This is a genomic window from Rhodococcus sp. C3V, from assembly GCF_029269915.1.
Classification (GTDB): Bacteria; Actinomycetota; Actinomycetes; order Mycobacteriales; family Mycobacteriaceae; genus Rhodococcus_F; species Rhodococcus_F qingshengii.
Window position 1 is genome coordinate 679,940 of the sequence record NZ_JARJBE010000001.1, and the last position, 227,530, is coordinate 907,469.

Sequence of the window (227,530 nt, forward strand, 5' to 3'; positions counted from 1 at the left end):
CCGATGACGATGATCGGTGCAAGGTACTCGAGAAGCAATGCGACGCCGACCGAAAGATGTTGCACGGCATTGAAGAAGCACAGTTGAACGCCCGAGATCGCGAACACCCCGTACAGCAGTACCGTTCGCGTGTGGGTGCTCACCTGTCGTAGGCGAGGCCATTGGGTGGCTACGGCGATCACCATCATCACCAGTGCGCCGCCGGCAACGCGCGCGAACACTGCGCCGCCGGGGGACCACCCTGATTCGATGAGAGATTTCGCGAACGGGCCCGATACGCCGAACGTTGCCGCGGACAGCAGAGCGAAGATCAAGCCGTTGCGAGAGTTCACGTCGTCACCCGTCAGGAGTAAAAGCGATTACGATGCTGACATTAGGTTGATAGAGCTCAGGAGTCAAAGTGCATTTTGCTGGTGACACGGAATCGGCGCTCGTCTTCGCCGCGTCGTTGGTCAACACGGCCCGCGGCGGGGCTGAACTGCTTCCGGATCAAGAGGAGCTGACACGGTTTCTCGACGCGGATCATTGGACCGGCAGGCGGGACGGCACGCGGGAGGAATTGACGGCGGTTCGTGCGCTGCGTCCACGACTGCGAAAGTTCTGGGAAGCCGCGGGAGTGGACGACGCCGTCGAGGTGGTGAACACACTGCTACTCGAATCGGGCGCGAGGCCGCGGCTCACCAGGCACGACGACCTCGGCTGGCATCTGCACGTCACCGCTGACGATTCGCCACTGGTGGACCGGATGGCCGCAGAAGCGGCGATGGGTGTGCTCGATCTGATCCGAACCGACGAATTCTCGAGGTTGCGATGGTGCGAGGCCCCGGACTGCGAGGCGGTCTTCGTGGATTTGTCGCGCAATCGTTCGAAGCGATACTGCGACACCGGAAACTGTGGGAACAGGGCGCACGTCGCCGCCTATCGTGCCCGTAAATCCGGTGCGTGACCAAGCGGTGTGCGGAGGGATAGAACCAGGCTGAGTGAATTCCTTGTCGGGAGCCAGGATCGGTCTAGCGTTGTGAATTCGGAACAGATTTCGCGAAGCCAGGAGGATGGTCGGTGGCCGATCGCAGGCGTCCACTCAAGACGGTGACCGGTGTCAGCGGGGCGGTGAGTATCTACGACGCAGCGATCGATCCGACGACGTCGACGGTCGCGTCCGCGATCGACGTCGCAAAGACGGCCGAGGCGAACAAGATCGACGGACTGTTTGCCGCCGACCTGCTGAGTTTCGGTGCGCAGGGCGCGATCGGTGCGCAGGAGCCGTTGATCTTCCTTGCCGCGCTGAGTGCGGTCACCACCCATGTGGGGCTCATCGCCACCGTCACGACGACGTTTCATCACCCATTCAACCTGGCACGGTTGTTCGGCACCCTGGACCACGTCAGCAATGGTCGAGCCGCATGGAATGCCGTCACTTCCTCACTCGGAGAAGAGAACTACAGCGACCTGGACCTGCCGAGTCCGGAGGAGCGGTACGCCCGAGCGGCCGAATCGCTCGAGGTGGTCAACGCGCTCTTCGACAGCTGGAAGCCCGGCGCCTTGATCCGGGGAGAGGGCTCTGCGGTGCTAGATCCGTCGAGGGTGGTCCCCATCGAGCACCGAGGCAAGTACTTCACCGTGCAGGGGCCGTTGAACATTCCATCCCTGCCGCAGCGTCGTCCGGTCCAATTCCAGGCAGGCCAATCTGCCGGGGGTATCGAACTGGGTGCTCGCTTCGCGGAGGTCGTATTCACTTCTCTCGCAACCTTCGAGGACGCGGTCACCTACACGAAGACGATCCGCGCCAGGGCGGCAGAGTTGGGGCGTGGGGACGAACTGCCACTGATTTTCAGCTCGTTCCACGCAACGTACGGCGCTACCGAAGCCGAAGTCGAACGATTGGTCAGAGAAGCCGAGGAATCGACGGACTTCGACGCCGGACGCACCAGGCTTGCCGACATGTTCGGCGGCGGCGTGGATTTCTCGGAATTGCCGCTGGATCGGCCGATCCCGGAGTCGTTGTTGCCGGACCCGTCGTCGGTGAATCGACGACGGGGCCGGGTCGAGATCTTCGGCAAGCTCGCATCACAAGGAAAGACTCTGCGTGAGTTGATCATCGCGTCCAAGGACACCGGCCACTGGGCAGCGGCGGGCACCCCGGAACAGCTCGCGGACGCGATCGAGGAACGATACGACGCGGGCGTACTCGACGTCATCACGCTCGGTGACCTTGCCGATCCGCGTACACGCGATTTCGTCACGAACGGGCTGCTGCCGGAGCTGCGCAAGCGCGGAATCGTGGGATCCGACTACGTCGGCGGTACCTTCCGTGAAAACCTCGAGTTGCCACCGCTGCCACCGGTTTCCGGTGTCTAGTTGTTGGAAGCGAGTGAGCGCATGAAGAACATGAGGTTGGCCGGTCTTTCCGCCAGGCGACGCATGAAGTAGCCGTACCACTGGCTGCCGTAGGGAACGTAGACCCGCAGGTGATTGCCTTCGGCTACCAATCTGCGTTGTTCGCCGTCGCGGATGCCGAAGAGCATCTGAAACTCGAAATCCTCGGCCGTCCGCTCGGTCAGTGTGGCGAGTCCGAGGGCGGCGTCGATCATGGTGGGATCGTGGGAGGCCACCATCGGGTATCCGTCACCCTCCATCAAGACCTTCAGGCAACGCACGTACGACGCGTCGACTTCGGCGGCCTTTTGGAACGCGACGCCGGCCGGTTCCTTGTATGCACCCTTGCACAGCCGAATTCGTGAACCTGATCCGGAGAAGTGCCGGCAGTCGGCCTCGGTGCGGTGTAGATACGCCTGCAGGACCGTGCCGAGCGTCGGGAAGTCGCGGCGCAACTCTTCGACGATGGACAGTGTCGAGTCGGTGGTGGTGTGATCCTCCGCATCGACGGTGACCCACGCGCCCACTTCGTCTGCCGCTGTGACGATTCGGTGAGCGTTCGCCAGGGCGATCTTCTCGCCGTCACCGGGAAGTGACTGCCCCAACGCGGAGAGCTTGAGCGAAACCTCCAGGGAGTGTTGCGTCCCGGCAATCTCGGAAAGCGTTGCGTACGAGCGGAGAAGGGAGAGATAGGCATCGACGGTAGCTGTTGCCTGAGCCGGATCGGTGGTGTCCTCGCCGAGGTAGTCGACCGTCACGAACCGGCCACTGGTGAGGATGTCGCGCACCGCTGACATCGCTGCGGGTTCCGCGTCCCCGGCGACGAACCTGTCTACAAGCTTGCGGGTCAAGGTCATCCCGGAGACTGTCTTCTCCAGTCGCGACGAGCGTGCCGCCGCGAGGAGCACCGAGCGCAGTGGGTTGCTCAGCGAGACGGCACTCATCAACGGTTCTCGGTCTCGGCTGGATCGACGTCTTGGTGGGGGTAACGATGATCGGTGGGAGGAACGAAGGTTTCCTTGACGGTGCGCGTCGACGCCCAACGGAGCAGATTCTGCGGCGAACCGGCCTTGTCGTTGGTACCCGAAGCCCGCGCACCTCCGAAGGGTTGTTGTCCGACAACCGCTCCCGTCGGCTTGTCGTTGACGTAGAAGTTTCCGGCGGCGAACCGCAGACCATGATGAGCTTGATCGACGGCCGCACGGTCGGTGGCGATCACGGCGCCGGTCAGGGCGTAAGCGGATCCGCTGTCGACGCGCGCGAGGATGTCGGCGTAGGCATTGGGTGCGGAGTCGTCGTAGACGTGAAGCGAAAGGATGGGACCGAAGTACTCGGTGCTGAAGGCTTCGTCGCTCGGGTCGTCACCGAGTAGGACCGTCGGTGAGATGAAGAATCCTTCACGGTCGTCGTAGTCGCCGCCTGCTGCGATGGTGAGGCTGCTGGTCGACTTGGCGCGAACGATCGCGGCGGCGTTTCGGTCGAACGAACGTTGGTCGATGACGGCGCCGCCGAAGTTCGTCAGGTCGGTGACGTCTCCGTACTTCAGCGACGACACAGTGTCGATGAACGTGTCGCCCATCTTGGCCCACACCGACTTCGGGATGAACGCCCGTGATGCGGCCGAACATTTCTGGCCCTGGTAGTCGAAGGCCCCGCGAATCAATGCCGTCGTGAGTACGTCCGGGTCAGCGGAACTGTGTGCGAGTACAAAATCCTTGCCGCCGGTTTCGCCGACGAGACGCGGATACGTCCGGTAGTTCGAGATGTTGGCTCCGACCTCACGCCACAAACGCTGGAACGTTGCGGTGGATCCGGTGAAGTGGATACCCGCCAGTCGGGGGTCGGCAAGCGCGACCTCGGACACCAAGGGGCCGTCGCCGAGAACAAGATTGATCACCCCGGGCGGGAGGCCGGCAGCTTCGAGTAGTTGCATCGTCAGGTACGCCGCGACGGCCTGCGTCGGTGACGGCTTCCAGATCACGGTGTTGCCCATCAGGGCCGGTGCTGTGGGGAGATTTCCGGCGATGGCGGTGAAATTGAAGGGAGTGATCGCGTAGACGAAACCTTCGAGTGGACGATATTCGACGCGATTCCACACTCCCGGAGCGGAAACGGGTTGGTCGGCGAGTATCTGACGTGCGAACGCGACGTTGAAACGCCAGAAGTCGATCAGTTCGCAGGGCGCGTCGATCTCGGCCTGGTATGCGGTCTTCGACTGGCCGAGCATTGTTGCGGCGGCGATGGTTTCGCGCCACGGGCCGGAAAGTAGATCGGCGGCGCGGAGGAAGACCGCAGCGCGGTCGTCGAACGAGAGGTCGCGCCAGGCCGGGGCGGCGAGTGTAGCGGCGTCGATTGCATCACGAACGTCCGAGTGGGTTGCGCCCGCAAACGATCCGATGACCGAACTGTGACGGTGTGGTTGAACTACGTTCTGTCGCTTACCTTCCGCAGTTCGGTGGATGCCGCCGATGACCTGCCTGATGTCGGTCGGCGATTCGGCCAGTTCGGTCAGTTTCGTACGGAGGCGCGATCGTTCCGGGCTTCCCGGCGCGTAATTGTTCACCGGTTCGTTGGCTGGGTGGGGGACATTGGTAACGGCGTCCATGACGATCCTTCGGCAGACTCAGGAGTGGGCAGTTGTCGTGTCGTGAACCAGTCAAGTCGAAAGACGTCGGCGAGTAATCCGCTGAGCGGCCAAACATCGGTGTCCGTGTTTGTCCGATCGGCTGAACCGTTTTCGCAGGAAAATGCACTATTCTCGAAGTTGAGGCGTTGCGACGGTCCGGAGAGTGGGTGGTACGTGTCTATCCGTGGGGTCAGGCTCGACGCGGTCCTTCGGGCGCTGGGCGGAGCTTTTGTCGAGCTCGTCCTCGCGCCGTCAGGTGATGACGTCTTCGTCGACTCCGTGGTGTTCGCAGAGGTCGGGGACCTCACGCGCCCCAGAACCGCGGCCGTCGAATCCTCTGAGCTCTGGCTCGCTGTCGGTATCGGCGCAGCCGAATTGGCGGCCTGGCTGAACCGCCTCGATCAGAAGGGATCAGCGCCTCGGGCCGTCATGTCGAAGGAGGCCTCGGACACGTCGGTGCGTGCGGCGGCACAGCGCGCCGGGATCGCCTTGATAGCGGTCCATCCGGATGCTCGTTGGGATCGATTGTTCACGACCATCCGGGGCGTGCTCGATCATTCGGTGTCCCGACAGGATTCGGACGACATCGTATTCGGTAGTGACACAGACTTGTTCGAGCTGGCGCAGAACGTCGCCGCAATCACGCGGGGGATGGTCAGCATCGAGGACGAGCATTCCCACGTCTTGGCCTATTCGGCATCGGGAGATGCTGCGGACGAGCTACGTCGGCAATCAATCCTCGGCCGCGAAGGACCTCGCGAATACCTCCGAAAGCTACAGGAGTGGGGCGTCTTCGAAAGCCTGCGGCGAAGCGACGACGTAGTGGAGGTGCCCGCTCACGACGACCTCGCGATCAGGCGACGGTTGGTGGTTTCGATTCGGAGAATATCCGACAATGTCAAGGGGGAGAGCGGTTTCAGCTCTGATCTTCTCGGCACGATCTGGGTGCAGGAAGGCCCGGTTCCCATTGCCGGCGATGCTGACAGCGTGCTCCGCGGTGCCGCGGCCGTTGCTGCTCGGCTGATTTCGCGCATCCGAGACGCGCCGAGTAACGAGGCGATACAGATTCAGCGGTTGCTCGGGGTTCGCGGCGGCGGTGTCGACGTTCCTTCGCTCGCGGCCTCGTTGACCATCCCGATGTCCGGACCGGCGATGGTGGTCGGAGTGGCGAGTATCGGAAACGGTGGGCTGCCGTCTTCGGGCGAACTCGTGTCGTCTTTGCGACTGCACGCCAGCGCCTTTCAGCGTGAATCGCTGGTGAGTGCCGTCGGCACCCGGATCTATGTGCTGTTTCCGCGAACCCAATCCGTGAAATCCACAGTCTCGTGGACCCGCGAAGTTGTCGCGCGTTTGGACAAGGTGTCGCCTTCGGGGCTACGGGCCGCGGTCTCGTCGCCGGTTTCGACGCTTGCGGAGGTGGCCCAGGCTCGGGCCGAAGTGGATCGGGTCTTGGACGGAACGTCGGGGGATGTTCGTGTGACCACCCTCGCGGACTCGCGCACACCGGTGCTGCTGGGCGAAATCATGGACACCATTGCGGCCGACGAGCAACTGCACGATCCGAGAGTCGACGCCCTGGACGTCTACGACAGACGCAACGGGTCGAACATGCGCGAAAGCATCTCCGTTTACCTCGCACATTCGGGCGATGTCCGACGTGCATCCGAGCAGCTTCGGATTCACCCGAACACCCTCAGGTATCGGATCAAGAGGGTCGAGGAGATCACGGATACCGACCTCTCCGAGCCGTCGGCCAGGCTGTTGATGGAGATTCAGTTGGCGGCGTCTGCTCGGGCAGTGAGTTCGCCGAACCTGTCGGACCCCAGCAGTACTCTTCGCGAATGATCGACTCAGCGAACGTGCCAGGCGCAGCGCGCGCGTATTTCGACGGCGGCGACGTCCGCGGCGTTTTCACCGAAGACTCAGTGGTTCGTGACGACGGCCGTACGTATGTCGGGATCGAAGAAATCGTGGCGTGGAAGTCCGCCGTGTCGACGGCGTTCACCTTCACCCAGAAGATCGAGTCGGTCAACACCCCAGGCTCGGCCGTTGTCGTGTCGGTGAAGGTCGAGGGTGATTTTCCCGGAAGCCCCGTCCAGTTACATCACCATTTCACTCTCGACGGTGATCGGATTTCCGCTCTCACGGTGTGCCCCTGATGCCCACCGCTGACGAACTGCTCGGGAAATCCGTCGTCGCCGATCTGGCAGGCTGCCTCGAGCGAGCCTCCGGTCACACACGCCTCGCCCTCGTTCGGGGTAGTACATCCGAATTCGACGGTATGAGTCTCGGCGAACGTACGCGCGTTGTGCGGGACGCGATGACTGCCGAACTGCCTCAGGATCTTCCGGCCTTCGCCGAGATCATCCGCCGTGCGCTTTCAGAAGAGACCTTCACCGGTTGGATGATCTGGCCGGTGACCGAAGCCGTCGCCGTCACGGCGACACGAAGTGGCTCCGAGTCGGATTTCGACGAGGGAATGGCTCTGCTTGCCGAGTTGACGTCGCGTCTGACGGCCGAATTCGCAATTCGCACATTTCTCGAAACGAACCTTGACCGTTCGCTGGCGATCGCACTCACCTGGACCGGCCATGAAGACGAACACGTCCGGCGCTTGGCGACCGAAGGCACTCGTACTCGTTTGCCCTGGGGAAGACGAGTGAAAGAATTGACGGCGCGTCCCGAGTCGACAATCGTCATTCTCGACGAGCTGTATCGGGATGATTCGGAATATGTACGACGTTCGGTCGCAAACCATCTCAACGATCTCAGTCGTGCTGACGCTGCGCTCGCAGTATCGACTGCGAAGCGTTGGCTGCAGACACCGGATGCCAACACACTGAAAATCGTCAAACATGCATTGCGGACGTTGATCAAGGCCGGCGATCCAGATGCTCTGTCCCTCTTGGGGTTCTCGCCGCCCACCGACGTCGTGGTCGAGGGGTTCGTCATCGACCGCGAAACAGTTGATGCGGGTGGAGAACTCACCTTCGACTTCGCCGTCACGAACAATGGCAGCGAGTCCGTCACCGTCGTGATCGATTACATCGTCCACCACGTGAAGGCCAACGGGCAGACGACGCCCAAGGTCTTCAAACTGACAACACGAACGCTGGAACCCGGGGTGCCGGCCCGTATCGCGAAGAGGCATTCCTTCAAACCGATCAGCACCCGGAAGTACTACGCCGGCGAACATGCCGTCGAGGTGCAGATCAACGGCGTACGCCAGGTGCGAGGTGTATTCCGTTTGGACGCGTGAGGAGATCCGGCCTAGACGCGGAGACCGGCAAATATCGGGATCGGGGCTATGCGGACCGTCGTCCAGATCAACACGAGTGTCAAGATCACAGCCGGTGACCAGCGCAACTGATGCCAGAGCACGACGGGTCTTCCACGGGTGCGGGCGGTCGTCCACGAGACGTACGTGAACGCCAGTGCAAGCAGCATCACGAGGCCAAAGGCATTGAAACGCATCGCTGCACCGAAATCGCCGTGGATGAGGCTGTACACCATCCGAGTGCTACCGCAACCGGGACAATTGACGTTGAACAGCGCTTTGGTCGGACAAACGGGAATGACCCCACCAGGTGTGGTGGGGTCACTCCAGGAGATGAAGGCGCACAGCGCAATTGCCGTGAACGCAACTGCCGCTGGCGCCTTCAGTGCGGCGAGTCGTGATATGTCATCGTTCTCGGTGTCACCACAATTCGGTGTCATTGCAGTTCGGTGTTTGGCCGTTGATCAGTGTCGCCGGTCGGCGTCGGCGGTCACAGGGAACTCGATCCGGCTAGGACGACGACAAAAAGGAAGTACAGAACAGCGACGGCAACACCTGCGCCGACTGACCACAAGGCGAACTTCTTGGCATCGTCAGCTGATTTTCGCGCAGCGTCGAACTGACCTTGCGCCCACAAAGTGTTGACCTGGCTTGATTTGACGATCGAGACGATGCCGAGCGGGAGGCAGCAGAACACTGTCACGAGAATCGCCCAGACCAGATTGTTGTCCGGCGGAGGGCCGACCGGTTGTTGCTGGCCGTAGTACGGGTTCTGCGTCATTGGTCACCTAGCGTTCGGAGAAACAGGGCGTTCGGAGAAACACCCTCTGACGTGCGAAGAGCACGGGCAGGTGACAACATAATCCGTTTCCGAGTGAGTCAGTATCGACTGTTCGTATGACAGAGAATCCGGTTGATTTCTGATTCGGAAGGCGATACCGAAGACGTCAGCGCATGACCTGTACCTGCTCGGCGATATCAGCGGCCAGGGCCATCGCAGTCAGAGCGAGGCCGTTGTTGAGGTCATATCGCAGATGCCCGACATGCCCGTCCTGGACAGCGCGGACTCGTTTCCACGTGGGCGACTCGGCTTCCACAGCGTCGGGGTTCTGTAGCAAGACGAAGTCGGCCTGGTCGAAGATCGCAAGCTCCTCGAGGCTGTAGAAAGTCGAATCCTTCCGATCAGGTGCGGCATGGGCAGCGTCGGTCAAGACGTTCAAGCCGAGGTCCTGCGCAACCGAGACGGCGAACGTGTTGTTCTGCAGCCAGATCTGACCGCTGTCTGCGCCGGCGATCGCAATCGACTTGCCTTCGAGGAGACCACCGATCTTGGCCCGCGCTTGTGCAAGTTCGGCGTTGTATCGGGCGATGACGCGTTCGGCGACTTCGCGGCGATCGAGAGCCGTGAGCTGCGCGGTCATGGCCTGCTTCCACGACGAGCCCGTCGTGCCCTCGTCGACGACGAGCACCGGTGCGATGTCAGTGCCGAGCAGGCCCTTGTCCTGGTAGTAATCCCACCAGCCTTTCCCGACGACCAAAAGATCGGGGTCGTGGCTCAGTATCGATTCGGCATTCGGTTCGTTGTTCGTCCCACCGAGGCGAGCCGCGCCGGCGGGTACCTGGCGCATGAGTTGAGACTTCGGATCCCAATTGGTCGCGACGATCGGGTACTCGGCAAGTAGTGCAAAATCGAGGGCGCCTCGAGCTTCGAGCACCACGACGCGCTTGGGGTCCCGCGGGAGGCGGTAGGCCTGGTCCGCGACGACGATGTCGACCCACTCGTCGGAGGCTTCGGTGCCGCTGGATTCGCTCGAACATGCAGAGAGTGCGCCTAGTGCACCGAGCGCCGCCGCACCGGCCAGGAATCCGCGTCGTGTCAAGGAATCGATCAGACGGGTGAACTCGCCGTCCACATCTCTTGTCGACTGCAAGGGGGTATCGGTCGCAAAACGGGACACCGTCGGGTGGAAGGTTTCGGTCGATTCGATCACAGGCATGAGAAGGCGCAGCTCCATCTGATGTTCCGGGCATTGGCAGGTGCCTGACCAACGTATTCGAATTCCGTAGCCGCAGCCTTGCTCGAAAGCGCCAATCGCTCAGCGGATTTGGCCATTCGTCACGGGCTCGTGCCACGGGACTCTCCCCTCGGATTCGGCTCGTTGTGGAGGGGCGCGCCCATCTGATCCGAACTTGAGGTATCGTGGCCGACATGCAGCGCGTCTATTTCTGGTTTAGCAGGCCGGCCCCGGGTGGGCCTGCCGGCGTAACCACGCGCTGACAACCTCCACCCAAGAGCCGGACTACAGACCGGCTCGCTGGAGTTTCTCTTCATCTCTGGGGTCGGCCTGAGAACAGGAAACCGAAAACCCCATGACTGTCACCATCGACACCACCGCAGCTTCGGACAGCCTCGACGATCAGCGCACTGTGAGTATCAGTCCGCTCGTGTCACCGGCGACTGTTCGCGCTCAGCACGCTCCGGACGAGGTCGCGGCCGCCACTGTGCGCACCGGTCGGGCCGACACCATCAACATCCTCAACGGTGACGACGATCGTTTGATCGTCGTAGTCGGTCCGTGCTCTGTGCACGATCCGGAAGCGGCGATGGACTACGCCCGCCGGTTGGCCGCCAAGGCCGAAGAACTGCGGGACGATCTGCACATCGTCATGCGCGTCTACTTCGAAAAGCCGCGCACCACACTCGGGTGGAAGGGCCTGCTCAACGACCCCCACCTCGACGGCACGTTCGACATCAACACCGGGCTCGGTATCGGCCGCAAGTTGCTTCTCGACGTGTCGAGCCTGGGCCTGCCTGTCGGCTGCGAGTTCCTTGATCCGATCATGCCTCAGTACATTGCCGACCTGGTCAGCTACGGTGCGATCGGCGCCCGGACCGCCGCCAGTCAGGTTCACCGTCAGCTGTGCAGCGCGCTGTCCATGCCCGTCGGTATCAAGAACTCCACCGAAGGCGACGTACAGGTAGCCGTCGACGGCACCCGCGCCGCGGCAGCGAGCCACGTGTTCCCCGGAACGGACCTCGACGGCCAGGCTGCCTTGATCCGTACCGCGGGCAACCCCGACTGCCATGTCATTCTTCGTGGCGGTAGCGACGGACCGAACTACGATGCCGAGACAGTCGCGGACACCCTTGCCCGCCTGCGTAAGTCGAACCTGCCCGAGCGCGTGGTCATCGACGCGAGCCACGGTAACAGCAGCAAGGACCATGAGCGTCAGGTCATCGTGCTCGACGACATTGCCCGACGTCTGACCGAGGGCGAGCAGGGAATCGCGGGCGTCATGTTGGAGAGTTTCATCGAGGCCGGCCGTCAGGACCTGACCTTGGGCAAGGCGGACGAGCTCACCTACGGCCAGTCGATCACCGACGCGTGCATCGACTGGTCCACCACCGCAGCGCAGTTGGACCGTCTGGCGCAGGCCGTTGCGGCTCGGAGGGGCTGACGCCCCCGTGCGCCTTTTTGGTAGCGCCAACTACCAAAAAGGCGCACAGGGCCGCTAGGCCAACACTTCTCGCGTGGCCTCGACCAGGCGCTCCAGCCAGGCGTCGGTGCCGACGGCGCGGCGCAGTGGCTCGTTGGGCAGTTCGATGCTGACCGGCAGTCCGGCAGGCAAAGTCGACCAGATGTCGGCCAGGGCTATGCCGCCGGTGCCGGGCACCAGACGCTCCTCGCGGGCCTGACGGATCAGCTCTGCGTCCCCAGTGGGAGCGGGGGTCGAACCGTCGCACATCTGGGCGTAGTGCAACCACTCGCGAGGGATGGACGCAAGATCCTCGAGCGTTGTCGCCGAGCGGTCGGTGTGCAATGCGTCGACCAGGACACTACGAGCCGGACCGTCTGCCGCCGAGACGATCTCGATGGCCGCACGTGCATCGGGCACCGCAGTCCACGGCATGAACTCGAGGGAAGCGACGATGCCGTAGTTCGCGCACAGTTCCGCGAGGCGTGCATAGGAGTCCGTGAGCCGAGCGCGGTCGCGGTCGTCGCCGCCCACCAGAACGGCTTTGGCTCCGAGCTGTGCGCCCGCTTCGAGCAACGGAACGTAGTCGGTGGGGTCGAAGTCGGCTGCAAGACGGATGATTTCGAGGTCGAATACCTCGACCGGTGAATCGCCCAGTCGACGCACCAGCTCGTCCAACGACTGCTTGTCCTCGTGCAGAGGGTAGGCCGTCGTACCTGGTGCCGCTGGCATCAGACGGATACCGATGGTGTCGAAGCCGTGCTTTTCAGCCAAGGCGACGTGCTGCATCGGTGCGGTGTCGAGCACTGTGAGGGCTGCCAGTCCAAGTGAGAGTGTCATGCGTGCGCTCCAACTGTCTCGGCTCCGGCCAGTTCCCGGCCGGCCAGGTAACCGAATGTCATGGCCGGTCCGAGGTTGATGCCCCCGGACGGGTAGTGCCCGCCCATCACGCTCGCCTGATCGACGCCGACGGCGAGCAACCCCTCGATGGGGCGGTCGTTGTCGTCGAGCACATGCGACGACGAGTCCGTGACCAGTCCGGCGAAGGTGCCGAAACTCCCTGGCACGACTTTCACCGCGTAGTACGGACCCTTCTGCAAGGGCGCGAGCGACGGGTTCGGCCACGGATTGGAAGCATCTCCGGAACCTCGGTTGAACGGTGTTGTACCGCGACCGAACTCGGGGTCTTCACCGGCCACGGCCCCGATATTGAAAGCTGCGACGGTTTTCTCCAACTGCACGGGGTCGACGCCGATCTTCTCGGCCAAGTCCCGAAGAGTGCGCCCACGCGTGAGGTACCCCGAGCGCAGGTACGGCTGGATCGGGATCGGCAAGGGCTTCGCCATGCCCAGCGGGAGGTATCGCACATACTGTTGATCGGCAATCAACCACGAGCACACCTCTTCGCCCTCGGGAACCTGCTCGACCATCGCGAGTGTGTAGTCGTGATAGCCGAGTGCTTCGTTGACAAACCGCTTGCCGTTCGCGAGAACTCCGATGACACCGGGCTTTCCGCGATCGAGGATGTGCGGGAACACACCTTCCTTGCCGTTGCGGTAGCGAACGATGGAGACGGGGCAGTACGCGACGGGGGAGGCGAGGGTGCGGTCGAGTCGGCCGCCCACGGATTCGCCGAGGGTGATGCCGTCGCCGGTGGTTGTCTTCGGGGTGAGCGACCAGTGCTCGTTGCCGGTGGGGGTGCGCGGGAACAGTTCGCGTCGTCGGTCGATGTCCTGGGCGAAGCCGCCGGTGGCGAGTACGACACCACGTCGGGCAGTTACCGAGTACGCGCCGTCCGGACTTTCGAGGCGGACGCCGACAACGCGGCCGTCGTCATCGGTCTGCAACGCGGTCGCGGACGTCTTCACCCGAAACTCGACGCCCAGATCGAGTGCCGAGCGCAGCATCATGCCGACAAGCGCGGTGCCGTTGACGAGTTGCTGGCCACGACGCTTGGTGGCGAGATCGAACATGTGCTTTGTCACCCGAACACCACAGTGCACAAATGCTTTCGGCGATCGAGTCGAGTGCAGGAATGCCTGCAGGTCGGGCCCGGCCATGATGCCCATGCCGAGGAATGACGTCTCGTACAACTGTCGACGTAGCAGCGCCGCGACGTCGGGTCCGAGCTTTCGCAAGCTCACCGGTTTCGGTCCGACGGAACGATGACCCGTGCCGGCTCCCGGTGTGTCACCGTGAATATCGGCGATCTTGGCTCCGGGAACAAACTTCAGCGCTGTCTTGCGTTCGAAGAACTCGACCATCTCCGGTGCACCGTCGAGAAGAGCATCAACCTTGGCGGCGTCGAAGTTGTCGCCGAGTCGGTTTTCCAGATACGTCCGCGGTGCCGAGCGATCCTCGACAACCCCGTCGGCGATGGCAAACATGTTGCGTGGGGTCCACATCCACCCGCCCGACCAGGCCGTTGCGCCGCCGCAGGTGTCGGCCTTCTCGACAACGAGTACCGACGCGCCGCCATGTGCTGCGGCAATTGCTGTGGAAAGCCCGCCTGCGCCGGAGCCCACGACAACCACGTCGTAGGTGAGGGGGGTACTGCTACTCATTTCTGCTCCTTGGCAGTTGTTGCGAGGGTCGGTGTCGATGTCAGCTCGACAACCTTGCCCGTTCGTGACGATTCGTAGATTGCGGCGATGATGGCAAGTGATGCGCGGGCGTCCCGGCCGGTGACGGCGGGTTCACGCCCGGTCAGGACCGCGTCGGCGAAGTCCTGAACCTGCAGGGTGTGGAAGTCGGTCAGTGCCGCATTGACCGCGCCCACATCGAGATTCGCATCGATGTCCGCGGAGTACGGCGACCGGAACTCCACTTCGCCTGGCACCGTCCAGATTTCGTTGACACCCTCGTGCCCTTCAGGAAATTCGAGGACGCTGGCAATGGCGCCGGTGCGCCCGATCACCGTCACGCGGTTACCCAGATTGTGATTGGCACCGGTAGTCGCGGTGACGGTGGCGGTGCCGCCCGAGGCAAAGGAGATCACAGCTGACGCGCTGTCTTCGGTCTCGATGTGCGCACCGTGGGTGTGGGTGCGGATGAAGCCGCTGACCGAGACGGCCTCGCCCATGAACCAGGCCAGCATGTCGATCTGGTGCACGGCCTGTGTCATGAGCACGCCACCGCCGTCGGTGTCCCAGCGTCCACGCCAGGCGTCGGCCGCGTAGTAACTCGACGGGCGATGCAGGATCACCGACGCCTCACCGAGCATGGGTAGTCCGATCCGCCCGTCGTCGATGGCGTCGCGGATCCGACGTGCTGCCGGCCAGAATCGGCGTTGGAAGAGCACCCCGAACGTGATACCGGCGCGGTCGGCGGCCTCGATCATGCGGTCGGCGGCAGCAACATCGACTGCGATGGGCTTCTCGCACAAAACATGTACACCCGCTTCGGCAGCGGCCACGACTACCTCTTCATGTACCGGGTGCGGCGTGCAAACGGTGCAGGCGTCGAGTCCGAGGGCGAGAAGTTGCTCCACTGAACTCACGGCTGCGGGAATGCCGTGCGCTGCCGCGAACTCCTGGGCGCGTCCGAGATCGGGATCGCAGCAGCCGATCACCTCGACACCGGGGACTTGTTGCAGCGCGCGGGCATGGTTGCCGGCGATCTTGCCGCAGCCGACGATTCCGACTTTCAACGTCATCAGAAATGTTCCTCTGCTTCGACGTCCCGCGCGGCAGACTCGCCGCGGTCGAGACTGTTCAGTGCTTCGATGTCCTCGCTGGTGAGGGTGACGTCGAGTGCTGCCAGGTTCTCGGCCTGACGCGTCGGGTTCGCTGATCGCGCGACCGGAACCACACCCTGCGCGACGTGCCAAGCGAGGACCACTTGAGCTGGTGTGCAACCGATTCGACCGGCGATCTCGCTCACAACGGCGTTGTCGAGCACGTCACCCCGGCCGAGCGGACTCCACGACTGAGTGAAGATGCCAAGTTCGTCGTTTGCGCGGCGAACCGGGATCCGAGCGAGCGACGGGTCCATCTGAATCTGGTTGACTGCCGGTGCCTCGCCGGTTTCGGCGACGACGCGGCGCAGGCGAAGCTCCAGGAAGTTCGACACACCCACGTACCGAACCAGTCCGGCGTCGCGGCAGGCCAGCATCGACTCGAACGACGCGACATAGCGATCGATTCGCGGGAGTGGCCAGTGGATCAGGAACAGATCCAGCTGGTCGAGTCCCAGTAGTTCCAGACTCTGCTCGAGGGCGCCCCGAATGTCGCCGGAAACCTGGTCGTTGCCACGAAGTTTGGTGGTGACGAACAGTTCTTCTCGCGGCACACCTGATTCCGCCAGCGCCACACCGACTGCGCCCTCGTTGCCGTAGATCGCGGCGGTGTCGATGAGGCGGTACCCGGCCTCGATGCCGGAGAGAACCGAGTTCGTGGCGTCGGCACCGACCAGGGGCCAGGTTCCGAGTCCAATGGGCGGCAATGCAGTTGCCACGGGTGTGGCTGCCTGTGTGGTCATGCGTGAACCTCCTGACGTGCCGCAGCGGCGGCGGTGATCGCGACGGCAACGTCGGCTGCGGTCACGAGTGCGGCATGGATGGACCCGCCGTCACCGCTCGCGTCGCCGACGGTATGTACTCCGAGTCGTGGTGCCAGTGAACGGAGTTCGGCAAGAAGTTCCGAACGCGGCTCGACGCCTTGCGAGATCAGCAGTTCGCCGGGAGCATCGACCTCGCTCAGCACACCGGCCGTCGAAATCGTGACGCGGTCAGCGGCGACTGTGGTGACGATCGAGCTGAGGTAGGTCGTGAGGTTCTCACTTGCGGCCAGGCGCGGCAGCAGCACGATCTTTCCGCGGCGTCCGACGTCGTGCGCGATGGTTTCCTGCGGGCCGATCATCACGACCTGGGTGCCCTTCTGAAGGAGATCGTCGGCGACGGCCGCAGCCTCACGGTCGGCGCCGAAGATGGTGACAGCGGCAGGAGCTGGATCGCCGGAGACGAGGAATTCGCGGACGTCGCGAACGGTACGGGTTGCTGCTCCGGGGAGATCGACCACGGGGCCGACGCCGCCGGCGGCAAGAACTATGGCGTCGAAATCGACACCGGAGAGCAAAGCAGCATCTACCCGGGTCGAGGTGTGGCAGTGGACCCCGAGTTCAGCCAGTTCCGCGGCGTACCAGTCCACGATCCGTCCATATTCGGGATACTCGTGAAGCTTCGATGCCAGAGCGAAGTCGCCACCGAGGCTGGGTCGCTCGTCGTACAGGTCGACGCGGTGACCGGCAAGTGCGAGGTCGCGGGCAGCGGCCATTCCCGACGGCCCGGCACCGATGACGGCGACCCGCACGGTGGCATCAGCCGGCTTTGTAGGCTGATCCAATTCGCGGCCGACCCACGGGTTGACGGAGCAGGGAATGGGGCCGGCGGCCAGGCTGTCGATGCAGTAGTTGCAGGCAATGCAAGGGCGGTACCGGCCACCGTCGATGGCGCGATTCGGGAAGTCCGGATCTGCGTGCAGCGTACGAGCCATGCTGACGAAGTTCGCCTGCCCGGATTCGATGATCCGCGCAGCGATCTCCGGCGACGTGATGCGTCCGGCCACTCCCACCGGGATGTCGAAGTCGCGCTGGTACTGCTCGGAGTACGGCGCGAGGAGACCGCGCGACCATTCACCGGGCTGGATGATCCACTGTCCCGCTTCGTAGTTGCCGGCCGAGACGTCGAGGAAATCGAGTCGGTCGGTGTCGATGGCGCCGATGCGAGCGCGAGTCATCTCGGCGTCGAGTCCGCCGTCGATGCCTTCGAAGGCTGAGAATCGGAGTCCCAGAGTGATTCCCGGTGCGTGCTCGTGGACGGAGGCGATGACCTTGTTGACGAACAAGGTGGGGTCGGCCCACTCGTCGTCGCGGTGATTGTAAGCAGGGGAGAGGAACTGGTGGATCAGATACCCGTGGCCACCGTGCAGGGAGATGACGTCGACGCCGGCCTGCTGGCAGCGCGCTGCGGCTTCACCGAAACACTCGATGATGTGCTCGATGTCGTCGCCGTCGAGTTGTTCTGGCATCTCGCCGCCGACAACCAAACACGGAATCGGTGTCGGGGCAACGGGAACAAACCCGCTGACAGAACCTTGCGCCGTGCGACCACCATGGTTGAGTTCGACTCCGACGAGCGCTCCATGCGCGTGAATAGCGTCGACCATCTTCTTGATGCCCGGAATCCGTTCGTCGACGTCGACGCCCATCTGCCGGATGCGACCCTTGCCGTCGGCACGCACGTAGCTCGCTTCGGTGAAGATCAGTGCAGCACCACCTTCGGCGCGGCGAGCGAGGTACGCGATGTACTCGTCCGTCATGGTGCCGTCGACTTCGCAGTAGTTGCGTTCCATCGGGGCCGACACGAACCGGTTCCGGAGGCGGACGCTGCCCATGTCGAGAGGTTCGGCGAAAGGCGCAGTCACATTCATCAGTGCTCCTGGTACTTCGCGAGAAAGTAGGTGTTCGGTTGTGCTCATGCGCATGCCGTCTCGGAGAGCAGCTCGCTCAGATGGCTGCGCATGCGATCCGTATCGGCTTCGACACCAGTCAGGAGTGTGAAGGTGTCAGAGGCTTGAGCCACCAGCATCTGCCCACCGTCGAGAACTGCGCATCCGAGAGCAGCTGCAGCGTCGAGCAATTCGGTGCGCATCGGTCGATAAACGATGTCAGCGACCCACAATCCGGAATGCAACGCCGCAGGGTCGAAGGGAGTTCCGGGGTGACCCACCATGCCGATCGGAGATGCGTTGACGACGCCGTCGCACGTAGTCAGGTTGACGGCGATCTCATCGATCGCCAAAGCCGTTGTGCGCGTGCCAGGGAAGGCCGAGGCGACGCGAGAACACACATCGGCAGTGCGAGCGGGATCAATATCTGCGATGCGAAGATCCGTGGTGCCGGCGGCGGCGAGTGCGTATGCCACAGCGGAACCCGCCCCTCCTGCCCCGGCAAGCACCACTCGGTCCAAGGCGGCGTCGGGCAAACCGCGCTGCAGTGCTGTGAGGAATCCACTGTGATCGGTGTTGTGGCCGATCAGAAGGCCGTTGTGGACGACAATCGTGTTGACGGCACCGAGCAGTCGGGCATTGTCGGACAGTTCGTCGAGTGCGTCCACGACAACCTGCTTGCACGGGTGGGTGATGTTCAGTCCGGTGAAGCCGGCTGCGACGGCGCTCCGCACCACCTCGCCGGTCTTTTCGACCGAGACCGTCAGGTTCTCGAGGTCTACCAGTTCGTAGCTGTAATCGTCGAGTCCGAGTGCTGATGCTTCGTGCGAATGCAGCGCCGGCGAGAGGGAAGTCGAGATCCCGGCTCCGACAAGGCCGATTCGGTGACGTGTGAATTCGGTAGTCATGACATTCTCCTGCATAAGTGGGGACGGCCCCTCGCGGCAATTCAGCGCGAGGGGCCGGTCCGGTCAAGCGTTGTTGCTGGTGAGCTCCGAGTCCTGCTTGGTTGGCAGGCTCGGCTTCGGTTGGCCCAGTTCAGCTGTGGGCGTGCGGTACGTTTCCGGTCCGGTCATCGCCGCGATGGCGGAGAAGACGGCGAAGCCCAGGCACATCCAGGCAACCGGTGTCCAGTTGCTCTTGTCTCCGGCTGAAATCGCCTGAGCGATAGCCGGTGTGAAGCCGGCAACAAGGAGTCCGAGCATGAGGCTGACGGCCATTCCGGTGTATCGGACCTTCGCGGGGAACTGCTCCGGGAAGTACGCCGGGTACGTGCCGTTGGGCATCGCGTAGAAGATTCCGATCATGACGATTCCCGAAGCGAAGACCATGGGGACGCTTTGGGTTCCGATCGAATGGAAGAATACGAAGATCATCAGGCCGGCTCCGATCGCGCCGACGACGAAGATGGGCTTGCGTCCGTAGCGATCCGAGAGGATGCCGAACAGCGGCTGAGTCAGTACGGCAACAAAATTGGCGGTCGCGATTGCCCACAGCATCGTGGAGCGTTCGAAGCCGGATTCGACGGCGTACGCCAGAGCGAAGACGTTGACGATGGTGTTGATCATCGCGAAGGTCGAGCTCATGCTGATACGGATCACGGTGCGCCAGTGCGAGCGGAACATCTCGACGACGGGAATCCCGGCCGTCTCGTCCTGTTCCTTGAGTTCTTCGAAGACCTCGGGTTCATCCAGGGCACGACGTAGCCACAGGGCAACGACGGTCACGATGATGCTGAGCCAGAAGGGAACTCGCCAACCCCACGAGTAGAGGTCTTCGTCGGGCAGGCTCGCCACTGGGATGAATACCAGGCTGGAGACGACGATGCCGAACATGATCCCACTCATGGTGAACGAGGTGAAGAACGAACGACGGTGATCCGGCGCGTGTTCGAGCGTCAGTGCGGAAGAGCCGGGTGATTCACCGCCGGCAGAGAGCCCTTGAAGTAGGCGAAGCAAGACGAGAATGATCGGCGCGGCGATGCCGATCTGGTCGTAGGTCGGCAGGCAACCGACGATGACCGTCGCAACACCCATGAGGAGCAGGCAGGCGAGAAGCGCGTTCTTGCGTCCGTACCGATCGCCGAGGTGTCCCCAAAGCACCGCGCCGAGCGGGCGGGCGACGTAGGCGACACCTAAGGTGCTGATCGAGAGCAGGGTTGCCGTTGATCCGCCGCCGGGGAAGAAGATCTTGGGGAACACCAGCGCGGCCGCGGAGCCGTAGATGAAGAAGTCGTAGTACTCGAGGGTGCTGCCGAGGAAGCCCGAAACGGCGGCGCGGCGCGCGTTCGCATTCGGATGTTCCTCGGTCGAGTTCGTGGATCCGGTGGAGGTGATCGGAGGTGCCATGTGAAGTCCTTTCGTCCCGATGGGCCGGCCGTGGCGGCACGTTTGGAGATGCACCACGCATCGGTGACGTCCCTCACCTTTCGGCGGCTGAGACGACAGTGCCACGAAAGACTATGGCGCGTCCAACACTAAATGAGTCTCAGATAATGACGTTTTTGGTCTCAATATCCGGCGTCGGCAGAATTTCCTCGGATGTCTCCAATGCGACGGCGAGCGCATCGGTCATGTGCCGCGGTGACCAGGCAATTCCGTGATTCATGAAAGTCGGCTCGCCGGTGAGTGGGACGAACACACTGCCAGGTGGGGTGATAGCAGCCATACCGGACGTCATCAGCGCTACACCGACGCCGGCGGCAACGAGCATCAGGATCATGTACGGATCGGTGATCTCCTGGACGACGCGAGGCCTGAAGTCTGCGTTCATGCAGGCGCGCATCGCGGTTTCCTGGAGGGCCGAGCCGGCCGAGAGCGGGGTGGTCACGAATCCGTCGTCGGCCAATTCGCGGAGGTCGATCGCGTCTCTCTCTGCGAGGGGATGGTCGATCGGAAGCACAGCGCCGAATGCCTCCCGTCGGATGAGCCGGGTAGACAGTGATGCGGATTCCACCGGTAGTCCGACGAAGGCGAGGTCGAGGGCGCCGCTCTCGAGTTGGATGACCGCGTCGCGCGTCATGATCCGGCCGAGGAGTGTCAGTTCGACTTCCGGATAACGCTGACGCAACGCGCGTGTCAGTGGCGGAAGTGCTTGATAGTTGAGCACTCCGGTGAATCCGATCGTGACTCGTCCGTAGACGCCTCCCGACGACGCGCGCGTAGCGTGTCGTGCCGTCTCCATGTTCTCGATGACGCGATAGGCGTGGGGGAGAAAGGCATGTCCGCCGGATGTGAGTGCGACGCTGCGAGTGCTTCGTTCGAACAACTTGACGCCGATGTCCTTTTCGAGCTTTCGGATCATCTGGCTGAGCGGCGACTGGGCCATCTGGAGCCGTGATGCGGCCCGCCCGAAGTGAAGTTCTTCCGCAACCGCGACAAACGCGTGCAACCAGCGGGTTTCCATCGCCAAGGCCTCCAGGTATTTGACGTTGACAACAAACGCCATATATTCAGAATTTCTACACAGTGTGACGGCAATTATGCCTGTTTGCAACATAAATTGAGTGCATAGCGCACAGAAACTCAGGAGTGAATGCGATGCGGGGTTACCCAGAGGGTGTCACAGCGCTCGTTACCGGCGGTGCGAGCGGAATCGGCGCCGCCAGTGCAAAGCTGTTGACGGAGAGGGGAGTTCGGGTGGTAACGGCAGATCTTGCCGAAGGCGCGGACGAACAACTCGACGTGAGTGATCCGACAGCAGTCGATGCGCTTCGAACCAGACTCGGCAGAGTCGACATCTTGATCAACAGTGCGGGAATCGTCGGACCATCAGCGCCACTCGTCGACGTAGATCTTGTGGCTTGGCAGCGTACGTTCCGGATCAACGTCGAAGGGACCTTCCTGATGTGCCGGGCGTTCGTGCCGGGAATGGTTGCGTCGGGGTGGGGACGGGTCGTCAATCTCGCGAGTATTGCGGCCAAGGACGGAAACCCGAATCAGAGTGCATATTCCGCATCCAAAGCGGCAGTCGTCGCGCTGACGAAATCGCTCGGCAGAGAGGTCGCCACCACCGGTGTGCTGGTCAACGCGATAGCTCCGGCGGCGGTGGAAAGTCCTATGAATGCCGGCACCGATCCGGCCATCCTCGCCCGTTCGCAGTCTTTGACGCCGATGGCACGGATGGGGAAGGCGGACGAAATCGCCGAACTGATCTCCTGGCTGTCGTCGTCGGCGGTGAGTTACTCGACCGGCGCCGTGTACGACGCCAGCGGCGGCCGCGCAACATACTGAATTACCTTCTGGGAGAAATCGATCAGAACTCGAGCAGTGACTGCCACAGTTCGCGAGATGCGTCCTGGTACTCGAGCATGTGCGAGATCAGTTCGCGCAGTGGCTGTGTCGGTTCGAGTTCGTCCGGAAGGAGCGGATTGCGCACGATGACCGCGATCACCGCGCTGCCCAGAGCAAGTGATTCGCGGGCTGCCTCCTCGCGACTGATTGTCGCCAGGCGTGTTTGCGCCTGTGTGAGTGCTTCACGGGCCTCGGCGATGTCGGCCAACAGCGCTTCGGAGTTCCAGAGTGTGCGGATTGTCGAATCATCCTCGGGGGCAAGGTGAGCGATTTCCATGACGGCCGATTCGGGGGCGGCGCCGAGTCGGCGGAGAGTGCGGCGGGCGCTGTCCGTGCCGCCGAGGAGATTGTTCGGACGGACTGCGAGTGTGGGCTTCCACTCCTCGTAACCCGCCAGTCGCAGCGCTTGATCGTGCCGGCGGGCGGCAGTGCGGTCGCTTCGTTTGAGCCCCGAGTGCTCGACGGCGATCCAGGTGCCGTCCCAGGGGCGTATGCGATCGGTACGAGTTCGCCACCCCTCGACCTCGCTGTAGGTGGGGATGCCGTCCGGGTTGAGGACGTACGTTCCACGAGCGGTACGACGCAGTTTGTTCTCTCGGCACAGGCGGCCCGCTGCCACGCGAATGCTCGATGCGCTGACGCCGACGATCTCGCCGGCCCGGGTCAGCACAGCGGTGCTGAACTCGGTGTCCGGGCTCGCTGTTGCGAGGTCCAGCACAACTCGGGTTGCGGACATTCCTCGATCAGTTTGTAACAACTTTTGAACAACTCCTGACAAATTCTGTTACAAGTGGCATGGTGGGTACCGGGAAACCTTATCCGCGAGCAGTGAGGAAATATCGTGACCGACTCCGATCGACCAGGTGGCGATGTCTATGTGGAGCGTGACGGTGGCGTCACTGTCATCGTGATGAATCGCCCTGATCGCAAGAATGCGGTGGACGGGCCGATGGCGGCGCAGTTGCGTGATGCCTTCCTGGAATTCGAGTCGGACGAGATTCAGAAGGTGGCAATTCTGTGGGGTGCGGGCGGCACATTTTGTGCCGGTGCGGATTTGACCGCAGTCTCCGACCCCGCCCGCGTGCACGAGTTGCATCCGGAAGGCGGCGGCACCGGCCCGATGGGGCCGAGTCGGTTGGTGTTGTCCAAACCGTTGATCGCCGCCGTCAGTGGATACGCAGTGGCCGGAGGGCTCGAGCTTTCATTGCTCGCGGACCTGAGGATCTGCGAGGAGGATTCCGTGTTCGGAGTCTTCTGCCGGCGCTGGGGAGTTCCTCTCATCGACGGCGGGACCGTGCGACTGCCGCGAATCGTCGGGCAGGGGCGAGCGCTCGACATGATCTCGACCGGTCGCCCGGTCGACGCTTCGGAGGCGTTGGCCTTCGGACTGGCCAATCGTGTTGTTCCAGTGGGGCAGTCACTCCAGGTAGCCAAGGAGCTTGCGCACCAGTTGTCCGCTTTCCCACAACTCTGCATGCTCGCGGATCGCGCATCGGCCTACCGATCTTTCGATCTACCACTTGCCGAAGCACTGCGCGCCGAGGGTGTCGCAGGAAATCCCATTGTCATCGCCGAAGGTGTGCGCGGCGCTGCTGCGTTCGCCGCGGGCGCCGGCCGGCACGGCCGATTCGAGAACAACCCGAATTCGAACGAGGAAACTGAACCATGATGCCCGTAACCCGAGATCTGATCGCCCGTGGTGCGCGACAGCACGGACCGCGAACAGCCGTCGTCTTCGGCGATCGATCGATGACGTTCACGGAAGTGGACGAACTCAGCAGCCGATTGGCGCATACATTCATCGCGCTCGGTATCGGGCGTGGCGCACGGGTTGCGTTGCTGGTCAACAACTCTCTTGCCAGCGTGCCTGTCGATTTTGCGTGTGTCAAAGCCGGCATCAACAGGGTTCCGCTCAACTCGCGTCTCTCGCTCGACGAGCACGCGAGAATGCTCGAGGACACCGACACCTCGCACGTCGTTTTCGGTACTGACCTTGCCGGCCGAGCTGCTGAACTGTCCGCCAGGTTCCCGGATCGGATGTTCGTCGGGCTGGAAACAGGTGCGGAGGGGCAGCTTTCGCTGTTGGATCGAGCACAGGGCATGTCTTCGGCCACTCCGGACGTCGAGGTAGATCCCGACGACGTGATCCTGACGCTGTTCACTTCCGGGACCACGGGAACGCTGAAGGCCGCGCAGCACACTCAGCGCAGCTACGCCGGAATCTGCCGCAATGTTCTGCTCAATCTGCTTCCGGCGACTCAGGACGACACGATGTTGCACGCAGCATCACTGATTCACGCCAGCGGTGTCTTCGTGCTTCCGTTCTGGCTACGTGGCGGTAAGACCGTCATCCTCCCCGGTTTCGACCCGTCGACCTTCTTGGACTCGATAACCGAGCATCGGGCTACGGCAATCAATCTGGTGCCGACGATGATTCAGATGCTCCTCGAACGCCCTGATTTTGCGAGCGCAGACATCTCGAGTCTGAAATCCGTGATCTACGGTGCGTCGCCGATGCCGCTGGCCACCATCGAACGTGCAATGCAGGCGTGGGGGCAACACCGTTTTCTCCAGTACTACGGGCAGACCGAGGCACCGCTGTGTATTGCAGTCTTACGGCCCGAAGATCACACGGAAGATCGCCTGCGTTCCTGTGGTCAGCCGGCCATCGACGTCGAGATCAGGCTGCTCGACGGTGAGGGAAACGAAGTGCCCCAGGGAGAACCGGGTGAAATCGTGATCCGCTCGCCATCGGCGATCGCCGGATACTTCAATGCGCCGGAACTGAATGCGGACACCTTCACCGAAGACGGCTGGGTTCACACCCGTGACATCGGTCAGTTCGACGCCGAAGGATTCTTGTTCTTGAAGGACCGAGCTTCGGACATGATCATCAGCGGCGGATACAACGTCTACCCCCGTGAAGTCGAGGATGCACTCCTGACGCATCCGTCTGTCCGTGAGGTCGCCGTGGTGGGTACCGCCGACGCCAAGTGGGTGGAGGCGGTCACGGCTGTGGTGGTACTCGAGGACGGGACCGTCGAAAACGACGTACTGCAAGCATCATTGGTCGCGCACGTCGGCGATCGACTGGCGTCGTACAAGAAGCCGCGTCGGGTTGTTTTCGCAGAATCCATACCGAAGACGGCCGTCGGCAAGCTCAATCGGAAGGCGCTGCGAGACGAACTCCGCGACGCTATCTAACTCCGCGAGTGCGGAATTGAACGCTGATTCTCGGCCCGAGGGCCCGCGCACTCTTCGGGACACAGTGTTCCCACGTGCGTTGGCAGGATCCGCCCATGACGAGTAGATCTCCGTGTCCGAGATTGAAGCGGATGGATTCGCCGCCCCCACGAGGGCGCAATAGGAGCGGGCGAGCCGCACCGAGAGACAGGATGGCCACCATCGTGTCCTCGGTGCGACTTCGTCCCGTGTCGTCCCCGTGCCAGGCAACGCTGTCGGAACCGTCGCGATAGAAACAGAGACCCGACGTGGCGAATGGTTCACCGAGTTCGTCGAAGTAGTGACTGCTCAGCGCGTCTTTGGCTTCGGTGAGAAGTGCGTCCGGCAGTGGTTGATTCTCTGCGTAGAAACACACCAGACGAGGGACGTCGACAACGCGGTCGTACATCTGACGCCGTTCGGAACGCCACGGCACCGTGGCTTCCAGATTGTCGAACACGGCCTCCGATCCGGTGAGCCAGGCCGGGCGATGGTCGACCCATGCGCCGGCGGTGAGAATACGTCGCTGCACCGTGCCGTCGAGATCGGCCAAAGAAACGCCGAGGTCACCGTTGTCGAACAGAGACGGTTGCATCGTGGCGGTCATAGGCTCCACCGTACACCGAAATCGAACATATGTTCCCATGAATTTTGATTGCAGTGCTGGACGGCTGTTCATCCTTGCTGGGTGATGTCCGTCGGCGTGAAGCTTTGAATACTGTTCTCACGCTATTTCGCCGAAGAAGGGGATGTCATGACTGCTCCGCACCAATCTCATGCGAACCATCCTGTCCGACAAGGCTTTGCCATCGGGACCACGGTGGCGGCAGCATGCCTGCTCTTCGTCGCGGGAATCGTCGCGTTGCTGCAGGGCATCGCGGCTCTCGCAGACAACGACCTGCTGATCGTCGGAGTCAACTACACCTTCGAATTCGATGTCACGACATGGGGTTGGATCCACATCGTGCTCGGAATCATCGGCATCGCGGTGTCGCTGGGATTGTTCGTCGGCATGACGTGGGCCCGCGGCATGGCCTTCGTGATCGCGGCGCTCTCGATCGTGGCGAATTTCCTGTGGATGCCGTATTACCCGCTGTGGTCGATCGTGATCATCGCCCTCGACGTCGCCGTGATCTGGGCCGTCGCGACCTGGCGACCTGACGAGGTGTGATCCTCTGACCGAAGTGAGTGGTTCACCTGCGACAGGTGAACCACTCACTTCGCTGTGTCCGGGCCCCCACGGTTGGCCTCATCCCTACGCGGCGTCAGCGCCGTTTCGGTGACTCGCGATCCTGGTTCTCGCGCGGACGCATGTCCTTCGTCGATCGGTGTGGGAAGCCGTGGATCATCGAGCAAGAGATCCAGCAGATCACTACCGTTGCGATTCCGAGTCCGATCGACGCGAATGGTTCCTGCGTGGCCAGCCAGACGCTCAGTCCGATTGCCGTCCCGACGATCAGAATCAGGATTGTGTCGAGTCGTGTCGTTTGCATCGAAATCATCGCCTGGCACAGATTGTTTTCGGCGGCCCGCTGGTTTTGGCGGCCCGCCACCCGGCGAGTGACAGCCGGGGGCAGACCTTGCGCGGCTGACCCCTCGCTCTGGAAATCGCCGCCGCAAGTGATCAATACCCGCGAAATTCGTCTGCGAAACTCTTGGCAGGAAGAACAGGACCTTATGCCTCAAGGCCCGACATGCCGGGCCTTGACTATGACGTAGCGTCATAGTTAATGCTGTTCGTATGCGAATCAGCGACGTGGCCAGTGCGGCAGGCACCACTCCGCGGACCGTTCGGCACTATCACCGACTGGGGTTGCTGGCCGAGCCGAGACGACTGTCCAACGGTTACAGAACTTACGAACTTCCCGATCTGGTCAGGCTGATGCGCATTCGTTGGCTCTCCGCCGCCGGCATTCCACTCGGATCCATTGCAGCGATGATCGAACCGACGCCGATCGATGCACGAGAACCGGACGACTTCGCCGAAGATCTTTCCTCCCTGATCGCGGAGATAGACCGGAAGCAGCGCGTCCTCGCAGACCAGCGAGTGCGCCTCGAGGAAATGCTCACGGCGCGAGGTGCTGGGAGGGTGGTCTCGCCGCTTCCGACGGAGCTGCTGTCGGCGTTCGACGAGTTGATCGCGTCGTCCCCCACGGGTTCGGTGCGACGCTTGTTCGAGCGCGAACGCGACATGTGGGAATTGGTGGCGATCTCGGGCGCAGCGCCGCACGAACTGTTCTCCACAGCTGCACGATTGCTGTCCGACGAGAGCGACCGGAATCGAATTGTCGATCTGTACCGTCGTTTCGCTGCATTGGCTGGGCGTGAGGTAGTCGACGTTGCAGACGAGATCGCGTGTCTGTCCTGCGAGCTGGAGGAATCGCTGGCCGGGGTGCTCGGCGACGTGTGCTCAGACGGAGACTCTGCAGGTGTCGGCTTTTCGGTCGCGATCGCGGATCTGGTGCCTGATCCAGCGCAACGTGAAGTGGTTGCGCGCGTCGCAACACGTCTCATGTCAGGCGGTACGGCGTGATCCGATCACTGTGGTTGTTCTCGACGGGCAGGAGAGACGGAGGTTCCAGTGATACAGCGACTTTCGGCTACGCGAGGGGGACCATGTCGATACCGGTGGCATTTGTTGCGGCGAGTGTGATCGAGGCCGTGGCGATTCACTTCCTGGTGCCGTGGCAGTGGCTTCGCGTCGTGCTGCTCGTTGCAACGGTGTTGTCGCTGATTGCGATTGGCGGTTGGCTTGCCGGACGCGTCGTGCACCCGCATCTCGTGTCCGCTCGAACGGTGGTGTTTCGTTCCGGCACGGGCATTCGAGTCGAGGTGGACCGATCACGGATTTCGCGGGCGAGCATGGTCCGAAGATTCGGTGAGACAGCAAATGCGATTGTCGACGATCGCTTGGTTCTGCCGGGGCCCGACGGCACTGTCGTGGATGTCGACTTCGATCAACCGCTCTCGGTCACGCTCCCGAAACGGCTCTCGAAGGCCACTCCCACCACGATCGGTGGGCTGCGGTTGCATGTCGACCAACCCGGCGAATTCTGTGCAGCGTTGTCGCGGGACTGAACTCGCAAAGATCGTCTGGAGTCGGTCAGAGCGGAGACCTAGATGGAAGACCTTCAGGGAATCGGCTCGACAACCAGCCACTGCACCGTGCCACCGACATTCCATAGTGCGTCGGGGTTGTCGAGCGAGGCCGCGTACGTTGTCGCGGCTTGGTCGCCGGCGATCTCACCGCTCTCGCCCGACGGCGGGTTGGGCTCGAGGAATTCGGAGGGGTGCGGGCCTGGCCATGCAGGCACGTCGAACGGGGAAATGCTGGTGTCGATGAGGCCAGGTCGATGCACGGTCTCCCGGTCGGGAACTTGCTTGGTTTCCGCCGCCACGGCGATGCCTGGTCCTTCGGCAGCTTCGCCGTCGCCGCCACCGCAGCCTGCCACTGCAAGAACAAGTCCCGTGATTGCCACACCCACTACCGCATGACGTATCCGCACCGTTTTCTCCTAGCCGGGGCTCACCCCGTTCGAACTCCACTATTGCATCTCGCCAACTCCGCGGGATGCGTCTTTCGATAAATGTGGGAAACGCACTGAATGTGCTCGACAGGAGAATTGGATTGTACTGTGAGCCATGCCGACCCTGCTTCGACGTGCAATCAAGATCGGCGCGGTAGCGCTGGCAACGATTGTGGTGGCGGCCTACCTGTATCTGGCCTTCACTTATCGCAGCGCTGATGTCTTTGCGCCGCCAGGGCGCATCGAGTCTCTCGGCCGGACCTACCTGATCAGCAATTTCCCGCCGCGCACTCGTGAAGATCTCGAACAGCGATTCGCGCAGGGCCATCGTGAGCAGTACACCTTGGAACAAGTGAGTTCCGTATTTCCGTGGCGCGCTGTCTACCAGTGGCAGAACGACCAGATCCGCGGCCAGGCGACGTCGAGCGCGTACCTGAAATGGGGCGAGACGTACATCAGCTATTCGCTTTCGGGTGGCCCATGATTCTGCGTAGACCGAGTCGAATTCACATCGCTTCGTCTGCTGTCGCTCGTCGTGCTACTGCTGCACCGGACTGAGCCTGCCACCGTTCTTCGATGCGGCCGTACCGCCACACGAGGAGGGCGATCATCCATGTGACGACGAAGAGTCCGACGATGATGAAGCCCATCGCGCCGAGATCCAAGTTCCCGATGGCGCCGAGAAACCCGTCGTGGATGTCGAGTTTGTCGGTGAAGATCGAGATGATTTCCTGGGTCCCGATCAGCAGTGCCACTGCCACCGAGAGTCCGGTGATCACCATGTTGTAGTAGATCTTTCGGACCGGCTGAGCAAATGCCCAACCGTAGGCGAAGTTCATGAACGATCCGTCGATCGAGTCGAAAAGCGACATCCCGGCGCAGAAGAGGATCGGCAGAACGAGGATCGAATACCACGGGAGCCCTGTCGCCGCCGCGCCGCCGGCGATCACCAACAGCCCGACTTCGGTGACGGTGTCGAATCCCAATCCGAACAGTAGGCCGACCGGGTACATGTGCCAGGGCTTGCGAACCATCTTCATCACCGGGCCCAGAATCTTGTTCAGGGCGCCACGGCTGTCGAGTTCCTTCTCGAGTTGTTCCTCGTCGAAGGTTCCGGCCTTGTACTTCGTGTACACCCGATGAATCCCGATGAGAGAGACAAGGTTCAAGATTCCGATCAAAATCAGGAACGTGCCGGAAATGGTGGTGCCGAACAAGCCGGTCCACTTCTCCAGATCGGAGTTGTCGTCGGAAAGGCTGGTGGCCAGTTGCCGCACACCCAAAGCCAAGAGGGCGACGAGTACGAAGACGATGGTCGAGTGTCCGAGCGAAAACCAGAACCCGACGGACATCGGTTTCTTGCCGTCCGCCACCAACTTCCGAGTGGTGTTGTCGATAGCGGCGATGTGATCGGCGTCGAAAGCATGGCGCATGCCGAGCGTGTACGCCGTGACGCCGAGTCCGACGCCGAAGACACTGCCTTCGATCGTGTAGTGGCCGGGGACAACCAGGCCGAGAAGAACTGCCCACCCGACGACGTTGAGCGCTACGACGGTGACGGTCATCCCGATGATGCTTCGACGCTGGCCTCGATCCAGACTGTGCCAAGCACCGGCGATTCGAGTGCCCGTCATGGTCATTGTCGTGGACATCGAACCTCACCGATCCTTCAGTCGCGGCCGGCGGCCACGCTACTGAAATCGTATAAGTGTTCAACTGTTCAGATAAGCGCCTGGAGGTTACAAATTGCCCATTCGGGAGTAAAACTGCTTTGCTCCCGGATGGGAATTGCTCAGGCGAACACGGTATTGACCAGCGCGACGTAGATCGTCGTTCCGACGACGATGCTCAGTACGGCATTCTTTCGCCAGAGGTGCGCGGCGATCGTGGCGCACACTGCAATCAGTTCGGGTAGGCCGTGAGAAGGGGCGGCGATCGACACCCCTTTGAGTGAATACATCACGAGGATCAACATGACGCCTGCCGGCATGTAGATGCCGAGGTAGCCGACCAGGGCGGAGGAGCGCAACGGCATGAGCGCGGCGAAGGGGATTGCGCGCAGCGCGAAGGTGACCACGGCCATGACGGCGACCGCCGCAAAGATGTACGAGGTGTCAGGCATCGATCTTCGCCTTTCGTGAGTCGTAGACAAAGCGGCCGATCAGGAAGAGCACGAAGGCGCCCATTGCAATTGGCAGCATGTGGTCCGGCGCTGCGAGCCGGGCGACCAGAGCGCAGGTGACCGCGGCGACCGGCACCGCGAATCCGTTTTGTGCGCGAATCGCTTCGATCGAGAGGACGACGAACAACGCCGTCAGGGCGAAGTCGAGGCCGACGATCGAGTCCGGAATCCACTGTCCTGCCGTCGCGCCCAGGATCGCGCCACCGATCCAGTAGCCGTGCAGGTACAGCTGGGAGTAGACGATGACGCGTCCGGTGAGTGCCTTGGGATCGGCAGTTACCGACATCGCATAGGCCTCGTCGGTCAGCGCGAACATGCTGTAGAAGCGGGCGAAGGGGTTGCGAATCTTTTCCAGCGGAAAACTCAAGGCGTAGAACACATGTCGAAAGTTGACCAGCAGTGCGGTCAGAGCGACGTACGGCAGCGGTGTCATGGCCGCGACCATTCCGACCGCGAGAAACTCCAGCGATCCTGCGTAGATCAGCGAGGTGAAAGCGACTGCCCACCAAGGGCTGAGCCCTTGTTGGACCACAAGAACGCCAAGTGCGATCCCGAGTGGGAGCAGGCCGAATCCAACCGGTAGCGACAGCTGGAAGGCGTGCCGCCACGCCGGGGTTCGCGGTGGGAGTTCGACGGCCGGTGCGGCCGTCGACGATGCTGGTTCGATCACGACGCAAATCTATAACAAAGATCGAGGTGATCGATTGCTCAGAATGCCCACATATTGAACAGTGCGCAATAATAGTGCGATGGATGCCATGGATGACGCAATTTTGTTTCACCTACGCCAGGACTCGAGTTTGACCAACACCGAGTTGGCGGATCTGGTGGGTCTGACACCCTCACCTTGCCTGCGTCGGGTGAAGAAGCTCGAAGCCGACGGAATCATTACCGGGTACCGGGCGATCGTCAGTCAGGAAGCGCTCGGTCGAGGATTTCAGGTGATCGTCACCGCCGAGATCGGAGTCAACGACCAGGCCACCATCGAGGACTTCGAATCCCAGGTCGCCGCCTTCGACGAAGTGATCGAATGTCGGCGGTTGTTCGGAATTCCCGACTACTTCATTCGGGTCGCGGTGAAAGATCTCGCGACGTATGAGAACTTCATGGTCACCAAGCTCAGCGGGCTTCCGGCTGTCTCGCGGGTGACATCGTTGATCACCATGAAGACCATCAAGAGCGTCGACTGACTCCCGGGCTCGGCTGAACCTTCACTAGGTGTCGGTGGTCGGCGTTAACGTCGGAACATGGGATACGAATTTCAAGTCACAGTAGATTCGGCACATCCGCACGAACAGGCGAAGTGGTGGGCCGCAGCACTCGGGTGGGCAGCGGAGCCCAGCGACGAAGACTTCATCAGGGGCCTCGTCGCCGCTGGTCACGCCAAGGAATCCGACACCACGACATTCGAGGGAGTCCTCGTCTGGCGCGAAGGTGCGGCCATCAGCGATCCGGAGCATCCCGAACGTCCCCGCGTTCTGTTCCAACTGGTTCCGGAATCGAAGACGGTGAAGAACCGGCTCCATTTCGACATACGAGTGGGCGACAAGCGCGAGGATGTCGCAGCGCACCTCGAGACGGTGGGGGCGACGATCCTGCACCGAGGAGCGCAGGGGCCGAGCGTGTGGATCACGATGACCGATCCCGAAGGAAACGAGTTCTGCGTCAGCTAGCGGTACGAACTCGGAGTGTCGCCGGTCCATCGTTTGAAGGCCCGACGGAAGGCGCTGGGCTCGGAGAACCCCAATCGCGCCGAGAGTACTTCGACGGATTCTCCGCGCCGCAAACCAGCGATGGCTACGTCGCGGAGCACTTCCTCGCGTAGTTGATTGAGTGATGTTCCGTCACGCCGCAGCAGTCGACGCAGATGGGGAACGCTGATCGAGAGCATCTCCGCGATCTCCTCGGCCGTGGAGGTTCGCCCCTTCACCCCGAGTTCCAGGACCCGTCGTACCTGCGCCGACGCAGTGCTGTCGTAATCACGTTCGGACATGAGCTGAATCGGAGATTCTCGGAGGTACTCCTCCAACGTCTCCTCGGTTTGGATGATCGGTGCACGCATGGCCGAGTTGTCGAACTCCAGTGCCGCGCGCTTCGCGCCGAAGGTGACCGGCGCTCCGAAGATGTAGTCGTAGTCCTGCGCCAACCGTGCATCCGGTGCCGAGTACGGAAACTCGACCGCCCGAAGTCGGACGCGCTTTCCGATCAACCATGCGGAAAATCGGTGCAGCAAGATCAGGACGAAATCGGTTGTGACACGTTCTGCGACATCAGGTTCGGCGACGCCTTCGCGAGCTCGGACAGCGAAACTCACCCGAGTGCTTTCCTCGCCCTTCTCGATCGACAGTGGGGCCAGAGCCGGTAGCGCACGGATCACGTCGGACATTCGAGCGAAGGCCGATCCGAGATCAGGGCAATGGATCAACGTCAGGCAGATCAATCGGAAAGTGCCACGGGGGACCGGGGCGGATCCGAGGCCGAACAATTCGTCGTCGGTGATCTGCCAGGTGGATTGGATGAACGTGGTGACCTGAGTCGGGGTCAGCCGGGCGCGCGGGTCGGACAGTGTCTCGAGGTCGATCCCGGCAGCGCGCAGTGCACCCGACAAGTCGACGTCGTTGTCCGGCGAGAACGCGAGATAGCGGTGGACGAATGCGGTCGGGATGGTCCGCGCTGTCATGGGTGCGCTGCTCCTTGGAGCAGGTGGAGACGGCGTGCAGCTTCGGACAGAATGTGGTCCTGCTTGCAGAAGGCGAAGCGCACCAGGTGCTTCCAATCGTCGCGGTTGTCCGCGAACACGTCGACCGGAACGGCCGCGACGCCGATCCGCTCGGGCAGTGCGCGGCAGAAATCTCCCGCATCGGTTTCGCCCAACGGTCTGATGTCGGCAAGGAGGAAGTACGTGCCGCCACCGGAATGCACCGTGAAACCGGCCTCGGTCAGAGCTTTACCGAGCACGTCGCGTTTGCCTTGCAAGCTCTGTCGAAGTTCGACGACCCACGGCTGTTCGTTGGTGAGCGCGTAGGCAACGGCCGGTTGGAACGGTGCACCGGCAACAAATGACATGAACTGCTTGGCGGCACGGACTCCGTCGATGAGTTCGCGCGGGCCGATCGCCCAGCCGGTTTTCCAGCCGGTGACATTGAAAGTCTTTGCGGCACTGGACACCGTGACGGTGCGCTCACGCATGCCCGGGAGCGACGCCATCGGTGTGTGGGTGAGGCCGTCGAAGACCAAGTGCTCGTAGACCTCGTCGCTCAACACGATCAGGTCGCGTTCGCACGCGAGTTCGGCGATCGCTCGAAGTTCGTGATCGGTGAATACGGTGCCGGTGGGGTTGTGAGGACTGTTGACGATCAGCATCTTCGTCTTGGCGGTGATCGCGCCGCGCAATGCATCGAGATCGACCGCAAATCCGTCTCCCGCGGTTACCAACGGAACTGTGCGACGTACAGCGCCTGCCAACGCGACGGATGCAGCGTAGGAGTCGTAGTACGGCTCGATCAGCACTACTTCTTCGCCGGGTTCGACCAGTCCGAGAATCGCAGCACTGATCGCCTCGGTGGCGCCGACGGTGACCAGAACTTCGGAGTCGGGATCACTGTCGAGTCCGTAGCGGATGCGCCGATCCTCCGCGATGGCCTGACGCAAGACGGGCATGCCCGGACCGGGCGGGTATTGATTGACGCCCTCGGCGATGGCTCGGCGCGCTACCTCGAGCATGGCCGCAGGACCGTCGGTATCCGGAAAGCCCTGACCGAGGTTGACCGCGTCGTGAAGGGTGGCCAACGCTGTCATTTCGGCGAAGATCGTGGATGCGAACGGCTGCAGACGCGAGACGGTGCGGTTGCGGGGCGTCGAAGGCATCTTTGCAGCTTAGTCGGCTGACACCGCATCCTCACATCCGCTCGGACGCGGTGCTTGTCACGTTTGAATCGCCGCCATCGTCCAACTCTGTAGAGAGCATCGAATCCGGTGCCCCAGAACATACGGAGGCTTGCCATGACTCGCATTCCCGCAGTGACACCGTCAGAAGCCGGTCCGTTGATCAAAGTGGCATACAAATTCGCCGCCAGGCAGTACGACGAAGTCCCCGAGCCCTTTGCCGTCCTGGCCAACCATCGGAAATTGTTCGTCGCGGCTGCCCGCCACGAGATGGCTGTGCAGAAGGCGTCGAAGGTGCTGCCCTCGAACATTCGTGAACTGGCCGTCTATCGCGTCGCCTGGACTGTCGGCTGCTCGTGGTGTGTCGACTTCGGGACGATGCTCTCGCGCTTGGACGGTTTGGACATCGACAAGTTGAAAGAGATCGCGAACTACCGGGATGCATCGAAGTACAGCGAAGACCAGCGGGCCGCGATCGCCTACGCCGACGCCATGACCGGTGACCCCCATGGGGAGAACGGGGTGACGGACGAACAGGTCGCGGATCTCGAGCGCAGGTTCGGGCGAGCGGGCGTCGTGGAACTGACCTATCAGATCGGGCTCGAGAACATGCGTGCCCGGATGTATTCGGCGTTGGGGATTACCGAGCAGGGGTTCAGCACCGACTCCTGCCGTGTGCCCTGGGCCGAAGAATGATGCGCTGATTCGTCTACGGCAACTATCGACAATGCTCCGCAGATACGTGATCATGATTGACTAGTTCACGCATCTGCGGAGTATTTCGGCTTGTTAGGTCCGCACTTGCGACCTACGATCACCTGGTGCCCAACATTCGAATCCGCGAAGCTGCCGGCCTGCTCGGTGTCAGTGACGACACCGTCCGGCGGTGGGTCGACGGTGGGCTTCTCACCGCGACGACGGACGACTCCGGCCGCAAGGTCATCGACGGTGCCGAGTTGGCTGGCTTCGCCCGGTCCAACGCCGGACCCGCACCGGCCGATCCGCTCACGGGTGCGAGTTCGGCCCGCAACCGGTTCGCCGGCCTCGTCACCAAGGTCGTCACCGACAAGGTGATGGCCCAGGTCGAAATGCAGTGTGGGCCCTTCACTGTCGTCTCGTTGATGAGTACCGACGCGGTTCGGGAGCTCGGACTCGAGGTCGGGAGTATCGGAGTCGCAATCGTGAAGGCCACCACGGTCATCGTGGAAACGCCGTAGTTTTTGAACATACTGGAGGAAATTCGTGAAGCGTGTAGTCGGACTTGTTGCAGCAGGTGCCTTTTCGCTTGCCCTGGTGACCGGTTGTAGTTCCTCCGACAATTCTTCGTCGGAGACGTCGTCGGCCGCTCCGACCACAACCACTTCGACTGCGAGTGCCACGGGAAGCATCACCGTCTTCGCGGCGGCGTCACTCAAGAACAGCTTCACCGAACTCGGCAAGGAATTCGAGTCCGAGAACCCTGGTTCATCGGTCACTTTCAGCTTTGCCGGGTCCTCGGACCTCGTCGCTCAGATCACTCAGGGCGCACCGGCTGACGTGTTCGCCTCGGCTGACGCCGCCAACATGACCAAGGCCACCGACGCCGGTGTCGTCGCGGGGTCGCCCTCGGACTTCGCGAGCAACACCTTGACGATTGTTGTGCCGCCGGGCAATCCGAAGGGCATCGCGTCGTTCGCCGATCTGGCAAAGGAGGGGACGCAACTGGTGATCTGCGCTCCGCAGGTCCCTTGTGGCGCGGCTACGAAGAAGGTCGAGACGGCCACCGGCGAGACCCTCTCGCCCGTCAGCGAAGAATCGTCGGTGACCGACGTTCTCAACAAGGTGACGTCCGGGCAGGCCGATGCCGGCATCGTTTACGTCACCGACGCGAAGTCCGCTGGTGACAAGGTTCAGACCGTCGCGTTCCCGGAAGCCACCACGGTGGTCAACCTGTACCAGATTGCGGTGCTGAAGGATTCGAAGAATTCGGAAACGGCAACCAAGTTCGTCGATCTCGTGAAGGGTCCCAAGGGCCTGGCAGTTCTGAGTGACGCGGGATTCGCTGCTCCGTGACACGCCTACGACCGTCAGCCCGAGCCCCGCTCGGGTTGCCGGTATGGATTTACCTTCCCGCGCTGATCGGCGGGGCGTTTGTCATCGCTCCCTTGGCCGCGATGCTGGCCACCGTGCAGTGGTCGCAGTTCTGGGAACTCGTGACTTCCGAATCGTCGGTTGCCGCGTTGAAACTGAGTTTGAAGACAGCAGCGATGAGCACGCTGCTGTGCATCCTGTTCGGGGTACCGATGGCCGCGGTGTTGGCGCGCAGTCATTTTCGGGGACTGTCCGTTCTTCGATCCTTGATTCTGCTCCCGCTGGTTCTGCCGCCAGTGGTGGGCGGTATCGCGTTGCTGTACACGTTCGGGCGCAAAGGGTTGATCGGTGAGCAGTTGGAAGTGCTCGGCATCCAGATAGCATTCTCGACAACCGCGGTGGTCCTGGCGCAGACGTTTGTCGCGCTACCGTTCCTCGTCGTCAGCCTCGAAGGTGCGCTACGCACTGCGGGCACACGATACGAGGCTGTAGCCTCGACGCTCGGAGCCCGCCCGACCACCGTGCTTCGCCGGGTGACTTTGCCGCTGGTGCTTCCCGGTCTGGTGTCAGGGGCAGTGCTGGCTTTCGCTCGCGCACTGGGGGAGTTCGGTGCAACGCTGACGTTCGCGGGAAGTCTGCAAGGGGTCACGCGTACCCTGCCGTTGGAAATCTATCTCCAGCGTGAGACCGATCCGGATGCAGCGGTAGCGCTTTCGCTGGTGTTGGTCGTAGTCGCGGTGGTCATCGTGGTTGCGGTGCGTGGACGCGGATCGGCGGGTTCGTTGTGAGTGGCCTCCACGTCGACATCGAGATTCCGGAGCGCGATGTCGTTGCGACGTTCGACGTCGCGGCCGGTGAGGTGACCGCTGTCCTCGGACCGAACGGCGCAGGCAAGTCGACGGTACTGGCGGCGGTTGCCGGACTACATCACCCGCGGCGTGGGTTGATCGAACTGAATTCTCGCGTTCTCACCGATACCGGTAGGGGAGTCGCGTTGGCGCCGCATCGGCGCGGCACTGCTCTACTCGCGCAAGAGGCACTTCTCTTTCCCCACCTCAGTGCGGCCGCGAACGTGGCGTTCGCGCCGCGCAGTGCAGGGCGGTCGCGTCGCGATTCCGCCGATTCCGCGCGCCACTGGCTCGACGCAGTCGACGCCGCCGAATTGGCTGACCGCAAGCCGTCACAGCTCTCCGGCGGTCAAGCGCAACGAGTCGCAGTGGCGAGGGCATTGGCTGCTGAACCCGAACTACTCCTGCTCGACGAACCGATGTCTGCGCTCGACGTCGCCTCCGCCCCGGCATTGCGGTCGTTGCTGCGTAGAGTGCTCCGAACAGGAGATCGCACGGCCGTGCTCGTCACGCACGACGCTCTGGATGCGCTGGCCCTTGCCGACACCGTTGTCGTGCTGGACGGCGGCCGGGTCGTCGAACGTGGTGACGTACGAACAGTTCTGACTCGCCCGCGTAGTGCATTTGCAGCACGCATCGCAGGGATCAACTTGCGCAGCGGCACGATGGCCGGAGACGGAATGCTCAGAAGTCCGGTCGGGGTGGATATCGCGGGCCAGACGGAGACCGACCTACCGGCCGGCAGTGCCGCCGTGGCAGTCTTCGAGCCGCGAGCAGTGTCGGTCTACCTGGATCCGCCTCACGGGAGCCCACGAAACGCGTTTGCGGTCACGATCGCGGAGATCGAAAATCGAGGCGATGTCGTCCGAGTCCGAGCCGAGGACGAAGCCGGCCAGCCGGGCTTGTCTGCCGACATCACGGCGAGCGCAGCGGCCGAGCTCGATCTGGTTCCGGGATCGGCCGCTACGTTTGTGGTCAAGGCCACCGAGACGCTGATCTATGCGCAGGGCGCAGGCTCGTAGACGTCCTCTACGACCGAATCCGCATAGAGGGCTGCAATTTCGGACGCGTACTTCTCGGCTATCGGCTTGCGCCTGAGCTTCATCGTCGGTGTCAGCTCGTCGCCGCCTGGCTCCCAGAACGTGGTGAGTACGTGAAACCGCTTGATCTGCTCGGCCCTCGACAGACGCGAGTTTCCCTCGGCGACAGCAGTTGCAACGATGTCGACGATCCGAGCGTCCTTGGCGAGTACCGCGGCCTCGGCCGCAAGTCCCAGTGAGCGTGCCGCTCCGACCGCGGCGTCGGCGCTGAGAGTGATCAACGCTGTGTTGAACTTTCGGCCGTCTCCGATTGCCACGACCTCACCGATCAACGACGACGACGTCTTCACTGCGGTCTCGATGGCAGCGGGGGACATGTTCTTTCCTGACGCATTGATGATCAGCTCCTTCTTGCGATCGATCACCGTGAGGTATCCGTCTGCGTCGGCCGTGACGATGTCTCCGGTCGAAAGCCAACCGTCTGCACTGATCGCTTCGGCCGTTTTTGCCGGTTCGCCGCGGTACCCCTTCATGACCAACGGTCCTCGAACCAGTAGCTCACCGTCGGCCTCGATGCGCATTTCCATGCCTGGAAGCAACTTTCCGACCGTTCCCAGCTTGGTCGGCTCGGCCGGTGCGGTGCTCGCAATGCATGTCAGCTCGGACATTCCCCAGATCTCCGAGATCGGAACTCCCAGGGCTGCAAAGAATGCCAAGGTGTCCGGCGGAATCGGTGCAGCGCCAGAGATGGCCCACTTCAGTTCGGCAAAACCGAGTTTCGCACGCAGAGCGGAGAGGACCATTGCATCGGCTCGGGCGTAGTCCGCTTCCAGTTCGGCGGGGACTGTTTCACCGGCTCGCAAGTGTGCGAGCCGAGTGCGACCGACGTCGAGTGCCCACTGCAATGCCGCTCGCCGCGCGTCGTCCGGTTCGTTGGCGACGGCCGATTCGACTGCAACCTTCAGCTTTTCCCACACACGGGGGACACTGCCCCAGATCGTGGGGCGACAGTCCGGAAGCGCAGCCGCTACCTGGCTCGGATCCGGCACGACAGTGATCTGGGTGCCGAACACCATTTGCATGTACAGGCAGGTGAGCCGATCGGCTATGTGCGCCGACGGCATGTACGAGGTGATGCGGTCACCGAACTCGACGGGGAGTACAGCACTGACGGCGGTGGTTTCGAACAACAGACAGGCATGAGTCGTCTCGACGCCCTTGGGGTTGCCGGTCGTGCCGGAGGTGTAGATCAACGTGGCGACGTCGTTCGGTTTCACCGCACGCCAGGTGCTATCGAAATCGAAATCGGCGGCAGCAGAGGACTTCATCTGCTCCAGCGTCAGGGTGCCGGACTGCTGGGCAGACGGTTGCGCGTCGACGACCACGATCGTGTCGAGTGTGGCACCGGATCGGCGAACGGTATCCACGTACTGGGCCTCGCAGACGAGCACTCGCGCACCGGAATTGGCGAGGATGTACTGGATGGCTTCGGGTGCCGACGTGTTGTAGATGGAGAAGGATGTCGCGCCGAGGTGTTGGGCGCCGACGTCGATCGGGTAGAACTCGATGCGGTTACTCATCATCAATGCAACCGTATCGCCATGTCCCACGCCGATTCCGGCCAATCCCGCGGCAACATCGCGAACCTGTTCGCCGTACGCGCGCCACGTCAGTGTTCGCGCATCGCCGATGTCTCGCAGGGCCACCGCGTCGGGCGCTACCGCCGACACTCGCTGGAAGGCTGCACACAACGTAGTCATGATGTTCTCCTGGATGCCTTTGTCAGGGCTGACGCATTCGTTGGGGCCGCAGCGGTGGTTCTGTCTTCGAGTTCGCGGATCAGGTCGTGTGCCTGTTTGTCTTTTGCCAGGTAACCGTCGGCAAGGACATTGATGAATCCGCGTCCCCACGCCCAGGGTTCCCAGGCAGCGGGGGCAAGGGTCCGGGCGGCGCGGCGCGCGATCGCGTCGGCGATCACGGTGGCGGCACGGTCCGGGGAGATTCGATGACGGAGGGGACCGGGTAGTCGAGCGTCGAGTTTGCGCCCGATCTCGTCGTCGTCGAGTGTTGCGCGTGCAAGTTGTGTATCCACCATCCCGAAGTACGCGATGCCGGCAGTAGCGCCGTAGCCGGCAACCTCGAGACGCAGCGCCCGGCCGAGCGCTTCGACCCCAGCCTTGCTGATCATGTACGAAGCGCCGCCCAAACCGGGGGCGAACGACGCCGCCGATGACACGACGACGATGTGCCCACTGTTGCGGATCACCTCGTCGATGGTCGGATGCACGGTGTTGAAGACGCCGGTGAGATTGACGTCGAGCACACGATCGAAGGCGTCGGGATCGATCTGGCGCAATGTTGCCGGGGGAGGGGTGATTCCGGCGTTGGCCACTACGACGTCGATTCTGCCCAGCTGCTCGATGATCGTTTGCACGGCTGCGGTCATGCCGTCCCGATCTCGGACATCGGCCGTCACCGTCACGACTCGCTGTGACTCGAATGAGCGCTCGGCCGTTGCCAATGAACTCTCGTTGACGTCGACCAGTGCCACGGTGGCCCCACGCCGGTGGAGAGTGCGCGCCAGCGCTGCACCGATACCGTCGCCTCCACCGGTGATCAGTACGACCTTCCCGGCGACGTCGTAGTCGAGTCGGCGTCCGGGCAGTGGAATGCCCAGATCGCGGACTGTTCCCGCAATTGCGGACAAGCGTCCCGTCATTGCTTCAGTGCCTTCCGTGTAGTGCGCGGATGAGAACCTTGACCAGCCAGTCGATTCGGGCGGTCCTTCGAAACGTCGTCAGTGGTAGGGGCGAACGGAATCGTTGCCGAGTCGTCGAACGAGCGTAGGTGAACTCCTTCAGACCATCTGGGCCGTGAACGCGTCCGAAACCAGATGCTCCGACCCCACCCAGTGGCAGGTTGGGAACCGCGGCATACATCACGTAAGAGTTCACCGACGCTCCTCCGGATCGGAGCCGATCGGCAACAGCCGCTCCGTCCTTGCCGAACACGCTTGCTCCCAATGCGTATGGCGACGCATTGACCAACTCCACCGCCTCGTCCATCGAGGCGACCTTGGTGATCGTCATCGTCGGGCCGAAAGTTTCCTCCGTGACGGCGAGGCTGTCTTCGGGGACGTCGACCATGATGGTCGGTTGCACGTACTGGCCGGAGATCGAGCCGAGCCCTCCGAGAACGACACGTCCACCCCGCGACATCGCGTCGTCGATGTGGCGCCGGATGACGGAGACTTGCGAGGGCATGGTGATCGGACCGATCTTGTCTTCGGCACCCGGACCCGCATGAACTCGGGCAGCCAAAGTGATTGTCTTGTCGATAAACTCGCCGTAGACATGTTCGTGCACGTATACACGCTCGACGCCCAGACAGGTTTGACCGGAGTTGGACAATGCTCCCCACACCGCAGCATCCGCGGCGGCACCGACATTTCCGTCGGCATCAAGGATGAGCGCGTCCTTACCACCACATTCCATCAACACCGGTGTGAGGGTCTCGGCGCACGCTGCCATGACTTTCTTGCCCGTCGCGGTCGATCCGGTGAACCCGATCTTGTCGACACCGGCCAGGCACAGTGCCGCGCCGACCGAACCATCGCCCGTGACGACCTGCAGCACAGGATGTTCAGGGACGACCTCGGCGAAGGCGCGGCCCAACCATTGCCCGACTGCCGGTGCGAACTCACTCGGCTTGTAGACCACGGCGTTGCCTGCAGCCAGCGAGAACGAGAGCGAACCGAGTGGGGTGAAGACCGGATAGTTCCACGGACCGATCACACCGATCACCCCGAGAGGTCGATACTCCACCGAGGCGGCCTGATTGACCGTCAACAAACTGGAGCGGACGCTGCGCCTGCCCAATACCTTTCGGACATTCTTCGACGCCCACGCGAGATGTTCTAGTGCCATGGCGATTTCGAGCATCGCGTCAGGGTGCGGCTTGCCCATGTCCCGGTGAACGACGTCGGCGAGTTCGGATGCTCGACGAGCGATGATTCCTCGCCACCGATCCAGTCGACGAGCACGTTGCTCGAATGTCAGTTCTGCCCACCACTCGGAAGCAGTACGGGCGTCGCGCACTGCCTGTGTCACCGTGTCGTCGGACGCCTGTGTGGTCGTGTCGATCTCGGTCGCCGTCATCGTGGAGTTCCTTGAAGTGTGTGGTGGACGGCGCCGTCGGCCCAGCCGCGGGTGACGCGTTGGAGGATCGGTCGGGACAGAGTCAGAATGGGGGCGAACCACGGTTGCGCTTGCACAGCGAACGTCCAGGTGAGGCGGCTGCCAGTCGAAGTCGGTTCCAACACCAGATCTTCGGCGAAGCGTTTGAACCCCGGAAGTGACGCCGACTCCACGTAGAACGACATCCGGCGCCCCTCGTCCCAGCGGAAGAATCGCTCGTTCAGTGCAGCAAAAGCGCCGGCTCGCACGGTTCGTGTAGTCCCGATGCCGAATGGTCTGTCCGAGGTCCAGTCAGCTCCGGTGATCCCGTGCGCCCACGACGTGAGCGCTCCGTCCGAGGTCAACGTCTGCCACAAGCTTTCACATGTCGCTTCGGATTCGATCCGTGAGTGATCACCAGCGGAGCGGAGCGGATGAAGGCTGCGTCGGCCGCAGAAAGAGAGAATTTTCCCTTCACAGGTCCACCACCAAAGACCCACCGGTGGAACGTGATCGACAGGTCAACATCGAACCAGTACGTTCGGATTCGGTGAGGAGGGTGTCTCGATGCTCGACGGTCCCGGAGAGCACCCGGACCTTGCATGTACCGCAGAAGCCCTGTTGGCATGAATACGCTACTCCGGGAAGTACGCGTCGTATTGCAGCCAAGGCGCTTTCGGACTCGCCCACATCGACGGTGAGACCGGTGCGCGCCAGATGCACCGTGAACTCCTTGCCGTCGACTACCGGGAGTGGGGAGAACCTCTCGCTGTGCACCGATCCGGTCGGGTTGGCGGCGAAAGTTGCCGCACGCACCGTGTTCATCAGCGGAACCGGTCCGCACGTGTACACCGCGGCACCGGGATCCGCAGCAGCGACGAGTGTTCCGATATCCGTCGGACCCAGCTCGTCGTCGGGTCGGATGGTTACCCGGCCGCTGGAATACTCCTCGATCTCGTTCAGGAATGGCATAGCTGCCCGAGTTCGTCCGAGATAGTCCAATCGCCACGGGACTCCGCGGCGGTGACAGCGTTGCACCATGGGAAGTATCGGAGTGATCCCGATTCCGCCCGCAACAAAGAGGTACGACGGAGCAGTGACAAAAGGAAATGCATTCCGCGGCCCTCGTACGTCGACAACCATTCCGGGTTTCAGCGACTCGTGTATCTCGCGGGAGCCGCCCCCGCCTTCGTCGATCCGCCGGACGGCGATCCGATACGAGGTCAAGTCGTCGGGGTCTCCGCACAACGAATACTGTCGTTGCCTTCCCGAGGGGAGAATGACGTCTAGGTGAGCGCCGGGAATCCACGACGGCAGGGTGATTCCTTCCCTCGGGGTCAAGGTGACACTCAGGACGTCTGCGCACTCGAACCGGACGGACTTCACGTCCAGCGTCATGTCGAATCCGCTGTAGCGGACCGGGTTGGGACGCGAAAGTATCTGCGCTGCAGGACTTGACGCAAAGATTCGACGGTATGCGCTCGTCGCCTGTGCGGCCATCCTCAACGACCGGGTCGGTGTGAAGTCTTGTGCGTCGTGAGGACGGTCGGCAGTCGTCTTGTTCATCCTTCACTCTTTTCGGAAGAACGATTGGCGGCAGGTGAGCGAGCGAGGTAGCGCATGGCTACGTCCATGTCCCCGATCTGGGACGGATGGAAGCTCGGCCGCAGATACGGAGGAATCTCGGTGATCAGGAATTTCATGTTCGGGACCAGGCCGCGGCGAGTGGCGCTGATCAGTTGCAGAGGCCACAGGCGGCCCTTCGCCTTCGACGGGTCCTGCCGGAAGAGGTAGTTCATCGAGGCGATGAACAACACGAACAACGTGAAGCTGGCGAGCAGCGCCGTGCGAACGCGTCTGGCGTAGCTACCGTCCACGTACATGTAGGCGTCGAAGGCCACGTTGCGGTGCTCGACTTCCTCGGCGCCGTGCCACTTGACCATGTCGAGCATCGTCGGGTGCATGCCGGCATCTTCGAGGGCGGGATCGGTGAGCAGCCATTCCCCGACCACCGCCGTGTAATGCTCCATCGCGGCAAACAAGCCGAGACGTTCACAGAGCCAGGCGTGCTTGGCTTTTCCGGTCAATCCTTTGTCGCCCAATATCTTGTCCACGAGCCAGTCCATCCGGCGTGACATCGGTTTCATGTCCATGCCGAGGTCCGCAAGATGCTCGCGTGCACCTTTGTGCGACGACGCGTGTGTTGCTTCCTGTCCGACGAATCCCACCACCTCTTCGTGCAGGCGGGGGTCCTCGATGAGCGGGAGTGCTTCGGCGAGCGTTGCGGACATGGCCCGCTCTCCCTCGGGCAACACGAGATGCATGAAGTTGATGACGTGGGTGACCATCGGTTCGTTCGGCACGTAATGCAGTGGTACGCCGTCCCAGTCGAATTCGACGTCACGGGCGGCGATCGCATGTGCTTCGTCGGTGTAGCGGCGCGCGCCGGACGGTGCGACGACGGGTGTGCCTCGGAAGGCGTTGATGCCGAGCATTATCGGCTCCTCACGGTTTCTCGGGCAGTGGTGAGTGATTCGGACGAGACGGGTTGTACCTGCGCGTAGTGAGCGAGGTCGGCTCGTTTGGTCCTGGTGCGGAAGGATCGGTTGAATCCGGGATAGAAGGTGTAATTGCGGCCGCCGTCGACGAGGTAGTAACTACTGCACCCGCCGGCGTTCCACACGCTGGTGGCGAGTCGGCGGTCGGTCGCGCGCACGAACTCTCTCTGCACGTCTGCCCGGACGTCGATACTGCCGATGCCGCCCTCGTCCATTTGAAGAATGCAGCTCACGATGTACTCGACCTGCGCTTCGATCGTGACGACCTGCGAGGTGTAGACCACGGAATTGGGGCCGAGGATCATGAAGAAGTTCGGAAACCCGCTGATGGTGGTGCCGAGGAAGGCCTCGGCACTGCCGTTCCACGTCTGCGCGAGGCTGCGGCCGTCCTTGCCCCGGATGATGTCGAACGACGGGTTGTCTCCCATACGAAAGCCGGTTCCCATGACTATGGTGTCGACTTCCCGGAAGGCACCGTCCGCGGTGAGGACTCCGCGCTCCTGCACCTCGACGATTCCGTCCGTCACCACCTCCACATTGGGTGACGCCAGCGCGGGATAGTAGGTGTTCGAGAACGTCGGACGCTTGCATCCGAATGCGTAGTGGGGGAGCAGCTTTGCGCGAAGCTCCGGGTCCCGCACCTGCCGGCGAAGGTGTGCTCGGCCGAGTGCGGCCAGCCCTTTGAGCAGTGACGGCTTGTACACGAATCCGGGTACCAGGGCTTCTTGGAGCAGGTCGAGTCCCTTGCGTGCCAGTCGTTGGGTGAGCGGCACCCGCTCGAAGAGAGCGCTCGGCCAGCCGGTCATCGGCTGATCCGGGTGCGGCAGGATCCACGTCGGTGTCCGCTGGAACACGGTCAACGTGTCCGCGAGCGGTTGCAGTCTGGGGATGATCTGCACCGCAGAGGCACCGGTGCCGACCACGGCTATCCGCTCACCGCGAAGGTCGTGGTCGTGGTTCCAGTCCGCGGTGTGGAACATCTGACCACGAAACGATTCGAGCCCGGGAAGGTCGGGTGTGGCGGGGGCACTGAACGGGCCGGTGGCCGCGACCAGGAACTGTGTCTCCCACACGGTTTCCGCAGTGTGTACCCGCCAGATCTGGGCTTGCTCGTCCCACGAAGCTTCTGTCACGCCCTGATTGCAGTGGAAATGACCGGCCAGTCCGAAGCGATGGACGCAATCCCGGAGATAGTCGTAGATCTCGGGCTGTAGCGGATACAGCCGCGTCCAGTTCGGATTTGGCGCAAACGAGAACGAGTACAGAATCGACGGGATGTCGCACTGTGCACCGGGGTAGGTATTGACCTGCCAGGTTCCCCCGGGCTCCGCGGCACGTTCCAGAACGACGAAGTCGTCGATCCCGGACTGCTTCAAGCGGACAGCCGTTCCGATGCCGCCGAAACCGGCTCCGATGACGACGACTCGTGTTCGGCGAGTTCGAGTTTCCTCGTCACCGGCCGATGGCCCCGAGGTTGGGTCGATGTCGACCATGTGTGACGCCTCCTGATTGGTGCGTGAACAACTGAACGAAGAGTAAGTCTGACATCAAGTGATGTCAACAGCGGTTGATGTCAGAATTCAACTGATTGACATCGGGCGATGTCAGTTCGCTTGCGGAGGTCGCCGCGATAACCTGAGGTCGAGAGCGCTGCCGGTCAGTGAGAACATGGGGACATGACGGATACCGAGGCTCGGCGCACCGGCCCGCGCAGGTGGCGTGGGCAGGAACCGGAAGATCGCCGCGCCGCGCGCCGGACACAGCTGATCGAAGCCGGGTTGCAGATCATGGGCACCGAGGGAGCGGCCGCCGCGACCATGCGTGCGACCTGCCGCGAGGCCGCGCTGACCGAACGGTACTTCTACGAGAGCTTCGCCAACCGTGACGAACTGCTGGTCGCCGTGCTCGACGAGGTCGTTCTCGGTGCGCGTGACACTATTCTGGACGCTCTCGAGGTGGCGCCTTCCGAACCGTCGGCCCTGATCCGCCACGTGGTGAAGGCCTTCACCAACTACGTATTCAAAGATCCTCGACGTGGACGCATCATGTTCGTCGAATCCCAGGCGGAACCTGCGCTGTGGGATCGAGGGCGAGAATTGATGGCGGAGTTCACGAATCCGATTTCCGCGTCGCTCGAGCTGATGTACGGCGGCGAGGCAACCGACTCCGCGAACTCCGAACTCAATTCAGTGGGGCTGTTCGGTGCCCTCGCGTTCATCTATCAGGCGCACACCCCGTCCTCCAAGATCTCTCGAAAGCGTTTGGTGGAGCACATTTCGCTCATGGTCGAGGCGCAGGCGACGGTCAACAGCACGCCTGCGAGAAAAGAATGACGTCCGCGTCGGCCACAGGCGGAAGGCGTCTCGGTCCCGAAGACCGGCGTGAGCAGATCATTGTCAGCGCGGCAAAGGTTTTCGAGGAGAAGTCTTTTGCCGACGTCTCGATGACCGAGTTGGCCAAGGCGGCTGGGGTCGGACGTCCGCTGCTCAATCATTACTTCGGCTCCAAGCGGGAGTTGTATCTCGACGTCGTGCGGCGGTTCGTCTTCATTCCCGAAGTGGCGGTGGACCGCATTCCGCGATCGGCGAGCCAGGAGAAGCGGATCGGCGCCGTGATCGATCGGTGGCTCGACGTCGCCTGGCGTCATCGCGACATGTGGATCTCGACAGTCATGTCCGACGACCTCCGCCGTGATCCCGAGATGGATCGGATCCTGCAGGATGCTGACGACGTTGCTGCGCGACGCATGATGGATGCGCTCGAGATTCGACCGAGTGAAGGCAGTGAGGCTGCTGTTCATTCGATGATCGTGGCGTACGGAGGCTTGGCGAAGGCCGCCAGTAAGCAGTGGTTGGTGACGGGAGCGCTCGACCGCGAACAGGTGCACCTTCTGCTGGTACGCAGTTTGCTCGCGATCGTGCGTGACGTTCTGCCGGCGTGCGAGGCGGATTCCTGATTGCTCAGAGTGATCTCGCCACGAGGTCCTTCATGACTTCGTTCGATCCGGCGTAGATTCGCTGAATACGAGCGTCGGCATACATCTGAGCGATGGGATATTCGAGTATGTAGCCGTACCCGCCGTGTAGTTGCACGCAGCGGTCGATCACGGCGCACTGCTGATCGGTGAGCCAGTACTTGGCCATCGCGGCGGTAGTCGCATCGAGCTGCCCGGCAAGGTATTTGACGATGCAGTCGTCGATGAACGTTCGTGAGATACGAGCGATGGACGCGCACTCGGCAAGTTCGAAGCGCGTGTTCTGCAGATCGAAGAGCTTTTGCCCGAACATGTTTCGGGATTTGGTGTACTCGACGGTGAGGGCGACTGCACGCTCCATTGCCGCAGTGGCTGCAACTCCGCAGATCAATCGTTCGGGCAGTAGCTGCTGCATCAGCTGGGCAAACCCTGTGCCTTCGCGGTCCCCGAGCAGGTTTGTTGCAGGCACCCGCAAGCGGTCGAAGAACAGCTCGGTGGTGTCCTGGCCCTTCTGTCCGACCTTCTCGAGTATTCGCCCGCGCTCGAAACCCGGTGTGTTGTCATCGACCTCGGCCACGATGAGCGACACTCCACGCGCTCCGAGGCTGGGATCGGTCTTGGCGGCAATAATCACCAGATCACAATTGCGACCGTTGGAGATGAAGGTCTTTGCGCCGCTGATCAGATAGTCGTCACCGTCGCGGACGGCTCGGGTGGTGATGTTCTGCAAGTCGGATCCGGTGCCGGGCTCGGTCATGGCGATTGCGCCCACCCACTCGCCACTCACCAGTTTCGGTAGCCAGCGCAGTTTGTGCTCGTGATCGGCGTAGGCATTGAGGTAGTGCGGCACGATTCCCGAGTGCACGCCGAGTTGGAGTGAATGATCACCCGCCATGACCTGCTCGTGGAACAGCACGGCGTCGTGCGCGAAAGTTCCTCCTCCGCCGCCGTACTCGGTGGGGATCGACATGCCGGCGAGCCCGAGCGCCCCGAGTTCTCGATATGCGGATTTGTCGGGAAAACCTTGGGACGCGAAGCGTTTCTGATGCGGTGTGACGTGTTTGGCGAAGAAGTTCCTTGCCAGGTCGGCCACGGCCTCCAATTCGTCGTCCATCCACGGGGACCGTCGTTCTGCGGTCCGGGTTGCGGTAGATCCTTGCGTCATCGTGATTCTCCCGATCGATGAAGTGCGACCCGCGAGCGGATCCGACTCCACCTATCATCCACACTGTTGACATAGTGTCAATAAAGGGGTGGTCGAATCGACCTCCGGACCCGCCTCGAATTCCACGTCGGCCGCCCGCAAGAATGGGACGACACAGACACGAACAGGCCGGCGCGAAGGATGGGCAGTGGACCCCGAAGAAACATCAGCGGGTCACGAGTCCAACCTCCCGGCTCCGCGGCCGGCGCGCAGCGTCCTGTTCGGATTGCCGCCGGTGGGAAACAGGTACCCCGGAGCGGTTCGCGTCGCCCTCGCCCTGGCGATTCCGGCGGCCATCGCCACACTGCTCGGATTCGGGTCTGCTTCGCTCCTGGTCGGCCTCGGTGCATTTGCATCGATCTACGGTGAGGGTCGTCCGTACCGGAGCAGGTGGAAGGCAGTCGGTATCGCTGCGACGGCGCTGACGATCCTGTCCTTCGTCGGGGCATCGGTGGGTGAGCCCGTCCACCGAGCCATCGCTGAGGGAGCGCCGACGGTGCTGCTGGTCTTTGTCGTGCTGATCATGGCCGTCGTGGTGTCGACCTGCGCCTTCACCGTCGACGCGCTTCGATTGGGTCCACCGGGCGCGTTCTTTCTGTTGCTCACCACCGAGATCAGTTCCGTGATCGCCACTCCCGGTCAGCCGCCGGTCGAGGTCGCGATGTGGACGGCAATCGGTGGGATCAGCGCGGTGGTCGTCTCGATGACGGGAATCCTGTGGGCACCGAGAGCTGTCGAACGCAGCGCTGTACAGGCAGCCGTCTCGGCCGTTGCGGAGTACACGGACGCTCAGGCGACGTACGCCCCACCCGAACTCACGCGAGACAAACGCCACGCTGCAGCACTTCGGCTGCACGACGCGTGGCAGTGCCTCTACCGCGGCGCAATCGTCGGGAAAGACCACCCGTTGACCCGTGAACTCGAACGAGCGCAGATCTCGATGGCCAGGGCGATCTCCGACGACCACGATCCGGAACTCATGGCCGACCCCGCGTTCGACGTCGACGACGTCGGTGCTCACCCGCCTCTGCCCGACCCGACGATCCGATATCGGTTCCTCCGCGCCTGCAATCGGTCCAGCCGAGCGTCGGTGACGGCACTTCGGCTGTCCATTGCCTGTATGGCGGCGGGAACCCTCACCGTCCTGCTCGGCATCGATCGCCCGGACTGGGCGGTGATCGCCGCGGCGATGGTCCTTCATCAAGGACCGGACCGAATACTGGGCACCTATCGCGGAATCCACCGCATCGGTGGGACCGTCCTCGGGTTGATTCTGTTGGGTGCCATCTACTCCTGGAGTCCGACCGGTCTGTGGTTGGTGGCGGTACTTGCAGTCCTGATGGCGGGGATCGAGCTGTTCCTGGTGCGGAATTACGGGATAGCCGTCATCTTCATCACCGCCCTCGCGATTCTCCTCGGCGCGGCCGGTGGTGCGCACGGGACCGTCCGACATCTGATCCTCAGCCGCATGCTCGAGACGGCAATCGGCGTCGTCGTGGCGTTGGTGGTCCTGTGGACGGTGGGGCGCGGTGCGCATCGACGCACTCTGATCTGGGTCGACGAACGGGCGGGTAGCGTCCTGTTCAAGCTGCTGACCGAAATTCGCGCGAGGCACTATGCACCACAGGCGAATTGGTCGGAGCTTTCGGAGCTTCGTCGGGACCTGGACTTCGAACTGCGAGGTAGCGCGATGGCCGGGATCGACGCCGCCCACAACGAACCCGAGTGGGCGTCGCAGCAGTGGAGGACGCACACCGAATTGCATCATCTGGGATCGGATGTACTGCACCGACTGTGGTTCGGCACGCAGGTGTCCAGATCACACCTCGAGGAATGGGAGTCTCGCTACTTGCGTTCGGGTTCGGTGTGATCGAGCATCGGCACAGCGCTGAACTTGGCTGGATTCGCAATGTCGTAGGCTGCGCACACAACTCCGTCGCGGACAGTGAAGCCGGCAACGCGAGCGGCGAACTGCGGGTACTGGTCGTCCCCCGGTGAGCCGGCGAATACACCGCCGAGCTGTCCGTTGACGAGAACCGGTGACATCGAGAACACCGCTGCCGGTCCGTACTTGCGGGCCAATCCCAGATAGAACCGCGCGACACGATCGCTGCCGCGCACAATGTTGACAGCCGTGCGGGTAGTTCCGCCTGCGTCACCGATCAGGACGGCATCGGGATCGAGTGCACCTATCACGGCGTTCAGATCTCCACTCGCGATAGCCGTCACCAATCGCTCGACGGCAGCAGCATGCTCCTCGCTACTGACCGGGACCGGCGCCGACGCTGCGGCTTTACGGGCCCGCGAGGCCAACTGACGGGCAGTGGCTACTTCGATGTCGAGGATGCGCGCAACCTCGGCGAAGGGCACGTCGAAGCCGTCATGCAGGACGAAGGCAACGCGTTGAGCGGGAGTAAGGGTGTCCAGGACGACGAGGGCAGCAAAACGATTCTGTTCCTGCGTCACGACGTACTCCAGCGGATCGGGTGTCGCTGAGGGTGTGCCCGAGGTGGCGTCGACGGGCGTGACGATCGGCTCCGGAAGCCACTGTCCGACATAGCTTTCTCTTCTGACCGCGGCCGATTTGAGATGATCGAGGCAGATTCGACCGACAACAGTGGTGAGCCATCCGCGCAGCTCGCGGATCTCGAGGTCGCTTCCTTGTCTCGATTGTGCGACTTGCAAGCGTATCCATGCCTCCTGCACCGCATCCTGAGCGTCGCTGAAACTTCCGGTGAGACGGTAGGCCACCGACGTCAGGTGGCCACGGTGTTGCTCGAAGTCCTGCGCAGTCGTCGGCGAAAGCATGCCCTCATGATACGGACCTCACACATTAAATCCGGCATGAATGTAACCGTTGACCCAGGTAGTGGGTGCCGACGTATGGTTTCGGCACTGCTCACGGCTCGATCCTGTCTGCACATTCATTGGAGTCTCACGTGTTTCGGTCTTTCCCGCTCATGTCGCTCAACTGTTGTCGTTGAACTGACATTCCCCACACCTGCCTGTGCCGAGCGCCGCACACGGCGCTCCGGACAGGTGTAGCCGAGAACTGAACCAATCATCTTCTACAGGAAGCAACTTCATGATTCGCCCTCGTTTCGCGCGCTCGGTAGCCGCGGTCGTCGCTCTTGTCACTCTGTCCAGTTTTGCCGTTGCCTGCTCGGGCTCCTCCGACGAAGTGGTCAAGACCGCCGACGGCAAGACCGTCCTGCGGTACGAGGGCAGCACCGGACAGGTCATCTACCCCGAACTGGCCGCTGACCTCGGCTACTTCAACGACGTGGAGCTCAACTGGATCGGCGATACGACCAGCGGCCCTCAGAGCATTCAGAACGCAGCGACCGGTCAAACCGAGTTCGGCGGAGCGTTCAACGGGGCGGTGGTGAAGTTGGCTTCCGCGGGTTCACCGATCACCTCGGTCATCGGGTACTACGGCTCCGACAAGGAGAGCTTCAACGGGTACTACGTTCTCGACGACAGTCCGATCAAATCGGCGAAGGACCTGATCGGCAAGAAGGTCGGGATGAACACCCTCGGTGCGCACCACGAGTTCGTCGTGCGTGAATGGCTTGCGCGGGAGGGGCTTACACCGGACGAGATCAAGCAGGTGGAACTGATCGTGGTTCCGCCGGTCAACACGGAACAAGCTTTGCGGCAGGGACAGATCGACGTCGCCACCCTCGGCTCGGTCTTCCGTGACTCCGCGCTCGAACGTGGTGGCCTTCGCGAGCTGTTCACGGACGAATCGTTGTTCGGCTCGTTCACCTACGGCACGTTGGTGTTCCGTGACGACTACATCGCGCAGAACAAGGAGGCGGTCGCCGATTTCGTGCAGGGAACAGCGAGGGCCATCCGCTGGACGCAGACACACCCACGAGAAGAAGTGGTCGCGAAGCTGACGTCGATCATCAACAGCCGCGGACGCAACGAGGACACCAAGCTCATCAGCTACTGGAAGAGCCCAGGAGTCGCCGGCCCCGGCGGAACGATCACCGATACCGAGATCAGCACGTGGATCGACTGGCTCACCCGTAACGGCGAACTCGAAGAAGGAAAGTTGAAGCCGTCGGACATCTACACCAACGAATTCAACCCGTACGCCAACGGAACGTATTCACCCGACAGCGGCGCTGACGGACAGGCACTGGAGGCAGCAAAATGAGCACAGAACCGAAACTACGGCTCGAGCACGTCACCAAACAGTTCGACATTCGTGGGACCGACGAAGTTTTCACCGCGGTCGAGGACATCAACATCGACGTGGCGCCGGGGGAGTTCCTGGTCCTCGTCGGGCCGAGTGGTTGCGGCAAGTCGACTCTGCTGGACCTCCTCGGAGGACTCAGTTCGCCCACTTCCGGTCGAATCCTTCTGGACGGCAAGCAGATCACGGGCCCAGGCTTGGATCGGGGAATCGTCTTCCAGCAATACGCGCTACTTCCATGGCGAACTGCACGTCACAACATCGAGTTCGGACTCGAAGCGAAGGGCGTGAAGAAGAGCGAGCGACGCGAGCTCGCCGAGCATTACCTCGAACTGGTCGGTCTGCAAGGTTTCGCGGATCGCTATCCGCACGAGTTGTCCGGTGGAATGAAGCAGCGAGTCGCGATCGCCCGCAGCCTGGCATTCGACCCCGAAGTGTTGCTGATGGACGAACCATTTGCTGCGCTGGACGCACAGACGCGAGAGTCGCTGCAGGACGAGCTTCTGCGCATCTGGAAGGCCACCGGCAAGACGATCCTGTTCATCACCCACGGAATCGACGAGGCCATCTACCTCGGGCAGCGTGTTGCAGTACTGACGTCGAGGCCAGGGCGCGTCAAGACGATCGTCGACATCGACATCGACCGGTCCGGCGACGACGTGCGATCAGGTGAGGAGTTCCGAGTGTTCCGGCACCGGATCTGGACGCTACTGCACGGTGAAGTCGAGCGCGCTCGGGCCGGCGAACTCGATCCTGCCAAGGAGGTTGCACATGTCTAGCGCATTGGCGACGCCGGAGGTGGTCGCCGCTCCGAAACCGTTGGCCGACAAAACACCTGACATTGCGCAGCGGAGCCAGGCCGGCGGCAAGGCGGCGCGCTACATTGGTTCCACCGCCTGGCGGATTGCCAAGCCGTCGATTGCGATCGCGATCTTCCTCGGGATCTGGGAAGCGGCACCTCGGCTCGGGCTGGTGGACAAGGTCTTCCTGCCGCCCTTCACCGAAGTTGTGTCCGCATTCTTCACTCTCGCCGAGAACGGACAATTGCAAGAGCATGTTTCGGCCAGTCTGACGCGTGCGCTGACCGGATTCTTCGTGGCCATCGCGATCGCGATTCCGTTGGGAATCGCGATCGCCTGGTACCGCCCGGTCTCCGACTTCCTCAACCCGATTCTCGAATTGTTCCGCAACACAGCAGCCTTGGCTCTGCTTCCCGTCTTCGTGCTGATTCTCGGAATCGGTGAGGAATCGAAGATCGCCCTGGTGATCTACGCCTGCACCTTCCCGATTCTGCTCAACACGATCTCCGGTGTGCGAACAGTGGACCCCCTGCTGATCAAGTCCGCTGCCTCGCTGGGGTTCTCCTCGATTCGGCTGTTCCAGAAGGTGGTTCTGCCCGCCGCTGTTCCCACGATCTTCACGGGTATCCGCATGGCAGCCGCGTCGTCGATTCTCGTGCTGATCGCCGCCGAAATGGTCGGGGCCAAAGCCGGTCTCGGGTATCTGATCACCGCTTCACAACTCAACTTCCAGATCCCGAACATGTACGCGGGCATCGTCGCGATCTCGTTGTTGGGTCTGACAATCAACGCGATTCTGGTCCTGATCGAACGTCGGCTCTCGCGCTGGCGCGTCACCACCTGACCACACATTCACGGAAAGATTCTGCGAACTCATGTCCGAACGACAATTTCATCTGAACGCTTTCCTGATGGGCGTCGGCCATCATGAGGCGGCGTGGCGCCACCCACGCACAAATGCGGCCAACCTCCTGGACGTCAAGCACTTCCAGGAACTGGGGAGAATCGCCGAGCGTGGAAAGCTGGACTCGGTGTTCTTCGCCGACGGTCTAGCAGTCGGTCCGCGGGTCAAATACAACACTCAGGCGATCTTCGAACCCGTCACCTTGCTGTCGGCGATCGCTGCGGCCACCGAGAAGGTGGGGTTGATTGCAACCGCGTCGACCAGTTACAGCGATCCGTACACTCTCGCAAGGAAGTTCGCTTCCCTCGATCACATCAGTGGTGGACGAGGCGGGTGGAACATCGTGACGTCGGCCGGCGCCGACGAGGCCGCGAACTTCGGCCTCGATGCGGTACCGACGCACAGCGGTCGTTACGAGCGCGCCGAGGAGTTTCTCGACGTGACGCTCGGACTCTGGGACAGCTGGGAAGAGGGGGCAGTTGTCCTGGACGAAGAGACCGGAATCTTCGCCGATCCTGATCGTGTCCATCGCATCGACCATGACGGTCAACGATTCACGGTGGCTGGCCCGCTCAATTCGCCGAGGTCTCCACAGGGACGTCCGTTGCTCGTGCAAGCCGGTTCCTCCGAGAGCGGTAAGGACTTCGCGGCGAAGTATGCCGAGGCCGTGTTCACCGCTCAACGAACACTCGAGCAGGGGCAGGATTTCTACACCGACCTCAAAGCGCGGCTGATCAAGTACGGGCGTAGTCCCGACGAGATCAAGGTGCTGCCAGGCATCGTTCCCTTCATCGCGGATACGGAAGAAGAAGCCAAGGCACTGGAGCAGTCGTTCACGGATCTCATCTCACCTGAGTACTCGCTGCGCCAACTCTCGAACATGGTGGGCGTCGACCTCACCGAGCATTCGCTGGATGCCCCGTTGCCCCCGTTGCCGGACATCGATCGCATCCAAGGAAACAAGAGTCGATACCAGCTCGTCAAAGACCTTGCGGAGAGCGAAAACCTCACCGTCCGTGAACTGATCGGCAAACTCGGCGGTGGCCGTGGGCATCGGACATTTGCCGGGACACCGGAGCAGGTCGCGGACGAGTTGACCGAATGGTTCGACAAGGGCGCCGCGGACGGCTTCAACATCATGCCGCCCTATCTGCCCGGAGGGCTCGAGGTGTTCGTCGACCGGGTCGTGCCGATTCTGCAGGCGCGTGGGCTCTTCCGGACCGAATACACGGAATCCACCCTGCGGGGTCACTACGGCCTCGATCGTCCGGCGAATCGGTTCTCGCGGGCCGCTGACGCGGCAGAAGTGAGCGCGTGACGGAAACACTGCCCAAGGAACAGCCGGCGATTGCCGGTCTCAAGCCACTGGTCACAACGGTTTTCGTACCGGCGGCCATCTTCGGGATCGGTCAGGGTGCGGCTGCCCCCATCATGGCCGTCACCGCGCGCGACCTGGGTGCCTCGGTTGCCGTCGCCGGCCTGATCGTTGCACTCGGTGGTTTGGGCGCCGTACTCGGTGACCTCCCCGCCGGCAGGATCGTGTCGCGTTTCGGTGAGCGCAGGTCGATCATCGGCGGAAGTTCCTTGGGTGCAACAGGAGTGGTGATCTGTCTCCTTGCACAGACTCCGTGGATGCTCGGTATCGGCGCACTGTTGACCGGATTGGCGAATGCGGTGTGGGGCCTTGCGCGGCAGAGCTACCTCGCCGAGACCGTGCCACTCGGTCTACGGGCCCGAGCAATGTCGTCGTTCGCTGCGATGTGGCGGTTGGGTTTCTTCCTGGGACCGCTCATCGGGGCCGGCGTGATTCTCCTGGTGGGAGCGCTCGGAGGATTCCTCGTCCAATTGGTGGGCGTCGTGCTCGCCGGGGCGCTGATGGCCCGCGTTCCCGACCCGCCACGAAAGGTGCAGGCAGGCAACAGCGATCACGGACACGTCACGCTCCCGGAGATCCTTCGCCGTCATCGTGCCGCTCTGTCGACGCTCGGGACAGGCTCCCTTCTGATGGGCGCCGCCCGCGCTTCGCGTGAGGCCGTTCTTCCATTGTGGGCATTGCACCTCGGATTGGATGCAGCCCAGGTGAGTGTGATCTTCGGTATCGGTGCGGCCGTGGACTTGCTGTGCTCGTACCCGGCCGGACACATCATGGACCGATACGGCCGCAGGCTGGTCGCGGTGCCTTCGCTGACGGTGATCGGTGTGTCGTACCTACTGTTGCCGTTCTCGACGGGTGCAGTGGGATTGACCGTGGTCGCTGTCGTGATGGGGATCGGCAACGGACTGGGCAACGGCGTGATCATGACCCTCGGTGCCGATATCGCCCCGCCCGAAGAACGCGCCGAGTTCCTCGCTGCATGGCGATTGACGCACGACACCGGCATGTTCGGTGGGCCGCTCGCGATCGGTCTACTCGCCGCGGTGCTCCCACTCGGGTGGGCATTCGCCGCTCTGGGCGCGACGTCGTTCGCCGGCGCGGCGATGATGTTCCGCTTCATTCCGGTCTACTCTCCGCGGGTGTCACCCCGGTCGCGCGTCGGGAAACTGTAGGTAGGCTCGCTACATGCGATTCGGACTGTTCGTACCTCAAGGCTGGCGTCTGGACCTGGTCGGCATCGACCCCGCGAAGCAGTGGGAGGTGATGCGAGACTTCACGCTGCGCGCGGAGGCAGGGCCGTGGGAGTCGGTGTGGGTCTACGACCACTTCCACACCGTTCCCCAGCCGACGGAAGAAGCGACTCACGAGGCGTGGACGTTGATGGCCGCACTCGGTGCGTCGACCTCGCGTATCCGACTGGGCCAGATGTGTACCGCCATGAGTTACCGAAACCCGGCGTACCTCGCCAAGGTCGCCGCGACCACCGATCTCATCACGGGTGGACGCGTCGAGATGGGCATCGGCGGCGGTTGGTACGAGCAGGAGTGGCGCGCATACGGCTACGGTTTCCCCTCTGCCGGTGAGCGTCTGGGCCGCCTCGACGAAGGAATCCAGATCATGCAGCAGGCGTGGTCGACCGGCAGCTCGACGCTCGACGGCAAGTACTACCAGGTCGACGGAGCGCTGTGCCGTCCACTTCCGTTGCAAGAGGGCGGAATTCCCATCTGGGTTGCCGGTGGCGGCGAGAAGGTCACACTCAAGATCGCGGCCAAGTACGCGCAGTACACGAACTTCGACGGCACCCCGGCCGGCTTCGCGCACAAGTCCGAAATCCTGAAGAAACACTGCGACACCGTCGGTAGCGATTTCGACGCCATCGTCCGTTCGGCCAACTACAACGTGGCCATCGGCGCGACGGAATCCGAGGTGGCTCAGCGGTTGGAGACACTGAAGGCCCGACTGACGCCGTTGGTCGGCGAAGCTGCCGCCGATGCGTCGCTCGATGCGTTCCGCGGAATGCCTGCCGTGGGTACGCCCGAGCAGATCATCGAGAACCTGTCGGCGCTCGCGGCGCAGGGACTCGAGTACGGAATCTTCTACTTCCCCGAGGCCGCGTACGACACGTCGGGAATCGAGATGTTCGAGAAGGAAGTGCTGCCCGCGCTCGCGTAACCGTTTGGACTAGCGCAGCGAGTCAGGAAGATCGGCCGGGTTGATCAGAACCCGGCGATCGGGGTGGGTGCGAACTTCTTCGGAATCGGGAATCCGGCTCTGCAGGAAGTTCCACTCGCTCGCACTGACAGCAGCGATCGCGCGTGCCAGCACTGCCGAGTCCTTGGTCCCCCACTCGATCGGCATGGGACTGACCATCTGCCACGTGTCAGCCTTGCTGCGGGTGGAACGATCCGAACGCAGTGCGACCGACGGAATGCGGTCGCCGACTCGCCACTTCGGATTGAGTCGAACATTGCGGCTGACGAGCGCGTACTGCGGTGCTCCGGCCGCCGGCTTCGCGATGTCGATCAATGCCGTCAAGGTCGCCGCTCGAGGGTGAACCTCGGTGACGATCGCGGGAACCAGTGGGTTGTCCGCATACAGAGATTCGACGCTTCCCACCTTGCGAGGTGCCCACACGGCAACCCACAGGGAACTGGCCGCACCGATGGCGAGGACCGCGCCGATGATGATGGACCACACCTCGCCCATGCTGATCAACCAGGCCCCGACCGCGGCGAGGACGATCGCGAAGATCACCGCAGAAATCTGCAGGCGGCGTACATCGGCCAGTGTGTCGTTGACCGACTTGGCGTGAGCCTTGTCGACGGTGAACTGGAAGTCAGCCACGAAAAAATCCTTCGGGTGGTGCCGGACGATCTAGGACCGGCCCCCGATCTCCCGGGGACCGTCCACCAGCGTAGCTAGTTTCGCGCGCGCTCCCACATCTGCAGGTAAGCCTCGGCGCCACGGCTCATGTCCTCGATGATCGTGTCGCCGTCGGCGCCCGCAGCAATACGCATGTCCGCGATCCAGTCGGGAATCATCCCGTACTGGGCAACGCCGTCGGTGTTCACGTCGAAAACCCGGGTGCCGGCGCGCTGCTGGTCCATGACGGTGCCGTCGAAGGCGGTGTACGGATATTGCAGCGGATTTTCTGCGGCGTCGCCGCGCGGTGCGGCCTGCGGCCCGAAGCCGTTGGTGTCGGCGCCGTAGCCGAAACCGAAGTAGTAGTTCTCGCTTCGCATCGCCCGTGCGTCCCGCCACTGGTCGATGAACCCACGCTCTTCGGGCTTTTCGTCCGATGCGTCGAGTTGTCCGGCGTACAGGGCGACAAATCCGCCGAGTGCGTAGATCCGCTTGTACAGGCTCGGGTCGCTCCAGCTGTGACTGGAAACGACGCCGGAGTAGTTCGCAGCTTCGAGAATATCGAGAGCCGCTTCGGCGGTCTTGACGCTCATGTGATCGATGTCCACGATCATCCCTCGGTCCATCAAACCTCGGATCGTGTATGCGCCGAGGTCGGTCAGGCCGTGCGAATTGCATTGCGGACCAGAGGGGTACACCGGAAGCGTCACTCCGGGTGGGAGTACCGCGAGAAGATTCTGTGCGCCGTCGACCTTGGTGGGCAGCACGTTGTCCTCGGCAACGCCGGTGCATGGTTCCGACTGCCAGAACTCCCCGGTGCCCAGGTAGTTGCCGATGTTGACGGCCACCCCGGTGACTCCGCCGTCGAAACGGGCACCGCCGAGGGCGTTGTCGAACTTGTGCGTGACGATCATCTGCCGAACACCGAGGTCGTACAACTCGTCCAGGCCGCGGTCGATGTCGTCCTCGGTGCACTGCGGAATACCGTTGCGCACAGAGCAACCGAAGGGTTCGGACACCTCCACCCCGAGGGTGACGGCCAGCTTTCCGTCGGCGGCCACCTGCCTGGCCTGTTCAGGGGAGCTCACGATGCGGAACCAACCCCGGCCGGGACCGCCGTACTGGGCGTCGATGTAGTCCTGGAGTTCGCGTGTCTGCTGCGCCTGGATCCGGACGGTCTCCATCTCGTCACAGGGATTTCGCTTGCTCGGATACAGCTCGCACAGGACACGATTGGCGACAAAGAGATTGGTGAAGATTCGCAGCCCGCCGCGCCAGGCCCGCTCGACCCACTTGTAGTACGTCTGCTCGTGCGTCAGTGAATCGTGCGCCGGCCAGTCGGCGAAACTCGGCCAGCCGGTGGTGTCGTGAGTTTCGAAGGGATTGCCGTACGACAGAACGTTTTCGAGGAGCGCCGGTATCCCGTCAGGTTGATGGTCCGGGCAGTCGACGAGCGCTGCGGTGACGCCCTGAGGATCGAAAGGTCGGCCGCAGTGCAGGTTTCCGCCCATGAACTCGGAAGCGTTCATGTGCACGTGTGTGTCGATGAATCCGGTGACTTCACCGTTCGGTCCGATTTCTCCTGGAACGCCGTTTGCGCCCACCTCCGCTTCGGGGAAGTCGGCGCAGCCGTCGCGCGGGATCAGCGTGAACGCAGATTCGGGAACGTCACCGGGATCGGACATCGTGAGCATCAAATCGCGCGAGATCAGTTGACGGCCGTTCGAGGTTGCTGTCAGAACGAAGGACTCGCCGGTGGACATCACGGTCCAGTCGGTGGACGGAGTTGCTTCGGAAGTGGCGAGCACCGAGTCTGCGCCGTCGTGCGAGAGCATCGACCCGTCCGGGCCGTACAGCATGAATCGACCCAACTGGGCCGCATGTAGTCGGAACGGTTCGGCGTCTGCGGCTTTCGTCACGTCGGTGAGGTACGCCGACCCGTCACGACGGACGAAATCACCAGACTCGGTGCGCAGCGCGAAGCAACCGTTCGCAAGTGCATACACCGAGTTCTGCGCAGTAGGAGCAGGACTCGGTGCCGCGGCGCTGACGCCGGTCGTGGCGACGACGACGGCGGCAGTCAGCAGCGAGATGGTTCCGGCGAGCCGACCCCGTAGACGTGGAACTGAGCGCATGGTGCTGGTGACCCCCGGCCGATGGACACGACTGTGACAGGGGACACTCTACAGATAACTGGACGTATGTCCATTTGTTTCTGAAACGTGTTGCAGAAATGCTCAGCCGATGGCAGGTCCGAGCAGGTCGTCGGCGTCGGTGATCCGGTAGGCGTAGCCCTGTTCGGCGAGGAATCGCTGACGATGTGCCGCGTACTCCGCATCGAGAGTGTCGCGCGAGACCACCGAATAGAAGTGAGCCTGACCGCCGTCGTGCTTGGGTCGCAGTAGGCGTCCGAGTCGCTGCGCTTCTTCCTGTCTCGACCCGAAGGTTCCCGAAACCTGCACGGCGACAGACGCCTCCGGAAGGTCGATCGAGAAGTTCGCGACCTTGCTCACCACCAGCGTCTGGATCTCACCGTTACGGAACTGATCGAACAGGATCTCGCGTTCCTTGTTCTTGGTGGATCCCTTGATCACCGGGGCGTTCAGGGCTTCGCCGAGTTCGTCGAGCTGATCGAGATACGCACCGATCACCAAAGTCGGAGAATCGGGGTGCTTGGCCAGGATCGACTTCACGACCGCAATTTTCGTGTGAGCCGTCGAGCACAGTTTGTAGCGCTCCTCCGGTTCGGCGACGGCATAGGACATGCGCTCGGCGTCCGTCATCGTCACTCGCACCTCGACGCAGTCGGCCGGCGCGATCCAGCCCTGCGCTTCGATGTCCTTCCACGGAGCGTCGTAGCGCTTGGGGCCGATGAGCGAAAAGACGTCGCCTTCGCGGCCGTCCTCACGAACCAACGTTGCGGTCAGGCCGAGACGGCGGCGCGACTGCAGATCTGCCGTCATCCGGAAGACCGGCGCGGGGAGCAGGTGGACCTCGTCGTAGATCACCAATCCCCAGTCTCGGGAATCGAAAAGTTCGAGGTGCTTGTACTCGCCCTTCGTACGACGCGTGATCACCTGGTAGGTCGCGATCGTGACCGGCCGAATCTCCTTGCGCTCGCCGGAGTATTCGCCGATTTCTTCCTCGGTCAACGATGTACGCGCGATGAGCTCACGCTTCCACTGACGACCGGCAACGGTATTGGTGACGAGGATGAGGGTGGTGGCCTTGGCCTTTGCCATCGCTGCTGCGCCCACCATCGTCTTGCCGGCGCCACACGGCAGCACGACGACGCCCGAGCCGCCGGCCCAGAACGAATCCGCTGCCATCTGCTGGTAGTCGCGCAGTTCCCAGTGGCCCTCTTCGAAAGCGAGATCGATCGGGTGCGCTTCGCCGTCCACGTAGCCGGCGAGGTCCTCGGCCGGCCAGCCCACCTTGAGCAGCATCTGCTTGAGGCGGCCGCGTTCGCTCGGGTGGACGATCACGGTGTCGTCGTCGACCTTCTCACCGAGCATCGGCGAGATCTTCTTGTGTCGCATCACCTCGGTGAGGACTGCGCGGTCGAGGCTGACCAGGATGAGGCCGTGCACCGGGCTCTTGACCAGCTGTAAGCGTCCGTACCTGGCCATCGTGTCGACGATGTCGACCAGCAGCGGTTGTGGAACCGCGAATCGTGAGTACGACACGAGCGCGTCGACAACCTGCTCGGCGTCGTGTCCGGCGGCGCGGGCATTCCACAAGGCCAGGGGAGTGATGCGATACGTGTGGACGTGTTCGGGGGCCCGTTCGAGTTCCGCGAAGGGGGCGATTGCCTGCCTGGCATCGCCGGCGCGCTCGTGGTCGACCTCCAACAGCAGCGTCTTGTCGGATTGGACGATCAACGGTCCGTCGGTCACGGAATCCTCCTAGTGAAGCAAACGCGGCAGCCACAGAGCGTTGCGCCGCGTTGTCGGCTGACGCCAACCCTGCCATTGTCCTGGTATCGGGGCGCAGACGCCAACAGGCGACGCTCGCACAGCCCGAAGTAGAGGTGCCCGAGTGCGAGCACCCCTACGTCAACAGGGCAGGATCGACCGCTATTCCGGGAGGCCCGCGGGTAGCACGAGGATCTTCACGTGTTCGTCGGGTGCGCGCAGAGCTGCGAAAGCGTCGGAGACTCCATCCAGACCGACCCTGCCGGTGATGATCGCTTCGGCGTCGATCTCGCCGTCGGCGAGCCTCTGCAGGGTGATGTCGTAGGCATTCTCGTAAGGACCGTGACCGAAGTTGATCGAGATCCTCCGGAACTGCCCGACGACGGGAATGATCGTCTCGTCGCCGAACGGCGCAGCCAGAACCTGAATCCGCGAGTTGAACGGCAGAGTGTGCATCAGTTCTCCGATGACTCCCGCCCGCCCGCTGCATTCGTAGGCGATCAGAACTCCGTTCGCGGCCTGGCCGACAAGCTGGTTGCCTTCGGCGATCATTCGATTCCACAGTTCGATCGGATCCTGCTCGGCCGGATCGACGACGATGTCCGCGCCCATCTTCGCGGCGAGCTCGCGTCGTTTGGGGGAGGGCTCCGACGCGATGACGATCTGCGCTCCGCGCGCTTTCGCGGCGACGATGGCGCCCAGTCCGATCGTTCCGCAACCGATGACGAGCGCCGAATCGGCCGAGGTGAGGCCGGACTGTTGGAGATGCATCTCGCCGACGTGGAGAGGTTCGGCAAGTGTGGCGTGCTCGAGTGACAGGTGGTCGGGAACTTTGCGGACCCAGAACGCGTCGACGACGATGTGATCGCCGAACGCGCCGTGGTACTCGTTCGAGTAGCCGATGATCGTCGGGATCCCGGTAGCGGTGTCGGTGGCCAAGCCGATGCCGGCCACCCGATCGCCGATCGCGAAATCGTCTACTGCAGAACCGGTCTCGGAGACGATACCCGCGTATTCGTGCCCCAGCACCACTGGCGCGTCCGGATCGAAGGTGGCGAGCGGGTAGCCCCCGTCGTGCGCGACCTGAACGAAGCGGCACGGGTCCTTCGACATGCTCAGGTCGCTGCCGCAGATCCCGCAGGCGACGACGTCGATGCGGATCTGATGGGGTGCCAACGGCGGCGGGTCGGCGATCTCGGTGACCGCGAATTCTCCCTGCTGGAAACGGACGGCTCTCATGCGCGCACGGCTCCCGTCTCGGCCGGCTGGCCGTAGTAGTCGGTATGGGCTTTGGTGATCGCTCCGACCAGCCCGCCGATCAGGTATTCGCGATTGTCCTCGGCGAACTGCATGCTCGCCTGACGCCCGACATTTCGCTTCCGGAAGTGCGGGACCACCTCGGAGGCGAACAATTCGTAGCTGCGTTTGGTGTCCTCCCAGCTCGCCATGTCGACGTGAAGGATCAAGAACGTGCCGAACCCTCCCGTCTTCTCGATCAGACGCTCGATCTGTGCGATCGCATCTTCGGGGGTACCGATGATCGCCTGACCGAACTCGCCGAGCGTGTCGTTGCGCCACTGATCGATGATTCCGGCAGGTGTATCTGCCCAGGCCGGGTTCTGGCCGGTCTGTCGATTCACGTAGGAAGCCATCGATCCGATCCGTCGGCTCACGGCGCGCTCGGCCTCGGCTCGGGTCTCGGCGAGGAACATCGGATTGACCACACGCCACGTCGCTCGGTCGGCGCGGTGGCCGTGTTCGGCCGAGACCTTCTCGTACACATCCCAGTTGCGATCCAGTGCGTCGAAGCCGCTGGGTGAACTCGCCGCCAATGAGAGCAGGGAGAGGCCGTTCTTGCCTGCGAGCACCGAACCGTTGGGGGAAATCGTGGACGCTGTCACGGTCTCGATGCCGTCCGCACGGTAGGTGGGCAGCTGTGCGCGTGCGTCACGCAACGTGAACCAGTCGGTTTCCATGTTGACGACCTCGCCGCGAAGCAACGCGAGAATGGCCTCGAGCGCTTCGCCCTGGCGACGACGCTGGTCCGACGGGTTGATGCCCATCATGTGCGCATCGAGGGGGATCTTGCCCGGGCCGGTGCCGAAGATGAGTCGTCCGCGCGTCTGCAGATCGAGCTGAGTGATGCGGTCGGCCGTGATCAACGGGTGGTGATAGGGCAGAGACGTCACGCCTGTGCCGAACTGGATGCGCTCGGTTCGCTCTGCGGCGGCCGCGATGAACATGTCCGGGGCAGGCACGATCTCGGCGCCGGTCGAATGATGCTCACCCATCCACGCTTCTTCGAATCCGAGGTGGTCCAGGTGTGTCATGAGGTCGATATCGCGTCTGAGTTGCAGGGCGGGATCGGCGTCGAGCGGATGGTACGGGGCGAGGAAGGCTCCGAAGCGGATGGACGATGCGGACCACACGATGACAACTCCTGTCGACAGGGGAGTGATTTGGATCACTCGCTCTGATCGAGATGTCTAACATGGATCAACTGATCCAATAAGTTGAGCCTCCCGCACAGTGGGAGATTTGTAATCATCTGTAGTTCAACGTTATCTGGTGTAATGACGTCGGATATCGTTGTTGCAAGTCGATCAACTGAACCAAGTACTTTCCGAAGGAGTATTGAAGAGGATGCAACTGGACGTCACAATCACCCCCGACTCCTCGACCGTTGAACTGAACAGTGTCGACGACTTCACCAGTCTCTCGGTCGTCGTTGGCGGCGACGATCGATCCGAGACTCTGAGTCGGGTACTGGAACCGTGGGGGGAACTCGAGGGGGATCACGTCTGGCTCGACATCGGCCACTTGGAGCAAGCCGTCGCTGCCCGGATCGGAAACACCGAGTGGAGACAGAAGTTCTCCGCGATGGTGGTCTACGCACGCGCCCACGGCTGGGTGGATCGCGACAACAGGGTGCGAGCACACCGTGAATCACTCTGACTCCGCGTTCGCCACGGTTGAGACGTTTGTCGAGCCCGTGCGAAGCTCGTTCGTATGACCGACTCCCGGCAGAACCGTCAAGGCGACGCGACGCGTCTGCGTTTGCTCAAAACTGCTGAAAGGCTTTTCGCGACAGAGGGATTGGATGCAGTTTCGCTGCGCTCGGTCAACGCCGCGGCCGGTCTCGGGCCGTCATCGGTCCACTACCATTTCGGAACCAAGGACGATCTGGTCGCAGCGGTGCTGTTGGACATGGGAACGTCGGTGCGAGATCAGATCAGCGCGAACGTCGACGCCCTCTCCGCCGACAAGACGCCGCCGACGGTCGAGGCGCTGGTACGGGCCGTCACTGCGCCCTACAAGGCATTGCTCCTTCGCCATCGCACGCGGGGAATGCGATGGATCAGAATCGTCACGCAGATCTCGCAGCCGCAGATGTCACGACCGGGCCATCCAGCCCTCGAGGCGACCGAGTTGCACCTGCGTGAACATCTTCTCGACCAGGTCCGTCGTACTTTTCCTGCTACCGATCCCGAACGGCTCGAGACTCGCTGGGCGATTGCCTTGATGGGCTTCCTCCAGGCGTTGAGCCGGGCGGACGATTGGAGCGGAAGTGGCAAGCCGCTCGCGCCGGAGCGGCTTGCCGACTTCTACGAGGACCAGGTCGTCTTTCTGGTGGGTGGTGTGCGGCAGTTATTGGGGTGAGCGCCTAATCGATGCGTCTCCTATTTCTGCGCGACCACTGACTTCCGCATTTCCATTACATGAGTAATAGCTTCGGAAATTCCGGACCGGTAACCGATATTCTTTTCGGAATCACCCGGAGTGGAATCAAGCTCCGATTCGAGTCTCGTTTGAATGCGGTCCAGGGTATGGATTGTTCTTTTCACGATGGTTGATTCTCTTTCTGCGGTAAATCCGATAGAAGTATTCCGGATTGCCGAGCGTGTTCGTCGAGGACGCAGAGTGAAGCGAGGGTCATGCCCGCTGCGTACCCGCGCGAGCGTGCGTCAGTTCCTCGATTACGCGACTTGAACAGGTTGAACGTTTCGTGCAGGTGCACGAGGGTGTCGGTGGAGGCAGGCATTGGTCAGCTTCGCAATCAGCTCGTCTTCTCTGGACTTTGCTGTCAGCTCCGCTTCCGCTTACGGATGAACTCGGAAGACTCCGCAGTTTTCGCCCGCTTCTCCGCGCGGCGTTCCTTGATCGACTGGGCGGGTTTCTTCATGTTCTTACCCGGCGCCTTGTCAGCCATTGTCGCTCCTCATTTTTCGAAGTGGCAATCACAAACTGACCTCGACCATACTTCATTTACAGAAAAAAGCCAGTTGCTTCTTTTTTTGCTACTTTTTTCCGGAGTCGACGGGGCTGACGGAAGTAATTCGGTGCAACGTGAAACGGCGAACCGCGCCGCTCGCGGGGTCGAAGGCGTCCAGCTGTCCGCCGCCAACGCTGACGGGGTCGACGATGCGATGCGTCGCGACCCCCTGGGCGTCGACGTAGCCGATGTTGACGCTCGAATTGTCTCGGGCCGCCGTGGCCAGCAAGGCGATGGTGGCGGCGTTGTTCTCCCGTGAACCGTCCGTTCGGACTCCGCCGCGGCCGGGGGCGGAAGCACGGTCTCCGGCCCGCATCGTGCGGACCAACGACGCCAGCTGATCCGCCGACGGGCTCGCCGGCATCCTCGACGCCGGTCGGCTGCGACGGTTGGGTACACGTGCCCCACGTGGGCGGAGATCGACCAACGTGCCCGAAGAGTCCTCACCTGCCGGCGCGAATCCGGCGGCTCGCAGCTCGGTCAGGACTTCGCGGAGAGGGGCCTGCGAAATCGCGACGGTGGGAGCCAAGGCGCGCAGTGCCAACGGCTCGGCCACTGCGGATGCGAGGACCTCCGCCAGCAGTGACGCGTCCTCACATCGAATGAACGACGCCGCCACTCCGGCACGCAGTCGTCCGTGTCGACGGGCGACATCGTCGATCAGATACGAAAGTGATTGGGGGACAGGAGTCTTCGATTTCGAAGTGAACATCGCATGCAGTTCGGTGGCCGTCAGACCGGCGTCGAGCGCACGACGCACGCTGTCCTCGCTGATGCGGTACATGGACGCCGATCCGGCCGACTCGATGTCTGCGACCAGGCTCACCTGCTCGAGCAGGTCCGGTACCAGCGGGCCGGGCGCAACCAGAGTCAGATCCGCCTGGACCAGGATGTAGTCGATGGGCTCGGGTAGCGCGGACTGCATTTCGGCTTCGGCGTCCCCGCCGTGCAGCAAGGCTCGTCCAGGTGACGACAACGCGCCGCGGGCCACCAGCCCGAGAGCAGCGGCCTCGTCCAGAGTCCGCTCGATCGCGAACGTCCGCAGGCGCCCGCTCCATCGCGGGCGTCGCCACGCCAGTAGTCGACTTACCTCGACGGCCGATGCAGTCTGGCCACTGTCGAGTTCGGAGAGCAGCCCCAGAATGGCCTGACGATCTCGCGGAGCCGCCGGAGCGCGGCCCTCCTCGGACAACGCCGCGATGGGCTTGTCGGTGGAATCGCGCAGCCCGATCATCCACGGAACTCGAGGTACGTCGACCCAGGCGGACGCCAGGACCTCCCACCGTCGCGCTGTGGATGCGTTCAGCCAGCCGTCGACCGCGAGCGTGGGCGTCCAGTATTCGTCCGCGTTGTCCGAGACCGGCGCCGGATCTGGTGTTCCACTGGCGATGAGTCCGGCTGCCGAGAGCAACTCGACAAGTAGGCTCACGCGCGCTTCGTCGAGATCGGCCGTCTTGGCCACGCGACGTAGTTCTCGAACACCGAGCCCACCGGCTCGCAGTGCGGGAGCCGGCGCTGCGCCCAGAACGGCGATCACGTTCTCGCATTGGCGTACCAACTCGAGCGCCTCGCCGGCTGCTGCGGCGTTCACGTCCGCCGGCTTGAGTTTGTCGCCCCCGATGACAGGTGCGGTCAGCGTCGTCGGATCGAAAACCGGCTCGCCGCGGATGACCTGACGAACCGTCGCCGGAAGCTCGACGGTCTGCTCGTCGAGCCACCGCAGCAGGCCGGCCGCCAGCAGTCGTTGAACCGGGCGCTCAGGCGGCGTTCCGGGGGCAGCGTCGCGGGTGCGACCGATCGGGCTGGAGTTGGCGAGTGTCTCGAGGAGATCCCGCTCGCGGGTGTCCAGAGCGTTGAGCGCAGCCGAGATCTCGGTCTCGGTCATCGCCTCGGCAGGTTCGAGGGCGCGCCCCACACGCCACGGAATCATCCCGATGACTGCCGGGACGACGCTGATGGGATCGACACCCCAGATGAGGGCGGACGCGCGCATCTTCGACAGAGACTTGTCGACGGCCTTCTTGGTGACCTTGCCCTTGCCGGTCAGCGCTCGTTCGGCGATCGCACTGTTGAGCTCCGCCCGCGTCATCGGAGTTTCCTCGGCGCCGGCCAGTGCCAACAATTCGAGAAGACCGAAATCGAGGGTGTCGAGTTCGTCCGCCGCTCGGCTGACCGACGCGCGTTGCTGTGCCCGACCGCTGAGAACCACCATCGTGCTCGGCGGCGGTACGGCCAGATCGGGGCGCAGACGCAGCAACTCCGTCAACTCGGCGTCACTGCGCGCCGAGAGCCAATCGGTCAGACTTTCGGCTGCGGAACTGCCCGCCGGGGTGCCACGTGTTTCGGTCATCAGGTATCAGATTAGAGACCTGGTCTGTACGGCGTAACGGCGTCCTGTCAAAATGACTTCGTGGCCAACAATTCGAAGCAACACTATGTAGATCCAGGATGGCCGGAAACTGCAGACGGAGATCACGCAGTGACCGAATTGTCATCGACCCGCGCAGGTGGACTTTCACCCTTCGGCGAGGACACCACCTTTCCGGTTCCGGTGGAGTCACTTCCTTACGTACACCCGCACACCGTCATCAACCGATAACAACTCGACACGAAGAAGGCCCGCACCGAATCGGTGCGGGCCTTCTTGATGTTCGAGCGTCCGAGCGGACAGTCTTGCCGGTGTTACTTGAGGAACGACTTCGCGGTGTCGGCGACTGCGAGGATCTGCGGGTCGACCGGGATGCCGTTGGCCTCGGCGAATGCGATTGCCTGATCGATGGCGTCGGCGACCGGGTGTGCAACGGTCTGTGCGACCTGCTGCGCCGGAGCCGGAGCTGCCTGAGGAGCCGTGGTGGCCGGAGCGGAACGCTCGGTGGCGCCGCTGCTCAGCCCGAGGCTGGAGGAGCAGGACGGCCATGCGCCCCAACCCTGGTTTGCGAGAACACGCTCGGCAACAACGATCTGCTGCTCGCGAGTGGCCTGGTTTGCGGTGGCTGCGTACTGTCCGCCGCCGTGTGCGTTCCACGTGCTGGGGGAGAACTGCAGTCCGCCCTGGTAACCGTTGCCCGTGTTGATGGCCCAGTTTCCGCCGGCCTCACACTGGGCGAGACGATCCCAGTCGGAGTCGGGGGCAGCGTTTGCGGTTCCGGTGGCTGCAATTCCTGCTACGCCCATGATGGCGCCGGTGACGGCGACCTTGGCGACAGTGCGGCCGGTGGTGGTGGGCTTGCGATGGCGTCCGCTCATGATGGTCGAAATCCTCTCCACACGCGCCTGCGAGGTCAGCTGTCGGGTTCGGGCTGAGAGGTCGCCCGGCCTCGCCTTTCCTGGCTGGAAAGGGTCTGGCTTCACCCCAAGATTCGGTCTTGCGATCGAACCGGTGTCCACTGGAGAACTTTTCTGTTCTCACAGAGGACTTTGGGTCCCCCGTCCTCGTCCCTGGAATGCTCTGTCGGAAGTCCGGTACCCGCGGGACAAGGCTTGGCGCGGCGGGCCGGAGGTGGCCGAGTTTCCCGGCCGAAAACGACGGTAACGGCTCGAGTCGCTCGTGTCACCATTTGATAACGCGGCGTGGCGAAGGACGTACAACGCGTCACACAAAGCGCAGGAGACTCTTCCCAGGTAGGTGGGGGTGACTGAGTGAATGTCCGGTTGTGTCCGTTCCGTTATCCATCCGTAATGTGAGCAAGGTCACACGTTATGTGGAAATAGAATTTCGGGCGATTGAGAGGTGTGTCGATCCGCGCCCAGGGTGTGGCCCGTGTCTCAACATCGAGATTGAAACTTAGGTTAGGTTTGCCTGACTTGCCTCGATTGGGCAGGTTTCGCAGAGTCTTCCAAAGAAGTAGGGCACCCCTCATGAAACTGCAATACCGTCGGCGTGCGGTCACCGCGTCACTCGCCGTCGCCGCTGCTGCTGTCGGCCTGGCCGTCACTGCTCCCGCTGCACACGCCTCACCCGAGGATCCGACACACGGTGTTGTCGGAAGCTATACCGCAACCCAGCCCGGCGACATCGTCGTCGACTCGGCAACCCACCGCGGATACATCACGCAGTACGGCGGACCGACCAGCTCGTTGTCCGTCGTCGACACGAACACCGGCAAGTCTGTCGGCACCATCGACGGCGTCGTCGGTTACCCGTCGGCACTTGCCGTCGACTCGGGCCTCGGACGCGCATACGTGTCCTCCTCCTACGGCGGCGCGATCTCGATTGTCGACACGAAGACCGGCAAGGTCGAAAAGACGGTCACGCTGAGCGAGAAGAACCCCGACGGCTCGCGTCCGCAGATCAACGATGTCGTCGTCGATCCCACAACACACCGCGCGTACTTCTCGGACTACAAGTCCGGCAACATCCGAGTCGTCGACCCCAACGCCGCCGACGCCGTGTCGAGCATTCTGGTCGACAAGTCGGCAACGCCGACCAAGCTCGCCTTCGACAGTGTCCGCGGCTTCCTCTACATCGCGGACACCAACTTCTTCGACGAGAATTACGGCCGCACGCTGTGGCAGGCGGACGTACGCAAGGGCGGAGCACTCAAGTCGATCGTGCGTGCCGACAACCTCTACCCGGTCGACGTCGATGTCGACACGAACACCGGCAACATCTACATGACCGACACCCGGGCAACCAACCTGTGGGCGATCACCCCGGCCGGCGCGGTTCTGTCGAAGACCACGCTGTCTCCGACCGCGATTCCCAACGGCGTGGTCGTCGACGCTGCGGCAGGCATTGCATATGTCGCGGACGTCATGAACGGACACCTGTGGTCGGTCGATCTGACGACCCGCGCCACCACCGCTCTGACCGATACCAAGGTTCCGGCACTGGAGAAGGTCAAAAACCTCGCGCTCGACACCTCGACCGGCGCCATCGCGTCGACGACCAACGGGGGCAAGGTGACAGTCGTTGCTGCGTACCCGCTACCCGCGACCGTCGAATTGCCTGCCGCTCAGGTAGGTAAGGCATATTCGCACAAGCTCACTGCCGCCGATGCGCGCGCAACCTTTGCACTCACCAGTGGCACTCTGCCCGGCGGACTGTCCCTCGCACAGGACGGCACCATCTCGGGTACCCCCACCGCTGTCGGCAGCGTCACCGTCGAGATCACTGCGAAGAGCGTGCTTTCGCGTGCTTCGAGCGTGACCATCGTGGTCTCCGAGGGGCCGGTCGGCCCCGTCGATCCGGGCAACCCGGGAACGGGAACCGGTTCGCTCGGTAACCTCCCCGGACTCGGTAGCCTCGGCCGCTGATACGACCTGATACCAGAGAACCCGACCACAGCAACTGCTGTGGTCGGGTTCTTCGGTCCGCGGGCCCGCTATGCGTAATCGACGCGGTCCACGACTATGCGTAATTCACCCGGTCCACGTCGACGATCTCCTTGCCGAGCGGCATCAGCGAGATCGGAATCATCTTCAGGTTCGCGACCGCGAGCGGAATTCCGATGATCGTGATCGCCATCGCGACGGCGGTGACGATGTGTCCGATCGCCAACCAGATACCGGCGATGATCACCCAGATGACATTGCCGATCATCGAACCGACACCAGCGGTCGGCTTGTCGACGACGGTCTTACCGAACGGCCACAGTGCGTAGATGCCGATGCGGAATGCCGCGATTCCGAAGGGAATCGTGATGATGAGGATGCAGCAGATGATGCCTGCGGCGAAGTAACCCAACGCCAGCCAGAAGCCGCCGAAGACCAGCCAGATCACGTTCAGGAGGATTCTCATGGTCAGTGACCTTTCGGTTGGAGGCGGGAGTGATCAGCGCACGCGTCGACCGGATCTGAGCGTGTAGACGATGGCCAGAAGGAAGCCGATCGGGCACGCGAGTGCTACCAGGTACAACGCCAGGCCGGGTGGGGTGTCGCTGAAGATATGGACTGCGAAGATGGCCACGATCGCCAGGAATCCGACGAGGAACAGTGCCATCGCCGTACGGAACAGACCGTTTCCGGTGCCGGAAGTGCGCGGGTTCGGTTGAGGGTCCACACCTACGAGGATAGTGCCTGTAAACCTGGGTGCCGACCCGGGTTCGTCACAGGTAGACTGTTAACAGACTGCGCGCCCCGCTGAAGCAAGTGTGGGGCGCGTTCTTTTGCATTCTTCCACCGGAAGCGATGCGAGCAAGGCCATGAGGCTCTTCCGAGAGCCTCCCGAGCACATTGGGGCAGACGCCCCAGTCGAGTGATGAGCAGGTGAACGCGGTGCCGACCGGCAAGGTGAAGTGGTACGACGTCGAAAAGGGTTTCGGCTTTCTGTCGCAGGAAGAGGGCGAGGACGTCTACGTCCGTGCTTCCGCTCTCCCCGAGGGCGTCGAAGGCTTGAAGGCCGGCCAGCGCGTCGAGTTCGGAATGGCTGCGGGCCGCCGCGGTCCGCAGGCACTGAGCCTGAAGGTACTCGAGCCGGCGCCGTCGTTGCGCGGCGCGACGGCGACGCGTCGTGAGCCCGTCGAGCGTAAGCACACCCCTGATCAGTTGCACGGCATGGTCGAGGACATGATCACGTTGCTCGAGGCGAAGGTCCAGCCGGATCTGCGCAACGGCAAGTACCCGGACCGCAAGACCGCTCAGCGGATCTCCGAGGTCGTCCGGGCCGTCGCTCGCGAGCTCGACACCTGATCGCTCGATACGAGCTGCCATACACGGCTTCGAAACAAAATGCCCTGCACACCAATCGGTGTGCAGGGCATTTTCGACGTTCCGGGGATCAAGCGGTCTTGATCGACCAGATCAGCAGTCCCTGTTCGCTTCCCTCACCGACGGCGAGGTGGATTTCGACGCCGACGAGTTGCTTGACGGGATCGCTCGAAGACTCGACCGTCACTGCCAGGGCCTCGCCGGGCTCGAAGACTCGGGGCTCACCGGTCTGGTTGCCGTCGGCATCCTCGTAGACGGCGAGCAGTGCCCACTGCGCATCCGAGACGTCCGTCGACAACGACAGCTGCAGCGGGTAGCCCGCTGGAACGTCGAGTGCGTAGATGTCGCCCACCTGGGCGCACTGGGACAGGTCGATGGTGCAGAAACCGGCAGGGTTCGTTTCGATCGTCTTGCCGTGTGCGTATGCAGTGATGACCGGCAGCTTGTCGGGGTCGTCATTGATGTTCTTGATGATCACGAAAAGAACGGAGACGTAAGCAACCAGTGCCACCACCATCAGGACACTGATCGCTGCCACGATCTTCTTTGTTCTCGAGCGCATCATCACTGCGGAGTACTTCCTTGTCCTCGGTTGGATTTACCGGTGTAAATCACTTCGGTCACTTCTTGTTCGGCCAGATCGGGTCGCTTCCCGCCGAGGCCGGGCAGGAGGCTGCTTCCTCGGTAGCTCAGGAAGGTCTGCAGAAGCCCGATCGTCAGGAACACCGATACAACAGTGAACCCGATCCAGTATTCGGTCGGAAGCAGAACCCCCAATGCGCCGCCGAGTACCCAGCTCAGCTGCAGAACCGTCTCGGATCTACCGAATCCGGACGCGATCGATTCCTCGGGCAGGTCGTGCTGGAGTGACGCGTCGAGTGAGACCTTGGCGAGTGCGCTGGCGGCCGATGCGATGAGCGTGGCAAGCGCGGCCGTCATGAGGTTGTCCGTCAGCGCTGCGATCACCGCGATGATCCACACCGACGCAGTGCACCGGAGCACGATCAAGGCAGGCCGGCCGAGCTTGAGGCGCGCACCCGTGGCATTTCCGGCGAAGTTACCCAGACCGGCTGCTGCGCCGACCAGGCCGAGCATCATGGCCTGCTGGAGCGGCTCGTGATCGGTGCGTGATTTGGCGACGAACGCGATGTAGAGCGTCAGGAAGCCGGTGAGCACGCGAATGGTGCCGTTGCCCCAGAGTCCGATGATCACGGCGCGTCCGAGAGGCTGACGGACCTTGGCAGGTTTGGCGTCCGGCTGCGGTGGGGCGCTGCCGGCGTGATGCGCTTCGTCCGGGTGGTAGGTGATGGTCGCGGGAACCTCACCCTCGGTGACCTCGACCCACGACGGGATTCGCATGCTCAGATATGCGCCGAACACGGTGACGGCGACCGCGAACCACAAGGCGCCGGTGGAACCGAAAGCGAGCGCGAGCGCACCTGCGACCGCGCCGGCCCCGATCGTTCCACCGATCAACCCGAAGACCGTCAGACGCGAATTCACGCGCACCAGGTCTATTTCCGGTGGTAGGACGCGTGGTGTCACTGCACTCTTGAGCACCGAGAACGATTTACTGAGCACCATCATGCCGAGCGCGGCCGGATAGAGGATCCAACTGTCGAAGTTGAAGACCAGGATCACCGCGAGGAGCGTCCGGATTCCGAACGACGACGCGAGTGCGATGCGGCGTCCGCGCTGCAACCGGTCGAGCATGGGGCCGATGAGCGGTGCGATGACCGCGAACGGTGCGATCGTGATCAGGAGATAGAGCGCGACCTTGGTCTTGTCCTCGCCCGTCGCGGCCGAGAAGAACAGCGTGTTGGCCAGAGCGACGGAGATCGCCGCGTCGGTCGCGTTGTTCGTCATCACCGCGTAGGTGAGAGCGGTCAGACCGGATTTGTCCGCGCCGTCGGCCTTCGCCGCGCGCTGGAAGGTCGCGATGCCCTTGTTCGTCAGTTCGCGGCTGCGCATCGCTGCGACGCGAGTGACGGTGAGCTTGCGAGGCATCGGTGGAGCCTTGGGAGCGTCCGCCCCCGGCGTCTTCGAACCGGCCGCGGATTCGGAGTCTCCCCGCGATTCGGGAATCGGATGCAGCGGTGGCAAAGGCGTGCGACGGGCAGCGGGACGGGCCGAAGGTGGGTAATTGTCCGGGCGGGCCGCGGGTGGGTAATTGTCGTAACCGGGGTGCACCTGTTGCCCCTCCGGCTCGTCGTGGATTCGCCGAGTTTCGGGGTCGTAGGGTTCGCGCGGTCCGGTCACCACTCAATTCTGTCCTAGTGTCGGCGCGGCTACCACGCACACCCCTGCGAGTCCTGTGTCATGTCGGACTCAGTTAACAAAACGGACTTCGAACATCTGCGGCCAATACTTGCCGGTGAGCAGGAATCGATCGGTACCGGGAATCTGCGCGATGCCGTTGAGAACGTCGACGGTGCTGGTCGATCCATCCGTGACGAGTTCTTCGCGTAGCGCCGATGCGTCGTACACGTTCGTTACGGTGCCGTCCGACGGGTCGATTCGGACGACGGTGTCCGTGGTCCAGACATTGGCGTAGACAGAGCCGTCTTCGGAGCATTCCAGTTCGTTCAGTTTGCCGACGGACTCCGAAGATCTGGTGACGTCGATCGTGGAGATCGACGCGAAGGTTTCGGGATCGCGAAAGGTCAACGTGGCCGAACCGTCGCTCGAGACCAGCCGATCCCCGAGCGAACAGATTCCCCATCCCTCGGTGTCGAGTGGGAACCGCCCTCGTTCGGTCAAGGTGTCCTTGTCACGGGCGATGGCAACGCCGTCTTTCCAGGTGAGTTGCCACAGTGTGTCTCCGGCGACCGTGATGCCCTCACCGAACAACGGCGGGTCGAGATCGGCACGCGCAACTTCCGGTCCCGAAGCGGGGGACTGCTCGTCGGAGATCTCGCTCGAGCGCACCCAGGACTGCCCGACGCGTCCGGTGCTTTCGTACAACCGGTTTCCGTCGATCTCGAGGCCCTGCGTGAACGCGTCGGGATCGTGCGCGGACACTCGAACGATCTCGACGGAGCCGGTTTCGGACGTGAGGTTGTCGGGAGCGCCGGGGGAATCGGAGCACCCCGCCAAGGCCGACGCGATCACGGCGACCACTGCAAAAGTGCGCACGGAATTGGCGTGTGACCTACTCATCTGCCCAGCATGGCAGCCCAGTGCGTTGCGGACTTGCGGTGGTGCGGCAAACTGGAGGAGTGAGTGTTGCTACTTCTCCAGAGCGTGCAGTGCCGCGCCCAGTACTGGCCGATGCGGTCGAGCTTGCCCGAAAGGCAGTCGTCGACCTGCATGAAGGCGGTGTGGGGGCATACCTCGGCGTGACGTCGGAGGACGAATTCGCCGCCACCCATCGATTTGCAGCAGACATTCCGGGATACCGCGGTTGGCAGTGGGCGGTTGTCGTCGCTGCCGGACCGGAGGACACCCACGCCACGATCAGTGAGTTGGCGCTGTTGCCGGGTCCCGACGCGTTGGTTGCGCCGGAATGGCTGCCATGGGATCAGCGGATTCGTCCCGGCGATCTGTCCGTCGGTGACCTACTCGCCCCGCCGGCCGAGGATCCTCGCCTCGTTCCCGGCTACGTCGCCACCGGTGACCCGGAAGTCGACGAGGTAGCTCTCGAAATCGGGCTCGGCCGCAAACAGGTCATGAGCCTCGAGGGCCGACTCGATGCCGCGCAGCGTTGGTTCGACGGTGACTTCGGCCCGGAGTCGGAGATGGCGAAGGCAGCGCCGTCGACGTGTGGACTGTGTGGATTCTTCCTTCCACTCGCCGGTTCGCTGCACGCAGCGTTCGGTGTGTGCGGAAACGAACTCTCCGCAGACGGCCGTGTGGTCAGCGTGTCCTACGGTTGTGGCGCGCACTCGGACACCAGCTTGCCGCTCGGTGCGGGCTCGCCGCAGTTCGACGCATTCGACGACGGAGCCGTCGAGCTGATTGCGGTGCCGGCTCGCCCGTCGAGCGTTGTTGCAGTTGAGGATTCGGTATCCACCGAGTAGAAGATCCGTTCGGTACGGACGCACTCCGCGAGGCGACGCTGCGCGCGTGGTCGGAATCTCCGACGCGATTGCGTGAAGACGCGGCTGCGGAATCCGACCTCGCGAAGGCCGGGTACCGCGACCGTCTGCTCACCGAACTGGCGCAGAACGCTGCCGATGCAGCTGCACGCGAGGGCGTCCAGGGCTCTTTGTGGGTGGACGTGGACGGTCGGACGATGACGGTGGCGAACACGGGCCGTCCACTGGACGAATCCGGTGTACATGCGCTCACCGCGCTGCGCGCGTCGAACAAGGTCGACGCCGACGAAGGTGTGACGGGACGGTTCGGCGTCGGATTCTCGGCAGTTCTCTCGGTCAGTGACGAGGTGGAACTGCGCTCGTCGACGGGATCGATTCGATTCTCTGCCTCGCACACTCTGCGCGAGATCGAGTCTCGCGAACTCCCGGTGCCGGAAACCGGTGTCCCCGTACTTCGTTTGGTGTGGCCGTCTGGCGAATTGCCGAGCGACGGTGCCGATTCGGAAGTGGTGCTGACGCTTCGGCCGGACGTCGATGCCGCGGCGCTGCTTTCGCAGATGACACGTGAGGCAGTCGACCTGCTGCTCGAACTCCCGGCTCTCGGATCAATTCGTCTGGGTGAGAAAACTTTTCGGCGATCGGAACGGGTGCTGGATTCCGGCCTCGTCGAGATCGCGATCGGTGATCGCACGTGGTGGCAGTACACCGCGCCGAACGCGCGATGGTTGGTGCCGGTCCGCGACGGGGTCGTCGAGCCGGTCGCAGACGACGTCCTGCGGGCGCCGACGCGATCCGACGAGGAACTGTCGATCCCCGCGATCATCATTGCCGACATTGCAATGCAACCCGATCGGCGACGCCTCATGCCCGCTGCACCGATCGCTCCGCTTGCCGAGGGGTACGCGAAGTTCCTTGCTGCACTACCTCCTCGGCAGCGAACGGCACTCGTTCCGATTCCGGCCTTCGCTCGCAGTGAAACGGATTCGCTTCTGCGCGAAGCGCTTCTGAAGGAGCTGCAGGAAAACGAGTGGCTTCCGGTGGTCGGTGAACCCGACCGCGCGCCGCAGCGAGCATCCGTGGTGCCCGGGCTCGGTGATGACCTTGCCGAGTTGCTCACCGACATCATCGGTGGCCTGGTTGTCCCCGAGCTCTCCGGCCCCAAGCACGAGCGAGCGCTCGCGGCGGTGTCGACACACCGCATCGGGCTCGCGCGCATCGCCGAACTGCTCAGTGGTTCGGAACGTGAACCCAAGTGGTGGAATCGCCTCTATTCCGCTCTCGAGCCTCTGGTGATCGACACTCTTGCGGTGGAAGAGCTTGGAACACTGCCGGTTCCGCTCTCCGACGGACGGACGGTGACCGGGCCGCGGACCGTCGTCGTCGGCGTCGAACTGGGTGAAGACGCGCCGTCGGTGCAGTGGACGAGGTTGGTTCATCCCGTCGCGGTTCACCCGTTGCTGTCTCGATTGGGAGCGCAGACTGCGAGTGCCACCGACCTGCTGTCCGATCCGGCGCTGCGCGCATTGATCGAAGATGCTGCGGACCAAGATGATTCGGTAGCGACGGAGTTGGCGCAAGTGGTGCTCGGATTGGCGGCCCACGTGGCGCCAGGGGCGCTGCCGTCGTGGATCGGTGAAGTGCTGCTTCCTGGTTCGGAAGGCGAATTGCGGTCCGCCGACCAACTTCTGCTTCCGGGAGCTCCCCTTGCAAGCGTCCTGGTCGAGGATTCTCCCTTCGGCATCGTCGACGCTGATTTTGTTCAGCGGGTGGGGGAGCAGGCGCTACGGGTAGTCGGTGTCGGGTGGGGTTTCACGGTGGTCCGTGAGGAATTGCCTTCCGGCCCCGATCACGATCTCGACGCCGAAGACGCATGGTGGGACACCCTCGACGAGGACCCCGAATACATCGAAGCCGTGCGCGATCTCGACCTCGTGGACGAAGGCCGCTGGCCGCAGGCGTTGTCGCTGCTGGTCGAGTCGCCGGCGACGCGGGCGCTGCTCACCGACCGTCGTGGATACACGGCGTGGTGGTTGCGTTCGAATGCCGAACTCGGCGGTGAGGTGCTGGGCTTGCTGCGCGCTCCGGGCGATCGCACCTTCGAGGGATTGCTCGATGCTGCCGAACACCCCGACGCCGGATTCTTCTCCGGATTGCTGGCATCGGATACCGTCGACGATCCGGAACTGGCTCAGCTGCTGCTCGATCGGCTTGCCGACCCACTACGGATGCCGGCCTCCGCCGTCGTCGCGCGGACGCACCGACTACTGGGTGAGGCAGCGCAGCGACGGGTTCTCGACCTGGAGGAACTGCACCTGCCTCCGTTCGTGCGAGGCCTTTCCGGCGATCTGGTCGATCCCGGCGACGCCCTTGTTCTCGACCGACCGTGGCTGGGAGCAGCACTACCTGCGCAACGAGTGGTGCTCGGCAGCTTCGAGACGGCCGACGCACTGGCAGATCTGCTCGACGTCGCGACGGCGTCTGCATCCGTTCACGGACGAGTGAGCAGCACCGGCGTCGTGACGACGTGGGCGAACGAACCGCAGGCAGTTCTCGGCTTCGCAGCCCTCGGCCGTGAGGTTCCCGGCGGCGAGGTAGTGATCCATCACGAACTGTCGGTGGAACTGACGGGGGCGGTCGAGACGACGGTGATCGTGCCGTGGTGGGTGGACTCGGACGGCGTTCATCACGTGATGCGTACGTGGACTCTGCCGCAAGGAATGTGAGGGCAGATGTCTTTTGATCAGTGGGTACTCGACAGCGCAGTGAGTCAGCGGACGGCGTGGCTCGTGGACGTCGTCGACGTCATCACCGACAGCGGCGGAACCCTCGCGTCGTGGCTGATCGCGACGCTGCTCACGATCGTGCTTCTGGTTCGGGGACTACGCACCGAAGCTCTGCTGATCGCCGGATCGATGTTGACCGGTCTGCTCGTGATGAGCGGATTGAAGCGCATCTTCACGCGAACCCGTCCACCCCTGCCGGAGCGGTTGATCGAAATCGATTCGTATTCGTTCCCGTCGGGCCACGCGATGATGAGCGCGATCCTCGCGACTTCGGTTGCCGCCGTGATCCTTCGTCTTGCCTTGCCGAGGCTCGCGAAGATGGCAATGCTCGCGAGCCTCGGCCTGTACACGATCGCCGTCGGATTCTCCCGCGTCTACCTGGCTGCCCATTGGATGACCGATGTATTGGCAGGTTGGGCGTTCGGGATGATGTGGGCCGGGGTGTGGATCTGGGGAACCGCGCAGATCAGAAAGCGCCGGGCGCTGGTTACTTCGTGAGCTCGGCGAGTAGTTGGCTCGTGGCCCACGGCAAGCTCAGTGCCGAGCTTGCGGTCAAGGCCGCACCGACCTGCGGAGCCTGATCGTCGTTGACGTAGACGACGCGATTGTCCTTGACCACGTCGAGTTGCTGGAAGCCAGGGTTGTTTCGGACCGCCTGTGCGGCATCGGGATTGCCGATGACAACGAGACGGTCCACGTCGAGAAGATCCAGTCGTTCGGTGGAGATCGGCGCGTAGAACTCACCGTTCATCAAGGCCTCGACCGCGGGAGCAGGTTTGAATCCGAGACTGCCGAGAACCCGTCCGCGGGCGTCCTCGGAGGAGAAGGCGTAGAACTCCGGGGTCGCGTCGACGCTGATGATCACCGCGGTCTGGTCTGCAAATTCCGGGTGAGCGCTTCTGGCGTCGGCGAACTGCTTGTCGATATCGGCGACCAACTTCTCGCCGTCGGCTTCGCGACCCACTGCCTTCGCTGCGGTCTTCGTCGTGATCTGCCACGGAGTTGCGTAGTCGCCGTAGGCCGGATCCTTCGCGACGGTCGGGGCGATCGCGGAAAGTGTGCTGTACAGGTCTTTGTCGATGCTCGAGTAGAGCGCGAGGATCAGGTCGGGCTCTAGCGCAGCGATCTTTTCGACGCTGATCGTGGTTTCGGGATTGCTGCCGACGACGGTCGGTTCGGTTCCGCCCCAAGGGCCGGTGACCCATGGCCACGTGCGGTTGACGTCCGGTTCGCCCGGGTACTGGTTGACCATTCCGACGGGCTTGATGCCCAGAGCCAACAGAGCCTGCTCGTCGTTGTAACCGACGGTGACGATCCGTTGTGGTTCGGAATCGATCGTGGTGCTGCCGAAAGCGTGATCGATCGTGACGGGGAAGGCGCCACCACCGGAACTCGACGAACTACTTGCTGCGTCGTCGTTCGAACTGCAGGAGACGAGTGCTGTGCCGACCAGGGCGACCACAGCAACGGATGTCAGTCTCGTCCAACGTCCTCGGCTTTTCCAACGATTTCGGTGGGAGATCTTCACGGCTACGTGGTTCCTTTCAGCATTGACAAGCTAAGACCGACACGAGAGTGCAGGGTAGGCTTACCATACTGAAAGGGTGAATCGACCTGCTCAGTCGACCAGACCGGCGCCCTGTTGTGCGCCCTTGTCACCGCGCACAGCTGCGCGTCGTTGAATGGAGAACAGAGCGAAGCCGAGGAAGCCGACTCCGATACCCGCGTAACAGATCGGGAGTGCATCCGACCAACGATCGCCGCTCATCGCGACCACGATCGTGGCGATCACCCACAACGCGGTGCCGATGATCAGTGCCGGCGCGGGTGCGGACAATTTGCCGATCAGGCCTGTTGTGTTGCGAGTCTCCGTCACAAAATTAACGCTACCCGTACCCCGGTGGCCTACTCTCCCTAGTGCGACCGGCTTCATGTGCGCCGGCACACGGCGACCTACAGCGATGGGGAAAGAACAAACATGGCGGCACCCGGCAAGATCCTCGACACCTATTTCAAGATCAGCGAACGAGGGTCGACGATCTCGACCGAGATTCGCGGCGGTGTCGTCACCTTCGTGGCGATGGCCTACATCGTGGTCCTCAACCCCCTGATCCTCGGCAGTTTCTCGGCTGACGACGCTGCAGCGAAGACCGACGTTCTCGGCAACATCCTTCCGGTCAACCAGGTGGCTGCGGTCACCGCTCTGGTTGCGGGCCTGATGAGCATCGTCTTCGGTGTCGTTGCCAACTATCCGTTTGCCATCGCCGCGGGTCTCGGCATCAACAGCCTGCTCGCCGTCACAATCGCACCTCAGGTCACCTGGCCCGAGGCGATGGGCCTGGTGGTCATCGACGGTGTGATCATCGTTCTGTTGGCACTCACCGGTTTCCGAACTGCGGTGTTCAATGCGATTCCCTCGGCATTGAAGTCCGCGATCGCGGCCGGTATCGGCATGTTCATCGCCTTCATCGGACTGGTCGACGCCGGATTCGTCCGCCGTATCCCCGATGCCGCCGGTACGACGGTTCCCGTCGGACTCGGAATCAACGGCTCGATCGCTTCGTGGCCGACCGTGGTGTTCATCTTCGGTGTGCTGCTCATGGGTGTTCTGGTCGTGCGCAAGGTTCGTGGTGGACTGCTGATCGGCATCGTCGTCACGACGATCCTCGCCGCGATCATCGAGGCAGTTGCCGACGTCGGACCCTCGCTCGGAACCAACCCCAAGGGCTGGAACCTCAGCATCCCCGCGATCCCGGAGATGCTCGGTGGTATGCCTGATCTGAGCCTGGTCGGCGACGTCAGCATCTTCGGCGCATTCACCCGCATCGGTGTTCTGGCCGCCAGCCTGCTTGTCTTCACCCTCGTGCTCGCGAACTTCTTCGACGCCATGGGCACGATGACGGGTCTCGGTAAGGAAGCCGGCCTGACCGACAAGGACGGAAACCTCCCCAACGTCGGTCGCGCGCTTGTCGTCGAAGGCGCGGGCGCGATCGTCGGCGGTGGCGCTTCGGCGTCGTCGAACACCGTGTTCGTGGAATCCGCGTCGGGTATCGCCGAAGGCGCCCGCACGGGCCTGGCAAACGTCGTGACCGGACTGCTCTTCCTCGTCGCGATGTTCCTGACGCCGCTCTACTCCGTCGTGCCGATCGAGGCAGCTGCGCCTGCCCTCGTCGTCGTCGGTGCGCTGATGATCGGGCAGGTCCGAGACATCGATTTCACCAAGTTCTCGGTTGCTCTCCCGGCGTTCCTGACCATGATCGTCATGCCGTTCACCTACTCGATCGCCAACGGCATCGGCGTCGGCTTCATTTCATGGGTGGTCCTGCACGCTGCCAGCGGTGGTATCAAGAAGATCCACCCGTTGCTCTGGATCGTGGCGGCACTTTTTGTGGCCTACTTCACTGTCGGACCCATTACCGACGCCCTTACGTGAAATCAGGGTTGACCGGTATTCGATTACGTGAGCTACCGGCCAGCTCTTGACGTATTGTCTGACGCGTGACCACCGAAACTCGTGCGCTGGCCAGCGATCTTTCCCTGGCTGTAGTGCGTCTCACCAGGCATCTGCGCGGCCGCAGAGTCGACGCTCAGGTATCGCTGACGCAACTGTCCGCCTTGGCGAGCCTGGATCAGTACGGCCCGATGACTCCTGGCGTACTCGCAGCACGTGAGAAAGTGCAGCCGCCGTCGATGACGCGCGTTGTTGCTTCTCTCGCCGAGCTCGGTCTGGTCGAGCGCTCGCCGCATCCCACGGACGGTCGTCAGATCATCGTGAATCTGTCCGACGCCGGGCAGGCGTTGCTCGCGGACGAAACCCATGCGCGCGAGGCGTGGATGAACGAGCAGCTGGCCGGGCTGGGTGGCGAAGAACTCGCGACGCTGCGCGGTGCCGTCGAGATCATCACCGAGATGGTCAACAAGACGGAGTAGCTCCGTGAGTTAGAGGACGCGTAGCTCCGCTACCTAGAGGTCGTTGCCCAAACGAATTACTCGAGGGGCAAGATAGTGGGGTGCCCCGAGACCCCGATTCCGGCATGTTTGCCGCGCTCCACAACCGCAACTACCGCCTTTGGGCTTCCGGACAGATCGTTTCTCTGGTCGGCACGTGGATGCAACGCATCGCCCAGGACTGGCTGGTACTGACGCTCTCGGACGGCAACGCGCTGGCGGTGGGCATCGTCATGGCCTTGCAGTTCGGCCCGACGCTGTTCTTGTCGGTGTGGGGTGGGGTGCTGGCCGATCGGTACGACAAGCGTCGGATCCTGATCTTCACGCAGTGGGCGAGTGCGGTATGCGCGCTGGTGTTGGGTCTGTTGGACGTCGGTGGGCTCGTCGCGTTGTGGCATGTCTTCCTGATTGCCTTTGCCCTCGGCTGTGTCTCGGCGCTCGACGCACCCGTGCGTCAATCGTTCACCATCGAAATGGTGGGCAAGGAACACCTGTCCAACGCCATCGCGCTCAACTCCATGACGTTCAACACGGCCCGCATCGTCGGTCCGGCCATCTCGGGTGTGCTGATCAACCTGATCGGAACAGGGTGGGTGTTCCTGCTCAACGTCGCAACATTCGGTGGGGTGCTCATCGCGCTCTACCTGATGAACAAGAAGGAGTTGATCCCGTCGGAACCGGCCCCGCGCACCAAGGGGCAGGTGCGCGACGGGTTCCGATATGTATGGGGCCGCAAGGACCTTCGCGTGATCATGGTGTCGGTCTTCATGGTCTCGACCTTCGGCCTGAACTTCGCGATCAGCCTGGCGGTGATGGCGCGCAACACGTTCGGCCTCGAGGCCGACGGTTACGGATTGCTGTCCACGACGCTCGCCGTGGGCACCCTTGCCGGCGCTGCGTACGCCGCAAGACGGAAGGAAGCGCCGCGGTTGCGGACGTTCCTCGGTGCCGCCGTGGCTTTCGGTGTGTTCGAGGTCGCGGTGGGATTGATGCCTACCTACGCGTTGGTGGCGCTGATGTTGATCCCCACGGGCGCACTGACGTTGACGTTCACGACGTCCGCGATGAACATCCTGCAGATGTCGGTGCCTTCCGAGATGCGCGGGCGGGTGATGGGTATCTACATGCTCAGTTTCCTCGGTGGCACACCGCTGGGAAGCCCGTTGCTGGGTTGGCTCGCCGACTCCGTGGACCCACGTGCGCCCTTGATCGTGGGCGGAGTGATCTCGCTCGTCTCGGGCACTGTGGCCGGGGTGTACCTGCTACGCAGCGAAGGGCTGAAACTTCGTCTTGCGCGACCGGAAGACGGTGGCAGGCTGCCGGTTTTCGTCCTGCGTCCGGTGATCGTATGCGACGCGACCGAACAGGCAGTCGAGGCTAGCCGCGCGCCGTGACCTTCTCACGCTTGGGAAACACCGTGTAGCTCAGGGCGATTGCTCCCCAGATTGCGAGTACCACTGTCAGCTTGCTGATCCATCCGTCGAGGGCTCCAGTACGGGTGGGGTCGTCGACGAGGAAGATGGCCGCGCCGAGAAGTCCGCACGCGACGGCCCAGGCGATCGCGGCTTTGCCGAACTCGCGCCATTCGCGCAGTGCTCGCGCACTCCCGTACTTGGGTGGTGCGACGGGAGCCGGGCCGCCGGCGAATCGGTAGGCGAACCTGGCGTCGGCCCAGGAGATGAGGCTGTGTCCGAACGCGACGGAGAATCCGATGTAGGCCGCGGCAAGCCCATGGGTGAAGTTCGCCTCGCCACCGCCACGAAGATCGAGGGCTGTGGCGACGAGCAGTACGACATCCACCAGCGGCGCGCAGATGAGCAGTGCGGCGCCCAGCGTTTTGCGGCGCAGTAGATAGCGGGCCGCGAGACCTGCGGCGATGAACACCCAGAACATGATTTCGCACGCGATGATCAAGTGGACGATCATGACATCAGCTCATTTCTAGTACGACTGTGTTAGTGATCGAAAACTAGCACAGCTGTGTTAGTTTTGTGAAGTGGTGAAACGTAGCAGTCCGGATGAGCGGCGTGAAGAGATCGCCGAGGCCGTGTGGCGTGTGATCCGTCGAGACGGTGTGGCGAGCGCCAGCGTCCGGGCGGTCGCGGACGAGGCGAAGATGTCGACGGGGTCGCTACGGCACTTCTTCGCGACGCAGTCCGAACTCTTGCTGTTCGCGATGACGCTCGTGACCGTCCGGGTGGAGGAAAGGATTGCCGGCATCGACTTCGATCCCGACATCCGCCGCGCGATCCGTCAGTTCACCGATCAGTTCGTTCCCCTCGACCAAGATCGGCGTGAAGAAATGCAGGTTTGGGAGGCCTTTGCTGCTGCCGCCCAGACCGATTCGGCGTTGACGGCGGTGCGTGACGAGACAGACCGGACCTTGTTCGAGCACTTTCGTTCGTTCGTGGAAGCGGCGCATCGAGCTGGTTTTCTACGGCCGGGTGCCTCGGTCGACATCGAGGCGATGAGATTGCATGCGCTCGCCGACGGGCTCGCGTCGCACGGCGTCGACAATCCCGAGCGAACCAATCCAGAGGTGATCAGCCAGGTGCTCGACGCGCATTTTGTCACGCTGTTGCGCTAGGTCGGGAGTAGTGGTGGGGGGCTCGCGGTGCGTACGGCACGATAGACCCGTGGTTCACGTCATCGACATCTCAGATCCCGCCGACCCCCGGCTGGATGACTTTCGCGATCTCAACTCTTCGGATCGGCGCCCCGACCTGCCGGAGGGCAAGGGACTGGTCATCGCCGAGGGAGTGTTCGTCACTCAGCGACTGCTGACTTCGCGGTTCGAGCCGATCAGTCTCCTCGGCGTCGAACGACGGCTCCTGGAGCTCGCTGACGATCTCGACGGTGTGGACGTGCCGTTCTACCGTACGAGCGCCGAAGTGATGGCCGAGGTCGTCGGATTTCACCTCAACCGCGGCGTCCTCGCTGCAGCAGCACGCCCGGCACCGCTCGCGGTCTCGGACGTGTTGAAGGACGCGAAGACCGTCGTGGTCCTCGAAGGCGTCAACGATCACGAGAATCTCGGCTCGATGTTCCGCAACGCGGCGGGGCTCGGTGTCGATGCAGTTCTGTTCGGGAAGGGTTGTGCCGACCCGCTGTACCGGCGGTCGGTCCGTGTGTCGATGGGGCACGTGCTGCGAGTGCCCTTCGCGCATGTGGCAAAGTGGCCACACGACTTGGATGAGCTGCGTGGCAACGGTTTTCAGCTCATTTCCTTGACTCCGAATCCGGAAGCGGTCACTTTGGCCGAAGCGATGACCGGGGAGAAGGTAGCGCTACTGCTGGGCGCCGAGGGGCCAGGTTTGACCGAACATGCGATGCGGGCCACCGACATTCGTGCCAAGATACCGATGGCACCCGGCACCGACTCGCTCAACGTCGCGACCGCAGCGGCGATGGCCTTCTACGAACGTGTCAGGACCGGCCGGTGACTCAGGACCGCACGCCCTGGTTCACCGGAATCGCGGTGTCGGTGTTCGCAGCCATGCTCTCGACCAGTGCCGTCGCGGCGTTCTGTGTCGCGCTGGGCAACGTGAACGTGCTCCTGGCGGTTGTCGTCAATGTCATTGCGGTAGGCGGACTTGCGCCGACCGTCTGGCGCTGGCGAGCCGTCCCCGTCTGGCGATGGGTGGTCTACGGCGCGGTAGCCGGCGTACCGCTCGGGTGGATCGCAGCGATAGCCGCGTGAACCTGTGAGGCTGCTCGGCGCTACTTGAAGCCGAAGTACCGAGCGAGGCGGCCGCGCGGCTTGGCCACCGGTGCGTCGTGGATCGGCGGCATGTTTTCGGGCATGGGTACCTCTGTCGGCGCCTGCTCGGGCATCGGCGCGGGGGCTGGGGGTGCAGGTTTGGGTGCCTCGCCGGGTCGGTGAATCTTGAAGCCCCACAGGAGAATCTGCGTTATGTCGAGTTCGTGTTCTCGCGGCGCGCCGGTGTATCGAAATCCCAGCCACTCGAGGTTGGCGGACTCCGCGAACTGTTGCGGGTGGAACGGAAGCGACTGCGGATCAGGCAGGATCCCGGGCGGGTAACGCAGGGGATGGTTGCCGGCCCAGAATTCCAGTTCCCAGGTCTGGGGGATCCCCAGATTTTCGACGATGTCGATCGGGATGGCACTGAACGAGCGTCGTAGCTCGCCGTCCTCCCACAGTGCAAACGAACCCTGCGCGGTTTCGGGGACGGAGCTGATCAACAGCGTCGAGCCACCCTCTGCCGAAAGGTGCCAGGAATCAGGCAGTTTCGAGGGGACGAAGGTGCTGAGTTCGGAGCTGCAGACGACACTCACTCGGCCGTACGCGCCGACGAAGACGTAGCCGGGGCTCACCGTCGCGGCCATCGACAGCGGCTGAGGCCCGAGCGACTCGAACTCCTTGTCCGGGTACAGCGACATGGCGATTTTCAGGGCCTCGGTCTGATCCGGCTGTGGGTACCTGCTCAATTCGGTGCGAGCGTCTGCGCCGCCCAGAAACCAGATCGTCGATACCCGTGCAGCCACCGGCAGCCCTCTCTCCTCAGCCTCGCTCGAAAGAAGAATACTTTCCTTCGGGTCAGCGACCGCTGCTGCGGACCCCGAGGAGTACGTCGTCCCACGAGGGAAGAGCAGGCCGTCCGCGCTTGTCCTTGGTCTGCGTCTGCTGCGGAGCGGTTTTCGGGGTCACATCCGGTGCGGGTTCGGGAACCTCTTCGGTGACGACGGTTTCCGGCTCGACAGCAATCGGTTCGGGCGCCACGATCCGTTCCGCCACCACCGTCCGCTCGGGGACTACTGTGCGCTCGGAAACTGCTGTCCGCTCGGAAACTGCTGCGGGCTCGGGCTCGATCTCCGCCACCGGTTCGACGTCGAATCGGGACAGTTCGAGCTGTTCCGGTTCGTTCGAGACCACCGGTACCAGGCCGCGGAGTGGGCGACCGAAGTCAGGATCGATCAAGTCGAATGCTGCGTCGTCGAGTGCGACGATCGTTCCGCCGTGCGCGTCGGGCTGGTAGCGCCAGTGCGCGGCGTTGGTGGTGCGGCCGGCCTGCCACTGCAGCTGGGCGACCCACTGATTGTCCTCGTCGCGCCAGGCATCCCAGGTGGCCTCGTCGATACTGTGGCCGCGGGCGCGGAATGCGTGGGTCACGATTTCGGAGAGGGTGGGAACTGTCGGACCGTTGTCGCGCACCGGGTGTCCGCCCTGCGCCATTTCCGCGGCGCGGGAGCGCTCGAGCAGAACGGGGTACGCAAAGCGCTCGACCTTGCTGATGGGGATCTTCGCTTCTTCGGCGACCTGCTCTACGGAAGCACCGGAACGAATGCGCGCCTGAATTTCGCGGGGACGGAGTTGGCTTTCCATTTCGATCTCAATCTGGCCGAGTCGAGCCACGTCTCCGCGGGAAGCTGCACGAAGTTTGTCATCGGCGGGAAGCCGGAATTTCTGGCCGGTTTCAGCATCTGCGCACACCACATGCGATCCATCGGGTTCAAGTCCGATCACTCGAAGCTCTCGCACATTGACCTCCTTATCGCGCCGGCTCGCGACTTTGCGCCGCGCTCAACTGTAATTCATTCGTGACCATGGACTCGGCAGGACACGCAGGGCGAGATGACCTCGGATCCGACCACCGGTGTGGTAGCTCACAAGGCCTGGCGCAAACGACGCTCGGCCCCCGACGTCATGCCGGGGGCCGAGCGGTGAAGCAAATGTGAAAATCAGCCGAGCTGAGAAACGACCCAGTCGATGCTCTTGGTGAGAGCGGTGACGTCATCGGGGTCGATGGCCGGGAACATGCCGACGCGCAGCTGGTTGCGGCCGAGCTTGCGGTACGGCTCGGTATCGACGATTCCGTTGGCGCGCAGGATCTTTGCCACCTCGGCAGCGTCGACGTCGTCGTTGAAGTCGATGGTGCCGACAACCTGCGAGCGGTGTGCCGGATCAGCGACGAACGGCGTTGCGAACTCACTGGCCTCGGCCCAGTTGTACAGGCGCGAGGACGAATCCGCGGTGCGAGCGGTGGTCCAGTCGAGGCCGCCGTTGCTGTTCATCCACTCGATCTGGTTGGCGAAGAGCAAGAGGGTGGCCAGGGCCGGGGTGTTGTACGTCTGATCCTTGGAGCTGTTGTCCACGGCGATGGGCAGTGAGAGGAAGTCAGGCGTCCAGCGTCCCGAATCCTTGATCTCCGCGACGCGCTCGAGGGCGGCCGGGCTCATCAGCGCGATCCACAGTCCGCCGTCTGCAGCGAAGCACTTCTGCGGAGCGAAGTAGTAGACGTCGGAATCGGCGACATTGACAGGAAGTCCGCCGGCGCCCGAGGTGGCGTCGATGGCGATCAGTGCGTTCTCCGAACCCGCGGGACGCGAGACGGGGATCGACACACCGGTGGAGGTCTCGTTGTGCGCCCAGCCGATGAGATCGACGGACGGGTCGGAGACCGGCACCGGTGCGCTGCCCGGATCGGCGGAAACGACGATCGGGTCACCGATGAACGGGTTGGCCTTGGCGACCGAAGCGAACTTGGAGCTGAATTCGCCGTTGGTCAGGTGCAGCGACTTCTCGCGGATGAGGCCGAATGCGGCCGCATCCCAGAACGCAGTGGTTCCGCCGTTGCCGAGGACGACCTCGTAGCCCTCGGGCAGTGAGAACAGATCGGCGAGGCCGGAACGAATGCTGGCCACAACGTTCTTGACCGGCTTCTGGCGATGGCTGGTGCCGAACACCGAAGCGCCCACCTCGACCAGGGACTGCAGCTGCTCGGGGCGAACCTTGGAAGGACCGCAGCCGAAGCGTCCGTCGGCGGGCTTGAGGTCGGCGGGGATGATCGGTGTGGAGGTCATCGCTTCTTTCTGTTCCTTCACTTGTGTTCTGTACTACCGTGATTGGCGAATTCGAGCGGGGTACTACGCGTGGCTGATCTGGTCCCAGCCCTCGACCGACTCCGGAGTACGGGGCGCCGGGCCGGTGTAGATGGCGGCCGGGCGTACCAGCTTACCGAGACGCTTCTGCTCGAGGATGTGTGCACACCAGCCGGCGGTGCGGCCACAGGTGAACATGGCGGGCATCATGTGCGCGGGAACCTCGGCGAAGTCGAGGATGACGGCGGCCCAGAACTCGACGTTGGTCTCGATCGCGCGATCGGGACGACGCTCACGCAGTTCTGCCAGTGCAGCCTGCTCGAGAGCTGCGGCAGCCTCGTAGCGGGGAGCGTTGAGGCGCTTGGCCGTGGCGCGGAGCACGCGTGCACGGGGATCTTCGGCGCGGTAGACGCGGTGTCCGAAGCCCATGAGCTTTTCCTTGCGGTCGAGGATTCCCTTGACCAGCGCGCGGGCGTCGCCGGTCTTCTCGGTCTCTTCGATCATCGGAAGAACGCGGGCCGGTGCGCCGCCGTGCAGCGGGCCCGACATCGCGCCGATGGCGCCGGAAAGCGAAGCCGCGACGTCGGCGCCCGTGGAGGCGATGACGCGGGCCGTGAAGGTGGAGGCGTTCATGCCGTGCTCGGCTGCCGAGACCCAGTACGCGTCGATTGCCTCGACGTGTGCCGGATCGGGCTCACCCTTCCAGCGAACCATGAAGCGTTCGGTGACGGTCTTGGCCTCGTCGATGCGGCTCTGCGGGACTGCCGGCTGGTAGATGCCGCGAGCGGACTGCGCGACGTACGACAGCGCCATGACGGATGCGCGGGCGAGCTGGTCGCGGGCGGTCTCGTCATCGATGTCGAGGAGCGGCTGGTAGCCCCAGATGGGAGCCAGCATCGCCAGTCCGGCCTGAACGTCGACACGGACGTCGCCGGTGTGAATGGGGAGGGGGAACGGCTCGGCCGGCGGGAGGCCGGGGCCGAAGCGGCCGTCGACGAGAAGGGCCCATACGTTGCCGAAGGTGACCCTCTGGCCGACCAGGTCTTCGATGTCGACTCCGCGGTAGCGCAGTGCGCCGCCGTCCTTGTCGGGTTCTGCGATATCGCTGGTGAAGGCGACGACGCCTTCGAGTCCGCTCACAAAATCGTCCGGTATTGCTGCGCTCGCTGCCATTCTCGTGGACTCTCCTCGTTCGAGTGCGCCAGGTCTACAGTCGCACTGCCTCAGCTTCAGTGACTGCGCCTCGGTGCTCGCAGGGATGAGCACGCACCGTGTTTTGTACTGCGCAATCGTCTCGTCCCGATTCGGCGCTGTCGCTGGTGCGGCTCGCGGTCCGGGTCGGGTCTAGCCACGGCAAACTTTAGCGCGTGCCGCGTAGCCGTTGGCCAGTGAGTACCCGGGAGTAGCGTTCTCGGCTGTGTCGAATGAACGTCAGGACCCGCAGGCGGTGGACAACGAACTCGCGGCCATGCGTGTGGGCTATCCGCAAGCAGGCAGCGAATCGGAGTCCGTCGAGGACCGCATGAGTGCGGAATTGGATACTTCGGTTGTCGAAACCGGTTGGCTGCCCCTCATGCGCCAATGGCTCGTGGACGCCGTCGAAGCTGACGCGCCGGAGCCCAACGCCATGACTCTGTCGACGGTGGACGACGGTGGCCGTCCGGCGTCGCGCACCGTGCTCTGCAAAGGGCTCAGCGAGGACGGCGTCCTCTTCTTCACCAACTACGGATCCGACAAGGCTCGTCACCTCGACGCCCACCCGTACGCGTCGGCGAACTTCACGTGGCTGACCCTTGCCAGGCAGGTGATCGTCCGCGGCACCACCGAGCGGGTGAGTGCTCAACTGACGCAGGAGTATTGGCGAACCAGGCCTCGCGGTTCACAGCTCGGCGCGTGGGCGTCGTCGCAGTCTCGTCCGATCGACTCGCGTGCCGATCTCGACGAGCAACTGCGTGAGGTCGCTGCTCGATTCGGCGTCGACGGTGAGATTCCGGTGCCACCGAACTGGGGCGGGATTCTGATTCGGCCCGAGTCTGTCGAGTTCTGGCAAGGACGCGCGAACCGCATGCACAATCGAGTTCGCACGAGCCTGGTCGACGGACAGTGGTCCGCCGTCCGTCTCCAGCCGTGAGCCGGCTACTCGCGGACACGACTCCGCTCGAGAATCGCGACTATCGACGGCTGTGGACGGCCGGCATCGTCACCGTCATCGGCGCTCAGCTCAGCGTGGTCGCCGTACCGCAACAGGTGTACGAGATCACCCGAAGCTCGGCCTACGTCGGTCTGACGGGAATCTTCGGTCTGGTCCCGCTGGTCGTTTTCGGTCTGTGGGGCGGCGCACTGGCCGACGTCATGGATCGACGACGGCTGTTGATGATCACCTCGATCGGACTCGGCGTCACGTCGGTACTGTTCTGGATCCAGGCTGCCCTGAACGTGAACAACGTGTGGTTGGTGCTCGGATTGTTCTCGGTTCAACAGGCGTTCTTCGCGGTGAACCAGCCGACGCGAGCGGCGATCATCCCTCGGTTGATTCCGGGCAGGCAGTTACCGGCCGCGAACTCGCTGAACATGACTGTCGTGCAGTTCGGTGCGATAGCCGGCCCGCTACTGGCGGGTGTCCTCATACCGTCGGCCGGTCTGCAACTGCTGTACCTGCTCGACTCGATCTTTCTTCTCGCCACACTGTGGGCGGTATGGAAGCTCCCGGCGATTCCGCCGACCGGAACGTCTCGGCGAGCCGGATTGAGCGAGGTCCTCGGCGGTTTCACGTATCTCGCGACGCAGAAGGTTCTGCTCGCGTCGTTCGTGGTGGACATCATCGCGATGGTGTTCGGGATGTCGCGAGCACTGTTCCCGGAGATCGCTCACGAATCCTTCGGTGACCCCGCCAGCGGCGGTTTTGCGCTGGGACTGCTGTTCGCGGCGATGTCGGTGGGAGCCGTTCTGGGCGGAGTCTTCTCGGGTTGGTTGCCACGGGTTCAGTACCAGGGGCGAGCCGTTCTGGTCTGCATCGCGCTGTGGGGGCTGTCCATGGTCGGCTTCGGCGTTGCCGTGTACTTCGCGAGTCCCGGTTCCAGTGTGATTCTGCTCTGGGTGGCGGTCGCATTCCTGGCATTCGGCGGAGCCGTCGACATGGTCTCGGCGGCTTTCCGCAGCACGATGCTCCAGCAAGTGGCAACCGACGACATGCGCGGACGACTGCAGGGCGTGTTCATCGTGGTCGTGGCAGGTGGTCCGCGTATCGGTGACGTGCTGCACGGCGGTGCAGCCTTCCTGTTCGGGACCGGTGTCGCGGCAGCGGGCGGCGGCTTCCTGGTGATTGTCGGTGTTGTCCTTTCTGCCCTCGCATTTCCGGCATTCGTTCGCTACAAGGTGGGACGCGCCGTCTGACGTCCTGGTTAACCGGTCGCTCGTGGTGGAAACTGGTACGTATGACTGCGCCGCACAGCACGGGTAGGGGAGGGTTCGAGATCCGTGGTGGAGGCTATCGAGCCGAGATCGCCGCGGCCGGTGCCGGGTTGCGGCTACTCGATCACGAAGGACCGAACGGTCAGCGCGCGCTGACCGAGACCTGGGCACTCGGATCGAAGCCACCGCTGTCGGCCGGATTGGTTCTCGCGCCGTGGCCCAACCGAATTCGCGACGGGCACTTCATGTTCGACGGGATCGAGCATCAACTCGAGATCACCGAACCTGCGCTGGGGAACGCGAGCCACGGGTTCGTCCGGCGTCGCAATTGGAGCCTCGTGGACCACACGTACGAGCGCGTCGAACTGTCGGTCGACGTGGGACTTCACAAGGGTTGGCCCTATCCGTTGCAGCTGACGGTCGCCTACGAGGTCGGTGCCGACGGACTGACCGTCACGCACACGGCCACGAACAAGGGTGCGACCTCGTCGCCGTTCGGGCTCGGAATGCACACCTTCATTCGCGCCGGCGACTTTCCGCTCGACGAATGTGCTCTGCATCTGGCAGCAGGCACACGGTTGCCGATCGATCCGGCGAGGATGCTGCCGAACGCGTATTCGCAGGCAGTCGCCGGTACGGACTACGACTTCCGGACACCGAGACTGCTTGCCGGGGTGCAGTTGGACACTCCGTACAGCGCATTGGACGTCGTCGACGGCAGTGGTCGCACGCAACACGAGCTGCTGGCTCCGGATGGAACGGGCACTGCCCTGTGGACCAACCGCGAGTTCCCGTGGATTCAGGCCTTCATCGCAGATCCCGCCAACGACAAGGGGTATCCCGATCGCGGCCGCGCATTGGCTTTGGAGCCGATGACCTGCCCGCCTGACGCCTTCAACTCGGGCATCGATCTCCTGGTGCTTCATCCGGGTCAGACGTGGACGGGTAGCTGGGGCATCAAGGCGCTGTGATCCGGCTCTCATACCGTGGGATCGTGTAACACCAAGTAGGCATCAGCCGATAACAATCGGTTTTCGGTACCCCGTGTCAGTGGTCCGGAAGGTCCGACGTTGCTCCCATTTGCGAATTGCAGCCGAGATTTGCAGATCAGTGTGGGTAAATGCGCGATTCCGTAGACTGGAGTACCGGTCACGCGAGTGGGAAAGCCCAGACTGGAACATGTTTCAGTTTCGGTGGGTATGTCGGGTTCGTGAGTACCCGAAAAATAGCCGTGGAGCGACCCTCCTTCGGCACGATCTCTCCCGTGCGACTAGTTTCTAGTTGATCGCATGTAGTTACTCGTTGGTTCGAGCTTGAGAGGGATCCTTCGTGCCCGCTGACAATGACACAAAGCCCACGCTTACTTACCCCGGTGGTGAGTACACGATGTCCATTGCCAGGGCAACAGAGGGCAATGACGGCATCGAGCTGGGAAAGCTGCTGGCCACAACGGGGTACACCACCCTTGACCCCGGTTTTGTGAACACTGCATCCACCAGTTCTGCAATCACCTACATCGACGGTGAGAAGGGAATCCTGCGTTACCGCGGATATCCCATCGAGCAGTTGGCAGGTAAGTCGACGTTCATCGAGGTCAGCTACCTGCTGATCTACGGCGAACTGCCGACCGACGCCCAGCTCGAGTCCTTCACGGACCGCATCCGTCGACACACCCTGCTTCACGAGGACCTCAAGCGGTTCTTCGACGGATTCCCGCGCAACGCTCACCCGATGCCGGTTCTCTCGTCCGCAGTGAACGCATTGTCGGCGTACTACCAGGATTCGCTCGATCCCGAGGATCCGGAGCAGGTGGAACTGTCCACCATCCGTCTTCTCGCGAAGCTGCCGACCATCGCTGCGTACGCGTACAAGAAGTCCGTCGGACAGCCGTTCCTGTACCCGGACAACTCGTTGAACCTGGTCGAGAACTTCATGCGTATGACGTTCGGCTTCCCCGCCGAGCCGTACCAGGGTGATCCCGAGGTCGCCAAGGCACTCGACATGCTGCTGATCCTGCACGCCGACCACGAGCAGAACTGCTCCACGTCGACCGTGCGTATGGTCGGCTCGTCGGACGCCAACCTGTTCACCTCCGTCTCGGCCGGCATCAACGCACTGTGGGGCCCGCTGCACGGCGGCGCCAACCAGGCAGTGCTCGAGATGCTCGACGAGATCAAGGCCAGCGGCAGCACCGCAGCCGAGTTCGTCCGCAAGGTCAAGAACAAGGAAGACGGCGTGAAGCTCATGGGCTTCGGACACCGCGTCTACCGCAACTACGATCCGCGCGCTGCGCTGGTCCGCGAAACCGCGCACACCATCCTCGCCAAGCTCGGCGGCGACGACGAACTGCTCAACATCGCAATGCAACTCGAAGAGGCCGCCCTCACGGACGACTACTTCATCGAGCGCAAGCTCTACCCGAACGTCGACTTCTACACCGGCCTCATCTACCGCGCGATGGGCTTCCCGCCGCGCATGTTCACGGTGCTGTTCGCCATGGGCCGTCTGCCCGGCTGGATTGCGCACTGGCGTGAAATGCACGAGGATCCGGCTACGAAGATCGGCCGCCCGCGCCAGATCTACACCGGCTACACCGAGCGTGACTATCGGGATATCACCACCCGCTAGCCCCTGCCCCCAATTTTCGCCTCAACGAGGAGGACCCATGAGTAGCAAGCCCGTAATCGAGTTCCAGGAAGGCCCCGCGCCGACCGATCTGGTCATCAAGGATCTGGTTGTCGGAGAAGGCGCCGAAGCCGTTCCCGGTGGCACCGTCGACGTTCACTACGTCGGTGTCGAGTTCGAGTCCGGCGAAGAGTTCGACTCTTCCTGGAGCCGTGGCGAGTCCATTCAGTTCCCGCTTCGTGGCCTGATCAAGGGCTGGCAGGACGGCATCCCGGGCATGAAGGTCGGCGGACGCCGTCAGCTCACCATTCCGCCGGAGCTGGCATACGGCCCCGCCGGTGCAGGGCACCAGCTTTCCGGCAAGACCTTGGTCTTCGTGATCGATCTGCTGGACGCCAAGTAATCCACTGTGCGCCTTTATTAACCCCCCGCGGTTAATAAAGGCGCACAGCACAAGCAGCCCCGCACCGTCAGGTGTGGGGCTTTCTTGTGTGGTCAGCTCGCGGTCTTTCGTCGGTAGAGCCAGTTCGACCACACGAATCCCACGGCGGCGATGCCCAGGCACCACGCGAGGGCGATGGCCGCGCTGTTCCCGATCGGCGTGCCCATCAGGAGTCCGCGCACAGTCTCGATGATCGGAGTCACCGGTTGGTGCCGGGCAAACCCCTGCAGCCAGGACGGCATGGTCTCAGCCGGTACGAAAGCAGTGCTGACGTAGGGCAGGAACATGATGGCGAAGGTGAATCCGCTTGCAGCCTCCGGGTTCTGGGCCAAGAGTCCCAAAGCTGTCGAGAGGTACGACATGGCAAAGACGAAGGCGACGATCGCAGCGGCGACGCCGAGCCAGCGCAACGGATCGCTGGTCGGGCGAAATCCCATGATCAGCGCAACCACGACCACGATCGCCGTAGTCAGGACGTTGCGGACGACGCTGGCCAGTACATGACCGGTCAGGACCGACGACGGAGAGATCGCCAAGGTCCGGAAACGGTCGATGATCCCGTCCTTCATGTCGCTCGAGACGCTGACCGCGGTGGTCGAGGCGCCGAAACCGGCGCACAGAAGGATGATTCCGGGCACTACGTAGTCGATGTACTCGCTACCGGTGTTGATGGCGCCGCCGAAGACGTAGACGAACAGCAGCATGAGCATGACCGGAAGGGCTATCGCGGTGATCATCGAATCCGGACTGCGCAGAACGTGTTTGAGATTCCGGCGGAGCATCACCGCGGAATCGATTGCAATGGTGGAGGTCATCGAACGCTCGCAATCTCGGGCTGGCCTGATCCGGTGAGCGCGAAGAACACGTCGTCCAGATCCGGAGTGTGAACGGAGAACTTCTCGACGGTGATCGACGGATCGTCGATCGAGTCGAGGATCGCTTTGATCGACGGAACTGCCCCGTCGGAAGGGATGTGCAGGGTCAAGGTCTCGGCATTCGAATGCGCCTGCGGCAGTGATGCCGCGGCGAGTTCGAGTTGGGCCAGGTTCTCGAATTGCAGTGCGACGTGGCCGCCGGGAACAAGGCGTTTGAGTTCGTCCGGTCTTCCCTCGGCGACGATGCGGCCGCCGCTCAGCACGCCGACCGTATCGGCCAATTCGTCTGCCTCGTCGAGGTATTGGGTGGTGAGGAAGATGGTGACGCCTGACGCTGTGAGTCCTCGAACGATCGACCACATGTCGTGGCGGCTTCGCGGGTCCAGGCCGGTGGTGGGTTCGTCGAGAAAGACGACGTCCGGTCGGGCGACGAGGCTCATTGCGATGTCGAGTCGTCTGAGCATGCCGCCCGAGTAGTTGCCGGCGCGTTTGTCGCCGAAGTCCGTCAAAACGAACTGGTCGAGCAATTCCTCGGCACGGCGACGGGAGTTCTTCCGGTCCAGGTGATTCAGTTCGCCCAGTAGGGTGAGGTTCTCGAATCCGGTCAGCAAGGTGTCGACGGCTGCGTACTGCCCGGTCACGCTGATGCGCCGCCGAACGTTCTGTGGATCTCCGGGCAGTGAATGCCCCGCGACCATGACCTCGCCTCCGTCGAAGGGGATGAGGGTGGTGAGAATTCTTACGGCCGTGGTCTTTCCGGCGCCGTTTGCGCCGAGGAGGGCGTACACCGATCCGGCCGGGACCGCCAGGTCGAGTCCAGCCAGTACCTGTTGATCGCCGTAGTGCTTACGGAGTCCGCGGACCGAGATTGCGGGGATCGTTCCTGACATCGAGACCTCCAACAAAAGAACTGTGTATGTCATAAACTCGTGTTTATAGCGTACACAGTTCTAGGATGATGGCAAGAGTGAAGAGTGGGAGCTTATGGATCGCGGAGCGCTACCGAGAGCAGTTGAACTGGCCTGGGGACTGGACCAGTCGGGAACGCGGGGTCCGAAGAAGGGGCTCAGTCTCGAGCAAATTCTCGACACCGCGATCGAATTGGCCGACGCAGAAGGCGTCACCGCTCTGTCGATGGGCCGCGTGGCCAAAGCGCTCGGGTTCACGACCATGTCGCTCTACCGCTACGTGGCAAGCAAAGACGAACTGATCGAACTGATTTCGGATCGGGTGATCGGGCCGCCGCCGGTGATTCCCGACGGCGTGACCTGGCGCGTCAAGCTCGAGGCGTGGGCGAATCAGGAGTATGCCACGATGCTGAGTCGACCGTGGTGGCTCAAGCTGCCCATCACGGCTCCACCGACCGGGCCCAACAACATGGCGTGGCTCGACGCGGGTCTGAGCGCCCTCGACGGGGTCGCCCTGAGCGCCGCGTCGAAGTTCCAGGTGGTGACCAACGTGTCGTTGTTCGTCATCGGCCGCGCTCGATTCTCGGCTGACCTGGCGTCTCGTTCAGCGCAGTCGGCAGACGACGACGTCGCATACGGCGCTCTCATTGCTCGTGTCATCAATCGGGAGGGATTCCCCTACCTGAGTGCCGCAATCGAGGAAGGCGGCTTCGAGGACGGCAGCCCGGAGGGTGAGGCCGCCGGCGACGATGCCTTCGATTTCAGTTTCTCGCTTGGCTTACTTCTCGACGGAATCGAGAAGCTGGTGCAGCGGTCAGGACACCAGCGCGGTGGCGCTGACGTCGTCGATGATCAGATCGGTGATCAGCCCGCCCCGTAGTGCTCCCTCCAGGGCCGGCAGTTTTGCTGTTCCGGCGACGATGCACACGCGCCTGGCGACCTTCTCGAAAAGGTCCAGTCGCGGGCCGCTCGCGCGCTCGTTGAGTTCGATTTCGCGGTAGCTCCCGTCCGACCGGAAGAAGACGGTTGCGATGTCGCCGACCACTCCGTCGCGTCGAAGTGCTTCTGCTTCATCGGGTTCGAGGTATCCGGCGGTGTAGACGTGACTCGGTACGTTGCCGCCCGGTACGCCGATGCTGAAGACTGCCAGGTCCATTCGCTTCTGCATGTCCAAGACGCGTTTGATGCTTCGTTCGCGCCACAGCTGCTCCCGGGTTTCCGGGTAGTCGAAGAAGGCAGGCACCGGAAATCCTTGTGGCAGAGCACCGTAGGCGTCGGCGATGGTTCTGATGATGTCGCTGGCGTAAGAGATTCCGGTGGTGCGAGTATTCGCGGCGCCGTTGAGTTGCACGACGTACGAGTTGTACGTGCGTTTGGGGGCAAGGTGCTTGCTGACTTCACTGAGTGTGGTTCCCCAGGCGATCCCCATCACCATGTCGCTGTCGAAGAACGACGCCAGCAGGCGTCCTGCAAAGGTTGCGACCTTTTCGAGTCGCTCGAGATCTCCCACCAGTTCCGGCACGGTCACCACGTGGGCGCGCACTCCGTACCGTTCCGAGAACTCGCGTTCGATGCGAGGAGCCTGGCCGTGCGGGGTGCTGATCTTGATCTCGACGAGACCCGAGGTGCGCGCGTAGGTGATCAATCGGGAGACGGTGGATCGGGACACCCCCATGTCGCGGCCGATGGCAGCCATGGTCTGGTCCTGGAAGTAGTAGAGGCGTGCGGCCTGAACTGCGTCGGCGATGCGCGGGTCCGCCGGATCGGAGGTAGCGGAGTCCGAAGTGGGAGTTTCCATGGGTTCGTCCTGTCTGCACGTACGTGCAAGAGCATTGAACCGAATCTTATCCGAGTAGGCCCAGGCCGAGGCGCTCGATCACGCAAAGTCCCAGAAGTGTGTCTGTTACCCGCATTACGGTGCGCAAATGGGGCATTTGCACATATGTGCACGAGCTATGCGTGAATGTGCAAACGGCCTTACGCTACGGGTGCAGCAATCCGAACTATGACATGCATCACAACGAAGTGAGGGTGGGGATGGAGAAAGCCAAGCGATTAGGGCTTCCAGGCGAGTTGGCAGCCGAGTTCGCCGGAACGATGATCTTGATCTTGTTCGGCGTCGGAGTTGTGGCGCAGGTTGTGTCCGGCGGGAGCGGTGGGGGTCTCGGCGGACACGACAGTATCGCGTGGGCCTGGGGACTCGGCGTCATGTTCGGCATCTATGTCGCAGGCCGGGTGACGGGTGCTCATCTGAACCCCGCAGTGACCTTCGCCTTTGCGATCTTCCGGGGATTCTCCTGGCGCAAGGTCCTGCCCTACACGCTGGCGCAGACCGCTGGAGCCTTTGTCGCGGCCCTGATCGTCCGGTGGAATTACAACGACATGCTCAATGCCATCGATCCCGGACACACAACGGCGACTCAGACGATCTTCTCGACGATGCCCGGAAACGGAACGCTCCCGGTCAGTCTGGGATCAGCGCTGATAGATCAGATCATCGGCACGGCGATCCTGTTGTTCCTCATCGTTGCGGTGACCGATACTCGGGGAACTCCGCCGCTCGCGAATCTTGCGCCCTTCGTCGTCGGTTTGATCGTGGTGGCAATCGGATTCGCATGGGCGACCAACGCGGGTTACGCCATCAATCCGGCCCGTGACTTCGGTCCGCGGCTGGCGTCGTATCTCACCGGTTACGGCAGCGCCTGGCGAGATCAGTACGGGAGCCTGTATTTCTGGGTGCCCATCGTGGGGCCGCTGATCGGCGCTCCGATCGGGGTGTTCCTCTACGACAAGCTGATTGGTCGATTCCTGCCTGACGAGTCGGTGGAGAAGGCAGCCGAGGAGCCGGCCACGATACCGGCCTGATGGCGAATCATCATCTCTGACAGTAAATCTTTCGCACTTTCTTCGACACCAAAGGGGTAGCACGATGGCGCAGTTCGTAGCCGCGATAGACCAGGGAACCACCTCCACGCGATGCATGATCTTCGATCACAGTGGGCACGTAGTCGCTGTCGAACAGCACGAGCACACACAGATCTTTCCGCAGGCAGGCTGGGTCGAACACGATCCGATCGAAATTTGGGACAACGTCCGCAACGTCACCGCGGGCGCCTTGGCCAACGCAGATCTGACCGCGGCCGACATCGCATCCGTCGGCATCACCAATCAGCGTGAGACGGCAGTGGTCTGGGAACGAGCAACCGGAAAGCCCGTTTACAACGCCATCGTCTGGCAGGACACACGCACCGATCGAATCTGTACTGCACTCGCCGGCGAAGACGGCCCCAGGAAGTACACCGAAGTCACCGGATTGCCGTTGGCCACGTACTTTTCGGGCCCCAAGGTCAAGTGGATTCTCGACAACGTCGAGGGCGCGCGTGAGAAGGCCGAAGCAGGCGAGTTGTGCTTCGGCACGATGGACACCTGGGTGCTGTGGAACATGACCGGCGGCGTCGACGGCGGAGTGCACGCTACCGACCCCACCAACGCGTCGCGCACTCTGTTGATGGATCTCGACACTCTCGCTTGGGATTCGGCGATCTGCGCCGACATGGGCATCCCCGAATCGATGCTCCCCGAGATTCGCAGCTCGTCCGAAACTTTCGGATTCGTGCGCGAACGCGGAACGTTGTCCGGCGTGCCGATCGCCGGAATCCTCGGCGATCAGCAAGCAGCGACTTTCGGTCAGGCCTGCCTCTCGCCCGGAGAAGCGAAGAACACCTACGGAACCGGCAACTTCGTGCTCCTCAACACCGGCACCGAAAAGGTGATGAGCAAGAACGGCTTGTTGACGACGGTCTGTTACAAGATCGGTGAGCAGCCAACGGTTTACGCACTGGAAGGATCGATCGCCGTGACCGGTTCGCTGGTCCAGTGGCTTCGGGACAACCTCGGCATGATCGACAACGCGGCCGACATCGAGGTGAACGCGCGCTCTGTGGACGACAACGGTGGCGCGTACTTCGTGCCCGCGTTCTCGGGCCTGTTTGCACCGCATTGGCGCGCGGATGCACGCGGTGCGATCGTCGGTCTGACAAGGTTCGTGAACAAGGGGCACCTTGCCCGGGCGGTGCTCGAAGCGACTGCGTACCAGAGTCGTGAGGTGATCGAGGCGATGAACCTCGACTCGGGTGTCGACTTGAAGGTTCTCAAGGTCGACGGCGGAATGGTCGCGAACGAACTCCTCATGCAATTCCAGGCCGATTTGCTCGACGTCGAGGTGATCCGCCCTGTCGTTGCGGAGACCACGGCATTGGGCGCTGCGTACGCCGCTGGTCTCGCGGTCGGGTACTGGGAGAGCGAGGACGACATTCGCAGCAACTGGGCGAAGGACAAGAGCTGGACGCCGTCGATGGATTCGGCCGAGCGTGAGCGCCTGTATGCAGGCTGGCAGAAAGCCGTCACTCGGACACTCGACTGGGTCGACGCAGACTGATCGCGGCGCCCCCATTTCTACCTATTTTCAAGTGAAGGAACAGTTTTCATGAGCACAGCACAAGCATTGAGTCCGTCCTCGCGGGCGGAGTCGCTGAAGAAGTTGGAAGAAACCGAACTCGACGTCCTCGTTATCGGCGGTGGCGTGGTCGGAGCGGGTAGCGCGCTCGACGCCGCAACTCGCGGTCTGAAGGTGGGCTTGGTGGAGGCTCGCGACTTCGCGTCCGGAACCTCGAGCAGGTCGAGCAAGCTGTTCCACGGCGGACTGCGTTACCTCGAGCAGTTCAATTTTGCGCTCGTGTTCGAGGCACTGCGTGAGCGGTCGCTGGTTCTGAATTCGCTGTGCCCGCATCTCGCGAAGCCGGTGCCGTTCATCTACCCACTCGAGAAGTTGATCGACCGGCCGTACGTCGGTCTGGGCATCGGCGTCTACGACGTGATGGGCGCAGGCCGCGGGGTTCCCTCACACCACAAGCATGTGGGCAAGAAGAAGACTCTCGAATCGTTCCCGTCCGGAAAGCGCTCTGCTATCCGGGGTTCGGTCAAGTTCTACGAGGGTCAGGTAGATGACGCCCGCCACACGATGATGCTGGCGCGCACGGCGGCCGAGTACGGCGCGCTGTGCGTCAACAGCACCCGCGTGATCGGCTTTCTCCGTGAGGAGGACCGCGTAGTCGGGGTGAAGGCCGTGGATCTGGAAACAGGTCGCGCGTTCGAGATCCGTGCTCGTCAGGTCATCAACGCCGCCGGTGTGTGGACTGACGAGATTCAGGAAATGGTAGGTGGTCGAGGACAATTCCAGGTTCGCGCTTCGAAAGGTGTGCATTTGGTCGTCCCGCGAAACCGCATCAACTCTGCGACCGGAATCATCACGCGGACCGAGAAGAGTCTGCTGTTCGTGATTCCGTGGGGAAGCCACTGGATCATCGGTACGACGGACACCGACTGGAACCTCGACCTCGCCCATCCGGCAGCGAGCCGAAGCGATATCGACTACATCCTCGGACATGTCAACAAGCTCCTTCAGGACGAGTTGACGCACGAGGACGTCGTCGGTGTGTACGCGGGGTTGCGTCCGTTGCTGTTCGGCGAATCGGATTCGACCAGCACTCTCTCGCGTGAGCATGCGGTGTCGAGTCCGGTCCGAGGTTTGACGGTGGTCGCCGGTGGCAAGTACACCACTTACCGCGTGATGGCCAAGGACGCTGTCGATTCCGCGGTGCACGGATTGGAACAGAAGGTGCCGAAGTCCTGCACCGAGCGTATCCAACTTGTGGGTGCCGACGGCTACTTTGCCGCGCACAACAATCGGCATCTCACCGCTGAGCGCACGGGACTGCACGTTTCGACCATCGAGCACCTACTGGGTCGGTACGGCACTCTGGCTGACGAGTTGTTCGAACTCGTCGAGGCGCGACCGGAACTGGGGCAGCCGTTGGACTCCGCCCCCGAGTACCTCAAGGCGGAGATCCACTACGCTGCGAGCCATGAGGGTGCACAGCATCTCGACGACATCCTTACCCGTCGTACCCGCATCTCCATCGAGGTTACCGATCGCGGCGACGCGGCAGCAGCGGAAGTAGCCGAACTGGTTGCGCCGGTGCTGGGTTGGACTCCCGAGCACATTGCCGAGGAGATCGAACACTACCGGTTGCGTGTCGCAGCCGAGCGGGAATCTCAGGAGCAGCCCGATGACCTGACCGCTGATGCGGCGCGCCTCGGTGCACCGGACGTTCGCACCGGAGTCGCTGTCGGACAGGTTTGAGTCCGAGACACCACCAATGATCGGCCGGGACCCTGTGTCCCGGCCGATCGACCGAACTGCCTCGGTGTCAATCGAACTCGTCTGCCGAACATTCGGGGAGGTCGATCGTCACCACCGCGCCCCCGTTCGGATGGTTCGCGAAGTCGATACGAGCGCCGATGACCGCCGCTTGTCCCACTACGATCGTCAAGCCGAGGCCCAGGCCCGAGTTCGGGCCGCGTTCGACGGAGTTGGTCTGAAATCTCTTCGGCCCCTGGCGAAGCCACTCTTCAGTGAACCCGACGCCCCGATCCCGGACCGTGATGCGGGAGTGGTCGACGTGGACATTGATCGGCGACTTTCCGTGATTGCGAGCATTCAAGATCAGGTTGGCGATGATCCGCTCCAGTCTGCGCGCGTCGGTGTACGACACGGGGGTGCCGTGAACACTCACTTCACACTCGACTCCTGTGGTGGAAATCGCGTGACGCACCACCGGTGCCAGTTCCACCGATTGGATGTCAGCCTGCTCGGAGGTGGTGTCGAGGCGTGCCACTTCGATGACGTCCTCGGCGAGCCTCCTGAGTTTATGGACGCCGTCGCGCACCAATTCGGTTGGCCTACCGGGTGGCAGGAGCTCTGCGGCGCCGACCAGTCCGGAGATGGGTGTTCTGAGATCGTGCGCGATGTTGGCTGTCACGCGCTTCTCGGCGTCCAATTGTCCCCGTAGAGCATCGGACATCGCGTCGACCGCATCCGCCAGCTCGGTGATCTCGTCGTCGAAAAGCGACCAGGTGACCGAGCGGACGCGGATGTCCGCTCCGGTAGACACTTTGCGAGCCGCACGGGCGGCCGAGCGCAATCGATACGACATCGCGAGTCCAAGCAGAACACCCAGGACGGCACCCGCTGCGATCACTGCGATGGTGGCGTTGCGAAGTGTCCGATCGACGCTGGCGATCGATTCCCGCTGCGCGGTGTACGGGACGCGAATCGCCACCACCTGAGTGTTGACGTCGGCAGCAGCCCAGACAAATGGCTGGTCCCCGCTGTCGACAAGGTAGGTGGCACGTTTGCCGCCCGCCACGGCCTGACGCAACTCTTCCGGAACGTCGAGACCATCTGTGGTGGCGCGGAACAGTGCACGCATGCTGCCCGTTTCGTCCTGCAGCACCAGTTGGAGATTGCGATCAGCTGCCGCCCGCGCTGCATCCTCTTGGTTGTGTGAAAAGGTTTGATGCATCACGGTACTGAGCGTGATCGAGGCGACGGCAATCACGAACGTGATGGCCGCCGCGATCTTCCACTGAAACGACAACCGCCTCCCGGTGGACGGGAGCTTGGCGGCGAGATCCCGCGATCTCACCGATGGTTGTCCATCGTGTAGCCGAACCCCCGGACGGTCCGGATCTGTTCGGAGCCGATCTTCGTGCGCAATCGCTGAACGTGAACGTCGACGATGCGCGTATCGCCGCCCCAGTCGTAATCCCAGACGTCCGAGAGCAGTTCGGAGCGAGACCAGACTTTGCGCGGCACACTCACCATGACCAGGAGCAGCTTCATTTCGGTGGGTGTGAGAGCCACTTCGGCGCCCGAACGCGTGACGGTCACCAACTCGCGATCGATCTCCAGATCGCCGAGAGTCACGATGTCTTTCTCCGTACCGGAATGGGATTCGACCCGCCGGAGCACACTTCGGATACGGGCCACCAGGACACCGCTGTCGAAGGGCTTGGTGACGTAGTCGTCGGCACCGGCTTCCAATCCGAGAACAATGTCGACCGGGTCGTCGCGCGCGGACAGCATGATGACCGGCACCGACAGTTCCTCACGAATGCGTCGGCACAGGCTGATTCCGTTCAGGTCGGGAAGCATCACGTCGAGGACGGCGATATCCGGCTTGGCGTCGACCGCCATATCCATTCCGGTCAACCCACCCGATGCGGTGATCACCCGAAACCCGTTGCGTTCGAGATTCAATTGCGTTGCTTCGCGGATGACAGCGTCGTCTTCGACCAGCAAAATCAACGGATCGGTCATCGGCCTTCGCTTTCATGGGAACGGAACACTCTCAAACCCTTCACCGGTCCACTTGTATGCAGTCGACGATTGACAGAACTCCGGAATGCCGGGGTCTTTGCACAGGTCGACCATGACCGACAATCCTCCGGTTGAGCCGACGACGTAGCGTCCTGGGTCTTGCACTCCGAAGACTTTGTGAGCGCCCGATTCGTCGATCTGGTAGACGAATCCGGCGACCATGAAGCTGACCGGTGGGGCGGGTCGTCCCCAGATGCCGACAGACTCGCAGGTGAAGACATTGACGACGGCATCTTGCCAAACGGCGCCTGTCACGGGGGAGTACCGGATTTCGTAGGGGAAGTTCGCATCACCGCACAGTCGGAGACTGTCCTTGACCGCATCGGACACTTCCGGGTCTGCTCTGAGGAGGGCAACAGGATCGATGCTCAAGCCCTGTGAGAGATCCGAGGGGTCGAGTGATGCTGCGATATTCGGAGTGGGTTCTGATTCAGGCTCGGTGGAACAGGAGGCGAGAGCAAACGCGACCGGCAGGCAAACACCGGCGAGCATTGCGCGGCGACGGCGATCAATCACGGATGAACTCCATTCCATCCCAGTGGAACTCGGTCCGAAGCGGTGGACGGGGGCAACATTCGAACTCCGGTGGCCGCGGATCCGTTTCCAGGACAGACAAACTCGCGGCGCGTTGACCGCTGACGATGAACTTTCCGCGCTCTTCGACGGAGAACAGGCGCTCACCCAGTTCGGGATCGTCTTCACTCGAACCGGCCTTGCCGCTGCGGTAGACGTAGCCGGCAAGGTTGACCGAAATCGACACTCCGGTCCCGGGTTGGTGGGCCGGTTGGCACGGATACACATTCATGACGACGAGTTCGGTCTCCGGCACGATACGCGGTGCGCCTGGATCGAGAAGGATGGACCCGACCGAGATCGGATACCAGTCAGGGCACGACCGAAGTTCTGTCTTCACTCCCTCGGACACCCCAGGATCGTCGAGGAGCGCCCGGCCCAACCTCGAGTTTTCGGCAACCCGTCTGGCCAGGTCTGCAGGTTGTGTGACGGGCAACCCGGTGGAAGCGACATCGCCTTCGATCACAACGCCCTGGGTGGACGCGCAGCCGGTGATCACGGACGCTCCGAGGGTTGCTGCCGCGAGCGCTGTACCGAACAGGCTGCGAGTACGGTCTGATCGACCGCCGCAGATGTCACTCCGATACAACACGTTCCCCTCCCCGGCCGCTGCGAACCCTCTCATCGGCATGTGCGTTTTCATACGATCACAGGTGATCTCGATATCGGAGTTTTGCCACCCACCGTTACGTAATCGTATGAATGTCAGGACCGTCGAGAGTTGGTACGCGACCGACGGAATTCTGTTACGAAACCGATGGAATCAGGCTCCTAGAGTGAGTCACGTCGGTGTTCACCGCTTGGGCGGAACGACCTGATCCGCGTATCGAGGAGTGTGAGAGCAAATGCCTGAACTATTGCTGACCAACAAGACTCGGCGTCTGCGAGTGCTGCTCGCCGTACTGACGATCGGGGTGGTGTGCGCGATGACAGGGTGTTCGAGTGATGACAACAGCGCTCCAGGAGACGAACCGACGACTACATCGGTGGTTGCGGCGTCTACGACCCCACCGCCGCTGACCGCAGCGACCACCTCGGAGACAGTCGAAGGCTCGAACTCGGTGGGCGGCGGTACGGACGCATCCACCCCCGGAGTCCCGGCGGGCGGAGCAGCGCCGGCCTGGACCCCGGTCTCGACCAGCGCGGTTGCCCCTGCGGCCCCTGGTCCGGCTACCGAGTCGACCAAGTGCACCGATCAGATCAACTATGTGGGTGACCCTCGTTCGAATGCGGAGATCAACAGCATCGGAGAGCAGATGGGTTCATGCCCGGCGCCGCTCCCGCCCGATGCCGTCGAGCCCTCCGAGAAGTGCACCGACCAGATCAACTACGGCGCTGACCCTCGTTCCAACGCCGAGATCAACATCATCGGGGAACAAACCGGGATCTGCCCCGAGCCGATACGCCCCTAGCGACTTCAAAACCTGAGCAGTAGTCGGGAATTCGACCAAGAGCCGAAGCAGGGGGAGATCGGAATGACAAGCAGGGCAGGTGGACGTTCGATCGACAGTGTTGCCGACGATGCGTCCCGAGGGGATCGGGACGCGATTGCAGAACTCCTTCAACGCATCGTGCCTCTGGTGACGCGGCGCTGCCGTGCCGAACTGCGACCGCTCGACGCTGATCGTATTGCCGTCGGTATCTGCCGATCCGTCCTGTCCGACATTCGGCGACGTAGACGTGCCGGAGAAGCGTTCCTCGCGCATCTGTACGACGCGATCAGTCGCGAAATCGATTCGCTACCCGCCTCCAGTCGACTCACTCTGCCCTTCGGTGATCTGTCGGCCGCAGAACGCAACGTCTTGGTAGCTCGCATCGTTGTCGGCTTCGACGTGCGCGAGACGGCGCTGTCACTGCGAACGACAACGAGCGCCGTCGAACTCGCCCAACACCGCGCGCTGGCCAAGATCAGACGCGACAGCCTGAGCGGCGCCTGAATCAACGCTCGAAAGTCAACAGCTGCAACCCTTCGCAACTCCCGGCAACCTCACGCAACTCTTTCCCTTCGCCCGTGACCTGCACGACACTGCATGGCGACGAGTGATCGAGAACGAGGAGTGTGACTGTGGTTCAACGGACGGCGCAGAAGCCGACAACCCCAGGATCGAAAAAGACCGGCGCCAAGCCTCATTCGGGGCTGGACCGGGATGCATTGCTGAAGGCGTACGAGAAGATGTCGCGCATCCGTGCGTTCGAGGATCGACTGCACGAAGAGAATGCAACCGGTGACATCCCCGGCTTCATTCACCTCTACTCGGGCCAGGAAGCCATCGCGGTGGGAGTGTGCGAGAACCTGAGCGACGCCGATTACATCGGATCCACTCACCGCGGTCACGGGCACTGCATCGCCAAGGGCTGCGATCTGAACGGCATGATGGCCGAGATCTTCGGCAAGGACGACGGCCTGTGTCGCGGTAAGGGCGGCTCGATGCACATCGCCGACCTGTCCGTGGGAATGCTCGGCGCCAACGCGATTGTCGGCGGAGCCCCGTCGTTGGCGATCGGCGCTGCACTGAGTGGTAAGACGCTTCGAAACGGTGTCATCGCAGCGTCGTTCACGGGTGACGGTGGATCCAACCAGGGAACCGTCTTCGAGGCGATGAACATGGCTGTGGTGCTGGATCTTCCGATCGTCTTCGTGATCGAGAACAACGGATTCGGTGAGGCCACCGGAACCGACTACGCAGTTGGTGCACCCGACATCGCCGCGCGCGCCGCATCCTTCGGCATGCCTGCCGTCAAGGTGGACGGCACCGACTTCTTCGCGGTCTACGACGCGATGGCGGAAGCATCGGAGCGCGCCAGGACCGGCGGTGGCCCCACCACGATCGAGGCGGCGGCATTCCGTTGGCACGGCCACTTCGAGGGTGACGCGCAGCTGTACCGCACGGCGGAACAGGTTGCGCAACTACGGGAAACCAAGGATCCGCTCAAGAATTTCCGTAGCAGCGTGGATGTGAAGAAGGTCAGCACCGCTGATCTGGACGCGGTGGACGAGCAGTCGCGAGTGCTGGTGGACGAGGCGGTAGCGAAGGCGCGTGCCGCGGCGTATCCACCCGTCGAGAATCTGCTGACCGATGTCTACGTGTCGTACTGAGGAGCCCGAGATGACAAGCGTGGAAGCCGAGAACGTGTCGAAGAAGACCTACCGCGAGGCCGTCAAAGAGGCCATCGCCCAAGAAATGCAACGCGACCCGAGCGTCGTTCTCATCGGTGAGGACGTACGGGGTGGGCATGCCGGTACCAATCCCGATCTGGAGACGAAGAAGATCGAGGCATTTGGCGGTGTCCTGGGTGTCACCAAGGGATTGTGGACGGAGTTCGGATCGGAGCGTGTAATCGATACCCCGATCACCGAATCCGCGATCATCGGAATGGCTGCCGGAGCCGCACTGACCGGACTGAGGCCGGTCGCCGAGCTGATGTTCATGGACTTCTTCGGAGTCTCCTACGACGCGCTCTACAACCAGGCTGCCAAGTTCCGCTACATGTTCGGTGGCAAGGCCAGAACCCCGCTGGTGGTGCGAGGCATGATCGGCGCAGGGTTCTCCGCCGCTGCGCAGCACTCTCAGTCTCCGTACAACGTGTTCGCGGCGGTGCCTGGTCTGAAGGTAGTCGCTCCGTCCAATGCCTACGACGCCAAAGGCCTTCTCATCCAAGCCATCCGGGACGACGATCCCGTCGTCTTATGTGAGCACAAGGTTCTCTACGACCTCAAGGACGAAGTGCCGGACGAGCCGTACGCGATTCCGTTCGGCGTCGCCAACTACACCAGGCAGGGCGACGACGTCACGATCATCGCGTTGTCCGCAATGGTGAACCGCGCCAACGACGTAGCAGACAAGCTGGCCGCCGAGGGTATTTCGGTCGAGGTTGTCGATCCTCGTACCGTCTCACCATTGGACGAGGACGGCATCCTCGAATCCGTCGCATCGACTGGAAGGGTCGTGATCGTCGACGAATCCGCCGCCCGCTGCGGTTTCGGGCACGACGTAGCCGCGTTGATCGCCACCAAGGGATTCAACTACCTGAAAGCGCCGATCGAACTGATCACGCCGCCGCACACGCCGGTTCCGTTCTCCCCGACCCTCGAAACTGCCTGGCTGCCTGACGCGGCGCGCATCGAAGAGTCGGTTCGCAAGCTGGTGAGAGCCTGATCATGGCTGACATCAAAGCTATCGACATCCCCAAATGGGGGCTCTCCATGGAGGAGGGGTTGGTCAACGCGTGGCTCATCGAGGAAGGTGACTCGTTCACCAAGGGCCAGTTGATCTGTGAGATCGAGACCAGCAAGATCACCAACGAGCTGGAGGCGCCGTTCGACGGTGTTCTCCGCAAGATCGTCGGCACACCGGGGCAGACTCTGCCCGTCGGCGCCGTGATCGGTGTATCCGCCGATGCGTCCGCGACGGATGCGGAGATCGAGCAGTTCCTCGCCGCCCGCGGCGCAACCGCGCCGGCGGAAGAGCCGGCACCGTCACCAGCTGCTGCGCCGGCGGCTCCCGTGACACCTGCGGCTACACCGGCTGCGAAGGTGGTTGTTGCACCGAAACCTGTACCAACCGGTTCCACCGTCGTACCGAGCGTTCTGCAAGGCACGACGCAGGACGATGTGTTTGCGAGTCCTCGCGCACTCCGACGTGCGGAATCGCTCGGAATCGATCTCGCCGCCGTAGTGGGTACCGGTCCCCTCGGGCGGATCAGTGTCCGCGACATCGACGACGCGATTCGTGACGCCGGTGGCACTGTTGCGCCGGTAGTGCCGGCCGCGAGATCCGGCCTCCCGCTGCGATCGACCGCCGACGACAGTGCCGTGCCTGCCACCCCGGTCGCACGCAGAACTGCCCGATCACTGGGCGTCAACCTGCATGACTGTCGTCCGACGGGTTCGCGGGGGCGCGTCTGCGTCGCCGATGTGCACGACGCCGCTCGTTCCGCGCAGCTCCTGCCCGAGGCGGCGGCTGAGACCGAATCTGTTGCGGCCGAACCCGAGTGCGACACAATTCCTTTCACCCCCATGCGATCGGCAATCGCCGGTAGGTTGCAGGCGTCCAAGCAGCAGGCACCCCATTTCCGGCTCACCGCAGACCTCGAGCTCGATGCGCTTCTCGCTCTGCGCAAGGAGATCAATTCGACCGTCCCGGCGGTCAAGCTGTCGGTCAACGACTTCATCGTGAAGGCTTGCGCCGCTGCACTGATGAAGGTGCCGGACGTGAACGTCCAGTTCGATGCCGCGAACGAATCGGTTCTTCGATTCGCGTCGGCGGATGTCTCGGTGGCAGTTGCACTTCCGACCGGGCTGATCACGCCCATCGTGCGTAGCGCGAATACCAAGTCGTTGGCGGACATCTCGGGTGAGGTGCTCTCGTTGGCCACCAAGGCGAAGACCGGCAAACTTCGTCCCGAAGAATTCCAGGGCGGAACCTTCACGGTGTCCAACCTCGGCATGTTCGGGATCAAGGCATTCGACGCGATCATCAATCCGCCCCAGGGAGCGATCCTTGCCGTAGGTGCGGGGGAGAAGCGCGCGGTGGTGGTCGGTGACAGTGTTTCTGCCCGGACCGTGATGACCGTGACCCTCTCGTGCGATCACCGGGTTATCGACGGAGCCCTGGGTGCGACCTTCCTTCGGGAGCTCCAGCGCTTTGTCGCTTCTCCCGCGCTGATGTTGGTGTAAGGGGCTGTGGTGGAAAACAATACGTCGCATAAGTACGACGTTCTTGTCATCGGTGGCGGCCCCGGTGGTTACGTGGCGGCGATCCGGGCTGCCCAGTTGGGGTTGAACGTCGCGCTGGTAGAACGTGATCGCCTCGGAGGTATCTGCCTCAACTGGGGTTGTATCCCCACCAAGGCGATGCTGCACGGCGCGGACGTCGCGCATACCTTGAGTGAACTCGACACATACGGATTCAGTTCGGCGTCTGTCCAGTTCGACATCTCGAAGTTGGTGTCGTTCAGCCGAGGGGTTTCGGAGAGGTTGTCCGGCGGTGTTGCCTATCTGATGAAGAAGAACAGCGTCGACGTCATCTCAGGCGCCGCGAAGTTGGTGGACAAAGGCGTCGTATCCGTGGGAGGACAGACGTATCGAGCCGACCACGTGGTCATTGCAACCGGTGCCCGGCCGCGTTCGATTCCCGGCGTTGCCCCCGACGGTGATCGGGTGTGGACCTACTTCGACGCGCTCGTCCCGAAGGAACTGCCGAAGTCGCTGCTCGTGATCGGGTCCGGCGCGATCGGAGTCGAATTCGCCAGCCTGTACCGCGATCTCGGAACCGAGGTGACCATCGTCGAGATGGCACCACACATCATGCCGGTCGAGGACGAAGAGATCTCGGCCTTCGTTCGCAAGCAGTTCGAGAAGCGTGGCATCACGATTCACACCGGAGCCTCGGTGTCGGCGGTGACCGTCGGCGACGACGCCGTCCAGGTGAATGTGCAGACGAGCGACGGTGTCGAGTCGTTGACCGTGGACCGGGTGTTGGTGGCGGCCGGAATCACCGGCAACGTCGAGGATCTGGGGTTGGAGGCTCTGGGCGTCGAGATCGAGCGCGGTGCGATCGTCACCGACCAGTGGTGCCGTACCAGCGCTTTCGGGATCTATGCGATCGGTGACGTCGCGGGCGCTCCATGTCTGGCGCACAAGGCAAGTCACGAAGCTGTCCTGTGCGTCGAAAAGTTGGCAGGCGTGCCCGACGTTCATCCGCTCGATCGCGACTACGTTCCGGGATGCACGTATGCCCGCCCACAGGTGGCGAGCCTGGGTCTGACGGAGAAGCAGTGCGCCGGTACTGGTCGCGCGCTGCGGGTCGGACACTTCGACCTGCAGGCGAACGGCAAGGCACTGGCGATCGGCGAGGCCGAAGGCTTCGTCAAGACGATCTTCGACGCCGATACCGGGGAACTTCTCGGCGCGCACATGGTCGGTCCGGATGTGACCGAGCAGATTCAGGGTTTCGGTATCGCTCGATCCCTCGAAGCCACCGGCGAGGATCTCGCCGAGGTCGTGTTTGCTCATCCGACGCTCTCGGAGGCAATGCACGAGTCTGTGCTCTCGGCGCTGGGGAGACCCCTCAACGCGTGAGTACCGTTCGCGTGCGTGAACGCCGTCCTTTCGTTCACGCACGCGAACAACTCTGCAACCGGGTGCAACGCTCGCTTTCGTTGACCCCGTCACATAGGACTGGAGTGTGATCGGCGAAACGAATCGACTCGAACCGGCCCTGGCCAGTGGTGAAGACCCGGCGCAGTACGCACGTGTTCTCGAATCCGTGTACGAAGCAACGATGTCGGGACGCAAGCCGCCTGCGCGTCCGCGCTCCGTCATCGCGAATTCGTGGTCGCGTTTGCGTGCGCTCGGACTCGATCCGGACCGGTGCTCGATCACCGAGACGGGCCGCGAATCCGAGATCGAAGAAGGCAGACGCGCAGCCGGCATGGCGGAGATCTTCGACGAGGCGGTGCACGGTCTGGCACCACTCGTCGGCCCGGACGACGCGAATCTGATCGTGGTGGCGGACCGCTACGGACGTATCCTCTGGCGACGCGGGTCCAGTCGAATGTTGGATCGGGCCGAACGGCTCGGGATGATCGAGGGTGCGTCGTGGACCGAGGAAGCTGTTGGTACCAACGGGATCGGCACTTCCTTGGCATCAGGTTCGGCAGTGCAGGTGTTCTCGGCCGAGCACTACTCGCGCTCGCAGCATCCGTGGACCTGCTCCGGGGCGACGGTTCGAGATCCGCGTAGTCGCCGGGCCATCGCCGTCGTGAACGTCGCCGGCGCAGCAGACACGGTCCACCCGTCGACTCTCGCTCTGGTGGACAGTGTGGCCAGGCTGGCGGAATCCGCACTGCGGGAGAAGCATCGAATCGGATTGGATCAGCTCCGGATGATCTCGGCATCGACGCTGGCTCGTGCGAGTCAGCCGACAGTGGTCTTGGACCGCAGTGGCTGGGTCGCGGCGGTGGACTCGATGGCGCCGATCTACAGAATCGCACTGCCGAAAGTGATGAGCAGCGGCGAGCATTGGCTCCCGTCGCTCGGACTATGTATGTGCGAGCCGCTTCCGGGTGGTTGGCTCGTCCGCCCTCAGATGGATCCGGCGTCCGGAACGGTTTGTGCAGAAGTCGAATTGGATGTGCAAGATCCGAATGCGATGGAATTGCGGTACTCCTCGGCAATGGGGAGCTGGAGTATCGACCTCAGCCCGCGCCATTCGCAGATCCTCGTGGCTCTGACACAGGCGCCCGAGGGCCTCACGGCCTCGCAGCTCGCCTCACAGTTGTTCGGCGATCCGCGCAAGACGGTGACCGTCCGGGCCGAGATGTCGAGGTTGCGTAAGCGATTGGCCGGAATCCTGTTGGCTCAGCCCTATCGCTTCGACCCGGCGGTGAGGGTAAAAACCGCCCCTGCTGTGCGCCTTTATTAACCGCGGGGGGTTAATAAAGGCGCACAGCAGAGCGGCGCGAACGCCGCACCTGCGCGTACTCGTAGCCGTTCTGCCAGGTCACGGTGGCCACCAGCACCCAGATGATCCACGTGGCGCTCATGTGCGTGCCGACAATGCCCATGACGATGGGGACGGCGGTGCAGGGGAGCGCCCAGCCGAGCAGCCACCGTCGGTCCGATCGCGCGAACAGCCCTGCCACCAGGCTGATTCCGAAATAGACTGCGATGCTTCCGCACAACAACCACCGCAGGTTCGCGGGCGTGTGCTCCGCGCCGTGTTCGGTTGCCGCTCCGAGCCCCGCGACCAGAACCGCGATAGCGCCGGTGGTGAAACAGTGCAGCGCCATGTCGATGCGAGCGGGAAACTTCTCGGCCTGCAGGTGCGGAACACCGGCGTGGCCGTAGAGAAGCGAGAGAGCCCACATGCCCGAGAGCAGGACAAACGATCCGACTGCGAGGCTGACCACCGTCGAGTCCCAGGTGAGCTTCGAGGCCGCAGAAATCACGAGGATCACACCCTCGCCCAGCACGATGATGACGTACAGGCCCAAGCGCTCGGCAAGGTGAGCCCGATCGGAGTGCAGGGCTTCGAGTTCGGGCATCCGGTCGTCCTTGAACCCCCGAACCTTGATGATGCGGTCGAGCTTTTCCTGCGCGTCTTCCATGATCGCGCTGCCGGAGACGACGAACATGATCAGCAGGTCGATGGTCACACCGGCGGTCCAGAGCCAGAACCGAGTTTCGCCCTCGAACCAGAACGAGACGATCCACGGGATCACACCGAGAGACATCTGGGCGATCGGCCAGTCCACGACTATCTGGCCGTTGTGCCACACCCGACTCGCCAGCAGACGTACGGCCACGTAGGCGACAGCGAAGGCCAGCGCATGGTTGTCGTGGATGCCGGCCACGGCCGCCATCATGACGGCCAGTCCGAACATGGCGATCAGCATGCTCGGGATCCGGACACGGTCACCGGCAACGTTGCCGTACATCGTGAACGTCGCCCACGCGGTCCAGAACGCGAGATAGAGCAACGCGTAGAGCGCGACATCCGACCACGACGGCGAACCGTGGAGCAGGTGAGCCAGCTGACCGATACCGGCAACCACGACGAGGTCGAAGAACAATTCGATCCATGACGCGTGTCGCTCGAGCACCGCCTTCTGCTTCGAGTCTGGTTCATTTCCGAGTTCCGACATACAGCTCAGTATCGGTTATCGGCATCAACAGTGCTGGTAGGCGGCGAAGTTGTCCGTTTTTTCGAAGTAGTGTTTATGCTGTCCGCGCTCACGCGCGCGCCGTCAGGGAGGGGCATGCGAAGGCGCAAGTCGACGCCGTCGACCACATGACAAAAAAGTACGCACAAGAGTTGGCAGACAAGGGCTGACATCGTGAATGTCCCACAGGGCAACCGGGCGTTGTGTTTTCGAGAAGCCATGGCGCACGTGTGCTCACCGAGACTGCCGGACGCTCCCATCTGGATCGTGTGCACTGTGGACGGTGGTGATCACAAGATCGTGACAGGATCGGTGGACGAGGTCGAGCACCGCGAGTCGAATCCACTGACCTACCACCGGCGTGTATTCGGTACGCACGCACCGACGTCAGTGCTCTAGGAAGGAGAGCCATGTATGTACTGGTGGACGACGGCCGCGTCAGCATCCACGATGTGGACAACCTGAAGGCCTTTCACGTCGAGGTGAGTGCCCACATCTCCGAAGCCGAACTGGACGAACTCTTGCGCCTTCAGGATTACGGATACGTCAGCGGTGGTAGTGCATTCATCTCGGTAGCCCGCGTTCGCGAGAGCACCACGGACGTCGAAGGTGTTGCCGCGATGGTCGACTACGCCCAGAGCAAAGGCTGGGTGGACGAGGACGGTGAAGCACTGCAGGCTCACGTCGTTCGCCAAAAGTAGCGGAACGGCTCAGACCATGTCGTTCTTCTGCAGCCACCGCAGTGTCGGCCAACCGCAGAACACAGGGAGCCAGCAGGTCAGCACTCGGTAGAGCAGGACCGACGGGACCGCGATACTTGCCGGCAGTCCGAATGCGGACAGACCACCGATGAGGGCGGCCTCGACGGCTCCGACGCCACCCGGTGTCGGAGCCGCCGAGGCGAGCGTCCCACCGATCATCGTAACGATGGTGACGGTGATGAACGTCGTTCCGCCGCCGAATGCTTCGACGCTCGCCCACAGAGCCAGGGCGGCACCGAGAGTTGTTGCGGCGCTGCCGCCCACGATGATGAGGAAGCGGGTCGGGTTTCGCGCGAGTTGGCTCAGTTCACCCAACACCTCGGTGATCTGAGGACGCAGATCGTCGCGCAGCCACCCACGGAGTTTCGGAATGAACATGAATGCACCGAGAACTCCGAGCGCTACGCCGCCCGCCAGGTACAGAACAGTGGATCCCGGGATGAAGTGCGAGAGGTTCGTATCACGTCCGGCGACGATCGAGAAGAAGATCAGCAAGCCGACGTGGGTGACCACCTGAACCGTCTGTTGCAGCGCGACTGCGGCCGTTGCGCGGACGGTACCGAGCCCGCCCTTCTGCAGGAACCGCACGCTCAGCGCGAGCCCGCCGACTCCGGCCGGAGTTGTCGTCGCCGCAAAGGTGTTGGCCACCTGCATGATCAAGAGGTTGCGGTAACTGACCATCGACGACGCACAGGCCCACAGGGCCGCAGCCGCGCCGACGTACGTCAGTGCGGAGACGCCGAGGCCGAGCAGTGCCCACCACCAGTTGGCCGTCTTCAGTTCGGTGATGAACGCGGGGACCTGGCTGATGAAGGGGTAGGCGACGTAGACCAGACCGATGAGCAGAACGAGCTGGATCAGCTGGTTGCGACTGAATCGGGTGACCTGTGCGGGAGCGACCTTTTCGATCCCGTTCTTGGCACCGACCTCGTCTCGGATCTCGGTCATCAGTTTCGCGGAATCCGTGACCGTCCGCCGAATTCGGTTGGGCAATGCAGCGGTGGTCAATCGGCCGGAGGCGGCGAGAATCGTGTCTGCGCCTTGCGCTCGAATCGCGGCGTCCACCGCTGCATCGACCCCGAACAATGATGCGGTGGCGAAGAGAAGTTGTGCGTTGTCGGACTGCATCTGAACTTCGGTGGCGCCGAATTCGGAGTACGCGTACCCGCCGAAGAGGATGGTTCCGCCTTCGACACGAATTTCGGAAGCGCGCAGGTCGCCGTGCGCCATCTGGTGCACGTGAGCGGTATGCAGTGTTTGCCACAGCGCGTCGATCAGTTTGGTGGATTCTTCCTCGCCCGCCTGGTTCTCGACGGCGACGGCAAGGGGGATGCCACGAGGACTCGGGCGCGCGTACATCTCCCACCCGCGATCGAGTACCGAGATTGCGACGGCCTTGGAACTGGCCAGACCGATGTCGGCGAACGCGATACCCATGAGCGCTCGGTGTTCGACGGCGCGACGAAGTGATCCGTAGGGCGGCGGAGTTTCACGGTTCCGGAACGAGATCCAACGGAACGTCTGTCGAATTGCTCCGCTGCTTCGCTGGTTCTGTCCGTACAACTCGACGACGAGTTCGTCGAAAGGTTCGTCGTCCGGTGCTTGATCGATGGCTGCGGACATGACAAGAGGCCCGATTCCCGAGGGACTCACGACGCGGAACGCGGTGACGCGGTAACCGCGCCGCGCGAGTACGCGTACTGCCGAGTCCAATGGCACTTCGAGGGCAGGGGTGCCGACGGCGAGAACGATCACCGCGCCGATCAGGTAACCGACGGCGAGACCCAGCATCGATCGTGCGGGAACGATCGAGCTGACGATCAGATGGATGGGAGCGAAGAGCAGAAGCAGCGTCCACCAGGCTCGTCGCCACTTCTTCGGAAGCCACGGGCCCGAGACGGTGAGCACCGCCGCGAGCATCGCGATCCATCGCGGATCGTCGAGGAATTGAGATAGGAAGGTGGCATCGAGTCGGTCCGGCACGTCGAGGTGCCATTTCGGTGCCGCCAGGCCTGTTCCGGTGAAGGACAGCGCGACACCGGCGCACAGGCCGGCGGCGGCGTATCCGGCCAGCAACTTCCACCGGCGCCCGACGATCAGGCCGATCAGGATGGCGAACGGTAGCGCCAGAATTGCGATGCCGTAGAGCAGGTACACAGTGTCGGACAGGCTCGGCGAGAGAACACCGACGATGTTGGACACCGACGTTTCGAGGGCGTCCCACTGACTTCGAGTGATCAGAGATCCCGCGATCACGCCGCCGAGCAGCACAGCAGCGATCGCAACCCGCATGATGTCGCTCGTACGGCGGTGCAGTGGTGGCAGGAGGCTTCCCGTTACCGGGATCTCCCGTCCGTCTACTCGCATCTCGCCAGAACTCTCTTCTCTCGGGGTTACCGACCGTCTCAGTTACCTCGATCAAGGTACCGCGTGAGGGTTCGGCGACTGGGAAGCCGGACCTGTCGTTACCTCCTCGATGCCAAGCAACATTCTCTTCGGACCCGCGGGAGCGGGCTTCGGCGCGTAAAATTCACTTTCCGGACGTTCGTTCATTTCGACGACAGGGAGTGCGTATTCATGAGCCCCGACGCCAGCGGTGTGGACGGTCGGGTTCCTGACCTGCCGACCCCGTCGACCAGAATTTCCGTCACTGAGGATTACGCGGCCGAGATCGACGAGCTGTCGAGTCTCAAGCACAAGCTCGGCGTGCTGGAGCCTTCGGAGTTCGCGGATGCCTGGAAGCAGGGCTATCCGTACGAGAAGAAGATGTCGCGCCGCGAGTACGAGCGGAAGAAGCGGCGTCTGCAGATCGAGTTGCTCAAGCTGCAGCTGTGGGTCAAGGAAACCGGTCAGAAGGTGCTCATCATCTTCGAAGGTCGCGATGCTGCCGGTAAGGGCGGGTCGATCAAGAGATTCACCGAGCATCTCAATCCCCGTGGAGCCCGCGTGGTCGCGCTCGAGAAGCCCACCGACATCGAGCGGACGCAGTGGTATTTCCAACGCTATGTCGCACACCTACCCAGCGGCGGCGAGATAGTGATGATGGACCGGTCCTGGTACAACCGCGCCGGCGTCGAACGAGTGATGGGTTACTGCACGCCGACGCAGTATCTCGAGTTCATGAGAGAGACCCCGGACTTCGAGCGGATGCTCGTCAACTCCGGGATTCATCTGCACAAGCTGTGGTTCTCGGTCAGCCGCGAAGAGCAGTTGGCGCGGTTCGCGGCCCGCCGAACGGACCCGGTGCGTCAGTGGAAGCTCTCACCGACCGATCTGGCTTCGCTCGACAAGTGGGACGACTACACCCAGGCCAAGGAAGCCATGTTCTTCTACACCGATACCGGGGATGCGCCCTGGACGGTGATCAAGAGCAACGACAAGAAGCGCGCTCGCCTCGAGGCGATGCGTCACGTGCTCGCCAGCTTCGACTATCCCAACAAGGATCACCGGGCTGTCGGTACTCCGGATCCCTTGATCGTCGGGCCGGCGTCGGCCGTATTCGAAGAGGGCGAGCACGTGAACGTGGAGTTGCCTCAGCTCTAGCGCAGGTGATCGCTCAGATCGAACTGGCCTCTGCCCACAGATTGATGCCGCTGTCCTTGGCGTGCTGATCTATGGAGGCCAGTTCGGCTGCGCTGAATTCGAGATTGTCGAGCGCGCCGACGTTGGCTTCGAGTTGGGCGACACTGGACGCACCGATCAGTACCGAGGTGACCCGCGAATCGCGGAGTGCCCAGCTCAGTGCCAGCTGAGCCAGCGACTGGCCGCGGTCTGCCGCGATGTCGTTGAGCGCGCGGATGTGGGTGAGAGCGTCGTCGGTCAACCACGACGGATCCAGTGACTTACCTTGAGCTGCACGGGAATCCTCGGGGACACCGTTCAGATAGCGATCGGTGAGCATGCCTTGAGCGAGTGGTGAGAACGCGATGACGCCGACGCCGAGATCGTCGACAGCCGACAGCAGGTCCTGCTCTATCCAGCGGTTCAGCATCGAATAGCTCGGCTGGTGGATCAAGAGCGGAACCCCCGCAGCGGCGAGCAGTGCGGCGATTTCACGGGTGCGCTCCGGCGAGTACGAACTGATACCCGCGTACAGGGCCTTGCCCTGCTGGACAGCGCTGATCAGGGCGCCTGCGGTCTCGTCGATCGGAGTTTCGGCGTCAGGGCGATGGCTGTAGAAGATGTCGACATAGTCGACGCCGAGTCGTCCGAGCGACTGATCGAGGGAAGACAGCAAATACTTGCGGGAACCACCGAATCCGTAGGGGCCGGGCCACATGTCCCAGCCGGCTTTGGACGAGATGACCAATTCCTCGCGGTACGAAGAGAAATCCTCACGCAGGATCCTGCCGAAGTTCGTCTCGGCGCTTCCGTACGGGGGACCGTAGTTGTTCGCAAGATCGAAGTGGGTGATTCCGAGATCGAATGCCCGCCGCAGAACTGCGCGCTGGTTCTCGATCGGTACGTCGTCGCCGAAGTTGTGCCAGAGGCCCAGCGAGATGGCCGGGAGTTTGAGACCGCTCCGACCGGTTCGGCGGTACGGCATGGCTTCGTAGCGGTCCTGCGCGGCGACGTACTGATCGGACATGGTGCCTGCCTTCACATCGTTGTGTTTGCGGTTGAGCGTTCACTCCCGACCATTATCGCCGACGGCGCTCAGGTGTGCCGGCCGCTGGAGGTGTGTCAGTCAAAATGCTTGCGGTTTAAAGCAATTCGATCGATCTTTTGGACCGATGTTCAGGTTCGAGTCACAGTGCCGGGCGGCGGTGACGTCGACCACGTCTGGGCTCGCATCTAAGGGAACGGTAAGGAATCGCGGTTACCATGGTCACAGTCGATCGGCGATACCGATCGCCGATTCGCTTCGAACATGTTGCCCAGCAGCCGGATCCGGGGTCCGGCGAGGAGATCTATGTCGACGCAGTCCGTAGTGCACGCACAATCATCCGCAGACGAGAGCGTCGTGGGGGATTCGTCTCCGCCGGGTGGCGGAAGCCGGCGATATCTCGAGCAACTGATCAGATACGACGTGCCGGCGTCGCTGGTCGTATTCCTGGTGGCGCTTCCCCTGTCATTGGGAATTGCGATCGCCTCCGGGGCGCCGATCATGGCAGGTCTGATCGCCGCAATCGTCGGCGGAGTGGTGGCCGGAGCTGTGGGAGGTTCACCGCTGCAAGTCAGTGGTCCCGCAGCCGGCCTGACCGTGGTGGTCGCCGAACTGATCGGCAAGTTCGGGTGGAAAGTCACCTGCCTGATCACCGTCGGCGCCGGAATTCTGCAGATCGTGTTCGGGCTCAGCCGAATTGCCCGTGCGGCGCTGGCTATTGCTCCAGTGGTGGTGCATGCGATGCTTGCCGGTATCGGCATCACCATTGCGCTACAACAGGTTCACGTGTTGTTGGGTGGAAGCTCGGCCAGCTCGGCGCTGGACAATCTACGGCAGTTGCCCGCACAGATCGGTGCCTTGCATGTCGAGGACCTGATGATCGGACTCGTTGTCATCGCCACCCTTCTCGGGTGGCGCTATCTCCCTGCCGGTGTCCGCAAGGTTCCGGCGGCGTTGGTGGGCATCGTATTGGCAACTCTCGCTTCGCTGGCGCTGCCGATCGACGTCGAGCGTATTGCTCTCGACGGATCTTTGCTGGACTCGATCGGACTCCCCGCTCTGCCCGACGGCCAGTGGCTCGGCGTCGCAACCGGCATCCTCACCATCGCCCTGATCGCTAGTGTGGAGAGTCTGCTCTCGGCCGTGGCCGTGGACAAGATGCACTCGGGCCCGCGGTCGAACTTCGATCGCGAGATGCTCGGCCAGGGCACCGCGAACATGGTGTCCGGGGCCATCGGCGGCCTTCCGGTCACCGGGGTGATCGTGCGCAGTGCGACCAATGTCGAGGCCGGGGCGAAGTCCCGCGCGTCGTCGATCATGCACGGCCTGTGGATTCTGCTGTTCTCGGCTGCGCTCGCCGGGTTGGTCCAGCAGATTCCGAAGTCTGCACTGGCCGGACTGTTGATTGTCATCGGTATTCAACTGGTCAAGCTGGCGCACATTCGGTTGGCGCGACGGACCGGTGATCTGTGGGTGTACGGCATCACGGTGGTCGGCGTCGTGTTCTTGAATCTGCTCGAGGGCGTCCTGATCGGGTTGGCGCTGGCCATCGCCCTCCTGGTGTGGCGTGTCATCCGCGCAACTGTCACCGCAGAAGAGTTGGGCGACAACGATTCCGGGAAGTGGCGCGTCCTGGTCGAAGGCTCGTGCACCTTCCTGGTGCTGCCCAAGCTGACGTCGGTGCTCGCCGGACTCCCACCGCGGTCGGACGTCACCGTCGAGCTGTCCGTCGACTTCCTCGACCATGCCGTCTTCGACGTCATCGAAGAGTGGGCGAGGCAGTACGAGTTGGCAGGTGGTTCGGTGGTCATCGACGAAGTCGGCTCGGTGAGTATGGAGAGCGCGACCACCGGTCCGCCGAAGCGCGGCGCCGCAGTCACCGACCTGCGCGGCTTGCTCGCGCCGTGGGGCAGTTGGCAACCACAGGCTTCGGGGAGGAATCTGAGCAGCCCGCCGGCCTTGCGGCCCATTCTCGACGGGGTGTCCAACTATCATCGCCATCGCGCCGAAGCGATACGGCCGCACATGGATCAGTTGCGCGACGGGCAGAACCCCGACTCTCTTTTCCTTACCTGCGCAGATTCGCGAGTGGTGCCGAACATCATCACGAGCAGTGGCCCCGGCGACCTGTTCACCGTGCGCAATGTCGGAAACCTGGTTCCTGCCGGCGGCCGCGATACGTCGGTGGAAGCGGCACTGGCCTTCGGGATCGACGAGTTGGGTGTCAGCTCGGTGGTCGTGTGCGGACATTCGGGCTGCGGCGCGATGCAAGCACTCCTGACGAACGGTTCGTCGGAATCGGGAGTCGTCGGGGAATGGCTGCGGCATGCGGAGACGAGCTTGCAGGCCTATACGAGTGGCCATCCGGTCGCGCGTGCTGCGGCCGAGGCAGGTTTCTCGGAGGTCGATCAGCTCGGAATGGTCAATGTCGCAGTCCAATTGCAGACTCTCGAACGCCATCCTCTCGTCGGTCAGGCCCGTGTGGATGGTCGCCTGCGTATCGCCGGACTGTTCTTCGACATCGGCTCGGCTCGGGTCATCGAAGTGACAGCGTCAGGGATCGGCCAGTTGATCGAGACCTGAAGGGGCTATTCGGGTCCGGGCTGATCCCTGAGTTCGACCAGCAGGCGAGCCCCGCCGAGTGGACTGTCGTGAAATGTCGTCCGTCCGCCGTGCAGGGCCGCCTGCTGCGCCACCAGCGCCAGGCCCAAACCGGAGCCTGTCTTGCCTGCCGTCGATCCGCGAGTGAAGCGCTCGAACACGCTCGAGCGTTCCTCGGCCGGTATTCCGCAACCGTTGTCGTCGATCGTGATCGTGACGGTGTCCGGTGAATCTGCCGGGCGAGCGAGGGTGATGCGCACCGCGCTCGCGCCGCCGTGGCGGACTGCATTGGTGATCGCGTTGTCGAGGATCAACCGGATTCCGCCGGGAAGGGCCCGGATGCAATAGGGAAGTGGGGAATCCACCGTGACGACGCCGACGTCGAGCCCAGGATGATGTCGGCGTGCGTCGTCGGCAGCGATGTCGCAGACCTCGGTCAAATCGGTGTCCTTGAAATCCTCGGCCGTCGAGAGTTCACCCTTCGCCAGGCGCTCGAGGTCTCTCAGAGTTGACTCGACGCGGCCCTGCGCGCGGGCCAGATCTGTGAGGATCTCGCGTCTTTGTTCGTGATCGAGGTCGTGAATGGACAACACTTCGATGTCGGTTCGCATTGCTGTCAACGGAGTTCGGAGTTCGTGAGCCGAGGCGGACGCAAAATCTCGGGCGGCGGCAAGGGCGGAGTTGGTTGCGGCTTGCGCTCGAGCGACGTCGCTGAGCATCGATTCTGCTGCTGCGGCAAGCTCGTCCGCTTCACGGATTCCGGAAACCTCGGTGGCGAGATCGGGATCGCGCCTGGCGATCCGGCGGGTCAACTCCACGAGGGGGCGCACCGCCGGGCCACCGAACAACCATCCCAACGCAGCTGCGGCCGCTACGGCCCCGACGCCGAAGAACGCAACCTGTCGCTGTTGGTCGACTGTGATGTCTCGCGCTTCGGCATAGGGAACCGCCAGCGAGACAAGGGCATTGATCCCGTCGGCCTCGGCGGTATATGCCCGGTACTTCGTACCGTCCACGTCGACGGTCGCCGAGCCGACCGGTAGTTCGGGCAGTCGCGTCGGGGTACTGGATTTGACGGTTCCGTCGGTATCGGAGCGGATGGTCACGGAAAAGGCGCCGCCGTCTCCGAACGCGCCGAGAAAAGGTCCCGCTGTTGCAGCATTGGCCACGATGACCGTCGATGCCGTCTCGAGTCGGCGGTCCAATTGCGCTAGATTATTTCGTGCGATAGCCAGTGCAACGACCACACCGAGTGCGATGACGATGAACGTCGCCCCCAGTGCCGCGGCCGCGGCAACGCGAGTTCGTAGTGAGAAGCGGCGACGCTTCACGGGTTCTCCCGAAGCACAAACCCGACGCCGCGAACCGTATGCAGCAGACGAGGTGAACCACCGGATTCGAACTTTCGACGCAGATAGCCGATGAAGACGTCCACGACGTTCGTGTCGGCGACGAAGTCGTAGCCCCACACCAGTTCGAGGAGACGTTCGCGAGTGAGCACGATGCCTGAATTGTGTGCGAGCACTTCGAGTAGCTCGAATTCGCGTTTGGTGAGCGGTACTTCCTTGCCGTCGACACGAACCCGGCGACCGGAGAGATCGATGTCAAGGTTTCCGACCCGCAGGGTATTCGTACCCTCGGAGTGATCGCCGGCCGGAGTGTTGCTGCGACGGAGCATTGCGCGGATCCGGGCAACCAGTTCGGCAAGAACAAACGGTTTGACCATGTAGTCGTCTGCACCGGATTCGAGCCCGGCGATGCGATCGTCGACCGAGTTGCGCGCACTGAGCACGCAGATCGGGATTTCGTTGCCGGCGGCACGAAGCGCCGTCACCACACCGGTGCCGTCGAGCACCGGCATGTTGATGTCGAGGACTACCGCGTCCGGTCGTTTGTCGGAGATCACTCGGAGCGCGTCGGCGCCGTCCACCGCCGTCAGTACGGTGAATCCCGAGAGCCGCAATCCGCGTTCGAGTGAGGTCAGGACGTCTGCGTCGTCGTCGACTACGAGGATTTTCGGTATCTCGGTCACAGCCCCATTGTGCCTTGCCTGGTACGTCGGGTTTCGCTGATCAGACCGGCAAGTCGGTACCGTCCGGACGCAGACCGGCCATGAACACCGCGACCAACCGCGGGACCAGGTTCGGCATGGCTTCGTCGGACAACTCGATTTGCGGGCGCGTCAGTTTGGCCAGAGCCATGACGAATTCGAGCGGTTGCAGATCGGCGCGAACCAGTCCGGCGCTCTGAGCGGCGCCGATCGTCGCGGTCATCTTCGTTTTCGTCACCTCACGCACCGCCAGAACTTCGGGCGCCAGCTCGGTGAAACTGCGTTCCACGAGTGCAGGAATGAGCGCACCCAGGCGCAGTTCCACGAGGCGGTCCACCAGCGTGTGCCACGCGTTTGTGGGATCGGTGGACATTGCCGTGAGTGCGATGTCGGCAGCCTCGCGGACATCGGTCAGTGTTGCGACGGCGACGGCGGTCACGAGGTCCTCGCGCGTCGGAAAGTTTCGATACAGCGTGGCGATGCCCACTTTCGCGAGTTCCGCGACTGCGTCGAGGGGCGCGTCGTGCCCGCGTTCGGTGAACACCGCTCGTGCGGCGTCGATTATTGCGTTTCTGCGTTCACGGGCATCGGCTCGCACATTCACCTCCGGTATTGACAGTTCATCATAACCGGAGGAATATCTTCCACAAATAGTGGAGGAAAAACTTCCACTTAGGGAAGGTAGTTATGAACGCCGAAGTCGAAGCACGGGACCGCAAGAAGTTGGTGGCTGTGGTGTTGGGCTTGTCCGCCGTGATCGGGCTGATGCTGCTTGCCTTCGTGCTGCCCTCGGTCAACAGTGGCCCGCACGAACTGAAGTTGGGCATCACCGGTCCAGCTGCGGCAACCGAACAGATCAGCACCTCGCTGGAGGCGAGTAAGCAAGGCGCCTTCGATACTCGAGAATTCGCCGACGCCGACGCCCTGCGTGACGCGATTCGGAATCGCGACGTGGTCGGCGGAATCGCCTTTGATGCCAACGGTCCTCACGTGTTGATCGCGACTGCAGGCGGAACCCCGATCGCCCAGACCCTGACCGGGGTGGCCAACGGCCTCTCGGAGGCCTCGGGGGCAAAGGTGCCCGTCGAAGACGTTGTGCCGCTGACTGCGGACGACCCGACCGGTGCTGGGCTCACGGCATTGGCCTTGCCCTTGGTGTTCGGCGGAATCATGCCCGCTGTTGTTCTCGTGCAACTGTTTCCGCGCAGCATCGTCAAACGAGTGTTGGGCGCTGCCGGCGTCGCGGTGGTCGCGGGTTTTGCACTGACTGCCATTCTGCAGTTCGGCACCAACAGTCTTGACGGAAACTACCTGCTCACCGCGCTCACACTCGCCGTTGGTATTTCGGCCATCTCGCTTCCCATTTTGGGGCTCGAATCCCTGCTCGGGATGAAGGGGTTCGCGTTGGGCGCCGTCACGATGATGTTCATCGGAAACCCACTCTCGGGGATGGCGACAACTGCCGCGTGGTTGCCCGCGGGTTGGGGCGCTTTGGGGCAGCTGCTCCCACCTGGCGCCGCAGGTGCATCCGTCCGTTCGATGGCGTTCTTCGACGGCCATGGCGCCACCACGCCACTTCTGGTGCTGGTGTGCTGGATTGCCGTCGGGATCGCGCTGTGCGTGGCTGCCGGCCGGAAGAAGGCGTCGGCGCCGGTTATCGAACCGGAGGCCGCGCTGGTCTAGCCGGCGCAGCTTGCGTACGGGGTCAGGTCGGGAATCGGCCAGACCCCGTCAACGCGTTCCACGGCCAGTTCGGCGACCACGGTGTCCTCGTCCATCGGTAGAGGTCGGAGGATTCGGGGCTTTTCCGCCTCCCATTCGACGTCGATGCCCGCGGAGGTCAGGGCGTCCTGATCGATGACGGCGACGACCAGCGGCAATGTGAGGTCGCCGAACACCAGATCGAGCACCGAAGTGAGTGCGTCCGGGGTCGTTGCGCGAATGAATCCTGCCTCGTCGTAACTGATTCCGCGCGTCGAGACCTCGTACTCACCGAAACGCTTGCATGCTTCCCAGTCGTCGGCGATAGCGACGTGGACGAGTCGTTGTCCGGTCATGCAGTGCTCCTGTAGTATTCGGATTAATGAAACGTCAACGTAGCATTAATTTACCGGCACGGTAACAGGGGACTTGATGGAGCAACCGCGCAGACGTGGGAGAACCAGTGACGCCGAGCGCGCCGAACGACGCAACGAGATTCTCGACGTCGCTGTCGACTCGTTTCGAGATGTCGGGTTCGCCCGAACTACCATCGAGGGCATTGCCACGGTGGCCGGCGTCGCCAAGCGCACCGTGTACAGCTACTTCGGCGACAAGTCTGCGGTCTTTGCAGCTGCGGTTGCGCGTCAGCACGCGTACGTCGAGAATACCGGCGAGGGCCAGTCCGACCTGCTCGCCGCTGCAGTGGACATCGTCATCGCCCTGCACAGCGACAACTCGATTGCGCTGCACCGCATGATGATCGGCGAGGCCGTGCAGTTCCCTGAATTGGCCGCAGCGTTCTACGAATCCGGCCCGGCCAAGTCGATTGCCTTTCTGGAGAAGATTTTGATCGATCAGCAGGGTCAGAAGGCTGCGCTGTGCGCGGATCAGTTGTACACCTTGCTGCTCGGGGAGGAGCACCGGCGGCGACTGCTCGGGCTCACCTCCGAACCGACAGCCGAAAGAGCGGCGCAACTGGCGGCCCGTGCGGTGGGATGCGTTCTGAGATCTGATCGGTAGGCTCGACTGGGTGAGTAACTCTGTGATCTGGTTTCGACGCGATCTGAGGGTCGGTGATCTTCCGACTCTGACTGCAGCGGCGGATGCCGGCGGACAGACGTTGGGTTTGTTCGTCCTCGACGAGAAGTTGCTCGGACCGGCAGGCTCACCCCGCCAGAATCAACTGTTCGCCAACTTGTCGGCACTCGACAACCAGCTAGACGGACGATTGATGGTTGTTCGAGGTGATCCGGCAGACGTGGTGCCCCGCGTGGCGGAATCCGTTGGCGCCGAAGAAGTTCACATCAGTGCCGACTACGGGCCCTACGGCCGACGGCGCGACGCGGCCGTGGCCGAGAAGGTGGAGTTGATCGCCACCGGGTCACCATATGCCGTGGCGCCCGGACGCGTCACCAAGGCGGACGGTGATCCGTACAAGGTGTTCACGCCGTACTTCCGTCAGTGGATGGAACATGGTTGGCGGGGCCCCGCGTCGACCGATGCGGGGACGGTCCGTTGGTTCGATCCGAGCGAGAAGGACGGTGGCCCGCGCCGGGTGAGTATCCCCGCGCCGTCCGGCACCGTCAGCGATGTCGTCGGTGAGGCCGGTGCGCTCGAACAGTGGAAAGAATACTGCGAGAACGATCTTGACCGGTACGACGACGAACGAAATCGACCCGACCTCGACACCACGAGTCGGATGTCGATCCCGCTCAAGTACGGCACGATTCATCCGAGAACCATGTTGGCAGATCTCTCCAAGCGACTCGGAGACGGCGCTCAGGCGTACCGTCGCCAGCTTGCTTGGCGAGACTTCTACGCAGACATCCTGTTTCAGCGCCCCGACAGCGCGCGGAAGAACTACGACGACAAGTTCGACCGTTTACGTCACGACGGGGGAGTCGACGCAGACGCCGCCTTCACGGCCTGGTGTGAAGGCAAGACCGGCTTCCCGATCGTGGATGCCGGCATGCGGCAACTCGCCGCCGAGAACTGGATGCACAATCGGGTCCGAATGATCGTCGCGTCATTCCTGGTGAAGGACCTGCACATTCCGTGGTGGCGCGGCGCACGGTACTTCATGTCGCAACTGGTGGACGGTGACTTGGCCTCCAATCAGCACGGGTGGCAGTGGACTGCCGGGTCGGGTACGGATGCTTCGCCCTTCTTCCGCGTCTTCAACCCGATCACGCAAGGGGAGAAGTTCGATCCCGACGGCACATACGTCCGTCGGTGGGTCCCCGAACTTCGCGATGTTCCCGGGAAGGCCGTCCACTCGTTGAAGGCGATGCGCCCAGTCGACTACCCGGACCCGATAGTCGATCACGCGCACGAGCGTGAGGAAGCCTTGCGCCGGTACGGCGAGATCAAAGGCTGAGTGCTCAGTGATCTGCGGGCGCTACGCGGACGCGGTTTCCGTCCAGATCTGAAATGACAAACGTCAGACCGAAGACATCTTCGTTGGGTTCTTCGACGACCTCGACTCCCTTGGCCACCCACTCGTCGTGGATCGCCCGAATTTCGTTGCTCCCGCCGTCGACCAAGATGCCGACTTCGAAATTGCGCGGTGTCGCGGGATCGAGGTCGCGGGACTTGCCGCTCCACAGTGCAAGGACCACACCGCCGCCGAGGTCGAAGGTCATGTACCGAGGGCTGAGGACCTCAGGCTTCGCGTCGAACAATTCGCCGTAGAACGCTGCTGCGGAGGCGGCATCGCTGACGTAGATCAGAAACTGGTTGGGTAGTCGCACTGTGGTTTTCCCTCTCCCGTTGATTTTCGGGCCACCGGCAACGGGGCGTGTGCCTGGTCGTGCGGGGCTGCGTTCAACAATCCCCGCGCGCCGGACGAATGTCCAAGAACAAGTGCGTCTGAGAGGCAGATGGATTACTTATGACGACTGCCGCAGTCACACCACACTGAGGTGGTACCCGACGCTCAGGTTCGGGTAGTAGCCGTCGATGTAGCTCGAGATGAAGTAGTGATCAGGGTCGGTGGTGCGAGTTCCGTCGGTGTCGAACTGCGGATAGTCGTTGGCCATGAAGACTGCTTGTCCGCCGTCGGGAGTGGAATAGACGACGTCGACCGTCAGGCCGCGCGGGTCCTGGTTGTATGCCGTGACGATCTCGGTCTCGTGAGGCGCGAGCGACTGGCGTGGGCTCTGCATCCACTGTCCGTAGGGGTTGTCGGCGCCTTCGAGATGAATTGTCTGTTCGGTGTCGTTGCTGATCGTCATCGTGATGCTGTTGCCGGTTGTGGGAAGGGTTCCGGCACTGGCGATTCCGCTCAATCCCAAAGTGAGGGCGCCGGCGGCCAGAGCTGTGATTGCGGCAACTACGTAGCGTGGGTTCGTCATCGTCGGTGTCCTTTGTCCGGGTGAGCGTTCGGTTGGCTCTCTCGAAGACAACTATGTCGGAGCAGATCGATGTCGTATGTCCACTCCCCGGACCCTGTGCAGGCGGAACGGTGTGTCCACCGATCGGGGGACACCTACTCCGACACCGAGACGGCTTCGACCTTTCGCTCGCCGGTGACCAGCAGTCCGATCAGTGCGGCCGCCGCGAGCACCATGACGAGTGCTCCGTAGCCACGCGTCGTATCCACCAATCCGACCTTGCCGACCAGGTAGCCGGCCAGCAAGGCGGGAAGACTGTTGGCCAGATATGCGATGACGTAGACGGTGGACAACAAACCCGCGCGTTCGTGGTTCTCGGCCAGCGGCATGACGGTGAGGATAGTTCCTTGGAATCCTGCTCCGAAGCCGATACCTGCAACAGCCGTACCGACCAGAATCAATACGGCAGAGGATGTTTCAGCACCGATGAGTGTGACGGCCACCCCGAGCACCAAGGCGGTGGTTCCGATCAGCATCACGGTCCGGCCGCCGAGTTTGCGGAAGGTGAGTACTGCTGCCGCTCCGAATCCTGTCAGTGTTGCGACCATGACGGCACCGATGAGGGAGCTGTGAACGTCAAGTGCGTTGCGCGCCAATGCAGGTCCGAGTGAGAGGTAGAAACCTCCCAGCGCCCAGACCGCGATCAGGCACGGTGCGGTCAGGGCAATCATCGTGCGCGCCTGACGAGGAACGGCCAGTGTGGGGCGCAGGGACTGCCAGGCTCCGGGGCGTCCGCCCGAAGTCTCGGGAGCGGCCCATACTCCGAAGATCTCGAGAATGACAAGCACGAGAAGGACCAGGTAGACAGTGCTGGTGGGCCGGGGCAGGTGCTCGCTGATGAGGCTCGAACCCACTGCTCCGACTGCAAGCCCCATCGTCGGAGCGACGCTGTTGATGATCGATCCTCGGCCCGGAGTGCGTTCGAGGTCGATCAATGCCGAACCCAGAGCGCTGATTGCAGCGCCGGTGGCAACACCCTGTACGACCCGGGCGATGAGCAGGATGGTCAAACCGTCGGCCGAGGCGAACAGCGCGAGCGAGACTGCCTCGAGCGCGAGTGCTCCGAGCAGGACCGGGCGCCTGCCGATGTGATCGGACAGGGATCCGGCGGTCAGGAGCGTGGCGAGCAATGCGAGAGCGTAGATGCCGAACACGAGCGTCGACGCGAGCGAGGAGAATCCCCACAACTGTTGATAGTGCTCGTACAACGGTGTCGGGGTCGCGGATGCGCCCAGGAACGTGGCGATGATGACGGCGATGAGTGTGAAAGCGACGCCTCGCCCAAGGCGTGGGCGTGAAGTGCTCTCGGTCTGTGGTGAAACGGTCGTTGTCATTGTCGTAGCGCTTCCCATGCGGGTGGTGAAGACTTCAAACGCAAATACTTTGCGTTTGGGACGCTACGCCTGGCCGTAGCCTAATGCAACATCTTTGCGTTAGTATTGGATTTATGAGTCCGTCCGCAGGTCCGCGCCCCGGTGGCCGTAGTGCGCGCATCCAACAGGCCGTGCATGCGTCGGCGCGCAAGTTGTTGGAACAGCGTGATCGAGCCGAGATCACGGTGCCGATGATCGCGACCGATGCGGGAGTGACCCCGTCGACCATCTATCGGCGGTGGGGTGACATCAACGAAGTCTTTGCCGACGTCTCGATCGAGAGATTGCGCCCGGACGCCGACCCGCGTGAAACGGGCTCGCTCCGAGGGGATCTGACGATTTGGGTGCAGGAGTACCTCGAGGAGATGTCTGCGCCTGTCGGTCGTGCTTCGTTGCGTGACGTGTTGATGAGCGACGATCAGACGCATGCACCGGACGGTACGAAGAAGTTCAAGTGTGCCTTCTTCTGTCGGACGCAGATCGACGTGATCCTCGCGCGTTGGCCGGAAGCTGCCGGCGTGGATGGTGATTCGGTGGTCGACCATGTAGTGGCGCCGATCATCTACCGAATTCTGTTTGACCTCGAACCGGTCGTGCCGCAGCGAGTTGCGGAATTGGTGGATCAGACGCTTGCCCTCGCGGCGCGAGTCGTTGCCGAAGGCTGATCGCTACGTAGTCGGGCGTGGACGTGCATGTCGTGCCAGCCGTCGGCGTGCCTGGCGGAGCTTCGTCGAACACCTTCTTCGCTGAACCCTGCTTTGGTGGCGACTCGGCACGATCGTGGGTTGTGGATCGAGTGCTCGAGTTCCAGTCGATGAAACCCCGCTTCGCGGAATGCCCACTCGGACAGTGCGGTTACAGACTGGGTGCACAGTCCGCGGCCGCGCGCCGCTGGGGTCACCCAATACGCGAGCTCGGCAGTGCCGTCCCACAAATTCACCCCCTTTGCTGCGATTCGACCGAGGAGTTCATTTGTCTCGGGAGCGGCGATCGCCCAATGGCATTCGGATTCGCTTGCCCACCCGTCTCTCCACTGGGTGAGCCAACCCCGTGCTTCGTCGATCGAGTCGGCGCGGCGGATGTGCCAACGCTGAATCGACGGATCGCGAAAGGCTTCCATGACGGCCGGTGCGTCGTCGCGGGTCCAGGGTCGGAGAATCGCGAAAGTCCCGACGTGGATCGAGGGTTGGTCCATTCCCCGGAGATATCCAGCGGCGATAGCGGGCGTGGTCAACTTGGGCACGTGAAGCATCATCGCCTACCCGCCTGATGGCGGGCAATGGCGTGAGCTTTCCGGTCATTATCCCTGCCAGTCTGCGTTCAGTCGGCGCGCAGATTCCAGAGTTGCGATGGCCTCTTCGGTGTCAACTCGTGCGAGTACCAATGCACTTACCGTGCAGGAGAGAAGGATTCGAGTGCGATCTGAGAGCGTGGCGTCTGTCTCGGTTGGAAACGCGGCGTGTAATCCACTGTTGATCGCGTCGGCGAGTTCTCGGCGGTACGCGCGGATCACTGCGGCCGCCGCATCGTCGTGCGCGCCGAGTCCGGCAGCCGTATTGAGAAGTAGGCAACCGCGCCGAGGCGAGTCGGCGGTCATGGTGCCGATCGCGTGCGCAAGCGAGGAAAGGTAGTCGTCGACTGCGTCTGCCCCGGGATTTGTCGTGAGGCTGCGCAGACGTGGCCGGATGACATGGTCGAGGTACATCTGCACGGCGGCGTCGAACAATCCGCGCTTGTTGGTGAACGAGTTGTAGAGACTTGACCGACTCAGCCCCGTCGCGGATTCGAGGTCGCCGAGTGAGGCACCTTCGTATCCGCGTGCCCAGAAAACGTCCAAAGCGGCAGCGACCACGGCTGTTGTGTCGAATTCTTGTGATCTGCCCATCAAAGCCTCGCTCCTTCTGTATCGTTCGGTCCAGTATATATTGGACCGAACGATACAGAATTCACTCGAAGCAACAGGAGCTCACCGATGAACGTCGCCGGCTACATCTTCGCGGGACTGGCCGCAGCAGTGCACGTGTACATTTTTGTCCTCGAATCGATTCTCTGGACGGCCCCGAAGACCCGCGCCACGTTCGGCGTGAAGTCCGAGGAAGAGGCGATCACCACGCAGCCGCTCGCCTTCAACCAGGGCTTTTACAACCTTTTCTTGGCGATCGTGTCGGCGGTCGGCATCGTGATTGCGGCGACCGGCTCCGCGTCGGTCGGAATTGCCCTCGTACTGGCAGGCACAGGATCGATGGTTGCCGCGGGATTGGTGCTGATTCTCTCGTCTCCCGACAAAGCCCGCGCAGCCGTCGTACAGATGCTTTTCCCAGCTATTGCCGTTGTTCTGCTGGTAATCCACCTGCTCTGAGTGGTCTCTATCCGCCGCCGAGCACCAGTGATTCGATCAACGCAAAAGCACCGTTGAGTGCTCCGCAATCGAAGGCTTCGGCCAGGGCGTAACCGATGACAAGTTCGTCGGTGCTCGGCGTGCTCGACCAGACTGCGTCGGTCTGTCTGGGATCGGATTCCTCGTTCTTGGAGAAGTGCCCGATCCGCAATCCGTCGCGGGTGAATGCACTGTTCGCGTCGTCGACTGGGGCGAAGTTCAAACTCACGCCGTCGACGAGTGCCGAGACAGAGTACGAGCGACGGGACAGAAACCCTTTGCCGACAGTGAGTTCGACTTCATCGCCACCGACAGTGAAGAACAAGTCGGCGGCGGCGCGCGTTCCGATGGGTGTGCCTTCACGGCGCGGGGCATCGACTCGACGCGTCAACAGAGCGTGTGAGTTGCCGTTTCGGACGTCGACGACCCCCGTGTCGACATCGAACGAGATCTCGACTTTTCCGTGAATCGGGTCCATTACGGCGTATTTGACCGTCACTGTGCCTACCCCCTGTAAGTGTGAACTCGGGTCCATAATACGTGGTGGGAGCGTTGTCCAGTATGCCCGAATCCAAAAAAATAGTGCCGAATGACGCGCGTTTGCGGCCAAATGCTTCTACGCTGGGTCTTGGGTTTGTTGCGCATCCCACAACGGTTTGTCCCACGCCAGACGAGGAGCGCCTATGAGGTTGTCGACTACTTGTTCTGTTGCTACGAAGGCTTGATCAAGCCGGAATTGCCTCTGCCGGATGGTGCTCGAGACCCATCCGGCAGAGGCAATTCTGCATCAGTTCGGGCCTTCAGCCGCCGGCGAATTTTTCCGAGGTGCCGAGATCGATCGGCAACGCGATGCCGGTGATCCCGCGGCCTGCCGGCCCCACCAGATAGAACACCGCATCCGCAATCACCTCGGGGTCGACCCACGGGTGGGGCAGCAGATTCAGCTTCGACATGATCGGAGCGGTATCGGCGAGGACAGGATTCTCCAAGTCTGGACGGAACGCACGAATCATCGGTTCGTTGTCGATCATCGTCGTACGCACATTGCCCGGGTGTACGGAGTTGACTCGGATGTCTGCCCAGCCGAGTTCGTTGGCCAGAGACTTCGCCAACCCCCGAACGGCGTGCTTGGACGCGGAGTAATGTGCAATCCCCGGCACGCCTCGAAGCCCGGCCATCGAGCTGATCAACACAATGGATCCACCTCGATTGCCGTTCATGATGTGCGGAATCGACACCTTGGTCGTCAACCAGACGCCGGTGACGTTGATGTCCATCAGCTCGCGGAACTCTTCGGCGCTCAGGTCCCAGGACAATTTCGCCGACGCCGCGATTCCCGCGTTGGCGATCACGATGTCCAGTCGGCCGAGTTTCTCGACTCCGGCGTCGACCGCTGATTTCAGGGCATCGAGGTCGCGAGTGTCCGCGACGGATGCGACGATACGCCGGCCCTGAGCTTCGACCAGGGCGACGGTCTGGGCGAGGTCGGCTTCGGTGGCCATGTCGTACCCCGCCGTTGCGACCGGCGCGCAGAGATCCACCGCGATGATGTCCGCGCCCTCGGACGCGAGCTTGACGGCATGCGCCCGCCCTTGACCACGCGCCGCTCCGGTGATGAATGCGACCTGACCGTCCAAATTGCCCATCGAACTTCCCCTGCCCGTCTGAATCGTTGAAAACTGGAACGTGTTCATACTGCTACGTCCGGAGGCAGACAGACAGGGGAATTCGCTGAATCCTTATCCGCGAAGGAGTTTGGACAACTCGTCCAATACGCTCGCGTCCTCGATGGTCGACGGGACCGTGTACTCCTCGTTGTCGGCGATCTGCCGCATGGTCTTGCGGAGGATCTTGCCGGAACGAGTCTTCGGTAGTGCGGCGACGACGGTGACGTCCCGGAACGTGGCGACGGCACCGATCTGGTCTCGCACCCGCGCGACCAGTTCTTGTCGGAGTGTTTCGGGATCGATGTCGACGCCGGACTTGAGCACGACATAACCGCTCGGCCGTTGCCCCTTGAGTTCGTCGTGAATGCCGATGACCGCGCATTCGGCGACAGCCGGGTGGCCGGCGACGACGGCCTCCATGCTTCCGGTTGAAAGGCGATGTCCGGCAACGTTGATCACGTCGTCACTTCGTCCGAGCACGAAGACGTAATTGTCCTCGTCGATGTACCCGGAGTCGCCGGTGAGGTAATAGCCTTCGAAAGTCGACAGGTAGGACTTCACGTACCGGTCCTCGTCACGCCACAGTCCGGCGAGTGTTCCGGGAGGAAGCGGCAGGCCGATCACGATGTTGCCCTCGGTGCCCGGACCCACGAGTTCGCCCTTGCCGTCGACGATTTCGACGCGGTATCCGGGGCAGGCGACGGTGGGTGAGCCTGCTTTGATCTCCATCGGTTCGAGGCCGCGCAGGTTCGCGCAGATGGCCCAACCGGTTTCGGTCTGCCACCAGTGATCGACCACCGGGCGATCGAGAATCCGAGTAGCCCACTCGTAGGTGTCGGGATCCAAGCGCTCGCCGGCCGCGAACAGTGTGTCGAGCGACGAGATGTCGTACTTGGCAAGCTCTTTTGCGTCCGGGTCGGCCTTGCGGACCGCGCGGATCGCTGTCGGAGCGGTGAAGAGTGCCGACACGTTGTATTCGGAAATGATGCGCCAGAACGCACCGGCGTCGGGGGTGCCGACGGGCTTGCCTTCGTACATGACCGTCGTGGCTCCGGCGAGCAACGGTCCGTAGACGATGTAGGAGTGGCCGACCACCCAGCCGACGTCGGAGGCGGTCCACCACACCTGTCCTGGGCTGATGTCGTACAGATTCTTCATGGTCCACGTCAGCGCAACGGCATGGCCACCGTTGTCCCGGACGACGCCCTTGGGCTTACCGGTCGTTCCCGAGGTGTAGAGGATGTAGAGCGGATCCGTCGCGGCGACCGACACCGGGTCGGCCGGGGTGGCGTCGGCGATCAGCTCGTCCCAGTCGAACCAGGCTGCGGCACTTGACTTGTAGTCGCAGGCTGCACCGGGAATCTGCTCGCGATTCTTCACGATCACGGTGTGCGCGGGAGTGGCGGACAGTTGCAGAGCCTTCTCGACCATCGGCAGGTACTCGATTGTTCGTCCGGGTTCGAGGCCGCCGGACGCCGTCACGAGCACCACTGGACCGGCGTCGTCGATACGGGTTGCGAGCTCCTTGGCCGCAAAGCCGCCGAACACCACCGAATGCACCGCGCCGATTCGCGCACACGCGAGCATCGCGATCGCAGCTTCGGGGATCATCGGCATGTAGATGATCACGCGGTCGCCCGCCACCACACCCTGATCTTTCAAGACGCCGGCGAAGAGTGAGACCTGCTCGAGCAATTCGGCGTAGGTGTAAGTGGCCTTGGTGGGGACCATCGCGGAGTCGAAGATCAACGCCGTCTGATCGCCGCGGCCGTCGCGGACGTGCCGATCGAGGGCATTGAAGCTGGTGTTGAGCGAAGCATCCGGGAACCAGCGATAGATCGGCGCGGCAGAATCGTCGAGAGCCTTCGTGGGGGCGACATCCCAGTCGACGGCCCGCGCAGCGTCGAGCCAGAACTTCTCCGGCTGATCCATGCTCTCGCGATATGCGTCGGCATACGTGGTGTGGGACGCCTGCTCGGAAGAGCTCATCGACGTGTGTCCTCTCGTGAACTTCGCTTACCGGTGACCTGAAACACCTTAGGTCACCGTCAGTGCGGTGCGCCTCAGTAGCGGTGCGGGTACCGTCCCTTTGCGCCGGGCGGGCCTGTCCCGTCGGCCAGTGGCGCGCAGGGGTGGGATAGGCCAGGGACTGAAAGGGGGGATCGATGTGACAGGTGCAGCGCAACGCGCAGGCTTCTGGGGAGTCCTCGCTCTGCGTGACTTCCGACTTCTGTGGACCGGCGACGCAGTCAGCGGTATCGGAGACGGTGTCACGACCGTCGTACTGCCGCTGATCGCGCTTCGCGAACTGGACGCGAGTAGCTTCCAGATCGGTGTGCTGGCATCAGCAGTGTGGTTGCCGTGGTTGATCGTCGGACTACCAGTCGGTGCCTGGATCGACCGGCTGCCTCGGCGCCCGATCATGATGATCGCGAACGCTGCGTGCGCGCTGTTCTTCGCGAGCCTCGCGATCGCCGGCTTCCTGGAGGCGATGACATACGGCCACCTGCTCCTGGTCGCGCTGCTCACCGGTACAGCCACCGTCTTCTTCCAGGCGGCCTATCACTCGTATCTCCCCACGGTGCTCGCCGAAGCGGATCTTGTCGAAGGGAACTCGAAGATTCAGGGCGCTGAGGCCGCAACTCGGGTGATCGGCCCAAGCGTCGGTGGGCTGGTGGTTGCAACTGTCGGGCTCGCGGCCGGTCTGGTTGTCGACGCGTTCACGTTCGCCTTCTGCTTCGTATGCATCTGGCTGATTCGTGTGCAGGAGACCGTCCATCGCGGACAGAATCAGCGAGAACCGTTGCGACGGCAGATTGCGCTCGGACTGCGATTCGTCGCCGGTGATCCGTATCTGCGGTCGATCGTCGTCTACGGCACTCTGCTCAATTTCGGTCTCACCGGGTACTCCACGATCCAGATCGTGTTCCTGGAAAAGACGGTTGGCGTGGGGGGAGTTCGGACTCGGGCTTCTCCTGGCGATTGCCGGGGTGGGCGGAATTGTCGGATCGATGATCGCGCGCCCGCTCGGCCGCAGATTCGGCACTGCCCGAAGCGTTCTCATCTGTCAGTTGGTGACGGGACCGTTCATCCTGTTAGCACCTCTGACGACGTACGGTGCCGGCCTGTTCTGGTTCTGCATCGGCGGCATGGTGATGGTTGCGGGCGTCGTGTCGTGCAACGTGGTGCTCGGCAGTTTCCGTCAAAGTTACTGTCCGCCGGACCGCCTCGGACGAGTGGTGGCAACGAGTATGTTCCTGCTGCACAGCAGCATTCCGCTCGGTGCGCTGACGGCAGGCTACCTCGGCGACGCAGTGGGACCGCGCGGGACGATGTGGATCATGGCCTGCCTGATCGCGCCGTGCGGATTGGTCCTGCTCTTCAGCCCGCTCCGCGGGATCCGCGATCTACCGAGTCGGCCTGCGGTCCCACTGCGGTAGAGGATTACTGCGGTAGAGCTGCGGCGGACTCTTCGCTTCGAATCGCGATGCGGAGAGTCGCGAGCATGAACAGTGACACCGCGAATCCGAAAAGCGCGCCGAACTGGTCCTGTGTGAACAGATAAACCTGCGTCACCAGAAGGCTCACGATGAGGGATGCACGCAGGAGCCTCAAGGCTCGCAGGTACGGACCTCGGAAGAGGAACCACACTCCCAGAACCACAAGAACTCCGGTTGCGACGGTGGAGATCTGTACCACCAGGTCGGAGACGTCGTCGGCCTCGACGACGTTCTCGGACACCAATGCGTAGATCACCTGGACAATCGCCAGAAGAGCCTGCAGCACGAACAGGGTCAGTACCAGTCGGCGGACGACCCGGTGCCGGAGCACTTCCTCGGCACGGTGGAAGAACGCATTGCGGCCACGAGTGATCTTCGATTCGATACCGCCGGTCGGCGGAGTCCGTGAATGCAGGCCGGCCTTGATCGAATCGACGAGGTCGGTGAGGCTGCGGTCTTCGACGCCGTCGAGTACGCGGAGGGCGTGGTTGTACTGGATCTCGTCGAGCTGACCGAGAGCGAGGTCCGAGAGCGCTCGCGCCCCGATGGCGAGCCGATGACGATCATTCATTCCGCGCCGAATCACCACCTCGCGCGCGGCAAGATAGAAGAGAACGAAGACGACGTACATGATCGCGATGGCAGGCTGGTAGAAGTAATCGACGTCGGCGGTGACGAATTTTCCGACCTCGTCGATGAAGAGACCGAACCCGATTCCGCCGACGAGCGTGGCCAGGTCACGCGTGCGAGAGCCTTCGGTGATGGCGGTCGCCACGATGGCGACGGCCATCAGCAACCCGCCCCAGAGAACGTGTGCGATGTGGAGGGCGCCGCCCCCGATCTGGGGATAGCCCGTTGCCGCCAGATAAGCGCGGGTGATCAGCACGGTGGCGACGCCGGCGAACAGGAACAATTCGAAACGAGCGAGTGCCGCGCGGTCGTAACTGTGCGGCAGCGTCAGCGCATTCCGGTCCTTCGTCGTCATTGCGGAACTCCCAGGTTTCGATAGCGCGCGATACGGGAGGCCTGGCGATCGGTGTCCGACTCTTCGGCAAGCACGAAGAGTTCGTGCGCTATCGCAGCCCCTACCCTCTTGGAGAATTCCACGGGTTCGTCGGCCGCGTCAGGCGTTTCGGGAATGATCGCGTCGATCACGCCGTCTCGAAGCAGATCCAACGAACGAATGCCCTGCGCTGCCGCCATCTCCGGTGCGTGACTGATGTCGCGATGGACGATCGCGCTTGCGCCTTCCGGCGGCAGGGGAGCGAGCCACCCGTTCTGTGCCGCGAGTACCCGATCGGCGGGCAGCAGCGCGAGCGCCCCGCCGCCTGTTCCCTGACCGAGCAACACCGACACTGTCGGGGTCTTCAGCGTCACGAGGTCGGCGATGCAACGGGCGATCTCAGGGGCCAGTCCACGTTCTTCAGCTTCTTTGGACAGCGACGCGCCCAAAGTGTCGATCACGAGGACAAGCGGGAGTTGTAGTTCTTCGGCAAGTTTCATGCCACGTCGTGCTTCCCTGAGCGCGGCCGGTCCCATCGTGGTGAGCGCGGATTGGCCACTGCGGTCCTGGCCGAGCAGGATGCACGGAAAGCCTCGGAAGCGGGCGAGCGAGAGCAAGATCGTCTTGTCGGTTTCACCCTGCCCGGTGCCGCTGAGCGGTACCTGTTCGGTCGCTGCATGGCGGAGCAACTGCCGAATGCCTGGTCGATCGGCCCGGCGCGAGAGCATCACCGACTGCCAGGCGGGAACATCGGGAATCTCGGGTGAGGGAATCGGGTCCGTGGCCGCCGGAGTCGGGGGATCGGTGAGTACGCACAACGCTCGGTTGACCAGCAGACGGAGGCGGTCGACGGGGACGATGCCGTCGATCACGCCGTTGCGATACAAGTTTTCGGACGTCTGGATACCGTCGGGAAACTTTTCGCCGTACAGCGATTCGTAGACACGGGGTCCGAGGAATCCCACCAGAGCACCGGGTTCCGCGACGGTGATGTGGCCGAGGGATCCCCACGAGGCAAAGACCCCGCCGGTGGTGGGATTGCGCAGGTATACCAGGTAGGGCAGGTGTGCAGCCTTGTGAACAGCCACTGCCGCAGCGATCTTCACCATCTGAACGAAGGCGACGGTGCCCTCCTGCATCCGCGTTCCGCCGGAGGTTGGCGAGGCGAGCAGCGGGAGTTGTTCTGCCGTAGCACGTTCGACGGCGGTCACTATCCGCTCGGCTGCGGCGACTCCGATGGAACCGGCGAGAAAGCTGAATTCACAGGCAATTACCGCGACTCGACGGCCCCGAACCGTACCGACACCGGTGACGACGGACTCGTCCACTCCGCTCTTCTCGCGGGCCTTCGCCAGGTCTTCTGCGTATTTCGCGCCAGGTCCGACGTCGACGGGCGGGGAGTCCCAGGAGACGAAGCTCTCGGGATCGAGTACCGCAGTGAGTAGTTCTTCGGCCGAGATTCGCACAACGTCCTCCAAGTAAGCAGCACCCCGTCCAGGATGAACCTACCTGGACGGGGTGCCGCCGGGATCGTGTGGCGCCAGTTGTGCGCTGGAGAATCAGCGTCCGAACGCCTCTTTCCATGACACGACCTTGCCGATGCGAAGGATGGAGCGCTGGTAGATCTTTGCCGCGATCATCGACAACGCAGCGGTCACCACCAGCATCAGCAGAATCGTTCCCACGATCTGGAACGGAGAAGCAACACCGGCGGAAATACGCAGGGGCATGAGGATTGCCGAGAACGGCGGAATCCAACTCAACACGTTGCTCAGGGTTCCTTCTGGATTGCTCACCGAAACGAAAGCCACGCTGACCATCGCCATGACGAGCAGCGCGAGAGGCATCGCGGTGGCGTTGACGTCCTCCTGCCGCGAGACCATGGACCCGGCGGCGGCGTACAGCACGGCGAAGAAGAGGAAGCCGAGAATGAACCACCCGAGAGTGCCGAACAGAACGCCGATCGCGGTGCCCGTCACGGTCAGGACGCCCGTCGCCAGTCCGGTGGCGACGCCCGCGACGGCATAGGCAGCCATCTGCATCAGGCCGACAGCACCGATTCCGAGAACCTTGCCCCACAACAACTGCAGCGGACGAAGAGTGGAGAGCAGCAGCTCGACCACGCGACTGGACTTCTCCTCGACGACGCCCATCGCCACGTACGTTCCGAACAGCAGGATCTGCATGTAGAGGAGCACCACAGCAGCGATCGACATCGCTATGCGTTGGCCCTGTTCGGGATCCGGGGGATCGATGGCATCGATGGTGACCACTGCCGTGGACGTGGCTTCGGCGAGCTGAGCCGGATCGATCCCCGCAGCGGACAGCGCATTCGATTGTGCCTGTTGTGCAACGGAACTCTCGATGACAGCGCGCAGATTCGTGGGCACTTCCTTCTCGGTCACGACAGTGACGCCGCCGCCCGATCCGGCAATCACGGCCACGTCGAGGTCACCGTCCTTGACTTGATCACGCGCGGTGCCGTCGTCGGAAACCTCCGTTACCGTCACCGGATTGCCGAGGGTGTCGCCGATGGACACCATCGTGGCACTGAGTGACTGGTTGCCGACCAAGCCGATCTTCGACTTGTCCTCGTCGCCGCCGGAGAAGAGCGAGAAGGCGATGATGCCGCCGATGATCGCGACCAGAATGATGACGTTGCTGATCACAAAACTCTTCTTCGAGATCTGCGTCATGAATTCGCGTCGGGCGACCAACCCGATGGCTCGACCTCCGCTCAACTGGTTGCTCATGCGGCTACTACCTCTCGGAACAGATCGGTCAGTGACGGACGTCGTAGCGTGAACTCGTGCACCGGTCCGGTTTTCAACGCTGCATGCAGGATCTGCTGATCGTCGGCGGTTCCGTCGACGCTCAGGAGCGTTCGACCGTCGAGGTGGCTCAGTGTGGTGACACCGATCAGATGGTGTGCCCAACCGACCGGCGCGTCAGGGGCGAAGACTTCGATTCGGCCGTCGCCCTTGCCTCGTAGTTCGTCGACGGTTCCGATCTCCCGCATGCTGCCGCGGCTGATGATGCCCACGCGATCGCACAAGCGCTCCACCAGATCCAGCTGATGGCTGGAGAAGATTACGGGAACACCGGTGCGAGCCTTCTCGACCAGCACGTCACTCATGACATCGACCGCTACGGGGTCAAGGCCCGAAAACGGTTCGTCCAGAACGAGTACCGATGGGTCGTGAACCAGCGCCGCCGCGAGCTGCACACGTTGCTGATTACCGAGGGACAGGGAATCGACGGTGTCCTTGACGCGTTCGGCGATGCCCAGACGTTCGGTCCACCGCTCAGTGGCCGCGTGCGCGTCGGCCTTCGAGAGTCCGTGTAGCTCGGCCAGATAGGAAAGTTGCGCTCCCACCTTCATCTTGGGGTAGAGGCCGCGTTCCTCCGGCATGTATCCGATAGTGCGACGCACGTCGAGGTCGACGGGTTTGCCGCCGAGGCGAACTTCTCCCGAATCTGCTCCGAGCACACCCAGCGCAATGCGCATCGTGGTCGTCTTGCCGGCGCCGTTGCTGCCGACGAATCCGAAGATCTCGCCTGGGCGCACTTCGAAACTCAGGTTGTCGAGTGCGACGACGTCGCCGTAGCGTTTCGAGATGCCGTCGATCGTGAGGGTGGCTGACATGGGTCCTTCCCATCGGTCGAGTGGTGCGCTTCGGTAATACGGGTCAGAGATCGAACTCTTCCGAATCAATCGGATCCGGGTCTGGATTGGTCCACGAGAGAATCATCGCGGGCGTGCACGCGCCGATCAGCATTGCAGTCAGTGCCAATAAACCTCCCGTGTAAGGCAGCCTCTCTACATTCCACTGCACCGACGAGGTGAAAATGAGGAAAATGGCGACAATGAAGACCAACGTTTGGGTCACGCTGAGCCCGACGGAGCGAGCGTCGTTGCGTTGCTGGATCTCCCATTCGTCCAACGCCTGCCGCGGAGCATCCCCTTGCCGGCCCGACACGATTTGAAGTGAGGACCACGTCGGCAGGAACAGCAGGGTGAGGACCGGCCATGCCACGGCGAAGAGCGGATTGAACAGGCATGCTGTGCTGACGGCAACCATCGTGGTGAACAGGACCGCCAGGGCGACGACGAGTACGCGCCGACGTCGACGGGTTCGCCAATTCGGGAGCCAATGTCGGAACGTCTCCTCGTTCTGCAGGAACCGCCGAGTGCGGTGGGCCTGGTAGCGGTCGATCAGATTTGATTCAGGCACTTGGCTTTTCACTCCCCTCGGTAGTGCGGTCAGATCGGTAGACCTCCGTCGACAGTGCATTCCGGTAGACCTCCGTCGACAGCGGCCCGAACTCCGTCCGGGAGAACACCGCCTCCACCGGGAGGTTGAACACCCAGCAGATTCGGAATGCAAGATCCAGGCTGGGGTAGTGGTCACCGCGTTCGAGTGCCCCCACCGTCTGCGGATTCACGTCGACGAGTTGCGCAAGCTGTGCCCGGCTCATCTTCCGCTCGGCGCGAAGCACTCCGATGCGATTGAAGATGGGGAGCGCGTCTCCCCGCCGGACTGGGCTCATGCATCAAAGTGTTGTAAAAACCCAACAGTTTGTCAACACGAACCGCGATTGTTCCGCTTCTGGGGCGTGCCGGCGGATAAGGTTCGGGCAACGGAAGGGGCTTGGCATGGTGGTCGAGCAGTTGGTGCTCGAGGAGTCCGGCCTGGTCGTGCAGGTGCGTGAGGATGGTAGCTACTGCGTGGGACCGCAAGGGCGCGAGGCGGTCTGGCGCGATCCGATGGAGAAGGGTGCAGTCATCGGTATCGGGCAGCACACTCCAGGGGACGTTGAGGGTGAATCGTGGTGGGTCGTGTACGGCCAGTCGGACATCGGGGCGGACGTCACCGTTCGACTCGAGGGCGGGTCGCACGTGCCGGTTTCGCGCCTCGGTGAGATCTTCGCCAGTGAATGGGTGAGCACGCCGCAGCAGGCGTTGCTGTACCGGTCCGATCGTCCGGTGGAGTCGCAGCCCACTAAACTGTCTGTGCTGTTCGCCAGGCCGAAGTTCATGCCCAAGGCGGCGTTTCCGGAGAATGATCGCTTGTAGTTGCAGCGAGCTGCCGTCGGGAGGCTGGCAGCCATCTTCTCGAAACATTACGGTACGTACTGTACTGTTTGGGAATGACAACTTGGCCGAACGACCTCGCAGTAGTGCAAGTGCGCGTAGCGCGACCCACCGACAGGCTCGACGACGTGATTGCGTTCTATCGCGACTGTCTGGGATTGCCAGAGCTCTACCGGTTCTCCGGTCATGCCGGGTACGACGGAATCATGCTGGGTCTGCCGGATTCGAACTATCACCTCGAATTCACGACCCACGAAGACGGAAGCCCATGCCCGGCGCCGACGCAGGACAACCTGTTGGTGCTCTACTTCGCCGGCGAGTCGGCGATGTACGAGGTAGTTCAGAGGTTGGGGGAAGCAGGGCACGAACCCGTTGGCGCCGAGAATCCGTACTGGGAGGAGAATGCGGGGATGACTTTCGAAGATCCCGACGGCTGGCGTCTGGTGCTCATGCCGCGGCCGGTGCTGTAGATGGTGCGCGCCCGCGACGAGCGGATCGACGACGCCGTTCTGGCGGCAACCCTGGAGTTGTTGGGGGAGAACGGATATGCGGAGCTGTCGATCGGTTCGGTGGCGACGAGAGCGGGCGTGCATCGACCCGCCATCTACCGGAGATGGCCGTCGAAGCGGCATCTGGTGGTCGACGTCGTCGTGGCGCACATCGGTACTGATCCAACGCCGGACACCGGCGATCTCAGGGCAGACCTGGTCGCCGGCATCACGACATTGGTTGTGGGACTGAGTGAAACGGTAGTCGGTCGGATCCTGCCCGCGTTGGTCGCGGATCTGGCGGCGGACCCGGAATTGGCGCGGGATTTCCAGTCGGCATTCTTTCAGCCACGACGCGATTCCACTGCGGCAGTGCTGGAATCGGCGCGGCTACGCGGCGACATTCGGAGCGACTTCGACCTGGACTTCGTCCTGGACGCGCTGGCGTCGCCGATCTATTACCGAGCGTTGTTCCGTCACCTACCGCTGGACGCGCTCCTGGCCGAGCAGTCCGTCGATTCTGTGCTGCTGACGTTGACTCCCCACGAAAATTCTTGAAGCCGTTTCGATTCAGTTCAATTCGACTGGATCGGGTCCGACACGGCTGTCGGTGTTCAGCGCTGTGATGGCAGCTGACTCGTCGGTATCGAGTGCGAAGTCGAAGATTGCGGCGTTGTCGCGCATACGGGCAGGCGTGACCGACTTCGACAGAACGGTGTGGCCCTGTTCGAGATGCCAACGCAGAATGATCTGTGCCGGGCTCTTGCCGTGTGCTGCAGCAATTTTCCCGATGGCCGGGTCGTCGAGGATAGTTCCCTGTCCCAATGGGCTCCAAGCCTCGATTTCGATGCTGCGACTCTGGGCGTACTCCCGAGAAGTGTGCTGTTGCAGTCTGGGGTGCAATTCGATCTGGTTGACGGCCGGGGTGGTCGCGCTGTGCTGGGCCAGCAGTTCGAGATGCTCGGGCAGGAAGTTGGACACACCGATCGCCCGGGCACGGCCGGAGGCGAGGATCTCCTCGAAAGCGGCCCACGTTTCCACGAACAGGCCCTTTGCCGGCGCGGGCCAGTGGATCAGATACAGGTCGACGTAGTCGAGTCCGAGCTTGTCGAGGCTCGTGTCGAACGCGGCGAGTGTTCGGTCGTGGCCCTGATCGTCATTCCACAGCTTGGTGGTGACAAAAAGCTCTGACCTAGGGATATCCGAACCTGCGATGGCGCGGCCGACCCCGGCTTCATTTCCGTAGATCGCGGCCGTGTCGATGTGGCGGTAGCCGATCTCGAGAGCTGCGGCAGTGACCTCTTCGGTCTGTGCGTCCGGTACCTGGAAAACGCCGTACCCGAGTTGCGGGATGGTGATCGGCTCGCCGGTGGTTCCGTGAGTCAGTGTGCGGTCGGGGATCGACAACATTGAAGAGTGCCTTTCGGGACTGGGATGTGGCAGCTCGACGGGGGATCATGTCATCCGCGGGCCACCTATGCCGCGCATGCAACTATTGCGTGCGCCTGATAAATAGTTGCATACGCGGGTTGTCTGCGCAAGCAGAGTCGATCGGCTACTCCTCGAAGAGCTGTCCGTTCTCCATTCGCCACCGGCGCGTGCTTCGGGTGGACTGCAGCATGCGTCGATCGTGAGTGACCAGAAGGAGGGTTCCCTCGAACGACTCCATCGCCTGCTCGAGCTGTTCGATCGCCGGAAGGTCGAGATGGTTCGTCGGCTCGTCCAGTACCAGTAGGTTCACGCCGCGAGCCTGGAGCAAAGCAAGTGCAGTCCTTGTTCTCTCGCCGGGGGACAGGGAAGCGGCAGATCTGAGTACGTGGTGTCCGCGCAGGCCGAACTTGGCGAGGAGAGTGCGGACATCGGCATCGGGCCAGTCCGGAACCTGTGCACCGAAGGCCTCGACGACTGGTTGATCACCTTCGAACAATCCACGCGCCTGATCGATCTCACCGATCGCGACACCGGAACCCAGCGACGCGATGCCCTCGTCCGGGACGAGTTTGCCGAGCAGGACGTTCAGGAGGGTGGTCTTGCCTGCCCCGTTCGCGCCCGTGACGAGAATTCGATCGCCCCAGTCGATCTGCGTCGTGACCGGACCGAACGTGAACTGACCGCGAGTTACCTTGGCGCCGTTCGTGGTCGCGACAACGGATCCGGACCGCGGCGCCGCCGCGATCTCCATACGAAGTTCCCACTCCTTGCGCGGTTCCTCGACCACTTCGAGTCGCTCGATGCGGCGTTGAGTCTGGCGGGCTTTCGCGGCTTGCTTCTCCGTCGACTCGGTCCGCAATCCGCGTCCGATCTTGTCGTTGTCCTTGGCTTTACGACGCGCGTTGCGGACGCCGTGTTCCATCCAGTTGCGCTGCATCTGTGCGCGATCTTCGAGATCGGAGCGGGTGCCTGCGTATTCCTCGAACGCCTCGCGTGCGTGCTGGCGGGCGATCTCGCGTTCGGCGAGGTACGACTCGTAGCCGCCGTCGTACACGGCGATGTCCTGTTGTGCCAGATCGAGTTCCACGATCCCCGTGACGGTGCGCGAGAGGAACTCGCGATCGTGGCTCACGACAACCAGTGCTGCGCGCGTCTCGGCGACAAATCGCTCCAACTGCTCGAGACCGCGTAGGTCGAGATCGTTGGTGGGCTCGTCCAACAAGAGAATGTCGTAGCGCGAAAGCAACAGTGACGCGAGGCCGGCGCGCGCGGCCTGACCGCCGGACAATGCCGTCATATGTGCATCGAGTGGAACTCCGAGACCGAGTTCTTCGACCACCTTCTCGGCGCGCTCGAGCAGGTCGGCGCCGCCGAGAGCGAGCCAGCGTTCGAGAGCCGGGGAGTACAGATCCTCTTCGGCTTCGGCCAGGGTTTCGGCTGCGGAGTTCATGACTTCCTCGGCGTGGGCGACGCCGGTGCGGCGGCCGAGGAACTCGAGGACGGTCTCACCCTCGATGCGATCGGGTTCCTGCGCGAGGTAACCGACCGCAGCATCCGGCGGGCTGAGGATGATCGAACCCTCGACGTCGGCGGTTCCGATTCCGGCCAGTGCGGTGAGAAGCGTCGACTTGCCGGCGCCGTTCGCGCCGACGAGGCCGATGACGTCGCCGGGGGCAACGGTGAGATCGAGGTCGGAGAACAGGGTGCGTTCTCCCCGGGAAGCAGAGAGGCCGCTGATGCGCAGTGTTGCAGTCACCTGAGAAGTATCCCCGGTGCTGTGCGCCTTTATTAACCGCGGGCGGTTAATAAAGGCGCACAGCAGTCAGCCACGGACCAGGTGATACCAGCACGGATGTGCCGCACGGACCGGAAGTGGCGATTCACTCACGTCCGCGGCCATGCTCGAGGCCATCGACCAACCGTCGAATGCACGCATGACGTCCTCCTCCGAGACGCCGTGTGGCATCGGCCAACGGTGCCCCGGTCCGAATGCGAACATCACCATGGACGCTCCCGGTGCGGTGATCGCATTTACGGATCTCCCGTAGTCCCGCCGTTGATGATCGGTGAGCCCGTGAAAACAGCCGATGTCGAGCACCAGCATGTGCCCGCCGTCGACAGCAATGTGCAGGTCTGCCGCGTCCTCGTGAAGGAACCGGACGTCGACGTGTGCTTCACGCGCATGAATGCGCGCTTTGTCCAGCGGTTCCTGTTCGGCGTCGACGCCGGTGACGTGCCACCCGCGTTGCGCCAGCTCGATGGAATGGCGTCCGGTGCCGCAACCGATATCGAGTGCACGGCCACCTTCCGGGAGGGGAATCGCATCCAGAAGGCCGGACAGTTGAGCGTCGAAGCCGTGACCGGTGTGCTCCCATGGAGTGACGCCGACCTTGTAGGCGAGACGATATCCGAGATTCATCGCTCTCTCTTTTCTCGAGGCGATTCGATTACTTGTATTCCAAGGTAGACCGGCATTTCGGGTGCGACAAGGGTGCGAAGAGGAGGTTCGGTGGGGAATGCCTCCTGGCACCCGTGCGTTGGATCCACATATGACCGAGACCAACGATGTGACCTCTGTACCGACCATTGTTCTGAACGACGGTAAGACGATCCCCGCACTCGGATTCGGTGTGTTCCAGGTTCCGGACGACGAGACGCAGGAAGCCGTCTCCACAGCCCTGAAGACCGGCTACCGCAGTATCGACACCGCCAAGATCTACGGCAACGAGGTGGGCGTCGGCCGCGCGATCGCCGAATCCGGCATCGCCCGCGAAGACCTCTACATCACGACAAAACTGTGGAACGACGACCAAGGCTACGACTCGACGCTTGCGGCATTCGACGCGAGCCTCGACAAGTTGGGTCTCGAGTACCTCGACCTGTACCTGATCCACTGGCCGGTTCCGTCCAAGGACCTGTACGTCGAGACGTTCAAGGCATTCCAGAAGCTCAAGGCCGACGGACGGGTTCGATCCATCGGCGTTTCCAACTTCACCATCGAGAACCTCGAGCGCGTCATCGGCGAAACCGGTGAGGTGCCGGTCCTCAATCAGATCGAGCTCCATCCCAAGTTCAACCAGGCAGAACTGCGCGCCTTCCACACCGGCAAGGGAATCGCGACGGAAGCGTGGAGCCCGCTCGGCCAGGGAACCGTTCTCGGCGACCCCGTCATCACCGCTATCGCCGACGCTCATGGCGTCACCGCGGCTCAGGTGATCATTCGCTGGCACCTGCAGATCGGAAACGTGGTGATTCCGAAGTCGGTGACCCCCGAACGTATCGCCGCCAACTTCGATGTCTTCGGATTCGAACTGACACCGGAACAGATCAACGCGATCGGTGCTCTCGACGACCCGGCCGGCCGCATCGGCCCCGACCCGGTCACGCTCGGCAGCTAGTACTTCCGGCAGACCCACAAACGGCACTCCCACAATTGCGGGAGTGCCGTTTTGTCGTGCGAGGTCAGTTCAGGTGTGTGCGATGTTCTGCGGTGAATGCGATGTGCTCGTCCGCGCGTCCGGTGCGGAGCTTCTCGACCCACTCGGGATCGGCGAGCAGCGCGCGCCCGATGGCAACCATGTCGAATTCACCCCTCTCGTACTGAGCTTCGAGACGCTCCAGTCCGGTGACAGCAGATGCAGCTTCGCCGGTGAATGCCGTCGTGAACACGGAATCGAGTCCGACCGAACCGACGGTGATGGTCGGCAACCCGGTCAGCTTCTTCGTCCAACCGGCGAGGCCGAGTGTGCCGTCTTCACCGTCGAGTTCAGCGAATGCCGGTTCCCAATGACGCCTCGTGGACGGATGCAGAACGTCGACGCCGGCGTCGACCAGGGGAGTGAGGATGCGGCCGAGTTCTGCCGGGCTCTGGGCGATACGAGCGTCGTAATGGCCGGACTTCCACTGCGAGAATCGGTAGACGATCGCGAACTCGTCCCCGACGGCCTCTCGGATTGCGGCGACGACCTCGGCCGGGAAACGGGTGCGGGCATCGAGTGATCCGCCGTATCCGTCGGTTCGGACATTGGTTCCCGCCCAGAGAAATTCGTCGAGCAGGTAGCCATGTGCTCCGTGCAACTCGAGACCGTCGAAGCCGGTGTTCTTCGCGTTGAGTGCGGCGTCGACCCACGACTGCTTCAAGTTGTCGAGGTCAGAGGTGGTGAATTCTCGTCCCAGGCGGGTGCCGTCCAGTGCCAGGCCGGAGGGGCTGACGGTTTCGACCTCGGGGTTCAGGCGCGAGTTCTCGCCGCGTTCGACTCCGAGGTGCCACAGCTGAGGAATGATCGATCCGCCTTCGGCGTGGACGGCGTCGACGACCGACTTCCAGCCACCCAGGCTCGAATCGCCGTAGATGCGCGGTACGCGGGTGTGCGGGCCGGCTGCCGGGTCCGGGATGTACGTGCCTTCGGTGATGATCAAGCCGATACCACCTGCTGCGCGACGACGGTAGTACTCGGCTACGTCGGCGCCGGGGATTCCGTCCGGCGAGAAGGCGCGCGTCATCGGGGCCATGGCGAAACGGTTACGCAACGAGAGTGATTTGACCTCGAAAGGCTCGAAGAGGCCGCGCAACGCGGAGGCCTCGGGTGCTGTCGATGTGTCGGGAAGAGTCACGGGTTTGTTCAACGCGGCGGACCCTCGACCTATTCCGCCGCCTGACTTTATCTCACCGAAATCTGCAAAAGGTTGCGTACGTTCGGTTTTCGATAGATGCTCACGTCGACCACACTTAGTTTGTGCATTAACTATTAACATGCGATATGGTCGTGCGGAAAGTTCTTGAGGCGGTATCGAGCACGAAAGAGGACGCGCGAGCATGACGACAACGGTGCCGGACGAGCGGACCGGAGAGTTGGAGCCGATTCCGGAGCGGCCGTACCCGCAGCGCCGTGATCCCAAGGGGTCGTGGATGTTCGACATGATCAAGACCACCGATCACAAGAAGATCGGGATCATGTACATGATCACGGCTTTCGTGTTCTTCCTGATCGGCGGCCTGATGGCCCTGTTCATGCGTGCGGAACTGGCTGTCCCCGGGATGCAGTTCCTCTCGAACGAGCAGTTCAACCAGTTGTTCACCATGCACGGCACGATCATGTTGCTGCTGTACGCGACGCCCGTCGTTTTCGGCTTCGCGAACTACATACTTCCGCTGCAGATCGGTGCCCCGGACGTGGCGTTCCCGCGTCTGAACGCATTCGGGTTCTGGCTCTTCACTTTTGGTGGTCTCATCGTTCTCGGCGGATTCCTCACGCCGGGCGGCGCTGCCGACTTCGGTTGGACCGCGTACACCCCGTTGTCGGGTGCGGTGCACAGTCCCGGCGTCGGCGCCGACCTGTGGGTCTTCGGTCTGACGGTTGGTGGCCTCGGCACCATTCTCGGTGCGGTCAACATGATCACCACCGTGATCTGCCTGCGCGCACCAGGTATGACGATGTTTCGGATGTCCATCTTCACGTGGAACATCTTCATCACCAGCATTCTGATCTTGATGGCGTTCCCGTTGCTGACCGCTGCGTTCATGGGTCTGTTCGTCGACCGTCACCTCGGTGGACACATCTTCGACCCGGCGTCGGGTGGAGTTCTGTTGTGGCAGCACCTGTTCTGGTTCTTCGGTCACCCCGAGGTGTACATCATCGCGCTGCCGTTCTTCGGCATCGTCTCGGAGATCTTCCCGGTCTTCAGCCGTAAGCCGATCTTCGGGTACACCGGATTGGTCTATGCGACACTGGCGATTTCAGCTCTGTCGATCGCGGTGTGGGCTCACCACATGTACGCGACGGGTGCTGTTCTCCTGCCGTACTTCTCGTTCATGACGTTCCTGATCGCCGTGCCGACAGGCGTGAAGATCTTCAACTGGATCGGCACGATGTGGAAGGGGCAGTTGACCTTCGAGTCGCCGATGCTGTTCTCGGTCGGCTTCTTGATCACCTTCCTGTTCGGTGGTCTGTCGGGTGTCATTCTCGCGAGCCCGCCGATCGACTTCCATGTCACCGACACGTATTTTGTCGTCGCCCACTTCCATTACGTGGTCTTCGGTACGGTCGTGTTCGCCACGTACGCCGGTATCTACTTCTGGTTCCCGAAGATGACCGGTCGCATGATGGACGAGCGTCTCGGCAAGTGGCACTTCTGGACCACGTTCGTCGGTTTCCACGGCACGTTCCTCGTTCAGCACTGGCTCGGCGGCGAAGGTATGCCGCGTCGTTACGCCGACTACCTACCCTCGGACGGGTTCACGGTTCTGAACTCGGTGTCCACGATCTTTGCCTTCGTACTCGGTGCCTCGACGCTTCCGTTCATCTGGAACGTCTTCAAGAGCTACCGCTACGGCGAGGTGGTCACCGTCGACGATCCGTGGGGTTACGGAAACTCGCTGGAGTGGGCAACCACCTGCCCGCCGCCGCGTCACAACTTCACCGAGTTGCCGCGCATCCGCAGTGAGCGTCCGGCGTTCGAGCTGCACTACCCGCACATGGTGGAGCGAATGAGGGCGGAAGCGCACGTGGGTCTCACCGGGCAACCCACGTCGACGTTGGAGAAGAGTGACGATCGTCGCCAGATTGATTAGTGCAATAATAGTTGCTGCACTAATTAATCTGATAACATCGGATTCATGACGACGAAGGCTCCGCAGACGCAGATGGATGATCCGCTGGCTCTCGACCGGCAGGTGTGCTTTGCACTTGCGGTCGCGAACCGGGCGGTGCTGTCCGTCTACCGGCCACTGCTCGAGCCGATGGGCCTCACGCATCCCCAGTACCTGGTGATGCTGGCACTGTGGGGAAAGTCGCCGATGGCGGTCAAGGAAATCGGGCAGGCACTGCAACTCGATTCGCCGACGCTGTCGCCGCTCCTCAAGCGACTCGAGGCGTCCGGGCTGATCACGCGAACCCGTAGCCGCGCCGACGAACGGCAACTGGACGTGGACCTCACCGAAGCCGGTGTGGCACTGCGCGCGGAGGCGGAGAAGATCCCGCCGGCGGTTGTCGCGAAGCTCGGCGTCAGCCTCGCCGAACTCGAAGAACTCCACAATGTTCTGACGCGGGTCAACGAGGCCGCGCTCCGCGCCGGAGCCTTGGACCAATGAGAGAAATGTGATGACTGCATCCGAAAGAAACGTGATGACTGCGTCAGTACCGTCGATGCGTACCGAACAGGTGACTTCCGTGACTTCCAAAAAGCAACGTACGAGCCCGAATCCTCTTCAGTGGTTGGGTTATTCAGTGGGGCGCAAACTGCCCGATTCGATGCAGGACTGGGTACGAAACGACCTGATCGGTGACTGGGCCGTGCCGCGTCACCTGATCCGAAGCATGGTGCCGTTCATTCCAGTGTTCGCGGCCTTCATGCTCTTCCCCGGACCGTGGGCCCTGCGGGCATCGATGGTGCTGCTCGGAGTGCTTCTGGCACTGTTCTATTCGGTCTCCTACATGGCTCAGAACAGGTCGCGCCGCCTCGAGCGTCACGGTTTGCCTTCCGACCTCGAGAACCCGAAGAAGATCTCGCGCCACGACGCCGAGAAGGCCGCCTACGAGAAGTTGCACGGCGGCCCCGCGACGTAGACGCCTCGGTCACAAGCCGTGGAGGGCGCTGCCGCCGTTCAACTCGCAGACTCGTTGCTCCACGGTCGCCGAGAAGCCCCCTTCCGGCTCGGTCGAACGAAGAGCCGATTCGACATCTTGCTCGACCAGATATCCGTTGATCGCGATTGCCGCGGTCGAACCTGCCGCCGCAGCATTGATTACCTGGGCGCGAGGGTCGACGACGTTGCCGGCGCCCCAGATACCAGGAACACTGGTGGCGCCGGAACGATCGACAGCCACGAATCCCGTGGGGCTGGTTTTGCAGCCGAGTCGCGTCAGATGTGCGTCGTTCGGAACGAAACGCGGCGCAACGAACAGTGCTGAGCGCGCAACAAGTTGGCCGTTGTCGAGTTCGACGGCTTTCAGTTTGCTTTTCTCGCAGACCAATCCAGATACCGATCCGTCGGCAACCGTCACTCCTCGGGCAGCCAGTCGCGCGCGTTCGTCGGGGGTGAGCGAGATCTTGTCGGGGAAGAACGTCACATCCGACGACCACTGTCGGAGTAGAAACGCCTGGTGAAGTGACATCTCGCGAGCGTCGCCGCCGAGAACGCCGATCGGTTGGTCGCTGATCTCGTACGCATGGCAGTACGGGCAATGGAGCACGCTTTGTCCCCAAAGCTCCTGGATGCCTGGTATTTCCGGGAGTGAATCCCGTAGACCTGTGGCAACCAGCACAGTACGAGTTTCGAGCGTCGTGCCTCCTGACAGTTCGACGACAAAGCCGGGTTCGATACCGCGCCAGGAGATGTCGACTACGTCATCTTGTGTCAATTCCACTCCGTACGTCTGCAATTCGCTGCGTCCGACGGCGAGCAACTCACGTGGCGCCATGCCGTCTCGCGAGAGGAAACCGTGCATGTGTGCTGCCGGTGCGTTGCGCGGTTTGCCGGAATCGATGACGGCGACCGATCGCCGAGCACGACCCAACACCAGGGCTGCGCTGAGTCCGGCGGCGCCACCGCCGACGATCACGGCGTCGAGGATCTCTGTTTCAGTGTGTGTTCGCATGAGCACAGATTGCTCGCGGAGGGGGTTCTTCAGCAACTAATGTTGCCATTTCTGGGAATCGCCGTCAGACTCGGCACCATGAATGTCAACGGTCCGCACATCGATGCCGCCATCTCGCAGATCGGCGCGCGCCTCAAACGCATTCGTACCCAGAGGAACGTCACGCTCACAGCGCTGTCCGAGTCCACCGGTATTTCGAAGAGCACCCTGTCGAGGCTCGAAACGGGGGGGCGTCGCCCGAGCTTGGAGTTGCTGCTTCCGATCGCGCTTGCCCACCAAGTGCCGTTGGACCAACTGGTGGCGGCACCGCAGGTCGCCGATCCACGCATCCAGAGTGCGCCTCGAAGCGTCAGTGGGCGAACGGTATTGCCGCTGACTCGGCAACCGGGTGGGTTGCAGGCATTCAAGATGACCATCCCGGCAAGCCAGACGGAACCGGATCCCCAAGTGCACGACGGCTACGAATGGCTGTACGTGCTGTCGGGGAGGTTGCGGTTGGTGTTGGCCGATCACGACATCGTGATGGGTACGGGTGAAGCTGCTGAATTCGACACCCGAAACCCGCATTGGTTCGGCAGTGACGGGCGCGGCCCGGTCGAGGTACTGAGTCTGTTCGGCCCCCAAGGAGAACGCATCCACGTTCGGGCCAAGCCTTCGGCGAAGTGAAGGACAGTCATACTTTCATTCGGTACTGCCGGAAGCGAAGAGGACAGTGAGGATCTGTGCGAATCGAAATTGACGACCTGAGTCGGGATGCGGTCCGTGCTCTACTCACCGAACATCTCGCCGACATGCACGCGACCTCGCCCGCGGACAGCGTTCACGCGCTGGACGTCACGGGGCTGATGGATAGCTCTGTGACCATGTGGACGCTGTGGAGCGAAGGTGACGAGTTACTCGGTTGCGTCGCACTCAAGGAACGGTCGTCGGCGGGCGGCGAGATCAAGTCGATGCGAACGTCATCGGCAGCAAGGGGGCGTGGCGTGGGAACGCGACTTCTTCAACACGTCGTGGACGAGTCGAGACAACGAGGTTACCGGCAACTCGAATTGGAGACCGGTACGCAAGAGTTCTTCGATCCAGCTCGCCGGTTGTACGCGAAATTCGGGTTCGTGCCTTGTCCACCGTTCGGGAACTACCGCGAAGACCCGAACAGCGCATTCTTCGTTCTCACCTTGTGAGCAGCTCGCACGCTACAGCATCTTGGCTGTGATGCGTCGTACTGCACTGTCGGAGTCCATGATTGCGGTGTCGAGCACCAGCCGTTCCGTAGTCCACGGCTCGTAGTCTCGATCCAGAATTTCCTGCCACGTCGGTAGTACGAGATCCGGGATGTCGACGACTCGCCGTTCAGCGCGTCTGCGATGCTCGTCGGGATCCGAACAGATGACCTCGACACCGAGCAGGCGCGCCGAATTATGTTGTGCGGTAGCGGACCAGGCGTTTCGTGTCGCCTCGACGGGGTTGACGCATTCGACCACGACCGAAAGTCCCAGTCGCAATTGTTCGGCGGCGAGCGCGTACCCGGTGATGTATCCAGCGGTCCCGGACGCGTCAGCTATACCGCTGCGGATCAGCGCCTGTTCGATGGTATCGATCCGCACGAAGGGGATTTGGTGACGCTGCGCAAGCGCCCGCGCGATCGTCGACTTGCCGGTGGCCGGCAAACCACCGATCACGACGAGCGTTGCGCGGGTCGATGGCTGGGGGTTGTGTCCGGCATCCACCATCCCCGAAATGTACGGGGCGTTGTCGATTTACGTGAACTCGCCCCGTACTCTGCTCAGTTCGAGATCGCGAACTCTCGTGCTTCGAACGCCAGATCGTCGGCGGCGGATTCCATTCGTGCCGTCGCACGGTTGGGTGCTGTCAGCACTGCGACAATCGGAACTGCCAACGCCAGCAGGCCGAGAACGAAGACAGGGAAGAGGAATGAGAACACTTCGAGTCCCTGTGGCGCCGGGGCTGCCGCGTCGTGAACAACCTCGACAGCGGCCATTCCGGTGTAGTGCATACCGACGACAGCGATGCCCATGATGATTCCGGCGACGAAACGCAGAATCGTGGACTCGAGCACCATGGTGAACCACAGTGCAGCGGTTCCGGCGACGACTGCGATGAGAACCGACAGTGCAACGAAGAGCAGGTCGTAGTGGATCTCGCCCTGAAAGCGCAAGGCGCGCATACCCGTGTAATGCATGATGTTCACGGCGAGACCGGTTACCACGCCCCCGATCAGAAGCCGCGTCCAGCGAAATTCGGTCCCGATGATCAGCAGGCCGACAAACACGGCCCCTACTGAGATGATCGCGGAGATCACGGTCCATCCGAGGTTGTATCGAATGGGACTGCCGGGGACTGCGAAGCCGAGCATGGCGATGAAATGCATGAGCCAGATGGCGACGCCACCGATCGACAAGGCAGCCATGGCGAGCCATCGCATGCGTGTGGCGGTTGTCGTCGCCGACGCTGAATGCCTGGTGCACGCCAGGCCGACTACCGACCCGACCACGGACACGACGTAGGCGAGTCCGAGCAGCCAGATTCCCATCGAGAAATGGTGCATTTCATCCGACATGCCAGTTCCTTTCGGCGACGATTCGCATCTGGTGATTCATCTAGACGACTGCTTCAGCTGCAAGTCGTTCGAGGGAGTATTCGGTGACGGCGATCAGCGCGCGTTTGGCCGATTCGCGGTTTCGGGCGTCGATCTCGATCATGGGAACCCGGTTGGGTAGAGCCAACGCCTGGCGGAGATCGCTCGCCGAATGGATTGGTGCGCCGTCGAAACGGTTGACCGCCACGATGAACGGGAGGCCTCGCGCCTCGAAGAAGTCGACTGCGGCGAAGCTGTCTTCCAGGCGACGCGTGTCGACCAGAATGACCGCACCGATCGCACCGGTGATCAGGTCGTCCCACATGAACCAGAAGCGGCGCTGTCCCGGGGTTCCGAACAGATAGAGGACCAGGTCGTCGGCGAGAGTGATACGCCCGAAGTCCATCGCGACCGTCGTGGTGCTCTTGTCGGGAGTGGATCCGAGATTGTCGATACCGTCGCTGGCGTCGGTGACCATGGCCTCCGTGCGAAGGGGGACGATTTCGGAGACGGTCCCCACAAGTGTTGTCTTGCCAACACCGAAACCCCCGGCGATCACGATTTTTGTCGATTTCACGCGAGACGATGAGTCAGAGTGCCCGAAGTCCACTGAGGGTCCTTTCGATCAATTCGCGTCGCTCGACTCGAGATGCGTCGCTTCGCAGAGTGGCATGTATTTCCAGTGATCCGGCTACTACGAGGTCGGCGACCAGTACCCGCACGACTCCGATCGGAACACCCAGGTGGGCAGCGATCTCGGCAACCGAGATCCGCTGCTCGCAGAGTGCGACGATCGATGCACGAATATCCTGCGGTGCAAGATTGTTCGAGACCACGTCTTCGATCGTCGCGATGATCGCTTCGAGTGGGAGGTCGATGGACGGCAGGGTCCGACCTTCGGTGAGCGCGTACGGCCGGACCAAGCTCGGTTCGGCGTCGTCGTACTCGGATTGATGGTGAGGCATCGAACTCAAATACCCTGCGATGTTCTCGGGGCAATGTCCATGGTGGTCCCGACGCGATCGACGAGAGTCGCCATTTCGTAACCGATCTGGCCGATGTCGCATCCGGCGACAGCGAGGGCGGCAAGGTAAGCGCCACTACCGACGCCCATGAGAAGCAGGTAGCCGTTCTCCATCTCGACGACGGACTGCATGACGGCTCCACCGTCGAAGAGGCGTGACGCCCCCGCGGACAGGCTGGCGAGTCCGGAAGTGACAGCGGCTAATTGATCGGCCCGGTCGAGCGGAAGATGTGTGCTCGAGGCCGTCAACAACCCGTCGGCTGAGACGATGATCGCGTGACTCACACCCGGCACGTCTCGGGCAAAAGCCGATACCAGCCAGTCGAGTGCGCGGGGAGTCTCTTGGGCTCCGACAGTGTTCACTGTTCTCCTTCATCGTTGTGCAACATCGTGGACGCTTCGAAAGACTGTCCGCCATCGGGCTGATGGTCGGCAGCGCGCCGACGCCCTCGTTGTACTCCGGATTGGTAACTGCTCCAACCACGTTGGACGTCCGCCGGATTGGATGCATGGCGCTGTGTCGTTCCACCTCTCCCGACGGCACCGGGAACCAGGCGGGCTCCGCGGTCTCGAATGGGAAGTCCGGAATCGGCGATCTTGGTGACCGGCATCTCGAACGAGGTCCGAGCGGCCAGCCAGCCTTGATCCGCGTCGGTGGTCCACGCACTGCCGGTGGAAGCAGCTGACGTCTCCGCCGTCGGGTCCACGAGCCACTCGGACACCATCCGGGCGAAAATCGGCATCGTGGTCGGGACAGCGAGTACGCCGTTCGAGTTGCCGTCTCCCGCGCCGTCAGCGCGCGTCGATGCGCGAGCAGAGAGCCCGTCACGGGTGCGCGAGGAGAAGAACGCCGCAGTGTTTGTCGGCGTCGGGGGTGAGAGCCGGTGCCGTGGCGGCGGGGTTGTCGACGGGTGTGGACCCACCGGGATCTCGGGACCCTGTGCCGGCGAGGTGAATTCCGGCGAAGGAGTACGCACGGGAAGGGACGTCGATGCGCTTGTGCCTTCGGGATCGGGCAGAGGAGCGAAGGACGACACCGAGGTGGCGGGTGCAGCAGTGGTCGGAGTCGAGGTACTGACCGCCGGTACTCCACTTGTGCCCGGAGTGCGACGTGGTAACCCCGAAGGGGCTGTTGTCGTGGGAATGGATTGCGGTGTGATCGGGGCGAACGTCTCAGTCCGGTCGGTGCTGTTGCTGGGCGTTCGACGCGGGAGATCTGCGAAACTTCTGGTCGCAGGCCGCGGGGGTGCCAATTCGGTCGGAACGGGCTGTGACCAGGACGGTTCAGACGGTGCTGGCGGCGGAGTCCGATCGAGCGTGGGCACGGGTCCGGTTCGCGGCGTGCGGATCTCGGGTCCCCGAGAAGAATCGAGTATCGACGTCGGTAGGAGCACCGTTGCGGTGATGCCGCTGTGCGTCGACGACGTTGCCGTCGGGCGCAGGCGCACAGAGATGTTGTAGCGACGACTGATTCGGCTCACGACGAACAAACCCATGCGACGCGCTGTATCCGCGCTCATCTCGCCGCCGGCGGCGAGGCGCTCGTTGGCATCGAGGATATCGGCAGGCGACATGCCGATACCGAGATCTGCGATCTCGACGATCATGGAGCCGTCGATGGTGCGGGCAGCGTTGATGGAGACGGTGGTCTCCGGCGGGGAGTACCGCAGAGAATTGTCGAGCAGTTCAGCGATGAGGTGAACGACGTCCGGGGCAGCATGACCGGTGACGACTCCGGGCGGTATCTGCCCGAGTTCGACGCGTCGATATTCCTCGACGCCTGATACCGCCGCACGAAGGATATCGCCGAGAGCGACGGGGGCGGTTCTGGCGCGGCGTACATCGGTTCCGGCGAGAACCAACAAGTTGTCGCCGTTTCTACGCATTCTCGCGGCGATGTGGTCGAGCCGGAACAGATTCTCGAGGCGACGAGGGTCGTCTTCGTCCTGCTCCAACTGTTCGATCAAACCGAGTTGCTGGTCGACGAGGGACTTGTTACGCCTCGACAGCGTTTCGAACATGTCGTTGACCTGGCGCCGCAGGGTGGCCTGCTCGCCGGCCAGCGTGATGGCCTGACCGTGCATGTCGTCCACCGCGCGTGCAAGCTCGCCGATTTCCTCGTGGGTGCGGATCGGTACACGGGCGAAGTCGACGTCGTCGATACTGGCACCTGCGCGAATTCGTTCGATCGCGTCGGGGAGTCCGCGTCGTGCTGCTTGCAATGCGGCAAATCGCAGCCGACGGATCGGATCGATGAGCGATCGGCTGATGACGAGGGCGATGGCCAGTGCCAGCAGGACCGCGCCGAGCACGATTGCAGTGTCACGAAGTGCTGCGGTTCGTGCTGCATTGGATTCAGCGGTGACGGTATCGCCGAACTCGGTGACGGTGGTGTCGGTCAGGCTGTTGTACTGGTCGTTTCCGGATTTCAGATCGGTACCGACGCGGCTCCCCAGAGGAGAGGTCGACGGGGTTGATCCGAGTGCGTTGATCCGGTTCTGAGCGGAGTTGCTGAGGGTCCGGACGGTGTCGTTGCTCCCGTCGATGGCGAGAATGTTGTTCAGAGCGACCAGTTCGGCACCGGCGGCACTGACCATCGAGGTACGAGCCTGCTGGTCCGGATCACCTGAGCCGAAGAGGATTCGTTGTTCGGCCAGTGCTCGTCGCGCATCCCAGAGTGCTGAGAGTCGGCCACCCTCTTCGCGCAGCGCCGGACGCTGAGAATGCTCGACGACGCTGGTGAAGGTGCTCGAGAGTGCGCGCGAGACTTCGCCGACCCGCGAAACCAAGCGTGCGGGAGCCACCGCGCCGGCGGCGACCTCCTCCGTGATGGAACGGCTCTCTGCGAGCGCCGAAGTCACTTGGTCGTTGAGATCGTCGTCGGACTGGAACGCGCGCGCGGCGTCGACCAGTTGATCCATTGCGTCCGAAACCGCTTGTGTGGCGGGGCCGGTGTCAGTGCGTGCCGATGCGGCTTCGGCGAGCTCGTACAGCGCGGATTCGAGATTGATCGCGGCGGGCACAGCGAGGGCGCGCTCGGACGAGGAACTCAGCTGTGCGGCTTCTTCGAGTTCCGTCTGAACGCGAAGGGCTCCGAGGACGACGGCGACGATCATCGGCAATGCGAGAACGGCGATGACCTTCCATCCCAGGCGCCATTCGCCGATCGACCACCAAGAGGTTGTCGTGTGTGAATCGTGTTTCATGCGGAACATGGCCCCTTCACGTCAACCCCCCGTGGGTCATTGCCCGAACCCCTTCGATCCGGTTTGACCAGAAGGGGTAGTTAGCTGAACGGTAACAGACTGTTCGCTGGCTCGCTACATCCCAGTTGGCTTCTTGGATCGCCGATGACTATATCCGGATTGTAAGGCCAGGTGAAAGGGTAAACGGACAAGTGCGGCGAATGGGATAGCCGGAAAGTCCAATTTGGTAGCTCGGCGAGCGGTGCTGCCCGGGAATTCGTGGAACTCACGGCAAGCATCTGGCTCGTGTCCCGACATCGAGGACGCGTCCGAACGAGGCGCACACGCATGTCAGAATGTGGAAACCGCACCGATGACCGAATTGAACTTGGAGCCATAGTGAGTGGAACTGCTCGCGACGCGTTGCGCGCGATCGCCGAACTGCTCGCCCCTGCCAGCGCTGTTGTCATCGATCGTGTGACTCTCGCGATCGACCAACCGGAACGGTATGTCGAAGTACAGAACGAGTTGTACTCACAGACGCTCGAGAAGCCACACCCGGAAATGGCGTGGTTTGCTCTCGTCGACGCATTGCACGAACAAGAACGCCTGGTCTGGGTGGACTGGAACGAGGATGCTGCCGAGGTTCTGGGTCAGCTGCGAGTGCTCACGTCGGCGCCGGCGGGATCGTGGGAGTGGGCGGACAGTCTTGTCGTGGCCTTCGATCGAGCTGCTGGACTCGAATCGCTTCTCGCCCGTATCGGCGACAACATCACCGATACGGGCGTTTCACTTGCCTGGCTCGACAGCGACAGCGATACGTTTCTCCTCGCGCTCGTCCCGAGTGTTCACGGTGCAACGCTCGTCGAACTCGCGCTGGCAACCGGGCACTGCGTGCGCGTGTTCTAGAGTCTCAGCGTTTGCCGAGCAGGCGGCGCAATCCTTCGATTCGATCGCTCAGTCTGGGTGGCGTGTGCTCGGGATCCATCAGTGCATTTTCAGCGAGCACGTGGTCTTCGCCGTCGACTGTGTTCCGGTCGAATTCGCGCAGACTGCGAGCGTCGGAGGTCGCGAGAGCGCGAACCGTCGACAACAGTGACTGCTCGCCCAACGCGTCGTCGACTTCTTCCTCGGTGACGTCGAGGTGCTCGCTGAGTAGGCGGCGCCTCAATCCGATGATCGAGGCGCGCAACTCGACATCTGCGTCGTCGTCGGATTCGACGGCGATGTCGCACTCGGTGTCGAAGCCCATCGAACGGTTGTTGAGATTCGACGACCCGATTCGCAGGAGGCGATCGTCCATCACGAGAACCTTGGCGTGTACGTAAATAGTTGCGCCAGAAGAGGTCACGGGATAAAACGCACCGAAACGGTCGTGGATATCGGCCGACCACAGCAAATGCAGCAGGTCGTGGCGTGCCCCGTCCATCGCCTTTTGTTCGAGCCATCCATCGGCATTGCGGGGAATGACCAGAACGATTTCCGGCCCGTCGGCCTCACGTAGACGCGCGGCAATCGCCTCGGCCAGCGTGCGTGATGCGAGGTACTGGCTTTCGATGTACAGCGTGTGTTCGGCGCCGGCGATGGCCGCGAGATACAGCGCCTCGATCTCACGAACCTCCGCGCGCTCGCCGAGTTCCGGCAATGTTCTGGCGACGGCTACGTCGACCACCCGCAAGGTGGGAGCCAAATTGACGGGCCATGGAGTCGTAGTGCTCTTGACCGTTGTCAGATCCTCGCCGGTTGCGGATTTCCAGCGTGCCCGCGCCAATTCGCCGATGGCCGCAGCCGCATTGCCGTCGACCGCCGTGGTTGCGTCATGCCAAGGGCCGTAACGCCTTCCGCTCGGCGTGATTCGATAATCGTTTCGGTCGACGTGATCCGAGGTGTCCCAGCGGTCCACAGTCATGTCGATGCCGCCGCAGAACGCCAGAGCGTCGTCGATGACGATGATTTTCTGATGGTGCGCCGCACCAACCGGGTGGGCGCCGTCGATCTCGAACCGTAGGCGCTCGTCGGTCAGCCAGTTGGACACGAAGACGGGAGTCATGCCGCGGCCGATTGCGGTGAACGCGCCGATGTTCCATTTGAGTACGAGGATTTCGAGGTCGGGTTTCTCGCGGACGAGCCAGCGGAGGAACATTCCCAACCGGTTGGGGCCGTCGAGAGTCTGCTTGCCTGGTTCGAGTTTGATGCGCGTGTCGAAGTCCCAGCCGATCAACATGATTCGCTTCTCAGCTTGCAGCATTGCGGACTTCGCATGATGAAAGTAGTCAGCGGCGTCGACGATGCAGGCAAGATTGTCCGCCGGTTCGATGCGCCAGCAGGTTTCGCCCGGAACAAGGATTCTGTTCATTCGCCGATTCCCAGGTAAGCGGTCAGTTCGCGCGCTGCCGCTTGGCCGGCGCGGTTGGCTCCGATCGTCGACGACGACGGTCCGTATCCCACCAGGTGCACGCGAGGGTCGGCTTCGACCTGCGTGGCGAGGCGCCCGGTCATCGGGATTCCGCCACCCGGTCCGCGCAGGTGCAACGGCGCCAGGTGATCGAGTGAGCTACGAAAACCGGTGCACCACAAGATGACATCGGCGTCGACGACGGTACCGTCGGCCCACTTCACGCCGTTCGGAAGAATTTCGGAGAACATCGGCAGTCGATTCATCACACCACGGTCTCGCGCTGCCCGGATGGCAGGCGTCACGGGGAGGCCGGTCACCGAGACAACGGATCCCGGTGGCAGGCCGCGTCGTACACGATCTTCGACCATGGCAACCGCAGCGCGGCCGATGTCCGGCGTGAACGGCTCGTCGCGGAACTCGGGTTCGCGCCGCGTCACCCAGGTAGTGGTCGTGACGCGTGAGATCTCGTCGAGCAGTTGGACAGCCGAGATCCCGCCGCCGACCACGACGACATGTTTGCCTTCGAACTCGGCAGCGGTTCGATAGTCCTTCGTGTGCAGTTGTCGGCCACGGAACGACTCGGCCCCGCGATAGTGGGGGATGAAGGGCCGCTCCCAGGTCCCCGTCGCGTTGATCAAGCCTCGCGCCGCGAATACTCCCTGGTCGGTCTCGATCCGCAGGCGCTCTTCCCTCGGACACACCACTCGCGTGTGTACCGGGCGGTGGACGGGAAGTTCGAATTGCTTTTCGTACAGTTCGAAGTAGTGGGGGACCGCCACCGATGCAGGCACCTGTTCGGCGTCTGTACCGGTGGTTTCCGCGAAGGACATTCCCGGGAGGTCATGGACGCCGTTGACGGTGCTCAGTGTCAGGCTCGGCCAACGGAACTGCCACGCCCCGCCCGGCCCCGACGCATGATCGAGCACCACGAACCCCGATTCGGGCTCGATTCCGAACTTGCGCAGGTAGTACGCGGCGGAGAGTCCGGCCTGTCCGGCGCCGATCACCACCACGTCAACCGGGTGTGGTTGCTGTGCGGCAAGGTCGTCTGTACTCATCGGTAATCTAACCTCCTGATGTACAGAACTTAGCTGCAGAGAAGTATGCGGACGGTATCGGCGCCTCGGAACATCCCTGTGTCGAGCCTTCCAGAAACGAAAGTGAGCGGACATGATCGGGTTCTCCCGTGACGGCAACGTCGTGACCATCGAGTTGCAGCGTCACGAGCGTCGTAATGCGCTCAGCGCGGAACTCTGCATCGCAATACGGGACGCGATGAACGCGGCGGTAGCCGAGCACGCGCACGTCGTCGTCATCACCGGTGAGGGATCGGCGTTCTGTGCAGGCGCGGACCTCTCCGGCGACGTCTACATGGAGGGCTTCACCGATCGCCTGTTCGAGATGCTTCGCTCTATCGACACGGCGCCCATCCCGGTCATCGCTGCCGTCAACGGTCCGGCCATCGGCGCGGGCACGCAACTGGCCATCGCGTCGGATCTTCGCGTCGTAGCGCCGAGCGCTCGCTTCGGAATCCCGGCCGCCACCCTCGGTGTCTCGGTGGACAAGTGGACGATGCGTCGGCTCGCGTCGCTGGTCGGCGGCGGTCCCGCGCGCACCATTTTGCTCGGCATCGAACAGATCGGCGCCGAAGAAGCCTTCACTCGCGGCCTCGCCAACAAAATCGGAACCCTCGACGACGCTCAGGAATGGGCACACCGCATCGCGAATCTCGCACCGCTGTCGTTGCGGCACATGAAGATGGTTCTCAACGACGACGGCACCATGGAGGAGCAGTCTCCCGAGCAGTTCGACGCGCTTCACGCCGCCTGGCTCAGCGAGGACGTCCAGGAAGCCCGCGCTGCCCGCATCGAGAACCGCCCTCCCGTATTCAAGGGTAAGTAAAGCTGGTTGCAGGGAAAACAGGCGCCGGGCACGCAGGGCAGATAGTGGCTACGCTCGTCTGAATGAAGAAGACGACGGTTCTCGGAGTTGCTGCTGTTGCCGCGGCGACGGGGTGGGTGGCGCGAGCCGCATGGGGCATCCCGACGCAGATCGGGGCCTCGCGAAGCACGGTGCAACCGTATGCGGCGATGTCCCCGCGATACCGGGACCGCCAGTTCCACAACTCGGAGCCCAGCAGCACACTGGTTCCGGGCACCGATGTCGGAATGTTCAAGTCGATGGCCACGCGAGGGTCGACGGGTCGGCCGCGTCAGCCGATTCCGTTGGCCACTCCGCTGGCACCGGCGGCAGCCGGCGACGCGGCGGTGACGTGGTACGGCCATTCGAGCGTTCTCGTCGAGGTCGACGGCTACCGCGTTCTCGCCGATCCGGTGTGGAGTGAACGCGTATCACCCTCGGCCACAGTAGGTCCCGCACGCATGCACCCCACTCCGGTGGCTTTGACCGAACTGCCTGCAGTGGATGCGATAGTCATCTCTCACGATCACTACGACCATCTCGACATGGCTACGGTCAAGACCCTGACTCGTACACAGACCGCTCCGTTCGTCGTGCCGATCGGTATCGGTGCGCACCTGCGGCACTGGAAGGTGCCCGAGAACCGGATCGTGGAACTGGACTGGGACGAGTCGACCAAGATCGGCGACCTGGTCCTCACGTGCACGGAGGCTCGTCACTTCTCCGGTCGTGGCCTTGTCCGGAACACGACCCAGTGGGCGTCGTGGGTATTCGCCGGGCCGAAGCACCGGGTCTTCTTCGGTGGTGACAGCGGATACACATCACGTTTCGAACAGCTGGGTGAAACCTATGGGCCTTTCGATCTGACGCTTCTCCCCGTCGGTGCGTACGACGTGCGCTGGCCGGACATCCACATGAATCCGGAAGAGGCAGTGCAGACGCACATCGACCTCAACAAGGGCGACGGGTCGCGCGGTGTCTTCGTCCCGATTCACTGGGCGACGTTCAACCTCGCGTTTCACTCGTGGTCGGAGCCGATCATTCGCCTCGACGAGTCGGCTGCAGATGCGGGCACAACAGTGTCGGTCCCGATGCCGGGCGGCAGGATCGACGCGTTGTCACCGACACCGCCGTCGAAGTGGTGGATACCGCTGGGCTGAGCGGAGAAGTGTCGCGGACGTGGTTGCCTGTCGAGTCGCACCCTGATTAGTTGCTCCGGGTGCGTAATCTTTGACCATGGCTCACGAGCACACCAGTTCAGAAGAGACAGCAGTGGCGGTAGCCCCTGAGCGATTGCCGGACGACGTCGACGTCGCCCGCGGTCTGACCGCCGATCAGGTTGCGGCCCGGATCGCGTCGGGACAAACCAACGATGTACCGGACCGGGCGTCCCGCTCGGTCAAGGACATCATTCGCGGCAACGTCTTCACTCGCATCAACGCGATCCTGACCGTGTTGTTGGTGATCGTGCTCGCGACGGGTTCGATCATCGACGGCATGTTCGGACTGCTGATCATCGCGAACAGCGGTATCGGCATCATCCAGGAGATCCGCGCCAAGCGCACGCTCGACGCTCTGGCCATCGTGAGTCAGGCCAAGCCCATGGTCAGGCGTGACGGCGTCGCCGTGGCGATGGCGCCCAAAGATGTTGTGCTCGACGACATTATCGAACTCGGATCCGGTGACCAGATAGTCGTCGACGGTGAGGTGGTCAGTTCGGCCGCACTCGAGGTCGACGAATCGCTGCTCACCGGTGAAGCCGATCCGGTTCACAAGGCGAGTGGCCAGCAAGTGTTGTCGGGCAGTTTTGTTGCCGCGGGCAGCGGTGCATACCGCGCCACCAAGGTCGGCGGCGATGCATACGCGGCCAAGCTGGCCGAAGAGGCGAGCAAGTTCACCCTCGTGCATTCCGAACTGCGTAGCGGCATCGACAAGATCCTGAAGTTCATCACCTACCTGATGATTCCGGCGGGTGCGCTGATCATCTTCAATCAGCTCTTCACGATCGGCCTGCCGATCCGACCGGCACTCAACGGCATGGTGGCAGCTCTGGTTCCGATGGTTCCCGAAGGCCTTGTGCTCATGACGTCCATCGCATTTGCGGTCGGTGTGATCCGGTTGGGCAAGCGCCAGTGCCTCGTTCAGGAGTTGCCGGCGATCGAGGGTCTGGCTCGTGTCGACGTGGTGTGCGCGGACAAGACCGGAACGCTGACCGAGAACGGTATGCGCCTGTCCGAGGTCGACGTCGCACCGGGTGGATCGGGGGAGACTGCGGTCAAGTCCGCGTTGAGCGCGATGGCCGCGTCCGACCCTCGCCCCAACGCGAGTGTCCTGGCGATTCGCGAGTCTCTCTCCGACGACTCCGGGTGGGGCGAAGCGACAGCGGTAGCGCCGTTCTCCTCGGCGAAGAAGTGGAGCGGCCAGTCGTACGGCAGTCACGGCAACTGGGTACTCGGTGCCCCGGACGTGCTGCTCGATCCCGACTCGGAAATGGCCCGCAAGGCCGAGGAAGTGGGATCGAGCGGACTTCGTGTCCTCATGCTCGGCAGCAGCGACCTCCCCGTCGACGACGCCGACGCCCCTGGCACCGTCACCCCCGAAGCTCTGGTCGTGCTCGAGCAGAAAGTGCGCCCGGACGCCCAGGAGACGTTGGAGTACTTCGCCAGCCAGAAGGTCGCGGTCAAGGTCATTTCCGGCGACAACGCGGTTTCCGTCGGCGCCGTTGCCGGATCCCTCGGACTCGAAGGCGGCGACCGTCCCATCGACGCGCGAGAGCTGCCGAGCGATCAGGAAAAGCTGGCGGACACTCTCGACGGAGCAACGACGTTCGGTCGAGTGCGACCGGATCAGAAGCGGGAAATGGTCGCGGCCTTGCAGTCTCGCGGACATACCGTCGCGATGACCGGTGACGGCGTCAACGACGTGCTCGCACTCAAGGACGCCGACATCGGAGTCTCGATGGGTTCGGGCAGCCCGGCTACTCGAGCCGTGGCCCAGATCGTGCTGCTGGACAACAAGTTCGCGACGCTCCCGTACGTCGTCGCGGAAGGCCGCCGAGTGATCGGCAACATCGAGCGTGTGTCGAATCTGTTCCTGACCAAGACCGTCTACTCGGTGGTGCTTGCGTTCCTGATCGGCATCACCGGCGTCCTGTCCCAGGTCTTCGACTTCGAACCGCTGCCGTACCCGTTCCTGCCCCGCCACGTCACGATCGCAGCGTGGTTCACGATCGGTATCCCGGCCTTCATCTTGTCTCTGGCACCCAACAACGAGCGCGCGCGAACCGGTTTCGTCTCGCGCGTGATGCGTCTGGCGTTGCCGTCGGGCCTGATCATCGGCATCACCACGTTCATCTCCTACGTATTGGCTTACCAAGGCCCGGACCAGACGGAAACCCAGAAGATCCAGGCCGGAACCAGTGCGCTCATCACGTTGATCATGATCGCCGTGTGGGTTCTGGCCGTCGTGGCTCGGCCGTACGTCTGGTGGAAGCTCGTTCTGATCGGCGGATCGGTGGCCGGATACCTCATCCTGTTCGCGCTGCCGTTCACCCGCGAGTTCTTCAAACTGGATCCGAGCAACGTCGCTGCGACGACGCTCGCGATCACCCTCGGCGCGATCGGCGTTGTACTCGTGGAACTCTCGTGGTGGATCAGCGCACGCCTGCACGGGGAGAAACGAAAGATGTTCGCGACACCCGACGACCTGCCCGGCGAGCATCACCATGCCCACAGTGAGTGAGTAGTTTCAGCGCCTGAACATCTGCACCCAGGCAATGCGATCGCCGCCGCGCTTCTTGGCTCGGTACATCGCATTGTCTGCGTGCTCGATCAGTTCGTTGACAGCTCGATCCGGTAAGTCCGTCTCGGGACTCAGATAGACGCTGACGCCGGTACTGGCGGACACAGGATAGGGATCGGAGTCGGACGAGACCGCCGAATGTATCTCGGTGGCGACCTGCTCGATATCTCCTCGATCGACTCCGCGCAGGACGACGAACTCGTCTCCACCGATTCGAGCCACCACCGCATCGGGGCCGGCGGCAGCGATGAGGCGGTCGGCGACAGCGGTCAACGCGTCGTCGCCCGCGACGTGCCCGTGCGTGTCGTTGAGGTTTTTGAACGAGTCGACGTCGATGAGTAGTGCGATCAGAGCCTGCGTTCGATCACTGCGCAGCAGATGCTGTGCCTCGTCCTGGAGTCCGCGGCGATTGAGTGTCGCGGTGAGGTAGTCCCGGTGGGCGTTGCGTGCGTCGTCGGTCAGGCGCAGCCAGACGATCTGCAGAATCCACGCGGTGGAGAAAACCACACCGGCAACCATCAGATAGAGATTCACGACCACCCAGTCGTCGTTGACCGGCTCGGACATCGCCATGGCAGCGAGCGTCGTGCAGACAGCAAGAGCCCAACCGATGTGGCTGATGGCAACGCGAGGGCTGTGAACTATCGCCGCATAGAAGCCGATCATGATGAACAAGATGCAGCCGATGGTTCCGACGAAAGCGGTGCGCACGGCGAAGAAGAGAGTGACGGCGAGCCACAGGTCGGCCCAGACGACAAAGGCCACGGATTGTCGCCAAGTTGGCCACGATTCATTACGCGCCCAGCGGTAGCCCGCATAGGCGCCACTGATAGTTCCGAGGGCGAAGATCGACCGCGCCAGGGCGGTGTCGGAACCGAAGCGGCTCAACTGCATGGTCGCCGCGATCAGGGCGAAGAGAAAACACCACACCGCGACTAATTTGCGTCCGGGAACGGTCAGCCCGCGAGTGTCGAGGAATCGGGGGAGCCAGGTGTAATCGGTGCGATCCGACCACCACCGGGACAGCAGTTCACGCGTGGGGTAGGGGTCGCTCCCCGTCCCGCGCAGTCCTGCATTCAAACCGGGCACCTGTCGATGTCGATGGGTGGTCAATCAGCTATTGGCGGGTTAACGCTACCTCGAGTTGCGCACGGCTCGAACGCACGGACCTGCTTTCTGGCGCAGAGGCCGTCGACCTGTGAGAATCGAAGGGCGCGGAGGAACGATTCCGCCGAAGGATGTGCGTCAGCACCGGGAGAGGACACGGACATGGGTTTCTTGGACAACGTCAAGGGATTGGTCGAAAAGGGCCAGGAGCTCGCAGCGGAGAACTCCGACAAGGTTCACGACGCTATCGACAAGGTCGCCGACATCGCCGACGACAAGACCGGCAACAAGTACGGCGATCAGATCGACAAGGCAGCTGAGGCCGCCAAGAAGGCTGTTCCCGAAAAGCAGTAATACCGGATTCGGCATACCGTTTTTCGGTAGCACCGTTGCTCAGGGGCCCGTCACCGAAAAGGTTGCGGGCTTCTGTGCGTCCGCTGGGTGAACTCCCAGGGTCGGCAGGCAGAATGAACGCGTGAACTTCACCTGGATTCTGCTGGTCGTCATTGCCGCCATCGCAGTCACCGGGCTGTCCAATCGACGAAACCTGCAGGCTCCGCTGGTTTTGGTGACGGTAGGTTCGGTCGCATCCTTCATACCCGGTATGCCGCGGCCGGAACTCGATCCCCACGTCATTCTCGGTGTGGTCCTGCCGCCGCTTCTCTACTCGGCCGCTCTGAAATTCTCGGTGGCGACCTTCAAACGCAACTTGGCCCCGATCTTGCGCCTCGGCGTCGGAATGGTGTTGGTGACGGCGTTCGTGGTTGCCTTCTTCTCCGAATGGATGGTGCCCGAGTTCACGATCGGCGCCGCCCTGGTGCTCGGGGCCGTGATCGCGCCGACCGACGCCGTCAGCGCGGTGGCGGTCGGTCAGAAGCTCGGGCTCCCGAAACGGGTGATCGCCATCCTGACGGGCGAGGGGCTCGTCAACGACGCCACCGCGCTCACGCTCTTCACCGTCGCCGTCGCAGCAGTGACCGGAACGCGAATTGCCACCGATTCGCCCCTGTTGTTCTTCGCGTACGAAGTGATCGGCGGCGTTGTCGTCGGCTTGGTGCTCGCGTTTGTCGTCAAGTTCGTTCGTGCCCGCATGTACGACTCTCCACTGGAAACCGGCTTGGGGTTGGTGCTTCCGTTCGCTGCCTACCTGGCCGCTGAAGAACTACACGCGTCCGGTGTTCTGGCCGTTGTGGTCGCTGGTCTGGTGATCGGGCACTATTCGACGGACGCGTCGATCATGACGCGATTGCAGGAGCGCTCGGTGTGGTCGAGCCTGGACACTCTTCTCGAGATGTTCGTCTTCGCGTACATGGGGCTCCAGCTGAGCTTCGTGATCGACGATGTTGTCGCCGACGGACTTCCGGTGCTTCACGTGTTCGCGTACGGTCTCGCAGTCCTGGCCGTTGTCATCGTGATTCGGCCGGTGTGGCTGTTCCTGAGCTACTCGCGTGTGCGATTCGGTGTAACCCTGCGCCGTGATCGCGAGAATCAACTGACGTGGAAACAGAATCTGGTGGTCTCGTGGGCGGGAATGCGCGGCGTCGTCACTCTTGCTGCGGCCGGCGGTATCCCGTTTGCACTCTCGTCCGGCGAGCCGTTCCCCGGACGCGGCGTCATCCAGGCGATCGCGTTCATCGTCGCGGTCGGGACATTGCTCATCCAGGGATCTACCTTGCCGTTCATGATCCGTCGCCTCGACGTCGCGGATCCTTACGAGCAGTTGCGCACGCAGGAACAGATGGAGTTGGCCCGCAACATTTCTCGCAAGGCGGGAGAGAAGGCGTTGGCAGACGCGGCCGCGCACCCTCCGCCGGGGATCGACGGGAAGGAACTGCAGGCGATCGTCGAACGCGTACGACGCTCGATGCAGGCGAGGCTTCAACTCCAGGAGGTCGACGAGGACGCCGATCGCGAGGCCGCCTTGTGGAATGCGGGAGCTCTGTTCGACAAGTTCAGGCATCAGTCACTGCGCTCGCAACGAGTTGCGCTGATCGCCGCACGTGACGACGGAGATCTCGACGACGAGGTATTGCGTACCGTATTGGAAGGACTCGACATCGAAGAGGCCGCAGCAGAGGAACGTGTCAGGCGTCGCCGAGCAGGTAGCGGTGCAGGCAAATAGAGGGGAACACTGCGTATGACTGTTCGGAGTTCGCGGGTTCGCGCAGTCTGGGGAGTCGTGGTGGCGAGCGCACTTCTCGTGAGCGTCGGCTGCGGATCGGATGCCTCGCCGGATGTCTCCGTCACCGACACCTCGACCACGACAACCCCGTCGGTCGAGAGCAGTGCGCAACGTGGCGTCGTGTTCGACAGTGAACCCTTCACCAGCACAGCCGAAGTGGCGGCGTCCGGAGCAAGCGCGGTGAAAATCCTGTACGGCTCCACCTCCGGTATCGACGGCCGAGAGACTCAGGTGTCGGGAACGGTGTTCACGCCGCCTGGAACTCCGCCGGAGGGCGGTTGGCCGATCGTCTCCATCGGCCATGGCACGACGGGTATTTCGGACGACTGCGCGCCGTCGGCCTCGCCGACCCTGTTCGGCACGATCGGCCTGGTCGCGCCGTTCCTCGACTCGGGATACGTGGTCGCTGTCTCCGACTTCGAGGGCCTCGGCACTCCGGACCCGCATCCTTACCTGCAACCGGACACCGCGGCGTTCAACGTCATCGACGCGGTTCGAGCGGCGCGCAACGTCGTTCCGGACACCTCGACTCGTTGGGCAACTCTGGGGCTGTCCCAAGGCGGGCAGGCATCCTGGGCGGCAGCCGAGGAAGCCGACACCTACGGCGACGGACTCGAATTCGTCGGTGCAGCAAACCTGTCCCCGGCAGCGGACATCTCGCCGATCATCTCGAGTGATTCCGAGGTGAATCTGTCACTGCCTCAGCAACTGCTGCTGCCCTATGTACTCGAAGGGCTGTCCCTCACCCATCCGGACCTCGAACGAACCGACTACGTGCGCGGCGCATTCGAGCAGAACTACGACCTGCTCACCTCGTGCCTGACCTCTCGGGCGACGGAGAAGTTGGGTCTGGTCGGAAAGGTGACGCCCGCCGACACGCGGCCGGCTACCGCCGAGGATGCGGACCGAATTCACGCGTGGCTCAGCGACGTTGCTCTTCCCCGTCAACGCGCGAGCGGTCCGATGTACGTAGTCGTCGGTACCAATGACAACCTGATCCGTCCGGAATGGACCGAGGCGGCAGTCGAACGCGCCTGCGCCGACGGTGACGTCATCGAATTCCAGGCGCGACCGCGTGAAGGTCATGCGGACGGCGCCGCTGTGCCGGGAGCTGTCGCGTGGGTGAAGGATCGATTTGCAGGTGTTCCGGCACCGAATACCTGCGGGTCGTGAATCGATGACGCCGTTGGAGCGAATCCGCGCTCTTGCACTGGCATTGCCGGAGGCGACCGAGCGGGTCAGCCACGGTGAAGCGTCGTGGTTCGTGCGCAAGGCGCCGCAGTTCGTCACCATGGCAGATCACCACCACGACGATCGCGTCGCGATCTGGGCCGCGGCCCCACCTGGGGCGCAGGCAGATTGGGTCAGTCGTGACCCGTCGAGGTTCTTCGTCCCTCCGTACGTGGGTGGCCGGGGATGGATCGGCGTGTACCTCGACGTTCCGAGTGCCGACGAGACCGAGGACGAGAAATTCTGGAACGACGTAGCCGACGTCGTCGAAGATGCGTACCGCACGGTGGCTCCGAAAACACTGATACGGAAACTGGACGAGGACTCGCGTTGAGTCCGGCCGTGGTCGCGCTTCTCAGCGTGCTGATTCTCGCAGTGGCCGGGGCGCTGACGGCTGTGTGGATGCGCACCAGACGTGAGGTGACCACCCCCACCGAACGTGCCGTCCATGCCGCTCTCCACACGGCTTCGCTTGCCGCGCGGCCACTTCGGCGTGGACTCGACGAGAATTCGGCCGCCGAGGCGGCGCCTCACCTACGCGAGCTGACCGGCGGCTCCGGTCTGGGCCTGGCAGACGCGTCGGGAAACCTGTTGGCGTGGGACGGCCGTCACGAAGCGTTGTCCGAACAATTCCATGACGCCGCCATTCGTGCGATCGAAGGCGAACGCCGGGTACTCGTCACGCACTCGGACCTGGTGCGCGGACCGAGCGATCACCATGTGCGAGCGCTGATCGCTCAGCCCCTGCTGATCGAGGACATCGGCGTGGTCGGCGTACTGGGAATCGTCACCAGCGAGGACCCGTGGCCGGGAATGCTCGGAGCGGTCACCGAGGTGGCACGATATGCCTGCAGTCAGATCGAACTAGCCGACCTCGACGCGTCCAGAGCCCTGTTGGATCGAGCCGAAGTGCGTGCCCTGCGCGCACAGATCAGTCCTCATTTCATCTACAACGCGCTCAACACGGTCGCATCGTTTGTTCGAACCGATCCGGCGCGGGCCAGAGAACTGATCCTCGAGTTCGCGGACTTCACGCGGTACTCGTTCCGATCTGCGGGTGAGTTCACCCTGCTCGCCGACGAGCTGCGCAACATCGATCGTTACCTGACCCTCGAACGCGCGCGATTCGGGGAGGCTCTGAACGTCCGCCTTCAGATAGCACCCGAAGTGCTCAACGTGGTTCTTCCTTTCCTTGCCCTCCAGCCGCTGGTCGAGAACGCGGTTCGTCACGGCATTTCGAGTAAGCCGGAGGGCGGGACCGTGAGCATCGTGGCTGCGGACGAGGGACCGGACTGCATCATCAGCGTCGAGGACGACGGTGTGGGGATGGACCCCGAACTACTGCGCTCCGGTTCGCTCGACGCCATCGAGTCGGGATCGGGGCGACCCAGCGCACGAGAAGCTGCTCACGTCGGTTTGGCCAACGTCGACGACAGACTTCGTGCCGCGTTCGGCAACGACTACGGACTCGTGGTGGAGACAGCGCCGGGTGCCGGTACGAAGGTCAGCATGCGTGTTCCCAAGTTCAAGCAGGGTATTCACGTCTGATTCTCGCCTTCGATGATCAGGCTGAAACCGTCGTGGGAACATGGACCTGTTGTGAACGAGACTGACACTGATGCCCAGCTGACCGTCCTTGCCGTCGACGACGAGAAACCAGCCCTCGACGAGCTGGCCTTCTTGCTGCGCGCCGAGGACTCGGTGGCGCACGTTCACACGGCATCGGATGCGACGACAGCGTTGCGGATACTGCGCGGTGGAAGCATCGACGCGGTGTTTCTCGACATCAACATGCCCGGACTCGACGGTCTCGAACTGGCCGGCATCCTCTCCAATTTCGCGACGCCACCGCCCGTGGTGTTCGTGACAGCGCACGACGATCGAGCGGTTGACGCATTCGATCTCGGCGCCGTCGACTACCTACTCAAACCGCTCCGGGAGGAGCGTCTCGCTCAGGCCGTTCAGCGGATCGTGGGGCTGGCCGGGCGCACCAAGAGTGAGAGCAAATCCGAAGCTGCGCCCACGGACGAGGTGATCCCGGTGGAACTGGGCGGTGTCACGACGCTCGTTCAGCGTTCCTCGGTGGAGTGGGTGGAAGCCGACGGGGACTACGCGCGTTTGCACACCGCTGGAAAGTCGCACCTGGTGCGCATCCCGATCTCGACGCTCGAATCACGCTGGGCCGACGCGGGCTTCTTGCGTGTGCACCGCTCCTACCTGGTGTCGCTGGCGCTGGTCACCGGCATCCGAACAGTAGGCAGTGGATTGGTGGTCTGTCTGCGCCCGCACGGCGACAAGTCTCCCGTCGAGCTTCCGGTCAGTCGCAGACACACCCGTGAACTCAAGGATCGACTGGTTCGTGCGCCCAAGCAGAGTTGGTTGTCGCGGTGACGTCGCAGTCCGATCCTCCGCAGCGTGAGCGCGTTGTGTTGGCGCAACGTAGTGGCGCACGGATCGTGCGAACACGGGTGGAGGTGCAGGAACAGACCGAAGTCGGTGACGCCATGATCCGCGGTCTCGTTCGCGCGCAGTTGGGACTGGCGATTCGCCTTGCCGTCGTCGCAGCCGGGCTCCTGTGTGCGGTGCCGCTGCTGACGCATCTCTTCCCGACGCTGTCGGAGGTCGCGGTCCTTGGCATCCGGTTGCCGTGGCTCGTGATGGGCGGCGCCGTGTATCCCTTGCTGTTGACGACCGGTTGGGTGTTCGTGCGTCGTGCGGAGCGAAACGAGCAGGACTTCAACGACATCGTGGACGACTGAGCGCGGCACTGTGGGAGGACAACCTATCCCGGTGTTGACGGTGCTCGGCATCGTGGCAGCAGCTGTCGCGACGGTGGCTATCGGAATCTACGGCGTTCGGCTCGCTCGTACCACCTCGGACTTTCTCGTCGCGTCCAGAACCGTCAGTGCGCGGTGGAATGCGACGGCCATCTCCGGCGAGTACCTCTCTGCTGCTTCGTTTCTCGGTGTTGCGGGGCTGGTCGCCAAGTACGGCGCCGACGCACTCTGGTATCCCATCGGCTTCACCGCCGGATACCTCGCCCTGCTGCTGTTCGTCGCAGCGCCGCTTCGGCGTTCCGGTGCGTATACCGTCCCCGATTTCGCCGAGTTCCGTCTCGGCTCACCGCGATTGCGCAAGCTCGCGATGCTCGTGGTCGCGATGGTGTGCATCCTGTATTTGATTCCACAGTTCCAAGGCGCGGGACTGACGCTCAATATCTTGCTCGGGGTTCCCAGTTGGATCGGCGGCGTAGCGGTCGGGGTCATCGTCATCGCCAACGTCGTCGGCGGCGGGATGCGCTCGATCACCTTCGTTCAGGCCTTCCAGTACTGGCTGAAACTGACTGCCGTCGCGATTCCCGCTGTGGCACTGACCTTCTACTTCTTCGGCGATCACCACGACGTCGGCGCGTCGATGCCGCCGACGGTCACCACTGCGACGACCGTCGACATCACCACCGACGTCGTCGTCCAGGTGTCCGAGCCGGTGACGGTCAGCGGCGGCACAGTCGACGGGCGAGCGGTCGAAGGCACGATGACCCTGGGGCCGGGGGAGCACACTCTCGGTGAAGGCATGTCCATGGTCCTCGACGCGGGAGCCGCCGTCCCTGTCGTCGCCGGAGCGCCCGCGCAGAACTCTGACTGGATCACCCCGGGTTGGGGTTTCGGTGGGCCGCACCCGATGTACCAGGTGTACTCGCTGATGCTCGCGACCTTCCTCGGAACGCTCGGCCTTCCTCATGTTCTCGTCCGGTTCTACACCAACCCCGACGGCCGGGCAGCCCGTCTGACGTCGCTCGCCGTTGTCGGTCTGGTCAGCGTGTTCTACCTGTTTCCGACACTCCTCGGTGTTTTCGCTCGACTGTACGTCCCGCAACTTCTGATCACCGGCACCTCTGACGCGGCGGTGCTGCTGTTGCCGGGCTCGGTGTTCTCGGGGTGGGGCGGACAACTGCTGGCAGCCCTCGTGGCGTCCGGTGCCATCGCCGCTTTCCTGTCGACGTCGTCCGGATTGCTCGTCAGCATCGCCGGCGTCGTCAGTACCGATGTTCTCCGTGGTCGAGTTCGAGACTTCCGTATTGCAGCGCTACTGGCCGGGGTCGTTCCTCTCGTGCTGTCGCTGGCGGTGGTGTCGGTCGACCTCTCGAGAACCGTCGGTTTGGTGTTCGCAGTCGCTGCGTCGACGCTCTGCCCACTGCTCGTACTGGGTATCTGGTGGCGCGGTCTGACTGCCGTCGGCGCGGGGGCGGGGATGGTTGTCGGTGGATGTGTTGCGGGCACTGCCGCTACTGTCGCCGTCCTGGGTGGTTTGTCGGAGGACGTCCTCGGTGGCTGGCCGGCAGCCATTTTCGCGTTCCCGGCCGCGGTGAGCGTGCCGCTGGCGTTCCTCACGATGATCGTCGTGAGCAAGGTGTCGTCGAAGCAGATACCGGCAGATATTGCGCGAATCTTCACGCGGATGCACGCCCCGGAACGTCTCGGAATGGGCTCCGATCGCGAAGACGATCTCCGCCAACCCTGACTTTCACCGCCCGAACCCTCTGCCGTTGGTCGCGCCTGCCTGACCGTTCGGCGCAGCGCGCGACTGCTCACCGTGTGACTGGCGCCACAGCGTCTTCATGTGACTCCGATCTCACTAACGTCTGTGCGTAGTTCACTTCACACGCGAGGCGAGGAGCCGGCAGTGTCCACAGCAGAAATCAGTGAGGGGTCGCCGCAAGAGCGACGCACCCCGGATGCCCAGGCATTCATAGACATGCAAGCGAGTCCCGAATTCCAGGAACTCCGAACGCGTCTGCGCAAGTTCGTTTTCCCCATCACTGCATTCTTCCTGCTCTGGTATGCGGTGTACGTCGTCCTGGCTACCTATGCCCACGACTTCATGGCCACCAAGGTCCTCGGCAACATCAATCTCGGCATCATCCTCGGCCTCGGGCAATTCGTCACGACCTTCGCCATCACCGCGTGGTACGTGAAGTTCGCCGGTCGTGAGCTCGATCCCCGCTCCGCCGCCATCCGTGAAGAACTGGAAGGTCCCGCACAGTGATCACCACACTCGCCGCGTCCGGAACGGACGTAGGAAACCCAGCCTTCAACATCGCGATCTTCCTCGCTTTTGTCGTCGTGACCATGACGCTGGTGATCCGCGCCAGCCGGACCACCAAGAAGGCGTCCGACTTCTACACCGGCGGTGGGCAGTTCACCGGCCCGCAGAACGGGTTCGCCATCGCCGGTGACTACCTCTCGGCGGCATCGTTCCTCGGTATCGCAGGTGCGATCGCCGTGTACGGCTACGACGGCTTCCTGTACTCCATCGGCTTCCTTGTCGCCTGGTTGGTTGCACTGCTCCTGGTCGCCGAATTGCTCAGGAACACAGGCAGATTCACGATGGCCGACGTCCTGAGCTTCAGGCTCAAGCAGCGTCCGGTGCGCATGGCGGCAGCCCTGTCCACTCTGGCCGTTTCCCTCTTCTACCTTCTTGCCCAGATGGCCGGCGCCGGTGGACTTGTCGCCCTGTTGCTCAACATCGACGGCAAGGTGGGACAGTCGATCGTCGTCGCGATCGTGGGTGTGCTGATGATCGTGTACGTCTTGGTCGGCGGCATGAAGGGCACCACCTACGTACAGATGGTCAAGGCAGTTCTGCTGGTTGCCGGAGCCGGAATCATGTTCGTACTCGTTCTGTGGGCAGTGCGCGGCAACTTCTCTCAGTTGCTCGCCAATGCGCAGGACATGGTCAACAGTTCCACCACCAAGGGTGTGCAGGGACGCGACATCCTCGGCCCCGGTGCCAAGTACGGTCTTTCCGGAATGACGAAGCTCGACTTCATCTCTCTCGGAATCGCTTTGGTGCTCGGCACGGCGGGCCTGCCGCACGTGCTGATGCGCTTCTACACGGTGCCCACTGCCAAGGAAGCTCGCCGCTCGGTGACCTGGGCGATCGCGCTGATCGGTGCCTTCTACCTGTTCACACTGGTTCTCGGCTACGGCGCGGCCAGCATGGTCGGACCGGACAAGATCTTGGCAGCGCCTGGTAAGGAGAACGCGGCCGCTCCGCTTCTCGCCTTCGAGCTCGGTGGCACCATCTTCCTCGGCATCATCTCCGCGGTGGCGTTCGCGACCATCCTCGCCGTCGTTGCCGGTCTCGCGATCACTGCTTCGGCGTCGTTCGCTCACGACATCTACGCCAGTGTCATCAAGCGCGGCAACGCAACCGAGGAGCAGCAGGTTCGAGTTTCTCGAATCACCGTCGTGGTCATCGGACTCGTCTCCATCGTTCTCGGCATCATGGCGATGGGGCAGAACATCGCCTTCCTGGTGGCCCTCGCCTTCGCAGTGGCGGCCTCGGCGAACCTGCCCACCCTGCTGTACTCGCTGTTCTGGAAGAAGTTCAACACCACCGGTGCGCTCTTCAGCATCTACGGCGGTTTGGTCAGCTGCTTGACGCTGATCGTGTTCTCCCCGGCAGTGTCGGGCAAGCCGTCGTCGATGTTCCCGAACTCCGACTTCGCCTGGTTCCCGCTCTCGAACCCCGGCATCGTCTCGATTCCGCTGGCATTCGTCCTCGGCATCGTCGGTACGTACATCGGACGCAACAAGATCGAAGATCCGGCAAAGCAGGCGGAGATGGAAGTTCGCTCCCTCACCGGCGTCGGCGTCGAAAAGGCTGTCAGCCACTAAGAGGGGCAAAGCCCCGTGCGTCTTTCTGGTACCTCTGGTTACGGAAAAGGCGCACGGGGCTTATTGTTCTGCCATGGCAAAGCTCACAGTGAAAATCGACGTTCCGCTTCCTCCTCAGGAAGTGTGGGACAAGGCGTCCGATCTCAGTGGATACGAAAACTGGCTCGTGGTTCACGACGGATGGCGCAGTGAACTTCCCGAACAACTGGGTGTCGGCACCGAGATCAGCTCGGTCGTGACCGTGAAGGGCCTGCGCAACCGCGTTCGGTGGACCATCAAGAAGTACGACGTTCCGAAGGCGATCTCGCTCAAGGGAGACGGCAAGGGCGGGGTCAAGCTCGGTCTCGAACTCGACGTGAAGGCAAAGGGCGACGGGTCGGAACTCGCGCTGACAGTCGAGTTGGGCGGCGCGCCGTTGTTCGGCCCGATCGGTTCGAGTGTGGCGCGGGCGCTCAAAGGCGATGTGGAGAAGTCGCTGGCCCAGTTTGTCCAGATCTACACCTAGTTGTGGAGATTTCCACATCGAGCTACTTCACCGCTAACGTGAGTTAGGATTCTTTTCGGCGGGATAAACCGGGCATCGGTTGGTTATTGATGCGGGTCCCGCCGGAAAGGATTCGATCAATGTCGTCTCGTCATGGGTACGGCGCACCACCTGCGTCCATGCCTCGATCCGTGCAGGTTCTGATCGGACTCTTGGCAGTAGTCGCAGTCGGTGGAACCGCAGCATTCGCCGTGACGTTCAAAAGCGTCAGCGACAAGGGAGAACTCGGTGCGAGTGCTGTCACAGCTGCGACGGCAACCAGCTGTGAGAACCCGGAAACCGTGACCGTGGCCGCCGATCCGTCGATCGCCTCGGGACTCGAAGCTGTCGCCGCTGCCATCCCCGCTACGGAACTCGGGTGCAGCTCGCTCAGTGTGACGCCGCAAGATCCCGTGCTCACCGTCGCGGCGATCGCCGACGGTTCGGCGCCCGCATTATGGATCCCTGATTCGAGCGAATGGTTGGACAAGGTTTCGGCTAGCGGGCAGGAGATTCGCCGGATCAGCAACTCGGTCGCGTCCACCCCTGTTGTCACTGTCTCGGCGCCGGGTAGCGAGGCACCCACCGCTTGGACGGATGTCCTCGGCGCTCCAGCACTGCACATCGGCGATCCCCTCACCAGTGCCGTCTCCAGCGCACCGATCGTGGCAGCCTTTGCCGAGGCCCAGTCGCGGGGCGGGGACCTCACGTCCATTTCGGCAGCCCTGGTCCCGGTGGCGCAAGCGCAGTACGGAAATCTGAAGGAAACCGGTTCGACCGGACGCATCCAAACCGTGGACGCGTCCGGCGGGACCGCGGTGACGACCGAGCAGACCTTCGAGGCTTATCTTGCCGCACATGCGGACAGTCGACTCACCGCGTCGGTACCGTCGTCCGGTTCGGTCTTCATGGACTACCCGATGGCAAGTGTGGGTGCAGACTCGTCGGCGGCGGTCGACGCCGGCAAACTGCTGGCGGCAGCGCTGACATCGGACACCGGGCGCTCCGTACTTGCCGGCCTCGGGTTCCGCGGCGCGGATCAGGCCCCGCCGGTCGCCGGTGGAGTGGGAAAAGTTGGCTCGCTGGTGCCGTCCGATCCGACTGTGGTCACCAAAGCGCTTGCGCGGTACGAGATTCTGTCCAGGCCTTCCCGTGCACTGGCAGTTGTCGACGTCTCGGGGTCCATGGACTACATGCAGGACGGGGTCACTCGAATGGCCGCGACTGCACAGGCTGGTGACATTGCGATCCGAATGTTTCCCGCCAACGCACAATTGGGTCTCTGGGCATTCTCCGTAGACCTCGGCGAGGGCACGGACTACCGCGAACTCGAACCTGTCGCCCGTATGGATGCAACTGAAGGCGACACGGATCATCGGAGCAAACTGCTGTCTCGGATCGACAGCCTCTCTTCGATCGTCGGCGGCGGAACAGGTTTGTACGACAGCGTTCTCGCCGCGTATCGGTCCATGCAACAGACTTACGATCCGGCCTCGATCAATTCGGTGATTCTACTGACCGACGGTGCGAACGATGATCCGTCGAGTATCTCGCTGCAGGAACTTCTCGACACCCTGACTCGCGAGCAGGACCCGACGCGGCCGGTACCGATCATCACCATCGGTGTCACCGATGACGCCGATACCGATGTGCTCGAGCAGATTTCGGCTCTCACCGGCGGCAACAGCCACTTCGCTCCGACACCGGCAGACATCCCGAAGGTCTTCGTCGGCGCGATCAGTGGGCGCGCCGGCTGAACTACTCGAGGACTGGCGCGTCGGCGCTGTCCGTGATCCATTCGGTTGCGAGTCTCTCGAGGGTGCCGTCGGCGTAGAGCGCATCCACGGCGGCAGAGACGCACGCCGTCAGAGGACTGTTCTTCTCGAGCACGAACCCGAAGAATTCGGTGACCGCGTTGGGCCGCGGAAACTGACCCACGATGACCGACCCGGGCAGTTCGTTCTCGGTGATGTGAAATCCGGTCGGGATGTCGACGACCAATGCGTCGATCTCGCCCGCGGCCAGCGCAGCTTTCGCGTCGTCGGTGGTCGCGAACTCGCGTGGCGCAGTGGTCGGAACAATCGTGTCGGTGATCGCCGCGAGGCTGGTGGAACCGGTTTGAGCGCCCAAACGGTAGCCGGCCAGATCCGCAAGATTCTTTGCCTCAGCGGCTTTGCTCCCGCGCGAGGCGATCACCGACTGCGCCACTGCGTAATACGGCGAGCTGAAGTCGACGTTCTCGCGGCGATCCCCGGAAACCGTGAACTGATTGACGTCGAAGTCGAAATCCTTGGGGCCTGGTTTCAGTGCGTCGTTGAAGGCGACCGTGGTGAAGCGAACCTGATCGGCGTTGTACCCGAGTTTGTCGACGACGGCCCGGGCCACCGCTCCCTCGAAGCCCTTGCCGTTGGACGGAGTGTTGTCGACGAACCACGGCGCGTACGCCGGCGAATCGGTGGCGATGGTCAAGACACCGTCTTCGAGGGTGGTCCCGCTCTGGGGTCCGCACTTGTCCACGGCGGTGGTCGAGGGCAGTTTGGTGAATGCCTCGGGAACCGTGGTCGTGGTGTCCGCTGCCGCAGGTGCCTCCGGCTGCGACGAACACGAGCCCAACAAGATCGAGCAAGCGAAGATCGCGGTCACGGCAACAGCGCGTCGTGTCATAGGCACAAGGCCATCTTGCCTGTTTGTCCGGTACGGACGTGACGGGGGTCTCGTGTGAGCGGAGTTCACGCAGCTGAGCGTCGTAGTGCAAGGCGCTCCGACGGTGTCGTCCCACCCCATACTCCGTGTGGTTCAGCGGTGTCGAGTGCAAAGGTCAGGCAGTCCCGAATGACCGGGCAGCGGAAGCACACCTGCTTCGCGGAACTCTCCCGTGCAGCCCGATTGCGTCCGCGCTCTTCACCCGGCGAATAGAACACGGCGGGGTCCACCGTCTTACAGGTGGCGAACATCCGCCAGTTGTTGTCCACCAACGGCTCCACGGAACTGCGAACTGTCATCGTGGTCTCCTCTCCCATCGAGAATCCAGTCTTGCCCGTGGACTGGCGCAGCGGCAGGTTTCCGATCCACCAGATTTCTACTGCCAGATGCAGCACTATCCAGCACAATGAGGAAATGGCAACGACGGATCGGGGTCAGATCACGCTCGACGGCACAACGGTGTCCGTGACCAATCTGGGCAAGATCCTCTACCCCGAGAGCGGCACCACGAAGGCCGAAGTCATCGACTACTACACCCGTATCGCCGCAGTCATGCTTCCGCATGTCGTCGGTAGACCGGGCACTCGTAAGCGTTGGCCCAATGGCGTGGACGGTCAGTCCTTCTTCGAGAAGAACCTTGCGTCGTCTGCCCCGCAGTGGCTCACGCGTGCGTCGCTGCAACATTCTGATCGTGTCGTCACTTACCCGGTCTTCGATTCCGTTGCATCCCTGGCGTGGCTGGGGCAGCAGGCCGCACTCGAATTGCACGTTCCCCAATGGCGATTCGACGGTTCCGAGCGTGGTCCGGCGACACGACTGGTATTCGATCTCGACCCGGGCGAAGGCGTCGGATTGACCGAGTGCGCCGAGGTGGCGAGGTCGATTCGAGATCTGGTCGCAACTCTGGGGTGGACTGCCTATCCGGTAACCAGTGGTAGCAAGGGAATTCACCTCTACGTTCCACTGGATCGAGCCTTGGACGGCAGCGGTGCGTCGACTGTCGCCAAGCAGATCGCCACCGGACTCGAGAAGCTTCACCCGGATCTCGTCACCGCGACGATGGCTCGAAATGTGCGGGCAGGCAAGATTTTCGTGGACTGGAGTCAGAACAACGCAGCCAAGACAACCATTGCGCCGTACTCGATGCGCGGTCGCGATCAACCCTATGTTGCCGCGCCGCGCAGTTGGGACGAACTCGACGATCCGAAACTACGACATCTGTTGTTCGACGAGGTTCTGGAGCGCGTCGAATCCGATGGTGATCTGCTGGGCGATCTGGATCCGCCGGTCTCGGCGGCTGTAGCCGACACGTTGACGCACTATCGCAACAAGCGGTCGGCCGACCGGACGCCGGAGCCGATCCCTGCTGCGGTGACCAAGGAGACAGCGGGCAATACCTTTGTGATTCAGGAACATCACGCCAGACGATTGCATTACGACGTTCGGCTGGAGCGGGATGGTGTGCTCGTGTCCTGGGCTGTTCCGAAGGGCGTGCCGACCAGTGCCGGAGAGAATCGGTTGGCCGTGCACACCGAGGATCACCCGCTCGAGTACGCCACGTTCTCGGGCACGATTCCGAAGGGGGAGTACGGCGGCGGTTCGATGACGATTTGGGATTCCGGGACGTACGAGACCGAGAAGTGGCGTGAAGACGAGGTGATCGTGCGCCTCAGTGGGAAACGGGTGCAGGGACGCTTCGCGCTGATCCGGACGAAGGGTGACCAGTGGTTGATGCATCTGATGAAGGATCAGAACGCGAGTTTCGGAACGGAGTTTCCCAAGAATCTCAAGCCGATGCTTGCCACCGCTGGAACGCTCGAAGGTCTCGACTCGCAGGAGTGGGCTTTCGAAGGTAAGTGGGACGGGATCCGAGTGATTCTCGAATATCATTCGGGCACAATGTCACTTCGCAGTCGCGCGGGTAACGACAAGACCGGGGACTATCCCGCCCTTGCCGGGTTGGCCGAGGTGCTGGACGGTCATGACGTGGTTCTCGACGGTGAAGTGGTGGCGTACAACGACGCGGGGGTCACCGATTTCGGTCTTCTCCAGCGAGGTGGGGAGCCGGTGTTCCTGGCCTTCGATCTTCTGTACCTCGACGGAGTGTCTTTGCTGCGGAAATCCTACTCGGACCGGCGCACCGTGTTGAATGCGTTGGCGGGCAAGGTCGGTGAGCTCGAGGTACCTCCACAGATCGAGGGCACGGCGGAGAACGCGTTGGAGGTGAGTACCGATGCCGGATGGGAAGGGATTGTCGCCAAACGTCGTGCATCGGTCTACCTTCCGGGGCGGCGTGGGTCGAGTTGGATCAAGGTGAAGAACTGGCGCACTCAAGAGGTGGTGATCGGAGGGTGGCGCACTGGGCAGGGCAATCGAGCACAGGGGATCGGGGCGCTGCTCATGGGAATTCCGGGTGAGGATGGATTGACCTACGTGGGGCGCGTCGGTACCGGCTTCAGTGATCGCGACTTGGAGTCTTTACTTGCGACACTGGAACCGCTGCGTCAGAAGGAAAGTCCGTTCGGGGAGGAACTTCCAGCAGATGACCGCAAGGGTGCGGTGTGGGTGAGGCCGGAACTCGTCGGTGAGGCGCGGTTCATGGATTGGACGGGGACCGGACGCCTTCGCCATCCGAGTTGGCGGGGTCTGCGGGAGGACAAGAAGCCGGGCGACGTGGTGCGGGAAACAAGGCAATAACGGCCAACGCGCCGAGGAACGCTGCTGCGGCACAGATCTGGATTCCCATGCACATCGCCGAAGTGTAAGCCTGATTCGCTGCTTCCGCCACAATGCTCACCGGGGGAGCGTCGGCGTGGATCTGCGCCAGATCGACTGTGGAAGTGCCGACTCCGGGTTCGAAGCGGGACCGGAAAACCGTTGCTACGACTGTCCCGACGACGGCGACGCCCAGAACTCCACCCAATTCCCTTACGACACTGTTGATCGAACTTGCCATCGCAGCCTGCTGGGGCGCAACCGACGACATCGACGCAGTTGTTGCCGGAGCCATGACCAGCCCCATCCCGGCGCCAACCAGTGCCATGATCGCAGCCAGGACCCCGAACGGTGCGTACCTACCCGCGGCGATCGACAAGACCAACAGTCCCACGGACATGACCGCGAGGCCGCCCGCGATCGAACTGCGCACCCCGAGTCGGCCAACCACACGATCGCTGCTGGAGGCGACAGCCGCCATCACCAGTGCAAACGGAACTGCACCGACGCCGGCAACCAATGGACCGTAACCGCGAACGAATTGGAGGTATTGCGTGTACGTGAAGAGAACACCGAACAAGGCGAAGAACGTTGCGGCCAAGATGGCATTGGAGATGCTGAACACTCGGCTGGTGAAGATGCGCACGTCTGTCATCGGCGCCGAGGCCCGCAGCTCCCACCAGACGAATCCGGCGAGAAGTGCTGTTGCGCTGACGATCTCCACTAGCGTGACGGGCGACGACCATCCGCGAAGGCTTGCCTGGGTGAGGGCATCCACGATCAAAGCCAGTCCGCCGGCGGACAACAGGAGCCCGGGGATGTCGAACGAACCCTTCGTGATTCCTCTTGCCGGGGGCACAAGAGAAACCGTCGCGGCGATCACACCGGCGACCAGTGGGACGTTTATCCAGAAGACGCTTCCCCAACTGAAATGTTCGAGTAGTACGCCACCGGCTACGGGGCCGATCGCGATTCCCAGTCCGGCGGTTGCAGACCAGATTCCTATCGCCCGGCCTCTCTCGTGCGGGGCGAACATCGAGACGACAAGTGACAGCGTCGCCGGCATGACCAGTGCGGCGGCTGCCCCCATCACTGTTCTCCAGCCGATCAGCTGCAACGACGTGTGAGAGAGGGCAGCGAAGGCTGACCCGAGAGCGAACACGGTGAGGCCGGTCAGAAGTATCCGACGGTGACCGAATCTCGCGCCGAGTCCACCTGCCGTGATGAGCAAGGCGGCGAACGCCAATGTGTATGCGTTGGTGATCCATTGCAGGTCGACGGTGGTCGCCCGCAGTTCGCGGGCAAGGGTCGGGATAGCGGTGTTGAGGATGGTGTTGTCGATCGTGACTACGACGAGGGATGTGCAGAGGGCGCCCAGTGCTGCCCATCGTCGCCGGTCAGTGGGTTCGAGGGAATTCATCATGTCCTTACGAATGTAACCTTACGAATGTTTAGTGATGAGAACGTACCCCTTCGCCTTACATGTGTAAAGTTTGTCGGGTGAGTGATGTTTCCGAAGATGCCGATGAAACTGGGACGAGTGGTTCTCGGAGTACTCGCGCCCGAAATCCGAGAGGAAGCGGCGCACGGCTCCGCGGAGAGATCGTCGCCGCAGCGGCGACGCTCATCGCCCGCACCGGATCGGATCAGGCGGTGACGCTCCGATCAGTCGCTCGCGAAGTCGGGATATCCGCACCATCTATCTACGGACACTTTTCCGATCGCGATGCCATTGTCGAAGCGGTGGTCTCCGAATCGCTGGAGCAGTTGCATCTCGCCGTGGCCGACGCCGTTTCCGCACACCCCGACCCGGTCGAGGGTCTGTATGCCGGGTGCTCGGCATACGTCGAGTTCGGCATTTCCGAGCCCGCTCGGTATCGGGTCTTGTTCGGGTGGTCCAGGCCGAAAGGTCAGTCACCACAATCGGATACGCGAGGACTGGCCGCCTTCAACACACTGGTGACCAACCTCGACGCGTGCGTCGCCGCTGGGAGGTCGGCCAGCACAGACACTTTTGTCGATGCGGTATCGATCTGGACTTCGCTGCACGGACAGGTGATGTTGCGGGCCGATCTCCCGGAATTCCCGTGGCCGTCGACCGACACCGTCGGTGAGATGGTGAGGAGCCTTGCGCGGCTTGTGAACTGACGCCTCAACCGTTTGCTGATCGGCAACCAGGCGAGGTCTGATCCAGCATCGTGAGATAGGCATCGAGCTGAGCTGCGCCGGCGAGATGGTTGCGACTGCGTGTGGTCAGCCGGTCTTGCCAGGATTCGAGGAACGCTGACAATGCGTCTGCTCCGCCGGCCTCGCGCAGCGAATCGAGAAACTGAGCGACTTGCGACAGCCGATAGCCACCGCGCCGCAGCTGCCGTGCGATCTCGGCGTCGCGCACACACTCCGGACCGTATTCGCGATAACCCGTTGCTCGTTCGCGCTCGGGGCGCAGGATGCCGTGCTCTTCCCATGTGCGCAGTGTCGCCGGGTGAACGCCGAGACGGCGCGCCAGCTCACCCACCGTCAGCGCTGGACCGTGCACCAGTGCCGGTGCCATGGTGGACAGAGTCCCCAGCGCTGTGGCTACCTCGGTGCGAGTTCCTCGCTCGGCGAGCAGCGTCATGTGCGCACTGTCGATCAGGCGATAGGCGGACTCGGTGTCGCCCTGGTTGGTCGCCCGCATGATTTCCGTGGCCCGCTGGTGCCCGTGACCGCCGCGCAATGCGAGGAAAGTGCGCAGGGCTTGCGCGTGCACTGGGGTGTATCGCCGGTAGCCGTAAGTGCTGCGCTCGGTCGGAGGGAGGATGCCGGCATCGTCGTAGTTGCGGATCGCCTGTGCGGACAACCCGTGTTCACGGGCAAGGTCTATGGGCCGCACTGATCACCTCCGATTGAGGCTTTTCACGGTATACCCCAGGTAATTGCCGGTGAAAGTTTCACTCGAATCTTCAACGATACTGTCGAAGGCAGTCCACCTTCGAAAGGGATGATCATGTCCACTGCCCCAGCGCTGAGTGAGTTCGGCCGCCAACTCGAAGACGCGGCAAGTCTTGGTCGTGCCGTCGACGAACTGCTCGCAGCGCGAACCGAGGTGCCGGCTCTGCTCGCTCTCGGCGAGCCGACTCATGGGATCAAGGCTTTTCCGTTGCTGCGCAACGAACTTCTCGGCCAACTGGTCGAACGAGGATATCGGTCGATCGTGCTCGAAACAGATGTCTTTGCGGCTTTGCTTGTCGACGACTACGGAAACGGGGGAGAGGCGGACATCGAGAAGGTGCTCGCCACAGGCTTCAGCCACGGATTCGGTGCGGTACCGGGTAACCGCGAACTCGTCGAATGGCTACGCGAGTACAACCACGGCCGCGCTCCGGCCGACCGAGTTCGCTTCTACGGCTTCGACGCTCCGGTGGAGTATTCCGGCGCACCGAGCCCACGTGGCGCGCTGTCTGCAGCAGGTGACTTCCTGCCCGCTGCGATGCGGCCGCACTCGTTCGACGACATCGACCTTCTGCTCGGGCAGGACACCGACTGGACCAACCCGGCGGCGATGTTCGAACCGGCTGCGTCCGTCGGCAACTCCGATCAGGCTCGTGCCCTGCGCATCATTGCGGACGACCTCGCCAGCGTCCTGCGGCGCGCCGCACCTGTGCTGCGGCCCGCCGACCCGGCCGGGTACGACCTGGCCCTTGCACATTCACGCACCGCTCTGGGGCTCTTGCGCTATCACTCCGCGATGGCGAGTTCCGCTCCTGATCGCATCGGCACTCTGCTCAGTCTGCGTGCCGAGATGATGGCCGAGAACCTGTTGGCGGTCGTCGTCCAGGAGCAGCGACGCGGGCCGATCCTGCTCTTCGCACACAATGCCCATCTCCTGCGAGTGCCGTCCGACATGCCCGTCAACGGCGACGTGGTCAGCTGGGGGAGCGCCGGCTCACTTGTCGGACTTGTCCTCGGGGAGCGCTACGTATTCGTGGCAACCGACGCCAACCCCGACAGTGATCCGGGCACTCTGCAGGGAGCGTTGGCCGATGCGACCAGTCGGCGTGCCCTGTTTCTGGCGCCCGCACTTCGCGCAGCACTTGACCCGTCCGTCACCGCGGGAGAGGCGATCCTGCCCGGCCACCTGCCGCTGAAACCTTCGGAGTTGGACGGCGCCGACGCGGTCATTTTCGTCGCGGACACTGATGGAAAACGTTATCAATACTGGTAACAGCGTCAGGGGCAGAGTGCGTGCGAGAGTATCGCGACGGTGTCCGGCTGGTCCTTCGGCGTCGACGTCAGCGTCACAGTGAACGCGCGGTCCGGCGTCGCGCCGGACAGTGTGTAGTACCCGTAGATCCCACCACTGTGGCCGGTATAGGTGACGCCGCAGGGAAGTTCGGTGGCGCCGACGCCCATCCCGTACCCGAGTCCCTCGGCTTCGGTGGCGGCGACCTGAGGGGTGGTCATCTCGGCAAGCTGCTCGGCCGGCACCACCCGCCCGTCGAGTAGTGCACGCCAGAAGGTGTTCAGGTCTGTGCCCGTCGAGACCATCGCTCCGGCAGCCCAGGGGATCGACGGTTCCGTGCGGGAAACGTCGGTCAGGCCACCGTCGAGATCCTGATAGCCCGTCAGGTGATCGCCCCTGATGTCGAGCTCACCGGCCGGCGGGAGGTACGTGTCTTCCAAGTCCAGCGGATCGAGTATCCGAGACCGGAGTTCATCGGCGTAGCTGCGGCCGCTCACGGATTCGACGAGCATTCCGAGAACGATGTAGTTGGTGTTGGTGTAGACGAACGACGTTCCGGGGACGAATTGCGCCGGTTTGCCGAGGGCGATGGCGACCGCGGCGGACGGCGTCAGCGTTCTGTTCTCGTTAGCGGCAATCCATTCGTCGGCGCCGGGTTCTCCGGCGAACTCGGGAAGGCCGCTGCGATGTTGCAGCAGTTGCCGCACGGTGATCGCGCTACCGTCGATGCCACTGCCGTCCATGTCACTGCTGTGCAGTAGGCCCGGGAGATACCGCTCGATCGGTGCGTCGAGGTCGACCTTGCCCTCGGCGACCAACTGCAGAACGAGTGAAGCTGTGAATGTCTTTGTCACACTTCCGATCCGGACGCGATCATTCTTGCCGATCGAATCGCCGTTGGTCCGGTTGGGCACGCCGCTGGTCATGACAGCCGTCGTGGTGCCGTCGTCGAGTGTTGCGATCGACCCGACGACACCCGACCTGGTGAGTCCGTCGAGATCCGATTGAATCTCCACTGCGCGCTGGAGCGTCGAGCAACCGACGAGTGCCGTGGTGGCTCCGATGATGACCGCGGCGACGAGCAGGTATGGGCGCATGAGTCGAATCTATGGACCTTGTCGTGCCGCGGGATCCAGGAAATCCCCCATCATTCCCTGATCTTCTGCCAGCCCGGGACGTAAGGCCCGTTTGTTCAAAACCGACAAATCGGATCAATCATTCCTGTCCGAACACCACGTCCACGCCGTTAACATCCGAACGAAGTGTTTGTTTTCACGTGTCTTACCAGTTCACGGCTATCGAGGTGCGCTGCCGCGCGCCGAAACGACTCCCACGAAGGACGGATGCATGAAGAAGTCGACACTCCGCACGGGAACGGTCGCGGCTTTGCTGACCGGAAGTGTCCTGTTGCTTTCCGCTGCCCCTGCCTCAGCCGACCCGGGAAGCCTCGGTAGCGGTGGCAGTAGCGGGAGTTCCGGAAGCGTGGGAAGCACGGGCAGCATCAGCAGCGGATCAGCCGCCCTTCCGATTCCGAGTCCGGCAGGGCTGATCGCGCTGGCAGCGGCGAGCACTCAGACCGGAAAGCCCTACCAGTGGGGCGGCGTCGGGCCGAACTCGTGGGACTGCTCCGGGCTGGTGCAATGGGCGTTTCGGCAGGCCGGCGTGAATCTGCCACGGACCAGCCAACAGCAGGCCAACGTCGGACAGCCGGTTCCCCGGTGGGCCCTCGCCCCCGGCGACGTCATCACCTTCTACCCCGGTGCGACGCACGTCGGCATCTACGCTGGGTTCGGAATGGTGTTCAACGCCTACGGAGTTGGTGTTCCGACCGGACTGACGCCCCTGGCGGATCTGCCGATCAACAACATCCGCAGGTTCTAGAACCTGCACAGAACCTTCACAAGTCCTCCCAGGTTCATCCACGAGGGCCGAATACAGTCAGTTCCATGAGTCAGCGAAGAGTGCTCGTGGTCGACGACGAGGTCAGCATCTGCGAGTCCATCGCGGCGAGGCTGCGTGCCGAGGGCTACGACGTCGAGCTGGCGTTCGACGGTCCCAGCGCGGTGGCCCGCTGCGAGCAGATGGACGCAGACCTGGTGGTACTCGACGTGATGATGCCGGGATTCGACGGACTCGAAGTCTGCCGCCGCATCCAGGCCGTGCGCCCGGTGCCTGTGCTGATGCTGACCGCTCGCGCCGATGAAACGGACATGCTGATCGGTCTCGGCGTCGGGGCCGACGACTATCTGAGCAAGCCGTTCAGCATGCGTGTGCTCGTCGCCCGGGTGCAGGCTCTGCTTCGGCGTGCGGATCGCGCGGAGCACGCTGCTCGCCCGGTGGCCGACCTCCTCGAGTTCGGTGACGTCGTGATCGACCTGACCGAACGTCGAGTGCGCCGTGATGCGCAAGAAGTTCACCTGACTCGCACCGAATTCGATCTCATCGCCTATCTGGCGGAGCGGCCGCGAGCCGCGATCCCGCGGGAGTCGCTGCTCGAGGAGATCTGGGGCTGGGGTGAGGGAGCGGGCAGTCGGACCGTCGACAGCCACGTCAAGGCACTGCGACGCAAGCTCGGACCTTCCGTGATCCGGACCGTTCACGGCGTCGGGTACGCCTGGGACGTGCCGCGATGAGCGTCGTCGACCGTCTTTTTGCACGGTGGCCGCGGCCGCTGGACCCGATGCGGTCCTTCAAGGTGAAGGTCGGCCTCCTGGTTGTCGCAGCACTGGTGTTCGCCGCCGGTGGTTTCTGGCTGACGTCGCAACAACCGTTTCGTTTTGCTCTACTGACGGCGTTGGTTGTCGCTCTCGGCGTTACGCAGGTGCTCGCACACGGGATGACGTCACCGCTTCGCGAGATGACGGCCGCGGCGAAGGCGATGGCGCGCGGCGACTATTCGCGGCGAGTACGAGCGACTTCCAGAGACGAAGTAGGCGAACTCGCCCATGCGTTCAATCGGATGGCCGAGGACCTCGGGGCCGACGACCGGTACCGCCGCGAGTTGATCGGCAACGTCTCCCATGAACTGCGCACGCCCATCACCGCTTTGCAAGCCATGCTCGAGAACGTCGTCGACGGTGTCGAAGAACCGGATCCGGCGATGATGAAATCGGCGCTGCGGCAAACGGAACGACTGGGCGCGCTGGTAGCCGACCTTCTCGATCTCTCGAAACTCGAGGGTGGCGCAATGCCGTTGAAACGCCGCCGTTTCGAGGTCGAGCCGTTCCTACGCGAGCTGTCGAGTGTGAGTGCGGGCGACATCGAGATAGACGTCAAGCCTCCACAATTGTCCGTGGTCGCCGATCCGGATCGCCTCCACCAGGTGGTGACCAACCTGGTGGACAATGCGGTTCAGCACGGGAACGTCGACACCAAAGTTGTCATCCGAGTACGTACCGGCAGCGCGGGGGAGTTGGTGCTCGACGTCCACGACGACGGCCCCGGCATCGAACCACAGGCCCGTGAGCGAGTGTTCGACCGCTTCATCCGCGGCGGCTCGACCGACGGGGGCACCGGACTCGGCCTCGCGATCGCGAAGTGGGCGGTCGAATTACATGACGGCAGGATTGCCGTCGTCGATGCCCCGTCGGGTTGTTGCATTCGAGTAGTGCTGCCGCAGAACTGAATCAAAGTCCCTGACGAGATCGAGAGATCTCGCGATGGCGCATGTCTTCATCGGCATTCGTCTGTACTTCCGACCCTGAAAATTGAACCAGACACATAGGAGATCACATGAGCGCTCCGATAGTAATTCCACCGAAACCGCCGATGCCGGCCGTAAAACCCAAGCGTCCCAGCCGGTTCTGGCGTCCCGATCGCACGTCGATGGCCACCCGCTCGATGCTCCTCGGCGCGGCCGCAGTAGGGGTGCTTGCGGCCCTGATCCTCGACCCAGGGTTCGCGAGTATCGCGTACGTGATCGTGGGTGCCGGTGTGGTGATCGTCTTCGGGATTCTGACGCCGCCGCGGATGACCCTGACGCAGTGGGCCGCCGCGATGGGGATGCTCGCACTTCTGGGCGTTGCCGCCGTTCGCGGTGCGGAGTGGTTGGTGTTCCTCTGCGTCGTAGCTGCGTGGGTTCTGTTCACGTGGACTCTGATCGGCGGGCGGACGTGGACCGGAATACTTCTGGGAACGTTCGCTCCCTGGCGGGCACCCCACCGGACGGTCAACTTCGTTCGTCGTCGAAAACTCGCTACCCGCTCTGCTCCGCGGGTGCCGGCGGCGCGAGTTGTCGTCGTGAGCGCAGTGTCGATTCTTCTCCTGCTGATTTTCGGATCTTTGTTCGTGAGTGCGGATCCGGAGTTCGCGAAGATCTTCGGCGGCTTCGCTCCTGCCATCTCGGTGTCGAACCCGGGGGCACGGATCTTTGCCGGCGTCGTGATGGCGTTCGGCACACTGGTTGCGGTGTACCTGCGCCGCAGAACGCCGACGGTGGACGCGTTTGCACCTGCGCCCGCGACGCCGTTGCCGATGTGGGAGTGGGCGGTTCCGCTCGGAGTGCTCAACGTGCTGTTCCTCGGTTTTGTTGCAGTACAGACGAAGACGCTGTTCGGGGGAGACGAGCACGTACAGGTGACCGACGGACTGACTTATGCGGACTACGCGCGTGAGGGTTTCTGGCAGCTCATGGCGGTTACCGTGCTGACGCTGCTCGTCATCGCCGTCGCAGTGCGGTACATCGACCGCCGGGACGCTGGATCGAGGCGTCTTGCCCGCGGACTGTTGGGTGCACTGTGTGTCTTCAGCCTGGTGATCGTGGCGTCCGCTGTGCACCGGATGTGGTTGTACGAGAATCAGTACGGTTTCACGGTGCTCCGGGTCAGCGTCTTCGCGACCGAGCTGCTTCTTGGCTTCGTGTTCGTGTTGTTGCTCGTCGCAGGTATTCGGATGTCCGGGAAGTGGCTGCCCACAGCTGTTCTCGCCACTTCGGCCGTCGCGCTGCTGGCCTTCGCGGTGTTCAACCCCGACGCGTACATCGCGCAAAAGAACGTGGAACGGTTCGAGGGCGGCAAGAGCATCGACGTTTCCTACTTACGCGGGCTCTCCGTCGACGCGGTACCCGCCTTGGATCGTCTACCGGAACCGCAGCGTTCGTGTGCCTTGAGCAGATATCGATTCGGAGTGCCGGGCACCACTGCGCCCTGGGAGTTCAACGCAGCGCGTGAGAAGGCCCGCGACGTCCTGGAAGCTCGCCCGGTGGGGCCGTGCCTGCAGATGTACACGGTCGGATAGACGCAGGGCGATTGTGCAGCCGCACGGCAGATATCGCGCGCGGCTGCACAATCGGCGAGCGTCGCCTGGTCGATCAGTGCACGGCGAGTGAGATTTTCTCCCGTTCCTCTGCGGACACCACGTCTCGGGTGGATCGTAAGTCGACGGTCACGCTGTGGAGTTTGCCGCCGTAGCGGAACGTGCCCTTCTCCGCAAACTCCTCCGCCACCGGGCTTCCCCGGTTGATGCCGACGTCGAGCTGTTCGTTCATGCTGAAGGTCGCCCGAGTGGTCTTCTCGATCCGGCCTTCGGAGATCACCTCGCCGTCGACAATCAGGGTGGCGGTTCCGCCCTTGCCGATTCCGCCGCCGTCGTACTCGAAGTGGACGGACACCTCGCACGCATCGGGTGCCAGCGGGTTGCGCCCACGCACGAAGGTCCGACCACCGCCGCTGAAGTTGTAGCAGTAGACGGGAACGGAATCGATGATGTACAAAGCGAATCCGCCGAACCGGCCACCGAGGCTGACCAGCATGCCGTCGGCGACGCTACCCAGACTCGCGGTCAGCGTGTACGAGCGGTTGAAGAACGTCGGTGCGGCTTTCTCGACCAGACCGTTCATGTGTGGGTACAGCGTGAGGGTCTTGCGGCCCATCATCGGATGCGGGGGTCGTGATTCCGCGGTGGCGTGGCGACCGACCGTTCTGTCGTCCAGCGGCAACACCTGATATTTGGCAGCCTCGACGAGGAACTTTTCCTTGAGCCGGGCCAGGATCTCGGGATGCTCGTCCGCGAGATCGCGGGCCTGCGACCAGTCGACCGAGGTGTCGTACAGCTCCCAACGGTCTTCGCTCATCGGTGTGAGCTCGAGGCCGTGAGTGGCCATCAGCCAGGGTGCGCGGTGGGCCGTGACTGCGGTCCAACCGTGATCGTAGATTCCGCGGTTGCCGAAGATCTCGAAATACTGTGTGGTGTGGCGCTCTTCGGCGTCGGGCTCGGCGAAGGTGTAGTTCATCGCCACGCCTTCCATCGGTTTCTGGGTCACCCCGTCGACGCTGGTCGGTGCCGGAATGCCGGCAGCTTCCAGGATTGTCGGCGTGATGTCGACGCAGTGATGCCACTGCTCCCTGATTCCTGGCTTGTTGATCCCCTTGGGCCAGTGGGCGATCAGACCGTTTCGGGTACCGCCGTAGTGGGACGCAACCTGCTTGGCCCACTGGTAAGGGGTGTCGAGAGCCAGAGCCCACGACGCCGGATAGTGCGGGTAGCTGGTTTCGGTCCCCAATTCGTCGTAGCGCGCCAGTACGTCGGATGTCGCACTCTTGTAACCGTTGAGGCCGGCGAGGTAGTTGAACGAACCCTCCATTCCGCCTTCCGCGGAAGCGCCGTTGTCACCCATCATGTAGAGCACCAGAGTGTTGTCGAGTACACCCATGTCCTGCAACCGGTCGACGAGTCTGCCTACCTCGTCGTCGGTGTGCTCGAGAAACGCCGCGTACAACTCCATCAAACGGGCCGAGACCTTCTTCTGGTCGTCGTCGAGTTCGTCCCAGTGTGGGAGCCCTGGAGCCCAGGGGGCCAATTCGGTGTCAGGAGCGACGACGCCCAGTTCCTTCTGCTTTTGGAGGGTGATCTCGCGTTGGCGATCCCACCCATGATCGAATTCGCCGACGTACTTGTTCAGGTATCGGTCCGGAACCTGCAGTGGAGCGTGGCACGCGCCGAAGGGGAGATAGCAGAACCACGGCTTGTCGGGGTCCATCGTGTTGACGCCCTCGACCCATTCGATCGCGTGGTCGACGAGATCTTCGGACAGGTGGTAACCCTCCTGTGGCGTCTTGGGTAAGTCGACCATCGTGAAGTCCTCGTAGAGAACCGGGGTGAACTGGTCGGACTCGGCACCGAGAAAACCGTAGAACTTGTCGAAACCCTCACGGACCGGCCACCGATCGAACGGCCCGGCAGCGGTGGTCTCCCACGTCGGGGTCTGGTGCATCTTACCGAAAGCACCTGTCGCATAGCCGTTTCCCTGCAGGACGCGTGCGACCGTGGCTGCAGAGGCGGGTCGGGTTCCGTTGTATCCCGGTGCCGCGTTGGCCATTTCGGAGATGACACCCATACCGACACTGTGGTGGTTGCGCCCGGTCAGTGTGGCGGCACGCGTCGGCGAGCACAGAGCCGTGGTGTGGAATCGGCTGTATTTCACGCCGGTTTCGGCCAAACGCTCGGCGGTGGGGGTGCGGCACGGGCCACCGAACGCGGAGGGTGCGCCGAATCCGACGTCGTCGATCATGATCAGCAGCACGTTCGGGGCCCCGACCGGCGGGCGAAGCGGTTCCGGGCGGGTGTACGGGGGATTCTGATCGGGGTAGTACACGGCGGCCGCGACGTTCGGCGTCTCGGGAATGATCGGAATGGAATGGCGATTCACCAGCAGGCTCCTTGGCGTGTGCAAAACCGGGTGGATTAAGCGGTCGTCTTAATCTGGAGCGTATCGAGCGGAATTGAGTTGGCGGCGTATGTCTCGTTGACTGGGACAACTACCCCCGTGAGTGGTTGAGGAGTCCCTGCACTCTCTAACCGCGCACAGGGGATGGGGCTTGCGGAATTAAGACAGTGACTTATATGGTCGGTGTATGCCCGCCTCGTTGGATGCCAAGAACGCCATGATCGCCGTCGCCGAGCGGATGTTCGCCGAGCAAGGTATTCACGAGGTGTCCATGCGGGACGTGGCGACTGCGGCCGGGCAGCGCAACAACTCTGCAGTTCAGTATCACTTCGGTGGGCGAGACGGTCTGGTGCTGGCCGTATTCCGGCATCGGATGGATCAGATAAACGCAGCAAGACTGTCGTGTCTCGACGACATCGACGCCCGTGGGCGGACCGACTTGGTCCGTGCTTTGGTCGAAGCCTTTCTGTACCCGCTGGCAGATTATCTGGCGACGGTCGACGGTTCCAACTATGCGAGGTTCATTGCCCGAATCTCACCGTCGGTGGATACGCAGAGTGCTGAGTTCCGCGAGGTCAGCGAGGGGATCAACGAAGTTGTCGTCAGGTTGACGCGGGCATTGCCACATCTGCCCCGCCGCGTCGCGGTGGAACGGATCGATCTGACGTTCAACATGAGCGTCTCCGCTCTGGCAATCTTCGAGCAGCGCCGCGAAGACGAAAACCCGGTTGTGCAGGCAGATTTCGATACGACGGTGGATCATCTGGTCGATCTCGCGGTAGGAGCACTGACCGCGCCCCGAAGCGCACACAAACGCACACGAGCAAAGCGGGTGCACGCGTCGACTGACGTGTGACCCCGCGACACGACACGACAGGACGGAGTCATTCGATGGCTACCCTTACATCCTCACGAACAGTCCAAATCGGCAATCACACAATCGAATTCGGACCACGCGGAATGAGGCGCAATGCGGAAGGCGTTGAATCGAGGCCGTACGAGCGGTTCACTCTGACACCCGTCACACCGTTCATCGGTGCCGAGATCAGCGATATCGACTTGCGTGATCCGTCGGAGGAGCAGATCGAGGACGTGCGCCGGGCCCTCCTCGAATGGAAGGTCGTGTTCTTTCGGGACCAGCCGATTTCGAGCGTGAATCATCGTGACTTCGCGGCCCATTGGGGTGAACTCGAGGTCCATCCACTTCTCCCACAGGGAGAGGTCCCGGCAGTCGTCAGATTCGAACGCGGAGAGGACAGTCCAGGAACCGAGAACATCTGGCACGTCGACGTCACCTGGACGAAGACGCCGCCGCTCGGTTCAGTACTTCGGGCGATCGACGTACCGCCTGCCGGTGGTGACACGCTCTGGGCTGATATGGGTAACGCCTTCGACTGCCTCCCCGACGAGATCAAGGAATTGATCGACGGCAAGGACGCCATCCACGATTTCGTGCCGTCCTTCGGACGCGGCATGAGCCCGGAGAAGTTGGAACAGATGAAGGAGCAGTACCCGCCGGTCCTGCACCCGATGGTGCGTAAGCATCCGGAGACCGGGCGTAAGACTCTGTTCGTCAACAGCCTTTTCACCACCCACATTCCGGACATGGATCCTGTCGAAGGCAACGATCTGCTCAACCTGCTGTTCGCGCAGGTCAAGGTCCCGGACTTCCAGTGCCGCTTCAAGTGGGCGCCGAATTCCATTGCCTTCTGGGACAACCGGGCTACCCAGCACTACGCAGCGAGTGATTACTTCCCTCATCGCCGCGTCATGGAGCGGGTGGCCATCCTGGGGGACGTGCCCTTCTGATCTACTCCTGCGGAATGCGGATGATGCACCGGAAGCCGACGTGGCAGGTCGAGGACTCCTCGGATTCGCCCTGCCGCGCGGCGGGGCGGTAGCGCAAGCAGTAGTTCGGTGCACACAGATGTGAGCCGCCCTTGATCACCCGTCGCGCGTAGGGTTCGCCCACCAACGCCTCCGTGGCGAACTCCGCTCGGGGATTACGAGGAATGCAGCACGACGAGGCCGGGGCGACGTTCTTGGAACTGTGGGCGTGGTCCGATGTGTAGTGATCGGCCGTCCATTCCCACACGTTCCCGGCCATGTCGAACAGTCCGTAGCCGTTGGGCCGGAACTTTCCGACCGGAGCGGTGCGCTCGTACCCGTCCTCGAGCAGATTCTCCCAGGGGAACTGGCCCTGCCACACGTTGCCACCGGGCCGCCCGCCCGGAGAGTCGTGATCGCCCCACACGTACGCCTGGCGATCGAGTCCACCGCGGGCGGCAAACTCCCACTCGGCCTCGGTCGGGAGTTCCTTGCCGGCCCACGCGGCGTAGGCCTGGGCGTCGAAGTACGACACGTGGGTGACGGGGTGCCGTTCACGTCCCCCGATGTTGCTGTCGGCGCCCTCGGGATGGCGCCAATCGGCGCCGGGAGTGAACGACCACCACTGGGTGTAGTCGTCAAGTGAAACCGGGCCGGGTGGCGAATTGAAGACCAACGATCCCGGGACGAGGAGGGCTGGATCGGCGTCGGGATAGTCGGCGGCGTCCGGGGCGATTTCAGCAGTGGTGACGTGGCCGGTTGCCTTCACGAAGCGTCGGAACTCGGCGACCGTCACCGCCGTCGTGTCCATCCAGAATCCGTCGACTGTGACCTGGTGAACTGGGCGTTCTTCCGGATAGAAATCTTCGGAGCCCATCCAGTACGTCCCACCCGGGATCAAAGACATGTTCTTCGGGGGAGTAGCCGTGGAGTGAGGCGTCGTCATGAATTCAAGAATGGCACGTTGGTCACGCCGATGTGGGGAGAGTCCCACCTGGTGCCCTCGGCAGGATTCGAACCTGCGACCCTTCCTTTAGGAGAGGAATGCTCTATCCCCTGAGCTACGAGGGCGGGGAGCGTACCGACAAGCACTGAAAACCCTGTGCTGCCGGGGTTTTCGCTTCTCGATACTGCTGTTGCATCCGCTCGACCTGTCGGCACGAAGCCTCGGGCGTCACAGCTGCGCTAGTCAGTGTAGCGGCCCGCCGACGAGGTCGCGAAGTCGACGGTATCGCCGGGTGCAAGCAGGAGCCGAACCGATCGCACTGATCGCAATGGTGTTCACCGCGGAGCAGGCACGGCATCGTGCGGGAATGACCCGCAGAATCCGATTCAACGCCTTTGCCATGAACTGCGTCGCCCACCAATCGCCAGGTCTGTGGCGCCACCCGGAGGACCAGTCGTCCAGGTACACGGATCTGAGGTACTGGACGGAATTGGCGAAGCTCCTCGAGCGTGGACGATTCGACGGGCTGTTCCTGGCTGACGTGTTGGGAACGTACGACGTGTACGGCGGCAATCACGACGCAGCGCTGCGGCAGGGCGCGCAGGTACCGGTCTCGGACCCGCTACTGCTGGCGTCGGCGATGGCTGCCGTGACCGAGCACTTGGGCTTCGGGATCACCGCAGGTACAGCTTTCGAGCATCCCTACCCGTTCGCTCGGCGCTTGAGCACCCTCGACCACCTGACGAACGGGCGAATCGGGTGGAACGTGGTCACCGGATACCTCCCCTCGGCCGCACGGAACATGGGCGAGGACGACCAACTCCAGCACGACGATCGCTACGACCACGCGGACGAGTACCTCGAAGTTCTCTACAAGTTGTGGGAAACGTCGTGGGAAGACGACGCGGTGGTGCGTGACAGAACCACCGGGGTCTACACAGACCCCGCCAAGGTTCATCCGATCGAGCACGAAGGCAAGCACTTCACCGTTCCGGGCATCCACATCTCCGAACCTTCTCCGCAGCGGACGCCGGTCATCTTCCAGGCCGGCGCGTCGCCTCGTGGGGTGCGGTTCGCCGCTGAGAATGCCGAAGCAATTTTTGTCGGTGCACCGACAAAGGCGATTCTCAAAGACACCGTTGCCCGAATCCGAAACGAACTGACGAAGGTCGGGCGAGATCCGTACTCGGCCCGCATCTACACACTGTTGACGATCATCACCGACCGAACCCCTGAGTTGGCCCAGGCGAAACTCGAGGACTACCGCAGCTACGCGAGTAGTGAAGGCGCGCTCGTTTTCACCTCGGGGTGGATGGGAATCGACCTCTCCGGATACCGAGCGGACGAGCCGATCGGGAACGTCGAGAGCAATGCCATTCAATCCGCGGTCGCATCGTTTCGTCAGGCCGACGAGAAAGGCGGCGAATGGACGGTGGGGGACATCGCGGAGTGGGCGGGCATCGGCGGGCTCGGCCCGATCGTTGTCGGTTCCGGCGCGGAGGTCGCCGACGAGTTGCAGGAGTGGGTGTCCGAGACCGACGTCGACGGTTTCAATCTCGCGTACGCGGTGACTCCCGGAACCTTCGAAGACATTGTGGAGCATGTGATTCCGGAGCTGACCAAACGAGGTGCCTACCAGGGCGACTACGACGAGGGAACGCTGCGCAACAAACTGTTCGGGCGAGGGGACAGGCTGCCGCTCGAACACCGAGGCCGGAGCTTCGACCGGATCCGCACTGCCGGCTGAGCGGGGACCTCAGGACCAACCGGACCCGGGTACGTGAACCGAGGTGGTGAGGTCGACGGCCTCGATGTCCGAAGACCTCAACTCTTCACCACACACACTGCAACCCAAGCGCGCTTCGAACCGTTTACCGCAGGCCTTGTGATGGAGAACGATGTCCGGTCCGTCCGCGGATCTGAACCAACGCTGACCCCAGGAGATCATGCACATCACCACGGGGAAATACGCCGTGCCCTTGGCGGTGAGTCGATACTCCGACCACTGTGGGCGATCCGGAAGCGGACGCGTTTCCATCACACCGATCTCGGTGAGGTGCTTCAAGCGATCCGCGACTATCGCCGGTGGTGCACCGGTGATCTCGGCGAACTCTCCGTAGCGGCGAGCGCCTCGGAAAGCTGCACCGATGATCGCCGCTGACCAGCGATTGCCGACAAGTTCCATCGTGTGAGCCAGAATTTCCGGACGGCGTTCGGACTTGGTGGAGCGTCGCCGCGATGTTGCTTCCGGGACACTGCGTGAGAAGTCCCCACTCGGACCCATTTGGGAGTCCAGGGATCGTACGTCCACGTCCTCGCCGCACTCCTTGCAGCGCAGGATCGGGGTGAAGTCGTTTCCGCAGGTGCTGTGCCGCAGTGGTGGAAGCGGCTGGGTTTCATTGGGCGCCCACTGCTTCTCCCACGACCACATGGTGATGAGGACGGGCCAGATCGACTGCCCTTTGCGGGTGACCGAGTATTCGTGCCTGGGCGGGTTCTGCTGATACTCACGACGCTCGAGCATTCCGCCGGCCGTCAGGACCGCCAACCGTGAGGACAATACGGAGTTGGAGATTCCCCCGAGGGCGAGCCAGTCGTTGTATCGCCGCGACCCCAACAGGGCGAATCGCAGAATCCAGAGGTTCCACTCGTCCCCCAACAACCCGAGCGTGACGGCCAGTGCGTTCGGACCGCCGGCAGGCAACTCGGTGACGCCCGCCGACGCGGTGGGTGTCGAAGATCCGGCTGCATTCACTCGTACCACCCCGAAATCATAGGCCGCGCACCCTGCGGCACCGCGAGACCGTACCGAATGGTCTGCAGAAAGAGTCGGGAATCACTCGGTGCGGGCATGAGTAACGCTTCCTGAGTGATCTGGCAGATCTGGAGTCCGGATCGATCGAAGGCCGCCGCATTCACGACTGCTCTGCCGGCGTGAGCTGTGGGGGTCGCGTGCTCGAAGAGCAGCCACTCGTCCGCTCGCACAGGGCGTTGAAACCACATCGTGTGATCGAGGGACACACCAATCCAGTCCGTGTCGAGCGAGTGCTCCTGCCCGATGTCGTAGCCGTGCGGAGTCAGTGCGGTTGCCATCAGCATCAGATCACTGGCATAAGCGAGAGCAGCCACGTGAATCAGTGGATCGTCGCTCAGCCGCTGAGCCGAACGCATCCAGATGTTGCGCGGAGGCGCCGCCGAATGCGCGGTGGGGGAGTGCGAATCAAGGGGGGAAACACGAATCTCGATGGCGGAGAACTCCTCCCACACCTCACCCAACCCACCGTCTGCCTCGGCCAACTCTTGCAACGTCACGCACTCAGTGGGCGGGAGTGCGGTAGGTACTGCGCGACTGTGAGTGATGCCCTCGTCGATCGAGGAGGCAGAGACCGTCGAACGGCAGACGAGTCGTCCGTCCTGGTGGACGTCGACGCCTCTGGTGGACAGGCGTTTTCCGTCCCGAAGGCGATCTACCGAGAACTCGGTCGCGCGATTCGTCGACCCCGGGCGAAGGAAGTGGGTGTGGACGGAACTGATCGCTTTGCCGTCGGTAACCGTGTGCCCGGCTGCGAGAATCGACTGGGCTACCAGTTGGCCGCCGAACAGCTGAGGCAGCCGAACACCGTCGTTCGACCCTTGCCACCGGTCCGGGCCGGTCGATTCCAGATCGAAGACGTCGGCGAGACCACTCGTGGGGGCGCTCACGACGCGTGGTTTCGTGCCGGACGGGGTGGACGAGGTAAGAATCCGCTGGTCCGGGCGACGTAGTCGTCGTAGGCCTGCCCCTTGCTCTTGCGCATGCCGCGTTCGAGAAGGGCCTTACCGCTGTAGCTCACCAGCAGTTTGATCATGACGATCGGAGAGACGATCGTGATCAGCGCCAATGGATCACCAAGCGCGAGGATGAACAGTCCGACCCAGACGCATGCATCACCGAAGTAGTTGGGATGGCGGGTCCAGGCCCAGAGCCCACGGTCCATCACCTTCCCGGCATTGGCCGGATCAGCTTTGAAGCGGGAAAGTTGGTAGTCTCCAACCGATTCGAAGACGAAGCCGACGGTCCAGACCGCGATGCCGATCGCGCCGAGGACTCCGAGGGCGCGAAACTCGTACATCGCGAACTGGACGGGCAGCGACACCACGAGAATGAGAACGCCCTGGAGGCCGTAGATATTGCGAATCAGGAACGGAACCAGCGGTCCCTGTTGATGTTTGAGCAGGGCAGTGTAGCGCTTGTCCTGCCCGTGCCCACGGTTTCGGAAGCCGATGTAGAGGCCGAGTCGCATTCCCCACACCACGGTCAGAGCCAGCACGACGAGGCGACGCAGATCGTTGCCGTCCGACCCGATGGACGTCAGGTACGAGACGACGGCGACGACGGCAAAGCCAGGCCCCCAGCAGATGTCGATGATCGAGTGATTGTTCATCCGGATGGCGACGGCCATCACGACTGCGATGAAGACGAGGACGGCGAGTGCGCTCACACCGAAGTTCAGTGCAAGGTCGCCCAGTGGGATGTCGGTCATGCGCGCGCTTTCCGATTGTGGTGGTCGAGCAGTTCGGAAGCGAAGTCCGCGAAGGCTTCCTGTGCGCTCGGATAGGTGTGAGGAGCGCCGAGTCGGCTGGTCACGAGTAGCGCGTCGAGCGCTTTGGCATCGAGTTCTGTGGTGGTGGGCAAGAACTCGGTCGAGCCCTCGACGGCGTCGGCCGAACGCACCCCGTTACCTGCCGTGACGATCACCTGCCCGTTGGTCGTGGACTCGGGATCGACGAGGACGGTGACCACCGGGGCTACCAGGTCGGCACCCATGATGTCGATGAATCGTGGATCCATTCCGGACTCGGTCATCTGCGTAGTGGCATAGGGCAGTACGACATTGGTGAACACATTGCGACTCGCACCTTCGCCGGCTGCGGTGCGTCCCAATGCGATGACGGCACCCTTGCTGGCGGCGTAGGCGGACACGGTGGGTTCCCCGTGCAGTCCTGCGGTCGAGGCAATCATCACGATGCGCCCGAATCCGGCTTCGCGCATCACTCGGGAGGCTTCGGCGGCGACCAGTGCGGTTCCGACGACGTTTGTCGTGATGACGGTGCTGAGGTTCTCGGCGGTAGTGCGATGAAGCATCTGTGGACCGCTGACCGCGGCGCTGGTGATGCAGAAATCGAGTCGTCCGAACCGAGTGAGAGCGTCGTCCACCAACTTTCGGCCGACCTCGGGGTCGGTGACGTCGTCGTGGTTGGCGACGGCCTGTCCACCGGTTTCGAGGATTTCGTCGACGACCTGATCTGCAGGGCCTCGGCCGCTCGAATCGAGTGTGCGATTCCGATTGTTCACGATCACCGTGACCCCTCGGCTCGCGAGATGCAATGCGACGGCACGGCCGAGGCCCTTACCCCCTCCCGTGACGACGGCAACGCGGCCCGAGAGTGAACTGACGGTCATGAGGCGACCCGTTCGACGAGCACCGCGACTCCGACACCGGCGGCGCCGCTGACCGCGGCCACACCGTAGCGTCCGTCGCTCCGTACCAGTTCGTCGACGCACGCGCCGACGAGAATTGCTCCGGTGGCGCCGAATGCATGGCCCATCGCCATCGTGCCGCCGTTGGGGTTCATGCGGTCCGGCCCGGCGTCAAGATCGCGGCGGAACCGTAGGCAGAGCGCGGAGAAGGCCTCTGCGAACTCGAACACGTCGATGTCCCGTGGACGAAGCCCGGCTCGAGCGATGACTGCCTCCACGGCGCTCTGACCCGCCGTGAGCATGAGAACCGGATTCACCGAAGTCGAGGCGGATCCGATGATCCGTGCGCGAGGGGTCAGGCCGGCTCTGGCCGCGGCTTTCTCGGATCCGAGGAGTAGGAGCGCTGCGCCGTCGGCCATGGCGGGAGAGGATCCGACGGTGTGCAGGTGTTCGATCTTTCCTATCTCGGGATAGGCAGCGAGCGCGAGTGCATCCTGACCGGCGGCGCCGAGCCCTTCGAAGGCGGCAGGCAGCGCTGCGAGTCCCTCTGCCGTCGTCTCTGCCCTGACCAGTTCGTCGTGAGCTGTTCCCGCTTCTCCGTTTCTGCCGGGGACAGGCACAACGGACCGCTCGAATGCGCCGTTGCGCCAGGCCTCGGCAGCCTTGTGCTGGGTTTCGACGCCGTAGGCATCCAACTCGTCGCGGGAGTACCCCTCGATCGTGGCATTCAAGTCGGCGGCAACACCCATGTGGATGGAACCGATCTGCGCGATAGTTGCCGGGTCGATCCACAGCGGTCCTCGATCACTGAACATCGGAGTCCGGGAGACACTTTCGACGCCACCGGCCACGACGAGGGACACGTCGTCGCCGCGAATGCGGGCCGCGCTCTGGCCGACTGCGTCGACGCCGGATGCGCAGAAACGATTGAGGGTCGCGCCGGGAACGGAATCGCCCCAACCGGCAAGGAGTGCGGCAGTTCTCGCGATGTTCGCGCCCTGCTCGTCCACCTGCGATGCGCAACCGAGAACGACGTCGTCGATCTGTTCTGCGGCGAGGTTCGTTCGACCCTGCAAAGCCTTGGCCAGGTGGACGACAAGATCGACTGGGCTGTGTTCGTGGAGGGCACCTCGCGTCGATGCTCGGCCGCGCGGTGTGCGCACGTAGTCGAGGACAAAAGCATCAGTCATTTTCAACCCTTCAATTAGTAGAGTTACTCTGCTAGTTGTAGTACGGTTGCGGTGAAATTACAACCGCCGTTGCACGGGTATCTCGGTGACGTCACCGAGGCCGGATCGGCAAGGGGAGAGGTCATGACTGTTTCGAACATTTGGATTCTCGGCGGGTATCAATCCGACTTCGCACGAAACTTCACCCGTGAGGAACTCGATTTCGCGAACCTTGCCGAAGAGGTGGTGAACCACACCCTGGACGCGGCGAAGGTTCCTGCCACCGACATAGAGGTGATCCACGTCGGTAATGCCTTCGGGCAATTGTTTGCCGGCCAAGGTCAGCTGGGCGCGATGCCCGCCACCGTGCATCCAGACCTGTGGGGTGTGCCCTCGTCTCGGCACGAGGCGGCGTGCGCATCGGGCAGTATCGCTGTACTTGCAGCGATGGCAGACCTGCGCGCCGGCAACTACGACGCGGCTCTGGTGATGGGTATCGAACTGGAGAAGACGGTTCCGGGTGATGACGCGGCCGGCCATCTGGGCGCCGCAGCCTGGGTCGGACACGAAGGTCAGGAAGCAAAATTCATGTGGCCGTACATGTTCGACCGTGTGTCGAAGGAGTACGGGCGGCGTTACGGGATCGACGAATCTCACCTTCGCGCGATCTCGCAGATCAACTTCGCAAACGCGAAGAACAACCCCAACGCGCAGACACGCGGTTGGGCGGTGCCCGATCTACTCGGAAATGCGGGTGGTGACGACACCACCAATCCCGTTGTGGAAGGTGGTGTTCGACGATTCGATTGCAGCCAGGTGACCGACGGTGGCGCCGGGATGGTGCTGGTGACGGACAAGTACCTGCGTGAACACCCTGGCGCCACGGCGACTCCGCTGGCCCACATCGCGGGCTGGGGTCATCGAACTGTCGGTTTAGGTCTCGAGCAGAAGCTTGCCCGCGACGCCGATAATCCCTACGTGATGCCACACGTTCGGGATGCGGTGATGGGTGCCTTCTCCCGGGCCGGAGTCGACCTGGCCGGGATAGACGGGATCGAAACACATGATTGTTTCACGGCGAGTGAGTATCTCGCGATCGACCACATCGGTCTGACCGCGCCCGGCGAGTCGTGGAAAGCCATCGAGAGTGGTGACATCGCCATGGGCGGCAAGCTACCGATCAACCCCAGCGGCGGTCTGATCGGCGGTGGTCATCCGGTGGGTGCCAGTGGTGTTCGAATGCTTCTCGACGCGGCCCATCAGGTGACGGGAACGGCCGGCGGTTTCCAAGTCGAGGGTGCGAGCCGCTTTGCGACGCTCAACTTCGGTGGAAGTACGGCCACCACCGTCAGTTTTGTCGTCGACGCAGTTTCCTGAAAGTGCAGCCCAACCCAGCCCTTCCCCATCAGTCGAAAAGAGAATTCCATGGACGTCGAAATCGTAGGCAAGTTGTTGTCCACCCTTCCCGCCGATGACGATCACCCGTATCGCACCGGCCCGTGGCAACCCCAGACCACCGAGTTCAAAGCGGACAACCTCGAAGTCGTATTCGGTGAGGTTCCGAAAGACCTCGACGGTGTCTACCTGCGTAACACCGAGAATCCGCTCCATCCCTCGATGAAGGCGTATCACCCCTTCGACGGTGACGGCATGATTCACATCGTGGGCTTTCGCGACGGAGAGTCGTTCTACCGCAACCGATTCGTACGTACCGACGGCTTGGCGGCAGAGCAGGATGCCGGCGCTGCGTTGTGGGCCGGGCTTGCCGAGTCTCCCAAACTCAGTCGCCCCGAGGGCGGCAAGGGTGCGCGCACCCGGATGAAGGACGCGTCCAGCACCGACGTCGTCGTTCACCGTGGGACTGCTCTCACCAGCTTCTACCAGTGCGGAGATCTGTATCGTCTCGATCCGATGTCGGCGGAGACACTCGGAAAGGAAAGCTGGAACGGCAAGTTCCCCTTCGAATGGGGTGTGTCCGCGCATCCGAAGGTGGACGACAAGACCGGAGAAATGCTGTTCTTCAACTACAGCAAGGAAGCGCCGTACATGCACTACGGCGTCGTGGACTCGGCCAACGAGTTGGTCCACTACGTCGACGTCCCACTTCCCGGTCCGCGCTTGCCGCACGACATGGCCTTCACGGAGAACTACGCGATCCTCAACGACTGCCCCTTGTTCTGGGATCCGGTTCTGCTGGAGAAGGGCGCGCACGTCGCGAATTTCCATCCCGATATCCCGCTGCGTCTCGGAGTCATCCCACGCCGCGGAAATACCTCTGACATCAAGTGGTTCGAAGCCGATTCGACCTACGTCCTGCACTTCGTGAACGCCTACGAAGAGGGCGACGAGATTGTTCTGGACGGTTTCTACCAGGGTGATCCGGAACCGTCGGACAACGGTATGGGCAATCAGTGGGAACGCGCCTTCCGTTTCCTCGCTCTCGATCGCATGCAGACCCGGCTTCACCGCTGGCGTTTGAACCTGGCCACCGGAGCCACGCGTGAAGAGCAACTCAGTGACTCGATCACTGAATTCGGCATGATGAACAGCAATTTCGCGGGCGAGAAGTACCGATACGCCTATGCGGCTTCGGGTAAACCGTCGTGGTTCCTGTTCGACGGCTTGGTCAAACACGACCTGCTGACGGGGAACGAGGAACGATTCTCCTTCGGTGACGGCGTGTATGGAAGCGAGACCTCGATGGCGCCGCGCGTGGGTGGTACCGCCGAAGACGACGGCTATCTCATCACGTTGACCACCGACATGAACGAGGACGCGTCCTTCTGCCTGATCTTCGACGCTGCCCGCGTCGGAGACGGACCGTTGTGCAAACTTCGCCTTCCCGAACGAATTTCGAGTGGCACCCACTCGACGTGGGCGCCGGGCGCCGAGCTCCGACGCTGGCAGAGTACCGACACAGCCGCCGAAGCGGTCGGACTGTGACGGGCACGCACGACGCGGGCACGTGGGAGATCCTGCGGCAGGTTGTGATCGGTGCACGAGACCTGGACAAGACCGGTCAACAATTGCGTGAAGCATTGAATCTGGCACCAGGATTCGCGGATCCACTGCTCGAAGACATCGGTTTGGCCGACGAGACCCTAGCCGTCGGGCCGCAGACTTTTCTCGAGATCGTCGCACCGCTCGACGAGACGGTCTCGCTGGCGAGATGGATCCGCAAGGGCGGAGGGGAGGGCGGCTATGCACTCTCGATCCAGGTTTCGAACATCGAGCCCTATCTGGAACGTGCAGCTGCGGCCGATGTTCGGACGGTGGCCGATCTCGAGGCCTACGGTCACCGGATCGTCCAACTTCATCCCGGTGATCTCGGACTGCTCGTAGAACTCGACGAGATTCCCGACGCCGACGAGTGGTTCTGGGATGAGACGGAGAAGGAGGTTTCCCTCGATCCCTGGGTCGACGACATCCTCGGCGTCGACGTGTCCTCGCCCGATCCGGCCAGGACGGCGACGCTGTGGGCCGAAGTGTTCGGAAAGAAACCGGTCTCGGCGCAACCACTCTCGATCAGGCTGGGATCACGCGTCGTGTCGTTCGTTCCGGGGGAGCGGTCGATGCTCACTGCAATCGATCTGGCGGCGTCGAGCGGCGCGTCTGCCGTCGAGCCCGGGCTGAGTGTCGGCGGCGTGGAATTCCGGATTCACCCACGCTGAGCGTGCTTCACATCGAACGACAGAAATCGGGGCCGATCGCTCGAAGCGACCGGCCCCGAATTCGTGTCATGGACTCAAGCGAAGTCCTGTCGCAAACGAGTCTTGAGCAGCTTCCCGCTAGCGTTGCGTGGCAGCTCCTCGATGAACCGAACCGCACTGGGGCACTTGAAGTGAGCCAGTCGCTCGCGTGACCACTCGATGATCTCCGCTTCGGTTGCATCCGAATCAGCAGCTCGAACGACCACGGCAAGGGGAGTCTCACCCCACCGATCGGAGTGAACGCCGACTACCGCGACCTCGCGGATGCCGGGGTGCCCGGAGAGAACACTCTCCACCTCGGCCGGATAGACGTTCTCACCGCCGGAGACGATCATGTCCTTGAGGCGGTCGTGGAGGTAGAGATAGCCGTCCTCGTCGAACGATCCGCCGTCTCCGGTGCGAAGCCAGTCGCCGTCCAACATGGTGGCCGCAGTTGCTGCTTCGTTACGCCAGTAACGCTTCATGACGTGAGCGCCGCCGATGACGACCTCGCCGCGGGTACCGACCGGGACGTCTTCGAGCGTCACGGGATCGACGATGCGGATGGGCACTCCGAACATCGGCTGCCCGACGGACTTCAACCGATGCGCGGTCGACTCGTCGGTCGCCCGATGATCTTCCGGGGTCAGCATGGTGACGCCGCCGGTCGACTCGGTGAGTCCGTATGCCTGCAGGAAACTACACCCGAAGACCTCGGTCGCGTCTTGCAACAGGGGCAGTGGCATCGGCGCGGCTCCGTAGACCAGGAACTGCAGGGCACTCCAATCTGCCTCGCGCACAGCCGGAAGGGAGGTCAGGACGCTGATCACCGCGGGAACGGCGACCGCATGCGTGACTTTGTACTCCTGCATCAGCGCGACGAGTTCGAGAGGTCCGGCGATGGTTTCGAGCAGTAGAGCGCCACCGCCGAGCGTCGTGACCAGGGCGAGACCCAGTCCGGCCACATGGAAGAACGGAACCGGGCACATAGCCACGGAGTCGGTGTCGAGATCGAGCAGGTGATACATGGTGGCGAGGGCACGGCCGAGGTTGGCGCCGGTGAGTTCGATTCCCTTGGGGTGACCGGTGGTTCCCGACGAGTAGAAGATCAGCGCTGTGTCGTCGGGGCGGCGCGACGACCCCGGATCGTCGTCGCCGACACCGGAAAGCCAGTCGTTCCACGAGATCGAGTTTCCGACGCCATCCACCGTGACGACGGTACGGACGCTACCGACCGCCGCGGCGACGTCGGAGAGGCCCTCATCGCCTGCTCCGAGTACGACGACGGTCGGCTCGCTGTTGCTCAGGATGTAGTCGACCTCGCCCGGTGCCAGCCGATTGTTGACGGCCGTCAGGATCGAGCCCATCTTCGAAGATCCGTACAGGACGGAGAGGAAAGACGGTGCATTGGCCCCGATGTACGCCACCCGGTCGCCGGGTCGAACACCATCGCGCAGAAGTGCATTCGCGACACGATTTGTTTCGATGTCGAGTTCGCGGAAACTGGTACGCCCGTCATCGGAGATGACGGCGGTGCTCTCCGGACTGGCAATCGCCCGGCTGCGCAGCAAGTCTTCCAGATTCTGCACGGGGCGACCGTCGGGCAGGAGCGCGTTCACGGAAGGTTCACGGACGGCAGGTTCACGGGTAGCAGGTTCACGGGTGGCAGTCGAACCTACGGCCGTCGGCTGAGTTGTCATGCTGAATGCTCCAATCTGAAGGGGGCAAAGACAGGGGGTTCGAAAATGCCGGCGGGAGCAGCGAGTACATGCTCGACGGCGCGTAGTGCCGGGCCTGCAGTGATGAACTGACCGGCTGTCGTGCGACTGTTCGGATCTTGTGGTTCGACCAGGTTGACGGTCATCACGATCTCGGGTTTGCCGAAGAGGTGGACTTCCCATTGGTCCCGTCCCGCGTATTCGTCGCGATCAGGTTCCATGGTCCAGATGATGGCGAGGGTGAGGAACTGCTTTCCGTCGACTATTGCGTGCCAGCGCCATTCGGTGGTTCCGACGGTTCCCGCGGCGATGCGTCCGGCGGCGACGTCGAGATCCGTACGTGCCGGAACGACCCTGTGATCGGACACGACCTCGTCGTAGGTGACGCCCAGGCGCTCGCACATGAACGCGATGGTCTCGAGGTACAGCGACGCGTACAGCGAGGGCAACGGCCCGGTTCCGTCCAGTTCCTCCGGGGGCGAACCCATTCCCATGACGGTGAACGCGAAGTCGGGGTCAGGCATGCCGCGAGCGTCGAGCACCTCGTCGATCGTAATTCGGTCGAGTTCGATCGATGTTCCCGTCAGCGCCAACGCCAATCGCTCGCCGATGACACCTGGGCTCACGCCGACCCCGTAGAGCGTCGAATCGCCTTCCTTGCATGCTTGGGCGAACATGTGCTCGCGTTCGGTGCCGTGTGCGCGGGGGAAGTGCTGCCCGGCCGTCGTGATCACGTTGATCCCGGCGCGAAGCAGACGGCACAGATCGTCGTCGTGGCGTTCGTACGGAATCTGCAACCGCGGACTGTGGATGAGAACCTGTGGGCGCGAGCGGATGATCTCGTCCACGTCGCGTGTAGCGATCACCCCCGTCGGTGCTCGTCTGGCGATGTCACCGGCGTCTCGACCCGCCTTGGCGTCGCTGTACACGTAGAGGCCGACCAACTCGAGGTCGGGACGATCGATGATTCCGCGTAGCGCGGTCTTGCCGATGGCGCCGGTCGCCCACTGGGCAACACGAATCGGATCGCTCATGATCGGGTGGTCAGTTCGCCGGCGAAGAGGAGCTTGCCCAGTCCGCGTTCGTACCGAATCGGATCGCGGGCCAGGCGCGCACGCGCGTCGATTGCCATGAAATCGGTGTCGCACGTCCACTCGCCGCGTTGCATGGCGGCGAGTCCGGTTGCCGCGATGTCGAGAGGGTTTTCCTTGTGGCCCTGCACATGTGACGCCATGCGGGTGTCGACGCTGCCGACGATCAACGACGTGACGGTGATGCCGTGCGGTTCGAGTTCGGCGCGAGCGATGCCGCCGAGCGACAGAGCAGCCGCCTTGGCCGGTGAATAGCCACCCATGAAGGCGGTCGGAGCGATTGCGGCCACCGACAGGACGTTGACTATCGATCCTCCGCCGCGGGCGGCGAGTACCGGCGCGAAGGCGCGGATCATCGTCAGAGGCCCGAAGTAGTTGACCTCCATCTCGGCTCGCGCAGCCGCTTGGTCGTCGGCCTCGATCAACCGATTCCCGGTGAACAGTCCGGCATTGTTGACGACCACTGTGGTGTCACCGCACGCCCTGGCCGCTGCATCGACGAGTCCTGGATCGGTCACGTCGAGTTCGACGATGTGTGCTCCGGTGGATCGCAGCTCGGCGGGCGCCTCGTCGGGATTTCTCACCCCTGCATAAATTTTGGCGGCACCCATCGACTTCGCCTGTTGGACGAAGGCCAAGCCGAGCCCTCGATTGGCGCCGGTGACGAGGACAGTCGCGCCCTCTATCGGCGTTCCGCGAAACCTTGTCATGAGTGCTCCTGTGTCTGCCGTGTGTAGATGAGGTCGTCGGGAAATTTCTTGCTCTTCTTCAAAGACGTTTCAGGCGCGAGCATCCCGAAGATCCAGCCTTCGGCTGTGGCCATGTCGTGGTTCCAGTCCCACCGCAGTGCGCGGTGGCGGATTCCCCACCTGCCGTCCTCGTAGCCGAAGCGGTCGATCAGGCGCGCCGAGGTGAGTGTGTCGGCTATGCCGTCCGAGTGCTTGATTCGCGCGAAGGCAAGCACGTAGGACTCGACGTGTGCTGTGTCCCCGTCGAGTTCGACCAAGACGTTGGTCATCGCGTGGGTGGTCAGTGACCGTGGGTGGGTGATGGCCCCGGCGATGTGGTCGATGTAGTCGTCGGCGGTGCCGGTGAAGACACCCCCGTGGTCTTCGGTTGCGCCGGGCAGATAACACCGCCTGGCGTCCTCGACGTCGCCGCGGTCTGCGGCTCGGAGGAAACGAGCCAGTACCTCGTAGATTTCCTGCTTGGCGACGAGCGCGTCGACCGGGCTGTAGTCCCTGACGTCTGGGCCCCCGCCGCTGTCGACTGCGTGAATGTTGTTGGACCTCACGATGATGTCCCTTCTCGGCTCCGGATCGGGGGCCGCACGTTGACGAAGTGCCTCTGTTTACTGTAGTAATCTCTATCACACTGTTAATTGAAGTGTCACGAGGAGGTGAAACCAATGCTTGGAAACACACCACCCGCACAACCTGCGAATGACCCGGTCGTACTCACGCTCTCCGATGTATCGATCGAATTCGGCGGAGTCACGGCTCTCGACGACGTCGGCTTCGACGTCCACGCCGGCCAGATCTGCGGACTCATCGGGCCGAACGGCGCTGGTAAGACCACGCTGTTCAACTGCATCACAAGGATTTACGAACCGAGTCGCGGTGTCATCACCTGGCAAGGAACCGACCTCTTGGGATTGCGGCCCTATGCATTGGCATCTGCAGGGATCGCTCGGACCTTCCAGAATCTCGCACTGTTCAGCGGCATGAGCGTCTTCGACAACACCATGGTCGGCGGATCGTCTCGGGGCCGCTTCGGACTGGCGAGCGGGCTTCTCGGCTGGCCTCCAGCGCGCGCCCGAGTCCGAGAACTGCGAGAGAAGGCCTGGTACCTGCTCGAACGCCTCGAACTCGTCGACGTCGCGAACGCGCCGGCAGCAGGCCTTCCGTTCGGAACACTCAAGCGCGTCGAACTGGCACGAGCATTGATGTCCGAGCCTTCGCTGCTTCTGCTCGACGAGCCCGCCGGCGGGCTCACACACAGCGAAGTCAAGGAGTTGGGAGAACTGATCGTCTCGCTCCGCGACGACTTCGGCTTCGGAGCGCTTCTGGTCGAACACCACATGGGATTGGTGCTGGGTATCTCCGATCACGTTGTCGCACTGAACTTCGGCCACAAGATCGCTGAAGGTACTCCGGCGGAGATCCAGCAGAACGACGCCGTGATCAATGCTTATCTGGGGCGAGCGGCATGAGCCTGCTGAGCGTCGATGATCTGCATGCCGGTTACGGGCGAGGCAATGTACTGCACGGGGTGTCGCTCGACGTGGAACCCGGCGGGGTCGCTGTTGTTCTCGGCGCGAACGGTGCCGGCAAGACCACCATGATGCGCGCGCTTGCCGGATTGATTCCGCACCAGGGAACGATCACCTTCAACGGTTCGCCGCTCGGATCCAAACCTGAACGCGCCGTGGCCGCCGGCGTCAGCCTTGTCCCACAGGGCCGTGGAACTCTCGGTCAACTGTCGGTACGTGACAACCTGCTCGTCGGCGCTGCGCTTCGCAACGACAAGGCGGAGATCGAGGCCGACATCGAGCGGTGGTGTGAGACATTTCCGGTGCTCGCGAGGAGGTCCACACAGTTGGCCGGTTCGCTGTCAGGCGGTGAACAGCAGATGCTCGCGGTCGCGCGGGCATTGATGAGCCGTCCCACCCTGCTTTTGTGCGACGAACCGAGCCTGGGTCTGGCGCCCATCGTCATCGCCGAATTGTTCGACACGCTCGGTGCGATCAACCGGAGCGACGGAACTGCACTGCTGATCGTGGAACAGAATGCCGATCTCGCGATGAAACTCGCGTCGAAGGTCTTCCTGCTCGACGTAGGCACCATCGTCGCTGCCGGCACGCCCGAGGAATTTCGTTCGGACGACGTCGTGCGCAGCGCCTATCTCGGGTACCAGGAGTAAACGGTGACACTCTTTCTCGAACGACTCATCTCCGGATTGACCAACGGCTCGATCTACGCAATTCTCGCGCTGGCACTCGTGGTGGTGTTCCGTGCCACCGGCACGATCAACTTCGCTCAGGGCGAGTTGGCCCTGTTCACAACCTTCGTGGCGTGGTGGCTCACAACGATGTCCTGGCCGATCTGGGCCGCGATCGGAGCGGCTCTCGCTCTCGGCTTCCTGCTCGGGGCGTTGATGGAGCGTCTGCTCATCCGGCCGGTTCAACGTAGAAGTGACATGGCAGTGCTGATAGTGGCACTGGGATTGTTCACCGGGCTCAACTCGTTGGCCGGAATGCTGTGGGGGAGCGAAACGAAGATCATGCCGAGCCCGTTTCCCAACGGTCCCACCGACTACATCTCGGTGGGCGGCGCGCGCGTGTACGGCGACGCACTGGGCGTACTGGTTGCGCTCGTTGTCCTACTTGTGTTGATGTCCTTGCTCTTTCGCAAGACGAGAGTCGGTCTGCACATGCGTGCCGTCGCGGACAATGCCGAATCTGCCACTCTCGCCGGAGTTCCGACCAGCCGGATACTCGCAATCGGCTGGGGTGTTGCGGCAGCGATCGGCGCACTGGCCGGTGTCCTGGTCACTCCGCTCTCGCCGCAACAACTCGGCCTCACGACCATGTTCCCGATCTTCATCGCAGCATCTGCGGCAGCGCTGTTCGGCGGTCTGGACAGTCTTGTCGGCGCAGTTGTGGGTGGGTTGACGATCGGTGTTCTGGAATCGATGCTCAGCGGCTACATTTCGGTCATCGGCGGTTCGCTGCAGCAGACATCCGCGCTACTGATCATCGTGGTGATCCTCTTCGTCAGACCCAATGGACTGTTCGGTACCAAGAAACTGGAGCGGGTATGACGACGCTTGCCGAGAGAAATGAACCCGCGGTCGCCGAAAAGGCAGTCAGGCAGCCGCGTGTGGTGGTTGCCGGATCGACGTCGTACCGGATACTCCAACTGGTTCTGCTGGTGGCTGCCGTCTGTGCCCTGCTCCTCGTGTCGCAGAGCGCGCCGTTTCGCGTGGGGCAATTCACGAGTGTCTTCATCATCGCGATTGCCATCGCCGGACTGAATATCGTCAGCGGGTACACCGGACTTCTGTCGATCGGCCATTCTGCCTTCTTCGGCCTCGGCGCGTACACGACCGGCGTTCTGATCGTCGATCGCGGATACTCGCCGTTGACCACAATCCCGATGGCCGTCGTATTGTGTTTCGTACTAGGACTTCTCGTCGGGCTTCCCTCGTTGCGGATCAAGGGGCTGTATCTGGCTCTCGTTACCCTCGCCGTCGCTGTGGCGTTTCCCGAAGTGATCCGCAAGACCGGGGATCTCACCGGTGGCGCGGCCGGCATGGTCGTTCGTGCGAATCTTCTGGTCCCGCCGAAATGGACGGGTTTGACCCGCGCGGACACCTATCTCTGGATCTTCTGGGTTTCGGTAGTGACGCTGGCAGTGGTCATGCTCCTGATCCGCAATCTCGTCAAGAGTCGATTCGGTCTGGCAATGGTTGCGGTGCGCGACAACGAGATTGCGGCGAGTGCAAACGGCATCAACGTCGCGCGGGTCAAGATTCTCGCTTTCGGACTTTCCGGCGCGATCACCGGTCTGGCAGGTTCGCTGTTCACGATGTACATCGGCGCGCTCTCACCCGAGTCCTTTTCGCTGATGAAGTCGATCGAGTTCATCACCGGACTGGTGTTGGGCGGAATCGCAACGCAATTCGGCCCGATCGTCGGGGCGACGGCAGTGGTGTTCCTGCCGTACTACACCGGAAGCGTCACCGACGGCCCCGTGTCGGGAGTGGTGTTCGGCGCGGTGCTGATCGTGATCGTGTTCTTGATGCCGGACGGAATCGTCGGCCGGATCAACAGCGTTCTCCGACGGTTTGTCCTCGTGGTTCCCGCAGATCATCCCAGGTATCGCGAGGGTGAACCCCGCACCTGAGCGCCGTCTCCCTCGCCCACTCTCGTTTCTCTCAACTCACAGCAAGGAACTGGACGATATGAAAAGGCAGACCACGATTCCCGCAGTCATCGCCGCTGCGGCACTACTCCTTTCGGCCTGCGGAGGTAACTCCGACGCAGAGAGCAACACGTCGACCTCGGCCGGAGCAGTATCGGTCGACGACTGCAGCGATCCCAGTGGTGCCGCGGCGCCGATCACCGACAAACTCACGGTGGGGTGGAGTGGGCCGACGTCCGGCCCGCTCGCCGACGCGGTCGGCAACGTGATCGAAGGAATGCGAGCACGGTTCGAGGTCGAGAACGCGGCCGGCGGCGTCGGCGGCGTCAAGCTCGACGTCGTGGTCAAGGACGATGCCTTCTCCCCGGAGCGCGCCAAAGCCAATGTCGGAGAGTTCATTCAGAAGGACAAGGTCGACGTTCTGGGCACGTTCGGAGCAGGCCAGTTGAACGCCATCGCGGACGACCAGACCACTGCCTGTGTTCCGCTGCTCTTCGCGCAGGCAGGCATGCCCGAGTTCCGGGTGATCGAAGACTTTCCGTGGACCACGGAGTATCTACCGGATCCGGGCGTCGAGATGGAGGTAGTGGTCGAAAGCCTGAAGAAGAAGTATCCGAGCGGCGCCAAGGTTGCCTTGGCCACGAACCAGACCGAGTCCGGACAAGGGATCGCCAACGGCTTCAAGTCCGCGATCGAAGGAACGAACTTCGAGATCGCAGCCGAAGAGGCGCTGACCGACCCCAAGACGGCGGCATCGACCCTCAAAGCCAGTGGCGCCGAGGTATTGGTGGTGGCCGGTGTCACCACCGATTGCCTCGCGATCACTCAGGCGATCGGACGTGTCGGATGGAAGCCCGACACCGTGATTCAACCGTCGAACTGCGTCGACGGTGCGACGCTGTATGCGCCCGCCGGTGATGCTGCCGACGGGCAGCAGGTGATGGTGTGGCTCAAGGATCCCAACAACGCCCTCTACAAGGACGACGCGGCGGTACGTGACTACCTGGCCGGTGCGGCTGCTCACGGTGCCGATTCCCCGACCAACAGCTACACCGTGAACGGCTGGGCCATCGGTGACCTGTTGGTGGACAACTTCACTCGGGCCTCTGAGTCGTCTGACGGACTCTCACGCGCCAGCATCATGAGTGCCGCACGAACGCAGGACTACCACCCGCCGATGTTCATCGACGGAATCAAATTCACGATGACCGCGGACCATGCATTGGGAATCCTGGCATTCCAGCCGTTCGAATGGAACGCCGCTACCCAGGCGTTCGAGAAGCAGGGCGACGTGATCGACATTTCCGGCCGTTACGAGAACTGAAACGAGTACGCGAATGAACAAGGCACACAGGGGATTGCATCCTCGCGTCAAGGTGGACGAATACACCTCGAAAGGGTGGTGGTCCGACGAGACGATCGATCAGGTGTTCCGGGCGCAGGTGCGGGTACGCGGTGACGAACTTGCCGTGGTTGATCCGGCGAACCGGAGCGAGTTGTCCGGCGGAGATTCGCGACGCCTCAGTTGGAACCAACTGGAGAGCGAAGTCATCGCGCTCGCTGCCGGCTTCTCCGAGGTGGGTTTGGGCCGGGGAGATGTTCTGGGCGTGCAGATGCCCAATACCGTCGAATTGGTCGAGGTCTACCTTGCAGCGTGGTCTCTGGGGATCGTGGTCTCGCCGTTGCCCATGCAGTACCGCGAACGTGAAGTGGAAGGAATGGCAAACCAGGCGGCGTTTGCAGCATTTGTCACCGTACCCAGTTTTGGTGACAGACTCCCTGCTACGGAGATCGCTGCAATCAGATCCCGGATTCCTTCTCTGAGATCGGTGTTCGCCTACGCTCCCGAATCAGAGCTTCCGGCTGAGCTTCCTACCGGCGTCGTGGGGCTGAGTCCTCGGGCGGCCACCGAAACACAGCGCAGTGAATTGGATGTACGAATCACCGAAGATCCCAACGACCCCAACGATGCGATGACGATCTGTTGGACCTCCGGGACCGAAAGCGAACCGAAGGGGGTCCCACGTTCGCACTACGAGTGGCTGGCCATCTGCTGGGCCACGATCGACGCTCCCGACATCGTCGTCGGCGACGTCTTGTTGAACCCGTTCCCGATGGTCAACATGGCCGGAATCAACGGAATGTTCCTGCCGTGGATCCGCACGGGATGTGTACTGGTACAGCACCACCCGTTCGATCTTCGAGTATTCCTCGGGCAGATCGAGGCCGAGCGCGTGACGTACACGGTAGCGCCGCCTGCGCTGTTGTGGATGCTGCTCGCCGACGAGTCGATGCTCGCGGCGGTCGACCTGTCGAGCTTGACTCGGATCGGTTCGGGTTCGGTGCCACTGCAACCTCCGATGGTCCGGGGATGGCAGGAGCGATACGGAATCGGAGTCATCAACTTCTTCGGATCCAACGAAGGCATCAGTCTGCTCTCCTCGCCTGCGGACATGCCGGATCCGGACGACCGCGCACGGTACTTCCCCCGCTTCGGTGTCGAGAACTTTCGCTGGAGCACCAGAATCTCCGACTGGATGGACGTGCGCTTGGTCGACGTGG

Annotated in this window: 223 protein-coding genes, 1 tRNA gene, 1 pseudogene and 1 riboswitch (2 of these 226 cut by a window edge); of the genes and pseudogenes, 114 read left to right on the forward strand and 111 right to left on the reverse strand. The window is 62.7% G+C overall.

What is annotated here, in order from left to right:
* On the reverse strand, nt 1-332 hold the 5' portion of the coding sequence (locus P3G66_RS03380) for an EamA family transporter (RefSeq protein ID WP_276116179.1). 616 nt of this gene lie to the left of the window's left edge; 332 of the gene's 948 nt are visible here — the first part of the coding sequence; it begins with the start codon at nt 330-332; its stop codon lies off the left edge, out of view.
* Nucleotides 333-400: 68 nt separating this feature from the next.
* Here P3G66_RS03380 and P3G66_RS03385 point away from each other — a divergent pair, with 68 nt between their 5' ends.
* Both P3G66_RS03385 and P3G66_RS03390 read left to right on the forward strand, forming a co-directional pair.
* Nucleotides 401-946: a CGNR zinc finger domain-containing protein gene (locus tag P3G66_RS03385; protein WP_020908856.1), complete on the forward strand. Its 546-nt coding sequence runs from the start codon at nt 401-403 to the stop codon at nt 944-946.
* 113 nt (nt 947-1,059) lie between these two features.
* Nucleotides 1,060-2,358 carry an NtaA/DmoA family FMN-dependent monooxygenase gene (locus P3G66_RS03390; protein WP_064073958.1) on the forward strand — a complete coding sequence of 433 codons (1,299 nt, stop codon included), beginning with the start codon at nt 1,060-1,062 and terminating at the stop codon, nt 2,356-2,358.
* Here the strand turns inward: P3G66_RS03390 and P3G66_RS03395 are convergent.
* Entirely contained in the window at nt 2,355-3,320 is a 966-nt protein-coding gene (locus P3G66_RS03395) for a proline dehydrogenase family protein (RefSeq protein ID WP_276116180.1), read from the reverse strand. The genes P3G66_RS03390 and P3G66_RS03395 overlap by 4 nt on opposite strands.
* Nucleotides 3,320-4,981, reverse strand: a complete 1,662-nt coding sequence (gene pruA / locus P3G66_RS03400; protein ID WP_276116181.1) for an L-glutamate gamma-semialdehyde dehydrogenase — start codon at nt 4,979-4,981, stop codon at nt 3,320-3,322. Before pruA ends, P3G66_RS03395 begins: the two co-directional genes overlap by 1 nt.
* A gap of 195 nt (nt 4,982-5,176) precedes the next feature.
* On the opposite strand from pruA, the gene P3G66_RS03405 reads away from it, so the two are divergent.
* The 3 genes from P3G66_RS03405 to P3G66_RS03415 are packed head-to-tail and all read left to right on the forward strand — an operon-like array spanning nt 5,177 to nt 8,261.
* A complete protein-coding gene (locus P3G66_RS03405; protein ID WP_276116182.1) occupies nt 5,177-6,847 on the forward strand; it encodes a PucR family transcriptional regulator in 1,671 nt (556 codons plus the stop codon).
* Nucleotides 6,844-7,161 carry a nuclear transport factor 2 family protein gene (locus P3G66_RS03410; protein WP_276116183.1) on the forward strand — a complete coding sequence of 106 codons (318 nt, stop codon included), beginning with the start codon at nt 6,844-6,846 and terminating at the stop codon, nt 7,159-7,161. Before P3G66_RS03405 ends, P3G66_RS03410 begins: the two co-directional genes overlap by 4 nt.
* Nucleotides 7,161-8,261, forward strand: a complete 1,101-nt coding sequence (locus P3G66_RS03415) for a hypothetical protein (protein WP_064688104.1) — start codon at nt 7,161-7,163, stop codon at nt 8,259-8,261. The genes P3G66_RS03410 and P3G66_RS03415 overlap by 1 nt, the downstream gene beginning before the upstream one ends.
* 11 nt (nt 8,262-8,272) lie before the next feature.
* Here P3G66_RS03415 and P3G66_RS03420 read toward each other — a convergent pair whose 3' ends face one another.
* From P3G66_RS03420 to P3G66_RS03430, 3 genes are all read right to left on the reverse strand, one after another.
* Entirely contained in the window at nt 8,273-8,719 is a 447-nt protein-coding gene (locus tag P3G66_RS03420) for a DUF2752 domain-containing protein (protein WP_003940294.1), read from the reverse strand.
* Between the two features lie 50 nt (nt 8,720-8,769).
* On the reverse strand, nt 8,770-9,060 hold the full coding sequence (locus P3G66_RS03425) for a CD225/dispanin family protein (protein WP_003940575.1): 291 nt from the start codon (nt 9,058-9,060) through the stop codon (nt 8,770-8,772).
* A 166-nt stretch (nt 9,061-9,226) separates the two neighbouring features.
* On the reverse strand, nt 9,227-10,276 hold the full coding sequence (locus P3G66_RS03430; RefSeq protein ID WP_276116184.1) for an ABC transporter substrate-binding protein: 1,050 nt from the start codon (nt 10,274-10,276) through the stop codon (nt 9,227-9,229).
* 373 nt (nt 10,277-10,649) lie between these two features.
* Between P3G66_RS03430 and P3G66_RS03435 the strand changes: the two genes are divergently transcribed.
* Nucleotides 10,650-11,738 (forward strand): 3-deoxy-7-phosphoheptulonate synthase, encoded by a 1,089-nt coding sequence (locus P3G66_RS03435; RefSeq protein WP_003940571.1) that lies wholly within the window; start codon nt 10,650-10,652, stop codon nt 11,736-11,738.
* Nucleotides 11,739-11,792: 54 nt separating this feature from the next.
* Here P3G66_RS03435 and P3G66_RS03440 read toward each other — a convergent pair whose 3' ends face one another.
* The 8 genes from P3G66_RS03440 to P3G66_RS03475 all read right to left on the reverse strand — a co-directional run bounded on the left by P3G66_RS03440 (nt 11,793) and on the right by P3G66_RS03475 (nt 21,607).
* Entirely contained in the window at nt 11,793-12,596 is an 804-nt protein-coding gene (locus P3G66_RS03440) for a TIM barrel protein (RefSeq protein WP_054825533.1), read from the reverse strand.
* Nucleotides 12,593-14,320, reverse strand: coding sequence for an FAD-dependent oxidoreductase (locus tag P3G66_RS03445; RefSeq protein ID WP_030535321.1), 1,728 nt, complete (start codon nt 14,318-14,320; stop codon nt 12,593-12,595). The genes P3G66_RS03440 and P3G66_RS03445 overlap by 4 nt, the downstream gene beginning before the upstream one ends.
* Nucleotides 14,317-15,411, reverse strand: a complete 1,095-nt coding sequence (locus P3G66_RS03450; RefSeq protein WP_065351306.1) for a Gfo/Idh/MocA family oxidoreductase — start codon at nt 15,409-15,411, stop codon at nt 14,317-14,319. Before P3G66_RS03450 ends, P3G66_RS03445 begins: the two co-directional genes overlap by 4 nt.
* Nucleotides 15,411-16,235, reverse strand: coding sequence for an aldo/keto reductase (locus tag P3G66_RS03455; protein ID WP_276116185.1), 825 nt, complete (start codon nt 16,233-16,235; stop codon nt 15,411-15,413). Before P3G66_RS03455 ends, P3G66_RS03450 begins: the two co-directional genes overlap by 1 nt.
* Nucleotides 16,232-18,184, reverse strand: coding sequence for an FAD-dependent oxidoreductase (locus tag P3G66_RS03460; protein ID WP_193595009.1), 1,953 nt, complete (start codon nt 18,182-18,184; stop codon nt 16,232-16,234). Before P3G66_RS03460 ends, P3G66_RS03455 begins: the two co-directional genes overlap by 4 nt.
* Nucleotides 18,185-18,228: 44 nt before the next feature.
* Entirely contained in the window at nt 18,229-19,110 is an 882-nt protein-coding gene (locus P3G66_RS03465; RefSeq protein WP_276116186.1) for a shikimate dehydrogenase, read from the reverse strand.
* A 63-nt stretch (nt 19,111-19,173) separates the two neighbouring features.
* Nucleotides 19,174-20,550: an MFS transporter gene (locus tag P3G66_RS03470; RefSeq protein WP_276116188.1), complete on the reverse strand. Its 1,377-nt coding sequence runs from the start codon at nt 20,548-20,550 to the stop codon at nt 19,174-19,176.
* Nucleotides 20,551-20,689: 139 nt separating this feature from the next.
* A complete protein-coding gene (locus P3G66_RS03475; protein WP_054831264.1) occupies nt 20,690-21,607 on the reverse strand; it encodes a LysR family transcriptional regulator in 918 nt (305 codons plus the stop codon).
* 134 nt (nt 21,608-21,741) lie between these two features.
* On the opposite strand from P3G66_RS03475, the gene P3G66_RS03480 reads away from it, so the two are divergent.
* Nucleotides 21,742-22,434: an SDR family NAD(P)-dependent oxidoreductase gene (locus P3G66_RS03480; RefSeq protein ID WP_276116189.1), complete on the forward strand. Its 693-nt coding sequence runs from the start codon at nt 21,742-21,744 to the stop codon at nt 22,432-22,434.
* Nucleotides 22,435-22,456: 22 nt separating this feature from the next.
* On the opposite strand, the gene P3G66_RS03485 is transcribed toward P3G66_RS03480, so the two are convergent.
* Nucleotides 22,457-23,230, reverse strand: coding sequence for a hypothetical protein (locus P3G66_RS03485; RefSeq protein WP_276116190.1), 774 nt, complete (start codon nt 23,228-23,230; stop codon nt 22,457-22,459).
* A 105-nt stretch (nt 23,231-23,335) separates the two neighbouring features.
* On the opposite strand from P3G66_RS03485, the gene P3G66_RS03490 reads away from it, so the two are divergent.
* Both P3G66_RS03490 and P3G66_RS03495 read left to right on the forward strand, forming a co-directional pair.
* Complete coding sequence (locus P3G66_RS03490; RefSeq protein ID WP_276116191.1) at nt 23,336-24,163, forward strand: crotonase/enoyl-CoA hydratase family protein; 828 nt, start codon at nt 23,336-23,338, stop codon at nt 24,161-24,163.
* Entirely contained in the window at nt 24,160-25,698 is a 1,539-nt protein-coding gene (locus P3G66_RS03495) for an AMP-binding protein (RefSeq protein ID WP_276116192.1), read from the forward strand. The genes P3G66_RS03490 and P3G66_RS03495 overlap by 4 nt, the downstream gene beginning before the upstream one ends.
* On the opposite strand, the gene P3G66_RS03500 is transcribed toward P3G66_RS03495, so the two are convergent.
* Nucleotides 25,691-26,323 carry an alpha-ketoglutarate-dependent dioxygenase AlkB gene (locus tag P3G66_RS03500; protein WP_029256052.1) on the reverse strand — a complete coding sequence of 211 codons (633 nt, stop codon included), beginning with the start codon at nt 26,321-26,323 and terminating at the stop codon, nt 25,691-25,693. The genes P3G66_RS03495 and P3G66_RS03500 overlap by 8 nt on opposite strands.
* Nucleotides 26,324-26,470: 147 nt before the next feature.
* Between P3G66_RS03500 and P3G66_RS03505 the strand changes: the two genes are divergently transcribed.
* On the forward strand, nt 26,471-26,887 hold the full coding sequence (locus tag P3G66_RS03505; RefSeq protein ID WP_003940106.1) for a hypothetical protein: 417 nt from the start codon (nt 26,471-26,473) through the stop codon (nt 26,885-26,887).
* A 94-nt stretch (nt 26,888-26,981) separates the two neighbouring features.
* Here the strand turns inward: P3G66_RS03505 and P3G66_RS03510 are convergent, their stop codons facing one another.
* Nucleotides 26,982-27,209 (reverse strand): hypothetical protein, encoded by a 228-nt coding sequence (locus tag P3G66_RS03510; RefSeq protein WP_020970523.1) that lies wholly within the window; start codon nt 27,207-27,209, stop codon nt 26,982-26,984.
* Nucleotides 27,210-27,457: 248 nt separating this feature from the next.
* Here P3G66_RS03510 and P3G66_RS03515 point away from each other — a divergent pair, with 248 nt between their 5' ends.
* Together P3G66_RS03515 and P3G66_RS03520 are read left to right on the forward strand one after the other, a co-directional pair.
* Entirely contained in the window at nt 27,458-28,249 is a 792-nt protein-coding gene (locus tag P3G66_RS03515) for a MerR family transcriptional regulator (protein WP_276116193.1), read from the forward strand.
* 83 nt (nt 28,250-28,332) lie between these two features.
* On the forward strand, nt 28,333-28,794 hold the full coding sequence (locus tag P3G66_RS03520; RefSeq protein ID WP_003940014.1) for a hypothetical protein: 462 nt from the start codon (nt 28,333-28,335) through the stop codon (nt 28,792-28,794).
* Nucleotides 28,795-28,847: 53 nt separating this feature from the next.
* On the opposite strand, the gene P3G66_RS03525 is transcribed toward P3G66_RS03520, so the two are convergent.
* Nucleotides 28,848-29,222, reverse strand: coding sequence for a hypothetical protein (locus P3G66_RS03525; protein ID WP_276116194.1), 375 nt, complete (start codon nt 29,220-29,222; stop codon nt 28,848-28,850).
* Nucleotides 29,223-29,358: 136 nt separating this feature from the next.
* Between P3G66_RS03525 and P3G66_RS03530 the strand changes: the two genes are divergently transcribed.
* Nucleotides 29,359-29,727 carry a hypothetical protein gene (locus P3G66_RS03530; RefSeq protein WP_054825539.1) on the forward strand — a complete coding sequence of 123 codons (369 nt, stop codon included), beginning with the start codon at nt 29,359-29,361 and terminating at the stop codon, nt 29,725-29,727.
* 22 nt (nt 29,728-29,749) lie between these two features.
* Here the strand turns inward: P3G66_RS03530 and P3G66_RS03535 are convergent, their stop codons facing one another.
* The 3 genes from P3G66_RS03535 to P3G66_RS03545 form a co-directional block, all read right to left on the reverse strand.
* Complete coding sequence (locus P3G66_RS03535) at nt 29,750-30,895, reverse strand: HoxN/HupN/NixA family nickel/cobalt transporter (protein WP_276116195.1); 1,146 nt, start codon at nt 30,893-30,895, stop codon at nt 29,750-29,752.
* A gap of 140 nt (nt 30,896-31,035) precedes the next feature.
* Nucleotides 31,036-31,365, reverse strand: a complete 330-nt coding sequence (locus P3G66_RS03540; protein ID WP_276116196.1) for an AzlD domain-containing protein — start codon at nt 31,363-31,365, stop codon at nt 31,036-31,038.
* Nucleotides 31,358-32,095 carry an AzlC family ABC transporter permease gene (locus P3G66_RS03545; RefSeq protein WP_003940360.1) on the reverse strand — a complete coding sequence of 246 codons (738 nt, stop codon included), beginning with the start codon at nt 32,093-32,095 and terminating at the stop codon, nt 31,358-31,360. The genes P3G66_RS03540 and P3G66_RS03545 overlap by 8 nt, the downstream gene beginning before the upstream one ends.
* A 79-nt stretch (nt 32,096-32,174) precedes the next feature.
* On the opposite strand from P3G66_RS03545, the gene P3G66_RS03550 reads away from it, so the two are divergent.
* Together P3G66_RS03550 and P3G66_RS03555 are read left to right on the forward strand one after the other, a co-directional pair.
* Nucleotides 32,175-32,615 carry an Lrp/AsnC family transcriptional regulator gene (locus P3G66_RS03550; protein WP_020970517.1) on the forward strand — a complete coding sequence of 147 codons (441 nt, stop codon included), beginning with the start codon at nt 32,175-32,177 and terminating at the stop codon, nt 32,613-32,615.
* Between the two features lie 57 nt (nt 32,616-32,672).
* Nucleotides 32,673-33,098, forward strand: coding sequence for a VOC family protein (locus tag P3G66_RS03555; RefSeq protein ID WP_003940409.1), 426 nt, complete (start codon nt 32,673-32,675; stop codon nt 33,096-33,098).
* Here the strand turns inward: P3G66_RS03555 and P3G66_RS03560 are convergent.
* The gene (locus P3G66_RS03560; RefSeq protein ID WP_003940556.1) at nt 33,095-34,105 is read right to left on the reverse strand and encodes an AraC family transcriptional regulator; all 1,011 of its coding nucleotides are present in this window, start codon (nt 34,103-34,105) and stop codon (nt 33,095-33,097) included. The genes P3G66_RS03555 and P3G66_RS03560 overlap by 4 nt on opposite strands.
* On the reverse strand, nt 34,102-35,292 hold the full coding sequence (locus tag P3G66_RS03565; protein ID WP_003939670.1) for a pyridoxal phosphate-dependent aminotransferase: 1,191 nt from the start codon (nt 35,290-35,292) through the stop codon (nt 34,102-34,104). Before P3G66_RS03565 ends, P3G66_RS03560 begins: the two co-directional genes overlap by 4 nt.
* 135 nt (nt 35,293-35,427) lie before the next feature.
* On the opposite strand from P3G66_RS03565, the gene P3G66_RS03570 reads away from it, so the two are divergent.
* From P3G66_RS03570 to P3G66_RS03590, 5 genes are all read left to right on the forward strand, one after another.
* On the forward strand, nt 35,428-36,006 hold the full coding sequence (locus tag P3G66_RS03570; protein WP_276116197.1) for a carboxymuconolactone decarboxylase family protein: 579 nt from the start codon (nt 35,428-35,430) through the stop codon (nt 36,004-36,006).
* 125 nt (nt 36,007-36,131) lie between these two features.
* A complete protein-coding gene (locus tag P3G66_RS03575) occupies nt 36,132-36,527 on the forward strand; it encodes a TOBE domain-containing protein (protein WP_003940157.1) in 396 nt (131 codons plus the stop codon).
* 25 nt (nt 36,528-36,552) lie between these two features.
* Nucleotides 36,553-37,362 carry a molybdate ABC transporter substrate-binding protein gene (modA, locus tag P3G66_RS03580; protein ID WP_276116198.1) on the forward strand — a complete coding sequence of 270 codons (810 nt, stop codon included), beginning with the start codon at nt 36,553-36,555 and terminating at the stop codon, nt 37,360-37,362.
* Entirely contained in the window at nt 37,359-38,168 is an 810-nt protein-coding gene (locus P3G66_RS03585; protein WP_007733547.1) for an ABC transporter permease, read from the forward strand. The genes modA and P3G66_RS03585 overlap by 4 nt, the downstream gene beginning before the upstream one ends.
* Nucleotides 38,165-39,250, forward strand: coding sequence for an ATP-binding cassette domain-containing protein (locus P3G66_RS03590; RefSeq protein WP_007733546.1), 1,086 nt, complete (start codon nt 38,165-38,167; stop codon nt 39,248-39,250). The genes P3G66_RS03585 and P3G66_RS03590 overlap by 4 nt, the downstream gene beginning before the upstream one ends.
* Here P3G66_RS03590 and fadD11 read toward each other — a convergent pair.
* The 7 genes from fadD11 to P3G66_RS03625 form a co-directional block, all read right to left on the reverse strand.
* Nucleotides 39,226-41,028, reverse strand: coding sequence for a fatty acid--CoA ligase FadD11 (gene fadD11, locus P3G66_RS03595; protein ID WP_276116199.1), 1,803 nt, complete (start codon nt 41,026-41,028; stop codon nt 39,226-39,228). The genes P3G66_RS03590 and fadD11 overlap by 25 nt on opposite strands.
* On the reverse strand, nt 41,025-41,987 hold the full coding sequence (locus tag P3G66_RS03600; protein WP_003939733.1) for an SDR family oxidoreductase: 963 nt from the start codon (nt 41,985-41,987) through the stop codon (nt 41,025-41,027). The genes fadD11 and P3G66_RS03600 overlap by 4 nt, the downstream gene beginning before the upstream one ends.
* A gap of 4 nt (nt 41,988-41,991) precedes the next feature.
* On the reverse strand, nt 41,992-43,425 hold the full coding sequence (locus P3G66_RS03605; protein WP_214923131.1) for an aldehyde dehydrogenase family protein: 1,434 nt from the start codon (nt 43,423-43,425) through the stop codon (nt 41,992-41,994).
* Nucleotides 43,422-43,820 carry an SRPBCC family protein gene (locus P3G66_RS03610; RefSeq protein WP_251014176.1) on the reverse strand — a complete coding sequence of 133 codons (399 nt, stop codon included), beginning with the start codon at nt 43,818-43,820 and terminating at the stop codon, nt 43,422-43,424. Before P3G66_RS03610 ends, P3G66_RS03605 begins: the two co-directional genes overlap by 4 nt.
* Before the next feature lie 97 nt (nt 43,821-43,917).
* Complete coding sequence (locus P3G66_RS03615; protein WP_209920505.1) at nt 43,918-45,009, reverse strand: PDR/VanB family oxidoreductase; 1,092 nt, start codon at nt 45,007-45,009, stop codon at nt 43,918-43,920.
* Nucleotides 45,006-45,938 (reverse strand): metal-dependent hydrolase, encoded by a 933-nt coding sequence (locus tag P3G66_RS03620; RefSeq protein ID WP_003940129.1) that lies wholly within the window; start codon nt 45,936-45,938, stop codon nt 45,006-45,008. The genes P3G66_RS03615 and P3G66_RS03620 overlap by 4 nt, the downstream gene beginning before the upstream one ends.
* Nucleotides 45,938-47,494 carry an NAD(P)/FAD-dependent oxidoreductase gene (locus P3G66_RS03625; RefSeq protein ID WP_192712264.1) on the reverse strand — a complete coding sequence of 519 codons (1,557 nt, stop codon included), beginning with the start codon at nt 47,492-47,494 and terminating at the stop codon, nt 45,938-45,940. Before P3G66_RS03625 ends, P3G66_RS03620 begins: the two co-directional genes overlap by 1 nt.
* A gap of 183 nt (nt 47,495-47,677) precedes the next feature.
* Here P3G66_RS03625 and P3G66_RS03630 point away from each other — a divergent pair, with 183 nt between their 5' ends.
* Nucleotides 47,678-48,334 carry a TetR/AcrR family transcriptional regulator gene (locus tag P3G66_RS03630; protein ID WP_276116200.1) on the forward strand — a complete coding sequence of 219 codons (657 nt, stop codon included), beginning with the start codon at nt 47,678-47,680 and terminating at the stop codon, nt 48,332-48,334.
* Complete coding sequence (locus P3G66_RS03635) at nt 48,331-48,957, forward strand: TetR/AcrR family transcriptional regulator (RefSeq protein ID WP_030535343.1); 627 nt, start codon at nt 48,331-48,333, stop codon at nt 48,955-48,957. The genes P3G66_RS03630 and P3G66_RS03635 overlap by 4 nt, the downstream gene beginning before the upstream one ends.
* A 4-nt stretch (nt 48,958-48,961) precedes the next feature.
* Here the strand turns inward: P3G66_RS03635 and P3G66_RS03640 are convergent, their stop codons facing one another.
* Nucleotides 48,962-50,140, reverse strand: a complete 1,179-nt coding sequence (locus P3G66_RS03640; RefSeq protein WP_047271188.1) for an acyl-CoA dehydrogenase family protein — start codon at nt 50,138-50,140, stop codon at nt 48,962-48,964.
* Between the two features lie 187 nt (nt 50,141-50,327).
* On the opposite strand from P3G66_RS03640, the gene P3G66_RS03645 reads away from it, so the two are divergent.
* A complete protein-coding gene (locus tag P3G66_RS03645) occupies nt 50,328-52,049 on the forward strand; it encodes an FUSC family protein (RefSeq protein WP_047271187.1) in 1,722 nt (573 codons plus the stop codon).
* On the opposite strand, the gene P3G66_RS03650 is transcribed toward P3G66_RS03645, so the two are convergent.
* Complete coding sequence (locus P3G66_RS03650; RefSeq protein WP_030535346.1) at nt 52,025-52,987, reverse strand: sigma-70 family RNA polymerase sigma factor; 963 nt, start codon at nt 52,985-52,987, stop codon at nt 52,025-52,027. The two genes, P3G66_RS03645 and P3G66_RS03650, sit on opposite strands and share 25 nt — an antisense overlap.
* Nucleotides 52,988-53,264: 277 nt before the next feature.
* Here P3G66_RS03650 and P3G66_RS03655 point away from each other — a divergent pair, with 277 nt between their 5' ends.
* From P3G66_RS03655 to P3G66_RS03680, 6 genes are read left to right on the forward strand one after another with little or no spacing between them, the layout of a single operon-like run.
* Nucleotides 53,265-54,344, forward strand: a complete 1,080-nt coding sequence (locus tag P3G66_RS03655) for an ABC transporter substrate-binding protein (RefSeq protein WP_007733528.1) — start codon at nt 53,265-53,267, stop codon at nt 54,342-54,344.
* Nucleotides 54,341-55,162 (forward strand): ABC transporter ATP-binding protein, encoded by an 822-nt coding sequence (locus P3G66_RS03660; RefSeq protein ID WP_003940477.1) that lies wholly within the window; start codon nt 54,341-54,343, stop codon nt 55,160-55,162. The genes P3G66_RS03655 and P3G66_RS03660 overlap by 4 nt, the downstream gene beginning before the upstream one ends.
* Nucleotides 55,155-56,027, forward strand: coding sequence for an ABC transporter permease (locus P3G66_RS03665; protein WP_003939860.1), 873 nt, complete (start codon nt 55,155-55,157; stop codon nt 56,025-56,027). Before P3G66_RS03660 ends, P3G66_RS03665 begins: the two co-directional genes overlap by 8 nt.
* A gap of 31 nt (nt 56,028-56,058) precedes the next feature.
* Entirely contained in the window at nt 56,059-57,405 is a 1,347-nt protein-coding gene (locus tag P3G66_RS03670; protein ID WP_276116201.1) for an LLM class flavin-dependent oxidoreductase, read from the forward strand.
* Entirely contained in the window at nt 57,402-58,634 is a 1,233-nt protein-coding gene (locus P3G66_RS03675) for an MFS transporter (protein ID WP_214923123.1), read from the forward strand. The genes P3G66_RS03670 and P3G66_RS03675 overlap by 4 nt, the downstream gene beginning before the upstream one ends.
* A gap of 13 nt (nt 58,635-58,647) precedes the next feature.
* The gene (locus P3G66_RS03680) at nt 58,648-59,634 is read left to right on the forward strand and encodes an LLM class F420-dependent oxidoreductase (protein ID WP_063315901.1); all 987 of its coding nucleotides are present in this window, start codon (nt 58,648-58,650) and stop codon (nt 59,632-59,634) included.
* 9 nt (nt 59,635-59,643) lie between these two features.
* Here the strand turns inward: P3G66_RS03680 and P3G66_RS03685 are convergent, their stop codons facing one another.
* The 5 genes from P3G66_RS03685 to P3G66_RS03705 form a co-directional block, all read right to left on the reverse strand.
* A complete protein-coding gene (locus P3G66_RS03685) occupies nt 59,644-60,306 on the reverse strand; it encodes a DUF3239 domain-containing protein (RefSeq protein WP_007733514.1) in 663 nt (220 codons plus the stop codon).
* Between the two features lie 74 nt (nt 60,307-60,380).
* A complete protein-coding gene (locus P3G66_RS03690) occupies nt 60,381-62,459 on the reverse strand; it encodes a dipeptidase (protein WP_214926139.1) in 2,079 nt (692 codons plus the stop codon).
* Between the two features lie 102 nt (nt 62,460-62,561).
* Complete coding sequence (locus tag P3G66_RS03695) at nt 62,562-64,220, reverse strand: DNA repair helicase XPB (RefSeq protein WP_003940219.1); 1,659 nt, start codon at nt 64,218-64,220, stop codon at nt 62,562-62,564.
* A gap of 180 nt (nt 64,221-64,400) precedes the next feature.
* On the reverse strand, nt 64,401-65,477 hold the full coding sequence (locus P3G66_RS03700; protein ID WP_007733511.1) for an alcohol dehydrogenase catalytic domain-containing protein: 1,077 nt from the start codon (nt 65,475-65,477) through the stop codon (nt 64,401-64,403).
* Nucleotides 65,474-66,667 carry an LLM class flavin-dependent oxidoreductase gene (locus P3G66_RS03705; RefSeq protein WP_276116202.1) on the reverse strand — a complete coding sequence of 398 codons (1,194 nt, stop codon included), beginning with the start codon at nt 66,665-66,667 and terminating at the stop codon, nt 65,474-65,476. The genes P3G66_RS03700 and P3G66_RS03705 overlap by 4 nt, the downstream gene beginning before the upstream one ends.
* Nucleotides 66,668-66,881: 214 nt before the next feature.
* Between P3G66_RS03705 and P3G66_RS03710 the strand changes: the two genes are divergently transcribed.
* A complete protein-coding gene (locus P3G66_RS03710; protein WP_064073975.1) occupies nt 66,882-67,193 on the forward strand; it encodes a hypothetical protein in 312 nt (103 codons plus the stop codon).
* Between the two features lie 54 nt (nt 67,194-67,247).
* A complete protein-coding gene (locus P3G66_RS03715; protein WP_003940633.1) occupies nt 67,248-67,898 on the forward strand; it encodes a TetR/AcrR family transcriptional regulator in 651 nt (216 codons plus the stop codon).
* Between the two features lie 424 nt (nt 67,899-68,322).
* Here P3G66_RS03715 and P3G66_RS03720 read toward each other — a convergent pair whose 3' ends face one another.
* Together P3G66_RS03720 and P3G66_RS03725 are read right to left on the reverse strand one after the other, a co-directional pair.
* The gene (locus P3G66_RS03720; RefSeq protein ID WP_007733507.1) at nt 68,323-68,448 is read right to left on the reverse strand and encodes a hypothetical protein; all 126 of its coding nucleotides are present in this window, start codon (nt 68,446-68,448) and stop codon (nt 68,323-68,325) included.
* An 88-nt stretch (nt 68,449-68,536) separates the two neighbouring features.
* Entirely contained in the window at nt 68,537-70,861 is a 2,325-nt protein-coding gene (locus tag P3G66_RS03725; protein WP_217017767.1) for a helicase-associated domain-containing protein, read from the reverse strand.
* Nucleotides 70,862-70,921: 60 nt separating this feature from the next.
* Between P3G66_RS03725 and P3G66_RS03730 the strand changes: the two genes are divergently transcribed.
* Nucleotides 70,922-71,110: a hypothetical protein gene (locus P3G66_RS03730; RefSeq protein ID WP_019744939.1), complete on the forward strand. Its 189-nt coding sequence runs from the start codon at nt 70,922-70,924 to the stop codon at nt 71,108-71,110.
* 83 nt (nt 71,111-71,193) lie between these two features.
* On the opposite strand, the gene P3G66_RS03735 is transcribed toward P3G66_RS03730, so the two are convergent.
* Nucleotides 71,194-71,757, reverse strand: a complete 564-nt coding sequence (locus P3G66_RS03735; RefSeq protein WP_003939675.1) for a transglycosylase family protein — start codon at nt 71,755-71,757, stop codon at nt 71,194-71,196.
* An 8-nt stretch (nt 71,758-71,765) separates the two neighbouring features.
* Nucleotides 71,766-71,986: riboswitch (cyclic di-AMP (ydaO/yuaA leader) on the reverse strand.
* A 383-nt stretch (nt 71,987-72,369) separates the two neighbouring features.
* Here P3G66_RS03735 and P3G66_RS03740 point away from each other — a divergent pair.
* On the forward strand, nt 72,370-73,767 hold the full coding sequence (locus P3G66_RS03740) for a YncE family protein (RefSeq protein WP_217017766.1): 1,398 nt from the start codon (nt 72,370-72,372) through the stop codon (nt 73,765-73,767).
* A gap of 94 nt (nt 73,768-73,861) precedes the next feature.
* Here the strand turns inward: P3G66_RS03740 and P3G66_RS03745 are convergent, their stop codons facing one another.
* The gene (locus P3G66_RS03745) at nt 73,862-74,251 is read right to left on the reverse strand and encodes a YccF domain-containing protein (protein WP_003939919.1); all 390 of its coding nucleotides are present in this window, start codon (nt 74,249-74,251) and stop codon (nt 73,862-73,864) included.
* Nucleotides 74,252-74,284: 33 nt separating this feature from the next.
* Nucleotides 74,285-74,512, reverse strand: a complete 228-nt coding sequence (locus P3G66_RS03750; protein ID WP_217017765.1) for a hypothetical protein — start codon at nt 74,510-74,512, stop codon at nt 74,285-74,287.
* A 215-nt stretch (nt 74,513-74,727) separates the two neighbouring features.
* Between P3G66_RS03750 and P3G66_RS03755 the strand changes: the two genes are divergently transcribed.
* Nucleotides 74,728-75,141: a cold-shock protein gene (locus P3G66_RS03755; protein WP_007733502.1), complete on the forward strand. Its 414-nt coding sequence runs from the start codon at nt 74,728-74,730 to the stop codon at nt 75,139-75,141.
* An 88-nt stretch (nt 75,142-75,229) separates the two neighbouring features.
* Here P3G66_RS03755 and P3G66_RS03760 read toward each other — a convergent pair whose 3' ends face one another.
* The 3 genes from P3G66_RS03760 to P3G66_RS03770 all read right to left on the reverse strand — a co-directional run bounded on the left by P3G66_RS03760 (nt 75,230) and on the right by P3G66_RS03770 (nt 78,318).
* Nucleotides 75,230-75,697, reverse strand: a complete 468-nt coding sequence (locus P3G66_RS03760) for a DUF2771 domain-containing protein (RefSeq protein ID WP_223304425.1) — start codon at nt 75,695-75,697, stop codon at nt 75,230-75,232.
* Between the two features lie 26 nt (nt 75,698-75,723).
* Nucleotides 75,724-77,418: an MFS transporter gene (locus P3G66_RS03765; protein WP_223304424.1), complete on the reverse strand. Its 1,695-nt coding sequence runs from the start codon at nt 77,416-77,418 to the stop codon at nt 75,724-75,726.
* A 69-nt stretch (nt 77,419-77,487) separates the two neighbouring features.
* A complete protein-coding gene (locus P3G66_RS03770; protein WP_074447088.1) occupies nt 77,488-78,318 on the reverse strand; it encodes a glutaminyl-peptide cyclotransferase in 831 nt (276 codons plus the stop codon).
* Nucleotides 78,319-78,356: 38 nt separating this feature from the next.
* On the opposite strand from P3G66_RS03770, the gene P3G66_RS03775 reads away from it, so the two are divergent.
* The 3 genes from P3G66_RS03775 to P3G66_RS03785 all read left to right on the forward strand — a co-directional run bounded on the left by P3G66_RS03775 (nt 78,357) and on the right by P3G66_RS03785 (nt 82,477).
* Entirely contained in the window at nt 78,357-79,178 is an 822-nt protein-coding gene (locus P3G66_RS03775) for a DUF3027 domain-containing protein (protein WP_037128526.1), read from the forward strand.
* Between the two features lie 68 nt (nt 79,179-79,246).
* Nucleotides 79,247-81,919 carry an ATP-binding protein gene (locus tag P3G66_RS03780; protein ID WP_276116203.1) on the forward strand — a complete coding sequence of 891 codons (2,673 nt, stop codon included), beginning with the start codon at nt 79,247-79,249 and terminating at the stop codon, nt 81,917-81,919.
* Between the two features lie 6 nt (nt 81,920-81,925).
* Nucleotides 81,926-82,477 carry a phosphatase PAP2 family protein gene (locus P3G66_RS03785; RefSeq protein ID WP_007733495.1) on the forward strand — a complete coding sequence of 184 codons (552 nt, stop codon included), beginning with the start codon at nt 81,926-81,928 and terminating at the stop codon, nt 82,475-82,477.
* On the opposite strand, the gene P3G66_RS03790 is transcribed toward P3G66_RS03785, so the two are convergent.
* A complete protein-coding gene (locus P3G66_RS03790; protein WP_051649549.1) occupies nt 82,467-83,507 on the reverse strand; it encodes an iron-siderophore ABC transporter substrate-binding protein in 1,041 nt (346 codons plus the stop codon). The two genes, P3G66_RS03785 and P3G66_RS03790, sit on opposite strands and share 11 nt — an antisense overlap.
* A gap of 90 nt (nt 83,508-83,597) precedes the next feature.
* Nucleotides 83,598-83,855 (reverse strand): DUF2530 domain-containing protein, encoded by a 258-nt coding sequence (locus tag P3G66_RS03795; protein ID WP_003940362.1) that lies wholly within the window; start codon nt 83,853-83,855, stop codon nt 83,598-83,600.
* 102 nt (nt 83,856-83,957) lie between these two features.
* Here P3G66_RS03795 and P3G66_RS03800 point away from each other — a divergent pair, with 102 nt between their 5' ends.
* The 3 genes from P3G66_RS03800 to P3G66_RS03810 all read left to right on the forward strand — a co-directional run bounded on the left by P3G66_RS03800 (nt 83,958) and on the right by P3G66_RS03810 (nt 87,321).
* Nucleotides 83,958-85,412, forward strand: a complete 1,455-nt coding sequence (locus P3G66_RS03800; RefSeq protein WP_003940242.1) for an NCS2 family permease — start codon at nt 83,958-83,960, stop codon at nt 85,410-85,412.
* Nucleotides 85,413-85,477: 65 nt separating this feature from the next.
* Nucleotides 85,478-85,909: a MarR family transcriptional regulator gene (locus tag P3G66_RS03805; protein ID WP_003939901.1), complete on the forward strand. Its 432-nt coding sequence runs from the start codon at nt 85,478-85,480 to the stop codon at nt 85,907-85,909.
* A 104-nt stretch (nt 85,910-86,013) separates the two neighbouring features.
* Nucleotides 86,014-87,321: an MFS transporter gene (locus P3G66_RS03810; RefSeq protein ID WP_007733487.1), complete on the forward strand. Its 1,308-nt coding sequence runs from the start codon at nt 86,014-86,016 to the stop codon at nt 87,319-87,321.
* On the opposite strand, the gene P3G66_RS03815 is transcribed toward P3G66_RS03810, so the two are convergent.
* Nucleotides 87,305-87,853: a hypothetical protein gene (locus P3G66_RS03815; RefSeq protein WP_003940103.1), complete on the reverse strand. Its 549-nt coding sequence runs from the start codon at nt 87,851-87,853 to the stop codon at nt 87,305-87,307. The genes P3G66_RS03810 and P3G66_RS03815 overlap by 17 nt on opposite strands.
* A 70-nt stretch (nt 87,854-87,923) precedes the next feature.
* Between P3G66_RS03815 and P3G66_RS03820 the strand changes: the two genes are divergently transcribed.
* The 3 genes from P3G66_RS03820 to P3G66_RS03830 are packed head-to-tail and all read left to right on the forward strand — an operon-like array spanning nt 87,924 to nt 89,627.
* Nucleotides 87,924-88,514 (forward strand): TetR family transcriptional regulator C-terminal domain-containing protein, encoded by a 591-nt coding sequence (locus P3G66_RS03820; protein ID WP_037128521.1) that lies wholly within the window; start codon nt 87,924-87,926, stop codon nt 88,512-88,514.
* 49 nt (nt 88,515-88,563) lie between these two features.
* Nucleotides 88,564-89,370 carry an RNA methyltransferase gene (locus P3G66_RS03825; protein ID WP_003939731.1) on the forward strand — a complete coding sequence of 269 codons (807 nt, stop codon included), beginning with the start codon at nt 88,564-88,566 and terminating at the stop codon, nt 89,368-89,370.
* On the forward strand, nt 89,367-89,627 hold the full coding sequence (locus P3G66_RS03830) for a DUF2537 domain-containing protein (RefSeq protein ID WP_030535366.1): 261 nt from the start codon (nt 89,367-89,369) through the stop codon (nt 89,625-89,627). The genes P3G66_RS03825 and P3G66_RS03830 overlap by 4 nt, the downstream gene beginning before the upstream one ends.
* A gap of 20 nt (nt 89,628-89,647) precedes the next feature.
* Here P3G66_RS03830 and P3G66_RS03835 read toward each other — a convergent pair whose 3' ends face one another.
* From P3G66_RS03835 to P3G66_RS03850, 4 genes are all read right to left on the reverse strand, one after another.
* Nucleotides 89,648-90,433, reverse strand: a complete 786-nt coding sequence (locus P3G66_RS03835; RefSeq protein ID WP_003939696.1) for a hypothetical protein — start codon at nt 90,431-90,433, stop codon at nt 89,648-89,650.
* Between the two features lie 52 nt (nt 90,434-90,485).
* On the reverse strand, nt 90,486-91,427 hold the full coding sequence (sepH, locus tag P3G66_RS03840) for a septation protein SepH (RefSeq protein WP_003940223.1): 942 nt from the start codon (nt 91,425-91,427) through the stop codon (nt 90,486-90,488).
* 200 nt (nt 91,428-91,627) lie between these two features.
* Entirely contained in the window at nt 91,628-92,749 is a 1,122-nt protein-coding gene (gene serC, locus P3G66_RS03845; RefSeq protein WP_007733484.1) for a phosphoserine transaminase, read from the reverse strand.
* A 63-nt stretch (nt 92,750-92,812) separates the two neighbouring features.
* Nucleotides 92,813-93,940 carry a citrate synthase 2 gene (locus tag P3G66_RS03850; protein ID WP_003940025.1) on the reverse strand — a complete coding sequence of 376 codons (1,128 nt, stop codon included), beginning with the start codon at nt 93,938-93,940 and terminating at the stop codon, nt 92,813-92,815.
* 244 nt (nt 93,941-94,184) lie between these two features.
* Here P3G66_RS03850 and pdxH point away from each other — a divergent pair, with 244 nt between their 5' ends.
* From pdxH to P3G66_RS03875, 5 genes are all read left to right on the forward strand, one after another.
* Complete coding sequence (pdxH, locus tag P3G66_RS03855; RefSeq protein WP_007733483.1) at nt 94,185-94,898, forward strand: pyridoxamine 5'-phosphate oxidase; 714 nt, start codon at nt 94,185-94,187, stop codon at nt 94,896-94,898.
* On the forward strand, nt 94,895-96,160 hold the full coding sequence (locus tag P3G66_RS03860) for an MFS transporter (RefSeq protein WP_021332219.1): 1,266 nt from the start codon (nt 94,895-94,897) through the stop codon (nt 96,158-96,160). Before pdxH ends, P3G66_RS03860 begins: the two co-directional genes overlap by 4 nt.
* Nucleotides 96,161-96,201: 41 nt before the next feature.
* The gene (locus P3G66_RS03865) at nt 96,202-97,149 is read left to right on the forward strand and encodes an aldose 1-epimerase family protein (protein WP_003939677.1); all 948 of its coding nucleotides are present in this window, start codon (nt 96,202-96,204) and stop codon (nt 97,147-97,149) included.
* 358 nt (nt 97,150-97,507) lie between these two features.
* On the forward strand, nt 97,508-98,806 hold the full coding sequence (locus P3G66_RS03870; RefSeq protein WP_020908786.1) for a citrate synthase: 1,299 nt from the start codon (nt 97,508-97,510) through the stop codon (nt 98,804-98,806).
* A 37-nt stretch (nt 98,807-98,843) separates the two neighbouring features.
* The gene (locus tag P3G66_RS03875; RefSeq protein WP_003940440.1) at nt 98,844-99,206 is read left to right on the forward strand and encodes an FKBP-type peptidyl-prolyl cis-trans isomerase; all 363 of its coding nucleotides are present in this window, start codon (nt 98,844-98,846) and stop codon (nt 99,204-99,206) included.
* A 92-nt stretch (nt 99,207-99,298) separates the two neighbouring features.
* On the opposite strand, the gene P3G66_RS03880 is transcribed toward P3G66_RS03875, so the two are convergent.
* Entirely contained in the window at nt 99,299-100,060 is a 762-nt protein-coding gene (locus tag P3G66_RS03880) for an ABC transporter permease (RefSeq protein WP_211920757.1), read from the reverse strand.
* Entirely contained in the window at nt 100,057-101,010 is a 954-nt protein-coding gene (locus tag P3G66_RS03885; RefSeq protein WP_276116204.1) for an ATP-binding cassette domain-containing protein, read from the reverse strand. Before P3G66_RS03885 ends, P3G66_RS03880 begins: the two co-directional genes overlap by 4 nt.
* Nucleotides 101,011-101,104: 94 nt before the next feature.
* Here P3G66_RS03885 and P3G66_RS03890 point away from each other — a divergent pair, with 94 nt between their 5' ends.
* On the forward strand, nt 101,105-101,908 hold the full coding sequence (locus P3G66_RS03890; protein WP_276116205.1) for a TetR/AcrR family transcriptional regulator: 804 nt from the start codon (nt 101,105-101,107) through the stop codon (nt 101,906-101,908).
* Here P3G66_RS03890 and P3G66_RS03895 read toward each other — a convergent pair.
* The gene (locus tag P3G66_RS03895) at nt 101,843-102,826 is read right to left on the reverse strand and encodes a sugar-binding domain-containing protein (protein ID WP_003940094.1); all 984 of its coding nucleotides are present in this window, start codon (nt 102,824-102,826) and stop codon (nt 101,843-101,845) included. The genes P3G66_RS03890 and P3G66_RS03895 overlap by 66 nt on opposite strands.
* A gap of 239 nt (nt 102,827-103,065) precedes the next feature.
* On the opposite strand from P3G66_RS03895, the gene P3G66_RS03900 reads away from it, so the two are divergent.
* The 3 genes from P3G66_RS03900 (at nt 103,066) to P3G66_RS03910 (ending at nt 107,230) form a co-directional block, all read left to right on the forward strand.
* Nucleotides 103,066-103,893 carry an MIP/aquaporin family protein gene (locus tag P3G66_RS03900; protein ID WP_003940085.1) on the forward strand — a complete coding sequence of 276 codons (828 nt, stop codon included), beginning with the start codon at nt 103,066-103,068 and terminating at the stop codon, nt 103,891-103,893.
* Between the two features lie 64 nt (nt 103,894-103,957).
* Nucleotides 103,958-105,466, forward strand: a complete 1,509-nt coding sequence (gene glpK, locus P3G66_RS03905) for a glycerol kinase GlpK (RefSeq protein ID WP_003939742.1) — start codon at nt 103,958-103,960, stop codon at nt 105,464-105,466.
* Nucleotides 105,467-105,514: 48 nt separating this feature from the next.
* The gene (locus P3G66_RS03910; protein ID WP_058037824.1) at nt 105,515-107,230 is read left to right on the forward strand and encodes a glycerol-3-phosphate dehydrogenase/oxidase; all 1,716 of its coding nucleotides are present in this window, start codon (nt 105,515-105,517) and stop codon (nt 107,228-107,230) included.
* A gap of 67 nt (nt 107,231-107,297) precedes the next feature.
* Here P3G66_RS03910 and P3G66_RS03915 read toward each other — a convergent pair whose 3' ends face one another.
* Genes P3G66_RS03915 through P3G66_RS03930 form a run of 4 tightly spaced genes read right to left on the reverse strand, consistent with a single transcriptional unit; the run spans nt 107,298 to nt 110,474 of the window.
* Entirely contained in the window at nt 107,298-108,575 is a 1,278-nt protein-coding gene (locus P3G66_RS03915) for a HAMP domain-containing sensor histidine kinase (RefSeq protein WP_050654708.1), read from the reverse strand.
* Nucleotides 108,572-109,249, reverse strand: coding sequence for a response regulator transcription factor (locus tag P3G66_RS03920; RefSeq protein ID WP_003939990.1), 678 nt, complete (start codon nt 109,247-109,249; stop codon nt 108,572-108,574). The genes P3G66_RS03915 and P3G66_RS03920 overlap by 4 nt, the downstream gene beginning before the upstream one ends.
* Before the next feature lie 12 nt (nt 109,250-109,261).
* Nucleotides 109,262-109,825: a hypothetical protein gene (locus P3G66_RS03925; protein WP_054781865.1), complete on the reverse strand. Its 564-nt coding sequence runs from the start codon at nt 109,823-109,825 to the stop codon at nt 109,262-109,264.
* Entirely contained in the window at nt 109,818-110,474 is a 657-nt protein-coding gene (locus P3G66_RS03930) for a hypothetical protein (protein ID WP_003939689.1), read from the reverse strand. Before P3G66_RS03930 ends, P3G66_RS03925 begins: the two co-directional genes overlap by 8 nt.
* A gap of 253 nt (nt 110,475-110,727) precedes the next feature.
* Here P3G66_RS03930 and P3G66_RS03935 point away from each other — a divergent pair, with 253 nt between their 5' ends.
* The 7 genes from P3G66_RS03935 (at nt 110,728) to P3G66_RS03965 (ending at nt 118,308) form a co-directional block, all read left to right on the forward strand.
* A complete protein-coding gene (locus tag P3G66_RS03935) occupies nt 110,728-111,294 on the forward strand; it encodes a hypothetical protein (protein ID WP_042451198.1) in 567 nt (188 codons plus the stop codon).
* A gap of 63 nt (nt 111,295-111,357) precedes the next feature.
* The gene (locus P3G66_RS03940; protein ID WP_007733468.1) at nt 111,358-111,819 is read left to right on the forward strand and encodes an RNA polymerase sigma factor SigD; all 462 of its coding nucleotides are present in this window, start codon (nt 111,358-111,360) and stop codon (nt 111,817-111,819) included.
* A gap of 236 nt (nt 111,820-112,055) precedes the next feature.
* Complete coding sequence (locus P3G66_RS03945; protein ID WP_051649553.1) at nt 112,056-112,979, forward strand: thiamine pyrophosphate-dependent dehydrogenase E1 component subunit alpha; 924 nt, start codon at nt 112,056-112,058, stop codon at nt 112,977-112,979.
* A 10-nt stretch (nt 112,980-112,989) separates the two neighbouring features.
* Nucleotides 112,990-114,039, forward strand: a complete 1,050-nt coding sequence (locus P3G66_RS03950) for an alpha-ketoacid dehydrogenase subunit beta (RefSeq protein WP_276116206.1) — start codon at nt 112,990-112,992, stop codon at nt 114,037-114,039.
* Between the two features lie 2 nt (nt 114,040-114,041).
* Nucleotides 114,042-115,559 carry a 2-oxo acid dehydrogenase subunit E2 gene (locus P3G66_RS03955; RefSeq protein WP_211920751.1) on the forward strand — a complete coding sequence of 506 codons (1,518 nt, stop codon included), beginning with the start codon at nt 114,042-114,044 and terminating at the stop codon, nt 115,557-115,559.
* Between the two features lie 6 nt (nt 115,560-115,565).
* Complete coding sequence (lpdA, locus tag P3G66_RS03960) at nt 115,566-116,963, forward strand: dihydrolipoyl dehydrogenase (protein WP_209920460.1); 1,398 nt, start codon at nt 115,566-115,568, stop codon at nt 116,961-116,963.
* A 106-nt stretch (nt 116,964-117,069) separates the two neighbouring features.
* Nucleotides 117,070-118,308, forward strand: coding sequence for a helix-turn-helix domain-containing protein (locus tag P3G66_RS03965; RefSeq protein WP_276116207.1), 1,239 nt, complete (start codon nt 117,070-117,072; stop codon nt 118,306-118,308).
* Nucleotides 118,309-118,318: 10 nt separating this feature from the next.
* On the opposite strand, the gene P3G66_RS03970 is transcribed toward P3G66_RS03965, so the two are convergent.
* Complete coding sequence (locus tag P3G66_RS03970) at nt 118,319-119,530, reverse strand: low temperature requirement protein A (RefSeq protein ID WP_003940002.1); 1,212 nt, start codon at nt 119,528-119,530, stop codon at nt 118,319-118,321.
* A 192-nt stretch (nt 119,531-119,722) separates the two neighbouring features.
* Between P3G66_RS03970 and P3G66_RS03975 the strand changes: the two genes are divergently transcribed.
* Nucleotides 119,723-119,947 (forward strand): flavin reductase, encoded by a 225-nt coding sequence (locus P3G66_RS03975; RefSeq protein ID WP_230587458.1) that lies wholly within the window; start codon nt 119,723-119,725, stop codon nt 119,945-119,947.
* A gap of 11 nt (nt 119,948-119,958) precedes the next feature.
* Nucleotides 119,959-120,249: a hypothetical protein gene (locus tag P3G66_RS03980; RefSeq protein WP_204855470.1), complete on the forward strand. Its 291-nt coding sequence runs from the start codon at nt 119,959-119,961 to the stop codon at nt 120,247-120,249.
* A 9-nt stretch (nt 120,250-120,258) separates the two neighbouring features.
* Here the strand turns inward: P3G66_RS03980 and P3G66_RS03985 are convergent, their stop codons facing one another.
* Nucleotides 120,259-122,676: a lysylphosphatidylglycerol synthase transmembrane domain-containing protein gene (locus tag P3G66_RS03985; protein WP_007733454.1), complete on the reverse strand. Its 2,418-nt coding sequence runs from the start codon at nt 122,674-122,676 to the stop codon at nt 120,259-120,261.
* 210 nt (nt 122,677-122,886) lie between these two features.
* Here P3G66_RS03985 and ppk2 point away from each other — a divergent pair, with 210 nt between their 5' ends.
* A complete protein-coding gene (gene ppk2 / locus P3G66_RS03990; protein ID WP_003940295.1) occupies nt 122,887-123,852 on the forward strand; it encodes a polyphosphate kinase 2 in 966 nt (321 codons plus the stop codon).
* A gap of 13 nt (nt 123,853-123,865) precedes the next feature.
* Here the strand turns inward: ppk2 and mgrA are convergent, their stop codons facing one another.
* Complete coding sequence (gene mgrA / locus P3G66_RS03995; RefSeq protein ID WP_007733451.1) at nt 123,866-124,897, reverse strand: L-glyceraldehyde 3-phosphate reductase; 1,032 nt, start codon at nt 124,895-124,897, stop codon at nt 123,866-123,868.
* Nucleotides 124,898-125,221: 324 nt separating this feature from the next.
* Between mgrA and P3G66_RS04000 the strand changes: the two genes are divergently transcribed.
* A complete protein-coding gene (locus tag P3G66_RS04000) occupies nt 125,222-127,498 on the forward strand; it encodes a bifunctional SulP family inorganic anion transporter/carbonic anhydrase (RefSeq protein WP_042451182.1) in 2,277 nt (758 codons plus the stop codon).
* A 5-nt stretch (nt 127,499-127,503) separates the two neighbouring features.
* Here the strand turns inward: P3G66_RS04000 and P3G66_RS04005 are convergent, their stop codons facing one another.
* The 3 genes from P3G66_RS04005 to P3G66_RS04015 are packed head-to-tail and all read right to left on the reverse strand — an operon-like array spanning nt 127,504 to nt 130,164.
* Nucleotides 127,504-128,847 (reverse strand): HAMP domain-containing sensor histidine kinase, encoded by a 1,344-nt coding sequence (locus tag P3G66_RS04005; protein WP_003939972.1) that lies wholly within the window; start codon nt 128,845-128,847, stop codon nt 127,504-127,506.
* The gene (locus P3G66_RS04010) at nt 128,844-129,548 is read right to left on the reverse strand and encodes a response regulator (protein ID WP_003939853.1); all 705 of its coding nucleotides are present in this window, start codon (nt 129,546-129,548) and stop codon (nt 128,844-128,846) included. Before P3G66_RS04010 ends, P3G66_RS04005 begins: the two co-directional genes overlap by 4 nt.
* Before the next feature lie 40 nt (nt 129,549-129,588).
* Nucleotides 129,589-130,164, reverse strand: a complete 576-nt coding sequence (locus P3G66_RS04015; RefSeq protein WP_064688101.1) for a TetR/AcrR family transcriptional regulator — start codon at nt 130,162-130,164, stop codon at nt 129,589-129,591.
* An 89-nt stretch (nt 130,165-130,253) separates the two neighbouring features.
* Here P3G66_RS04015 and P3G66_RS04020 point away from each other — a divergent pair, with 89 nt between their 5' ends.
* Nucleotides 130,254-131,249: a hypothetical protein gene (locus tag P3G66_RS04020; protein ID WP_065455316.1), complete on the forward strand. Its 996-nt coding sequence runs from the start codon at nt 130,254-130,256 to the stop codon at nt 131,247-131,249.
* On the opposite strand, the gene P3G66_RS04025 is transcribed toward P3G66_RS04020, so the two are convergent.
* Nucleotides 131,246-131,623 (reverse strand): DUF952 domain-containing protein, encoded by a 378-nt coding sequence (locus tag P3G66_RS04025; protein WP_030535385.1) that lies wholly within the window; start codon nt 131,621-131,623, stop codon nt 131,246-131,248. The two genes, P3G66_RS04020 and P3G66_RS04025, sit on opposite strands and share 4 nt — an antisense overlap.
* A 76-nt stretch (nt 131,624-131,699) precedes the next feature.
* On the opposite strand from P3G66_RS04025, the gene P3G66_RS04030 reads away from it, so the two are divergent.
* Both P3G66_RS04030 and P3G66_RS04035 read left to right on the forward strand, forming a co-directional pair.
* Nucleotides 131,700-132,287 (forward strand): TetR/AcrR family transcriptional regulator, encoded by a 588-nt coding sequence (locus P3G66_RS04030; RefSeq protein ID WP_063315918.1) that lies wholly within the window; start codon nt 131,700-131,702, stop codon nt 132,285-132,287.
* 10 nt (nt 132,288-132,297) lie between these two features.
* Nucleotides 132,298-133,644, forward strand: a complete 1,347-nt coding sequence (locus tag P3G66_RS04035; protein WP_047270918.1) for a deoxyribodipyrimidine photo-lyase — start codon at nt 132,298-132,300, stop codon at nt 133,642-133,644.
* Between the two features lie 4 nt (nt 133,645-133,648).
* On the opposite strand, the gene P3G66_RS04040 is transcribed toward P3G66_RS04035, so the two are convergent.
* The 3 genes from P3G66_RS04040 to P3G66_RS04050 form a co-directional block, all read right to left on the reverse strand.
* Nucleotides 133,649-134,017 carry a VOC family protein gene (locus tag P3G66_RS04040; RefSeq protein ID WP_003939994.1) on the reverse strand — a complete coding sequence of 123 codons (369 nt, stop codon included), beginning with the start codon at nt 134,015-134,017 and terminating at the stop codon, nt 133,649-133,651.
* Nucleotides 134,018-134,173: 156 nt separating this feature from the next.
* Nucleotides 134,174-134,620, reverse strand: coding sequence for a hypothetical protein (locus P3G66_RS04045; RefSeq protein WP_047270917.1), 447 nt, complete (start codon nt 134,618-134,620; stop codon nt 134,174-134,176).
* Nucleotides 134,621-134,754: 134 nt separating this feature from the next.
* Nucleotides 134,755-135,993: an MFS transporter gene (locus tag P3G66_RS04050; protein WP_063315920.1), complete on the reverse strand. Its 1,239-nt coding sequence runs from the start codon at nt 135,991-135,993 to the stop codon at nt 134,755-134,757.
* A gap of 113 nt (nt 135,994-136,106) precedes the next feature.
* Here P3G66_RS04050 and P3G66_RS04055 point away from each other — a divergent pair, with 113 nt between their 5' ends.
* On the forward strand, nt 136,107-136,697 hold the full coding sequence (locus P3G66_RS04055; RefSeq protein WP_276116208.1) for a TetR/AcrR family transcriptional regulator: 591 nt from the start codon (nt 136,107-136,109) through the stop codon (nt 136,695-136,697).
* On the opposite strand, the gene P3G66_RS04060 is transcribed toward P3G66_RS04055, so the two are convergent.
* Both P3G66_RS04060 and P3G66_RS04065 read right to left on the reverse strand, forming a co-directional pair.
* Nucleotides 136,655-137,275 carry a GNAT family N-acetyltransferase gene (locus P3G66_RS04060; RefSeq protein WP_063316060.1) on the reverse strand — a complete coding sequence of 207 codons (621 nt, stop codon included), beginning with the start codon at nt 137,273-137,275 and terminating at the stop codon, nt 136,655-136,657. The two genes, P3G66_RS04055 and P3G66_RS04060, sit on opposite strands and share 43 nt — an antisense overlap.
* Before the next feature lie 57 nt (nt 137,276-137,332).
* A complete protein-coding gene (locus tag P3G66_RS04065) occupies nt 137,333-137,917 on the reverse strand; it encodes a TetR/AcrR family transcriptional regulator (RefSeq protein WP_063315921.1) in 585 nt (194 codons plus the stop codon).
* A gap of 87 nt (nt 137,918-138,004) precedes the next feature.
* Between P3G66_RS04065 and P3G66_RS04070 the strand changes: the two genes are divergently transcribed.
* On the forward strand, nt 138,005-138,391 hold the full coding sequence (locus P3G66_RS04070; RefSeq protein ID WP_003939752.1) for a DUF1304 domain-containing protein: 387 nt from the start codon (nt 138,005-138,007) through the stop codon (nt 138,389-138,391).
* Nucleotides 138,392-138,398: 7 nt separating this feature from the next.
* Here the strand turns inward: P3G66_RS04070 and P3G66_RS04075 are convergent, their stop codons facing one another.
* From P3G66_RS04075 to P3G66_RS04085, 3 genes are all read right to left on the reverse strand, one after another.
* Nucleotides 138,399-138,908: a hypothetical protein gene (locus tag P3G66_RS04075; protein ID WP_223304422.1), complete on the reverse strand. Its 510-nt coding sequence runs from the start codon at nt 138,906-138,908 to the stop codon at nt 138,399-138,401.
* Nucleotides 138,909-139,209: 301 nt separating this feature from the next.
* Nucleotides 139,210-140,055 carry a mycofactocin-coupled SDR family oxidoreductase gene (locus P3G66_RS04080; RefSeq protein ID WP_063316061.1) on the reverse strand — a complete coding sequence of 282 codons (846 nt, stop codon included), beginning with the start codon at nt 140,053-140,055 and terminating at the stop codon, nt 139,210-139,212.
* A 93-nt stretch (nt 140,056-140,148) separates the two neighbouring features.
* A complete protein-coding gene (locus tag P3G66_RS04085) occupies nt 140,149-142,065 on the reverse strand; it encodes a propionyl-CoA synthetase (protein ID WP_276116209.1) in 1,917 nt (638 codons plus the stop codon).
* A 178-nt stretch (nt 142,066-142,243) separates the two neighbouring features.
* On the opposite strand from P3G66_RS04085, the pseudogene P3G66_RS04090 reads away from it, so the two are divergent.
* Together P3G66_RS04090 and P3G66_RS04095 are read left to right on the forward strand one after the other, a co-directional pair.
* Nucleotides 142,244-142,963: pseudogene (locus tag P3G66_RS04090) on the forward strand (MFS transporter); the annotation flags it as partial.
* Between the two features lie 103 nt (nt 142,964-143,066).
* Entirely contained in the window at nt 143,067-143,516 is a 450-nt protein-coding gene (locus P3G66_RS04095; RefSeq protein ID WP_276116272.1) for an MFS transporter, read from the forward strand.
* Between the two features lie 4 nt (nt 143,517-143,520).
* Here P3G66_RS04095 and P3G66_RS04100 read toward each other — a convergent pair whose 3' ends face one another.
* The 6 genes from P3G66_RS04100 to P3G66_RS04125 form a co-directional block, all read right to left on the reverse strand.
* Nucleotides 143,521-144,561 (reverse strand): hypothetical protein, encoded by a 1,041-nt coding sequence (locus P3G66_RS04100; RefSeq protein WP_276116210.1) that lies wholly within the window; start codon nt 144,559-144,561, stop codon nt 143,521-143,523.
* Nucleotides 144,558-146,045, reverse strand: a complete 1,488-nt coding sequence (locus P3G66_RS04105) for a carboxyl transferase domain-containing protein (RefSeq protein WP_276116211.1) — start codon at nt 146,043-146,045, stop codon at nt 144,558-144,560. The genes P3G66_RS04100 and P3G66_RS04105 overlap by 4 nt, the downstream gene beginning before the upstream one ends.
* Nucleotides 146,046-146,138: 93 nt before the next feature.
* Nucleotides 146,139-147,332, reverse strand: coding sequence for an ABC transporter permease (locus tag P3G66_RS04110; RefSeq protein WP_276116212.1), 1,194 nt, complete (start codon nt 147,330-147,332; stop codon nt 146,139-146,141).
* Complete coding sequence (locus P3G66_RS04115) at nt 147,329-148,225, reverse strand: ATP-binding cassette domain-containing protein (RefSeq protein ID WP_003939757.1); 897 nt, start codon at nt 148,223-148,225, stop codon at nt 147,329-147,331. Before P3G66_RS04115 ends, P3G66_RS04110 begins: the two co-directional genes overlap by 4 nt.
* Nucleotides 148,226-148,268: 43 nt before the next feature.
* Nucleotides 148,269-148,814, reverse strand: a complete 546-nt coding sequence (locus tag P3G66_RS04120; protein WP_003939943.1) for a hypothetical protein — start codon at nt 148,812-148,814, stop codon at nt 148,269-148,271.
* Entirely contained in the window at nt 148,807-149,130 is a 324-nt protein-coding gene (locus P3G66_RS04125; protein WP_276116213.1) for a helix-turn-helix transcriptional regulator, read from the reverse strand. Before P3G66_RS04125 ends, P3G66_RS04120 begins: the two co-directional genes overlap by 8 nt.
* A 106-nt stretch (nt 149,131-149,236) precedes the next feature.
* Between P3G66_RS04125 and P3G66_RS04130 the strand changes: the two genes are divergently transcribed.
* From P3G66_RS04130 to P3G66_RS04140, 3 genes are all read left to right on the forward strand, one after another.
* Entirely contained in the window at nt 149,237-149,656 is a 420-nt protein-coding gene (locus P3G66_RS04130; protein WP_073512694.1) for a hypothetical protein, read from the forward strand.
* Nucleotides 149,657-149,730: 74 nt separating this feature from the next.
* On the forward strand, nt 149,731-150,144 hold the full coding sequence (locus P3G66_RS04135) for a VOC family protein (protein WP_021332241.1): 414 nt from the start codon (nt 149,731-149,733) through the stop codon (nt 150,142-150,144).
* Nucleotides 150,145-150,720, forward strand: coding sequence for a TetR/AcrR family transcriptional regulator (locus P3G66_RS04140; RefSeq protein ID WP_007733408.1), 576 nt, complete (start codon nt 150,145-150,147; stop codon nt 150,718-150,720).
* Nucleotides 150,721-150,732: 12 nt separating this feature from the next.
* Here the strand turns inward: P3G66_RS04140 and P3G66_RS04145 are convergent, their stop codons facing one another.
* From P3G66_RS04145 to P3G66_RS04155, 3 genes are all read right to left on the reverse strand, one after another.
* Complete coding sequence (locus P3G66_RS04145; protein ID WP_276116214.1) at nt 150,733-151,572, reverse strand: aldo/keto reductase; 840 nt, start codon at nt 151,570-151,572, stop codon at nt 150,733-150,735.
* A 145-nt stretch (nt 151,573-151,717) separates the two neighbouring features.
* On the reverse strand, nt 151,718-153,349 hold the full coding sequence (locus P3G66_RS04150; protein WP_276116215.1) for an ABC-F family ATP-binding cassette domain-containing protein: 1,632 nt from the start codon (nt 153,347-153,349) through the stop codon (nt 151,718-151,720).
* A 66-nt stretch (nt 153,350-153,415) separates the two neighbouring features.
* Nucleotides 153,416-154,012 (reverse strand): class I SAM-dependent methyltransferase, encoded by a 597-nt coding sequence (locus P3G66_RS04155; RefSeq protein ID WP_003940390.1) that lies wholly within the window; start codon nt 154,010-154,012, stop codon nt 153,416-153,418.
* Between the two features lie 130 nt (nt 154,013-154,142).
* Here P3G66_RS04155 and P3G66_RS04160 point away from each other — a divergent pair, with 130 nt between their 5' ends.
* Nucleotides 154,143-154,991, forward strand: coding sequence for an aldo/keto reductase (locus tag P3G66_RS04160; protein WP_037128502.1), 849 nt, complete (start codon nt 154,143-154,145; stop codon nt 154,989-154,991).
* A gap of 64 nt (nt 154,992-155,055) precedes the next feature.
* Here P3G66_RS04160 and P3G66_RS04165 read toward each other — a convergent pair whose 3' ends face one another.
* Entirely contained in the window at nt 155,056-156,207 is a 1,152-nt protein-coding gene (locus P3G66_RS04165; RefSeq protein ID WP_276116216.1) for an NADH:flavin oxidoreductase, read from the reverse strand.
* 202 nt (nt 156,208-156,409) lie between these two features.
* On the opposite strand from P3G66_RS04165, the gene ctaD reads away from it, so the two are divergent.
* From ctaD to P3G66_RS04180, 3 genes are read left to right on the forward strand one after another with little or no spacing between them, the layout of a single operon-like run.
* Nucleotides 156,410-158,164, forward strand: a complete 1,755-nt coding sequence (gene ctaD, locus P3G66_RS04170) for a cytochrome c oxidase subunit I (protein ID WP_003939775.1) — start codon at nt 156,410-156,412, stop codon at nt 158,162-158,164.
* A gap of 45 nt (nt 158,165-158,209) precedes the next feature.
* Entirely contained in the window at nt 158,210-158,683 is a 474-nt protein-coding gene (locus P3G66_RS04175) for a MarR family transcriptional regulator (RefSeq protein ID WP_003939892.1), read from the forward strand.
* Between the two features lie 55 nt (nt 158,684-158,738).
* Entirely contained in the window at nt 158,739-159,158 is a 420-nt protein-coding gene (locus P3G66_RS04180; protein ID WP_042451127.1) for a DUF5313 family protein, read from the forward strand.
* A 9-nt stretch (nt 159,159-159,167) separates the two neighbouring features.
* Here P3G66_RS04180 and P3G66_RS04185 read toward each other — a convergent pair whose 3' ends face one another.
* Complete coding sequence (locus P3G66_RS04185; RefSeq protein ID WP_030534952.1) at nt 159,168-160,190, reverse strand: NAD(P)/FAD-dependent oxidoreductase; 1,023 nt, start codon at nt 160,188-160,190, stop codon at nt 159,168-159,170.
* A 39-nt stretch (nt 160,191-160,229) separates the two neighbouring features.
* Here P3G66_RS04185 and P3G66_RS04190 point away from each other — a divergent pair, with 39 nt between their 5' ends.
* Both P3G66_RS04190 and P3G66_RS04195 read left to right on the forward strand, forming a co-directional pair.
* On the forward strand, nt 160,230-160,856 hold the full coding sequence (locus tag P3G66_RS04190; protein ID WP_276116217.1) for an XRE family transcriptional regulator: 627 nt from the start codon (nt 160,230-160,232) through the stop codon (nt 160,854-160,856).
* Between the two features lie 56 nt (nt 160,857-160,912).
* Nucleotides 160,913-161,371, forward strand: coding sequence for a GNAT family N-acetyltransferase (locus P3G66_RS04195; RefSeq protein WP_042451126.1), 459 nt, complete (start codon nt 160,913-160,915; stop codon nt 161,369-161,371).
* A gap of 12 nt (nt 161,372-161,383) precedes the next feature.
* Here the strand turns inward: P3G66_RS04195 and P3G66_RS04200 are convergent, their stop codons facing one another.
* Genes P3G66_RS04200 through P3G66_RS04225 form a run of 6 tightly spaced genes read right to left on the reverse strand, consistent with a single transcriptional unit; the run spans nt 161,384 to nt 167,016 of the window.
* The gene (locus tag P3G66_RS04200; RefSeq protein WP_003940554.1) at nt 161,384-161,920 is read right to left on the reverse strand and encodes an AAA family ATPase; all 537 of its coding nucleotides are present in this window, start codon (nt 161,918-161,920) and stop codon (nt 161,384-161,386) included.
* Between the two features lie 53 nt (nt 161,921-161,973).
* Nucleotides 161,974-162,768 carry an MHYT domain-containing protein gene (locus P3G66_RS04205; protein WP_003939865.1) on the reverse strand — a complete coding sequence of 265 codons (795 nt, stop codon included), beginning with the start codon at nt 162,766-162,768 and terminating at the stop codon, nt 161,974-161,976.
* A gap of 40 nt (nt 162,769-162,808) precedes the next feature.
* Nucleotides 162,809-163,396, reverse strand: a complete 588-nt coding sequence (locus P3G66_RS04210) for an ATP/GTP-binding protein (RefSeq protein ID WP_003940118.1) — start codon at nt 163,394-163,396, stop codon at nt 162,809-162,811.
* Entirely contained in the window at nt 163,377-163,751 is a 375-nt protein-coding gene (locus tag P3G66_RS04215; protein WP_003939996.1) for a DUF742 domain-containing protein, read from the reverse strand. The genes P3G66_RS04210 and P3G66_RS04215 overlap by 20 nt, the downstream gene beginning before the upstream one ends.
* A 5-nt stretch (nt 163,752-163,756) precedes the next feature.
* Nucleotides 163,757-164,173: a roadblock/LC7 domain-containing protein gene (locus P3G66_RS04220; protein WP_003940329.1), complete on the reverse strand. Its 417-nt coding sequence runs from the start codon at nt 164,171-164,173 to the stop codon at nt 163,757-163,759.
* Nucleotides 164,170-167,016, reverse strand: a complete 2,847-nt coding sequence (locus tag P3G66_RS04225) for an ATP-binding protein (protein WP_276116218.1) — start codon at nt 167,014-167,016, stop codon at nt 164,170-164,172. Before P3G66_RS04225 ends, P3G66_RS04220 begins: the two co-directional genes overlap by 4 nt.
* 378 nt (nt 167,017-167,394) lie before the next feature.
* Here P3G66_RS04225 and P3G66_RS04230 point away from each other — a divergent pair, with 378 nt between their 5' ends.
* The gene (locus P3G66_RS04230; RefSeq protein WP_276116219.1) at nt 167,395-167,904 is read left to right on the forward strand and encodes a hypothetical protein; all 510 of its coding nucleotides are present in this window, start codon (nt 167,395-167,397) and stop codon (nt 167,902-167,904) included.
* A 4-nt stretch (nt 167,905-167,908) separates the two neighbouring features.
* On the opposite strand, the gene P3G66_RS04235 is transcribed toward P3G66_RS04230, so the two are convergent.
* Both P3G66_RS04235 and P3G66_RS04240 read right to left on the reverse strand, forming a co-directional pair.
* A complete protein-coding gene (locus P3G66_RS04235; RefSeq protein WP_276116220.1) occupies nt 167,909-169,351 on the reverse strand; it encodes a phospholipase D-like domain-containing protein in 1,443 nt (480 codons plus the stop codon).
* Nucleotides 169,348-170,451 carry an NAD(P)-binding domain-containing protein gene (locus P3G66_RS04240; protein ID WP_276116221.1) on the reverse strand — a complete coding sequence of 368 codons (1,104 nt, stop codon included), beginning with the start codon at nt 170,449-170,451 and terminating at the stop codon, nt 169,348-169,350. The genes P3G66_RS04235 and P3G66_RS04240 overlap by 4 nt, the downstream gene beginning before the upstream one ends.
* Before the next feature lie 112 nt (nt 170,452-170,563).
* Here P3G66_RS04240 and P3G66_RS04245 point away from each other — a divergent pair, with 112 nt between their 5' ends.
* The 3 genes from P3G66_RS04245 to P3G66_RS04255 all read left to right on the forward strand — a co-directional run bounded on the left by P3G66_RS04245 (nt 170,564) and on the right by P3G66_RS04255 (nt 175,054).
* Nucleotides 170,564-171,295, forward strand: a complete 732-nt coding sequence (locus P3G66_RS04245; RefSeq protein WP_276116222.1) for an enoyl-CoA hydratase — start codon at nt 170,564-170,566, stop codon at nt 171,293-171,295.
* A 62-nt stretch (nt 171,296-171,357) separates the two neighbouring features.
* On the forward strand, nt 171,358-172,473 hold the full coding sequence (locus tag P3G66_RS04250; RefSeq protein WP_136470752.1) for an MBL fold metallo-hydrolase: 1,116 nt from the start codon (nt 171,358-171,360) through the stop codon (nt 172,471-172,473).
* A gap of 76 nt (nt 172,474-172,549) precedes the next feature.
* Nucleotides 172,550-175,054, forward strand: a complete 2,505-nt coding sequence (locus P3G66_RS04255; RefSeq protein ID WP_003940410.1) for a cation-translocating P-type ATPase — start codon at nt 172,550-172,552, stop codon at nt 175,052-175,054.
* Between the two features lie 6 nt (nt 175,055-175,060).
* Here P3G66_RS04255 and P3G66_RS04260 read toward each other — a convergent pair whose 3' ends face one another.
* Complete coding sequence (locus P3G66_RS04260) at nt 175,061-176,203, reverse strand: GGDEF domain-containing protein (protein WP_003940053.1); 1,143 nt, start codon at nt 176,201-176,203, stop codon at nt 175,061-175,063.
* Between the two features lie 180 nt (nt 176,204-176,383).
* On the opposite strand from P3G66_RS04260, the gene P3G66_RS04265 reads away from it, so the two are divergent.
* The 12 genes from P3G66_RS04265 to P3G66_RS04320 all read left to right on the forward strand — a co-directional run bounded on the left by P3G66_RS04265 (nt 176,384) and on the right by P3G66_RS04320 (nt 188,593).
* Nucleotides 176,384-176,575 carry an antitoxin gene (locus tag P3G66_RS04265; protein ID WP_003940164.1) on the forward strand — a complete coding sequence of 64 codons (192 nt, stop codon included), beginning with the start codon at nt 176,384-176,386 and terminating at the stop codon, nt 176,573-176,575.
* 121 nt (nt 176,576-176,696) lie between these two features.
* Entirely contained in the window at nt 176,697-178,343 is a 1,647-nt protein-coding gene (locus P3G66_RS04270; protein WP_042451113.1) for a Na+/H+ antiporter, read from the forward strand.
* Between the two features lie 15 nt (nt 178,344-178,358).
* Nucleotides 178,359-179,576 (forward strand): lipase family protein, encoded by a 1,218-nt coding sequence (locus P3G66_RS04275; RefSeq protein ID WP_276116223.1) that lies wholly within the window; start codon nt 178,359-178,361, stop codon nt 179,574-179,576.
* Nucleotides 179,577-179,580: 4 nt separating this feature from the next.
* Nucleotides 179,581-179,967: an MmcQ/YjbR family DNA-binding protein gene (locus P3G66_RS04280; RefSeq protein WP_042921394.1), complete on the forward strand. Its 387-nt coding sequence runs from the start codon at nt 179,581-179,583 to the stop codon at nt 179,965-179,967.
* Nucleotides 179,964-181,181 carry a histidine kinase gene (locus tag P3G66_RS04285; RefSeq protein WP_030534943.1) on the forward strand — a complete coding sequence of 406 codons (1,218 nt, stop codon included), beginning with the start codon at nt 179,964-179,966 and terminating at the stop codon, nt 181,179-181,181. Before P3G66_RS04280 ends, P3G66_RS04285 begins: the two co-directional genes overlap by 4 nt.
* A 12-nt stretch (nt 181,182-181,193) precedes the next feature.
* The gene (locus P3G66_RS04290; protein WP_276116224.1) at nt 181,194-182,024 is read left to right on the forward strand and encodes a LytTR family DNA-binding domain-containing protein; all 831 of its coding nucleotides are present in this window, start codon (nt 181,194-181,196) and stop codon (nt 182,022-182,024) included.
* Nucleotides 182,021-182,392, forward strand: a complete 372-nt coding sequence (locus P3G66_RS04295) for a membrane protein (RefSeq protein WP_003939880.1) — start codon at nt 182,021-182,023, stop codon at nt 182,390-182,392. Before P3G66_RS04290 ends, P3G66_RS04295 begins: the two co-directional genes overlap by 4 nt.
* A 10-nt stretch (nt 182,393-182,402) precedes the next feature.
* On the forward strand, nt 182,403-184,154 hold the full coding sequence (locus P3G66_RS04300; RefSeq protein ID WP_030534942.1) for a cation acetate symporter: 1,752 nt from the start codon (nt 182,403-182,405) through the stop codon (nt 184,152-184,154).
* Between the two features lie 162 nt (nt 184,155-184,316).
* Nucleotides 184,317-184,679 carry a DUF485 domain-containing protein gene (locus P3G66_RS04305; RefSeq protein WP_003939976.1) on the forward strand — a complete coding sequence of 121 codons (363 nt, stop codon included), beginning with the start codon at nt 184,317-184,319 and terminating at the stop codon, nt 184,677-184,679.
* On the forward strand, nt 184,676-186,313 hold the full coding sequence (locus P3G66_RS04310) for a cation acetate symporter (protein WP_003939876.1): 1,638 nt from the start codon (nt 184,676-184,678) through the stop codon (nt 186,311-186,313). Before P3G66_RS04305 ends, P3G66_RS04310 begins: the two co-directional genes overlap by 4 nt.
* 73 nt (nt 186,314-186,386) lie before the next feature.
* On the forward strand, nt 186,387-186,818 hold the full coding sequence (locus P3G66_RS04315) for an SRPBCC family protein (RefSeq protein ID WP_003939735.1): 432 nt from the start codon (nt 186,387-186,389) through the stop codon (nt 186,816-186,818).
* A gap of 119 nt (nt 186,819-186,937) precedes the next feature.
* Nucleotides 186,938-188,593 carry a substrate-binding domain-containing protein gene (locus P3G66_RS04320; protein WP_276116225.1) on the forward strand — a complete coding sequence of 552 codons (1,656 nt, stop codon included), beginning with the start codon at nt 186,938-186,940 and terminating at the stop codon, nt 188,591-188,593.
* Between the two features lies 1 nt (nt 188,594).
* Here P3G66_RS04320 and P3G66_RS04325 read toward each other — a convergent pair whose 3' ends face one another.
* Nucleotides 188,595-189,500 (reverse strand): transporter substrate-binding domain-containing protein, encoded by a 906-nt coding sequence (locus tag P3G66_RS04325; protein ID WP_030534940.1) that lies wholly within the window; start codon nt 189,498-189,500, stop codon nt 188,595-188,597.
* 65 nt (nt 189,501-189,565) lie between these two features.
* Nucleotides 189,566-189,838, reverse strand: a complete 273-nt coding sequence (locus P3G66_RS04330) for a WhiB family transcriptional regulator (RefSeq protein WP_050654722.1) — start codon at nt 189,836-189,838, stop codon at nt 189,566-189,568.
* A gap of 115 nt (nt 189,839-189,953) precedes the next feature.
* Between P3G66_RS04330 and P3G66_RS04335 the strand changes: the two genes are divergently transcribed.
* Nucleotides 189,954-192,236 (forward strand): ATP-dependent DNA ligase, encoded by a 2,283-nt coding sequence (locus P3G66_RS04335; protein WP_276116226.1) that lies wholly within the window; start codon nt 189,954-189,956, stop codon nt 192,234-192,236.
* On the opposite strand, the gene P3G66_RS04340 is transcribed toward P3G66_RS04335, so the two are convergent.
* On the reverse strand, nt 192,136-193,677 hold the full coding sequence (locus P3G66_RS04340) for an MFS transporter (protein WP_276116227.1): 1,542 nt from the start codon (nt 193,675-193,677) through the stop codon (nt 192,136-192,138). The genes P3G66_RS04335 and P3G66_RS04340 overlap by 101 nt on opposite strands.
* A 77-nt stretch (nt 193,678-193,754) precedes the next feature.
* On the opposite strand from P3G66_RS04340, the gene P3G66_RS04345 reads away from it, so the two are divergent.
* On the forward strand, nt 193,755-194,402 hold the full coding sequence (locus P3G66_RS04345; protein ID WP_003940096.1) for a TetR/AcrR family transcriptional regulator: 648 nt from the start codon (nt 193,755-193,757) through the stop codon (nt 194,400-194,402).
* A 4-nt stretch (nt 194,403-194,406) separates the two neighbouring features.
* Here the strand turns inward: P3G66_RS04345 and P3G66_RS04350 are convergent, their stop codons facing one another.
* Nucleotides 194,407-195,129: a TioE family transcriptional regulator gene (locus P3G66_RS04350; RefSeq protein ID WP_276116228.1), complete on the reverse strand. Its 723-nt coding sequence runs from the start codon at nt 195,127-195,129 to the stop codon at nt 194,407-194,409.
* A gap of 108 nt (nt 195,130-195,237) precedes the next feature.
* On the opposite strand from P3G66_RS04350, the gene P3G66_RS04355 reads away from it, so the two are divergent.
* The gene (locus tag P3G66_RS04355; RefSeq protein WP_003940531.1) at nt 195,238-196,461 is read left to right on the forward strand and encodes an erythromycin esterase family protein; all 1,224 of its coding nucleotides are present in this window, start codon (nt 195,238-195,240) and stop codon (nt 196,459-196,461) included.
* Between the two features lie 5 nt (nt 196,462-196,466).
* On the opposite strand, the gene P3G66_RS04360 is transcribed toward P3G66_RS04355, so the two are convergent.
* A complete protein-coding gene (locus P3G66_RS04360) occupies nt 196,467-197,576 on the reverse strand; it encodes a serine hydrolase domain-containing protein (RefSeq protein ID WP_007727723.1) in 1,110 nt (369 codons plus the stop codon).
* Nucleotides 197,577-197,826: 250 nt separating this feature from the next.
* Between P3G66_RS04360 and P3G66_RS04365 the strand changes: the two genes are divergently transcribed.
* The 4 genes from P3G66_RS04365 (at nt 197,827) to P3G66_RS04380 (ending at nt 201,714) form a co-directional block, all read left to right on the forward strand.
* Complete coding sequence (locus tag P3G66_RS04365; protein ID WP_003940435.1) at nt 197,827-198,360, forward strand: NlpC/P60 family protein; 534 nt, start codon at nt 197,827-197,829, stop codon at nt 198,358-198,360.
* 65 nt (nt 198,361-198,425) lie between these two features.
* Complete coding sequence (locus tag P3G66_RS04370; RefSeq protein WP_003940586.1) at nt 198,426-199,112, forward strand: response regulator transcription factor; 687 nt, start codon at nt 198,426-198,428, stop codon at nt 199,110-199,112.
* Nucleotides 199,109-200,104: a HAMP domain-containing sensor histidine kinase gene (locus tag P3G66_RS04375; RefSeq protein WP_007727705.1), complete on the forward strand. Its 996-nt coding sequence runs from the start codon at nt 199,109-199,111 to the stop codon at nt 200,102-200,104. The genes P3G66_RS04370 and P3G66_RS04375 overlap by 4 nt, the downstream gene beginning before the upstream one ends.
* A 107-nt stretch (nt 200,105-200,211) precedes the next feature.
* On the forward strand, nt 200,212-201,714 hold the full coding sequence (locus P3G66_RS04380) for a DUF4173 domain-containing protein (protein ID WP_346349155.1): 1,503 nt from the start codon (nt 200,212-200,214) through the stop codon (nt 201,712-201,714).
* 73 nt (nt 201,715-201,787) lie between these two features.
* On the opposite strand, the gene P3G66_RS04385 is transcribed toward P3G66_RS04380, so the two are convergent.
* Entirely contained in the window at nt 201,788-204,124 is a 2,337-nt protein-coding gene (locus tag P3G66_RS04385; RefSeq protein WP_276116229.1) for an arylsulfatase, read from the reverse strand.
* A gap of 205 nt (nt 204,125-204,329) precedes the next feature.
* On the opposite strand from P3G66_RS04385, the gene P3G66_RS04390 reads away from it, so the two are divergent.
* A complete protein-coding gene (locus P3G66_RS04390) occupies nt 204,330-204,998 on the forward strand; it encodes a TetR family transcriptional regulator (protein WP_276116231.1) in 669 nt (222 codons plus the stop codon).
* A gap of 35 nt (nt 204,999-205,033) precedes the next feature.
* On the forward strand, nt 205,034-205,951 hold the full coding sequence (locus tag P3G66_RS04395; protein ID WP_276116232.1) for a TauD/TfdA family dioxygenase: 918 nt from the start codon (nt 205,034-205,036) through the stop codon (nt 205,949-205,951).
* A gap of 1 nt (nt 205,952) precedes the next feature.
* On the opposite strand, the gene P3G66_RS04400 is transcribed toward P3G66_RS04395, so the two are convergent.
* Nucleotides 205,953-206,915 carry a formylglycine-generating enzyme family protein gene (locus tag P3G66_RS04400; RefSeq protein WP_037125552.1) on the reverse strand — a complete coding sequence of 321 codons (963 nt, stop codon included), beginning with the start codon at nt 206,913-206,915 and terminating at the stop codon, nt 205,953-205,955.
* Between the two features lie 49 nt (nt 206,916-206,964).
* Nucleotides 206,965-207,040: transfer RNA gene (locus P3G66_RS04405), tRNA-Arg, on the reverse strand.
* A 242-nt stretch (nt 207,041-207,282) separates the two neighbouring features.
* Between P3G66_RS04405 and P3G66_RS04410 the strand changes: the two genes are divergently transcribed.
* A complete protein-coding gene (locus P3G66_RS04410) occupies nt 207,283-208,662 on the forward strand; it encodes an LLM class flavin-dependent oxidoreductase (protein WP_204855484.1) in 1,380 nt (459 codons plus the stop codon).
* A gap of 9 nt (nt 208,663-208,671) precedes the next feature.
* On the opposite strand, the gene P3G66_RS04415 is transcribed toward P3G66_RS04410, so the two are convergent.
* The 5 genes from P3G66_RS04415 to P3G66_RS04435 are packed head-to-tail and all read right to left on the reverse strand — an operon-like array spanning nt 208,672 to nt 213,566.
* Nucleotides 208,672-209,670, reverse strand: a complete 999-nt coding sequence (locus P3G66_RS04415) for a helix-turn-helix domain-containing protein (RefSeq protein WP_003940366.1) — start codon at nt 209,668-209,670, stop codon at nt 208,672-208,674.
* Entirely contained in the window at nt 209,667-210,617 is a 951-nt protein-coding gene (locus P3G66_RS04420; RefSeq protein ID WP_276116233.1) for an acyl-CoA thioesterase domain-containing protein, read from the reverse strand. Before P3G66_RS04420 ends, P3G66_RS04415 begins: the two co-directional genes overlap by 4 nt.
* A complete protein-coding gene (locus P3G66_RS04425) occupies nt 210,614-211,438 on the reverse strand; it encodes a DUF1295 domain-containing protein (protein WP_276116234.1) in 825 nt (274 codons plus the stop codon). Before P3G66_RS04425 ends, P3G66_RS04420 begins: the two co-directional genes overlap by 4 nt.
* Nucleotides 211,435-212,358: an SDR family NAD(P)-dependent oxidoreductase gene (locus P3G66_RS04430; RefSeq protein ID WP_276116235.1), complete on the reverse strand. Its 924-nt coding sequence runs from the start codon at nt 212,356-212,358 to the stop codon at nt 211,435-211,437. The genes P3G66_RS04425 and P3G66_RS04430 overlap by 4 nt, the downstream gene beginning before the upstream one ends.
* Nucleotides 212,355-213,566, reverse strand: a complete 1,212-nt coding sequence (locus tag P3G66_RS04435; protein ID WP_218679783.1) for an acetyl-CoA C-acyltransferase — start codon at nt 213,564-213,566, stop codon at nt 212,355-212,357. Before P3G66_RS04435 ends, P3G66_RS04430 begins: the two co-directional genes overlap by 4 nt.
* Nucleotides 213,567-213,689: 123 nt before the next feature.
* Here P3G66_RS04435 and P3G66_RS04440 point away from each other — a divergent pair, with 123 nt between their 5' ends.
* The 3 genes from P3G66_RS04440 to P3G66_RS04450 are packed head-to-tail and all read left to right on the forward strand — an operon-like array spanning nt 213,690 to nt 217,216.
* A complete protein-coding gene (locus P3G66_RS04440; RefSeq protein ID WP_276116236.1) occupies nt 213,690-214,922 on the forward strand; it encodes an acetyl-CoA acetyltransferase in 1,233 nt (410 codons plus the stop codon).
* Nucleotides 214,923-214,970: 48 nt separating this feature from the next.
* Entirely contained in the window at nt 214,971-216,488 is a 1,518-nt protein-coding gene (locus P3G66_RS04445; protein ID WP_276116237.1) for a carotenoid oxygenase family protein, read from the forward strand.
* Entirely contained in the window at nt 216,485-217,216 is a 732-nt protein-coding gene (locus P3G66_RS04450) for a hypothetical protein (protein ID WP_276116238.1), read from the forward strand. The genes P3G66_RS04445 and P3G66_RS04450 overlap by 4 nt, the downstream gene beginning before the upstream one ends.
* A 74-nt stretch (nt 217,217-217,290) precedes the next feature.
* Here P3G66_RS04450 and P3G66_RS04455 read toward each other — a convergent pair whose 3' ends face one another.
* From P3G66_RS04455 to P3G66_RS04470, 4 genes are read right to left on the reverse strand one after another with little or no spacing between them, the layout of a single operon-like run.
* Nucleotides 217,291-218,934: a long-chain-fatty-acid--CoA ligase gene (locus P3G66_RS04455; RefSeq protein ID WP_276116239.1), complete on the reverse strand. Its 1,644-nt coding sequence runs from the start codon at nt 218,932-218,934 to the stop codon at nt 217,291-217,293.
* Nucleotides 218,931-219,986, reverse strand: coding sequence for a dihydrodipicolinate reductase (locus tag P3G66_RS04460; RefSeq protein ID WP_003940172.1), 1,056 nt, complete (start codon nt 219,984-219,986; stop codon nt 218,931-218,933). Before P3G66_RS04460 ends, P3G66_RS04455 begins: the two co-directional genes overlap by 4 nt.
* Nucleotides 219,983-220,753, reverse strand: coding sequence for an SDR family oxidoreductase (locus P3G66_RS04465; RefSeq protein ID WP_003940078.1), 771 nt, complete (start codon nt 220,751-220,753; stop codon nt 219,983-219,985). Before P3G66_RS04465 ends, P3G66_RS04460 begins: the two co-directional genes overlap by 4 nt.
* Nucleotides 220,750-221,337 carry a nuclear transport factor 2 family protein gene (locus tag P3G66_RS04470; protein ID WP_003939789.1) on the reverse strand — a complete coding sequence of 196 codons (588 nt, stop codon included), beginning with the start codon at nt 221,335-221,337 and terminating at the stop codon, nt 220,750-220,752. Before P3G66_RS04470 ends, P3G66_RS04465 begins: the two co-directional genes overlap by 4 nt.
* 114 nt (nt 221,338-221,451) lie before the next feature.
* Between P3G66_RS04470 and P3G66_RS04475 the strand changes: the two genes are divergently transcribed.
* The 6 genes in view from P3G66_RS04475 to P3G66_RS04500 are tightly spaced (at most 58 nt apart) and all read left to right on the forward strand, a layout consistent with a single transcriptional unit that may run on beyond the window.
* Nucleotides 221,452-222,255, forward strand: coding sequence for an ABC transporter ATP-binding protein (locus tag P3G66_RS04475; protein WP_003940309.1), 804 nt, complete (start codon nt 221,452-221,454; stop codon nt 222,253-222,255).
* A complete protein-coding gene (locus P3G66_RS04480; protein WP_003939931.1) occupies nt 222,252-222,965 on the forward strand; it encodes an ABC transporter ATP-binding protein in 714 nt (237 codons plus the stop codon). The genes P3G66_RS04475 and P3G66_RS04480 overlap by 4 nt, the downstream gene beginning before the upstream one ends.
* A 3-nt stretch (nt 222,966-222,968) precedes the next feature.
* On the forward strand, nt 222,969-223,865 hold the full coding sequence (locus P3G66_RS04485) for a branched-chain amino acid ABC transporter permease (protein WP_003940241.1): 897 nt from the start codon (nt 222,969-222,971) through the stop codon (nt 223,863-223,865).
* Nucleotides 223,862-224,950 (forward strand): branched-chain amino acid ABC transporter permease, encoded by a 1,089-nt coding sequence (locus P3G66_RS04490; protein WP_276116241.1) that lies wholly within the window; start codon nt 223,862-223,864, stop codon nt 224,948-224,950. The genes P3G66_RS04485 and P3G66_RS04490 overlap by 4 nt, the downstream gene beginning before the upstream one ends.
* A 58-nt stretch (nt 224,951-225,008) precedes the next feature.
* Complete coding sequence (locus P3G66_RS04495; protein ID WP_003939841.1) at nt 225,009-226,292, forward strand: ABC transporter substrate-binding protein; 1,284 nt, start codon at nt 225,009-225,011, stop codon at nt 226,290-226,292.
* 13 nt (nt 226,293-226,305) lie between these two features.
* On the forward strand, nt 226,306-227,530 hold the 5' portion of the coding sequence (locus tag P3G66_RS04500) for a class I adenylate-forming enzyme family protein (RefSeq protein ID WP_276116242.1). The gene runs 497 nt beyond the window's last position; the window shows 1,225 of its 1,722 coding nt (coding positions 1-1,225); the start codon lies at nt 226,306-226,308; its stop codon lies beyond the right edge, outside the window.

Coding starts and splice junctions, on each gene's coding strand:
- P3G66_RS03395 (WP_276116180.1), bottom strand. CDS start 3,320: ATGAGTGCCGTCTCGCTGAGCAACCCACTGCGCTCGGTGCTCCTCGCG.
- pruA (WP_276116181.1), bottom strand. CDS start 4,981: ATGGACGCCGTTACCAATGTCCCCCACCCAGCCAACGAACCGGTGAAC.
- P3G66_RS03410 (WP_276116183.1), top strand. CDS start 6,844: ATGATCGACTCAGCGAACGTGCCAGGCGCAGCGCGCGCGTATTTCGAC.
- P3G66_RS03415 (WP_064688104.1), top strand. CDS start 7,161: ATGCCCACCGCTGACGAACTGCTCGGGAAATCCGTCGTCGCCGATCTG.
- P3G66_RS03420 (WP_003940294.1), bottom strand. CDS start 8,719: ATGACACCGAATTGTGGTGACACCGAGAACGATGACATATCACGACTC.
- P3G66_RS03425 (WP_003940575.1), bottom strand. CDS start 9,060: ATGACGCAGAACCCGTACTACGGCCAGCAACAACCGGTCGGCCCTCCG.
- P3G66_RS03430 (WP_276116184.1), bottom strand. CDS start 10,276: ATGCCTGTGATCGAATCGACCGAAACCTTCCACCCGACGGTGTCCCGT.
- P3G66_RS03435 (WP_003940571.1), top strand. CDS start 10,650: ATGACTGTCACCATCGACACCACCGCAGCTTCGGACAGCCTCGACGAT.
- P3G66_RS03440 (WP_054825533.1), bottom strand. CDS start 12,596: ATGACACTCTCACTTGGACTGGCAGCCCTCACAGTGCTCGACACCGCA.
- P3G66_RS03445 (WP_030535321.1), bottom strand. CDS start 14,320: ATGAGTAGCAGTACCCCCCTCACCTACGACGTGGTTGTCGTGGGCTCC.
- P3G66_RS03450 (WP_065351306.1), bottom strand. CDS start 15,411: ATGACGTTGAAAGTCGGAATCGTCGGCTGCGGCAAGATCGCCGGCAAC.
- P3G66_RS03455 (WP_276116185.1), bottom strand. CDS start 16,235: ATGACCACACAGGCAGCCACACCCGTGGCAACTGCATTGCCGCCCATT.
- P3G66_RS03460 (WP_193595009.1), bottom strand. CDS start 18,184: ATGAATGTGACTGCGCCTTTCGCCGAACCTCTCGACATGGGCAGCGTC.
- P3G66_RS03465 (WP_276116186.1), bottom strand. CDS start 19,110: ATGACTACCGAATTCACACGTCACCGAATCGGCCTTGTCGGAGCCGGG.
- P3G66_RS03470 (WP_276116188.1), bottom strand. CDS start 20,550: ATGGCACCTCCGATCACCTCCACCGGATCCACGAACTCGACCGAGGAA.
- P3G66_RS03475 (WP_054831264.1), bottom strand. CDS start 21,607: ATGGAAACCCGCTGGTTGCACGCGTTTGTCGCGGTTGCGGAAGAACTT.
- P3G66_RS03480 (WP_276116189.1), top strand. CDS start 21,742: ATGCGGGGTTACCCAGAGGGTGTCACAGCGCTCGTTACCGGCGGTGCG.
- P3G66_RS03485 (WP_276116190.1), bottom strand. CDS start 23,230: ATGTCCGCAACCCGAGTTGTGCTGGACCTCGCAACAGCGAGCCCGGAC.
- P3G66_RS03495 (WP_276116192.1), top strand. CDS start 24,160: ATGATGCCCGTAACCCGAGATCTGATCGCCCGTGGTGCGCGACAGCAC.
- P3G66_RS03500 (WP_029256052.1), bottom strand. CDS start 26,323: ATGACCGCCACGATGCAACCGTCTCTGTTCGACAACGGTGACCTCGGC.
- P3G66_RS03505 (WP_003940106.1), top strand. CDS start 26,471: ATGACTGCTCCGCACCAATCTCATGCGAACCATCCTGTCCGACAAGGC.
- P3G66_RS03510 (WP_020970523.1), bottom strand. CDS start 27,209: ATGCAAACGACACGACTCGACACAATCCTGATTCTGATCGTCGGGACG.
- P3G66_RS03515 (WP_276116193.1), top strand. CDS start 27,458: ATGCGAATCAGCGACGTGGCCAGTGCGGCAGGCACCACTCCGCGGACC.
- P3G66_RS03520 (WP_003940014.1), top strand. CDS start 28,333: ATGTCGATACCGGTGGCATTTGTTGCGGCGAGTGTGATCGAGGCCGTG.
- P3G66_RS03530 (WP_054825539.1), top strand. CDS start 29,359: ATGCCGACCCTGCTTCGACGTGCAATCAAGATCGGCGCGGTAGCGCTG.
- P3G66_RS03535 (WP_276116195.1), bottom strand. CDS start 30,895: ATGTCCACGACAATGACCATGACGGGCACTCGAATCGCCGGTGCTTGG.
- P3G66_RS03540 (WP_276116196.1), bottom strand. CDS start 31,365: ATGCCTGACACCTCGTACATCTTTGCGGCGGTCGCCGTCATGGCCGTG.
- P3G66_RS03550 (WP_020970517.1), top strand. CDS start 32,175: ATGGATGCCATGGATGACGCAATTTTGTTTCACCTACGCCAGGACTCG.
- P3G66_RS03555 (WP_003940409.1), top strand. CDS start 32,673: ATGGGATACGAATTTCAAGTCACAGTAGATTCGGCACATCCGCACGAA.
- P3G66_RS03560 (WP_003940556.1), bottom strand. CDS start 34,105: ATGACAGCGCGGACCATCCCGACCGCATTCGTCCACCGCTATCTCGCG.
- P3G66_RS03565 (WP_003939670.1), bottom strand. CDS start 35,292: ATGCCTTCGACGCCCCGCAACCGCACCGTCTCGCGTCTGCAGCCGTTC.
- P3G66_RS03570 (WP_276116197.1), top strand. CDS start 35,428: ATGACTCGCATTCCCGCAGTGACACCGTCAGAAGCCGGTCCGTTGATC.
- fadD11 (WP_276116199.1), bottom strand. CDS start 41,028: ATGACTACGTTGTGTGCAGCCTTCCAGCGAGTGTCGGCGGTAGCGCCC.
- P3G66_RS03600 (WP_003939733.1), bottom strand. CDS start 41,987: ATGACGGGACGCTTGTCCGCAATTGCGGGAACAGTCCGCGATCTGGGC.
- P3G66_RS03605 (WP_214923131.1), bottom strand. CDS start 43,425: ATGACGGCGACCGAGATCGACACGACCACACAGGCGTCCGACGACACG.
- P3G66_RS03615 (WP_209920505.1), bottom strand. CDS start 45,009: ATGAACAAGACGACTGCCGACCGTCCTCACGACGCACAAGACTTCACA.
- P3G66_RS03620 (WP_003940129.1), bottom strand. CDS start 45,938: ATGCTCGGCATCAACGCCTTCCGAGGCACACCCGTCGTCGCACCGTCC.
- P3G66_RS03625 (WP_192712264.1), bottom strand. CDS start 47,494: ATGGTCGACATCGACCCAACCTCGGGGCCATCGGCCGGTGACGAGGAA.
- P3G66_RS03630 (WP_276116200.1), top strand. CDS start 47,678: ATGACGGATACCGAGGCTCGGCGCACCGGCCCGCGCAGGTGGCGTGGG.
- P3G66_RS03635 (WP_030535343.1), top strand. CDS start 48,331: ATGACGTCCGCGTCGGCCACAGGCGGAAGGCGTCTCGGTCCCGAAGAC.
- P3G66_RS03640 (WP_047271188.1), bottom strand. CDS start 50,140: ATGACGCAAGGATCTACCGCAACCCGGACCGCAGAACGACGGTCCCCG.
- P3G66_RS03650 (WP_030535346.1), bottom strand. CDS start 52,987: ATGCTTTCGCCGACGACTGCGCAGGACTTCGAGCAACACCGTGGCCAC.
- P3G66_RS03655 (WP_007733528.1), top strand. CDS start 53,265: ATGATTCGCCCTCGTTTCGCGCGCTCGGTAGCCGCGGTCGTCGCTCTT.
- P3G66_RS03660 (WP_003940477.1), top strand. CDS start 54,341: ATGAGCACAGAACCGAAACTACGGCTCGAGCACGTCACCAAACAGTTC.
- P3G66_RS03665 (WP_003939860.1), top strand. CDS start 55,155: ATGTCTAGCGCATTGGCGACGCCGGAGGTGGTCGCCGCTCCGAAACCG.
- P3G66_RS03670 (WP_276116201.1), top strand. CDS start 56,059: ATGTCCGAACGACAATTTCATCTGAACGCTTTCCTGATGGGCGTCGGC.
- P3G66_RS03680 (WP_063315901.1), top strand. CDS start 58,648: ATGCGATTCGGACTGTTCGTACCTCAAGGCTGGCGTCTGGACCTGGTC.
- P3G66_RS03690 (WP_214926139.1), bottom strand. CDS start 62,459: ATGCGCTCAGTTCCACGTCTACGGGGTCGGCTCGCCGGAACCATCTCG.
- P3G66_RS03700 (WP_007733511.1), bottom strand. CDS start 65,477: ATGAGAGCCGTCCGTTTCCAGCAGGGAGAATTCGCGGTCACCGAGATC.
- P3G66_RS03710 (WP_064073975.1), top strand. CDS start 66,882: ATGCAACTGGACGTCACAATCACCCCCGACTCCTCGACCGTTGAACTG.
- P3G66_RS03715 (WP_003940633.1), top strand. CDS start 67,248: ATGACCGACTCCCGGCAGAACCGTCAAGGCGACGCGACGCGTCTGCGT.
- P3G66_RS03720 (WP_007733507.1), bottom strand. CDS start 68,448: ATGGCTGACAAGGCGCCGGGTAAGAACATGAAGAAACCCGCCCAGTCG.
- P3G66_RS03725 (WP_217017767.1), bottom strand. CDS start 70,861: ATGACCGAAACACGTGGCACCCCGGCGGGCAGTTCCGCAGCCGAAAGT.
- P3G66_RS03735 (WP_003939675.1), bottom strand. CDS start 71,757: ATGAGCGGACGCCATCGCAAGCCCACCACCACCGGCCGCACTGTCGCC.
- P3G66_RS03740 (WP_217017766.1), top strand. CDS start 72,370: ATGAAACTGCAATACCGTCGGCGTGCGGTCACCGCGTCACTCGCCGTC.
- P3G66_RS03745 (WP_003939919.1), bottom strand. CDS start 74,251: ATGAGAATCCTCCTGAACGTGATCTGGCTGGTCTTCGGCGGCTTCTGG.
- P3G66_RS03770 (WP_074447088.1), bottom strand. CDS start 78,318: ATGAGTAGGTCACACGCCAATTCCGTGCGCACTTTTGCAGTGGTCGCC.
- P3G66_RS03785 (WP_007733495.1), top strand. CDS start 81,926: ATGTCTTTTGATCAGTGGGTACTCGACAGCGCAGTGAGTCAGCGGACG.
- P3G66_RS03800 (WP_003940242.1), top strand. CDS start 83,958: ATGGCGGCACCCGGCAAGATCCTCGACACCTATTTCAAGATCAGCGAA.
- P3G66_RS03810 (WP_007733487.1), top strand. CDS start 86,014: ATGTTTGCCGCGCTCCACAACCGCAACTACCGCCTTTGGGCTTCCGGA.
- P3G66_RS03815 (WP_003940103.1), bottom strand. CDS start 87,853: ATGATCGTCCACTTGATCATCGCGTGCGAAATCATGTTCTGGGTGTTC.
- serC (WP_007733484.1), bottom strand. CDS start 92,749: ATGACCTCCACACCGATCATCCCCGCCGACCTCAAGCCCGCCGACGGA.
- P3G66_RS03850 (WP_003940025.1), bottom strand. CDS start 93,940: ATGGCAGCGAGCGCAGCAATACCGGACGATTTTGTGAGCGGACTCGAA.
- P3G66_RS03865 (WP_003939677.1), top strand. CDS start 96,202: ATGACTGCGCCGCACAGCACGGGTAGGGGAGGGTTCGAGATCCGTGGT.
- P3G66_RS03875 (WP_003940440.1), top strand. CDS start 98,844: ATGAGTAGCAAGCCCGTAATCGAGTTCCAGGAAGGCCCCGCGCCGACC.
- P3G66_RS03880 (WP_211920757.1), bottom strand. CDS start 100,060: ATGACCTCCACCATTGCAATCGATTCCGCGGTGATGCTCCGCCGGAAT.
- P3G66_RS03885 (WP_276116204.1), bottom strand. CDS start 101,010: ATGTCAGGAACGATCCCCGCAATCTCGGTCCGCGGACTCCGTAAGCAC.
- P3G66_RS03890 (WP_276116205.1), top strand. CDS start 101,105: ATGGATCGCGGAGCGCTACCGAGAGCAGTTGAACTGGCCTGGGGACTG.
- P3G66_RS03895 (WP_003940094.1), bottom strand. CDS start 102,826: ATGGAAACTCCCACTTCGGACTCCGCTACCTCCGATCCGGCGGACCCG.
- P3G66_RS03900 (WP_003940085.1), top strand. CDS start 103,066: ATGGAGAAAGCCAAGCGATTAGGGCTTCCAGGCGAGTTGGCAGCCGAG.
- glpK (WP_003939742.1), top strand. CDS start 103,958: ATGGCGCAGTTCGTAGCCGCGATAGACCAGGGAACCACCTCCACGCGA.
- P3G66_RS03910 (WP_058037824.1), top strand. CDS start 105,515: ATGAGCACAGCACAAGCATTGAGTCCGTCCTCGCGGGCGGAGTCGCTG.
- P3G66_RS03920 (WP_003939990.1), bottom strand. CDS start 109,249: ATGACCGATCCGTTGATTTTGCTGGTCGAAGACGACGCTGTCATCCGC.
- P3G66_RS03935 (WP_042451198.1), top strand. CDS start 110,728: ATGCCTGAACTATTGCTGACCAACAAGACTCGGCGTCTGCGAGTGCTG.
- P3G66_RS03940 (WP_007733468.1), top strand. CDS start 111,358: ATGACAAGCAGGGCAGGTGGACGTTCGATCGACAGTGTTGCCGACGAT.
- P3G66_RS03945 (WP_051649553.1), top strand. CDS start 112,056: ATGTCGCGCATCCGTGCGTTCGAGGATCGACTGCACGAAGAGAATGCA.
- P3G66_RS03950 (WP_276116206.1), top strand. CDS start 112,990: ATGACAAGCGTGGAAGCCGAGAACGTGTCGAAGAAGACCTACCGCGAG.
- P3G66_RS03955 (WP_211920751.1), top strand. CDS start 114,042: ATGGCTGACATCAAAGCTATCGACATCCCCAAATGGGGGCTCTCCATG.
- P3G66_RS03970 (WP_003940002.1), bottom strand. CDS start 119,530: ATGTCGGAACTCGGAAATGAACCAGACTCGAAGCAGAAGGCGGTGCTC.
- P3G66_RS03980 (WP_204855470.1), top strand. CDS start 119,959: ATGTATGTACTGGTGGACGACGGCCGCGTCAGCATCCACGATGTGGAC.
- P3G66_RS03985 (WP_007733454.1), bottom strand. CDS start 122,676: ATGCGAGTAGACGGACGGGAGATCCCGGTAACGGGAAGCCTCCTGCCA.
- ppk2 (WP_003940295.1), top strand. CDS start 122,887: ATGAGCCCCGACGCCAGCGGTGTGGACGGTCGGGTTCCTGACCTGCCG.
- mgrA (WP_007733451.1), bottom strand. CDS start 124,897: ATGTCCGATCAGTACGTCGCCGCGCAGGACCGCTACGAAGCCATGCCG.
- P3G66_RS04000 (WP_042451182.1), top strand. CDS start 125,222: ATGTCGACGCAGTCCGTAGTGCACGCACAATCATCCGCAGACGAGAGC.
- P3G66_RS04020 (WP_065455316.1), top strand. CDS start 130,254: ATGAACGCCGAAGTCGAAGCACGGGACCGCAAGAAGTTGGTGGCTGTG.
- P3G66_RS04025 (WP_030535385.1), bottom strand. CDS start 131,623: ATGACCGGACAACGACTCGTCCACGTCGCTATCGCCGACGACTGGGAA.
- P3G66_RS04030 (WP_063315918.1), top strand. CDS start 131,700: ATGGAGCAACCGCGCAGACGTGGGAGAACCAGTGACGCCGAGCGCGCC.
- P3G66_RS04045 (WP_047270917.1), bottom strand. CDS start 134,620: ATGACGAACCCACGCTACGTAGTTGCCGCAATCACAGCTCTGGCCGCC.
- P3G66_RS04050 (WP_063315920.1), bottom strand. CDS start 135,993: ATGACAACGACCGTTTCACCACAGACCGAGAGCACTTCACGCCCACGC.
- P3G66_RS04055 (WP_276116208.1), top strand. CDS start 136,107: ATGAGTCCGTCCGCAGGTCCGCGCCCCGGTGGCCGTAGTGCGCGCATC.
- P3G66_RS04065 (WP_063315921.1), bottom strand. CDS start 137,917: ATGGGCAGATCACAAGAATTCGACACAACAGCCGTGGTCGCTGCCGCT.
- P3G66_RS04070 (WP_003939752.1), top strand. CDS start 138,005: ATGAACGTCGCCGGCTACATCTTCGCGGGACTGGCCGCAGCAGTGCAC.
- P3G66_RS04080 (WP_063316061.1), bottom strand. CDS start 140,055: ATGGGCAATTTGGACGGTCAGGTCGCATTCATCACCGGAGCGGCGCGT.
- P3G66_RS04085 (WP_276116209.1), bottom strand. CDS start 142,065: ATGAGCTCTTCCGAGCAGGCGTCCCACACCACGTATGCCGACGCATAT.
- P3G66_RS04100 (WP_276116210.1), bottom strand. CDS start 144,561: ATGACGACGAAGGACCGGAATGCGCTGACGCTGCCGCACAGTTACGAC.
- P3G66_RS04110 (WP_276116212.1), bottom strand. CDS start 147,332: ATGAGCAACCAGTTGAGCGGAGGTCGAGCCATCGGGTTGGTCGCCCGA.
- P3G66_RS04115 (WP_003939757.1), bottom strand. CDS start 148,225: ATGTCAGCCACCCTCACGATCGACGGCATCTCGAAACGCTACGGCGAC.
- P3G66_RS04125 (WP_276116213.1), bottom strand. CDS start 149,130: ATGAGCCCAGTCCGGCGGGGAGACGCGCTCCCCATCTTCAATCGCATC.
- P3G66_RS04130 (WP_073512694.1), top strand. CDS start 149,237: ATGGTGGTCGAGCAGTTGGTGCTCGAGGAGTCCGGCCTGGTCGTGCAG.
- P3G66_RS04135 (WP_021332241.1), top strand. CDS start 149,731: ATGACAACTTGGCCGAACGACCTCGCAGTAGTGCAAGTGCGCGTAGCG.
- P3G66_RS04140 (WP_007733408.1), top strand. CDS start 150,145: ATGGTGCGCGCCCGCGACGAGCGGATCGACGACGCCGTTCTGGCGGCA.
- P3G66_RS04145 (WP_276116214.1), bottom strand. CDS start 151,572: ATGTTGTCGATCCCCGACCGCACACTGACTCACGGAACCACCGGCGAG.
- P3G66_RS04155 (WP_003940390.1), bottom strand. CDS start 154,012: ATGAATCTCGGATATCGTCTCGCCTACAAGGTCGGCGTCACTCCATGG.
- P3G66_RS04160 (WP_037128502.1), top strand. CDS start 154,143: ATGACCGAGACCAACGATGTGACCTCTGTACCGACCATTGTTCTGAAC.
- ctaD (WP_003939775.1), top strand. CDS start 156,410: ATGACGACAACGGTGCCGGACGAGCGGACCGGAGAGTTGGAGCCGATT.
- P3G66_RS04175 (WP_003939892.1), top strand. CDS start 158,210: ATGACGACGAAGGCTCCGCAGACGCAGATGGATGATCCGCTGGCTCTC.
- P3G66_RS04180 (WP_042451127.1), top strand. CDS start 158,739: ATGCGTACCGAACAGGTGACTTCCGTGACTTCCAAAAAGCAACGTACG.
- P3G66_RS04185 (WP_030534952.1), bottom strand. CDS start 160,190: ATGCGAACACACACTGAAACAGAGATCCTCGACGCCGTGATCGTCGGC.
- P3G66_RS04190 (WP_276116217.1), top strand. CDS start 160,230: ATGTTGCCATTTCTGGGAATCGCCGTCAGACTCGGCACCATGAATGTC.
- P3G66_RS04200 (WP_003940554.1), bottom strand. CDS start 161,920: ATGGTGGATGCCGGACACAACCCCCAGCCATCGACCCGCGCAACGCTC.
- P3G66_RS04205 (WP_003939865.1), bottom strand. CDS start 162,768: ATGTCGGATGAAATGCACCATTTCTCGATGGGAATCTGGCTGCTCGGA.
- P3G66_RS04215 (WP_003939996.1), bottom strand. CDS start 163,751: ATGCCTCACCATCAATCCGAGTACGACGACGCCGAACCGAGCTTGGTC.
- P3G66_RS04225 (WP_276116218.1), bottom strand. CDS start 167,016: ATGAAACACGATTCACACACGACAACCTCTTGGTGGTCGATCGGCGAA.
- P3G66_RS04235 (WP_276116220.1), bottom strand. CDS start 169,351: ATGAACAGAATCCTTGTTCCGGGCGAAACCTGCTGGCGCATCGAACCG.
- P3G66_RS04240 (WP_276116221.1), bottom strand. CDS start 170,451: ATGAGTACAGACGACCTTGCCGCACAGCAACCACACCCGGTTGACGTG.
- P3G66_RS04245 (WP_276116222.1), top strand. CDS start 170,564: ATGATCGGGTTCTCCCGTGACGGCAACGTCGTGACCATCGAGTTGCAG.
- P3G66_RS04250 (WP_136470752.1), top strand. CDS start 171,358: ATGAAGAAGACGACGGTTCTCGGAGTTGCTGCTGTTGCCGCGGCGACG.
- P3G66_RS04255 (WP_003940410.1), top strand. CDS start 172,550: ATGGCTCACGAGCACACCAGTTCAGAAGAGACAGCAGTGGCGGTAGCC.
- P3G66_RS04265 (WP_003940164.1), top strand. CDS start 176,384: ATGGGTTTCTTGGACAACGTCAAGGGATTGGTCGAAAAGGGCCAGGAG.
- P3G66_RS04275 (WP_276116223.1), top strand. CDS start 178,359: ATGACTGTTCGGAGTTCGCGGGTTCGCGCAGTCTGGGGAGTCGTGGTG.
- P3G66_RS04280 (WP_042921394.1), top strand. CDS start 179,581: ATGACGCCGTTGGAGCGAATCCGCGCTCTTGCACTGGCATTGCCGGAG.
- P3G66_RS04290 (WP_276116224.1), top strand. CDS start 181,194: ATGATCAGGCTGAAACCGTCGTGGGAACATGGACCTGTTGTGAACGAG.
- P3G66_RS04315 (WP_003939735.1), top strand. CDS start 186,387: ATGGCAAAGCTCACAGTGAAAATCGACGTTCCGCTTCCTCCTCAGGAA.
- P3G66_RS04320 (WP_276116225.1), top strand. CDS start 186,938: ATGTCGTCTCGTCATGGGTACGGCGCACCACCTGCGTCCATGCCTCGA.
- P3G66_RS04325 (WP_030534940.1), bottom strand. CDS start 189,500: ATGACACGACGCGCTGTTGCCGTGACCGCGATCTTCGCTTGCTCGATC.
- P3G66_RS04330 (WP_050654722.1), bottom strand. CDS start 189,838: ATGACAGTTCGCAGTTCCGTGGAGCCGTTGGTGGACAACAACTGGCGG.
- P3G66_RS04335 (WP_276116226.1), top strand. CDS start 189,954: ATGGCAACGACGGATCGGGGTCAGATCACGCTCGACGGCACAACGGTG.
- P3G66_RS04340 (WP_276116227.1), bottom strand. CDS start 193,677: ATGATGAATTCCCTCGAACCCACTGACCGGCGACGATGGGCAGCACTG.
- P3G66_RS04355 (WP_003940531.1), top strand. CDS start 195,238: ATGATCATGTCCACTGCCCCAGCGCTGAGTGAGTTCGGCCGCCAACTC.
- P3G66_RS04360 (WP_007727723.1), bottom strand. CDS start 197,576: ATGCGCCCATACCTGCTCGTCGCCGCGGTCATCATCGGAGCCACCACG.
- P3G66_RS04365 (WP_003940435.1), top strand. CDS start 197,827: ATGAAGAAGTCGACACTCCGCACGGGAACGGTCGCGGCTTTGCTGACC.
- P3G66_RS04370 (WP_003940586.1), top strand. CDS start 198,426: ATGAGTCAGCGAAGAGTGCTCGTGGTCGACGACGAGGTCAGCATCTGC.
- P3G66_RS04375 (WP_007727705.1), top strand. CDS start 199,109: ATGAGCGTCGTCGACCGTCTTTTTGCACGGTGGCCGCGGCCGCTGGAC.
- P3G66_RS04380 (WP_346349155.1), top strand. CDS start 200,212: ATGAGCGCTCCGATAGTAATTCCACCGAAACCGCCGATGCCGGCCGTA.
- P3G66_RS04390 (WP_276116231.1), top strand. CDS start 204,330: ATGCCCGCCTCGTTGGATGCCAAGAACGCCATGATCGCCGTCGCCGAG.
- P3G66_RS04395 (WP_276116232.1), top strand. CDS start 205,034: ATGGCTACCCTTACATCCTCACGAACAGTCCAAATCGGCAATCACACA.
- P3G66_RS04400 (WP_037125552.1), bottom strand. CDS start 206,915: ATGACGACGCCTCACTCCACGGCTACTCCCCCGAAGAACATGTCTTTG.
- P3G66_RS04410 (WP_204855484.1), top strand. CDS start 207,283: ATGACCCGCAGAATCCGATTCAACGCCTTTGCCATGAACTGCGTCGCC.
- P3G66_RS04425 (WP_276116234.1), bottom strand. CDS start 211,438: ATGACCGACATCCCACTGGGCGACCTTGCACTGAACTTCGGTGTGAGC.
- P3G66_RS04430 (WP_276116235.1), bottom strand. CDS start 212,358: ATGACCGTCAGTTCACTCTCGGGCCGCGTTGCCGTCGTCACGGGAGGG.
- P3G66_RS04435 (WP_218679783.1), bottom strand. CDS start 213,566: ATGACTGATGCTTTTGTCCTCGACTACGTGCGCACACCGCGCGGCCGA.
- P3G66_RS04440 (WP_276116236.1), top strand. CDS start 213,690: ATGACTGTTTCGAACATTTGGATTCTCGGCGGGTATCAATCCGACTTC.
- P3G66_RS04445 (WP_276116237.1), top strand. CDS start 214,971: ATGGACGTCGAAATCGTAGGCAAGTTGTTGTCCACCCTTCCCGCCGAT.
- P3G66_RS04455 (WP_276116239.1), bottom strand. CDS start 218,934: ATGACAACTCAGCCGACGGCCGTAGGTTCGACTGCCACCCGTGAACCT.
- P3G66_RS04460 (WP_003940172.1), bottom strand. CDS start 219,986: ATGAGCGATCCGATTCGTGTTGCCCAGTGGGCGACCGGCGCCATCGGC.
- P3G66_RS04465 (WP_003940078.1), bottom strand. CDS start 220,753: ATGACAAGGTTTCGCGGAACGCCGATAGAGGGCGCGACTGTCCTCGTC.
- P3G66_RS04475 (WP_003940309.1), top strand. CDS start 221,452: ATGCTTGGAAACACACCACCCGCACAACCTGCGAATGACCCGGTCGTA.
- P3G66_RS04480 (WP_003939931.1), top strand. CDS start 222,252: ATGAGCCTGCTGAGCGTCGATGATCTGCATGCCGGTTACGGGCGAGGC.
- P3G66_RS04490 (WP_276116241.1), top strand. CDS start 223,862: ATGACGACGCTTGCCGAGAGAAATGAACCCGCGGTCGCCGAAAAGGCA.
- P3G66_RS04495 (WP_003939841.1), top strand. CDS start 225,009: ATGAAAAGGCAGACCACGATTCCCGCAGTCATCGCCGCTGCGGCACTA.